This is a genomic window from Acinetobacter sp. LipI_19 (genome assembly GCF_058242925.1).
Window position 1 is genome coordinate 4,143,412 of the sequence record NZ_JBZAYK010000001.1, and the last position, 228,742, is coordinate 4,372,153.

Below are 228,742 nucleotides of genomic sequence, written 5' to 3' on the forward strand. Positions count from 1 at the left end.
GCAAGAATCACGCCAAGAGCTGTACAAAATCCACGTAGTTGGCAGCAACGTTTAGGCTTAATCATGCACTATCCGCATACGTTGGCCGAAGTACAACATTATATTCAGGTTGATGTGATTAAGGCTTTTGAAAGTATTCGTTTTGAGTTTAAACGCCGTGATTTAAATGTGGTGATTAAAGAAACTGAAGACGGTATTCAACTCAGTGTGGATCATCATGATGAGTTCAATTTTATCTATAAAGTGATTGCACGCAAAATGGTTGCGCCAAGCTTTATGATGAATGAAGAACATCAGGAAACAGATGATTTTTATCAAGCAGAAATATTTTTAAGAGAAGGTGGTCAAAATTATGATGTGATGGAGTGGACGCAAGAAGACTTGATTCAAGACATCATTGACCAATATGAACGTCATCTACATTTCTTAAATGTATTGAGAAACTAAGTTATTTATTTAAAAGCAAAGGCAATAAAAAAGGACTCGTATGAGTCCTTTTTTTGATTCAATTTCTAAGCAAATTAGAAACGGAATTTAGCGTTTAAGCCAACAGTTTGCGTATCACCAACATACGAAATTGCTTGACCTTTATTCGCTTCGTAGTTTGCATTTACGTAGCTAGCACCAACTGCAATAGCAGGAGTGATGAAGTAGTTTACGTTTGCACCCCAAGCTGAATCAGGCGTACCTTCGTAGCTAGACGCTGCGTAAGAAGCACCAACGCTTAATTGTGGGTTCAAATAGAAATCAGTTTTGAACTGGTATGCAGTTGCATCACCATAGATAATGCCTGATTCAAACGCTAAAGACATATTTGTACCGTCAATACCGCCAACGTATTTAGCACGTGCAGTAATTGCGTCTTGGTCTTCACCAATTGTTGCAGCTTCAGCAGTCGCTTTAGCAACGCCGTTACCCATAACATTGAATGCATCTAAAGCAACTTGGTCAGCAACGTTAGTATAACCAACAGCGACTAAGAAGTTTTGAGTAGGAAGAGCACCCACTTCTAATGCAAAACGATCGCCTTGATCGTTTGACAAGCCATTTTTACCGTCAAGGATTGTGTGGCTATAAGAAGCACTCGCGTATGCAGGCACATATGGAGTAGGAACATAAAGTTCAGCTTTAGCGCCGTAGTTATGTACAACTACATCAGCGTCTAATTCGCCATAGTTATATGCTAAAGAAACATTTGATGCTTGGTTTAAGAACGCCGCTTCAGCCAATGGACCTTTTGAAGAGTCAACATTTTTGAAGTAGTAAGTACCTTGCAAACCACCAGTGAAATCTTTGTCATTTTCAGTCGTATCGATATACTCTGATTGACCTTGAATTTCGAATTGGTATGCTTGAGCGCCGGTCATGGCTAATAATAAAGCAGTGGCTAAACCGAGTTTTTTCATAATCTTTTCCAATAGGAGAAATTGGTGAAACAGACGGCATTGTATTGTAACAAGATATTAAGTCAATGATGTTTAAGGCCAATGTTTACAAAGTAGATACATGAAATTTACATTGTTCAAAAAACGCACATCTGAGTGGCTTTGCGTCAACCTAGAAAAAAACTGAATCAGAACAACAAACTAAATTCAGACAAAAGTTCTATTTCATATATAACTGAGATCAAATTGTTAAATTAATGCATTTGTTTTATTGTTTGTTTGTATATTTTAATCGATATTACCGATGGTTATTTTGCGATCAATGTCAAGAAAATGTCATTAAATTCTGCTTATTTTTAGAATTAATTTGTGACTTTATAATCATTTTATATTTAAATTGTATTTTTATTCTCATTTATTTGTAAAAACGATAAATAATTTATATCCGATCAATTTAATTGGTTTTACAAAGTAAAAGATATTTTGGATAATGAGTCAATAAAGTTCATTTATTTAAATGAATTTTTTTGAAATTTTGAGTTTATATGCCCAGCTTTCCCCAAAGTTGGGCTTTTTTTTATTTTAGATTCAAAACAAAATGCATTAAACAGAGAATAAAATATTGCACCAATATGGAGCATAATTATGCAAAATATAAATTAACTTGGCATGATTCTTGCCAAAAAAAATCCCAATTTTCAAAGAAAACTGGGATTTTTCGCCAAAATCTGGAGCAAATCAATAAATTCTGCTGAGGAATATTAATAAATTGCCCTAATGAGGTGCATTATGCACCAATACATTGCATCTGTAAATATTTTCTTACATTCAATTTAAAAAATAATTTATAGGCTCATCTACACTATTTCAGATGTAATCGATACCTAAGTAAATTTTATGAGTAATCACATATTTAAAGTCAAAATAAAAACCAGTCTATGGATTCTCCTGATTAGCGTGGCATTTTCAGGGTGTGCCTCCGATCTTAAATTGCGTGATTCAGTTTCATCACAAAGAAAAAATGAAATCCCTTTATTGTTTAATTATGCTCAAACTCAAGCTGTCTTTGTGACCTATGACGGAACTCACCTTAAACGCTATGGAAATGATTTAAATCGAGCTAAGACCTCGTATATCCCAGCCTCTACTTTTAAAATGTTGAATGCTTTGATTGGCTTGCAACATGGTAAAGCCACAAATACTGAAATATTTAAATGGAACGGGGGAAAAAGATCTTTTCCTACATGGGAAAAAGATATGACCTTGGCAGAAGCAATGCAGGTTTCAGCTGTACCTGTATATCAGGAGCTAGCGCGACGTATTGGTTTGGACTTGATGAGTCAAGAAGTCAAGCGTGTTGGTTTTGGCAATACACAAATTGGTCAACAGGTGGATAATTTCTGGTTGGTTGGACCATTGAAAATCACCCCAGAACAAGAAGCTAAATTTGCTTATCAATTGGCAAAGAAAACATTGCCTTTTGATGATGCTGTACAACAGCAAGTCAAAGATATGCTTTATGTCGAAAGACGTGGTGATTCCAAGCTTTATGCTAAAAGTGGTTGGGGAATGGATGTTGAGCCACAAGTAGGTTGGTACACAGGATGGGTGGAGCAGCCGAATGGTCAGATCACCGCTTTTGCTTTAAATATGCATATGCAGACAGGGGATGACCCTGCTGAACGCAAGCAAATGACATTAAGTATCTTGGATAAATTAGGTTTATTCTTTTATTTGAGATAACCGCAGTAGATAAAAAAATGCCCAGTTTATTGGGGGAAACTGGGCAATAAAAAAGATATATTTTCAAATCGTGAGAATTTCTATCTAAGTCTGATTTTATGCAAATTCTATTGATATGTAAAATGTGAATTTTGAATATTACTCATCTATTAAAACGATAATATAAAGGAGCTGAACGCTGTAGATTAAACTTGATTATGTGGAGTAGTTTATGTGTATATATTCTATAATATAAACAAAATTTCTTTAGCTTTATTACGATATAATTTCCCACAGGACCATGGTGATGGTGCATGAACTCAGATCAGAACAAATAAGCACCCGTTTGCTTATCCTCATGTCAGTCATCATTTTGTCTGTTTTATTAATTGCTGTTCCACAAATCATCAGTAATTATCGAGAGTATAGCCGAGCAAATCGAGCTTTAGTCAATATTCAAGCCTTGCAAGTTTTTGCTGAAACATCCAATAAAATTTCACGGGAAAGAGCGCCAACAAATAAAGCAATGTCGAGCTCGACAGCAAATTTTCCAGACAGAATAAAAGAATTGCAGGACTTTCGTAAGGATGTAGATCAGCAGATTAATTTAACCGTCGAGACCTTAAACAAAGCAGGGTTTACCAGTTTGGCGGATCAAGTTAATGTTCAGTTAAGATATGATTTGAACATCGCCCGTAAACAAGTTGATGCATATTTAGCCTTACCGTTAAAAGAACGTAATTCAGTGCAAATGGATCAAGTGATTCAGGGAATGTTTCGGGCGTGGGACAGTTGTAGAGTCATGTTGCAGCAATTAATCAATCATTCAAAAAAGAATAATAGCGATGTGACTGACTATGCTTCAATTGTGCTGATATTGGCTGATTTGCGTGATCAATCTGGACGGGTCGCGTCTAACATCATGGCACCCCTGAGCTTTTCCGAACCCCTGCCTGAATATAACAAAGCACGCTCGTTACAAACGCAAGAACAGGTTAAATATTTATGGCGTTTGATGGATACCATGCAAATAGAGTCTTTAAAAACCCCTGAGTATCTTTATTTATATGGTCAGGTGAAAACTCAATTTATTGACCAAGGTTTACCCATCGTAAATCGTTTGGTGCAAGAGAGTAGAAATCAGCAGCCGTATTTTTTAACGGCAAACCAACTCACAGATGCAATCGTGGATAAGTTTAACACGGTGGTAAATTTACAAAAATATCTACTTGAAACGCATGCCTTAAGTGCGCGCCATCGAATGGAATCGGAGCAACGTCAATTTTTTATCACGCTATTTATTTCTCTTTTGTCATTGTCGGTAGCAGTTTTTACGATGTTATATACACGTAAAAAGTTATTTGAACCTTTGATATATGCAAGAAATATGATTTTGGAACTATCACAAGTTCAAGAACGTGATTATTTAGGGGATGCTTCGATACAAACCAAAGAGGTGCATACCTTAACCGATGCGCTTGATAAATTAAAAGAAATGCTCAAACAACGCGATGCTTTTGAATTTCAATTACAAAATAGTGCCAACACCGATAGCTTAACGGGTGTTTCAAATCGATTGGCTTTAGACGTTTATTTAAAAAATATTGCGACACAAACGGAGCGATTTCAAGAGTTGACCTTGATCATGGTGGATATTGATAATTTTAAATATGTGAATGATCGCTTTGGACATATTTTAGGTGATTCGGTTATTGTTGAGATTGCTCGGTGTTTAAAAGCAAATATTGCGCAATCTGATTTAATTGTACGTTTTGGTGGTGATGAGTTTGTAATTTTGATTGATCGCATCCAATGGGATTGGGCATTACAAATTTCTGAAAGTATTTTGGCTGATGTATCCAGGTTAAGTTTTAATAGTTCTATGTCTACAGAGCAGTTGAATGTTTCTGTCAGTATTGGCGTTGCGACAGGGGCTGAAAGCTGGGAAGCATTGTTTACACGAGCAGATGCATCATTATTTAAGGCCAAAGCACAAGGTCGAAACAAAGTTGTGGGCTGATTGGCTGATTTTACAGTCTATAGTGATATAAATATAAAATAAAAGCATCTAAGAAAGGCTTTGAAAATAAAGATTAAATGAAGTGGGTATTGAACAAGAGCATATGGCTCGTGATGACGATTAAGCAGTTTGGACGTATTGATTTAACATCATCATTCAATGGTGAAAACGCTAAATTATTTTGAACCGACTTTAAGCAACTCTGCATACAATTGATTTAAAAATTTTTGCTGTTCTGTATTCTCTTGAAAGTGACGTTGATACAGCACACTACAGCTTTCTACATCGACAATATTATTTAGATTAAATGACCAATCATTGGTATTTTTAATACTAATCCCCAGATTATCGCCACAGCGTTGCCATTGTTTGGAGAAGCCAGAGTTTTGATTGGGAGCAAGCTGCTTAAATTCTGCTTTAAGGCTAAAGCCGCGCATTTCTGAGTTGGTGAATTTGTTGATCGTACTGATGGGTACGCCGCCCCAAGTAATGGTTTGTCCACTCGGCATTGAGATGCCTTGTAGTTTACTTTCATTCATTAACTGACTTTGTCTGCCAGTTTTAAAGCCCTGTTTTTCGTAGGTTAAAGTAGAGCCCACAGGAAGCTGTATTTTTTTAATCAGTAAGGGCTGGGTGGTTATAAAATAAGGATTGTCGGGTCTGCCATTACCACCTGCAATGTTTATGCTACAACTGCTGAGCAAACAGATATTTGGGACTAAAAGGCATGAGTAAAGAAGCTTCATAAGGAAAATATCCTGTGCTATGCATTGATCTTGCCTTGTTTGAATGAGAAATGCAAAATTTGCTTTAGAAAATCCCCAAATTACGCAGATGATTATTGAAATATATGAAGAAAAAGGCTGAGAATCTGAGTTTTATAAAAATTATATGAGCTATTTAATTTGGAGCTCAGATGATTAATCTCTCCCTAAGTCCTGTGAGAGAAAGAGGGAAACACCCTCCTTATTTAAAGGAGGGTGTGGAAGATGTAGTGAATTACTTCAACAGCGGTTTTAAGAACTTCGCTGTATGTGAAACTTTAGATTTCACCACTTGTTCTGGGGTGCCTTCCGCAATAATCTGACCACCACCTGCGCCACCTTCAGGGCCTAAATCAATCACCCAGTCCGCCGTCTTAATCACATCGAGATTATGCTCAATCACCACAATGGTATTTCCTTTATTGCGTAGTTCATGAAGAATATCGAGCAGTTTGGCAATATCGTGGAAATGCAAACCAGTGGTTGGTTCATCCAGTACATACAAGGTTTTACCTGTATCACGTTTTGCCAGCTCACGTGCCAGTTTGACCCGTTGCGCTTCACCACCCGATAGCGTTGTTGCAGACTGACCTAAGCGGATATAACCTAGCCCGACTTGGTTTAATGTTTCCAAACGACGGTGAATCACTGGGATTGCATCAAAGAAATGCATCGCATCTTCGACTGTCATTTCCAATACGTCAGAAATATTCTTGCCTTTATAACCAACTTCCAAGGTTTCGCGGTTATAACGCTGACCATGACAGTTGTCACAAGGCACATACATATCGGGTAAGAAGTGCATGGCAACTTTGATCATACCATCCCCCTCACACACCTCACAGCGTCCACCTTTAACGTTAAACGAGAAACGACCTGCAGCATAACCACGGGCTTTGGCTTCAGGGGTTTGTGCAAACAATTCACGAATCGGGGTAAACAAACCGGTATACGTCGCTGGGTTGGAACGTGGAGTACGTCCAATCGGACTTTGGTCAATGTCTACCACTTTATCAAGGAACTGTAAGCCATCAATCGAATCAAACTTTTCAGCAGTTAAGGTGGTTGCACCATTTAATTGCGTCGCTGCAAGTGGTAATAGGGTACGGTTAATTAAGGTGGATTTACCTGAACCTGAAACGCCAGTCACACAAGTCATCACACCTAAAGGAATCGTCAAATCAACATTTTGTAAGTTATGCCCAGATGCACCCATCAGTTTAATTTGTTCTTCAGGTTTCGGTGGTTTAACACGCTCTTTGGGTACAGCAATTTTTAACTTACCAGATAGGTATTTTCCTGTTAGTGAGTTCTCATTGGCTGCGAGTTCATCATAGGTGCCTTCGGCAATGATATGACCGCCATGTACACCAGCGCCTGGACCGATATCAATAATATGGTCAGCTGCACGGATTGCATCTTCATCATGTTCAACCACTAAAACCGTATTACCAAGATCACGCAAACGAACTAGTGTTTCCAATAAACGATCATTATCACGTTGATGTAAACCAATGGATGGCTCATCTAAAACGTACATTACCCCCATTAGACCAGCACCAATTTGTGAGGCTAGGCGGATACGTTGTGCTTCCCCACCTGAAAGTGTTTCAGCAGAGCGAGACAGACTTAAATAGTTCAAACCGACTGATACAAGGAAGTGCAAACGCTCGCGAATTTCTTTAAAAATTTTATCGGCAATTTCACCTTTGGCACCTTCAAGATTTAAATCTTGATAGTAGCTTTCAGCATCCCCAATCGACATTTTGGTAATTTGGGCAATGGTTTTATCTTTAACACGGACATGACGTGAAATTTCATTTAAACGTGAACCGCCACAAGCATCACAAGCGGCATTAGATAAATACTGCGCTAGATCATCACGGACATAATTAGATTCAGTTTCACGATAACGACGTTCTAAATGAGGCAAAATTCCTTCAAAAGGTTGTACCCGATTATGTTTACGACCACGCTCATCGATATAACTAAGATCAATTTTTTCTTTGCCTGTACCATAGAGAAATTTCTTTTTCGTATCAGCATCGAGTTCATTCCAAGGGGTGTCTAAAGAAAACCCAAAATGATCTGCAACTTTCTGAATCATGCTGTAATAGTATGGACGTTGTCTGTCCCAGCCACGGATTGCACCTTGGCTAATAGAAACATCTGGGCTTGGAATCAGTTTTTCAGCACTGAAATGACTACGGGTACCTAAACCGTCACAGACAGGGCATGCACCAAATGGGTTATTGAACGAGAACAGACGTGGCTCTAGTTCAGCAACAGCACGGTCGCATTCAGGGCAGGAATGTTTTGCTGAAAATACACGGTCAGGATGTTCACCACCCATCCACGATAAAATCGCCAGATCACTGCCTAAACGTAATGCTGTTTCAAAGCTTTCGGCAATTCGGTTACCTAAATCATCACGGACTTTAAAACGGTCAACCACAACTTCAATGGTGTGCTTTTTCTTTTTATCAAGTTCTGGTGGTGTATCGATATCAATCACTTCACCATCCACGCGCGCGCGGACAAAACCTTGGCTCTGTAATTGCTCAAACAGGTTGCTGTATTCACCTTTACGCTCACGAACAACTGGAGCAAGGAGCATCAATGCTGTGCCTTCCTCCAGTCCTTTCACGGCATCGACCATTTCAGAAACAGTCTGTGCAACCATCGGCAAGTCATGCTCTGGGCAGTAGGGTGTGCCAACACGCGCATACAGTAAACGTAAATAGTCGTAGATTTCAGTAATGGTTCCTACGGTTGAACGGGGGTTATGGCTGGTAGATTTCTGTTCAATCGCAATCGCAGGGCTTAAACCTTCAATTGAATCAACTTCAGGCTTTTCCATTTGTGAAAGAAACTGACGTGCATACGCAGATAAAGATTCGACATAACGGCGCTGACCCTCAGCATATAAGGTATCGAAAGCCAGAGATGATTTCCCTGAGCCTGAGAGTCCTGTGATGACCACAAACTTGTCACGTGGAATATCGAGTGACACATTTTTTAAATTATGGGTACGTGCGCCTCGAATACGGATATGACTTTGACTCATAAAAGCTTTCTCGAAATTATGCGAATTAAAGGGGTATATGATAGCGATTTAATTTTGTTCAAGCTGTAAAAAATAGTTTTTAAACGACAAATTGTGTCATGTAACTGACCATTTAAAACTGTGATGGAGTTTGAGTTTTTGAATAAAATAATAATATTCATATGTTTATGATGGTTTTCAATAATTTTTAGGGTCGCATTCAGCTAATTTAAAATCAAAGCTATAATTTATTTAAAATAAGTCATTGAAGAAAAATGAGATATGCAGTCAGTTTTTTGATGCTGTGCTGATTTCTGAATACTTATTTCGATATTGCATAAGTTAGAACGAATAAACCAGATCAGCTTTAAGATTGGTCATGTGATGTAATCAATAACCACTTATCTAAAAAAGAGAATTGTTAGACAAACATTCTGTGATTAACTATTGTTTTTATTATAAAATGTGTGAAATATATCGCACTTGTGGAGGGCTTGAAAATGAATATACGAAAAATTATATCAGTTGTTTGTTTTGCATTTTCTTGCAATGTCTTGGCAGGCGAGACTTCACAAGTTTTATTTGATCAAGCGTTCAATTTAAAACCCAATCAATTATACGAATTAGAATTAGAAAATGTACAAGCGGGGGATCAGATTTGGACAGCGGTTTATTTGGTTGGACGACAAAATTATCCAGGACTTACTGCAAAAGTTGAGTTTATCATGGACAATCATGGCCTGTTAAATAAAGCCAATCCCAGTGAGCATGCTGTATATCAAACACTGATCGCAGAAAATTTGACGCAAACCAATCAATATTCACTCAAGCAATTCAAAGGTTTAAACACATTCATCGAAGATACTTCAGAACAGCTGATTACAGATCCGATATTGGAAAAAACTGATAGCATACGTATTTATAGTCAAGTAAATGACTGGATCCCTGAATACAACACTTATGAACCCACCAAAGTGAAATTTGGCATTCAAAATCCTTTGGATTTTGACATTGTTGCGGCTTATGTTTTGGTGGGCAAAGGTGAAAAGCCTGCTGAACTCAGTGAATTAAATTTTAAAAATATTCAAGCTACTTATGCCTCACCTTTGCCTCCAGTACCAGCCGATTTTACTCAAGCGGAAGTGAATAAATCTGAGATGCACTTGAGTAGAGGTGAGCTAAAATTTATCTTTTTTATTGTGATGGCGATTGTCATGGGTTTGGTTGCGTTTATTAACCGAGGCAAATTAAAACGCGCTTTTTAAAGGTTTAACTTATAGCGCATTAAATTTCTAATATTTTAGATTTCAAATTTACATGCTTGGCGTAAACTCTTGCACTGATCATGTGTTCGAGTAATTTTAGATGTTGTCTTTATTTTTGAAATGTATTCTGGGTGCAGCAGTGGTTTTGTTGATTTCAATTCTTTCAAAAAGTAAGGCATTTTATATTGCAGGTTTAGTTCCACTTTTTCCAACATTTGCATTGATCGCACATGTGATTGTGGCGCAGGAAAAAGGTGCTGAAGCCTTAAAGCAAACAGCCTTATTCGGGCTGTGGTCGTTGATACCGTATTTCATTTATTTGTTCATGGTTTATTTACTGGCAACTAAGCTTTCGATGTGGTCTTGTTTAGGGATTGCAACGTTATGCTGGATTGTAGCTGCTGCTGTGTTGATTTATGCATGGCAATTATTTCAGAATGGATCGGTTTTATGATTTATTGAATCAAGAAAAAGAGTTGCAATGAATACTTTTGAGTTGATTGTAAAGTTCATGAGCCTTTGATCAAGGCTCATTTTTTAGGGATGAATTTTAATAATGAGATATTTAAACAATAAACTGTTTTGGGCTTTCTAGGTTCTTAATGGCATTGTAAATTTCATCTGCATGATTACACACAATCAGTTTTGCCCGATGTTGAGGCGGTAAAAAGCCTTCAATAACAGCATGGTCTAATTGCGCAATCAAATGGTCATAGAAACCATTGACGTTATATAACATCATCGGTTTTTGATGTTGATTCAATTGTCCCCATGTCGCGACTTCTAGAATTTCTTCAAAGGTACCAAAGCCACCTGGTAGAGCGACAAAAGCACTCGCGCGTTCAGCCATCATAGCCTTACGTTCATGCATGTTTTGTACAATATGTAATTCTGTTAATTGGTTATGGGCAATTTCATAATCCAGCATAAATTCGGGAATAACACCCACAACATCACCACCATGTTCCGTGACCGTATCTGCAACTTGGCCCATTAAGCCAATACTTGCACCGCCATAGACGATCCCAAAACCTTGTTCTGCGATACCTTGGGCAAGTTGGATGGCTTTTTCTCGATAGGTGGGGTTATTTCCGGGTCGGGAACCACAATAGAGTGCGATTAAACATTGTGTGGCTTTATGTTGTTGTTGATCTAATTCGAAAGGTTTATTCATCATTACAGGCAATACACTATTCATAATTTATTTTTTCACCTTAACTTATCATGTTCTTATACATTTCTACTACTTTAAGTAAGAAATGTGACAAAAACATGTTGTATTATCGGCGCTTTTGCAATGATTTGTATCACTTTGATTTTGTATTTAATTTTAGATAAATCAGTAAAAATCCTGATAAATGAGATGAAATTCCTATCTGGATTGCCTATAATTAACGCTTATTTATCAACAAATGAATCATCATGGGTAGTGGTTGTAGTCGCTCCGAAAATGCACAATCTTTAGACAAAATAATAGTTCAAAATACACTAAAGTTTTCTTATCAATTCCAAAATTTACAGTTCTCACATGCTGAAAATAGCTATTGCACATTTTCAATGGAGCAAGATCAATGATACTTGAGTGGATGTCTGATCCTTCTGCATGGATTGGTCTTGCAACTTTAGTTGTTTTAGAAATCGTTTTGGGTATTGATAACCTTGTGTTTATTGCAATTTTGGCAGAAAAACTTCCGCCTGAACAACGTGATAAAGCAAGGATTATTGGGCTTTTACTTGCCCTCTGTATGCGAATGGTGTTACTGGCATCCATTGCATGGGTGGTGACATTAACCGAACCATTATTCCATCTCTTTGAGCATGCTTTTTCTGGGCGTGATTTGATCTTGCTGTTTGGTGGTGTGTTCTTATTGTTCAAAGGCACAATGGAACTACATGAACGCCTTGAAGGTGGTCAGGATCTTAAAGAAGAAAATCCTGTTCATGCTGTATTTTGGATGGTCATTGTCCAAATTGTTGTTTTAGATGCAGTATTCTCCCTCGATAGTGTGATCACCGCTGTGGGAATGGTGAAAGAACTTTCAGTGATGATGATTGCTGTGGTGATTGCTGTAGCTATTATGCTGTGGGCATCAAAAGCCTTGATGGACTTTGTCAATAAGCACCCGACAGTCGTGATTCTATGTCTTGGCTTTTTGATGATGATTGGTTTCTCATTGATCGTTGAAGGTTTTGGTTATCACATTCCAAAAGGTTACTTATATGCAGCGATTGGTTTTTCTGTGCTGATCGAGTTTATGAACCAAACCATGCGTAAAAACCAAGAGAAAATGGTGACAACGACCGACTTGCGTTTCCGTACAGCTTCAGCAGTATTGAAAATGTTAGGCGGAAAAAGTGCCGATAGTCAAAATGGTAAAGCGGATGATGTGATCGCAACACAAGCATTGGCAGATGAAATTTTTGATGATGAAAATGGTGCTTACCATAGTGTTATGGTTCAAGGGGTCTTGGGACTATCAGAACGTCCAGTAAAATCGGTCATGACACCGCGCCCTGAATTAGAATGGTTAGATTTGGATGAAGACGAAGCCAGCATTAAAGAAAATTTGATGGCAATGTCACATTCTCGTTTAATTTTGGCCCATGGTGAATTGGATAATATTGCGGGTATTGTTTTAACCCATAAAGTTTTAAATGATTATATCGAAACGGGTGTTTTAAATTTTGAAAAACACTTACGCGAGCCTGTGATTGTGCATGAAAATGCGCAAGTGTTGATGGTGATGGAACAACTTCGTCAGGCACCTTTACAAATGGCGATTGTATTAAATGAATATGGGTCAATTGAAGGGATTGCAACACCGATTGATGTACTTGAAGCAATCGCTGGGGAGTTCCCCGATGAAGATGAACTAGAAGCTGCTGCGGAAAGTCTTGAAGACGGTTCGTTGATCCTTGAAGGTTCAACTGATATTCGTCATGTTTCTTTGCTGTTAGGTCGTGATTTAGTCGATGAGTCGGAACAATACTCAACCCTTTCTGGTTACATCTTGTTCCATCTCGGACGTTTGCCTGAAAATGGTCAGAAACTTCAAGTTGATGGTTATGAGTTTGAAGTGGTAACGATGGATGGGCATAAGATTGAGAAGGTGCATATTGTAGCATTAACCAAATCTAAAGATGCTGAACCCTAATGGATACCTTCTAAACAAGCCAGTCGAAAGACTGGCTTCTTGCTATTTTATCATTGCGAATAATGATTTAAAACATATCGTTAAAATGATGGCTGAATGGCATTATTCATATTGAAAGAATAGCTTTCGATTTCCAGCTGGGTTGGATTATCATTGAGCCTATTCAGATTTTGAGTATTTTCATGTCCAATCTATCCTGCCCATGTGGTTCAGCGCTTTATGCTGAATGTTGTCAGCCGCTACACTTGGGACAGAACAAAGCCAAGACAGCAGCACAATTGATGCGTTCGCGTTATAGCGCTTTTGCCAAACATGAGATTGATTATATTGTTCAGACCACTGCGCTTGGGCAGCAGCAAGCTTTGGATGTTAAAGCGATTTCAGATTGGAGCAAAGCCAATCAATGGCTCAGTCTCGAAGTGGTACAAGCCCAAGAAAAGCTGGATAAAAATCATGCTCAAGTTGAATTTAAAGCACATTTTCATGATGGTCAGCAGGCTCAAATACACCATGAAGTTTCACACTTTGTCCAGCATGATGATGTATGGTATTTCTTAGATCCAACCACAGATCAGCCAATCACCATGAAACAGCCATGTATTTGTGGATCCGCCAAAAAATTTAAGCAATGTTGCGCACAATTTTTATAACTTTTAGTTCGTTTTTGACTTAAAATAGCGCGCATCTTTTCCCATCAGTGGATGAAGGGCAATGTTACTGACGATTATTTATATTATAGCCATTACAGCAGAAGCCATGACTGGAGCGTTGTCCGCAGGACGACGTAGTATGGACTGGTTTGGGGTGATACTGATTGCCTGTGTCACTGCACTCGGTGGCGGTTCTGTGCGAGATGTTTTACTCGGACATTATCCACTGACTTGGGTCAAACATCCTGAATACCTTGTCCTGACGTGCTGTGCTGCCTTTGTCACCATTATTATTGCCAAATGGATGAAGCACTTACATTCCATTTTCTTATTATTGGATGCTTTAGGCTTAATTGGTTTTACCATTATTGGCTGTCAAATTGCCTTGCAAATGGGCCATGGTTTTGTGGTTTCCGCCGTTGCTGGAGTATTAACAGGGGTATCTGGTGGTATTCTACGAGATATTCTGTGTAATGATGTTCCATTGGTATTCCGTCGTGAATTGTATGCGTCGATTTCCTTTGTTGCAGTGATTTTCTATTGGTTCTGTATTGATTTTGGTTTATCGCTTGAAATTACTGTGGTTTCTACTTTAGTTTTTGGTTTTGCATTACGTTGTGTGGCGATTTATTTTGGTTTGGAAATGCCGAAATTTATCTATAAAGATGATGATGAACAATCGGCATCTTCTAAAGATGAGTCCTAATGATGAATGCTTGAAGAGCAACTATTGATTGTGAATTCCTGCATTTAACTTTGAGCTTGGTATGTCATATCGGATTCATCAAAATATTAAACTTGAAAAATTTACAGACATAGATTTTGCTGTGTATTTTGAATTGGTCAAAAATATTAAAGTCATGCAAATGATTACCGAAAGAGCATTAACGCTTGAGGAAGCACATTCAGAATTTAGTAAGATTTTATCTAAGAATGCCTATGATGTGGCATTGGGAAATTATAAAATTCTTGATGCTCAAACACATGAATTTATGGGTTTAGCCAAAATTGAGTTGGATCAACCAATAGCACGAACAGCGGAATTGGGCTATATGCTTTTACCCGAATACTGGGGGAAAGGCATTGCCAGTCAGGTTGTAGCATTTTTAATTGACCATGCAAAAAAACAACCCCATTTAACACATCTCATGGCTATTATTGATCCTGAAAATATACCTTCAAGAAAAATATTGATAAATAATGGTTTCCATTCTAAAGAATTTAAAGATTTTGACGGACTAGCAGGAGAAATTCTCCTGTTAAGTCTTTAAAGTTAGACAGCGTGCCAAAGTTATTTCTGCTTTTACATATTTGTTGAGTGCATTATGGATTTAGTATCACGTGTACAACGCTTACCCATAGGGAAATTTCACTATACCTTACTCTGGGTAATTGGACTGGGCTGGATGTTTGATGCCATGGATACAGGACTCATTTCCTTTATTCTCACCAAAATGGCAGAAGAATGGCAAATGACACCTACTGAAAAAGGTTGGGTGGTCTCCATAGGCTTTGTGGGTATGGCAATTGGTGCTGTATTTTCAGGTGGGTTGGCCGATCGAATTGGTCGTAGAACAGTCTTTGCGATTACCTTAGTGACCTATAGCATTGCAACCGCATTATGTGCTTTTGCGCCGAATCTGACTTGGTTATTGGTATTCCGTTTTATTGTCGGATTAGGGCTGGGTGGCCAACTTCCTGTGGCTGTGACTTTGGTCAGTGAATATATCCCCGCTCAAGTACGTGGTCGATTTATTGTACTTTTAGAAAGTTTCTGGGGACTTGGCTGGCTTGTTGCTGCACTTATTTCTTATTTTGTGATTCCTGAGTATGGTTGGCATATTGCATTTTTGATTGGTGGTTTACCTGCCATTTATGTTTTTATGATTCTCAAAAAAGTGCCAGAGTCTGTTCCCTATCTGATTAATCGTGGACGAATTGAAGAAGCTCATGCATTGGTACAGAAACTGGAACGGCAATGTGGTGTGGAAGTGATTGAAACCATTGAAGTCAAATCTGTTTCAGCAAAACAAACAATTACATTTTCACAACTTTGGTCTGGTAGTTTTGCTCGCCGAACTTTGATGTTGTGGTTGATTTGGTTTGGGATTGTTTATTCTTATTATGGTATTTTTACATGGCTACCAAGTCTGCTGGTCAAGCAGGGTTATACCATTGTGCAGTCATTTGAATATGTACTTGGAATGATTTTGGCACAATTACCGGGTTATGTGGCTGCGGCTTGGTTGGTTGAAAAGCTTGGACGTAAAGCAACCCTCGCTGGTTTTATTGGTCTGTGTGCGCTTTCTGCTTACTTCTTTGGCCAAGCGACCTCAGTCAATATGATTATGTTGTGGGGATGCTTAATGTCGTTCTTTAATTTGGGTGCATGGGGGGTTTTATATACTTATACGCCTGAACAATATCCAACCAATATTCGTGCTTTTGGCTCAGGCTGGGCATCTGCAATCGGTCGTATGGGGGGGATTGTCGCACCGTTGGTGGTGACCCATATGATGGTGGCAAGTGATGGGTTTAGTTCAGTCTTTATGATGTTTACGATTGTACTTTTCGCTGTTGCCGCTGTGGTTTTGATCTTGGGTGAAGAAACCAAAGGTAAGACCTTAGAAGAGATTGGGTTATAGTTGTTTATTGAAATATATAAAAACATAGCGCTAAAAAAATGATAACAAAGAAAAAGTATACAATGGCTGATATAGGGTTAATCTTACCTCTCAGCCATTTTAATTTCTCTAATGTTAAAATTAAAAAAACCAATCATTTATAGAGATATTATCAAATAGATCAGACCAGTATTGAGGGCGGAATAATGAAAAGTAAAATAGGATTAAGCTATATATTCTTTATTTTTTGCTTACCGCATTTTGTCTTTATATCGCGTTAGATCCAATGACGGATAACAAAGGAAACTTTGTTTTCTTACAATTACCCATAGGTTTTCAAGTGTCAGCACTTAATGCAATTGGCTTAGGCCCTTTATTCGATCGGCTGTCTTGGACGCAAGCGTACAGTTTTGTAGTTCCTGTTACTTTGCTGCTTCTATATGGGATCGGGTGGTTGTTGAGTTCGAGCATCCATTCTATAAAAACGCGAAATGGGTCACTTCAATAAGTTTGAGCATTTATAAATTTCATTGGAAATAAACTGCATATCCAAATTTTAAAATACCAATTTAAATAAAAGTTGCTCATTTGTTAAAAAATGGATAATTTTACCTCATTAGAAAGATCTAAAGACGCAATTTGTCGTTGTAGGGTACACTTGCACTTGTGTAGTCAGACCCTGCGACTTAGCATAAGAACGTAGATACATAAACATTTATTTAGAACGAACTTATTTAGGATAAAAGGTTGTTATGACAAGCCTTGCGCATCATGCGACAGAAAACCGTTCCGTAGCAGAATTTACAGAACAAGCTTACCTTAACTATGCCATGTACGTGATTATGGATCGTGCATTGCCACACATCAGTGACGGTTTAAAACCTGTACAACGCCGTATCGTTTATGCGATGAGCGAATTGGGATTAAAACCAAGCGGTAAGCCGAAAAAATCTGCACGTACAGTCGGTGATGTATTGGGTAAATACCATCCGCATGGTGACTCAGCGTGTTATGAGGCCATGGTCTTGATGGCACAGCCGTTTAGTTATCGTTACCCGTTTATTGAAGGGCAAGGTAACTGGGGTTCACCTGATGATCCTAAATCATTCGCAGCCATGCGTTATACCGAAGCCAAACTTTCACCCTATAGTGATCTGTTACTTTCTGAATTAGGTCAAGGCACTTGTGATTGGCAAGATAACTTTGATGGCTCAATGAAAGAACCAGTTAGTTTACCTGCGCGTGTACCGAATATTTTACTGAATGGTACGACAGGTATTGCGGTAGGTATGGCAACCGATATTCCACCCCACAATTTACGTGAAGTCGTTAAAGGTACGATTGCTTTAATCCGTAATCCAAACTTAACGGATGAAAAAATTGCAGAATATATCCCTGCACCTGACTTACCGACCAAAGCAGAGATTATTACGCCACGTGATGAATTATTAAAAATTCAAATGACTGGACGCGGTAGTTATCGAACCCGTGCAGTATATACTATTGAAAAAAATGAAATTATTATCACTGAGCTACCATATCAAGTTTCTGGCTCGAAAGTCATCACCCAAATTGCTGATCAGATGCAAGCTAAAAAACTGCCATTGGTCAGTGATTTACGCGATGAGTCAGACCATAAAAATCCAACCCGTTTGGTAATTGTATTACGTTCAAACCGCATTGATGCCGATGCAGTAATGAGTCATTTGTTCGCGACAACCGATTTAGAATCGAGTTATCGTGTCAATATGAACATGATTGGTGCAGATGGGCGCCCACAAGTCAAATCAATTCGTAGAATTTTATTAGAATGGATTGAAATTCGTAAGAGTACTGTCACACGTCGTCTGCAATATCATTTGAATAAAATTGAAAAGCGGCTACATATTCTCGGTGGTTTGATCATTGCTTATTTGAACATTGATGAAGTGATCAAGATTATTCGTGAAGAAGATCAGCCTAAACCGGTGTTGATGCTGCGTTTTAATATTGATGAAGTTCAAGCAGAAGCAATTTTAGAGCTCAAGTTACGCCATTTGGCAAAACTTGAAGAAATGGAAATGCGCCGTGAACAAGAAGAACTTGAGGCGAGAGCAGCTGTGATTCGTGAACAACTTGCAAATCCTGAGTCATTAAAATCTTTGATTATCGAAGAGCTCAAAGATGATGCGAAAAAGTTTGGTGATGATCGCCGTTCACCAATTGTACAGCGTGAGGAATCACAAGCAATTAGTGAACAAGATTTAATGCCTGCTGAAGCGGTAACAGTGATCCTTTCTGAAGCGGGTTGGGTTCGTGCAGCAAAAGGTCATGATATTGATATTGAAAAATTAAGCTTCCGGGCTGGTGACCGGTACCTAAGTTCAGCACAAGGTAAGTCTAACCAGAAAGTATATATTTTAGATGAAAAAGGACGAAGTTACGCTTTGGCCATTAATAGTTTGCCATCGGCTCGTGGTTTAGGAGAACCGTTGAGTTCAAAACTTTCTCCTGCCAATGGTGTGGGCTTTATGCAAGTTCTCATTGAAAATGAAGAAAAGGAAATAGTTGCTGTAAGTTCAAAGGGTTATGGCTTTAAATCACACGCTAAACAATTGGATACAAACGCTAAAGCGGGTAAAACATTCCTGACCGTTGCTGAAAATGCGACAGTAATGCCAATCGAAGTCATTGAAAATCATACTCATTTGGCTATACTCAGTTCAGCAGGACGCCTACTTTTAATTGAGTTATCAGAGTTGCCAACGCTCAATAAAGGTAAAGGAAATAAGTTGATACAACTTGAAACCAAAGAGTCTATTCAGTTTATGTTAACTTTGAATTTAGATGAGGTAATACAAGTGCTTGCAGGGCAGCAACAATTAAAATTAAAAGGGGATGATTTGCAGAAATATATCGGTAAACGCGCCTCAAAAGGTCAATTGTTACCGCGTGGATATCAAAAAGCAAATAAACTGTTGATTCAAAGATAAAACTAGCATCCTGGGATTGAAATACGTTATATATGCAAAGTGTTCGTGAAAATGGATGCAATATTGAGCACAAAGAAGCCAAAAAATTATGTTCAATATTGAGAAAAACAGTTTAAAACTAAGGATTACTGATTGGAGATTATGGCATTATGGAAAAAATTTGGTTCACTGAATATCAAAAGACTGGAATTCCAGAAACAGTAGAATTGCCACAGGAAAATAGCTCTCTTATTGATATTTTTGAGCGTAATTTCCAAAAGTTTGGTTCACGTGATGCCTTTATCTTCATGGATAAAGTGATGTCATTCAGTGACCTTGAATTGGCAAGCCGTAAATTTGCAACGTATCTGCAAAGCTTAGGTTTGGCAAAAGGTTCACGTGTTGCTGTGATGATGCCTAACGTCCTTCAGTATCCAGTTGTCGCTTTAGGTGTATTCCGTGCAGGTTTGGTACTTGTGAATGTGAATCCACTTTATACAGCACGAGAATTAGAACACCAACTTAATGATTCAGGTGCTGAAGCATTGGTCATTGTTGAAAACTTTGCGACTGTTTATCAAGCGATTATTGGCAAAACACCTGTAAAACATGTTGTTGTTGCATCCGTTGGCGATATGTTGGGTACTTTAAAAGGTACTTTGGTGAATTTTGTTTTACGTAAAGTGCGTAAACAAATTCCAGACTGGAATATTCCAGGACATATTAAGTTTAATGCAGCATTGGCAAAAGTAAGCCCAAGCAATTATAAACGTCCAACCATGACCCTCAGTGATACTGCTGTACTTCAATACACAGGTGGTACTACGGGTGTTTCCAAAGGGGCGGAGCTGACGCACCGTAACTTAGTTGCAAACTTGTTGCAATGTGATGGTATTTTCCAAAGTAAATTTGGTCAAGGTGATGGTGCGAAAGACGATCGTATCTTCTGTGCTTTACCGCTTTATCACATCTTCGCATTCATGGTGTGTGCGATGTATGGTATGTATAAAGGTCAGGCAAATATTCTGATTCCAAATCCACGTGATTTACCAGCGGTGATTAAAGAATTACGTAAATACCAACCGGGTTTCTTCCCTGCGGTAAATACCTTGTTCAATGCACTGGTACATAATGAAGAATTTAGACAGCTTGACTTCAGTAAGTTAAAAATGGCGATGGGCGGCGGTATGGCCGTGTTACCGTCAACTGCTGAAGAATGGAAAAAAGTTACTGGAACCATCATTATTGAAGGTTATGGGTTATCTGAAACTTCTCCAGTCGCAACTGCGAACCCGCCTGCAACGACTGAGTTTAGTGGCACAATTGGTATTCCGTTACCATTGACTGATGTCGCAATTTTAGATGATGAGGGCAATCATTTGTCACAAGGTGAGCAGGGTGAAATTTCGATTCGTGGTCCTCAAGTGATGAAAGGTTATTGGAATCGTCCAGATGAAACTGAAAAAGTTATGACAGCTGACGGTTATTTCCGTACAGGTGATATTGGTTTCATGGACACACGTGGTTATTTTAAAATTGTAGATCGTAAGAAAGATATGATTTTAGTATCTGGCTTTAACGTTTATCCTTCTGAAATTGAAGAAGTGATAGCTCAACATCCGAAAGTTCTTGAAGTGGCAGCAATTGGTGTACCTGATGAAAAATCTGGTGAAGTGCCAAAATTATTTGTGGTGAAAAAAGATCCATCTTTAACCACAGAAGAAGTGCTCGAATATGCAAAAGAAAACTTAACAGGGTATAAACGCCCGCGTTATGTTGAGTTTATGGATGATTTACCAAAATCTAATGTAGGTAAAATTCTCCGTAAAGATTTACGTAAGTAATTGAAAAATTAAACATAAAAAAGCGCCAATCGTGGCGCTTTTTTATGTTCTATCGAAAATAATAGCTAGGTATATTTGTTCAATTCAAAATCTAATTTTTATGAGAACGAATATACCAACCATCGATATAGGGGCGGCTTAAGCCAACAATCCCTGTAAATGTCAGCATGGTTCCCATTTGACGACCTAGTGCTGAGGGGTTAATACTGCCATAGCTAAAATAGATATCAATTAAACAGTACACGATAATAATGGCTAACCAAAAATATAGATTCATACGCTTTATGCCGACGGCAAAAAAGGCCGCCACCAGAACGACGAGCGTTCCCAAGGTAGATTGCCAATTATAATTTGCACAAATCACGCATAATAGAAAAGCCAAAATTGGCAATACAATTTTAAGAATACGATCAATCTCAGCTTGTTGATGGCGCTGCTTTTCTAAAACCTCAAACAATTCATTTTGATCTGGTTGCACGTTATTGTCCTCACTACACAATTTTGCAAAACTCTGCATTTAACAAAAAATATTCTGTTCATGCCATGCTATGATAACTCGCATTAACACTTCATGAGAAAAAATCATGTCTGGGATAGATGGCATCATATATTTAATTCTAATTGCCTGTTTACTTCCTTATGTTTTTACCATTATTGCGAAAGCATCTGGTGGCTTTAAAGCTGCTGATAATCAGAATCCGCGTGAATTTTTAGCAAAAACCACGGGTTTAGCTGCACGTGCCAATGCAGTACAGCAGAATAGTTTTGAGAGCCTACCTTTATTTATTGCTGCGATTCTGATGGCTGAATACATGGTGGTCTCACAACATTTGATTATGATGTTAGGGATCGCCTATATTGTTTTACGCATTATTTATGGGATTTGCTATCTTGCTAATATTTCAGCACTACGGACCATCATTTGGGCTTTGTCCGTAGCTTGCCCAATTATTTTATTGTTATTGGTTATTCGAATGGTCTAAGTAGTTTTTGATAAAATTCATTCATTTTGATGATGCAAAATGTATAATCCGCATCTGTTTGCGCAATTTAGCGTTATAATCGACAAGATTTTAAATAAGACCTCACTTGAAAGAGTATCCTATGAGCTATAGCAATATTCCTGCTGGTAAAGATGCACCAAATGACATCTATGTAATTATCGAAATCCCAGCAAATGCTGCACCGATTAAATATGAAGTAGATAAAGATTCAGACGCTTTATTTGTAGATCGTTTCATGGGTACAGCGATGTTCTACCCAGCGAACTATGGTTATGTACCAAATACTTTGTCTGAAGATGGTGACCCATTAGACGTATTGGTTGTAACTCCACACCCATTGGTACATGGTTCAGTGATTCGTTGTCGTCCTGTTGGTAAATTAAATATGGAAGATGATGGTGGTATTGATGCGAAGCTTATCGCAGTTCCACATGACAAATTGACTCCACTTTATAAAGATGTGAAAGAATATTCAGATCTTCCAGCTTTGTTAATTAACCAAATTGAGCATTTCTTTGCACATTATAAAGATTTAGAGCCTGGTAAATGGGTTAAATTGACAGGTTGGGAAGGTTCAGAAGTTGCAAAAGCTGAAGTATTGAAAGCAATTGAAGCTGCGAAATAATCCTGATTTAAGCGAAGTTTAAAGATAAAATAATCTTTAAACCCATAAAAAACCTGCATTATTAAATGCAGGTTTTTTGTTTCTTTGGATTTATTCTAAATTAGAAAAATTTCACAGGAATATCTAAGAAAATACGCCATTCATTGGTATCACCAATGTAGACAGGATTATACGCTTCACTTGCACGGTAGTAAGAGTGACGTAGACGTAAGCTCGCATCTTTTGCAAAACCACTTTGCATGGTGTATTTCACCTGATTAAAGAATTCACGTTCTTGTGCATCATCAGTGACATTGCGGACTTTAATATCCCAACCATACACAAATGCTGTGGTCCAATTTAAGCCAGGAACACCATAATTGCTAAAATCTAGGTTGTATTGAACTTGAGCTGATTTTTCATGATTACCAATAAAATCAGACATATAAGAGTTTGGTAGATAAATACTTTGGAAACCATCAGCATTTTGACCATAGTCATAACCGACATCACCTGTATTTTGTTGATAAGCCAACATAACAGTATGTGGACCTTGGTTATAAGTAGAAGACAATGCCCAAATATTATTGGTTTTTTCTACGCCTGCTTTACCTGTGCTTGAGTAATCAACATCGACAGGACCAGTTGCAGAATAGGTGTTGGCATTTTTATCAAACTTGGTGTGATAACCACTGAAATCAAAAGTTAAAGAACTTTGATTTGCTAATGGGTATTTATAATTGGCATTAATATAATGACGTTCTAAGGCATTTTTAGAGTCTAAACCATAATAAGATGCAGTAAGCTGGTCATCAAATTTGTATTTGGCACCCCAAACAATCGCATCATCCAATTTATTACCATCTGTTTTGATCTGATCAGACATTTGGTCTTTGGTGAATTTACCCGCAACTAGTTCTAAATTTTTAATTTCATGGCTGGTTAATAATGTCCCTGTGAAATATTCAGGGACAAGACGTGTTGTATTACTTGCAAGTACAGGGAGGTCTAAAACTTGAGTACCATAACGTACAGTCGTATTTGAGAAACGAGCTTTTACATTTGCTCCACCACGTGCCCAATGATCATATGGATCAACTCGTCCATTTGCATCTCTTGCACCATTATTTTTGAGTGCAATCATGTTATTGCCAGCATGGTTGTTCGGACCGATTTTAAAAGAACCATCGCCAACCACACCAACACCGAAACCGACGATACCTTGAGTGAAGCCTGAATCTAAGTCGACAATTGCAGTTTGTGCAAATGAGCTTTGATCGTCAATACCATGTTTTTTATCACGAAGGATATAGCCTGTACGAAACAATACAGAACCTTTGGCATCTTCAACGAACCCTTTTGCATCACTTTGTTCGCTAGCAAATGTAGGGGATATTAGAACCGCGTTAATTAATACAGCTAAAGTAAGTTTTGGAGCATTCAACATGAATTGCCTCGTGAACGAGAATAGATTGCACTGACTGATCGAATTCAGAACAGATTGTGGATGAATTGTATATTTAATCTATAAAAAGGGAATCTCTTTTGCTTAAAAATATTACATTTCTGTAATCTTTTACACAATATTAATTTCTTTTCTTATGAAAAAAATTTCTAAAGAGTTATTAAAATACTAATTTTGTGTGAAATATGAAATAAATTGGAAAATATGCTGAATTTATCTCCATGTTTTTTACCAAAAATTTAAAAACACAGTAAAATTCGCTTTTATTTTTATACGCCCACCCATTTGTTATCATGAATTCACTTATTTCTAAACTATTATGGGCAATCCCTATCTGTATAGCGTCGTGCCCAGCATTTGCTCAACAAGCAAATGTTTTGGTTAAAAATGGCATGATTTCTGGAAATGTGGGATTGGTATCTAAGTATATCTATCGAGGAGGAATTGAAAATGATGATGTTGCTGTTCAAGGTGGTTTAAGTTATGCACATAAAAGTGGCATCACGTTTGGCTATTGGGGTTCTACACTGAGCTATAATCCTACAGATGTTATGCAAGATCATGGTTTTGAAAATAATTTTTATTTGGCTTATGCTCAGGAAGTTGCGCAAAATTGGAGCTATAACTTAAGAACCACCGCATATGTTTATCATAAAGGCGGTACTATTTATGCAGATCAAGCAGATCATCGTAAAACTACATATACAGATCTATCTGCTGAACTGAGTTATAAAAATTTAACCGCAGGTGCTTCAGTGGTGTTAGCTGATGCATCCTCTGCCAATGCTGGTGATATTTATCTAAGCATTGCGTATCGTCATGCTTTGGCTCAAGATTTTATTTTTAACACTTCTATTGGTGCATCTCTTTATAACAGTCATCGTGATGACAGTATTGTGCAGACAGAACAGGATTTCACATTGAGCGAAATGCGCTTGGGGCTTAGTAAAACCATTGCCAATACAGGTGTTACTGCTTCATTAGACTATGTGATCGGTGGTAAAGATCGTTTGGGTGAAGGTTATAAGGACAATATGTTATTTGGTTTGGCTTATAGTTTTTAAGATTAACTTATAGTTTTTAATAAGAAGAATATGCCTGAGAATTAGCCTTCCTTATTTTATCAAAGTGTATGACCGAAGATAAGGAATGCACTTTTTTTAGGCGTTTTTAAAACTGTGTGCTTTTTTTGAGCAAAAGAACAATATGCACCATTACAATAAACTGATATGAAAAGCATAAAGTAATATTTATACGTTTTTTATGACAACAATAAAGCACCTTATAGAAAATTTACGCTCAGATTTTTCATACTATTTTGCATTAAAACCATGCTTAAAGTAGGTCAATATGAATCAGCTCCATCAAGTGATGCTTGAAATAGCATATGTTCAACAGCTGAAGAATAAAAAAAATTATCCACAATATTTTAATTCTAAAACATTGATTATAAAAATATTAATATGTATTTCTGAATTTTATAAAAAGCTTGAGTTTCATTTTGGCATGGCAATTGCTAATTGCTTAGGGAGTTCATCAAATTTTAGCATAACAAATAAACATCGTATGATGGGGGAGCACTCAAGATGAAATTCTCAACTAAAGCACTAACATTGGCAGTTCTATCGTCTACAGCAACAATGGCAATGGCGGAAGACAACGCACTGTCAAAATTAGGTTTAAGCTTTGCAGGTAGTGCTGCCGTAACGAGTGACTATCGTTTCCGCGGTATGACTCAAACATTAAGCGACCCAGCAGTACAAGCGGGTTTTACCTTATCGCATAGTTCTGGTTTATATGCGGGTCTTTGGGGTTCAAATGTGAATTTTGGTTCATCTGATCCACATTTAGAATTAGATCCTTCTATTGGTTATACAACAGCCTTGGCGCTATCTCCAACCTTTAAACCAACTTTGGATGTTGGTGTTGTTGAATATAATTATCCAAGTGCAAGCAGTGATTTTAACTGGACTGAGTTTTATGCAAAATTAATATTTGCAGACGTCTTGATTAAAGGCAGTAGTCTATTGACCAATGTGAACTATACCAATGACTGGGCAGCAGTCGGTGGCAACAGTTGGAATTTTAACGTTGGCTATTCAGCTCCATTTGGTGATACTGGTTTCGGTGGGCTTGCTAATGTTGGCTATACTACAATGGATGAAAAAGCATTACCTGATGGTAAAGACAATTATGTCGACTGGAAAGTTGGGGTGAATTATGCGGTTAAATCTATTCCTGGGGTAACTGCGGAACTTGCTGCAGTCGGAACCAATATTGATACTGATGGATTCACTAATTCTGTGAAACGTGGTGTTGAAACAGGTGCCGTGTTTACTTTAACTAAAGCTTTCTAAGAGCAAATTAAAATAAATAAAGGTGACCATGAGTCACCTTTATTTTTTGCGATTTTGAAATCAGTTAGGCTTTCACTTCAAATGCTGGATGATATTTTACCGTTCCATGTGGAATGCTTTGGTTAAAAGCAAGGACTTGAAAATATTCAGCAGGCACATCGTCAAGAATCAAACTGGCGTGTGGCTGAAAGCCAAATTTGGAATAATAGGCAGGATCTCCAAGCACAACACATCCTGCTGCATTGAGTTGTTGTAACTGCTGTAATGCGTGTTGGATTAAAGCTTTACCAACACCTTGTTGTTGATATTCTGGTGCAACTGAAATTGGGCCTAAGCCATACCAATGTTGTGCGCCAGAAGAAATTTCAACAGGTGAAATCGCCACATGCCCAATAATCTGTCGATCCAATTCAGCAACAACTGAAATAGTTAATTGATTTGCATCCCTGAGTGCATTGACGATCAAGTGTTCAGTATGGTCGGTATGCGTTGCATTTAGAAAAGCCAGTTGAGTGAGATTGAAAATATTTTCAATGTCTTCTGCATGTTCGTTGCGTAGGCTTAAATTTAGCATGCTATATATTTTCTAAATGTCATAGGTTAGATTCTAAGATTGAGTTCCACGATATGACAAGGCTTCAGTTAAATGCGCACTTTGGATTTGCTCACTTTGAGCCAAATCTGCAATAGTCCTTGAGACACGTAAAATACGATGATACGCCCGTGCAGATAAATTTAAACGTTGTTGTGCCATTTCGAGCATTTGCTTGGATTTTTCATCTAAAACCGCATATTTTTCTAAGTCTTTTGGCGATAAGCTGTGATTTAAATGACCTTGTCTTTTGATTTGGAAGTCAAAAGCATCAATCACCCGTTCTCGTACTGTAGTAGAATCTTCTACAGGTGTCTGATCTTGTAGCTCTTGTGCCTTTAATGGTGGCACATCGATATGTAAATCAATACGATCTAATAATGGACCTGAGATTCTATTTTGATAGCGTTTAATTGCTTCAGCAGAACACTGGCATCGACTGTCCTGATTAAAAGCATAACCACAAGGACAGGGATTCATTGCTGCAATCAATTGAAAGTTTGCAGGAAATGTAATTTGGCGTGATGCTCTAGAAATAACGATTTCTTTAGATTCAAGTGGTTGTCTTAAAACTTCGAGTACTTTTTTATCAAACTCAGGCAACTCATCTAAAAATAGCACACCTAAATGCGCCAGGGTAATCTCTCCTGGTTTTGGATTTGAACCACTGTCATTTACAAAGAACTATGCGACAATATAAGCTAGGGTCAAAGACTTAGACCACCTTTTATAAAGAACTATGCGACAAATTTTATAAAGAACTATGCAACGGAACCCAGAATGAACAATCAATCATGCGACACCGTTAACATCGTACCAGCTCGAAGAAAAATTGGTAATACACGTATCAGTGTATCTGGTTTATATCCTTTTAAAAAAGATTCCGCAGTTGCCTTTGAATCAACTCTTGAACGGGATTTCCTTATTCGATTAGAGGTTGATCCCAATGTTCTTGCTGTTGAGTCTCAACCATTTACCATTGAGTATTTTGATAATGGACAGAAACGAGTTTACACCCCTGACTACCTGGTAACTTATAAGCATGATGATTTTCTTCCATTTATTGCACCTAAACTGGTTGAAGTAAAACCTACAGATGAATTGCAACTTAATTTGCATCTATGGAAAGCTAGATATCGTGCTGCAATGAGGGTATGCAAAGAAGAGGGTTGGAAATTTCATATTGCACATGAGGGGCGTATTCGGGACCAGTTATGGTCGAATGCCATGTTTTTACAAAAGTACCGAAAGATGGAATTTCCCCCTGCTGATTCAAAGCACTTATTGGATTATGTGAGAGATCGAGGAGCAGTAACTTTTGAGACTCTATTAGCCAGACATTTTCTTGGAAAATGGGACAGAGCCAATGGAATTAGTCAAATCTGGTATTTAGTTGCTCATGGTTATCTGGTTTGCGATTTAAGTATGCCTTTACAGCCATCTACTGAACTTTGGGTAAATGGGAGTTGTCATGAATGATAGACGTGTGAATATCAAAATAGCTGCTGGGGAACCGGTTCAGATAAAAGGGATTCCCCATACGATTATTGAAGTCATTGACCTAAAATCGGTTTTTGTTGAAAACAATAATACTGGCAGGAAAAGTATCGCGGCTATCAGTGAATTAAGGCCATCAATAGCTGTGGAACAGTATGAAGATCTAGAACTCATCGCTGATAAAGACTGGATTGAGGCTGAAAGACGTTTCAACATCATCCGACCTTTCATTGAGGGAGGCGTGAGTGGTCGTAAGGAAGTAGAGTTACGAGCCCAAGAACATGATATTAATCCAGCCACTATCTATAGATGGTTAAAAATCTATAAGGCATATGGAACTATTGATGGATTGCGGCCCAGAAAAGAGGGATTGCCACAAGGCAAGAAGATAATTAATAAACATGCTGAAGCAATCATTGAAAAAGCCATCAAGGATTTATACCTAACTAATCAAAGAATAAGTGTTCAAAAAGTTGTACTTGAAGTGAAACGCTTATGTCATGAATACCATATCCTAGAGGTGCCTCATGCCAATACAGTAAGAAATCGTATTGCAGCGATTAGCCAGAGAGACTCTCTTCGTAAGAGGGGACATAAGGAAAAGGCCGATAACAAATTTACACCTGCCGCAGGGAAATTCCCTCATGCTGATTATCCACTTGCCGTCGTACAGATTGACCATACGCCTGTTGATCTTATTCTGGTTGATGATTTTAGCAGGTGTCCTATAGGACGACCTTTTCTTACGTTGGCAATTGATGTGCGTTCAAGGGTAGTTGTGGGATATTACTTATCATTAGATGCTCCCTCTGTTATGTCTATTGCAATGAGCGTTTCTCAAGCTGTACTGCCCAAAGAGAAATGGCTAGCTTCTCGCAAGATTCAAGCTGAATGGCCTGTCTGGGGAATTATGAACACCATTCATGTCGATAATGGACCTGAGTTTCACTCAGAAACTTTCAGAAATGCTTGTATGGCACATGATATTCGTCTGGAATACCGACCAGTTAAAAAACCACGTTTTGGCGGGCACATTGAACGTTTGATGGGAACATTTGCAACCGATATTCACGCAGTTCCAGGAACAACTTTTTCAAATATTTTTGAAAGAAAAGGTTATAACTCAGATGCGGAAGCAGTTTTCACATTCTCCGAATTTGAGGACTGGCTGATTGATTTTATCTGTAATGTTTACCACAAAAGGAAACACTCTGCTTTAGGTACTTCTCCACTACATGCTTTTGAGTTAGGTATCTTTGGTGATAAAAACACGTTAGGTTCTGGAGCTGCTAGATTGCCTGCAAATGATCATAATTTCTTTCTTGATTTTCTACCAAGTTTTGAAAGGACGATTCAAACAACAGGTGTAACAATTGATGGTCTTGCTTATTATGCTGATGTACTAAGAGGTTGGATTAATGCTGTAGACCCTGATAATCAAAAGGAAAAACGTAAATTTATCTTTAGGCGTGATCCAAGAAATATTAGTGAGATATGGTTCTTTGATCCCGAAATCAAAAATTATTTTAAGGTTCCTTTAGCGGATCAAAGTATTCCACCATTTAGTATTTGGGAACACAAAAAGATTCAGGAACTGAAAAAGGAAACTGGCGAATATCTAAAAGATCATGAACTTGGACAGGCTCTAGCTAAACTTCGGGAGCGTGTTCAGGAGGCAAGTACTAAAACTCGACGGGCTCGCAGATCACATCAGCGCAGTACCCAACATCAACAGAGTGTTAACCCTGCTTCAATTCAGGGCAAAAAACCTCAACAAGAGAGTACGATTTTGGAGCAACAGCTTGAAAACGTATATGGTTTATTGCCTCTCGATGAGCTGGAAAATGATGAGGATATTTCATGAGTAACTATTCACATGTTTTTCAAGAGTTTCGCCCTATTGTGGAACAGTCTAATGAGGACAGACTCTACTTCCTGGAAGAGGACCGATGGATTGGGTATCCAGCAGCCAATGACTTGTTAGACCAATTGAAAGGATTCCTGACACTTCCTAAGCGGAGCCGTATGCCCAACTTACTGGTATTGAGTAAGCCAAATAATGGTAAAACCTCAATTATTAACCAGTTCTTTAAGCTGTATGGGGAGGGTTATGTCAATGCAGAAAATAATGCAGTAAAACCTGTAATCATTGTACAGGCACCTGTTTCCCCTGATGAAAAAGCTCTGTATATGGCTATTCTTGATAAGTTCTGGGTTCCTTTTCGAGAAAGAGATCCCGTTGCGAAGCTACGTTACCAAGTGGTCCATTGCCTTAAACTTTATGAGGTAAAGCTCCTCATTATCGACGAAATGAATTCTCTATTATGTGGCAGTCCGATTAAGCAAAGAACAGTAATGAATGCGATTAAGTATTTGTGTAATGAAACACAGATACCCATTGTTGGGTTTGGTACAGAAGAAGCAATTAGTGTTCTGCGTACTGATCCACAGCATGTCAGCCGTTTTCGTGTGGTTAATTTGCCCTTATGGAAACTAGATAAAGACTTTCAAGCTATGGTAAATAAATTTGAGAAAGTTCTTCCCCTCAAACAGGCTTCAAAACTGGCTGAACCAGCAACAGTAAAATATCTGCATGATATTACAGATGGAAACTTAGGTAATCTGCGAACGATTTTACGGGAAGCCGCAAAGAAAGCTGTTGTTTCTGGTCAGGAGTTTATCGACCGTAGCTTGCTAGAAAGTGTGAAATAAGCAATGTGGAGGACTAGGTATGATAAGTGCAACAGAAATCCATTCATGGTTTATTCCCACGGACTTAAAGCAAGATGAGGCATTATCTTCTTGGTTGATACGTGCCGCACTTGACAGTGGTTGTGACCCATTAAGTTTAACTGGAGTACTTTGGCCCAAATGGCGAATCTGGTCTGTAGATGTAGATCGTGGTTTAAGTGCAGAGCAAGTACAGGTATTGATCAATAAGACAAAAATTGATGAAAGCCAATTTAATTCTGCTACGCTTCGCAATTTTTTAATTAAATATAATCTGGATAATCAAACTTTTGATGCATGGTACTTGGTATTAGGTACAAGAAATCGTAAGCATCGAGGTGGCTGGCAATATTGTCCTGAGTGTCTATCTGAGGATAATGTTGCCTATTTCCGTCTGCCTTGGCGTTTTGCCTGGCATACAGGTTGTATAAAACATGATCAGCGTTTACATGATCAATGTCCTCATTGCCATAATGCTATTCAGCCTAGACGTCTTGAAGCCCCTGATCAGGTTATGACTTGCTGTTCAATATGTAAAAAAAGTCTATTGGAAGTTAATAAAAGCCTTGTGGATTGTCATGCCTTGGCATTCCAAAAAATCTTTGATCAATTCTTGAAACAAGGCTGTGCAACCTATCAAGACAAGTTGATTTCAGTAACTGATTGGTTAACGGTGATTAAGTTATTTTCACAATTTATTAGAAAAGCTTTAGCTGGCTCAGTAAATGGAAAAGGATGGGCATTTCTTGAACAACTCAGAATTCAGGTGCCCCATCCTGAGCTTATATCGAATGGATTGGCTGTTAACCAACTTCCAGTTACCGAGAGAGAACGACTATTTTCCTGTATTTATCAATTACTCATTATTCCTCAGGAAAAGTTTATTGAAACAGCAAAATCTTTAAATATGAACAGGTCTTCATTTTGGGATAAGAGAAACCAGTTGCCAGCCATATTAAGGCCTGTTGAAGAACAATTAGGCTCGATTTATCGGAACTACCCTCCAAATAGAGCATTGGTAGATACCCTTAAACCTAAAAGTAAGGAGACTGTAATACGAAAGTTTTTAAGATTAAAAAGAAAACTAGGGTAACTTTTGGGGGACAACACCATGCCTCAGTGTGATGAATGTGGTGATGCGGTTGAAAAGATACACCGACTTTATAAACAGCGTAACTATTGCCATAAGTGCTATGTACGAGTTTTTAAAAAACAGGATTGTCCATCGTGTGGTAAAAGTTCCAGATTATATAAAGCTGATAACTTGGCCGTTTGCCAACAATGTGAAACCAATAGACCTTGCATTAGATGTCAGCGTATTGATTACCCTATAGGAAAAATAACGGAGCAAGGCCCTGTTTGTAATAGTTGTTCAGTTTATTTTAGAGAGTTTCAAGCTTGTGAACGGTGTGGTGTGACATCACAACGCTTATCTCGTATCAGCCGTTTTGGAGATAATTTAAGAGTTTGCCCAAAGTGTGCAACCCGTGATTACCAGACATGCCAAAGTTGTAGAAGATATAGGTTGATTGAACAGGATGTTGTGTCAGGCAAAATGCTTTGTAAGAAATGTTTGACCTGTCCACCACTTCAATGTCTAACTTGCCAGCAACAGATTCCTGCTGGATATGGGAAATACTGTGAATTATGTACATGGCGAAGAATATTGGGGAATAGGATTAAGGAACTGGTTAATACATTAATAAACCCAAGCCTCAAAGGTTACTTTAAAGATTATATGAGTTGGCTTGATCATGAGGTTGGACCGCATAAGGCTGCATTACTAATTCGTAAACATATTCATTTTTTTGAAAAGACCAGTGATCTTTGGAGAGATCAGATCCCAGACAATGACTCTTTATTACATAGACTAAGAACAAGTGGTTTACGCAAATATGAGCTGCCCATCCGGTGGTTGGTTGCAGTACATCACCTGCATATAGATACCCAATCTAAAGGCCACTGTTCTGAATTTGACCAACTGAGAAAACTGGCGAACTCATGTCCTGGTTCATCGCTTTCAGCCCAAATTCTTCAGAACTACTATCAGGTTTTAATAAATAAAATAGATTTAGGGAAAACGAGTATACGTTCTGCCCGTTTAGCCATGAAACCAGCATCAGCTTTAATGCTGTTGGTAAGTCAATCACGATTAGATTTACCAACAATGTGGCATGTAAAATATTACTTATTTAAGTCTCCTGGGCAAGCTTCCGCTATTGTTGGCTTTCTTAATTTTTTAAACAAGAATTATGATACGAACCTTGATACGTCATGGGTACTAGATGAAAAAATAACAGAAAAAAGTAATATGAAGAAACTGGAAAAACAATTGTTGGCCATCATGAAAGCCCCAGAGGAAAATTTTAATGAACTAGAGTGGATAAAGTTAGGATTGATGTATTTTCATAATTTAGATAAATCTTTTTTTAATCAAATGGATAGTATTAATTATAGGGGGCTGAATGATGGTTTTGAAGTGAGGTTTGGTGATCAGCAATATTGGATACCTAAATTGCTTGTGTAACTGGACCATATAACGCTAATGTAGCTACATAAAGTTAAAACTGAATTTTGGGCTTCCAGAGGGTATTTATGGGGCAGTTAGGTCATGAATATTGTGTTCATAATGGATTCAATAGGTCTCATGCAGGGAAATATGTTTATTCACTTGCTACGTTTATATCTTGGATATTGATTTACTTTTTACTGAAGTTCTTGGGTGGATTGTCTCCTTATTGGAATGTCATCATTTCTAGTGCTATCACTGCTTTATTATTTCTTACTTTTTATTTTCTATTTGATAAATGGATATGGAAAACAGGTTTATTTTTCAAGATTCTGAAATATCCTGATATTTCGGGAGAATGGTCATGTAAAGGTATCTCTGATTACCAAGAAGAAAATTCTGAAATGATTAAGCACAATAGAGAGTGGATTGGAAAAGTAACAATTTTACAAAGTTGGGATAAAGTAAGAATCAGATTAGAAACAGAATTTTCCACATCTGACAGTATTTCTGCTGCAATTATTTATGACGAAATTGAAGAATACAAAGTTCTTTATAGTTATGAAAATAAACCAAAAGATTTAGATCATGAAGAGTTACGTATCCATCGAGGATTTGTAGAGCTGACACTTCATAAAGACAATAAAAGTGCCAGTGCTAAATATTATAATGTTACTGGTCGAAGAACGATGGGTACAATGCTATGGGAAAAATTAGATAACTAATGGATAAGAGCCAATGGTTTCGTCATATAGGTAACCCAAATCTTTACGTATTTCCGTAACGAGTTTATCTAAGGCAATGCTCATTGTTGTGAGAGAGGTTTCTTTCTGATAACTATCAAATATTTTTCTGGTCATATCAGGTGTATATAAGCTATTTCTATAGTTTGGATTATGATACAGATAATCAAAAAATCTTTTTGTTTCAAGAACTATTGCTAAAGCATTTGTTCTACCTTTCTTTAAATTTTCTAGATTGGAATGATACATAATAGAGGCTAGATCAAAACTACTTAAGTAAATTACTTTGCCCTCTTCAACTAAATCGGCTTTTATTGTTTTACAAAGGCGGATAGATTTTTTCAATCCTCCATCAGCATAGTATTTACATTTGTAATCTATATAAAAAATATGCTTGAAAGGTAAGTTCATCAATGTAGTAGGAGTTTTATTATCTAGAATATTGACTCCTCTTAAATAAAGGTGCTTTTGTTGTTGGTACTCATATGTTTCTACCCAATGAGAGGGTACAACATCTACATCCCGAGGAAGTGATCCACCTGTTAAAGTTATAGATTTAGCACCAGTAGTATCAATTGTTACGGCAGGATATGCTTGTCTTAATTCATAAGTGCACGCGTTCCTGAGTTCTCTTAATATTTTTATATCATCATGGCGTAAAGTACCTAAATAACCCTCTGTACGATAATGTGATTTGTTAAGTACAAGTAAATCAACATCACTTACACCTTTGATATGAATATTTAGGGGAACTGACCCTTGTAATCTGTATTCTGTGACAATGTTATGATTATTTAGCAGCCTAGGCTCTAATTGTTTTTCAATTCTTTTAGCAGTTTCAATACTGATTTCTGTGTAACGTTTACTAACTTCTTGCATTGCTCCTACTGCATAACGGATAGATGGTTTGTCTGATACAATCTGCCATTTTTCTATTGTACGTTTTAATTCATCAAACTCATTAAATGAAGTTACGCCTGCTGTTACACTATCAAAAGCATTGTATGTAAGGTCAGTACCTTTTCGTCTTTTCTCTAATCTGTTCAATCTTTTATAAAAATCAATTTCAGACATTGTGAAACTCAAAAAATAGTAGTTATGGTTAAAATAATTATACCTTAATAATTATTTTAAGGTTTTAATAAATAAGGTTTTATTGTCATAAATGCTCAAATTTAAGATGAGAAGTAAGATAATTTTTAAGTATAAAGTTTGAGAATGTTTGTAGTCTTTTGTAGTGCATCCAATAATCAAATAAATAATTGTGAAACCATGAAAACACATATCACATTTATATTTATATAAAAATATTATTTGTGATTGGAGGTGATTTTTTTAATTCTATTGATTATTGTGACTCACTACGGAGTTAATTGTATTTAAGTATTTGTTTTTAATTGTTTTATTTTTTAATTATTTTTATTTGATTAGGTGTTGACCTTACCATAATTGGAAAGAATAGAGTTACTACATCAAGGGTAATGATGTACCTGATAGGAAAGAATAACTTCCGAGCTTATTACCCATTATTTTTTCATAATTGTAGTAAGAGGATAACTCCATGAAACGCTTTGTTCCAATGTTAATGATCGGTGCGATTGTATTTAGTGCGGGGTGTTCCTCTTCTGACGCTCCAAAGGATAATTCAATGAGTGAGAATAAACATGAAAGCCATTCAATGCACCATGATATGAATGGTTCAGCTAAAACAGATAATCCATCTACAAATGCCTATATGGAAGTAAATACTCGTATGCACAGCGGAATGGGTATTGATTTCACGGGAAATGCAGATACTGACTTTATGTTGGGTATGATTCCTCACCATCAGGGTGCGGTTGATATGGCAAAAGTAGTTCTTCAATACGGCTCTGATCCAAAAGTGCGTCAGCTTGCTGAAGATGTTATCTCTGCCCAGGAGTCAGAAATCAAGATGATGAATGAATGGTTGGCAAAAAATAAAAATCATTCTGACAGCAAAAATGAAGATAGCCCATCAACTCAAGCATACATTAAGGTCAATGATGAAATGCACGCAGATATGATGGTTCCATTTACAGGAAATGCTGATGTTGATTTCATGAGAGGCATGATTCCCCATCATCAAGGTGCAATTGATATGGCTAAAGTAGTTCTTCAATACGGTTCTGATCCAGAAGTGCGTCAGCTTGCTGAAGATGTTATCTCTGCCCAGGAATCAGAAATCAAGATGATGAATGAATGGTTAAGTAAACATAAGTAGATACTTCTCTATTCGATGTTCTTTTAAATGAGGGGCTTTTTAAAGCCCCTTGTTTTATCTATAAATTTGATGAATTGAGGATTATGTTATATGCCAAAAATTATAGTTCTTCCGCATGAAAAGATTTGTCCACAGGGTGCGGAACTTGAAATTGAAAGTGGAAGTAATTTATGTCGAAGTTTATTGGATCATGGCATTCCCATAGAACATGCCTGCGATTTATCAGGTGCATGTACAACATGTCATGTTGTCGTGAAAAAAGGGTTTGATAGTCTGGAAGAAATGGATGATGTAGAGGCTGACTTACTGGATCGTGCTTGGGGGCTTACGGCTGAATCAAGACTATCTTGTCAGGTTAAAGTCCAAGATGAAAACTTGGAAGTAGAAATCCCCAAATACACGGTAAACTATATTTCAGATCATCATGAATAAGTGTTTCTAGTTTGTTTTTAAGACATTTACTTTTGAAACTTGATTAAGTATTCTTGGTACAGATAAAAGGTGAATCTGGTCAGTATGTCAAATAATAAGTTCATAAAACTTATTCTTGTATTTGTCCTGTTTTTGTTTTCAATAACAACTACGGGTGTTTATACATGGGCGCCTGTAATTGCTAAAAATTTAGACCATCACCATGATCTAAATATTTCTATTGTGTCTGGAGATATAAGTCACTGGACTCTAGTTCATCATGATAATCAAATTTCTCAGGAAGATACAAAAAATCATAATTGGAAAAGTTATGATCAATCTGCTTTACAACATTCAGTTAAGCCTATTACGATTCAAGAACATTTTGCTCTTGATCCTGTATTCTTCTTGAGCTTTGCCCTACCTCTTATACTACTTTTTCTTAGTTTTTTTGAAATACCTATTAGGTCTTTTGGATTTAGGAAAAGGCAATCTTTTATTAGTAACTCTTATACTTATACAAAAGCTTTAATCGTTTTACGTAATTGATTTTTCTATACAAAAAATAATTTTTCATTTTTTTTGTATAGGTAAAGTCATGTCTAAAATTTATCAGATATTTCTTACCTGTGGTTTGGTAGTCATGGCAGCACCTGCTTTTGCAGAGCAAGATTATGCCCGACTACAACAACAGGTATTAGCAAATGATGTAATTCTCAAGAGTTTGCAACAATCTCAGTCTGCGTATGATATCAATCAACAATATGCTGGGCGATTGAACAATCCAACTTTTAATATGGAGCTGGATAATTTAGGAAATTCCAAGCTTAAAGAACTTGATGGCCCTACTACCATGATTGGGCTTTCTCAAGATATTCCCTTAAATAATAAGTTACAGTTACGTAAACAACTGGCAGGATTTCAGGGCAACAATAATCAGTTTGAGATTGTAAAACGTCAGGCAGAACTTAAATCAGAATTAAGGACTTGTCTGTCAAACTGGTATGTTGCAACCCAGCGTGCTGAAATTTTTTCAACTGAAAGTAGTTTGTATAAGCGACAAGTCAATGTACTCACTGAAAAGTTAAAATTCGGTCGAGTGATTCCCTCTGATGTCCAGTTAAGTTCGGCATTGTCAGCAGAATCAGCTTTACGTCATCAAAATGAGTTAAAGAGGATTCAATATCAGAGAAACCTCTGCTCTAAGTATCTTCCTGATTTGCCAAATCAAGCCATTGAAGTGCCTCTAGATATTAACTTTTCCAATCGTGTCAGTTTATTGGAACAGGAAAGTGTCTTAAAAACACAGTTGGCAAAAACACAACTTGAATTGGCAAAAAGAGAGGCCGTACCTGATATTACATTGGGTGTTGGTGTCCGAAATTATCAGGAAACCAGTGACAAGGTATTTTTAGTTTCCACCTCAATTCCCCTCGCTGTCTTCAATCGTAATAAAGGCAATATTGCCATTGCTCAAGCTACCCAAGCCAATGCAGAAACCCAATCTGTCTGGGCAAATCGTAACGCTAAAATTGAATTGGAAAATAAATCGGTTGAGATTTCAAACCTGATTGATGCAATCAAGCAATATGACAGCACGGTATTACCCGCAGCCAATGAAAGTTTACGTATTGCTGAACTGGGCTATCAGGCAGGCAAGACTTCCCTATTGGAATTTAATAGTAATAAGCAAATTTGGTTGGATAAACAGTTAGCCCGTTATGACCTGTGGTTGGCTTTGCAAAATCAAATTGCAGAGATTGAGAAAAACTACGTCACCAATTTAGAACAGGAATAGGGGGAACACAAACATGAATAAAACCACCAATACTTTAATTGCAACAGGTGTTGTTGCATTACTGATTATCCTGTGTGCGATTGCTTGGTATAAGACAGGTAATAAACCAAAGGCGAATTCAGGTGAAACGGTAGAGGAAAGCGTTGCAGTTGCAGGTGATGAAAAAGGCCAACATGGTGGACGTTTATATCGAGATGGCGATTTCTCTACGGAAGTTAAGATTTTTGAGGAAGGTGTTGAACCTCATTTACGTGTATATGGCTATTTCAAGGATAAGCCCTTAAAGCCTCAAGAACTGACTGCAAATATTTTCATCAAGCGTCTTGATGCGGAACAAAATATTAGCTTTGTACCTGAAAGTGACTATCTGATTGGAAATGAAGTGATTTATGAACCACATTCATTTTTGATGATGATCAATGTGGAATATCAAGGTAAAAAGCATACATGGAGGTGGGACACCAAAGAGGGTCGTACCAATATTCCTGATGCCAGTCTAAAAAGTAGTGGACTCGAAGTATTAACTGTTCAGCCTATGATGTTTGAAAATAGCTTACAGCTTAAAGGTGAACTTAAATTTCCAGACAATTTTGAGAGTTTTATTACCCCTAAAGCAAGTGGCACACTGGTTAAAACCTATCGTACGATTGGTGATAAGGTCAGTAAGGGTGACTTATTGGCAACCGTACAAAGTCAGGATGTGATTCGTCTAAATGCTGAACGTACTATCGCTCAGGATACCTTGCAGTTTACACGTAAAAAAATGGAGCAAGAACGGGCTTTATGGCAGAAACGTGTTTCCCCTGAAATTGACTATATTAATGCCGAACGTGAATTTGATAATGCCCATGTTCGTGTCAATGAGTTAAGTAACATCATTAACTCTTATGGTGGTTCTGGCAATGGAATGATTGAAGTACGTGCCGCGATGTCAGGCACAGTGCTGGAAATTCTAAGTGCCATTGGCACAAATGTTAACCCATCTACTCCGATGTTTAAAATTGCCAACACTTCACAACTTTTAGCAGTAGTGAATATTCCTGCTGATAAATTGAATGTGGTGAAAACAAGTAATAAAGTCACCATCCAATCACAGACAACAGCTTCGGAAGAAGCATTGGGGCGCATCAAATATATCAGTGATGTGATTGACCCTAAAACTCGTACTGCTCAAGCCTTTGTTGAAATTCCGAATCAGTTTAACTGGCGTTCAGGTCAGTTGATTTCAGCACAAATCTTTGAAAGTCAATCCATGAAACCGATGGTGGTGCGTGAAGATGCACTACAAACCTATCGTGACTGGGACGTGGTTTTTCTTCGTGTTGGTGATGACTTTGAAGTTCGTCCACTTGAGTTGGGTGAGAAATTCAATGGATTTGTTGAGGTCAAATCGGGTTTAAAAGTTGGACAAAAATATGCAGCAGGTAATTCTTATCTCATAAAAGCAGAGCTGGGTAAATCTGGCGCTTCTCATGACCATTAAAAGCAGGAGTAGCGAACATGTTTGACCAGATTGTAAAACTGTCAATCAAGAACCGTTGGTTCGTATTGATTGTATTTTTGTTTATTGGGGCATTTGGTGTCTATAACTATTTCAAACTGCCGATTGATGCAGTCCCTGATATTACAAATGTTCAGGTACAAATTAACAGCGAGGCTCAGGGACTCTCACCACTGGAAATGGAAACTCAGGTGACCTTTCCAATTGAAACAGCCCTAGCAGGTATCCCCAATCTTAACTATACCCGTTCGGTGTCAAGATATGGACTATCACAAGTCACTGTTATCTTTAAAGAAGGTACAGATATTTATTTTGCCCGCCAATTGGTGAATGAAAGGCTTCAGGGTATTGTACCAAGTCTGCCAAGTAGTATTTCCACTTCAATGGGACCTGTGTCTACAGGACTTGGCGAAATCTTTATGTATACCGTTGAGAATACACCCAATAATCCAAATCCAATGTCAGCTACGGATTTAAGGACATTGCAGGATTGGGTGATTAAGCCACAACTGCGAAATGTTGAGGGTGTCAATGAAATCAATACCATTGGTGGCTATGTAAAACAATTTGTGGTACGTCCTAATTATCCTTATTTGCGGAGTATCGGCTTAGACCAACAGGTAATTGTTGAAGCTATTTCAAAAAATAGCATGAACAAAGGTTCTGGTTATATTGAAAAAAATGGTGAGCAATATCTACTGCGTTCAGATTCACAAATCACATCAATTGAGCAAATCAAGAGTATTCCAATTACGACAAGTAATGGCTATATCCTGCGTTTAAATGATGTTGCAGAAGTATCTATCGGAAGTGAATTGCGTACAGGTGCAGCGACCAAGAATGGTCAGGAAATTGTATTGGGTACAGCATTCATGCTCATTGGAGAGAACTCTCGTAGTGTCGCCCATGCTGTAGATCAAAAATTACAGGAAGTCCAGAAGTCACTACCAGAAGGTGTGGAAGCGAAAGCTGTTTATAACCGTACTACACTGGTTGATGCAACAATTGAAACCGTTAAAAAGAATCTGTTAGAAGGTGCAATCCTTGTGATTGTGGTTCTATTTATCTTTCTTGGGCATTTCCGTGCCGCACTTATTACAGCAATGGTCATTCCATTATCCATGTTGATGACCATTACAGGCATGGTCAATCAGAAAATCAGTGCCAATCTAATGAGTCTTGGGGCATTGGACTTCGGGATTATCGTTGATGGTGCTGTGGTTATTGTCGAAGCATCTCTGGCAAAACTTGCTTTAAAACAGAAAGAGTTAGGGAGAGTACTAACTCGACAGGAACGATTTGCCACAGTATTTGATGCCACCAAAGAATCTAGAAAAGCCATTCTTTATGGTCAGCTTATCATTATTCTGGTTTATCTACCTGTGATGACGCTGACAGGTGTTGAAGGAAAAATGTTCACGCCAATGGCAGCAACAGTGGTGATGGCATTACTTGCAGCGATGATTCTCTCGATTACTTTTGTCCCTGCCATGATTGCATTAGTTACCACAGGCAAAGTAAAAGATGAAGAGTCCAAAATTGTTCATGGCATTAAAAAGTTTTATCACCCTGTTCTGGACTGGTCACTTAACCATCGACTGATACTGGTTGCTTGTGTAGCAGGTTTCTTTGTATTTACTGCCAGTTTGTCTACTCGTCTTGGTTCAGAGTTTATTCCATCGTTGGATGAGGGTGATGTGGCATTACACGCATTACGTATTCCTGGAACATCACTAAGCCAGGCAATCGAAATGCAATATGCACTTGAACGAGAAATCCAAAAGATACCAGAGGTGAAATCGATTTTTGCCAAAATTGGAACAGCCGAAATTGCAACAGATCCTATGCCACCTAATGTGGCAGATAACTATGTCGTGTTAAAGCTCCGTAGGGAGTGGCCGAATCCTAACAAGGAGAAAGCTGATGTCGTGGCAGAAATCGAACGAGTTTCAAAAGGTGTTTATGGCAATAACTACGAGTTCACCCAACCCATTCAGATGCGTTTTAATGAGTTGATTTCTGGTGTACGTACGGATGTTGCTGTAAAAATTTCAGGTGATGATTTGGAACAACTGTTGGAACTTGGCAATGAAGTCGCAGATATCCTTGAAACTGTTAATGGAACTGCCGATTTAAAAGTTGAACAAATGTCTGGTCTACAAATGGTTTCTATTGAACTTAAGCGGGACATGATTGCCAATTATGGTTTAGATGCTGAAGATGTTCAAAATAAAGTATCTAGTCTGATTACTGGGCAAACCGCAGGCAGAATGTTTGAGGGTGATAGAAAGTTCGATATTGTCGTTAGAATGGAAGAAAGTGCGGTCAGTAATCTGGAAAAACTCTATCAAATTCCAATGCGTTTGCCAGATGGGTCAAGTGTACTGTTGTCCGATTTGATTGAGTTAAAAACCATTCAAGGTCCAAACCAGATTTCTCGTGAAAATGGTAAACGCCGAATAGTCATCACTGCCAATGTACGTGGAACAGATATGGGTAGTTATATTGCTGAAGCTCAAGCCAAAGTAGATTCCCAATTCAAATTACCAGAAGGTTACTGGATGTCTTGGGGCGGTACATTTGAGCAGATGCAGTCTGCTACTAATCGTTTGATGATTATTGTACCTGTAGCACTATTATTAATCTTTACCATGATTTACATGGCATTAGGGAATATTCGTAATAGTTTATTGGTCTTTACTGGTGTGCCATTTGCATTAACTGGTGGTGTCATCGCTTTAGCATTAAGGGATATTCCACTTTCAATCTCTGCTGCTGTGGGCTTTATTGCCCTCTCAGGTGTGGCGGTATTAAATGGATTGGTCTTAGTCACCGCAATTCAACGCTTGCAAGCTCAAGGTCAAAGTTTGGTTGATGCGGTAAAGCATGGTGCTTTAGAAAGATTAAGACCTGTATTAATTACGGCTCTGGTTGCTTCTCTGGGATTTATTCCAATGGCGTTAAATGTCGGCATTGGTTCAGAGGTTCAACGCCCAATCGCAACTGTAGTTATTGGCGGGATTATTTCTTCCACATTACTTACATTGATTATTCTGCCTACCTTGTATGTCTGGTTCAATCAAAGAGCCAAGCGTAAAGCAGAAGTAGAAAATTTCTCTGAGCAACAGGTTTAGGGAAGAAATGAAATGATAGGCATGGTGCAAGATAAAAAGTTTAAAGGAACAATGATGTGGCTTGTCTGCATCCTTAGTCTTGCATTGTGCCTGCATTCTAATACACATGTAACTGAAATCAGTTCATTTCAGAACGCACCTTATGCAGAAACACATCCACATGAAGTGAATCAACCGCATATACATAGCCACCAAGATACTTATCATGAACATTTTGTTGGTTATGATGTTGGTCAAAATATTAGTTTTATTGTACTGATTTTCAATTCTCAAATTATTGACAGAATCAAACACTATACCCTTTTAGTGATGAGTCGCATTTTTAAACCGCCAAAAAATGAATGAATTATCAATTCATCATTTAATTTTTTGGAGTTTAATTTATATGACAAGTTCTTTCTTGCAGTGGGTGAAATCAAGAAGCCGCTTAAAACTGATAGTAGTATTAAGCCTATTCTTGTTTAGCCCAATGTTATTTGCGCATGGTGTTTCGGAAGGTGACAAAGGTTACATTCAGGAAATCTACGGTGTCCATATCATCCCATTTATCTATTTGGGAGCGAAACATATGCTCACGGGATACGACCACCTATTGTTTCTCGTTGGCATTATTTTCTTCCTATATCGAATAAAAGATATAGGCTTATATGTCAGCCTTTTTGCCATTGGTCACTCAATCACCATGCTGATTGGTGTGTACTACAACATCTCAATGAATGCCTACATTATTGATGCAATCATTGGTTTCTCTATTGTTTATAAAGCCTTAGATAATTTGGGTGCTTATCAAAGATGGTTTGGGTATCAACCCAATACCAAAATTGCAACCTTAATTTTTGGTCTGATACATGGTTTTGGTTTAGCCGTCAAAATTCAGGAATATGAAGTCCCTAAAGATGGCCTATTGGCAAATTTAATTTCATTTAATGTCGGTGTTGAACTCGGTCAGCTCATGGCACTGTGCATCATTTTGCTATTTATGACCATGTGGCGAAAAACCCCTTACTTCTTTAAAACAGCTTATCAAAGTAATGTCTTTTTGATGTTTCTTGGTTTTTTATTGGTCGGCTATCAGCTTACTGGCTTTATCACACAATAAGGATTGAATTATGTACAACACTGAAATTCCAAAAAATATTCAACTTCCATCTTCCAAAAAGTTGATTAAATCAACAGTAATTGCAGCCATAAGTGCGGTAGTTGTATTAGTGACATGTGTGATGCCCGCTGAATATGGTATCGACCCAACAGGTATAGGAAAAGCCATTGGTTTGGTTGAGATGGGAGAAATTAAACAGTCTTTAGCCAAAGAAGCTGAACAGGGATTGGGCGAAAACACTGGCGGTTTTGCAGAAGAGTTTGATATTTCTGGACAAGATACTAGTGTTTCAGAGGCAACCCAAGCTCTAGGACAAACATAAGCAAATACAAAGGTTTCAAATGAAAGTGAACCAGCCAAAATGATACCTGCTGTGACCAAAGAATCTATTTCGATTGACCTCAAGGCTGGTCAGGCAACAGAAGTGAAACTGGCAATGCCTAAAGGTGCAAGTGTTAATTTCGACTGGAAAACATCAGGTGGTGGTTTGAATTTTGATACACATGGAGACCCAGTGAATGCCCCGAAAGATTTTTATCATGGTTATGGCAAAGGTCGAAATGAAACTCAGCAATCAGGGACTTTAACGGCTGCATTTGACGGTAAACATGGTTGGTTCTGGCGAAACCGTAACAAAGAATCTGTCACAGTAACTTTAACAGTTGAAGGACAGTTTAGTGAAATAAAACGGATTTTTTAATCTATTTAAGGACATTTAAGGGCAATGCTCTTAAGTGTCCTATGGATAAAGCAGGTGAACTAGGAGAGCCGATAAAATGTTTACAGTATTAAAAAACACAACATATAGACATCTATTTCTTGCACAAGTGATTGCATTAATTGGTACTGGCTTAATTACGATTGCATTGGCTTTACTTGCGTATGATATGGCTGGCGAAAAAGCGGCACAGGTTCTCGGTATTGCACTGGCAATTAAAATGATTGCTTATATTGCCGTCGCACCTGTTGCCTCAGCTTTTGCAGAACGTTTACCCCGAAAAAAGGTTTTGGTTGGATTAGATATTATTCGGGCATTAACAGCACTTTGCTTACCATTTGTAACCCAAATCTGGCAGATTTACCTGTTAATTTTTATTTTACAATCCGCATCAGCAGCATTTACCCCTACATTTCAGGCAACGATTCCAGATGTATTGCCTGATGAAAAAGATTATACCAACGCCTTATCATTGTCCCGTCTAGCTTATGATTTAGAAAATATAATTAGCCCGATGTTAGCAGGGCTGTTATTGACAGTTATTAGTTATAACAATTTATTCTTAGGTACAGTCATTGGCTTCATTGGTTCAGCATTATTTGTTGTCAGTGCAAAACTACCTGTAGCAAAAATTCCTGAATTTAAAGGTATATATAGTCGAATCAAACAGGGGGCAAAAATATATTTTAATACTCCACGATTGAAAGCCTTACTTGCATTAAATCTAGCCATTGCTTCGGCAAGTGCTGTAGTTATTGTCAATACAGTGGTACTGGTTCAATCAACCTTTAAACTGACAGAACATGCAACAACTTGGGCGTTTGGTCTATTTGGTCTTGGTTCTATGCTTTCAGCATTTATATTGCCTAAAGTTCTTGATAAATTTAATGATAGAACCGTGATGTTAACAGGTACAACCATACTGACCATTGGCTTGTTCTCTGGCTATTTTATTCATTCCTATGCTTGGTTATTGGCATTGTGGTTTATTTTAGGTGTGGGCTATTCAGTGGCTCAAACACCAACAGGGCGATTAATTCGTAAATCAGCATCCAGTGAAAATAGAACAGCTTTATTTGCAGCACAATTTGCGTTTTCTCATGCGTGCTGGTTGATTACTTATCCATTAGTTGGGTGGTTGAGTACCAATGTGGGAACATTACAGACTTTTATACCTATGGCAGTAATTGCCGTTATTTCACTCATACTTGCGATGCGTGTATGGTCAGCTCAGGACGAAATGTATTTGGCTCATAATCATGATGATTTACCACCAGAACATGAGCATTTGCAACAACATCTGGTCAATGGAATCCATATTCATGAATATGTAATTGATGATTACCACCAGAAATGGCCAAAATAACTACTTTTTACTTAATTAAATTTTAGTAAGACTTGACCTTACAATTATGGCAAGGTTTATATTAAATAAATCTTGAATAATAGTGGAGATAAATATGGAATTTCATGTTGAAGGTATGACCTGTGGCGGTTGTGCCCGTGGTGTCACCAGAGCAATTCAAGCAGTTGATGCTAATGCAAAGGTAATTACTGATCCTCCAAATCGCAGTGTGAAAGTTGAAACAACTGCAACTCAGCAACAAGTGGTTGAGGCTTTAACAGAGGCTGGTTTTCCTCCTCGCTAAGAGTGAACAAAATAATAAAGCGACTCAAAGTAGTCGCTTTTTATTTCCAATAAAAAGCTAAAACTTAAGTATTTTTGGGAAGTTGAATTAACACCACCCCTCCAAGAATCAAAACTAATGCCAATAATTCAATTACTCCTATACTTTCTCCAATCATAGCGCCAATGATAACAGCCACAATTGGGGCAATATATGTAGCCCCAGCAGCTTTTACTGGTCCAAGCTTTTGAATGATGTAGTAATAAATGAAGAAAGCACCTCCCGTTCCCAACATCCCTAGGCCAATAATCACCCCCCATAGTGTATGGATGTCCGATGTAATCGCAGTAATATGGTCAAAGTCTGTTAGAAGCAACAATGTAAGTGTTGCGATGCCTGACTGCCATGTTGCTAATGCCACTGGAGGTAAGTTTAAGGGAGAAAGAAAATATCGGGCATAAACAAAAGAACATCCAACACTGAGTGTTCCAACAATCATCCATACGATACCCATCAAAGGGATCTCCTGTGTGCTTTCCCATGGTCTGGCACTTAAGATGATGCCTAGGAATCCTAGTATAATTCCAAGGGTCATCCGCTTTGTAGGTTGTTCCTCACGAAGAAATATGATGGAAGCCAAGAACGTAAAAATGGGAATAGAGCCACTAAGCAGTCCAGCGATACTGGTGGGAAGAAGAGCTGTTCCAGCGACAAACCCATAATAATAGAGTGTCGTTGCCAATACTGACATCACGGTGAAATGAGGGAGATAACGTAATTGCTGGCGATTGATTGCCCTTGTATAAATAGCAATCACTAAAAGAGGAAGAAATCCAAATAGGACTCGCAGGAATACGGTTTGTGAGGGGGAAATAAGGATAGTGGCCCATTTCATATAGATAAAATTTGTTCCCCAAATGATTCCAAGTAGAACTAGTGCGACATAAGCGCGAAGCATCTTATCTGTATCCTATTGAGTCAGTTTAGGGGTTAATCCAATGGCTATTCATCAAATTTCCATCGTTGTCATAAGTGAAATATGCACGCTGGTTGTTTTGGTGCTGCAATTGAAACCAGTCTAAAATCTCAATCTGGACAGAAATAACACCAAAACATGAATATCCATCTTGTCTTTCATCACTGTCTGTTTCTAGAAGTGAGTGGCAACCAGTGGTAAAAGCACACTCATCTCCTGGTGGTCCACCCGTATAGGTTCTCTGTGTCCATATACTCAATGATTGCCATGCCTGTTGAGCAACTTCAGTACCAGAAGCATGAAGTGTGGCAATACCTTTTAGGCGAAGCTGCAAACGCGTCTTTGAGCAAAACCCCAGAATGGTCGTAGATGGGTTTGCCAAGAGTTCATTCCATTTTGGACTGCGAATATCGGTATGGATCTCAAGAATACGTTTTAATTGATTTACATGTCTTAGCACGACCATTCTGGCCTGTGGCGTATCCTCTTTATCTACCGAGCATAGATTGATATAGCGGAAACCTGATTCAGGGGTGATAGTTGCCAATTCAAGTTCTTTCCAGGCCAAAGTATTAATTTGAATAAGATCATTTGCCATAACAGACACCTCAGTCAGGATAATTTTCCAGTCCTATACTTTATTTTCTAAAGGAAGACTCAGCATAAAAATTGCTTTTATTAGGACATTATTTCAACTAGTTGAATGACTTGCACACGATTAATAAACGCATTAGAGTGTAGAAAAACTACTGTCTATTTGGTTCTATGTTATCTCGTCGGAAACTCCCATCTTTAAATGCTTTGCGTGCTTTTGAATCGGCAGGACGGAAGTTGAGTTTCCGTGCTGCTGCGGATGAACTGGGAGTTACCCAAGGTGCGATTGCTCAGCAGGTCCGGGCATTGGAGGAACATCTGGGGGTTACACTATTTCAGCGTCTTCCAAGAGGACTGGCTTTGACTCCAGAGGGAGCTAATTACTTGGTCAATATGACTCATGCCTTTGATATTCTTACAGAATAAACGGAATCGATTTTGGATCAACCTGATAGCGTAACCATTAGTGTAACTCCGACGATTGCTGCCAAGTTGTTGATCCCTCTTTTAGGTAAACTACATACATCATTGCCTGATATCAAGCTGCATACATTAGCTACTGAAGCTGTATCAGATTTTGATCGGGATCAGGTTGATATTGCTGTACGCCTTACTAAAAAGTCATTTCCAGAGAATTTGGAAGCGCAGTTATTGTTCCGTCAGGAACTGATTGTTGTGGCAAGTCCTTTTCTTGTCCAAGATTTAACTCTTCCTTTAAAGCCTGAACAATTAATATCAATGCCACTTCTACATGATGCTCACGATAACTGGCCCAAGTTCCTAAATACAAATGTTAAGTTATCTGGACTTGTTTTTAGTCAAACCACTCTGGCATTAGACGCTGCTTTGTCAGGGCAAGGCATTGCGTTAGCATGCCGAGCCTTTGTAGATGAAGAGATTAAATCAGGAAAACTGGTACAGGTTGTTTCGGAAATAATGACCATTGAACCAAGTTATTATCTTGTACGGAAAAAATCCTCACACTCTAATACTACTGTGAACAAGATTTGGCAGTGGTGTATAGAATATCTTGGTACTAATTAAAAAACTCTTTAAGTAATTGACTTATATATTCTTACTTTATTGGTTATATATGTGGTCATATAGACATAACCTCTTTTTCATTTGCAGGTGTTATTGGAGTTAATGTGGTCATCCTTTTATATCGACCAAGATGGTGTTTGTTATCTGCTTTGATTTTGTAAGTATAATTTTTCTTGGATTTAGTATTATTAATTACAGATAAATTTGGATTAGTGAATGTATGTCTTATAAAAACATCTTTCTTTATATTCTCTTTGAATACATTGTCGAGCTCTATAATTATATTCTGTTGGATAATAATCTCACTACTTCCCATAAAGGTGCTGATAGATAGTAGAGAGTCCCTAATCAAGGTAAAAGTACAAGAAAATTTATTATTGATCTGAACTGCTTTTATTGCCTTGGCAGTTTCAAAAACATCGCGGTATTCTTCAATACTAAACGTAATGTCACTTTTGAATGGTAATTCGATATGAAGAACATTACAAATGAGTCTGCAATAATAAGTATATGATAGTAAAGGTAATAGTCTGGAAAAATAAGTTTTTCCAATTGAGGTGCTTGAAGAGAATACTTCTAAACCATCTATATATATGATTGCTTTGAATTCTTTACTATTTGACAATGATTTATAAAATTTAAAAATTTGATCAAAGTAAGGTAATTTAGATAAGTTTTTGTTATCCCATAACTGGAAGTTTAAATCCAGATTAAAACCATCCTTTATAGGTTGTCCAGAATATGGAATTTTATTGATTTTAAAACTTAGAAGATGATTATATTTCATGGAGGAAAAGGAAAAGGTTTCTTTTCCTAATATCAATTCATCTTCAAAACTCATAAGCGTTTCACCCTCTTCATCCTGTATCTCAACAATGGCAGTTCTTTTATTATTGGGCTCAATAATCAGGATGCCATCCTTTAGGTTCTGGGGAAATATTGAGTCTAGCCCTAATGAGTTGGTGGTTACCTTGGCAATATCACATGAGAGAGTTTGGCCATGATCTATTAAGTCCGAAAATTTTTCATTATATTCAGATGGATCAATAGGAATAAAGTTGATGATAACAGGATCATCTGTATCTTCTTTAACATTGATCTCAAAGTGGTTAGAACCATTGATAAAAGAGTATTCCACATCTAGCCGTGGGTCTAATTTATGAATATATGATTTTACAGCTCTTGCTACTTCTGAGATGGAAGTCTGCATTCGATCAGATAGGTTTACTCCTATACCTTGTAATAAGGTACGATGAACTTTGTAGTCTGCCTCATTCTGCGTATAAAGCCTTGAGTTTGAATTAATTTTTATTCTATGTTCTGCTTCTTTCTTCCAATGGTGCAATAAAGGGGCTGGATAAGCCTCTGGTTCCCTATCTATTTTTATAGAGCAATGTGCACAAAGCCAAATTGCATTATTGATGTCTTTTCTTTCTTCAGTTGTCATCTCTGCCTTATAGCGAGGACCACCGATAGATGCAGCACAAATATGTGCTGCTACACCTGTATCAATTACTTTTGTTGGATCAGTCGCTTGAGGCTCCACTGTTAGAACATAGCATTCAGGGTTTGAACAACAGTTTGATACTCTGCGACGTAGTGCATCAATTGTTCTTTGGGTGAAATTATCTCTTGTTCTTTTTGACATATATATTCATAAATGTAGTTAATTAATTAGATTTTGAAGAACTGATATTAGAAGTCAATAAGCTATATTGATTTATAAGAATTTTTATAGGTATGGCATAGGAGGTTATATTGATATAACCTCCCATTATTTGTCATTTCTTTCGGGTTAAAGGTGAAACGGAAAGCAGGTCATTATGATGGTGAACGTCCTTTATATCATTGTGGGGCTCTTGCAAACCTTCAAGAATCGGACAATCAGGTCTATTATCACCAGCACAGCAGTCGATTAAGTCCTTGAGAGTATTCGCCATTTGCTGTAGGTCATTGATACGTTCTTCCAGCTTTTCAATATGACCCTGAGCCAGGCGTTTGACATCAGCACTCTGTCTACTGCGGTTATTCCATAAATCGAGTAGGTCTGATATTTCCGCTACTGAAAAACCGAGTTCACGACTTCGTTTGATAAACTTTAAACGTTCAACATCATTTACTGAGTAAGAGCGATATCCTGCATTATTACGTCCAGCAGCGGGAATCAGGCCAATCTGCTCGTAATAACGAATCATCTTGGCGGTAACTCCTGAAGCTTTAGAGACTTTACCAATGTTCATCATATCCTCCTTAGCCTTGACTGACGGATGGTGACTGGAATCGACGTAAACGTAATGCATTACCGAGTACAAATACACTGGACAAAGCCATTGCACCTGCTGCAAAGATTGGGGACATCAGTATTCCATAGGCTGGGTACAATATACCAGCAGCAACAGGAATCAACATGGTGTTATAGGCAAATGCCCAGAATAAGTTCTGATGAATATTACCAATCGTTGCTTTGGACAAGGCAATCGCATTGGCAACACCTTGTAAGTTCCCTGACATTAACACGACATCGGCAGATTCAATTGCAACATCTGTACCTGTACCAATCGCAAGTCCCACATCAGCTTCAGCCAAAGCTGGCGCATCGTTAATACCATCACCCACAAAAGCGATATGGCCATATTTTGCTTTCAGCTCTTTAACCGCACTAACTTTACCCTCTGGTAAAACTTCAGCAATCACTTCATCAATACCCAATTGTTTGGCAATCGCTTGAGCAGTACGAACATTGTCACCAGTAACCATTGCCACCTTAAGCCCTAATTGGTGTAGAGCCTTAATCGCTGCTGGCGTTGTGGATTTGATTGGGTCGGCAACTGCAATAATTCCTGCTAGTTCGCCATCGACAGCAACATAAAGAGGGGATTTACCCTCATCACCAAGACGCTGAGCTGTAACAGCAAATGGAGCAACATCAATACCAAGTTGAACCATATAACGGTCTGCACCAATATTGATTTTTTCATTACCATTGATGGTTGCATAGACACCCATACCAGTGACTGAATCAAAGGTATCGACTTTAGGTAGAGCTAGGTTTTCACTTTTTGCCGCATCAACAATTGCTTTAGCAATCGGATGTTCAGAACGGGATTCGACAGCCGCAACCATGCCTAGAACATAATCACGCTCAAACAATTGGGTTACTTCAAAGTCAGTCAGCACAGGATGACCCTCTGTCAACGTCCCTGTTTTATCAACTGCAACAACTTTAGCATCTTTTAATAGTTGTAAGGCTTCACCTTTACGGAACAACACTCCTAACTCTGCACCACGACCTGTACCCACCATAATTGAGGTTGGTGTCGCTAATCCCATTGCACACGGGCAGGCAATGATCAGCACTGCCACAGCATTAACCAACGCAAAGGTTAAGGCTGGTGATGGACCAAAAATAAGCCAGACTAGGAATGTAAGTACTGCGGCAATCATCACCGCAGGGACAAACCATAAGGTAACTTTATCCACCACAGCTTGAATCGGCATTTTAGAACCCTGTGCTTGCTCAACCAAACGAATGATTTGAGCCAGCATAGTTTCGCCACCCACCGCCACAGCGGTAAAGGTCAACGTGCCATTCTGGTTAATGGTGCCGCCTACCACATCACTGCCGATGCCTTTCTCAACAGGGATTGGTTCACCCGTAATCATGGATTCATCAACAAAACTTTTTCCATCAGTGACTTGACCATCGACAGGGATTCTTTCACCTGGTTTCACAATGATAATGTCATCTGCAACCACTTGGTCTAGTGCAATATCTACCATTTGGCCATCGCGTAAAACATGGGCAGTTTTGGCCTGTAAGCTGACTAAACGCTGGATTGCTTCAGATGTTCGCCCTTTGGCTTTTGCTTCAAGAAAACGACCCAGTAAGATTAATGCCACAATCACCGCAGCAGCTTCGTAATATACATTTACCGTTCCTGTGGGAAGGATGTTGGGTATGAATGTGGCAACAATAGAAAATAGGTAAGCTGCTAATGTACCAACCGCAACCAGCGAGTTCATATCAGGTGCTAAACGGAGTAATGCAGGCAAACCTTTTAGATAGAATCTTCGTCCTGGAATAACTAAAACCAACGTGGTCAGGATGAATTGTAAATACCAGCTATTCTGCATCCCAATAGTTTGATCAATCAGTTGATGAACACCAGGGATAAGGTGAGATCCCATTTCCAAAATAAATACAGGCAAAGCCAATAGGGTTGCAAGAATCAAATCACGCTTAAGTTCAGCACGTTCTTGATCTTTTTTCTCAAGCAGCTCTGTCTGGTCAGGAATAGAAGCTTGAATTTCTGTGGCATCGTAACCAGCTTTATCAATTGCGGTAATCAAGTCATCGACATTTGCTGAACCACTGACCGTTGCACGCTCAGTCGCAAGATTGACATTGGCCTCTTTTACACCTGCAACGGCTTTAAGGGCTTTTTCGACACGACCTACACAACTAGCACAGGTCATGCCTTTAATTGATAATTCAATATTATTTGCGGGCACGTCATAACCTGATTGTTCAATGGCATGAACCAGTACCTGACGATCCACAGGCTGATCAAGTACAATATCTGCACGTTCTGTCGCTAGATTGACCGAGGCAGACTGTACACCATCAACTTTTTTGAGTGCTGTTTCAACACGCCCAACACAGCTGGCACATGTCATCCCTTCAATTTTTAATGTAACTTTCATATTATTAGAAAGCTTATCTGTTGCCTTTCCCATAAGATATACCTATAGTGCTTACCCAATTATTAAGAGCATAAACCTTGCCATTATGGGAAGGTCAAGGGTAGAATATGTAAACATATATATTTTCTAAATAATAGGAATTTAAGTATTAGTATGAATTTTAATAATCACCCGATACCATTATCTCAAGATGAGATTATGTCTTTAGCTGAAACATTTCGGCTATTAGGTGATGCTTCACGACTTAAAATTCTACTTTTTTGTATGCGGGGGCCTAGTTCAGTAGGTGAAATCAGTGATGCTCTTGATTTATCCCAATCTTTAGTCAGTCATAATCTTCGTTTATTGCGTTCAGCTCGTTTAGTCAAAGGCGAAAGACAATCTAAACAAGTATTTTATGAGATTGATGATTTACATGTTAGTCAGGTTTTATTAGATATGGCAAGTCATATTAGTGAGGAGCACTAATTTATAGTAGTACGTAATGTATTGCAAAAATATCTAAATTAAATAACTTTAAGGGGAAAGAGGGTTATAGGAATTCTTTATTTTTATTACTCTAAACAAGAAATATATCATGCATTTATTTAAGTTATCAGTATCATCTACAAAAAGTTAAGATCAAGGGCATATAATTAAGAAATGTCTAGCTATATGCCTTGATATCTATTTGAGGAAAGTGCTATCTGTTTTTAACAGCAACTTGTAGTGTTATCTTCAAATGCACTTAATCGGCAGAAACAGGATGCTTCAATATTAATATCAGCCGAGGCAAGTGCTATATCACGTTGCAGCGAAATATCTCGAGCTTCTTTCTCTAGACCTAGTTTTGCTAAACACTCATAAAGTCCATGAAGACTCCATACATTGTTAGGGCGAATTCGGCGACGTCCAAGGTCACCTTCTAGCCCCAGTTCAATCCGATATTCTTGGGCTGCTACTTCAAAGTTTCCTTGTTCCATATTAAGTGCGCAGAATGCATGCCGAACTGGTTGTAACCAAGCTGGAGGATCACAATAAGGAAGAGCATCTTCTAATTTAATGCCTTCTCGCAAGATTGCGAATGCTTCTTTCGTATTACCTTTACGATACTCAATTTCGCCATGAATCATTTTGGCAGCAATTTTTAAAGCTTCGACCTCTTTAACAGGTATAGAGTTAAAGCGCTCTTCTGATACATTAGCTACTGCTTTTATAAAAGACTCTCTTTCTTTTTCGGCCTCTTTAACTCTTCTTAATGAAGCAAATGCTATGCCTTTTGCGTAGTGAATCATTGCGGTTGTGGAACTATATAGACCTTTATCTTTAGGTAGCTCAAGTTTCAGAATATCTTCCCACATGCCAAATCTAATCATAACATGTGGTAGTGTTGTGCAATGGCTTTCAGTTAAATTAGCCATTGGCGGTGTAGTGATATGTAGTACTTCGGGTGTTAAAATGTCATTGATACGATGAGCCATAAATAACGCTTCCTGTGATTTACCTGCCATCATTGCACCATAAGCACCTACCATTAAATTATGAACGCGATACAAGATATTCCAACCACCTGGATTCTTTTCTCTAGAAAAATATCTTTCATCGGCTGCGATTGCATCAAGATTAGAATAAACCACTCGACGCCAATCTCCGCATGCATTATCAATATGTGTGGACATATGGGCTAAATGTGACCCATCAGGTGATAAATTACGAAGGTTATCAGCAGCTGGCAATGCAACTTCAGGATAAGGTGACATTTCCATTAAATGTATATAGAGATGATTAATTACAGGATGACGATTTGCCCCAGGTTTAGTGAAAGCAACTTCAAGCACGTTTCTAGCTTCAACTGTACCTAAACCTATGGCTTCACCGGTATCTAAATCCCACAATTTACGAGGGCTCAAGCACATGAGTGCATCTGCAAACATTGCAGCTGCATCAAGATCATTAGAATATTTTTCATAAAATGATCTCATAGCTTGAGCATATGCAAAATTCAGCTCATGAAAGTCTTGTTCATCTATAGTCACGTGTTTTGGAAAGCGTGGAGCAAGGGCATCAATTAAATCTTTCTCAAATTGTGTCGCATTATGAGTCGCTGCTAACTTTGCTTGTTCCATAATTTCATTAATATATGGAATGGTATTCTGTAAGTCTGAAGGATCAAATAAATGCCAAGCTTTATTGTAATTTGGACCAGATGCAAAGGCGATGCCCCAATAAGCCATTGCGCATTTTGCATCATGTTCTAGAGCTTTCTTAAAACAATTTATGGCTTCACTCGGATTGAAACAATATGTCCATAATAAGCCACGATCAAACCAAAGTTGAGTATCAGGAGATGACGTAGTTATTTGACGCTGGTAATCTCCTAAATTGTAGTATTTATCAGACATTAAAGTCTCCTCATCAGTGAATAACAATAAAGATTTAAGGTTAGTGATTATGTCCAGCGTGTGGATCAATTTGAGTTGGGTTTTCTAAGCTACAAGTACTATTGCCTTGCCAATCAATGGCTATAGTTGGATGTTCAATAGAAAATTTGGATTTTAGCTCATTCTCAATGTTGAGAGTTAATGTCGCGAGGTCAACTCCATCTTTGGGTTTGACATGCAACGTTGCCATAGATCTACCTGATGTAATCATCCAAATATGTATATGGGTAATTTTTTCAATACCACTTACATTTTTCAAAAGATATTCAGTGATCTCTTGGGCATTAGCATTCTCAGGAGCACCCTCAAGTAAAATATGAAGAGTACGTTTAAATAAAGACCATGCGCTGCGTAGTACAAGTAAAGAAACTAGAACAGATAAAATTGGATCGATAGGAGTCCAGCCTGTGTACCAAATCACTATGGCAGCAATAATTGCTCCAACAGAGCCGAGTAAATCGCCCATTACATGGAGAATAGCTCCTTTAACATTGACATGTTCTGTATCGCCTCTTGTTAAGTACCATAAAACAAATAAGTTAACGAGCATACCTATAATAGCAACGATAAACATCGGTCCTGCCATGACAGGTTGAGGTGATTGAAAGCGTTCAATAGCCTCATAAATAATCCATCCAACGATTGCGAATAATGTAAGAGAATTCATTAAGCCAGCAATAACTTCGAATCGCATGTATCCAAATGTTTTTGAATTATCTGCAATGCGGCGACCGAAACGAAAGGCAGCATAAGCTAAACCTAAGGCAACGGCATCTGTAAGCATATGCCCTGCATCAGCCAGAAGTGCGAGTGAACCAGAGATGATTCCTCCAGTGGCTTCTACAAGCATGAACCCGAAAATGATAAAAAACGAAATCAGAATTTTTCTTTCGTTTCCGTTACTCACATCAGGAACATGTGAATGATCATGACCTTCATGCGAATGATCATGACCTTCATGCGAATGATCATGACATTTATGATTGTGATCGCGTTGATTACTCATGTATAAAAACCTAACATGTATATATTTTTACATATGAATATATGTTCATATGTAAAAATTGTCAAATTTAATTTATTAATTTTAATATAATCAATGGCATGTGCCATTTTTGAGCTAATAGGGAATCAAATTTTCTAAAGTAATACTGTTTTTACTTATTCTAAGAGAAATTTCTACTTAGGATAAAATGAATAATTTGACAGTCTAATACTGGAGGGATATTGCATGAATTTAATTTCCATAGACGGAGGTATGTTTTATAAAGCTGAAAAAACGGACTATTAAACTTATAGAAATTCACTTTTTAATAATTCATATAAATATATGTTCATTTGTATAATCTATTCAGATCACCCTATTGACCTTCCAATTATTGGAAACATTAGCATGTGTGCAACTGCTACAGAAACCTATCCAGAGTGATGTAGCTTTGCATAAAAGGTGAATATCATGAAAAAACGAATGACAGCGGTTGCTGTAGCAGTAGTGATTGCTATCTCAGGTGGTCTGCTGTACACAGCAAAAAATATATCGGATCAACCCAAGCAACAAGCTAGTTCAGCTCAAATGCCTATTCCTCAGGTTCCAGTTGCGGAAGTAATTACACAAGAACTTAATCCAACTGCCGAATATACAGGCTACTTATCGGCACCACAAAGCGTTGAAATCAAGTCCCGAGTCGGTGGTGTCATTAATAGTGTTAGTGTTCCTGAGGGCAGTTATGTTCGTAAGGGACAGGTATTATTTAAAATTGATCCTGCACCTTTTCAGGTTGCTCTGAAGACAGCCCAGGCACGACTGAAAGCAGCAGAGGTTCAGTATAGCCAGGCTGTTCTGGATTTTAACCGGGCAAATAAACTGGTCGAAAGTGGTGCCGTCTCCAATAAGGTTTATGACGATGCACTGGCAACCAAAAATAACCGTCAGGCTCAAGTACAGGAGGCTCAGGCAGCCGTCAGTGCAGCGAAGCTGGATTTATCTTATACCAATATTACAGCACCGATTTCAGGACGTATTGACCGTGTTCTTGTCACCAGTGGTAACTTGATTGCAGGTGGAAATACAGGCAATGCCACAGCCTTAACCACCATCGTTTCAGTCAATCCGCTGTATGTTTATTTTGACCTTGATGAAAAAACCTTTCTCAATCTAAAGGGACAAAATAAATCTGGACAATTCAACTTGCCAATCGAAATGGGATTGGCAAATACAGAAACTTATCCTTATACAGGGAAATTAAACTTTGTAAGTACTCAAATTGACCAGCGTACAGGGACGCTACGGGTTAGGGCATCTATTACCAATGATTCAGGTGAATTAGCACCAGGTATGTTTGCCAGAGTTAAGCTGACCACTGGAAATAAACAGTCCACCATTCTGATAGATGATCAGGCGGTGGGTACAGATCAGGGCAATAATTTTGTTCTGGTTCTTGGTTCGAATAATACGGTTGAATTTAGGCCTGTAACACTTGGCTCGGTCGTTGATGGATTGCGGATTATTAGCAGTGGTCTGCAAACTGGCGATAAAGTCATTATTAAAGGGCTGGTTCGCCCAGGAATGCAGGTCAAGCCAAATATCGTTCCAATGCAAACGCCTACTCCGACTGAAAGTGCCGCACAGGGGAAATAAGCCATGAAGAATTTCCCTCATTTCTTTGTTAATCGGCCAATATTTGCGGTCGTGATCTCTGTGCTGATCGTCATTCTCGGTGCTTTATCACTGTTTAAACTGCCATTGAGTGAATATCCAGCCATTACACCACCGACTGTACAGGTCATGGCAAGTTATCCTGGTGCCAACCCCAAAATCATTGCCGAGACGGTTTCCTCCCCTCTGGAACAAGCCGTGAACGGTGTTGAGAACATGTTGTATATGAGTTCTCAAACCGCAGCCGATGGCAAGATGGTACTGACCGTCACCTTTAAACAGGGTACAGACCCTGATAAAGCACAGATACAGGTACAAAACAGGGTTTCTCGTGCATTGCCACGCTTACCTGAAGAAGTTCAACGCATTGGTGTGGTCACTGAAAAAACCTCACCCGATATTCTCATGGTCATCAATTTGGTGTCATCCAACAAGAATCATGATCCACTATATTTGTCCAACTATGCACTGTTAAATGTGCGTGATGAGCTTGCACGTTTACCAGGTGTTGGAAATATCGAGATTGGTGGTGCTGGTGAATATTCGATGCGTGTCTGGATTGATCCTGAAAAAGTGGCTGCCCGTGGTTTAACCGCCAATGATGTGGTTGCAGCCATTCGTGAACAAAACATGCAGGTTGCTGCGGGTTCTGTTGGTCAACAACCAAATACAACATCGGCCTATCAAGTTACTGTTAATACGCTGGGACGTTTAACCACTGAAGAGCAATTCAGTGAAATCGTGGTTAAAGCTGGTGACACTGGACAAATCACACGCCTGAAAGATGTTGCACGAATTGAACTGGGTTCTGATGCTTATACCATGCGAGCTTTACTGGATGGTAAGCCAACATCTGCCTTACAAATCTTTATGACACCAGGTGCCAATGCACTCGATGTTTCAAGTGAAGTCCGTGAAACGATGGCAGAATTGAAGAAAAGCTTCCCTGACGGTGTGGATTATAAAATTCCTTATGATCCAAATATTTTCGTAAAAGCTTCTTTGAAATCAGTCATTACCACTCTGTTAGAAGCCATTGCACTGGTTGTGCTTGTTGTCATCCTGTTCCTGCAAACATGGCGTGCATCCATTATTCCTTTAATTGCCGTTCCCGTTTCACTGATTGGTACGTTTGCAATTATGTATTATTTCGGCTTCTCCCTAAATACATTGACCTTATTTGGACTGGTACTGTCGATTGGTATTGTGGTCGATGATGCAATTGTGGTGGTGGAGAACGTAGAACGGCATATTGCATTAGGCGAATCACCAAAAGAAGCTGCCCGTAAGGCAATGTCTGAGGTGACAGGGCCAATTATCGCGATTACTGCGGTTTTATCTGCTGTATTTATTCCATCGGCATTTCTTACAGGATTGCAGGGTGAGTTCTATCGCCAATTTGCCTTGACCATTGCGATTTCAACCATCTTATCTGCAATCAACTCTTTAACACTTTCACCAGCTTTAGCAGGTATCTTGCTTAAACCACATCAAGCTGGAAATAAAAAACGTGATTTAACCGAACGCTTATTTGGTTGGTTCTTTAGAGGATTCAATCGGTTCTTTGATAAGGCATCGGACAAATATGTAGGTGCAGTCCGCAAGGGGGTACGTTTAAGTGCCATCATGCTGATTTTGTATGTAGGTTTTCTTGGCCTAACTTGGTTAGGTTTTAACAAAGTGCCGCAAGGCTTTGTTCCTGCACAGGACAAGTATTATCTAGTTGGTATCGCCCAGTTACCTACAGGCGCATCTTTAGACCGCACAGAAGCTGTAGTTAAACAGATGACGGAAATTGCACTGAATGAACCTGGTGTGGAAAGCGTCATGGCATTCCCAGGCTTTACACCAAGTGGTCCAGTCAATGTACCAAACTCTGCCTTGATGTTTGCCATGCTTGATCCATTTGAGGCTCGTCAGGACCCCTCATTATCAGCAGGAGCAATTGCTGGAAAATTAATGGGTAAATTCAGTCAGATTCCTGACGGATTTGCGGGCATCTTTCCACCACCACCAGTACCTGGCTTAGGTTCTATGGGCGGATTCAAGCTACAAATTGAAGATCGGGCTGGTTTAGGCTTTGAAACACTGGCACGTGTACAGGGCGAGATTATGGCGAAAGCCTCTCAGACGCCTGAACTTGTCGGTATGCTTGCGAGTTTCCAGGCAAATGCTCCACAGATTGAAGTTGATATTGACCGTGTAAAAGCGAAGTCACAAGGTGTACCACTGACCGATATTTTTGAAACACTACAAATCAATCTGGGGTCAATCTATATCAATGACTTTAATCGGTTTGGTCGTACTTATCGTGTAATTGCTCAGGCAGATTCCCCATTCCGTATGCAACCAGAGAACATTAATCTGTTAAAGGTGAGAAATGCAGCGGGAGACATGATTCCGCTTTCGACCTTTGTCACGATTAAGCGTAGTTCTGGCCCTGATCGTGTTATGCACTATAACAGTTTCCCATCAGCCGATATTAGTGGTAACGCTGCATCAGGTTATTCATCTGGTCAGGCAACTGCCGCAATTGAAAAAATTGTGCAGGAAACATTGCCACAAGGTATGACCTATGAATGGACCGATCTGGTCTATCAGGAAAAGAATACAGGCAATACTGCGGTCATGGTTTTTGCTCTAGCAATTATTTTGGCGTTCCTTTTCCTTGCAGCTCAATACAACAGTTGGTCAATGCCTTTTGCAGTATTACTTATTGCACCAATGGCCTTGTTATCTGCGATTGTAGGTGTTTGGGTAACTGGTAGTGATAACAACATCTTTACCCAGATTGGCTTTGTTGTTCTGGTGGGACTTGCTGCAAAAAATGCCATCTTAATTGTGGAGTTTGCCCGAGCCAAAGAGGATGAGGGTTTGAATCCTTTTGATGCAGTACTTGAAGCAGCCCGATTAAGATTACGCCCGATTCTAATGACCTCAATTGCATTTATTGCTGGTGTGATACCACTGGTATTAGCCACAGGTGCTGGTGCAGAAATGCGTCATGCCATGGGTATCGCTGTTTTCTCTGGAATGCTGGGCGTGACAATCTTTGGTTTGCTGTTTACACCCATTTTCTATGTCGTCATTCGTAATTTTATTCTGCGTAGAGAACAGGCCAAAGCACTGGTACAGGAGGGTTCAAAATGAAAAATTTAACACTTCATTTAAACCGATACACCTTCCTCAAGAAAATGAGTGTACTAACCACTGCCACTATTCTTGCAGGATGTTCAATGGCACCCATATATGAGCGACCTGTCTCTCCTGTGTCGGAACACTATCCAACAGGAGAGGCTTATCCAGGGCTGCAAGTGAACAATGGAAAGCAAACAGTCGCAGCCGATATTGGCTGGCGTGACTTTTATACCGATCCTGTCTTACTCCAACTCATCGATCATGCATTGAAAAACAATCATGATTTTAAGGTGACAGCTTTAAATGTTGAGGCGATAGAAGCACAGTATCGTATTCGTCGTGCTGACCGTTTACCGCATGTGGGTGTTACCGCAGAGTCAGCCAGTCAGCGTTTACCGTCTGATCTTGCTTATAACCCCCGCATGTATCAGGTTGGTGTTACTTCGGTCGCATGGGAAGTCGATTTATGGGGCCGAGTACGCAGTCTGAGTGATCAGGCTTTACAGAACTATTTGGCTTCTAAAGAGGTCCAGACAGCATCACAGTTAAGTCTGGTATCCGCAGTTGCTAATGCTTATCTGGTCTATAAGGCCGATCAGGAAACGTTAGGTTTAACCAAGGCGACTTTGGCGACACAGCAGAAATCCTATGACTTGACCAGGAAACTTGTTGATGTTGGTAATGCAACCCGATTTGATTTACGTCAAGCTGAAATAGGACTGCGCACCGCACAAACCAATTATGCAAAATTCTTGCGTATTACTGCACAGGATCGTAATGCTCTGGTGTTACTTCTGGGTTCACCATTAACACAGGAATTGGCGGCCCAATTGGACCAGTCCCCCAAAATTCCTGATCAGGTTGTTATGCAGGATATACCAGTTGGTTTGCCATCGGATCTACTTCAACGTCGTCCAGACATTCGTGCCGCAGAACATAAGCTTCAGGCTGCGAATGCAAACATTGGAGCAGCCCGTGCAGCATTTTTTCCATCCATTACCCTAACGGGTTCGGCGGGTACGGCAAGTTCCAGTCTGGATAATCTATTTAATGCAGGTACAGGTGCATGGAGTTTTATGCCCAAGATTAACTTGCCCATATTTAATGCAGGTTTAAATCAGGCAAATCTGGATCGCTCACACATCATGAAGCAGATTGAAGTCATCAACTATGACAAATCTATTCAAACAGCTTTTCGTGAAGTTGCTGATGGGCTGGCTGGCAAGTCCACACTAGATGAACAGATCAAATCGCAGCAGCAAATGATTGCGGCCAGCCAGGATGCCCATAAGTTGGCAACCTTACGTTTTGATGCTGGTGAAGATAATTATCTCGCAGTCCTCGACTCACAACGAACTCTGTATGCATCTCAGCAGGCACTTATACAGACCCGCCTGGAACGCCTGAATAATCAGGTCAACCTCTACAAGGCATTAGGTGGAGGCTGGAATGAACATACCGTACAGATTGAACGTAAATCTTTGAAATAGCACATCGATGGAATTCATCTTTTGATGGAAAGAGATGAATTCCTGACAAGATGAAACAGAATATGAGGTCATATAAATGAAATTTATTATCCATGATATAGAAAACTTCCCATTTGTTGAGTTTAAGCAAGATCAGGCAGTTCCAGGTTATTCACCTCAATGGCAGTTGGAAATGCAGGAATTCTTGGAAATGAGCAGTCCGTTTGTGATTGTTTATGATCAATTATCAATGCAAGAAACACCTGAAGACTTTAAACAACGTGGTCTTTGGCTTAAAAACCATAAAGATGAACTTAATCAGTTATGTAAGGCAATTATCTGCATTGAACCTGATCAGGAAAAAAGAGTTGCCATCAGAAAGATGACGGAAATGGCTGTAAAGGCATTTGGCATTCCTTATGAAATCGTCAATACCAGGGAAGACGCCGAACGGATTGTGGATGAACTTATTCAAGTCTAAGGTGAATATGATGAACACTATTTATATCAATCAATTGAAGCAAGATGTTGATGGTCAAGGGAAAAAATCAAAGCCTTTTTTCATGACATTCTTACTCATTCTTATGACGTTAGGATTAGCTTCAATTTCGCATGCAAAAGCACCGATCAATACAGCTTTGGAAACCGTGGAGAGCTATCTTAATATCTGGAATGGTACGCAGCCAGATGACCTGACTAAAGTTCTTGACACGAATGTTGAGTATTTCAATACAAGTAATGAAGAAAACCGTAAAGGTACAGCATCTGTAATTGAGGTACCCAAGTTTTTATTAACAGTCATTCCTGATCGGAAGATGACGCTTACATCCCCGCCACTCATTGTTGGTGATAAGGTTGCTGTCGAATGGCAGCTTCAGGGAACCCTCAATAAAAAAGACCAGTCTGGTAAAAAAGACGCAAAAGTAATCACTTTTAAAGGTGCTTCATTTTTTGAGGTTAAAAATAATAAGATTATATACATCGGTGATTACTACAACAATCATCCATTGCGTAGTCAGTTAGAGCCATAATCAGGAGTGCTATAAAATGTCTTCGCACAACCATACACAAGATCACAAACATAACCACTCTGAACATGATCATAACCATGATCATTCTGGGCATAAGCATAGTCATGGTAACACCCATAAGCACAACCATGATCACTCAGGACACCATCATGGTCATGGTGGTCATGATCACGACCACGATCATGACCACAGCCATATCCCAAGTAATAAAAAAATTCTGACCATAAGCTTTTTACTGATTACCATTTTTATGGTAGTGGAATTTATAGGTGGTTTTATTACCAATAGTTTGGCCTTGATTTCAGATGCCGGTCACATGCTGAGTGACTCTGTTGCACTTGGTATTGCACTTGCAGCAGTCTTCATCGGTCAAAAACAGATTACCAAAAATAAAACATACGGCTATCAACGCTTTGAAATACTGGCTGCTGCATTGAATGGTATTACACTGGTTGGTATCGCACTGTATATCTTTATTGAGGCAATTCTACGGTTTCAGCAACCACAACATATTGAAGTACAAGGGATGTTGATCGTTGCTAGTATTGGATTGCTGATTAATATCATTGTTGCAGTAATGATTTTTAAAGGTAGTGATACCGAACACGACTTGAATATGCGAGGTGCTTACCTGCATGTACTCAGTGATTTGTTAGGTTCTATTGGCGCAATTGCTGCTGCGCTATGTATCTACTTCTTTGGATGGGCCTGGGCAGATACTTTAGCCAGTGTTCTAGTTGCAATACTTGTTCTTCGCAGTGGATATTCAGTTGTAGTAAAGGCTTCGCATGTTTTAATGCAGGGTACACCAGAAAAATTTGACTTGGCAGAAATCAAAGAAACCATTCTTCAAGGCCAGCGAATTCAGGGTGTACATGATTTACATATATGGAGTCTGACAAGTAAACGTTATATTTTATCCTGCCATATTGTTGTGAGTGAAGAAATGAGTATGCAGGAAGTGCAGATACTCTTACATGATCTGGAGAATGTCATACAAAATCTAGGTATTGAGCATGTCACTATTCAGGCTGAAACATCACTCAACAATCACGATGATATTCATCATTGCATTATTGAAAATATACCAAAGGATTCAGAACACTGAGTTTAAAAAGGTTAAATATTCCTAATATAGGTGCTTATCTAATCACAAGTGGTACCCAAGTTTAATGGCACTTAAAAGTGCCATTAAACTATATATAATTCAATTTGATATGTAATAAAATTACCCATAGGAAAGAATTATGGACTAGGCTAAAAGAAGATGGTCACAATTGTAAGATTCGAATATTATTTTTCCTCCTTTTCCTCCTTTTCCTCCTTTTCCTCCTTTTCCTCCTTTTCCTCCTTTTCCTCCTTTTCCTCCTTTTCCTCCTTTTCCTCCTTTTCCTCCTTTAACTTGATATTCGTGATTCCAATTTTTCTTAGAGCATTCAATAACGTTGATTCACCCTCTGACAAGCCAGCAGATTTTGAATGTCTAAAAACAAATAATTGAGTAACCAAATTGGAGCCTAGGAGAGTTGTCGTATAAGAGCCCTCTGACAAAGGCAGGCTCTCCATGAGCCCAGAAATATACTGCTCAAATTGTTCTGCGGTTCTTGACCTAAATATTAGACCAGCATGCCCACGCTCCTTGAGAACACTTTCCCCATCTACAGTTGAAACGTAAGTCGCTGGTTGTATATCGAAAAGATAAACTGGAGGGCAATTTACAAGAGATAATCGGATGACCAATGCTCCACGAAGTGCTGTTTTATTTGAGTTTGCATAACACCAATTTTTATAAGTTTGTTTTTCTCCATCTGTAATATCTTTATTATTTAATGTTTCTGAATTAACGAAAAAGGCCATGAGAGTGGGTTTATCGCGGTAATCAAACTCTTCCTCAAAAGTATAATAGTGGACTGCATTGACAATACTGGGATTTAACGAGCGAGCCTTTAAACATGCATTCCATAGGCCCATGATTCTTCCATGATCTGGAGCTTCAAACTCTGTATCTCCATTAGTGGTCGGGTTAATTTGGACATTTAGAACTTCCTTAGAGCTATCAGGTTCTCCTGTACCAACTGTATTGGTTTCTTTAGTATTTTTCTTTCTCTGTGGCTGGGTGATGGTTCTTTCATACTTTGTTTTACTTTTTTCCCCGATAGGGCCTGAACCTAACCATGTAAATTCATGACCTAAAATAACCGATTGTAATAATGGTTTGCGCCCTCCTTGATCTTCAGATACGTTAATCTGACCAGGACCTAGTTGCAACTGAGGAGGATTAGGTGAGTTGACATCTACAGGTTTCTTAATGCGGTGAATTACCTTTGGAACACGTCTGATAAGTGTTTGATCAGGTAGTTCTATTCCAAGGATTGTCAAGGCTAAAAAAGCATTGGTGTCAGGAATACAAAAACCTGAAACCCTAATTTTTCTCGTTTCCTTATGCCATGGCATTACTTTAGGGTATATATGGTTTCTTTGGATAAAATCATCATGTTTTGCAATACTGCTAAATAAGATTCTTACGGCATCTTGGGTATATTTGCTATATTTATAGTAGGCAATAAATACATGATCATCTGTTGTGAGGCTATCACCTATAAGGATCGTCCAGGTGTTTTCTTCTTCTGGATGAGGGGTGTAGAGCCGTTCATGTCTTTCGGTCTCATCATATGTTGTCAGAATTCTAGGAAGTTCTGTAGAGAGACCATATCCTCTCACCAGAAACTCAAAACAAGGTACGAGTAGTTCCTTATATTCCTGATCCGTTAAGGAGAAAGAAATGCAATTCTCACGTTGGCTTGGATTAATATAAAATTTATTCTTGTCTGAGAAGAAATGATCTATTCTCCCTGTCTTTTCGTCTCGCTTATATGCTTGAACATAGGTATGTGTAAAATCCGTATGGTCAATATCAAACTCCCTTATTTCAAAGGGAAGATAGTCAACTAATCGTTCATGGTGCCAAACTGTTCCAATAGGCCAAGACACCAAATCTGTTATATTTGCATCAATAAAAATAAAATTATCTGTGGGTGTGTAATCTTCCAGAAGTTCCCTAAAAGCCACATGAACTTTAGGTTGAGCATTTCTACGATCAGCTTTTGCTAACGCTCCATACCACCACACCATTAAGAACTTTTCAGCATTGGATTCAAGAACTTTGAATGCCGGTGATTTTGTTTTATCTGGAGAGTTATCAGTATTTTTTTCATTAGAATGATTGTTCATGGTCAACCTCTCTATTAGTAATATTATCGACTAGTCAATTCTTCTTATATGCTCAGCTCGGCCGTAGGGATATATTGCCCATCTACCCAATCGTAAAGCTGAATATCACAAACACCATTCAAACGATGTCCCAAGACCATTGCAAAAACTGAGGGTGCTTTAATAAAGAGGTGTAATTTAGATAACTTATTTTCAGATTTGAATGAAACTAAAGCGGATTTTGCCTCTCTCACAGCAAGATTTAGAGTTTCCATATTATCAATCGCATAAGAGCTTTCTAGATTCAGTCTAGGTAAGCTCTTTACTTCATTTATTGTAGAGTCAATGTCTTTACCTATAGCTGTAGGAAATCCGATAGTAACTATGGCTTCAGTTTCTCCCTGTAGCTCAACAGGGGCGATTTTATTAAAAAATTGTCCCTCTTTCTGTTTATGGTCATCAGTGCGATAAGCGAGGCCATTATGTTCTATTTCAAGTAGGAAATTACGTGTGGCACTAAATACATAGCAAGCATACATGCGGTGGACATTCTTTGTTTACCGTCTATAAGGAGGGTTCTACGGTCACCACTGCTATGAATGAAATCCCCAATCGATACCGCTTTTTTGATTAGGTTGTTCCAGTCGCTGGAGGTTTTTTGGGCACGATCAGGACCATTGAAATCACGAATATCTAAGTTTAAGTCTTGGTACTGACTGGTTGAAGTAGAAAGGTTAATTTTGATAGGATCTGATAGCCATTGGCTTCTATCTTCTTCAAGAGCATGGCAAATAAAATTTTCAAAGTCTTTGCGATGTATTGGACCAAAAGAAGAACGAGAAATCAATTTTTTAAACTGATCTCTTAACTGTTTGGCTTTACGTGTAGTGAGTTCGATATTGGATAATTTCTCTTCTATTTCGCCTATAAATACAGAGTCGCTATCTTCAGCATTGAAAGACAGGAAATCAACATGGTCAAGTGCAAACTCAGCAAGTGAGGTTTCGAATCCCTTATCGCTACACCACTGAATAATATCCTGACGACTTTTTTGTAAAATCACAGAATCGGCACTGTATGAAGAGCCAACGCCTCTAATTCTCTCAATCTGGGCAAGAAATGGGTGAAGTGTAGAGGTATAGAGTGGGCATACTAAACTAAAGCGAGTATATTCACTTGATGGAATATCAAACGCCTCCTTGAAGCGCTTAATTTCTTTCCAGAAGTCTGTAGAAGTCAGCGAATGATTTTTAGCTTCATACATGACACGCTGGAAATCTTTCTCTGAAGAGAAGTAGCAAACCTCAACATCACCTATTGATTCACTCACAATGTGACTAAAAGCACTTTCAGATAGCCATAGTGGCAGGTTCTTTAATACAAAGGCATCCTGATAATCAAACCCTACTCGTGCAATTGCACCACCAGTTGATTGTTTTTCTAACAGACTTGCACTCATTATTATCTCTCTAAATCCAGGGTGGATGGGTAACAGGAACCATCTGGTAGGTAGGTGTGGGCACTGCCCTCAAGATGATTGTTTTTTAAATGAAAAATCAGTAAGACTACAAAATTTGCCCCAACTTTTGGATCGGACACCAATTCCCTCATGGTGTGATGGTCTTTACTGCTGGGTTGTACACTAAAGAGAGGATGGCTATGCCATTCACCTAAATAGTTAAATTTTTGATAATTATTGTTTGTTGATTTATGAAAAAGGCGAATTGCTTTAATAGCATCCGTAATTCCACGTACAAAGGATGCGATCGTTCCACTCTTTTGAACAGTTAATGAGCTAACTCTAAAATGATTTGTACCTATATGCTCACCCATTAAAACACCGCCACATTCGTGGGTTCCAGACTTCAACAGGGCTTTTATCAGTAAAATTTGTATATCAGTAGGAATGGATATTTTCAGCATTAGTATTAACCTTTCATCGGTTCAGGCTCTTCAATAGAATTGCCATTTTCACTTTCAGATATCTGTTTATCCGTAGGAGATTCTGTTACTAACGCACCTGAACAATCGATAGGATGAGTATCAAAAGGACATTGAAATATCCAATATTTACGGAACCCTATTAAATATGCTGAATATGGATAAGAGGATTGCTCATCAACTGTACATAAAGTATCTAATGTGAACTGAGTCATAGACGCTGCAAGAGCCGTTACATCTGCATCTGATGCAATATATGTTTGGTTTTGTGTTTGAAAGCCGTAATTATTAACTTTGCCTTCTGGGATTGGTTCCAACGTTTGTAAGACACCATAAATATGATTGCGAAGCTCTAAAGGTGAGGCATCTAACGTTGGGCGACTACGGGCCATCATTGCTCCACCACCGCCACCAAAGATTTCACCCCATACCATTGGTATATGTTTTCTTTTAGCAATTGCAGCTAAGGTTAGAAATGTATGTGAGTTTGCTGTCGCATCAATAATCAGATTACATGTACCAATGGCATTAGCGATATTGGAATTTAAATGAGGATTTTCCTGGCCACCAATTTGCATTTCATACGTTTCAATCTGCATGTCTAATGCAGTTCGTTTTAATGCTCTTTCAACAGCATGGGTTTTAGCAAAGCCAACATCTAACCAGTTGAGTTCATTACGGACAAGATTCTGGGGTGCCAGAATATCATCATCAATAAGTAGAAAGTTTTTACAGCCAGACCGCGCCAGTGAAATTGCAATTTTACTTCCTAACGATCCAAGACCAACGATTACTATCTTTGCATCATTGATATTGCTAAATTGTGCTGGCAATCTTTGATTCTGATCATCATGTAGATTAATAGCTGGATAACTTACGAAAAGTGGTGCTGTATTATTAATTAAGAATAGTTCCAAGTTACCATTTAAGTCATATAACAATAGAGGCTTTATGGAACTTGTGAATTCCTCCTGAGTAGGCCATAAATTGCCTAAAGAGGATTCTAACGAAAGTCGATCATTTACAGATTCCTTTAATAAAGGAACAGAATCAACTCTTATTGCCCATCCAGACAATTCAAATCTTTCATTAGAAAATGATGGGACGATGTCAGGTAGAGGTTTGTTTTGAATATTTGTTGGAACAATAACGGTCTTGTCCCGAATGCTTGAGATGGCAACCTTAAAGTCCATTTTTTCAGGGTCACTACCCAAGAGTATGTGACGTAACATTGGTGTTTCAATGAACCTTTCTGAAATACCTCTTAATTTTTGACCTATTGTTTCAGAATGCCTAGATGGCACAGGTTCTACATCCATCTCCAATACAGTCATTGCGTCTGTTAATAAAAGAATCCGGGCACTTCTAATTAGTTCCACTCCACTGATATTTGTATTCCAATTATCTGGACCGTATTCTAGACACAGCACTCCTGAACCACCGTACTGGTGCAAGATACTCCATCTTTCACCAGATTTTTGTGGACGTATATATGCTGGTAGCTCTGGGAAAAGCTCTGGATATACTAAAACACCATTAAAATCTATAGTTCCTATCTTGAGAGAGAAGTTTAAATGCAGTTCATTAGTGTTTGTTGAGTTCCACTCCTGAATCTTAAAACTGTTTTCCTCATTTTCAAGATCGGTCAATAACTGCCGTTCTTGAATTAAGCGTTCTAATGGTGTTTTTAGCAGTTCCATTACGCAAAGCCTCCTGGTTTATTTGGATAAACAGGGGTTGATGGAAATGTTAATCCTGCACCTAAAGCTGAACGGATTAAAGAGCTGGCCATATCAGCAGAATTTGCACTTTTGTGTGATGCCGAACGTGGAAAACGATTACCCAAGACCTGCCGCCATAGAGCTAATGCTTTATCATCATCTGTTTCATTTAAGGCATTTCGTGCAATAGCAGCTTGTTCTTTTACCTTTTCATAAAAGGTTTTGAACTCATCTGCTGTGACCGCAGAAAAAACATTATTGCCTGCAACACCAGGATCTTCTAAATGTGGAATTATGCCTAGTGACGCATAAATCCCATAAGAATCCCTGATTGTTTCTAAAAGATAAACAAACAACTTTTCATAGTTGGATTCGTAGTAATTCATATGCTTGGCAACCAGGCATTCTAAAATGAATCCTTTTGGTCGTTTTAAATCAGACAAGTTCTCACGACGCCACCATTTAAATAGCTTCACAAGAGGCTTAAATCGCCCATTTGCATTTTTATTCACCTCAACAGTCCACTCGGTATGGGCTGGAGGGTTGGTAACTAGCCATTCTTCAAGATGAATGTCTGGAATCAGATAGCCACCATATCCATCTGAAATGATAGGGACAACATCCATATCAACTTTTTTCAACTTAACATTTACTGAACGACGGTTAACGGTGAGATCGGTATATCCAATATCCTTTAATGCTGTATGTACTGCATCAAGGACAATTTGAGGATTATCGTTAATTGTGTGATTTGTAAGGGCAATAATATCTACATCTGGTCTTTGTGTGATACCGCCTATAGTAGTCGGACGTACTGCCGTATTTCTTTTATAAGAACCTGATAAGAACGTATGCACATGTACTTTGCTGAATTCATTATGCACTTTTAAAGCATTACGAAGCGTATTATGTGCGCTTGAACAATCATTAACTGTTGTTGTAGATGGTTCAATATCGGAAAGTAGGTCAAGAAACTGCTGTTGAGTTGTCATAATTCTCTCTGAGCCCATGTACTAAAATGGGGCATAAAATTAAGTGCGATCAGAAAAATTAAGTAACCTACTACTGTGAACTTTGTTGCATAGCAGTAGGTTATTTAACCTTGTTTACGATATTGAGTTTGAGTTATCAGGATCATCCGATTTTTTATTACGGATAGTATCCTTTTCTTCTTTCAATGGCCGAGTTCTGGGAAATTTAAAATATCCAGTTGGATGGACAATAATTTTTCCAGATTTATGGCGATAAGATTTACAAAACACGAAGTCTTGATTTTCGGTAGGCATTGTTAGCCCTCCTATTTTGGCGGCTCGTTTTTCAGGGCGCATACCAAAATAAGCGGGTAAATCTTGAGATTTACGGGCCTAAATGTTAGAATGGGGTTCTGACAGCCAGATCTAACATGAGGTATGCGTAGGGCTTAGAGCCATATGCCTTTCCTGTGTGAAAATCTATCAAGCCGACTCTACCCAATAGAGTCGGCTTTTTAATTTACGAAACCATCTCAATAGTCTCCATTGAATCTAGGTCAAAATAATATAGTTTTTTAAAGTCATCTTCATATAAGTCAAATAATTGAGATAACTCACTAATGACAGATGCTGATGTTTTTTTTGCATCTATTGCGTAGTCAAAAAGCATTGAAGCTACTCTATATGTCGCTTCTCGATCCAATTCATTTGGTTCAACTTTACGATAACCACGCATAGCCATTTGCCGCCATAAATTGGCACTTTGACTTGAAGTTATAGTTCCTAACTCTGACGCCCTATAGATTAAGGCCGCCATTGAGGTTTTCCATTCCTTTTTAAGTCTTAGATAATGAGCTAAATTGGTTGAAACTAATTGATCAATAATTTTTTCTTCTGGCATTAAGAATTCGGCAGCAAAGTCATTTGCTTCTTTTTCCATAAACTCAGATGGCTCTTCATGGAGGACCAAATGCCCAAGCTCATGTGCTAATGTGAAGCGTATTCTATCATTTGGCTGGTTTGCATTTAGAAATACGCATGGAGACACACCATGCATTTTTAAGGATACGCCATCAACATTATTATCTTTAAAGTCGCATAAAAAGACTAAAACCCCGGCATCTTCCACAGTGGCAGTTAGGTTTTCAAGAGGTTCATTTCCTAACGCCCACAATGATCTAAGCTTTTTAGCCGCTTCTTGAGGAGTGTTTACATCTAGGCCAATTTTAAAAGTTGGTAAGGAGTTTTTTCTTTTTGGCACATTTGTGAATAATTCTAATGTTTGTACATGGCCCATTTTTAACATCATTTCAGCATTCATGCGGCTCAATGCTTTAGCTGTGGTAGAGCTTTTTTTTCTGTATGCATGCAAACTAATTGGCAGTGCATTTAGCTTTTCAATATGTTCGAAAAATCGTATAGGGAAATGTAGGGCATTGGATAGATTATGGATAACTTCATCGGAGGGTTTTAAGTCCCCACTTTCAATTTTAGATAATGAAGCCTGAGTAATAGACTGTCCCATTTCAGCAATTAGTTCAGTTTGACTAAGACCACGAAAGTTTCGTGCAATACTAAGCATGTCAGGATTGAAATGAGTCATATTCACCTCCAAGATCATTGACTTACAGATCAAGTTAATCGAATGATAACTGAACAAAAAACCTTATGCAAATTTTTCTTCAAATTATTCCTAAATTGTTTCTTTTTTACCTTACATTGCTTTATGTAGTGGTCATTTTGGTTTTTAGCACAACATATAGTGTTTTTGATTTTATCTTCTATTTGAAAGATTTTAATTTCACTATAGAATTTTATGTCAAAATTTGAGCATTAAAATATTTGGGTAAAGATAGAGGATGATCAGTGTTCTTATAAGGGGCAGTTTGACTTTCGATTATTTAGAAAATGTATTTTTATTAAATATTTGACCATTTGGAGGGAATTCTAAAGTGATTTATTCTTGCTAAAATTAGGTTTAAGGACGATTGTTTCCTTTTCTCCCAGAGTGTAATTAAATAAAGGATTTAAAATGAAAATGAACTTGAATAAGGATGGAAAAAAACGTATTCACTTTATAATTAGAGAGCTTGATAAGACTCAGAATGAAGTAAATAAAATTTCAGCTTCAGTTCAGATAGACGAGGATGATCAATATCAGCGTATTAATAGAGCATATTTTCAGTTGTTCCAAACGCATTATCTTTCCTTTAAATTACTTATGAAAGAAGATCATTTTTCCTCCGCTGTCGTCGTAGCTCGTACGATGCTAGAAATATATGTTAGGTGTTTTTATTTAGAGTTTATAGAACAGCCTAAAGGGACAGATGTTGAAATGTTAATTACTCAACCAAAAGACTTTGCTAGTTTTTTTCAGATGAGTACAGCTTTAGATAATTTTGAAGACCCAGACAATGGAGATTTTCATAAACACTTCAAGCAATTCACAAAGCAAGGTAAAGCTTTGTACGAGAAGTATTCAACTTTCACACATGGTCGTGGTGAGCTACTGAATGTGCTATTTAAAGGTAAACAACCTGTCTGTGCCTATGAGGATATTGAAAGTATATTGCTGACCCTTAATGGCATGTTACAGGTGTTTGCAATGCAATTTCTACATATGAATGCTAATGAGGCATTGAAAAAAAGATTGCTTGATAGAATGCTTAAAACTGAAGAAACTTTTCTTAATCATGGTATAGGCCAACCAGACTATTATTCTAATTTAACCTCTTGGTGAACTAAATAGGAAATGAGAGAACAACAGTGCAAAACTGTTTTTCTCTCAATATACTATCGCTTCCATTTTCTAAGTCGCATAGTTGTTTGGAATGTCGCATAGTTGTTTGTAAATGACAACCACCACCGACGAGGGCGATCGCTGATGCAGTATGGTGAGGGGCGCGAAATGGACGTTGTCCAAAATGATGTTTTGCCTTTGCAATTGAATAAATACTGGCAACCTCAAGATTTTCTTGTGGATTTAAGGCTGGCAAAATACTCGGTAAGCGAGAAGCTAAAAGGGTTTTACCAGTACCTGGCGGGCCTTTAAATAAAATAGAATGTCCACCTGCGGCTGAGATTTCTAAAGCACGCCGTGGGCGTAATTGCCCTTTAACATCCGATAAATCAAATTTGTAGGCATTATTCTGCTGTATTTTTTGTGTAGCAGTGACCTCAATTTTGTGTAGATTTAAGAAATGCTCACACACCTGTTTTAAGTGCTGAGCAGCAAAAACTTGAAATTCAGGCAATTGCGCTGCTTCAGCGGCATTTTCCTGTGGCAGCATCAATTGATGTTTGGCCATCTGACATGCCATTGCAATGGTTAAGGTCCCTGTGATTGGTCTTAAGTGTCCATCTAGTGCTAATTCACCAATAAACTCAAAATGATCTGTGACATTTTCAGGAAGTTGTCCCGTGGCAATTAAGATACCCAGTGCAATGGGCAGATCTAGACGAGAGCCATCTTTGGGAAGATCCGCAGGTGCGAGATTGATGGTCAAGCGCTTGGTTGGGAATTGATAGCCACTGTTAATGATGGCTGATCGAACGCGATCCTTACTTTCACGAACTGCTGCTTCAGCTAAGCCAACAATTGTTAAAGAAGGAAGCCCTGCACTAACATGGACCTCAACTTCAATTAAAGGTGCATGCAGCCCGAGCAAGCCTCGGGTATAAATTTTGGCTAAAGACATTGTTGTTTTCCACTGGTGCTTTATTTTTAATCATTATTATATTTTTTGCACCAACAAAGTGCAAATTTAGTTTATTTTTTATCCTGAATCAGCACCTCAAGTGCTTTGACCTGTTCTTGTAAATCGGTCAATCGTAAATTGGCATTATTTAGTGCAGTCTTTTGGCGTTCAATTTCGTCTTTTGAAACGATATCCATTTTAGAAATGGCTTCGTTTAGCAAAGCGCGCAAATTATGTTCTATATCTTTTTTAGGCTGATCGACCTGTTCTAAAATTGCTTGTAATAATGTTTCAATCATGAGGAATCCAAATTAGTAATGCTCTTCGCCTAGTGTAACATCGCGTATTCATTTTATTTAAGTAATTTTTTATCCGCTGCTTAAAGCATAATGTCTCCTATAATTTAGCAATGAAATCTAAAAAAACACGCAATATTATGTGTTTTTTAAAGTTGCAACTTCACCTAAGTATATACAATAGGTTATAAAGGCAATGCATGTTGATTGAATTAATCACCCCAACCATTAATAAGATTGGCATGAAAATTGAACATAAAACCTTACTGGTGAAATAAGCCGAAGGAAAACAATATGAAGCTCGTAACTGCAATTGTAAAACCGTTTAAATTAGATGACGTGCGTGAAGCACTGTCTGATATAGGCGTTCAAGGGATTACCGTAACTGAAGTTAAAGGTTTTGGTCGTCAAAAGGGGCATACTGAACTTTATCGTGGCGCTGAGTATGTTGTTGATTTTCTGCCTAAAGTGAAAATCGAAATCGCAATCAGTGATGACATGGTAGATTCAGTGATTGAATCTATTACACGCGTTGCTAGCACTGGCAAAATTGGTGATGGAAAAATTTTCGTGACTAATTTAGAGCAAGTAATTCGTATTCGTACAGGTGAAACAGGTCCAGACGCTGTTTAATTTGGCACGAAGATTGCTGGTTATGTATATCAATACATAACTCACAAAATTAGGTTGGGGGATACGAATGAAAAAAATGCTATTAGCGCTCAGCCTGTCTGGCGCACTTCTTGGCGGATCAGTTGCGTGGGCAGAAGAAAACGTAGCTGAGCCTGCATCTACAGCTGTTTCAACGGCAAGTGATGTGACTGCGACAGTCGCCGATACATCGGCAACCGTTGCGCCTGAAACGGTGGCTGCCACAGCTGCGCCAGCAGCAGAAGTAGAAAAACCAACTTTAAATACAGGTGATACAGCGTGGATTCTTGTATCTACAGCACTTGTATTGCTGATGACAATTCCCGGTTTAGCATTATTCTACGGCGGTATGGTGCGTAAGAAAAATGTGCTTGCGACTATGGCGCAAAGCTTTACTGCTGCAGCAGTGGTCAGCATCGTATGGGTGGTCATTGGTTATTCACTTGCATTTGGTTCTGGTAATGCTTTTATTGGTGGTTTCGATAAAATCATGTTATCTGGGATTACAACAGATGCGCTGAGTGGCACAATTCCAGAAATTCTTTTCGTTATTTTCCAAATGACTTTTGCGATCATTACCGTTGCCATCATCAGTGGTTCTGTGGCTGATCGTATGAAATTTAGTGCTTGGATCACGTTCATTACAATTTGGGTCATTATTGTTTATGCACCAATTGCTCACTGGGTATGGGGCGGTGGCTGGTTAATGAATGATGGTGCGCTTGATTTCGCGGGTGGTACTGTTGTTCATATTAACTCTGGTGTTGCAGGTTTAGTTGCTGCGTATTTGCTGGGTAAACGTATGGGCTTGGGCAAAGAATCTATGGCGCCACACAACTTAACCTTAACTGTATTGGGTGCAAGCTTGGTATGGGTCGGTTGGTTTGGTTTCAATGGTGGTTCTGCTTTGGGTGCAAATGGTTCAGCAGCGTATGCTTTAGTAACGACTCAAATTGCAGCAGCAGCGGCAGCAATTGCTTGGTTAGTGGTTGAAAAAATTGTTCGTGGTAAAGGTTCAGTATTGGGTGCGGCATCGGGTGCAGTTGCTGGTCTGGTTGTGATTACGCCAGCGGCAGGTTTTGTGACTGTAAGTGGTGCGTTGATCATGGGCTTAATCGGTGGTGTAGTATGCTTCTGGGGAATCTCTGGTCTTAAACGTATCCTTAAAGCAGATGACTCATTGGATGCGTTTGGTTTACACGGTGTAGGCGGTATTGTTGGTGCGATTTTAACAGCTGTATTTGCAAGCTCATTCATTATGGGTGATAAAGCACCAACGGATGTAATGCATCAATTATGGGTGCAAGTTGAAGGTGTGTTAGCAACCATCGCATACTCAGCAATTGTGACTTTTATCTTGCTTAAAATCATCGATGTTGTGATTGGGATCCGTGTTGAATCTGATGATGAACGTATGGGGCTCGATTTAAGCCAACATGGCGAACGTATCGAATAATTAATAAGATCTGAATAATAACTATATATAGTATAAAACAGTCCGTAAGGGCTGTTTTTTTTCCATATCTTGCGAAAGGCTCAACAAAATAAGGTTTTTTTGCTACACTAGCTGAAATCATGAATTTTGTTCAATAAAACCACTATGCACTGTCCATTTTGCAATGCTGCAGATAGTAAAGTAATCGACTCTCGTTTGGCTGCTGAAGGTAGCCAGATTCGTCGACGTCGTGAATGTATCAGCTGTGGCGAACGTTTTACGACATTTGAGAGTTATGAGGTGGTGATGCCACGTGTGACCAAGTCAGATGGTAAAAATGAACCATTTGATGAAGCAAAATTACGACGTTCTTTAATGCACGCCTTACAAAAAAGACCTGTGACTCAAGAACAGATTGAAACCGTCATTAGTGATATTCAATTACAAATTCGCCGTTTGGGTGAACGTGATGTACGTTCACGCACCATTGGTGAAATCGTCATGAAATCTTTGTTTGCATTGGATCATGTGGCTTATGTGCGTTTTGCATCGGTGTATCAGGATTTCCAAGATATCGATGCTTTTCGTCATCAAATTGAACAAATGCAAGATCGTGGGCAAGACCACTAATTTTATTTTTTGAACGTTATTGATTAGGAATTTTATGTCTGAGTTTGATTCAAACTCTAAACCCGAAGATTGTTTAAACATAGATCAGGTTTGGATGCAGAAAGCAATTGAGCTTGCGAAGCTTGGACAATATTCCACACGACCAAACCCGAACGTCGGTTGTGTCATTGTAAAAGATGGACAATGGGTGGGAGAGGGTTATCATCCTCGAGCTGGGCAACCACACGCAGAAGTTTTTGCAATGCGTCAAGCAGGCGAGTCTGCGAAAGGTGCAACTGCTTATGTTACATTGGAACCTTGTGCGCATTATGGCCGTACACCACCTTGTGCCAAAGGGCTGGTTGAAGCGGGTGTAAGTAAGGTTGTTGTTGCATGTGCTGATCCAAATCCTTTGGTGGCTGGTAAAGGTGTTGATATCTTACGTCAGGCAGGGATTAAGGTTGAAACAGGGATCTGTGAGCAACAAGCGGCACAACTCAATAAAGGCTTTTTAAAGGCAATGGCAACAGGGTTGCCTTATGTTCGTTTAAAAGTTGCTTCCAGTTTAGATGGTCGTACTGCAATGGCATCTGGTGAGTCTAAATGGATTACTGGGGCCGAATCACGTCAAGATGTTCAGCATTGGCGGGCCATTTCAGGTGCAGTGATTACTGGGATTGATACTATTTTGGCAGATGACCCACAATTAAATGTACGTTCATTGGGCGATATTGATATTGCAAAGATTGTACAGCCTAAGCGTGTGATTTTAGACCGACAAGGTCGCTTGCCACTCAATGCTCAAATTCTTAACACACCTGAAACAGTGGTGGTCATGGGGCCATTTCGTCAAGAACTTGCTAAGCTGGGCGTGGTACAATTAGAAGTTCAATCTTTAAAAGATTTGCTTGCTACTTTAAAAGATTTCCAAATTTACGATGTGTTGGTTGAAGCTGGTGCGACATTATCCACTGCATTTTTGCAGGGAAATCTGGTGGATGAATTAATCAGTTATGTTGCCCCGACCTTTTTAGGACAATCAGCACGTGCCATGTTCAATGCCGAATTTGAAACGATGGCACAACAATTACGTTTTAAGTTACAAGATGTTCATCAGTTTGGTGATGACATTCGCTTAAGACTTATCCCTTCACAAGAGTCAGTATGAATCCAGAGTCAACATCATCGGTTTACCATAAACGTCGTCATGCTGCGCGTACAACAGATGAATATCTTTTTCATCAGTTAGTTCCCTATTTAGGAAACAAACGCCGTTTGTTGCATCTGATTCTTGAAGCGCTTGAAATCACAGGAACTTTGAATCCTAAGGGTAAACGCGCCCCAATTTTTGCCGATTTTTTTGCTGGCAGTGGTGTGGTTTCGCGCTTAGCTCGTCAAAATGGCTATAGGGTGATTGCCAATGACTGGGAACCTTATAGTCATGCATTAAATCATGCCATTTTGGCATGCACAGATGCACCTGCATTTAAAGAATTGGGTGGGTATCAGAAAGCCATCGATTATTTAAACCGCTTGCCTGAAGTGAAAGGATGGGTTACCCATAACCTTTGTCCGCGCAATGATGAAATTTATGACCCTGCACGAGACCGTTTATTTTTTAAACGCCGCAATGGGATGCGCATAGATGCAATTCGCCAGCAAATTGCTACTTGGCAAGCACAGGGTGCAATTGACGATGTAGAAATGAGTGCGTTATTGGCACCTTTGCTCTATTCGGCAAGTTTTGTCAGCAATACCAGCGGTGTATTTAAAAGCTTCCATCATGGTTGGGGTGGAAAAACCCAAACTGCGTTAGAACGTATTGAATCTTTATTATGGCTTACACCCAGCCGCTTTAGTGAAGTAGGACATAATCAACAGAAAACCCCTATGGCAGAAGTGTGGTGTGTGGATGCACAGCATTTGGCGAATCAGATGAGTGGTTTTGAAGTTGATGTGGCTTATCTAGATCCACCTTATAACCAACATGCCTATAGTAGCAATTATCATGTGCTCAACTCGCTAACACTTTGGGATCAAACTGATTTACCTACACCGGATACAAAAGGTTTTAAAAGCGGGATTGACCGTGCATGGCGTAAAGAACGTCCAAGTCCTTATAACTCCTCTAAGTATGCACAAGAAGCCTATGAGAATTTACTGGAAACCATTAATGCGCGTTATATTCTCACCAGTTACTCCACTGATGGCAATATTGAAGCCAAAGACTTATTGGCAGCTAATCTGAAACGTGGCAAAGTCACCTTATTGACTCAGGATGTGCCTCGCTATCGTGTCAGTAAACAACGTCAGTCTGAGCGCGCACGTGTTCTTGAGTTTATTGTGATCACCGATACTCATTCCAAGTCCGGACCACCATTGCGTCAGCTGTTGGGTCAACTCTATCATTTTGCAGAATTGGGTGGTGTGGATACATCAGGTGTCAGTACGCAATTGGCCTTATGGTAACAACTCGCCTTTGCCTTTAAAATATGTAGCAAGTGCAAAATAAACAAGATTGAACTTCATCAGTTTCTCTCACTGCAGCAGTAGGTAGAATTATGTTCACAGGTATCATTGAAAGTTTGGGTAAAGTCGAAAGTTTACAAAATGTAGGTGGTGATGTGCGCTTACGTATTCAGACTGACTTGGATATGTCTGATGTGCATTTGGGCGACTCTATTGCGACCAATGGGATCTGCTTAACTGTGATCGACTGGGGTAACAACTGGTATGCTGCTGATGTATCCCGTGAAAGTTTAAATCGTTCGACTTTAGCAAGTTGGAAAGCGGGGCAGGCGGTCAATGTAGAAAAAGCAATGTTGCCAACAACACGCTTCGGTGGACATATCGTCAGTGGGCATGTCGATGCTGTGGGTGAAATCACCGTAGTACGTTCAGATGCTCGCTCACTGTATTTCGAAGTCACTGCACCTGTTGAAATTGCTAAATATTTGGCTGAAAAAGGTTCTGTGACTGTAGATGGGATTAGCCTTACTATCAACCATTTACGTGGAAATATATTAAGTTTAAATTTAATTCCACATACTGCTGAACGGACCAATATTGGAACGTGGAAAGTGGGTTCTCAAGTGAATTTAGAAGTGGATGTATTGGCACGTTATATAGAAAGATTGTTACTTGGTGATAAAGCTGCTGAGCCAAAAGCAGAGTCTAAACTCAGTATGGAATTTCTGGCAGCCAATGGTTTTTTAAAATAAATAAAAACAAAACCCGATTAAAAAAGCCTAATTTATTTAGGCCTTTTAATATATACATGATTAAATTAGGCTAATATATCGTGAATTCTTCTGTAAGAGAGTTGAGTATTGCTTGAATTTTTATTGCATTTAGAACAATTATTGCCCACTTTTTTAGAGAATTACGGGTTGTGGATTTATGCCATTTTGTTTCTAATCATTTTTGCAGAAACTGGCTCAGTCTTTATGTTTTTTCTCCCTGGCGATAGTTTATTGATTGCTGTCGGTGCTTTATGTTCTACCGCTGAATCTGTGCATTTGCACTATATGGGTGTGTTGCTGATTATTGCTTCAATTTTGGGTTATATGGTTAACTATTATACTGGGCGTGCGCTAGGTTTTAAGTTTTTCCATGCGCATTCACGTTGGTTTAAGCCTGAATATATTAAAAAGACCAATCATTATTTTGAAAAGCATGGCGGGAAAACCATTCTCGTTGCCCGTTTTGTGCCTTTTGTTCGTTCTTTTGCTCCTTTTGCAGCAGGTGCAGGGCATATGAAAATGCCTGTATTCATGTTGTATAACATTTTAGGTGGATGGATTTGGATTGCGCTATTGCTTGGTGCGGGTTATGGCGCGGGTAACTTATTATCTTTACTGCTCGATTCATTTTAATCAGATTTAGACAGTCGTAAACTGCCCCGATGAATAAGCCGAATATGGATCCTCAACATTCGGCTTATTCATGTTGAGAATAGAATAAAATCACGAGGGGTTTTATTTAAAAAATCAGATGTATTTATCAAAATAATTTGCTGCTATTTTTACGCACTGACACAAAAAATATCTAGAAAGTGAAAACAGAAAAAGCTTTCAAATCGCCAAAGTGCTAACATTTTGCAAGTTTTAAAATCTTAATGCTGGTGAGCAAAAATGTTAATACAACGTGGTGGGTTAAAAGTTGTGGCTGGGCTTGGAATTTCAGGCGTTTCAGCAGTAAATTTTCTTCATGAAAATGGCTACCGTGTTGCAGTCACAGATTCTCGTGAAGTTCCACCAGGACATGAGCAAATTCCAGCAGCAGTTCAAACCAGCTTTGGTCAACTCGATCAAGATTTACTTTTGCAAGCTGAAGAGATCGTCATTAGTCCCGGGTTAGATCCTCAGTTACCAGCAATTCAAGCTGCGATTGCAAAAGGCATTCCAGTCATCAGTGAAATTCAAATTCTCCGCCGTGCTACAGATAAACCGATTGTGGCGATTACTGGCTCAAATGCAAAAAGTACCGTGACCACTTTGATTGGCCTAATGGCGCAAGAAGCAGGAGTAAAGGTTGCGGTAGGGGGTAACTTGGGTCGCCCAGCTTTAGATTTAACCCATGATGATCCAGATGTTTATATCCTTGAGCTTTCCAGCTTTCAATTGGAAGCAACCTCGAGTTTAAATGCCGAAGTGGCTGTGGTCTTGAACATGAGTGAAGACCACTTGGACCGTCATGGGGATATGGCAGGTTACCATGCGGCAAAACATCGTATTTTCCAAGGTGTGAAAAAAGTCGTATATAACCGTGACGATTCATTGACGCGTCCATTGGTGCCAGATGTTACACCGATGCAAAGCTTTGGGCTCAATGCACCTGATTTAAAACAATACGGTATCCTAAGAGAAGATAACGGTACGATTTGGTTAGCGCGAGGTCGTGAACGTCTACTCAAAAGTTCAGAGATGTATATTCAAGGGACACATAATGTTGCCAATGCTTTGGCATGTTTAGCTCTAGGTGAAGCGATTGGTTTGCCTATAGACAAAATGCTTGAAACCTTAAAAACATTTAAAGGTTTAGAGCATCGTTGCGAATTCGTTAAAGAAGTCGATGGTGTGCGTTATTATAATGATTCTAAAGGCACCAATATCGGTGCAACTTTGGCTGCATTGGATGGCTTAGGTGCTGCAATTGAAGCACAAGATGGTCAGGTTGCGATTATTCTGGGTGGTCAGGGCAAAGGACAGGATTTTACTGCACTACGTGAGTCTCTGCAAAAATATGCCAAAGTTGCAGTACTGATTGGTGAAGACAGCTCAATTATTGAAAACGCCATTACAGGGACAACAGAACTTCTACATGCAGCATCTTTGCAACAAGCTGTAGAACTTTGTCAACAACATACGCATGCGCAAGATGTAGTGCTATTATCACCTGCATGTGCAAGCTTTGATATGTTTACAGGCTATCCTGAGCGTGGTCATCGCTTTGTTGAATATGTAAATGCTCTAAACTAAAAAGAATCATAAGGAAATAAAGTATGGCTGGGTTAGCTCAGACGACTATAAGTAAGATTAACCAAGTGTATGATCGTTGGATGCCAAAATTGCCGGCAGAGATTACACCACGTAATGTACTGATATTTTGCGTCATATCATTGTTATGTATTGGAACGGTGATGGTGGCTTCGGCTTCAATGCCTTACGCAGAAAGAATGCATGAAAACGAATTTCACTATGTGATTCGCCATGCAATTTCGATTGTGGTGGCTTTTGTTGCGGCCGCAATTACCTATCGAGTTTCACTCAACCTTTGGTTTAAAAATACCTTTCCATTGTGGTTGATCACCATTGCTTTATTGCTCGCCGTTTTAGTTGTGGGTACTGAGGTTAATGGCTCAACACGATGGATTCGTGTCGGGGGATTTACCTTGCAGGCAACCGAAGTCGCCAAGGTGATGATGGCGATATTCACGGCGGACTATGTGGTCCGCCGTGCTGAAGAAGTCCGTAATAATATTAAGGGCTTGGTACGTCTTGGTGTGGTGATGTTGCTGACGGTCGGACTGATTATTGCAGAACCTGATTTAGGTGCAACTGTGGTTATTGCAGTTTCGATGCTGGGTGTATTCTTCTTGGCTGGTGCGCCTATGATCCAGTTTGGCTTTGCATTTGGTGCGATTCTGGTGGCATTTGTATCATTGATCGTGTTTGAACCTTATCGTTATGAGCGCTTAATGTCATTCTCAAACCCTTGGGCTGATCCTTTAGGCTCAGGTTATCAATTGTCGAATGCATTGATGGCGTTTGGTCGTGGTGAATGGTTTGGGGTAGGCTTAGGACATAGTATTCAAAAAATGTCTTATCTACCAGAAGCACATACCGACTTTATGTTGGCAATTTTAGGTGAAGAATTCGGTTTCTTTGGTATTTCGACTGTTTTGTTGCTCTCGTTTGTGATGTTGATTTGCTGTATTCGTATTGGTCAACGTGCGCTCAATCATCAATATTTGCGAGCAGGTTATTTGGCTTATGGGATTAGCATTATTTTCTTATTACAGATCTTAGTGAATGCAGGCATGAATATGGGAATGTTACCGACCAAGGGGCTGACGCTTCCATTTATTAGTTATGGTGGTTCATCTTTAATTATGTGTGCGGTGATGATCAGTTTAATTCTTAAAATTGATGCAACCACCAAAGATGCTAATCCAGCGCGAGAAGAGTCCAGTTTTTAGCAATTTATTTAATTTGAATAAAAAAGCCATTTGATCAAAAGTGGCTTTTTTATTGGTAAATGGCTTTTATCTCTGTTCCTTTGGGAATACTTGTAATATCCCACTGAGTGATGGCTTGAACCAACATTTTATCTGGCTGATCTAAGTCCACTGGCGCTTGTCCAAGCGCTATAATCGCCTCTAAAAGCAATTCAGACGCATGTTTGACATCAAGGGCTTGAGCATGGTTCTGTTTAGAGAGTTTTTGCCCTAGATGATTCATTGCAAGCGGCAAGTGCATATATTCAAGAGCGGGATAGCCTAAAAGCTGCCCTAGCCAAATTTGACGTTCAGTATTATCCAATAAATCCGCACCACGTACCACATGGCTGATCTCTTGTAAATAATCATCGACAACGACTGCCAATTGATAGTTGATAATGCCGTCACGACGTGTGAGAACAAAATCACCTAAATCGTGGTGTAAATTAGCGCAATGTTGCCCTTGTAATCGATCATTGAAACAAATATTTTGATCAGACACTTTTAAACGAATGGCTTGGTTTTCGAAGTCGAGCTGTTTGTCTCGGCAAGTTCCAGCGTAGATATGATTTGACCCTAATATTTTTCGGGTACATTCACAAGCATAAACTAAATTGTTTTGTTTGAGTTGTTCGATTACTGACTGGTAAATGTCTAAGCGATGTCTTTGATAAACGATTTCAACATCAGATTGGAAACCAAAAGCGTCTAGACACTTTAAAATGTGCTGTTCACTATCTGGATAAATACGTGGAATATCCGTATCTTCTATTCGGACGATCCATTGCCCATGATGAGCTTTAGCATCGCAATAACTCGCAACAGCAGTCACCAAGGAGCCAAAATGTAACGGCCCTGTGGGTGAAGGTGCAAACCGTCCTTTGTATACAGTATTCTTCCTCCCTCCCTTTGGAAAAGAGAGGGGTGGGGAGGAATTTGACACAGCGTTAACCGTTATTTTGCTTCTCTTTGATCTCAGCAAGGGTTTTGCAATCGATACATAAAGTTGCGGTTGGTCGTGCTTCTAAACGGCGTAAACCAATTTCGATACCACACGTTTCACAGAAACCATAGTCGTCATTTTTAATCGCTTCAATAGATTGCTCTATTTTGCGAATAAGTTTACGTTCACGGTCACGGGTACGTAACTCAATGGCAAACTCTTCTTCTTGCGTAGCACGGTCATTTACATCAGGTAAAGAAGAAGATTCATCTTGCATTGTATTTAGGGTGCGATCCACTTCCGACATCAATTCAGCTTTCCATGCCAGCAAAATTTTACGAAAATGTTCGAGCTGCCCCTCAGACATGTATTCTTCATTTTTCTTTGGCTGATAAGGCTCGATACCGAATAGACTTGCTGTAGTACCGTTTTCATTGGTCTTCGGCTTGGTTTTACGCACTCGCTTTACAGACTTATCATCTGCTGCTGTTTGTTCTTCCAAGACTTGATTTTGGTTGTCATTCGCCATAAAGGGCATTCCTCATCATATACGTATTATCTATACGCAAAAAATATGGTGATATGCAAGTATTTTTTATCACTACCAACAGAATGAATCTATCGGGGGCGTCATCATATAGATTTTTTTACCAAGATGAAAGTCACCTAACCCTGAATTAGACTTTCTGCATATCTCGTTGGACGAATAACTTAATAGAAAAAAACAAAAATGAAAAGCTAGTAACCTGAAATTTCTTCATTAATTGTAACTTTGAAGTGATCCAAGCGGTGTACAAAGGTATCAAATTCACCATTGGCTTTTAAATGTAAGCAACGGTAACCAGGTGCAATCGGATCAAATGAAAACTCTTGGCTGAGTGGTTTAAATTGCACACAAGTCGCAGGCGTAGAAATAAAATGTATTCCATTCCATATATTATAGGACTCTTGATGAACATGACCATGTAAAACAGCTTTGATGTTATCAAATGGTTCAAGTACAGCTTTTAATTCATCTGCATTTTTTAACTTGTGCTGATCGAGCCATTTCGAATGCATATCAAAAGGATTGTGATGACAAGCGATGAGTATGAATTTGTCGCTCATTTTTTCCAATAACAGTTTTAGATGTGCCAATTGTTCTGTTTGAATGTTTCCATCAGTACGCCCGCTCACAGCACTATTCAGCAAAATGATACGCCATTGATCTAACTCAATAACTGCGGGAATCGGTTCTGGCGCATGGAAGGGAAACAAGTTCAGATTGTCGTGATTTCCTGGAATTTGATAAAAATTGATACCAAAACGCTGCATATAATCTAAATAGCGCGCATAGGTTTCTGGAAACGCAGCTTGAGCCAAATCACCTGTATGTAAAATTAAATCGATATTTTTATAGCGTTGCTGAATATCATCCATAACGGCATGAAAGCTTTCTTCAGGATTAATCCCGACAAATTCAGCCTCAGGTCTATCCTTCAGATGTGTATCTGTGATTTGGATAATTACTCTATCTTTATCAGTTTGCGGCAATATCTCTGATTGCATGCCTTTCCCCTAGACATTTTCAAATGTATGCAAGTGCTGTTGTAGCCATTGCAAAGCCATAATCACAGGCGCATTTTTTAAACGATTACTTTGTAATAAGATGCACAGATCTGAATAATCAATGATATGAAGTTTGATATTTTCACTTTCATCAGGCATACCAAACACCCCACCTTCAGCGGGTAACGCTGCTTGAGCAACATAGAGATGGAAGATTTCATCACATGCACCAGCAGATGGATAGAAGCTAAACAAGTGTCTGATTTGATTTAATTCACATCCAGATTCTTCAACGCTTTCTCGCCGAATGCAACTTTCTGGAGATTCATCTCCATCGAGTACACCTGCGATGATTTCAAGTTGCCAAGGTGAAACAACATCATCAATCGCCCCCACACGAAACTGTTCAATCAATGCAAATTTCTGTTGCTGATCATTATAAATCAGTACGCCAGCAGCCTCTTTACGGCGAATCAATTCACGTTGGATGGTTGTGGTATATTCAGTTTGATTAAATAATCGGTGTCGCAAGCTCACTTTTTCGACTTGAACAAAACCTTTAAAGGCATATTCACGAGATTGTATTTCTACATCATTATGTGTGTAGGTTGCTTGCTGAATGATGTTCATGTGCACAGTTAGGATGAAACATATTCATTTCATCCTAACTGAGAAATAGTGAAAGACAAAAGTTTTTTTTAAACTTTACACTTTATGGTACAACTTTTGCCCTTGTTCCTGATAAACGGATTTCATGGTTTTGAGACCATCTTCTATAACCGTTTTGTTATTTACAGGTTGTGCTGCATTTTGTTGATTTTGTGCATAATCTCGCACGTTTTGAGTGATTTTCATCGAGCAGAACTTAGGTCCGCACATTGAACAGAAGTGTGCGGACTTATGTGCCTCTTTAGGCATAGTCTCATCATGCATCGATCTTGCTGTATCTGGATCGAGGCTGAGATTGAACTGATCTTCCCAACGGAATTCAAAGCGTGCCTTAGATAAAGCATTGTCACGGACTTGTGCACCCGGATGTCCTTTGGCTAAATCAGCAGCATGTGCTGCGATTTTATAGGTGATAATCCCGTCTTTAACATCTTTCTTATTGGGCAGGCCCAAATGCTCTTTTGGGGTCACATAACACAGCATGGCCGTGCCATACCAACCAATCATTGCTGCGCCAATCGCAGAAGTAATGTGGTCATAGCCTGGAGCAATATCTGTGGTGAGTGGTCCAAGGGTATAGAACGGTGCTTCTTGACAGACTTCAAGTTGCAGGTCCATATTTTCTTTCACCATATGCATTGGAACATGGCCTGGCCCTTCGATCATGACTTGAACATCATGTTTCCATGCTCGATGGGTTAGTTCACCTAAAGTGCGTAATTCTGAAAATTGCGCTTCATCATTGGCATCTTGAATACAACCTGGGCGTAAACCATCACCTAAGCTGAAAGACACATCATAGGCTTTCATGATTTCGCAGATTTCATCAAAATGTGTATAGAGGAAATTTTCTTCATGATGTGCCAAACACCATTGCGCCATGATCGAACCGCCACGTGATACGATTCCAGTCAAACGATTGGCTGTCATTGGCACATATCGCAATAAGACCCCAGCATGAATGGTGAAATAATCGACACCTTGTTCAGCTTGTTCAATTAAAGTATCTTTAAAAATTTCCCATGTGAGGTTTTCTGCAACACCATCGACTTTTTCAAGTGCTTGATAAATAGGAACTGTACCAATTGGAACAGGCGAGTTACGGATAATCCATTCACGAGTTTCGTGGATATTTTTACCTGTCGATAAGTCCATGATGGTGTCTGCACCCCAACGGGTTGCCCATGTCATTTTCGACACTTCTTCATCTATTGATGAACCCAAAGCTGAGTTTCCGATATTGGCATTAATTTTCACCAAGAAATTACGTCCAATAATCATGGGTTCGCATTCAGGATGGTTAATATTGGCTGGAATGATGGCACGCCCTTCAGCGACTTCCTTACGCACAAATTCAGGGGTGATTTGCATAAGGTTGTGGGCGCCAAAATTTTGTCCTGCATGTTGGCGCATATCTACACCCTCATGCTGGCGTTGATTTTCACGAATGGCAATGTATTCCATTTCAGGCGTAATAATACCTTGCTTGGCATAATGCATTTGAGTGACATTATTGCCTGTTTTTGCACGACGTGGTTTTTGAATATGGGCAAAACGTATTTCAGCAGTACGAATATCTTTCAGACGTTCTTGACCAAATTTAGAGGTTAAGCTGGCTAAATGCTCAGTATCCGCACGTTCTTCAATCCAAGATTCACGTACATTGGGTAAGCCTTTATTCAAATCAATGTGTACGTTGGGATCGGTATAAACACCTGAAGTGTCGTAGACCATAATTGGTGGATTTTTTTCACCACCAAGGCCTGTTGGGGTATCCGTGAGTTCAATTTCACGCATCGGTACTTGAATATCTGGGCGTGAACCTTGAATATAAACTTTTTTAGATGCGGGTAAAATTCGAGTCAGATCTTTGGCTTCTTGCTCGTGTTGAGCCAATTGATCAGCAGGGGATAGATTCGTTAATTGGTTCATTACAATGATCCTTATGAATGACATCAACGAATCAAGCACGACCAAAAACGGTGGCAAATCTAGTCTATTTTATCTGCTAAATTCATCATCAGAATAAAGCGCTATTGCGACAAAAATAGATAAACTATGGGCTGTCAGTTTTTAGATGCTTGATTCCTACGCAGGTCTTAACCTGATCAGGTTCAACGGTACTTTAGTTTAAGTTTTGGCAAGGAGATGCAAAACTGACTAAATCTCAGCGAGGTATTACTCGCGCTCCGTCAAGCGATGTTCAAATCTTAGCATGTTCTTATTGAAAATATGCTGGCATACAGATATCAATTTCAATTATTTTCTTGGGCCAGAATTACCTCGACAGATTTTCTAATTTTTTGTTCAAATGCTTCACGTTGTGCTCGGATGTCTTGCTGTTCAGCTGAATTATCTTCAGGATACTGGCTAGATGGTTTTGGCATTTGTTGCCAAAGCGTTTCACTTGCATTGATTAAATTCACAAATTTCTGTGCAGTTGGGCTACTTGCAGTTTTACTTCCTGCAATTTTTTCAATCGCTTTGATTGCTTGTTCATCTGCAATTTTATCGTCATCGAACCAGAGCGTGCGAGTGTTGTCCTCGCCTTGAAAAAGTGCACTACGGTATTGTTCAATGTTCTCTACGACTTGATGTTTAAAATGGTTGTTGGGGTAGTCTTTATTGAATTTTTCCCAATATAACAGTCGATTGGCCACTTCATCAAAACTAATTGCTAACCCTGCGTCCATAATATAGTTGGCACCTGTATACTCTTTACGGATCTGTTTAAAGTAGACCTGATCTGATTTTTCTAAATAGGGTGCAAAAGTATCCAGATCATATTGTGGATGCTGTACAAAGGTGTACTCACCTTCGCCGATATAAAATTTTGCTAAATATAAGTCTTTTGAGTGATCAACTAAATATTTTTCACGTGGTTTTAACTTTTTATACAGTTCTTGTTTTTGTTGAGCTGTCATCGACTGACCGTCTGCAAGTGTGTCGGTCATATATTGAAATACTTCAGGCGAGGCATCTGCGATGAGTTTTTGATAAATGTTTTCAATTTTTGCTTGCCATTGATAGCGTGTTTTTAATGGAGTAGATGCGAGACATTTTTTAAATAATTGATTGAGGTCATTTAAATCTTCAACGATAACCTTTTTTTCTAATTTTTTGATGCTTGTAGCTATCTCGTTACAGTTTTGTGGAATAGCTGGAATTTCAATTGTACGGGTCTGAGCCACTTCAGAAGCAGCTGCTTCGGTTGTTTCATTTTTTTGATTATTCTCATGTTTTTGGCAAGCGCTGAATAGGACACAAATGAAAAGTGTTGTGAGTGACAAATGTTGTTTTAAAACTTTCATAGAATGACTGTTGTTGTGAGTTATTGAATGCCACAAGAATAATAAAAATTGAACTGAAATAACATCTAACTGTCAGAACAAATCGCATCGCTAAAGCAATCTTTTTTAACACGCTTAAAGTCGATTGGGCTTAGATTTAGATATTGATTGAGTTGGGAAAGTGCCAATAATTGAGGAATATTTTCTAGTTTAGTGCGTTCTTTTTCACTAATTTGAATTTTTTGTTGTCTTTGCTCTTTGCTCATGTTTAAAAAATGAACAAACTTTTTCGCCTGTGCTGAAAGCTCACCATCATTAGATTTTGCCAATCGTTCAATCACCAACCAACTTAAGGCATCTATATCGGTTTGATTTTCAAAACTTATCGAAATAGGTGCTTCTTCAGTACCTAAAAATAATAGACTGCTATATGCATTTTTTAGGAACTGCGCATCATTTAAAAAAGGGCTATTGGGGTAGGTTTGGAGGTAATCTTGCCAAAATTTAGCTCTTTTGGCAGTTTCTTCAGCATCAATATCGAGTTTATGATTTTTAAAAAGTGGGTGAGTATTTTGTTCTGCAAGATTTTCGATAAAAACTTGTTCAGGCGCAGTTAGATACGGCGCGAAAACTTTTGCTAGATATTGCGGGCTTCTACGATAGACAATTTTATCATCTGTTTGTTCGGTCAGCTCAATATAAGCTTGCCCTTTGTGACGTAATAAATATTGATCACGAAGATTAAGTTGTTCAAATTTACTTTGTTGAATGGTGGGGTATGCAGCTTGATCTAAAGCATAATTTTCAAATGCTTGCTGTTGTTCTGAAGTACGTTCGATCTGTAAAAATTGTTGATACATACGTTTTGACTGATGCATCAATACCATTTGTTCCGCAGGTTTCATCAATGGCAAACACATACGAATATCTTGATTGACTTGCTCTATTGCAAGTGTGGTTCTTTTTTCGTTGATTGCAAGCATTTCATTTTTGAGATTTTGACAAATTTGAGTTAAATCAGGTATTGGATTTTCTTTTGGTGGAGTCTCTTTAGACTCTTTAACAATGTCAGTCGTTGGTTTTTGGCATGCGATAACCATCATGCAACTCAATATAACGAGTATGCCTGAAATGAGAAAATGAAGGATATTGCGAGGAAATTTCATTCGACCAGCATTTAAAAGAAGCTCAATTTTGTTCGGTGCCATTGTCGCTGAATCGAGGCTAAATAAATGAAATATTTTGTAGTTTTGTGATAATAAAACGTTAATTTTTGCAAGAAACTGAGGCGTGTGTCTAACTTAAGGTTGGTAAAAATTAGCATTCGATAAATAATCAAGAATTGGGTTTATATGGATTTTCATAGCAAAGTTACATATTTAAATTCAGTAGATTGTAGTAGTATATTTACTCTAATCACTTTGATTGGAAGCAAAATGAGCTATATTGAGAAATTTATTTGAAAGAAAAATACTTGTCATAAAATATTCATGATGAATGTGCTTTAATATTAATCCATAAAAATAGTTTTGTTGCGTGTGGAGCATCTAACCTTGAGCCCAAGTAATCCTGTATTAAACCATCACATATCTTCTCAATTTAATGAGGACTTACAGGATGTGAATACCAAATTTATGACCATGGGTGGTTTGGTAGAACAACAAGTCGCAAATGCAGTGCACGCTTTATTGGATACCAATGCCAATATGGCGATTGATGTTCAATTTCAAGACAATACAGTCAATCGTTATGAACGAGAAATTGATGAAGCACTGACTTTGATTCTGGCGCGTCGTCATCCAGCTGCAATCGACTTACGCATGGTAATTGCCATGAGTAAAGCCAATACCGATTTAGAGCGTATTGGTGATGAAGCTGCAAAAATTGCCCGCATAGCACAGACTTTATGTGAAGAGGGTGAATCGCCGCGTGGTTATATGGAAACACGGCATATTGGTAATCAAGTGCGTGTAATGATTCATGATGCTTTAGATGCTTTTGCGCGTGTAGATGCAGAACAGGCTTTAAAAGTTTTGTTGGCAGATGCAGATATTGACCGTGAATACCAATCTTCGACGCGCACACTAATGACCTACATGATCGAAGATCCACGTCATATTAGCCGTGTAATCAATGTGATGTGGGTATTGCGTTCACTTGAGCGGATTGGTGATCATGCGCGTAATATCTCAGAACAAGTCATTTATATTGCAAAAGGTTTTGATGTTCGTCATACCAGCGTTGAAGAAATTGAGCAAAAAGTACAAGGCAAGTAATTGAATTTATGATCAATAAAAAGACCTGAATCATTCAGGTCTTTTTATTTGTAATATTTAAGATTACAAAAATAAAATTACACCTGAGCAAGTGCTTGTTCTAAGTCCGCAATCAAATCCTCGATATGTTCAATACCCACAGATAAACGCACCATATCAATACTCACACCAGCTGCTTTTAGCTCTGTTTCATTAAGTTGACGATGAGTGGTGGTTGCTGGATGACAGGCTAAACTTTTTGCATCACCAATATTCACTAGGCGAGTAAACAGCTGTAGTGCGTCGATAAAACGGGTACCACCTTCACGTCCATCTTTTACCCCAAAAGACAGAATTGCAGAGGGTTTACCTTTAACATACTTTTGTGCCAAAGCATGCTGTGGATGATCTTTTAAACCTGCATAGTTAACCCATTGCACTTTTGGATGCGCCTGTAAATATTCAGCGACTTTTTGTGCATTTTCAGTATGGCGTTCCATACGCAAATTTAGTGTTTCTAAACCTTGTAAAATTAAGAATACGCTGAGTGGGCTAATCGCTGCGCCTGTATTTCTTAATGGGACAACACGTGCACGGGCAATATATGCTGCAGCACCCAAAGCTTCTACATAGTTCACCCCATGATAACTTGGATCGGGGGTATTTAAGACTTTGAAGCGCTCGGGATATTTGCCCCAAGGAAATTTACCACTATCGACAATCGCACCACCAATCGAGTTGCCATGACCTCCAATATATTTAGTCAATGAATGCACCACGATATCTGCACCATGTTCAAAAGGTTTCAGTAGGGCAGGTGTTGCAACAGTATTATCCACAATGACGGGTACACCATATTCATGTGCGATTTTAGCAATGGCATCTAGGTCAATAATATTACCCAACGGATTGCCAATCGACTCAACGAAAACCAATTTGGTTTTTTCATCAATCAAGCCGCGCAATGCTTCAGGATCTTGGTAATCAAAGAAACGTACTTCAATGCCTTGTTTAGGTAACGTATGGGCAAATAAATTATAGGTGCCGCCATACAGCGTTGAAACCGATGCAATATTGTCACCTGCTTCTGCAATAGTCTGGATTGAGTAAGTAATCGCAGACATACCAGAAGCCAATGCTAAAGCACCGATACCGCCCTCAAGTGCGCTCAGGCGTTGCTCAAGCACAGCTGTGGTTGGGTTCATGATACGTGTATAAATATTCCCTTGAACTTTAAGATCAAATAGATCTGCGCCGTGCTGCGTATTATCAAAGGCATAAGAGGTTGTTTGATAAATGGGAACGGCTACGGCTTTAGTCGTTGCTTCTGGTTCATAGCCTGCATGTATCGCAAGAGTTTCATCTTTATATGTCATGTTCTTCCGTCAACTTTTTATTAAATTTCAATAGAGTGTAACAAATAAATATATGAAGTAAACAAGGGTTTATATATTTTAAAATCATAAAAATAGATAAAGCCAACATTGTAGCCCGTGTTGAATTCAGTTTGAACGAGTAAATAGAGACCGAATATCGCTGAGTTCATTAAGCTGTCATTTGCTCAAACTAGCATAGACACTTCTATAAATTCTGTTATTAAAAAACACAATAAATAAGCAGTAATAAATAAACTAACTCGCCATAAAACAACTTTAACTTTAGTACGCTCTAGTTTACTGGGTTTGACCGCATGTTCTGATGATGAACAAAATTCAACAACACAGATGACCTTAACCAAAAATATAACATTGGCGTTTGGTGCTGACGCTTGTGTAATCATTGTCAAACTACAATGCACCAAGTTCAACTCAGACCAAGACACAATTTGTATATCATTATCAGTCGAATTTTTGTTGGTGATAATGTTTGAGATTGCAATTTGATTGAGATTATTGGTGTTGAAAATGTTTTCTTGATGCTTTTAAAATATCTCAATCAATTGGACAAATCTGAACAAAAATAGATAAATTCAGCGTATAATTGACGGTATTTATTTATTCGCATTTTGCGAATTTCTATTCATTATAGAGGAGTCCTACGTGGCCCAATATATTTACACGATGAACCGTGTGTCGAAGATGGTTCCGCCTAAACGCGAAATCTTAAAAGACATCTCTTTATCATTTTTCCCAGGTGCAAAAATTGGTGTACTTGGTTTAAACGGTGCAGGTAAATCTACCCTACTCCGTATTATGGCTGGCGTAGATAAAGATTTCTCAGGTGAAGCTCGTGCGCAACCAGGTATTAAAATCGGTTATCTTGAGCAAGAACCACCATTAGATCCAAATAAAGATGTTCGTGGTAACGTTGAAGATGGTTTACGGGAACCATTGGATGCATTGGCACGTTTAGATGAAGTTTTTGCTGAATATGCAGCTGAAGATGCTGACTTTGATGCGCTTGCAAAAGAGCAAGAGAAATTAGAAGCAATTATCCATGCTTGGGATGCGCATAACCTAAGTAACCAAATGGATCAGGCTGCGGCAGCATTGAATCTCCCAGCATGGGATTCTGACGTAAGCTTACTTTCAGGTGGTGAACGTCGTCGTGTTGCATTATGTCGTTTGTTATTGTCTAAACCAGACATGCTACTGCTTGACGAACCGACGAACCATTTGGATGCAGAATCTGTATCTTGGTTAGAACGCTTCTTGAAAGACTTTGCCGGTACAATTGTTGCAATTACCCATGACCGTTATTTCTTGGATAACGTTGCGGAGTGGATTCTTGAGCTTGACCGTGGACATGGTATTCCTTATCAAGGTAACTATTCTTCTTGGTTGGAACAAAAGAATGCTCGTTTAGAGCAGGAAAATAAACAAGAAGAATCTTTTGCTAAAGCATTGAAAAAAGAATTGGAATGGGTTCGTTCAAATGCTAAAGGTCAGCAAAAGAAAAACAAAGCACGTATGGAGCGCTTTGAAGAGCTTAACTCACGTGAGTTCCAACAACGTAATGAAACGTCTGAAATCTATATTCCACCTGGTCCACGCCTAGGGAATAAGGTTGTAGAAGTTGAGGGCATCAGTAAATCGTTTGATGGTCGTCTACTTTATGAAAACCTATCTTTCACGGTGCCACCAACGGCAATTGTTGGTATTGTTGGTCCAAACGGTGCGGGTAAAACTACATTATTCCGTATGATGACAGGCGAACAGCAACCGGATACGGGTAGCGTTGTATTAGGTGAATCTGTAAAAGTTGCTTATGTTGGTCAGATTCGTGACACTTTAGATAACAATAAAACCGTTTGGGAAGAAGTTTCTGGCGGTTTAGATATCTTAAGAATTGGCGAATATGAGATCGCATCTCGTGCCTATATCGGTCGTTTTAACTTCAAAGGTCAAGATCAGCAAAAGCGTGTAGGTGAATTGTCTGGTGGTGAACGTAACCGTTTACAACTTGCGAAGATTCTTCAGATGGGCGCAAACGTGATTTTGCTCGATGAACCGTCGAATGATTTGGATATTGAAACTTTACGTGCACTAGAGGATGCAATTCTTGTATTCCCTGGTACTGTTATGGTGGTATCGCATGACCGTTGGTTCCTCGACCGTATTGCGACACATATCTTGTCATTTGAAAATGAACAGCCTGAATTTTACGAAGGTAACTATGCTGAATATGAAGCATATCGCTTAGCTCGTTTGGGTGATGCTGCTGTGCAAAAACGGACCAAATACAAAAAAATTGGGGGTTAACTCCTCATTTTGTTGATAAAAAACCAGCTTTCGAGCTGGTTTTTTATTGCTGATAGAAATGACATAGTTGGTCTCGTGCTTCGAGATGACCCTGATTTGCAGCAAGTAATAACCATTTGTATGCATTGACTTTATCTGGAGATAATCCAAGTTGCCCCTGTAAGTAAATCATGCCTAATTTATATTGTGCTGAGCTATACCCTTTGAGTGCTGAATGTAAAAAATACCAAATCGCATTACGTTGATATTTATATATTTTTTCATTGTGATGGTAATCAATATCAAGTTTATACTGCTGATTCAGCGCTAAATGTTCATAACTGGTTGCGCGATGGTAAATGTGCATTGATTCAGAGATATTAAATGATTGATATGGGTTGGAATAATGGTATTTATAACTGAAGATTTCCTTTAATTTTCGTATTGTTTTTATTAAATCCATAATGACTCACGCTTATTTTTTATAAAGTTCCCATCATAAGATTAAAGGAAATAAATAGAATAAGAAATACCCAATGATCAGGATTTTTCCATATAAAAGTATTTAAAAAGTGATTCAAGATAAATAAATAACTTATTCAGTTTTAATTCTTATTCAGTTTGATATCAGTGATTTTAATAATTGATAATTTATATAAAATGAGTTGTTAGTCGTTATTTAAAATAATACCTATTATTTATGTATTCTATCTAGGTGTTTTAATAGGGCTTAATAAATAATATATAAAAGAATGCAAAATAACATTCTTCTATATATGTACTCATTATCAATTAAAGACGCATTTCAATTCCTTGCTCAGCAAGATATTTTTTCGCCTCAGGGATAGAGTATTGACCAAAATGGAATATAGAGGCTGCCAATACAGCATCGGCACCACCTTTTAAAATACCATCTGCTAAATGTTGTAAATTACCAACACCACCTGACGCAATGGTCGGAATGGTGACACGATCATTAATTTGACGCATTAAACCAATGTCATAACCCGCTTTAGTCCCATCTGCATCCATAGAGGTAACCAATAACTCACCTGCACCGAATTGTGCCATTTTCACAGCCCATTCAATCGCATCTATGCCTGTCGGTTTGCGGCCGCCATGGGTGAAAATTTCCCATTTATTTTCACCAGTTCTTTTTGCATCGATTGCTACAACAATACATTGTGCACCAAAGCGCTGAGAAGCTTCTTGAACGAATTCAGGATTAAATACTGCAGCAGAGTTGATGCTGACTTTATCTGCACCTGCATTTAATAACAAACGGATATCTTCAACTTTACGAACACCACCACCAACTGTAAGGGGGACAAACACACTTTCAGCCATACGTTCAACAGTACGATAAGTGGTATCACGGCCATTCGATGTTGCGGTAATGTCTAAAAAGGTGATTTCATCTGCACCTTGCTCATTATAACGACGGGCAACTTCTACAGGATCTCCTGCGTCACGGATATCTAAAAACTGGACACCTTTCACCACACGACCATTATCTACGTCCAGGCAAGGAATAATACGTTTAGCGAGCATAATTTTTTCCAAAAATAACAGGCGATTATGAAAGTTCGTGACTTAGGTGCTACACCTCGATAGTCGAAGCGGTTATTCTATCAAACTTATGTAAGTTTTTTCGCAGGTTTTCTATGTCGGTTTATACCACTTTGAGTTTAAAAGAAGTTCAACACTTTGCAGCACCTTATGGATTAGAGGTGGTTGAACTTAAACCAATTCAAGGCGGTGTGCAAAATACCAACTATTTTATCATTTGTGCTGATGGAACACAGTTCGTATTAACATTATTTGAAAATATGGATGCGCAAGCAGCAGGGGAATTAATTCCTGTTTTAGAACACTTGGGTCAACAAGGTTTGCCAGTTCCTGTTCCGTTAAAACATAGCGGTCAGTCGATTCATAGTTTAAAAAATAAACCTGCACAAATTGCGCCACGGATGTCAGGTAAACATCCGATGCCCTCTACAATCGCTCAAGTTGAGCAAATTGCTGTGGCACAGGCCAAAATGCATGTGGCGTTACAAGACTTCCCATTACAGCGTCAAGTGGTGCGTGATCATGCTTATTGGTACAACGTTGCTCAACAAATTAAACCGACTTTAGATGTAGCTGATAGTGCTTTGCTGAATAATCTTTTAGGTTTGTATGAAGCACTGACAATGATGTATCCAAATCGACCTAAAGGTTTTATTCATTCGGATTTGTTCTGTGACAATACTTTGTTTGAAGGCGATGAGTTAAAAGGCATTCTTGATTTTTATGAAATGAATCAAGATGAATTGCTTTTTGATATTGCGATTACGTTAAATGATTTTTGTACAGAATATCCGAGTGTTACTTTGAATGAAGCCAAAGCAATGGCTTTCTTAAATGCATATACCTCGATTCGTCCTTTGACTGAAGATGAAAGAGCTTGTTTAGAGTTATATTTGGCTATGGCCGCAGGTCGCTTTTGGATGATGCGTTTACAAATTGCTCAGATGAATGCTGCTGAAGCACGTACAGGTGATGATATTTTGCAGAAAAATCCGCAAGAAATGCGTAATATGTTGATCGAAAGATTAAAGTTTGTTACTGCTTAATAGTTTTTTAGGAAATAAAATGCGTGATCAAGGTCGTTTAGTTGAATGGTTTGATGATAAAGGCTATGGCTTTATTCAACCAAATGATGGTGTAAAAGATCGCGTATTTTTACACATCAAAGATTTTGCACAAAAAGGGCCACGCCCAATCGTTGGCTGTGCACTTGAATATGTGGTGCAATTAGATGGTCAAGGGCGTTATAAAGCAAAACAAGTCACGTATTTAAAAGCTACACAAATGGCGAAAGTGACAAGCCCGCAAGCGGCTAAAGCCAAACATTTACATGCAACAAAGCAGGCTAAATTACAGCCGATGCAAATTCTTTGCGCTGTTTATATTATTGTTTTGGCAATCTTGAGCATAAGTGGTTTGCTCAATGGCATGTTTATTCTTTTTGTCAGTATCATCAATGTGATGACCTATTGGTTTTATGCACAAGATAAAGAAGCTGCGCAGAGCAATCAGCGTCGTGTTCCTGAAAATACCCTGCATATTTTAGCTTTTTTAGGCGGTTGGCCCGCAGCTTGGCTAGCCCAGCAACGCTTACGACATAAAACACAAAAACAACCCTTTAAAAAGATTTATTTGTGTACCATATTCTTTAATATTTTATTGATTTTATGGTTAATTTCGCCTTTGAATATGTTTAAGATTTAAACGGGCGTTAGCAAATTTAAAAGGGCTTACAATGAATAATTATGTTGATCCAAATAATAGTAAATCTCTGACTTTAATTTTATATATCCTTTATATTGTTGCAATTTTTTCTGCGGGAATTCTTGCAATCATTGCATTGATTATCAATTATGTAAAATTGAATTCGGTCCGTGGTACGATTTTCGAAAGTCATTTTAGATGGCAAATCCGCACTTTTTGGTGGTATTTAGTCTGGACGGTAATTGCATTTATTCCGTTTATTTTTCTATTTTTTACCATGGATAATGTCAATGCCTTTGCTGGTGTTGCGGTGGGTGCTACGATCTTTTGTGCTGCCACTTTATTTATTTCTTGGATATGGATTGTCTATCGGGCCATTCGAGGCATTATTGCGCTGAATGATGATCAAGCCTTACCGATATAACTGAATGAACAATATTTGGTAAGTCTTGTTCTTGAGCAATACAGCTTGATCAAACAGTAATTTTAGTAAAAACAGCGTTCTGATTAAGAACGCTGTTTTTCTATCTCAGCCGAATTTTCTTCAAGCTGTCGTTTGTATAAAAATTTGGGTTTCCATTCACTGATGATAACCCCCAATACTACAAGTAAACCGCCAAAAAGAGCCAGCAATGGTAAGCGCTCACCTGCAATTCTCCCAAATAAAGCTGCCCAAACTGGTTCGCCAGCATAAATCACGGCAGCTTGAGAAGGATCGACAGAACGTTGTGCCCAATTCATTGTCAATTGTAATAGAGCACTGGTTAAGCCTAGCCCAACTGAAAGCATCACCAATTGCCACGAGAAGGGTGGAATATGCAACTCGTCCACAAAAGGCATACTGGCAAATGAAATCAATGAAGCAAAGGCAAGCTGAATCACCGTTACACGCTGAATATTGACGCTTCCAGCAAAGTACCCGATGAGAATGATCTCCATAGCAATTGCAAATGAGCCAACTAATGTGACGATTTGCCCTGTATTTAAATCAATTTGATCAAAACCATTTCCTGTCAGAAAAATTAAACCGATAAATGCTAAAAAAATACCAAGCCAGATCATGATATGTGGTCTTTTACGAAAAATCACCCAGATAAGAATCGGAACAAGTGGTACATACAAAGCAGTTAAAAATGCAGACTCACTGCTACTAATAGTTTGCATACCTACCGTTTGTGAGCCATAACCTGCAGCAATCATGCCACCAATGAGCGCACCTGCGATTAGCTCTTTTAGATTTATACCTTTTAGATATTTATAAGATAATAATCCAACAGCAATGGTGGCCGCAGCAAAACGACAACCGACAAAAAACATAGGGGAACTATAGTTTAGGGCACAATGTACAATGACAAATGTACCACCCCAAATCATGGTCATGAGTATCAACGCAATTTGAGGTGTTCTGGACTTTAAAAATAAAGCGAGGGGAGAGGAAGACATAAAATAGAGTAATGTGGAAGAGCAGGGCTATTTTACGTGAAAGCACAGGATTGTGCAGATGTTAAGCTGAGTAATCGGGTATTTAAATCATTCAATTGTCATGCAATAGTGATAGCCTATTGAATCAAAATTTTGATAAAGAGAAATAAATCATGGTGATCGAACAGGCTTTATTTCATATTGTTGATGGTCAACAAATGGCTTTTGAAAAGAAATTTTATGAACTATCGGATACCTTTAGAAGTGCTCAAGGTTGTGAAAAATTTAAATTGATCCGATGTATAGAAGACAATCAAAAATATATTCTACAAATTCATTGGATTGACCTTCAAACCCATACAGATATTTTTATGAAAACGGATGAATTCAAACAGTGGTTTATGTCAATGAAACCCTTTTTAGCCAGTAAAATTGAAATGCAACATTTTGAAAATACATTGGTTTAAATAAAAATATAGCAATTCAAACACTATTTTTCACATATAAAAAAAGAGAACCTCTTAGGTTCTCTTTTTTAATCAGATCTTGATTTGGACATTAAAACCCTTGTTCATCCAATAACAATTGAGCTTCACGTAGGTTGAGTGTGCCTTCGTAAATTGCACGACCTGTGATCGCACCTAAAATACCTGGTTTCCCTTTTAAATTACGTACATCGTCTAGATTGGTTACACCGCCTGACGCGATCACTGGAAGACCTGAGTATTGCGCAAGATTTACAGTCTGTTCAACATTTACGCCTTGCATCATACCATCACGCGCGATATCGGTATAAACAATGCTCGAAACCCCAGCATCTGCAAAACGTTTTGCAAGATCAGTGGCTTTTACATCTGTGACATTTGCCCAACCATCTGTTGCAACCATACCATTTATTGCATCAATACCAACGATTATGTGTCCTGCAAACTTATTGCATGCTTCTTCAACAAATTCAGGATTTTGAACTGCTTTAGTTCCAATGATTACAAAAGAAACACCTGCATCTAGGTAATGTTCAATTGTTTCCAAAGAGCGAATACCACCACCAATTTGAATAGGAAGTTCAGGTTGTGCTCTAGCAATTGCCTCAACTACTGGTTTATGAATTGGTGTTCCCGCAAAAGCCCCATTCAAATCAACCAAATGTAAACGACGAGCGCCTTCATTCACCCAATGCTGTGCTGTTGCGACAGGATCATCAGAAAATACGGTATCGTCTTCCATACGACCTTGTTTTAAACGAACACATTTACCATCTTTCAGATCAATTGCCGGGATGATCAGCATGCTTTCGCTCCTTGCTTAATCTCAATTAAGAATTTATTGATCTTCATATTAGCAAAAACTTGATCAATTTCTAAGTGTCAGTTTAGGCTTTTATTGGGCTGAATGCTCAATTTAAGCTGAGTATGCGCGATCGTGTCAGGTATTAAGCCTAAATCCAGTAAGGCTTTGAAAATTAATATAGCAGCATAAGCATCGGCTGCCGCATATTCAATTTGAGGTGTTGTGAGGATTTTACGTGACCAATTTGAAGTGCTAATTGATTTACTTTTAGGGAAGTTGACCTTGAATAACAATGCCATCGCATTTTTAATCCCCAAAGGATTGTTGAAACCAAAACTCGAAAAGCATTTTGAAAGTTCGATAACACTGTTGAGTTGTATGCCTTTTTTACGAAATAGATGTGCATCATTTTTTAAGCCAAAACCGACTTTAATTTGATCAGGATTTTCAAAAAAAGGGGTTAAAAAATGAAGAACATCAGGTGAAACTTGAAATAAATAGGCTTTTTCAAAAGTCGCGAGTTGAATAAGGTGTGGACCTGTTTGTATTTCACCTTTATTAAATGTAGGTTTAGACTCGGTATCGAAACCAAAAAGGCGCGCCGTTTTTAATTCTTCTGCAATCGCGTGGCATTGTTGCAAGTCATTGATCACCATAATTTTATTCAAAAGTAAATTTTGAAAACGGGGAAAGCTCTGAATTTGCTCTTTACTTGGAAGTTGCTGAGTTTGAATATTCACAAATTTAAGCTCACAAATTTTAGTCGACCGGTTTAAGCATTAAAAATATTAATCATATTGTGTTATAACAAACTTTGAATAAAAGATGATAGTTTTATGGGTCGAAAACACAGGAATAAAGTGTATGGTTGAAAAAGATGATGATCTTTTTATCGAAGGTGCAAAGCGTTTAAAACAATTGATTCAGGATAAAAATATAAAAGCCAGTGATATTGTTAACGTACTCGAAACTTCTAAAGGGACCATGACCAAATGGTTGCAGAACTCCACACCCTCGAGTGCGCAAAGTCTAATTGAATTGGCCCGTTTAGTCGGAATGACTGAACGTTGGAATATGGAGTCTAAACACCAAGATAAAGCTGATCTTGTAACTAAAGCTTATGCTGAGTCTGAATTGGATTTAAGTCATGTCACAATGGAACAATTGATCAATGAAATTAAAGACCGGTACGCAGCTTTAAATTTAAAGGCGGATATTAAAATTAGTGTTGAACCGTTGGAAGGTGGTTTTGTCACCAAAGAGTAAAATAACCACCTTATAAACATAGGGTGGTTATTCCAGATGCTTTATTCAGATTGATTAATTTGCTGTTGATATTGTTGTAGTTGTTGTGCTTGCTCTATATAACTTTGATATGCTGGAATTGCTGTAATTGCAAGAATTAGAATACTGATTGGTAATACTACAATATAAATCCAGCCGAGTACTTTTTCCCAACCCTGAGTAATACGAGGTGCGCCATAGTTATTTGCCCCTGTATCTCCTTTTGCACAACTTAAATAAATAAAAAAGAATAAGTTAACCAAAGGTATAAACATGAGAAGAGATAGCCATCCACTTTGATTTTTGTCATGTAAGCGGCGGATTATAAAAATAAAACTGAAGTAAATCAGAGCAATGTAGATAATAATCGCAACTGCACCTAATATAAATAAGAGTGCCATAGAAGGTGAATTACTTAAAGCAGGGATGAATAATGCAGCGATAATACCCACTACGCACATAGATAGACCCAATAGCATATTCCATCCTAAATAAGATAATCTGCCGAAACGGCCACCGGCGCTTAGAGCTGAATCATGGGTTTGAAAATTAGAGGGCATTTTTGTTTTCCTAGAATGAATTAAGGTTTAAATCAGTTTTTAAAATGAATTGTTGGATTTTTATTCAATTTGAATGAATCATAATAAACAGAGGATAAAAAATAAAGTCTTAATAGAATAAAAAATCAAGCCAACTGCAATTGGCTTGATTTTTAGAGATATAAATCAGGATGAAACTGACGAATGAATTAGATTTTCCATTCCACAAAGTTTTTCAGTAACTGCAAACCTGCTGTATGGCTCTTTTCTGGATGGAATTGTGTCGCAAACAAATTTTCTTTATGAATGGCTGTGCAGAACTGCAAACCATAATCACATGTTGCAGCAACAAGAGACTGCTCTTGTGGTTCGACATAATAGCTATGTACAAAGTAGAAACGGGTATCTTGATTAATATCTTTCCACATAGGATGATTCGGATCTATTTGATGAACTTGGTTCCATCCCATATGTGGGACTTTTAAGTCTTTCATATCTGGGAAATGTTTTACAACTCCATCAAAAATCCCCAGTGCTGGAGTACCTGCATTTTCCTCTGATGATTCAAGCAAAGCTTGCATACCGACACAAATCGCAAGTACAGGTTTATTAAACGCCGCATGGCGTACAACTTCATCAATACCAGCTTCATGCATACCCTGCATACAATCACGCATTGCACCTACACCAGGAAATACGATTTTATCTGCTTGAGCGATTAATTTTGGATCATTTGTGACATCTACAGTTGCGCCAACATGTTCGAGTGCTTTGGCTGCTGAATGAAGATTTCCCATGCCATAGTCAAGAAGGGCAATACGGGTCATTACAAGGTTCCTTTGGTCGATGCAACAGTATTTTCTGCACGAGGATCAACTTCACATGCCATACGAAGTGCACGTGCAAATGCTTTGAACACACTTTCAATTTGATGATGGCTATTTTTGCCTTTTAAATTGTCAATATGCAAAGTCATTAAAGCGTGATTTACAAAGCCCTGAAAAAACTCGGAAAATAAATCCACATCAAAGCTGCCGATACGAGCACGTGTAAAAGGGATATCCATCCATAAGCCCGGACGACCTGATAAATCCACTACGACACGGCTTAAAGCTTCATCAAGCGGCGCATAGAAGTGACCATAACGTTTTAAGCCTTTTTTATCACCTAGTGCTTGCGCAAATGCTTGGCCTAGTGTGATTCCACAGTCTTCTACAGTATGGTGATCATCGATTTCTAAGTCACCATCACAATGAATATCGATGTCAAATAAACCATGACGCTTGATTTGATCAACCATATGGTCTAAAAAGGGAACACCTGTATTGAGCGTGCCTTGACCAGTACCATCAAGATTCACACGAACTCGAATTTTAGTTTCGTTGGTGTTTCTTACCACTTCACTGATACGTTGCGCCATAGACACGTTCCTCAAAAAACGTCAAAAATTAAAAGTTTGATGTAAAGATATTTCGCTGTGACGAAAGTCACAGCATATTAGATTGCTCAGGAGGGTTAATCAATGCCTATTACCGTACATGCTAAAACTTCACTCGAAAATGAAGAAGTTCGCGATCAGCTTGAGCGATTATATGACACCAGTCCTGAATTTGGGGATGGTCATGATGCCATAGAACAACTTGAGCAAAACTTGGCTCATTATACCTTACTTTATGTCGCAGAATTTAATACAAAGATTATTGGTGCATTATGGTGTACAGGGCAAGGTGAAAGTCGGACTCTAGAAAATATTGTGGTGCATCCTGCTAACCGAGGACGAGGCGTTGCAGAACGTTTAGTCGAAGAAGTTTGTCGGATCGAGGAAGAAAAGGGCGTTAAAAATTTTGAACCGGGCTGTGGAGCAATCCACCGTTGTTTAGCTCACTTAGGCAAAATCTAAGATGATCAAGAGTCTTTAATCAATTGAAGCAACCTGATTAGGTTGCTTTTTTTATTTGGATATTTTAGGAAAAATAAGTTTGGGCTAATCTTGAAGCAGAATATTCTAGTTTTCAGAGAAACACTTTAGACAAATTAAATTTTGGATGAATACCTTGGTCTCTAAATAGAAAATGCAGAAATTGGCACCCCATCACTTAAAAGTGTATGGAAAACAACCTTATTCAGCGTGAATGAGTGGTTTTTGTTGTAAAAATAAACTATTGAATGATTTTTGTGATTTCAATGCTTGACGGCTAAACCATTAAATTGTTTAATACGCCCCATCGGCGTGATAGCTCAGTAGGTAGAGCAACGGATTGAAAATCCGTGTGTCCCCAGTTCGATCCTGGGTCTCGCCACCATATTTAAAAATCTTTGAGATTTCAATCCCTGATCCCATCAGGGATTTTTTTTGGATGAAAAATATTCAGTTGAATAAAAAAGTCATGATTTTTATTGACTATTGAACTGAGATACGGCTTAATACACCGCATCGGCGTGATAGCTCAGTAGGTAGAGCAACGGATTGAAAATCCGTGTGTCCCCAGTTCGATCCTGGGTCTCGCCACCATATTTGAAAAACCTCAAACCTTGTTTGAGGTTTTTTATTGCCTGTTTACTTTTTGGGAATTCAAAAATTGATTCTCATCATTAAAAAATGTCACTGAGAAGTTGTAAATTGAAGCCATTGTCTTACAAAATATCTTGTCATGACTTATAAATGTCGTAAGATAAATCTTAGGTAAGTGAAATAGATTGTTATAAGAACAATGAAAGATTTATTTTCATCAGGTAGCCAGCTTTATCAGCAAGCCCGACCGAGTTATCCTCCTGAAGTGGTTCAGGAAATTTTAAATCATGTTCCAGAACGTGGTTTTGCTTGGGATTGTGGTGCAGGTTCAGGCCAATTTACTCAACTGCTCAGCCCTTATTTCGATCATATTGTTGCAACAGATATGAGCGAAAAACAATTAAGTCTTGCACCTTATTTTGATAATGTGAGCTATCAAGTCCAATCTGCCGAAAAAACCTCATTTATAGCACAGAGTTTTGATTTGATTTCTGTTGCTCAGGCCATTCATTGGTTTGATTTTGTAGAATTTTATAAAGAAGTTGAACGCACACTAAAACCCCAAGGTATTCTTGCGGTGATCGGTTACGGCTTAATTCATGTCGAAAATTCAGCCATCAATACAATGATTCAAAACTTATATACTGAAAAACTAGAAGGCTATTGGGATACAGAGCGCCGTTATATCGATGAAGAATATAAAACCATTCCATTTCCTTTTGAAGAAATAAATGTTGCTGAGTTTAAGATGCAGTACCAGTGGTCGTCTGCGCAATTATTAAAGTACTTATCCACTTGGTCTGCAATTAAACACTATTGCGAAAGAAATCAGGATCATCCATTACTTGATTTAGCTGAAGCATTAACCAACGAGCTTGCAGATTTGACCATCACATTCCCGGTTTTTTTAAGAGTGGGCAAAATTAAAAAATCAAAGAAAAAATGCTTTATGCACAAATAAAATAAGGATCGCATTTTATCTTTGATTACAACAAATATTGCTAACAATATACTTACTTATATATTATTTAAAAGTAAGATAATTGATGAAAACTCCTGTTAAAATATTATCCCTTACTGTATGGGTATCGGTATTCAGCTCTACATCTTTTGCAACGACAGGTTATTTTATGCATGGCTATGGGGTAAAGGCCCAAGGCAATGCAGGAACTTCCATTGCTCAATTTCAAGATGCATTAACGATTGCTAATAACCCAGCAGGGTTAAGCTGGGTTGGTGATCGTATTGATGTTGGTGCAACTGTGTTTTCACCTGATCGTTCAGCTGAGTTTGTGGCTAATCAAATACCACAAGATTATCCTAATGCCAATGGTACATACGACGGCAATGGACGCAAATATTTTGTACTACCAGAGCTTGCCTTCAATCACCAAATTAGTCACCAAGTAGCTTTAGGTTTAGCAATATATGGGAATGGCGGAATGAATACGGGGTATAAAAATAATCCATTTGCAGCATTTGGCAACACTGGAACAGCAGGAGTGGATTTAACACAGGTTTTCATTACTCCAGCAGTTGCTTGGAAATATTCAGAAAATCAATCTATTGGAATTGCAACCAATATTCTCTATCAACGTTTTGAAGCGCAGGGAATTGGTGGGTTTAGCGCATTTTCAGCCGATAGTTTAAATTTAAGCAATCGTGGTAAGGATTCTGCGACTGGCTTTGGTGCACGTATTGGTTGGGCTGGAAAATTCTTTGATCAACGCTTAACTTTTGGTGCAAATTATTCTTCAAAAATTAATGCAGATCGCTTTGATCGATATCGTGGGTTATTTGCTGAACGAGGTGACTTTGATGTTCCTGAAAGTTATGGTGTTGGTGTAGCTATCAAAATCACACCTTTATTAACAGTAGCTGCGGATGTGCAACGGATTAACTATTCGGATGTGAAATCGGTAGGAAATCCTTTTGATCTTGCACAATTACAACAAGGTCATGCTTTTGGTACACTACAAGGGCCTGGATTTGGCTGGAACGATATCAATATCTATAAACTGGGTGTGTCTTATCAAGCACATCCAAAGCTCACACTAAGAGCCGGTTATAGTCATAATGATCAACCGATTCCAGACAGTGAAGTCTTTTTAAATATTCTTGCTCCAGGGGTGATTCAAGACCACCTCAGCGTAGGTGCAACTTGGAATTTCGATCAACATCAAGAAATCAATATTGCCTATACACGTGCTTTAGAAGATGAGGTAAAAGGAAAAATTTCCCCTGCGTTTGGTAGTGGTGAAGCGAAACTCAAAATGAGTCAGGATATTCTAGGTCTATCATATGGCTATAAATTCTAAAATTTTTTGTAAATAACTATGAGATTAATTCTATTGGGCTTATTTTAATCTGGGATAAGGCGTTTACCTAAACACACGACTTCAATTTCTTCATAGCCAAGTTGCTCATAAAAGCTTTGTACATCAATGTTATCTTTGCGGATCAGGAGTTGCAGTTTTGGGCAGCCTAATGCAACTAAGCGCTTTTCAAGTTGTTGTATCAGTGCGGTCGCAACACCATTACGTTGATCATGAGGGTGCACGGCAAGATAGTTGACCCAGCCCCGATGCCCATCATACCCCCCCATAACCGTAGCGATCAATTGTTCATCTTTGACCGCCAATAGAAACAATCCGTCTTTTTGTGCGACTTTACGGAAGATATCAATTTCTGGGTTGTTCCAAGGACGGGTTAAATCGCAGACTTCCCACAGTGCGATGACTTCGTCTAAATCGGTTTCCTGAAACTGTCTGATAATAAACATAGAATTTTTATCTCTTGTTTTTTAAAACAATCTTTACAGCAGATTAATATAAAAAACCGCAGTTGATAAGTTTATTTTTTAGACAATGCGTAAATACTTTTTGCTGAGTTTGTTAACTTATAAAAACGTTATAGGCTGAGAATAGTGATTTTTTATTGATTGAAAGTGTGCATAATAATGGAGGCATAATTTAAAACAAAAAAGGAACTTCACGTGAATAAACAGGAATTTGATTATATTATTATCGGTGGCGGAAGCTCGGGCTGTGTGTTGGCTGGGCGTTTATCAGAAAACCCGCAAGTTTCTGTTTGTCTACTTGAAGCAGGAGGGGCTGGAGAGGGCTGGAAAGTAGAAGTTCCTTGTGCAGCGGTGATTAGTATTCCAACCAAGATCAATAACTGGGCCTTTGAAACTGTACCGCAAAAGGGCTTAAATGGTCGTAAAGGCTACCAGCCTCGTGGAAAATGCTTGGGTGGCTCATCGGCAATTAATGCCATGGTGTATATCCGTGGACATCGACAAGATTATGACGATTGGGCAGCCTTAGGCAATACTGGTTGGTCATATGATGAGGTCTTGCCTTATTTTATTAAATCTGAAAATAACCAAAGAATTAAAAACAAATATCATGGTAATGCTGGCCCACTTTCAGTTATTGATTTACGCAGTGATAACCCATTACAGCAAAAATATATCGCAGCCGCTAAAGAACAAGGTTATCGAATTCTGGATGACTTCAATGGTGAAGAGCAGGAAGGTTTAGGGGTTTATCAAGTGACCCATATCAATGGGGAGCGGTGCAGCTCCGCGCGGGCTTATTTGTTTCCACATCGAGATCGTAAAAATTTAACGGTCGAAACCCATGCACAGACTCAGCGGATTTTGATTGAAAATGGGGTGGCTGTGGGGGTGGAATATAAGCAGAGTGGGCAGCTCAAACAAATTTTTGCACGTCGAGAAGTGTTATTGAGTGCGGGAGCGATGCAGTCGCCACAGATTCTGATGCTCTCAGGTATTGGTGACCAACAAGAACTTGCTGAACATGGAATTGCAGTGAAACAGCATTTACCTGGTGTGGGTAAAAATTTTCATGATCATCCCGATTTTATTTTTGGTTATAAAGTCAGTGAAATTCAAGGGACATTTGGATTATCCTTGCCAGGTTCGATTGATCTATTTAAACAAATTGGGCGTTACCGTAAAGAACGCCGTGGTTTGATGACTACGAATTTTGCTGAATGTGGCGGATTTATTAAAAGTTCAAACGAACAAAGCCTACCGAATTTACAGTTACATTTCGTCATTGCGCTCGTGGATAATCATGCACGAACAATGCATACAGGACATGGTATTTCCTGTCATGTCTGCCTGCTCAATCCAGTCAGTCGTGGTTCCATTAAGATGAGTGGACCAAGTATCGATGATCCTTTATTGATTGACCCTAATTTCTATGGGGAAGAGTCTGATTTAGAGGAAATGGTCAAAGGCTTTAAACTCACTCAGAAATTAATGCAATCTGATGCTTTTAAAAGCATGATTAAAGAAGATTTATTTACAGCCACTGTAAAAACAGATGAGGAGATTCGACAAGTTTTAAGAGATCGCTCAGATACCGTTTATCACCCTGTAGGAAGCTGTAAAATGGGAGTGGATGAGATGGCTGTGGTTGATCCACGTTTGCGAGTTTATGGTATTCAAAACTTGCGTGTGGTCGATGCGTCAATCATGCCAAAAGTGGTGAATGGCAATACCAATGCCCCTGCAATTATGATTGCAGAGAAAGCGGTTGAGATGATTAATCAGGATCAAGCCAGTGTGGCGTTTATTCAAAAGAAAGACAAAGTGCGTGTCGCAATTTAAGTCTTTAGATATTTAAAAATGAAGAGAACTCATTATTGAAATTTCAAATCAACTTAACGATACTTTTTATAGAACAGTAGATATAGCGTGAATTTAAAAATGGGGAAATGAGCATTCAAGCAAAAATAGCTCAATAAAAAACGCCCCTCATTCAGGGCGTTTTTATTTTTACATCAGGTTTAAAATCTTATGCAGATTTTTTAGCTTGATCTACAGAAGCAAGCATATGGCCTGTTTCTTCAAAGTTATAGTGCCAAGAAAGTGCTTCACGAAGAATATGAGGTGTTTGACCACCCTTTTCACATGCACGATCAAAGTAATCATTCAATGCATCACGATACATTGGGTGAGCACAGTTGTTGATGACTGCACGAGCACGTTCACGGGGTGCTAATCCACGTAAGTCAGCAAGACCTTGCTCAGTCACAAGAATATCTACATCATGCTCAGCATGGTCAATATGTGAAGCAAATGGGACAACAGAAGAGATGTCGCCACCTTTTGCAATCGATTTGGTCACGAAGATTGCTAAATGTGCATTACGTGCGAAATCACCAGAACCCCCAATACCATTCATCATCTTGGTACCGCAAACATGTGTCGAATTTACGTTGCCATAAATATCGAACTCAAGCGCGGTATTGATACCAATGATGCCTAAGCGACGAACCAATTCAGGATGGTTTGAAATTTCTTGTGGACGGAGAACCAATTTGTCTTTGTACTGTTCAAGGTTGTTAAATACTTTTTCACCATATTTAGCAGAAAGAGTAATTGAAGAACCTGAAGCAAACTTCATTTTACCCGCATCAATCAACTCGAAAGTACAGTCTTGAAGTACTTCTGAATACATCACTAAATCTTCAAAGTTAGAATCTTTAAGACCTGTCAATACAGCATTGGCGATTGAACCGATGCCTGCTTGTAAAGGACCAAGATTCGAAGGTAAGCGGCCTTCTTCAACTTCTTTTTCGAAGAATGCGATTAAGTGGTTCGCAATACCCTGAGTTTCGTCATCTGGTAGTGTTACAGTTGATGGAGAGTCATGATATTCGCTATTAATCACGATACCCACGATTTTTGCAGGATCAATATTGATTGCAGGTGTACCAATACGTTGCTCAACATGCGTCAATGGAATAGCTTGACGTGTTGGGCGATAGGTTGGGATGTAAATATCATGTAAGCCTTCAAAAGCAGGGCTTAAGTTGGTGTTGATTTCAACAATCACTTTTTCAGCGAAAATTGCAAAGCTTGCAGAATTACCCACAGATGTTGTTGGAATGATGCCACCATCTTCAGTAATCGCAATCGCTTCAATCACCGCAACATCAGGTTTTTTCAACTGAAGGTTACGCATTTGCTCAACAGTTTCAGACAAATGTTGATCAATGAACATCACTTCACCATTATTGATGGCTTTACGTAAAGTGTTATCGACTTGGAATGGTAAACGACGCGCAAGGACACCAGCTTCAGTTAATTGTTTGTCTAGGTCATTACCTAAACTTGCACCTGTGATTAAAGTAATCTTCAACGGATTCACTTTGGCTTGTTTTACCAGCGCTAAAGGTACAGCTTTTGCTTCACCTGCACGAGTAAATCCACTCATCCCCACAGTCATCCCATCTTGGATAAAAGTTGCAGCTTGTTCTGCGCTCATGACTTTGTCATGGAGAGATGCTAAACGAATACGATCTAAAGACATGGTTTACGCTCAATTCTTGTTCAAAACTAGACGGATTGTACCGCCCTCAAACTGAATTGTGCATGCCTCTAATGCTAAGGTCTAATTTTTTCAATAAATGCAGGTATAAATTTTGGTGATGGTTTTTAAGTTATTATTTATTAATAAAATAATGATGGCTGTTTGTTAAATAAACAAAGTTAAGTGTTGGTTTATTGAGCAATCACTAAAAGTGATCACTCAAACTTTGTTTGATTTTTTGAATTGGATTTGTAGGTGTCGATTCTTCCTCAACTTTTATTGACGTTGGTAGTGAAATGATGGCTTGTAGCCCGCCTTCAGGACGGTTGGAAATCAACAGTTCACCTTGATGAATATCGACAATTCGTTTGACAATGGCCAAACCTAAACCACTCCCTTGCACCGTACGTGCAGCATCACCACGCACAAAAGGTTGCATAAGCCCTTCAATTTGGTCTTCGGGAATTCCTTCCCCATTGTCTGCTACACAGATTTTAATATGCTCATCTTCTACAAAAGCACTGAGTTCAATTGGTTCTGCACCATAACGTTTTGAATTGTTGATGAGATTACCAATCAAACGTTTTAACGACAGTGAGCGAGCAGTAATGACAGGTAGTTCTTGCGGCGTGAACTGAATATCTAAAGGTTTAAACTGAATGATCAGTTCTTGTAGCAAAGCATTGATATTGGTGTCTTGAAGCTCTTCATCTGAGCCATCACGCATATATGAAATAAACTGGCTTAAAATGGCATCCATATCATCGACATCATAAATCAAACCTTCTTTTAAAAAGTCATCATCAGACATCATTTCTGCGCTTAAACGGATCCGTGTCAGCGGTGTTCTTAAATCATGAGAGATACCTGCCAACATGATTTGACGATCACGTTCAGTTTGTTCCAGTGTATAGACCATATGGTTAAAGGCTTGGTTCACCTCACGAATTTCTTGAGGACCATGATTGGTTTCTAAATAAGGCGCTTTTCCTGTTTTACTGTAGTTATTTGCTGCATGTTGTAAACGACGCAATGGACGATTGAGCTGCCTTACCAATGTCAAGATGATCACTGCGGCAATCAGTGGAATACCGAGTAACCAACCTAAAATCAGTTCAGGGCTATAGTTGGCATAAGTATTCAGAGGTTCACGCACCCAATTGCCATTCATTTCAGGTGTTTGAACCCAAATACGTGGACTGGGTTTAAACTGGAAATAAACCGTCACGTCTTTGATTTTTAATTCTTCTGCAAGCTGGTTCTCAATACGATTGGTAAAAAAATCGGCAATAATTTTATCTTTTACATTTGGATATTCTTTGGGATCAGTAACATATTCTACACCTACCCGTTGCTTTAACCACTCGTCAATATCAAGTTGTATTTCGTCATGATAAATCTGTAAACGTGGATTGTTAACCATTTCAAGTTCAACTGCTAAAAAACGTGCATGTTGCTGAATTTCAGGTAAATAAAGCGTTTTCCAGAAAAACCATAATGACATAAACAGGCTAAAGAACACTACAAATACGACCAATACGGTGGTCCGCATGGCTGCCGAGCGAGGTTTGACTTTATCGAGGAAGCGTTCCCAATGTGTACGTTTCCGTTCTTTGTAGGTAACAAAGTCGGTAAATTCTTGTGGATCTATGGGTTCTAATTTCACAGGAGCATTCCAATCTGTGCGATATTCTTAATCTATTGATTTCAGTTTAAAGGATGGTAGATTTATAGCAATATTATAAGTGTTAGGCTGTCTTGGTTTAACTTGTTAGTCAATATAAATATTTGATATTTATACTTAATACGATAAGGATTATTACTATGTTGAGATCACATATCTTTTTGCAGGATATCCAAACAATAAAACAACAGTAGCCAAGTCATAAGTAAAGCTCAGGTCTATGGAAAAGCTATCACGGCTGTAATTCTATAAAAATGGATAAAAAAATACTGGCACATTTAAAACCGAGCATGTGACCAGTATTTTTCAAGCTAGATTCATTCTATCGAATCAAAATCTATTATTCGGCACCATCTGGAACGAACACATAACCTACGCCCCAAACTGTTTGAATATAACGTGCACGTGCAGGGTTTTCTTCAATCAAACGACGTAAGCGAGACACTTGAACATCGATTGAACGCTCCATAGCACCCCATTCACGACCTCGTGCTAGGTTCATTAACTTGTCACGTGTCAATGGTTCACGTGGATGCTGGACTAATGCTTTTAAGACTGCAAACTCACCTGTGGTTAATGTGACCACTTGCCCTTCACGTGTCAGGGTGCGTGTTGATAAATCTAGAGACCAAGGCCCGAAAGATACAACTTCTACATTTTGACTTGGCGCACCTGGCACTTCACGAACCTGACGACGCAGTACAGCACGAATACGTGCTAATAACTCATTTGGATTAAATGGTTTTGGCAAATAATCATCCGCACCAGCTTCTAAACCAGCAATACGGTCAGAGTCACTGCCTCGTGCAGTGAGCATGATGACAGGTGTATCTATATTTGATGAGCGTAAACGTCTACAAATACTTAAACCATCTTCTACAGGAAGCATAAAGTCTAAAACGATGAGTGAGAATAACTCACGTTGTAATAGGCGATCCATCTGCGTTGCGTCGTGGGCCGTTTTTACCACAAAGCCTTTATCTTCAAGGAAACGCTGTAAAAGGGTACGTAAACGCACATCATCATCGACCACTAAAATGCGTTCGACACGGTCAGTTTCGTTTTGTACGATATCTGTATTTTCAGCAGGTACAACCAAACTCATGATGTACTCCCTTAATGTTGTAAATTATAAATATTCGTCAATCTCAGTATACTGCCTAAGCTCTTGTTAAGACTATGTATCAAATTGCTCAAAAATACAATTTTCAGGCTGTTTTGAAACCAAAAAACAACATCTATAACGAATTGAGATGATTCTATGTTTATAAATAAAAAGATATACCATATGCAAATGAAAGTTTTATGTATTTTGGCAATATGTTTTATTTTAAGTGCATGTATTAGCCGACTTTCCAGACCTGAAATCTTAGGACAAGTGATTGACGAATTTGACCAACCAATTGCTCTAGTCCAGGTCGGTGAAGCCCAAACGGATATGCAAGGTAACTTTCGACTCAAAGAACGGCGCTATTCTGCATTTTTATTGAAAGAAATCATGTATATGGAAGCGCCACCGATATGGGTGCAAGAACGACTCAATAAACAGGGCTATCAGCAATGCTATTTAAAATATTTCAATTCACATGGCGGTGGGCAACGTAAAGGTGCGCAGTGGGACGTTGGAAAAATTATTTTACAAAGCAATTTAAATACAGCTAAGCAGGATGAAATACACGATTGCACTGTAAAAACTCAAGAAAAATGATCTTTTATCACTTTTTTCACTGCTAATTTGCAAAACAATTGTGGATTTTATGGTCTTGGTCTTTATAATCACTAACTTTTAGTCCTTATCCTTGTGGAATTAAACACGATGACTGACTTAGTTCAGCAGTTGGCAAGTGAACTTGCCGTACGTCCAAACCAAGTAGAAGCTGCCATTAAACTGATAGATGAAGGCTCTAGTGTTCCATTTATTGCACGTTACCGTAAAGAAGTAACGCAAGGCTTAGACGACATCCAATTACGCCAACTTGATACACGCCTTGTTTATCTACGTGATTTATTTGAACGCCGTGAAAAAGTAATCGAATCATTAAAAGAACAAAATAAGCTCTCTGATGACTTACTTGCTCGGGTAAATGCCGCTGAAACAAAAAATGCATTAGAAGAACTTTACGCACCGTATCGTCCAAAACGTACCAGTAAATCATTTAAAGCTAGAGAAGCGGGATTAGGGGAATTTGCTGAGAAAATTATCGCAGAGCAAATTGATCCGACTGAAGCTTTGGCTGGTTTTAGCCATGAAGAATACCCAGATGTTGAAAGTCAATTAGACGCGATTCAACACATCATCATTGATGACTGGGCACAAAATATTTCATTAACCACAGAACTTAAATCAACATTTGCCAAAACAGCAGTGTTAAAAAGTCTGGTGGCATCTGATGAGAAAAAAGAAGTCGGTAAGAAATTCCGTGATTACTTTGATTTCTCTGAAAATTTAAATAAAGTTCCTTCACACCGTTTATTGGCAATGCTACGCGGCCGCCAAGAAAATGTATTGGGTCTTAAAGTTGATGGTGATGATCATGCACCACTTGCACGTATTGAAACTGAATACGCGCTTGAAAGTGTTCAACCACAAGCACGTCAAGATTTCTTAAAGCAAATCGCAAAACTGTTTTGGTTAGGTAAAATTCGCCCAACGATTGAACATTCTTTGTTGACTGAAAAACGCCTTGTAGCTGAATCAGAAGCAATGGACGTGTTTGCAGAAAACTTACGTCATTTATTGCTCTCTGCCCCTGCTGGTTCACGTACAACTTTAGGTGTTGACCCTGGTATTCGTACAGGGGTAAAACTGGCGGTTGTTTCTGATTCAGGTGATGTGCTTGCACATAGCACGATTTACCCATTTGCACCAAAAGAAGATAAAGCTGGCTCGATTGCTGAACTTGCACGTCTTTGTCGTGAATTTAATGTCGATTTAATTGCGATTGGCAATGGTACTGCGAGTCGTGAAACTGAAGCTGTTGTTGCAGAAATGATGGCTGCAAATGCGGATCTTACATTAACGCGTGTTTCAGTAAGTGAAGCGGGCGCATCTGTTTATTCAGCATCAGAATTGGCTTCTGCTGAACTGCCTGAGCTTGATGTTGCGATTCGTGGTGCTGTTTCAATTGCCCGCCGTTTACAAGATCCATTGGCTGAACTGGTTAAAATTGACCCTAAATCTATCGGTGTAGGTCAATATCAGCATGATGTGAATCAAACCAATTTGGCAAAAACACTGGATGCTGTTGTTGAAGATTGTGTGAATGCGGTAGGTGTAGATGTAAATACGGCCTCTCCAGCAATCTTGGGCTATATCGCAGGTTTAAATAAAGCCATTGCACAGCAAATTGTAGATTACCGGAAAGAAAATGGTCGTTTTGATAATCGTCAAGCATTGAAAAATGTACCACGTTTAGGTGAGCGCACGTTTGAGCAAGCTGCGGGTTTCTTACGTATTCAAGATGGCTCAGAACCTCTAGATGCTTCCTCTGTTCACCCTGAATCGTATGGTTTGGTCAACAAGATTGTTGAAGCAAAAGCGACTACAGTGAAAGATATCATTGGTAATACTGAAATTATTCGTCAAGTGAAAGCAGAAGATTTTGCCGACGACAAATTTGGTCTACCGACGATTCAAGATGTGTTAAGCGAGTTGGAAAAACCGGGTCGTGACCCTCGTCCAGAATTCCGTACAGCAAAATTCCGTGAAGATATCACTGAAGTCAGTCAATTGACTGAAGGGATGCAGCTTGAGGGCGTGATTACCAATGTGACTAACTTCGGTGCATTCGTCGATGTTGGTGTGCATCAAGATGGTCTAATACATATTTCAGAGCTTGCCAATGAATTTGTTTCTGATCCACATAAAGTTGTGAAACCAGGGCAAATTGTACAAGTACGTGTGTTGACTGTAGATGCTGAGCGAAATCGTGTGAATTTATCGATGCGCCCAGAAGGTTCAGAAGCACCAGCTAAAGCACCACGTCAAAAGCGTGAGTTCAATAACAATGACCAACGTGGTGAGCGTAAGCCTCAGGGTAAACGTCCACAGCAAGGTCGTCCAAACCATGATAATAAAGACAAAACACCACGTCATGACAAGAAACCACAAGCAACTAAACCTCAAGAGAACAAAATTGGTGGTTTAGGTGCATTGTTATTACAAGCAGGGATTAAAGGGTCTAAATAAGCTATAATTTCTCAATAAAGAAACCGCCGTTAGGCGGTTTTTTTATGGATTAGACAATTGCGGAAAGATTACAATCTTTTTTAAATGGACATGCTTCCCCAACCACAAGATTTTCAAGTAGGTTCTGAATATTCTGTAATTGGATAATTTTTTCACGAATGACATTGAGTTTGTCTTTTAAAATCATATGGAATTGTTCTGCTGGAATTTCATTGATGTTGACCAAGTCTAAAATCTGTTTAATTTCAGCCAAAGTAAAGCCTAAATTTTTAGCGACCTGAATCAGTTGTAATTGCTGTAAGTCTTGTTTTGAATAATCCTTATAACCATTATTTCGTGTCAATGGGCGGATAAGATCAAGCTTTTCATAAAAACGAATCGTATCCCGACTGAGATTTAATTGCTCTGATAATTCACCGATTAACATCACTTGCTCCAAATTTTATGTATTTGCAAGAAATACTTGACTGTGGAGTGTACTCCATCCTTTAGCTTAAGTGTGAACATATAAAGGGTGTATAAAGTGATGCAAAAGAATCAAAGCGTAGAAAAAATTGCCTTGGTGGTTGGTGCAACAGGGTTTATTGGTAAATTTCTTGTTGCACGATTACTTCAAAGCAATGATCAAGTTTTTGCCTTGTGTCGTAACCTTGATCAGCAAGAGTCAAATTTGAGAAATTGGCTAGAAAAACAAGAAATAAGTCATCAAAAATTATTCTGTATACAAGGTGATGTTACTTTACCTGCATTAGGTATTTCAGCTGAAGATTGGCAAGGGCTTGCTAAGGTGAATTATTTATTTAATACCAGTGCCTTATTTGCATGGAATCTTTCGACTCAACAGGCAAGAGAAGTCAATGTTAAGGGATTAATCAATTTGCTTGAATGCGTAAACGAACATTGCCAATTGAAACGTGCAATTCATCTTTCTGGCTATATGTTAACACTCACTCAGCACTTACAAGATGTTGGAGTCTGTTTGGAAAATATTGAGAAAACAAATTGGAAACGGGTGTACCAACAACTGGGTGCTTACGAGGCTTCTAAAATTGAAGCTCATTTTACTTGGGTGAAATATGCTCAACAGTTGAAAGTTGACTGGACAGTGATCCATCCTGCAACAGTGTTAGGGGATGAAAACTCTGGTGAGATTGCTGAAAATCAACCGATTGCTCATCTGATTACCCAGCTTAAACAGGGGAAGTTGACCGCTATTCCTGCAACTCCTCAGCATTATTTACCTTTGGTTTCTGTGACAATGTTGGTCAATGCGATATGCAACGCATCACAGGATCAACTTACAATTTATCAAGATATATTGATTGCCAATCCTACTCAGGTTTCTTTACAAACTCTTATTCACAATGCGGCTCGCAGATTAAATCTAAAAGCACCGCAATACTTCGTCTCGCTGAACATTTTAAAATTGATTTTAAAATGGAAGTGGCTTGCTCAAAAGCTAGATCTATCTGCTGAGATGTTGGATTTCATCCGAACTGAGCAATTAAATATAGATCAGTTTTTAACATTAAATCAAAAATGGAAAATACCAGAAACCAATCTTAAGCAGACCATTGAGTTGACTGCTAAATGGGTGAGCCAGAATCATTAGATCTAGCGATAAAAATGCCCATTTCAATAAATGGGCATTCAATATTATCGTGTTGTATAACCGCCATTGGCAAAAATAGTCTGACCAGTAATCCACCAACCCTCTGTTACCAAAAAGCGCACTAAAGGCTCAATATCTTCAATCTTGGTTAAACCACCTAGTGCAGATGCAGATTTATGATAGGCCACTGCTTCAGGCGCTTCTTGACCATAAAAAAATGGCGTATCCATTGGACCCGGTGCAACAGCCGTGACGGAAATACCACGATCGCCATACTCTTTCGATGCTGCACGGGTATAGTGCTCCACAGGCGCTTTTAAGCCTTCATAGGTTGAATACAATCCTGTGTAGGCTGCTAAAAGACTGGTCACGATAGAACAAATTCTTCCACCATTATTAAGATGTTTACCCGCAGATTGGATGAAGAAATAGGCAATTTTATTGTTAATGTCATTCATTGAATCAAACTCTTGTTCAGTTGTTTCAATCAACGGTTTTTTAAGTACTCGCCCTACAGTATTAATCGCAATATCGACGCCACCGAAGATTTCTTTGGCTTTGATGAACAATGTTTCGATATTTTGAATATTGGAGAGGTCTGCTTGTATCAAAGTTGCATTAACACCTAATTGTTCAATGGCTTTGAGTGTTTCTTCTGCATCTTTTTGGGTTTCTAAGCTGTTATAGTGAATGACAAGATTTGCACCTTGTTCTGCAAACTTACGTGCGATCAGACCACCTAAATTTTTTGCTCCACCTGTAATAATGACGGTTTTATCTTTTAAACTATGCTGTTTCATTTTTATTTTCCCATCTTGATAAGTGATGATGGAATGTTAAATGCTATTTTTTATTCTAGATAGTGATTAGAATCGAATAGATTGTTTGAAAAAATTGAATAATAGATGGATAAAATTGAACGTCTCAAAATTTTTTGCTTAGTTGCGGAAAAGCATTCATTTGCTCAGGTTGCTAAAGCGCTGGATTTACCACGTTCAACAATTACCTATGCAATAAAAGGCTTAGAAACAGAATATCAAGTATTGTTATTTAATCGAACAACACGAAAGGTCAATTTAACCAATGAAGGGGCTCAATTTTTTCAAGAGGTTAAACAACTGATTCTTCAGGCTGAAGGGTTGGATAAATTCAAATTAAAAAACCGTGAGTATACGGGTCAAATCAAAATTGGATTACCGTTAAGAATAGCCACAGGATATCTGATCCCTTATTTGCATGAATTTTATGAGAAGTATCCAAATATTAAAATTTCAATTCATAGTCACGATCATTATTCAGATTTAATCGAACAGCGACTAGATTGTGTGGTTCGTGTTGGAAATGTGACGAATGAAAATTTAATTGTGAGACCAATTACAAAAGTTGATTTATATACACTTGCCTCTCCAGAATATTTGCGTAAATTGACTAGCAATTTAGAAATAGGGCATTCAAATCACCATATTATGATTGGTTATCAAATGAAAAATATGGATTCAGATTTTGCAAGTCTAGTATTTGAAGATACTCAGATAAAACTTCCTTACCAACTTTTAGTTGAGGATACAGAAAGTTATTTACATGCGGGGTTGCAAGGATTGGGGGTTATTCAGATTCCAGCATTTGATGCAATTCCTTTTATAGAAAGCAAAAGATTAACTAAAATATTTGAGCAAGAATCATGCTTAAAAATACCAATCAATTTTCTTTTTTTAGAAAGGAAATATCGACCAGTATATTTTCAATTCTTTATTGATTGGCTAGAAAGTCTACTCAAACGTAAACTTTCTATTAGCTCTTAAACTTACCAATGCTCACCTGGGAACAAACGAGCATATGCTCTTTGAACAAGGTTCAATTTTTGTTGCTCACCGACAGATGCAGTTGAGCTTGGGAACAGATTGAAGCCAATTGACATTAATTTGTTATTGATTCCAGGTGCAATTGAGTAAGTAATAGAGGCTAAACGACCTAAATTTGTAGCAACTTTCTTAGGACGTTTTACAATTGCATATGCAACTAAATCAGCGGCTTGTTCTGGCGAGAGTGTTGGTACATATTTATAGATCTTAGTTGGTGCAATCATCGGGGTGCGTACTAAAGGCATATAGACTGAAGTAATGGCAATTTTATGTGAATGTACTTCCGCTGATAAGCAGCGGCTAAATGCATCCAATGCGGCTTTTGATGCAACATAAGCGGAGAAGCGAGTTGCATTTGCCAATACACCAATTGAACTGATATTAATGATGTGGCCGTCTTTACGAACCATCATTTCTGGCAAAATATTCAATACTAAACGAACTGCACCAAAGTAATTGAGTTGCATAGTACGTTCAAAATCATGGAAACGATCAACAGACTCATGCACAGCGCGCCGAATCGAACGGCCAGCGTTATTAATCAAAATATCAATATGATCAACAGAAGCAACGATCTGTTTAGATACTTCATCAATTGCGTTCATGTCATTTAAATCACAAGGGAAAATATCAGCTCGACCACCTTCAGCTTGAATTTCAGCTTGAACCTCTTTCAGTGTTTCTTCAGTACGAGAGACTAAAAGTACATGCGCACCTGCTGCTGCAAGCTTTTTTGCAACTGTTAAACCAATGCCACTAGAGGCACCTGTGATGAGTGCAATTTTACCTTGAACCTTTTTTTGAAAAAGTTGCTCTAATTTTTGATTCATAGCTATTTTCCTGAGCCTACCGACATGAACAGATGCTGTATTTTTTTGTTTCGGGTGATTGGATCTTTGTTTAAAAGATGATCACTTTTGTTGGAAGGCAATAATATACAAAAAAAATAAAAATACTAGCATTAAGTGGCTGAATTTATAAAATATTTTTAGAGTAAATACTCTATTATATTTTTACTTATTTCGTGATTTTTACCATATATAACTGAGTTTTGAAAGCAAAAAAACAAATCTATTGCATAAAATATAATCAAGTGAATTTACTTGAAAATTAAATATATTTTTAAGTAAACAGAGCTGCTTTACAACTCTGTTTATAAGGGGGATATATACAATATATTTAACCTACTTTAAGAAAAAGCAAGTTCATCATATGCTTTTTTTAATTGTTCTTTGGCTGGGGTATGACCTTGGTGAGCAGCTTGTTCAAGCCATTTTTCTGCATGGCTATAACTTCGGTCTAAACCAAGTTGTCCATTCAAGTAGCTGAGACCCATTTTATACTGAGCTTCTTGATCTCCACGTAAAGCAGCCCTTAAATAGCACCACATTGCATTACGATTTGCGATTTCATCTAAGCTTAGATTTTTGTCTTCAAAATCATGTGCTTGAGCCTTTTCGAGAGCAGCTTCAGAAGCATTCTGTTCGAATGCCCGACGAGATGTTGAATCTCCTAAAAAACGGTTAAAAATATGTACCAACATATACAACCTCCTTGCTAATCCATTAACAAAGTAAAAGAGACTGCTAATCACAAAAAAATGATTAGATATAATTAATCTAGCTGATTTTTTAGAGTTTGCAAATAGTTAAATGTAATTTGTCAATTGCGATTTTTACATATTTGTTAAAAAACACATTATTTAACAAATTATCAATTCTATTTAAAGCATAAAATTACTCACTGTAATTTTATTACATGAAGAAAACTTGCTATATTTAGGTTGTTTTGAATTTCGGATAGAATCTGTGAAACGCTCAAGTGTTTTCATCACAGTCTTGCTTAGTTTGTTTATGTTCCAAAGTCTTTGGAATGTAGCGGCGGCTTTTTGTAATCATGAAAGCACTAAGCTTCCATCACAACGTATAATTAGTCAGCATTTTGGACACCATAATGCGCCTGATTGTACCCAGGATCAACAGCAACATCCGCAGCTGTTAGATATATATGGGATAGATAAACCGATTTCTGATCAGTCAGTATCAAAACAATTACCAGCACACCAAGATGTGCGTTCCAATGATTTCCTCAATCATATAAATGATGATCATCGTGATCATTTGCCTTCTTTTGCGCATTTCATTGTGGTTGATAATCAGCAGCACACAGCACAGCCTAAATTTGTAGGCTATCCTGAATCTATCTTTATTGGCTGGAATAATTTGTATCAGTCACCTGATCTATATTTGCCCAATCCTCCCCCTCTTTCATCCCCGCTATAAGGTGGGGTAGCCGAAAATCTTGCCCACCGCTAATGGTTTAATTTAGTGGGGCATTTTCATGTCAAAAGTAATACGTAATTTAGTACAAAAAACTGCATTCGGTTTTAGGCCGTCTTTGCTCGGTGCACTGATGTTCAGTGTGATGTCATCTGTTACTTGGGCAGACAACACATCTCAAGCATTAACGTTACAACAGGCAATTGCAAAAACTGAGCAATATCAGCAGACGCAGAAGGTCTGGCAAACGCAGCAGCAAATTGCAACAGCGAACATTAAACAAGCAAAACTGTGGACAAATCCAGAGTTATCCGTATCGCAAACGGGTTTTGGTTCCAATCAAGATCAAGAGCTTTCAATTGGTGTTTCTCAACGATTGGATATTTTTGGTGAACGTAAGTCAGCACAGAGGTTGGCACAACTTTCAAAAGATCAAAGTGACTTAAATCAGCGAATTTATCAGGCTCAACTTGAATTGGCTGTGAAATACCAATGGTCACAGCTGGCGATTTTTGAATTAGAACGCAACGTGGTCCAAGAGCAGCTCGACGTCAGTGAAGAAAATCTGAATGCGATTCAGAAGCGCTATCAAGCGGGGAGTGTCGCGCAGGTTGATGTAGATCGTGCCAGACTGAGTCATGCAGAAAATGCTCGCTTATATCGTCAAGCCGATTTGCAGGTGCAAGTTGCCAAGCAGCAATTGTCCAACCTTTGGGGCGATGCTGATAAATCGATTCGTATCGGTTTAAATCCTCAATCTTTATGGCCGTCTTCGACACACCAACAGGTACAAGAATATCTCGCGGACAATCTTTTTGAAAAATCACGTCAGTTACAGGTGTTGCAAGCAAAAGCGACAGTGGCGCAATTAAAAGCTTCGGCACGGCCTAATCCGACTGTGAATTTAGGCGTGAATCGTACTCGATCACCTGAAACCTCGACTGACAATGCTTTAGTTGTGGGGGTCTCTATCCCATTGAATATTTTCAACCGCCAGCAATACGGTGTGCAAATTGCGCAAGCAAAGCAGGATTTACTCAGTAGACAACAGGAGTTTTATCTCCGCCAAAATGCTTTGCAGGTGGGAACATTATTGACTGAATTGCAAGGACTGGAAGTACAGTTTAAAGCAGTCGATGAGTCTCAGATTCCGCTTGCAGCTCAGGTTCAACGTAAAGCTTTGCAGGGGTTTACTGTCGGTAAATTTGCCGTTAACGATGTGCAACTCGCAACATTACAGTTGCAAGAAGTGCGTTTGAGAAAAGTGCAATTATTGAAAGATGGCTGGCAACGTGCCATTGAAGCGGAAAGTTTGAGCCTCGGTATTGAACCAAGTCAAATCATGGCAAAAGATGCTTTAGCGCAGATCAATCAGAGTTTATGGCAGGACACACAAGCTTTACCAATTGTGGGCGGGGGAAATTAATATGCTGAATCAATTTAAATCTTTTAAACTTCAGAAAGGCAAAATTTCTCAACGCCTACTGATCATCATTACGCTTGTAATGACTGCTCTTATTGCCATGGGATTGTTCTTTTCAACCAAAAAAGGCACGAGCAAAGAAGGTGGCGAGAAAGAAGCAGAGCATGCTGAAGAAGGACATTCACATGATGAAAATGCTAAGGGAACCACCAAAGATGGTTCCGAAGAAGCGAAGCACAGTGAAGAAGAGGGTGGCGAGAAAGAGAATGCTGAAGCCATTAGTTTGACTGCTCAGCAGATCACAGAACAAGGGATTAAACTAGCTAAAGTAGAGATGGGTACTGTTACCAAATCAGCTTCTTATCCTGCAAAAGTCACAGTCAATACAGATCGTCAAGCACATGTATCACCTGCATTTAGTGGGCAGGTAGTTGCCGTGAATGTTGAATTGGGACAGCGTGTGCAAAAAGGGCAAGCGCTGGCCACTATAGTAGTGCCTGATTTGGTCGATCAGCAGGCAAACTTACAGGTTGCACAGACAAGTCTAGAGCTGGCACGTCAGGACTATGAACGAGAGCGCCAGTTATGGTCACAAGGTATTTCTGCCAAGCAGGATTATCAACGGGCTTATAATGCCTACAAACAAGCACAGATTCAGGTGCAAGCCACCAGATCACGTATATCTGCTTTTGGTGCCTCATCAAGCAGTAATGGTCGTTATGTTATCACAGCACCAATTGCAGGCATTATCAGTAAAAAAGACTTGGTTATGGGTGAAAATGTGCAGCTTGCTAGCCAGCTATTTATCATTGATCAACTGGATCAGCTATGGCTTGAATTTATTGTACCAAGTTCAGAGTTTTCAGCGATTGCTCCAAATCAACAGCTTGAATTTAAGTCACTGCAGACGGGGAATATGTTTAAAGCACAGATTCAAAGTTTAAACAGTGAAGCTGATGTGCAGACAGGACGTTTACAAGTCCGTGCCAAAGTGTTGTCGAATGCGGCTGAATTGCGTCCGAATTTGATGGTCAACGTTCAACTACAACAGCGAGGCACTTCTCAAGCATTGCGTGTACTCAAAAGTGCTATACAGAAAGTTGAAGGAAAAGACGTAGTGTTTATTTCCAGCGAACATGATAAGAAAATCGAGTTTACTGCGCAGCCTGTTGTGTTGGGTCAGGTGTCAGGAGATGGTCTGTGGGTTGAAGTGAAAACTGGTCTGACCCAAGGCCAGCAATATGCTGGTCAGGGTAGCTTCTTGCTGAAATCTGAATTGGAAAAAGGAGAGGCGAGCCATGGGCATTAATGATTCTTCTGATTCTAAGTTAGACAGAGATGCGGATTCAGCATTACCTCAACCTGAAGGGGTGTTTGATCGACTGATTCAATTTTCGATTAAAAATGCCATTTGGGTTATGCTGTTTATTGTGGCGTGGATTGGCGTGGGGATTTACGGCTATCAAAAATTACCAATTGATGCTGTACCCGATATCACCAATACCCAAGTACAAGTGAACACACAAGCTGCTGGTTTTACCGCATTAGAAGTTGAGCAAAGGATTACCTATCCTATTGAAACTGCGATGGCAGGTTTACCCAAGCTAGAGTTGACTCGTTCCATTTCCCGTTATGGTTTATCCCAAGTGACCATTATTTTTAAAGATGGGACGGATATTTATTGGGCACGACAACAGATTAATCAACGCTTACAAGAAGCCCAAACCGAACTGCCAGATGATATTGCACCGACAATGTCTCCTGTATCGACAGGATTGGGTGAGATTTATCAGTGGGTGATCAAGGCAGAGCCGAATGCAAAAAAACCTGATGGTACGCCCTATACCGCGATGGATTTACGTGAAATTCAGGACTGGATTGTACGACCGCAGTTACAACGTGTTCCTGGTGTTGCAGAGGTCAACTCGATTGGTGGCTTTAATAAAACTTATGTGGTCACGCCTGATTTAAATCGTTTGCAACAATTACAAATCCCTGTCAGTGACCTACAAAATGCTTTAACTGGAAACAATGAAAACCGTGGTGCTGGTTTTATTGAAACCAATGGGCAGCAATTGACAGTACGGGTTCCAGGAACTTTGAACAATATTGAAGATATTCAAAATGTAAGTATAGGCAATAAAAATGGTTTTCCGATCCGAGTTGCAGATGTAGCGACTGTATCGATTGGACATGATTTACGTACAGGTGGTGCAACTTACAATGGCGAGGAAACTGTACTTGGTATCGCCATGATGATGATGGGTGAAAATAGCCGTACTGTGGCGAAATCAGTGGATGCCAAAATCAAGGAAGTTCAGCAATCTTTACCGAAAGGTATTGTGATTCAAACCGTATATGACCGGACAGCTTTGGTTGAGCGTGCGATTAGTACAGTACAGAAGAACCTTGTAGAAGGGGCGATTCTGGTTATTGTTATTCTGTTCCTATTTCTTGGTAATTTCCGTGCAGCGTTGATTACTGCATGTGTGATTCCATTATCGATGCTATTTACTTTGGCGGGTATGGCTGAGCAGAAAATTAGTGCCAATCTAATGAGCTTAGGCGCACTGGATTTCGGGATCATTGTAGATGGTGCGGTCGTTATTGTTGAAAACTGTATTCGGCGACTGGCAGAGGCACAACATGCAAAAGGCAGATTACTTTCACGGGCAGAGCGTTTTAAAGAAGTTTTTCTTGCGGCTAAACAGGCACGTCGCCCTTTAATCTTTGGTCAATTAATTATTTTGGTGGTGTACTTACCTATTTTCGCCTTGTCTGGTGTTGAAGCAAAGCTTTTTCACCCGATGGCTATGACAGTGGTATTGGCACTGGTGGGTGCAATCATTCTTTCAGTTACTTTTGTTCCTGCTGCAGTGGCTTTATTTGTTAATGGTGAAGTTAAAGAAACAGAAAGTCGCTGGATGCTGTGGTTAAAGCAAAAATATGAAAAGCTACTCAATTTAGCCTATAACTTCCGAATGTTAGTCGTCACCCTTGCGGTGAGTATTCTGTTTTTAACGGGCGTGCTTGCCACACAAATTGGTAGTGAGTTTGCACCCACCTTGAGTGAGGGCGATTTTGCAGTGCAACAAATGCGTTCGCCAAGTACTGGCCTAGAGCAGTCTTTACGTATGCAGGAGAATACTGAAAAGTTATTGCTCAAAGCGTTTCCAGAAATCAAAGCTATATTTGCCCGTACAGGGACGGCAGAGGTGGCAACAGATGTCATGCCGCCTAATATTTCCGATGCTGTGGTGCTGTTAAAGCCACGTGATGAATGGAAGAATCCAAAGCAAACAATTGATGAGCTACGTCAACGTATGATTGTATTTCTTGGTACATTACCTGGAAATAATAGTGAATTTTCTCAACCGATTGAGCTTCGTTTCAACGAATTGATTTCTGGTGTACGAAGCGATGTGGGAATCAAGATTTTTGGCGATGATATGGAGGTGTTGAATCAACAAGCCACTAAAATTGCACAACAAATCAAAGGTATTATTGGCGCAACCGCCGTCAATGTGGAACAGACTTCAGGCCTACCGCTTTTAAATGTTGAAGTGAACAAAGCTGCGGCAGCGCAGTATGGTTTGTCAGTGAGGGCGATTCAAGACTTGGTGGCGACTAGCGTTGGTGGTCAGAATGTTGGGCAAATACTACAAGGTGACCGCCGTTTCGACTTTGTGATTCGTCTGGATGATGCTCAACGTACACCTGAGCATTTGGCCGTTTTACCTATTCAAACACCAAACGGTGGTCTAATCCAACTTCAGGATGTGGCTAAAGTTGAAAATATCTTGGGTATTAATCAGGTCAGTCGTGAAAATGGTAAACGTCGTGTAGTCGTGACAGCCAATGTTGAAGGGCGTGATTTGGGCTCATTTGTCACCGAATTACAATCGACTCTGGCAAAAGAGCAAATGCCAGCGGGTTATTGGTTGAGCTATGGTGGACAGTTTGAAAACCTAACCTCTGCGAAAGCCCGTATGCAACTGGTCGTTCCACTGGCACTGATGACTATTTTTGTGCTGTTAATGGCCGTTTTCCATAACTTTAAGGAAAGTTTGTTGGTGTTTACAGGTGTGCCATTTGCGTTGTGTGGTGGTTTGATTGCACTGTGGCTTCGGGGTATACCATTGTCGATGTCTGCAGGTGTTGGCTTTATCGCGCTCTCGGGTGTAGCGGTATTAAATGGTTTGGTGATGTTGACCTTTATCAAGGAATTACGTCAACAACTCGATATTTATCAGGCCACATGGCAAGGTGCAATTTTACGATTAAGACCTGTATTGATGACTGCTTGTGTAGCATCGTTAGGTTTTGTGCCGATGGCACTGGCTACGGGGACAGGCGCTGAAGTTCAGCGCCCACTGGCAACTGTCGTGATTGGCGGCATCATGTCATCCACCTTATTGACTTTGGTGATTTTACCGGTGATTTATCGCTGGATGAATGAACGTAAAGTTAAAGCACAAACTGATGCTTGATCGTTAATTTAAAAATAACCTCACCGTTCTTCGCTTAGAACGGTGAGGTATTGAAACTCTATTTGCAGTTTATTACTAACTGGTAGGCAATACACCTAGACTGATGATGGTGTAATTTTGATTCACAGGTTGAATGGTTTTGTTAAATGCTTCACTGACTTCAACCAGATATTGCCCTGAATAAGGAAAAGTGACTGTCGCTGAACCATCTTGAGCAACTGGAACTTTTTGTGCTTGTTTATCGGTTTGCCCTTGAGCCCGGATAAGTAGTTCAGCATTTTTGAGCGCTTGTCCTGATTTTTTAATCAAGATTTGCACAGGTTGCTGCGCAGTAATGCTGTTGGGATGCGTTTTAAATTCAACTTGTATTGCTGCATCAGTGTTGTTTTGGGCTGGTGAAGTTCTTTCTTTAGAAATATAGCTTTGGATTGACCATTCTCGGTTAATGGTGATCGGTACAGGCGGTTTCTTAAAGTCAGCAGGAATCACATATTCGCGTTCAGCGATCTTCCCTGCTTTTTCAGCAGGTACATCAAAAAGCATTTTCCATTCTTTATTATGTTGGACATATTTGAGTGGGAAAGACGCTTTACTGAAGATGAGATAGGTCCCAGCTTGTGGTAAGGCTAAGTCAAACACCGTCGCCGATTTTAATGTGCTTGCAGCTTCAACTTGTAACTTGCTCTGATCTGGTTGAATTACGTTGAGAGCGGTTTGTTTCATGGCATGTTCTGCATTCAGTGCTTCTTCAGCATAGGATGCAATCACTGGGATTTGTGTATTTGTGGTGTTATAGCCCAGAGGTGCAACATAGGGTTCATGCGCATAACTATAAGAGCAAAGAAGTACAGAAAGGTAGAGGTATTTTTTCATTGTCGATATTCCATTAACAGGGGTATTTTAACTGTGGAAAATAGAGTCGCCATTATATAGAAGAATTTTACTATTGATAATAATTATTATTATCAATAGTAAATAGAAAGAATATTCAATATTTTGATAAAACAAAATCAGAGGTATGAACATGAGTGAACAACAAGGGCATGATCATAGTCATGCTGTCGTCACAGAAGGAAATGTAAAAAAACTAACTTTTGCATTGGCATTAACCAGTACCTTTTTAATTGTTGAAGTGATTGCCGGTTTCATAACACAAAGCTTGGCTTTGTTGTCCGATGCAGCACATATGTTTACTGATGCAGCAGCATTGGCAATTGCATTGGTTGCCATCAAAATTGGTAAATTACCCGCAGATGATAAACGGACTTTTGGCTATCAGCGTTTTGAAATTTTAGCAGCACTGTTTAATGCCATGATGCTGTTTGTCGTTGCAATTTATATTCTCTACGAGGCGTATCGGCGCTTTAGCCAACCCCCTGAAATTCAGAGTGTCGGTATGATGATTGTGGCGGTTGTTGGGTTGGTGATTAACCTTATTTCAATGAAGATTTTATTCTCCAGTTCAAAGCAAAGCCTTAATATAAAAGGTGCTTATCTGGAAGTATTGAGTGATGCACTGGGTTCTGTGGGGGTGATCATCGGGGGCGCAATTATTTATTTCACTGGCTGGATGTGGGTGGATACGATTATTGCTGTACTCATCGGCTTTTGGGTCTTACCAAGAACATGGATTTTGCTAAAACAAAGTATCAATATTTTACTGGAAGGTGTGCCTGAGGAAATTGATATTGAAAAATTACGTAATGATCTTTTATCCGTTAAAGGTGTAGAAAGTATTCATCAACTTAAGGTTTGGGCCATTACATCTAAAAATGTGCATCTGACAGTACATTTATTTGCACCAGAAGCGGATCGAAATCAACTGTATCAACAGGTTATGGAAATGCTTAGCCATCAACATGGGATTACTGAGATGACGCTACAAATTGAAGATAATGAGTGTATGGTACACTCGCATGATGAATCAGATGGGAATGATTACAGTAACGCTGATGAAACACATACAAATGAAGCAAAAAACCATTCACATTAAGGTGAATGGTTTAATTTGAACATGAGGCAAAGCTGAAGGATTAGATTTGCCACTCATGATTGCAGTCACGGCACTTCCAGCTTTTATTGGCTTGCATAAATGATTGCATTGATATTTTAAAATCGGGCAGATCACGCCAAAACATTACCCCTGCAATCACAGCTGCAATGAAGATCACGACGGTTGCAATTTGCAATGTTTGACCTGCGCCGTTGCTGAAAATCCACATCACAATACTAATGACAACCAATAACAACAAAATAAAAAGTAACGGAATCAAAAATACCAAGCTTTTTGGAACAACAGGACGTACAGCAGGTGTATTCCCATGGGTAACAGGCAAGATTTTTCGACTTTGGCACTTTGGGCATTGGTATTGCATGGTGGCTCCACATTTATAATCTAAGCATATTCTAATCGTTCTATTTTAGAATGCAAAAAAGACTGAATTGCAGCTTAAATCAAAATTTAGACAATAAAAAACCCAAGTCACTATGCTTGGGTTTTTTACAAAGATGTCGCCATCTTGAATATGGCGTCCCTACGGGGATTCGAACCCCGGTTACCGCCGTGAAAGGGCGATGTCCTAGGCCTCTAGACGATAGGGACAAGTGAGGCAACACAGGTAAAACTTTTGGTGGAGTCAAGGAGGATCGAACTCCTGACCTCTACAATGCCATTGTAGCGCTCTACCAACTGAGCTATAACCCCCAGTCTGTGTGAGCGCAATATTAGGGATATTGCACTCACACGTCAACAGAAAATTTAATTAAGCTTCATCAACTGCATCATTTTTCGGCAATTTGATGCTTTCGTTCAGTTTTTCCCAAACTTTTGCTTCTTTTTTGCTCGGACCGCCCACGATTTCAAGTGCATGACGTAAACGGGCAAAGGTTAAATCAGGGCCAATGGTGACCATCGATTGCATCACAGGAGTAGATGATGTTGAACCTGCAATTGCGATAAAGAATGCTGGCATGAAATCACGGAGTTTGATTTCCATTTGATTCGCCAAATCCATCAAGGTTTGGCTCACAGTATCGTTGTTCCATGTAAATAAGCTTTCTAAACGCCAAATTGCAAATTGTAAGCTTTGACGAACTTGTTCTTCAGTCAGCTTTTTGCTGTCAAATTGTTCTTTGGTCAATGTTGGGAATTGGTTGAAGTAAAAACCAGCCCAATTTACCGCTTCAGACAGTAAGTTAATACGTGGCTGAATGGCAGCAGCAATATCTTCTAGCGTTTGGCGATCAGATTTCCAAGCCAGAAGTGTATTTAACAGTTCAGCAGGGCTGAGTGCCTTAATCCATTGTCCATTTAGCCAGTTTAATTTTTCAACATCAAAAATTGGACCACCCAAAGACACACGCTGGATATCAAAGTGTTCAATCATTTCAGCCAAAGAGAATTTCTCTCTTTCATCTGGCATTGACCAACCCATACGGCCTAAATAGTTCAGTAAGGCTTCAGGTAGCACACCGATGTCTTTGTAGTAGTTGATTGAGGTTGGATTTTTACGTTTAGACAATTTTGACTTGTCTGGGTTACGCAACAATGGCATATGGCACAATGTTGGCATGTCCCAACCAAAATATTGGTAGAGCAACTGGTGTTTTGGTGCAGATGGAATCCATTCTTCACCACGAATCACATGGGTGATTTCCATTAAATGGTCATCGACTACATTGGCTAAATGATAAGTTGGCAAACCATCTGTTTTGAGTAGAATTTGCATGTCGACTTGCGCCCAAGGAATCTCCACTTCACCACGAAGTAAGTCATTGAATTGGCAAACGCCTTCTTCAGGGACTTTCATACGGATCACATGGGCTTCACCCGCAGCCAAACGCTTTTGTACCTCTTCTGGAGAAAGCTTTAAGCCACGACCATCATAACCAGGGGTTTCACCACGGGCTTGTTGTTCAGCACGCATTTGATCAAGCTCTTCCGCTGTTGCGAAACAGTAAAAGGCATGCCCTTTTTCAACAAGTTCTAAAGCATATTGTTTATAGATTCCCATTCGCTCAGATTGGCGATAAGGAGCATGAGGTCCGCCGATATCAGGCCCTTCTGACCAGTTTAAACCTAACCAACGCAGTGAATCTAAAATCATTTTTTCAGATTCAGGTGTTGAACGGAGTTGGTCGGTATCTTCAATACGAAGAATAAATTCGCCACCATGTTGTTGTGCAAAACATAAGTTAAACAAGGCAATATAGGCAGTGCCCACATGTGGAAAACCAGTTGGAGAGGGTGCGATACGAGTACGGACTTTCATAACTAAATATTATTCAGAATGTAAATTGAAACTATTATAACGAAAAAGCCCAACTGCTTAAGGGTTAATTCACCAATAAACGATTGGGCTTCTAAATTCTTTTGAGGAGCGTAGAATTTATTTTTCTAAATCAAATTTTTACAAAGTATGTGGTTGGAATAAAGCTTGTACAAAACAGGAGAATTTCTGATGTTGTTCAGCTAAAAAGTTTTGTGAAGCTGTGGTTTTAATTGAGGTTAAAACTTTAAGCTGATCTTTATCTGAGATCAATTTATTCTCGCCACGCTTTTGCTGATTAAGCGCTTTTTCAATCGGTGATTGTTTGTCTACCACAACAATTAATGATTGTATTGGCTTGGTTGTATCTTTAATTGCAGCAGTATGGCCTGTCTGTGCCATCACTGCGAGTCCTAGACTTAAGCCCAAGATCTTTAAATAAGAATCATTCATTCCATCGGCTCCCCTTGATGGTCAAATTTTTGTTCTTGAACATGTTTATTGTAGCAAAACAACTTACAAAAAGCATAACTACGTCACATTTTTTAATAATACTACACAAAAAATGTTTAAAAAACAATCATTGAAACGAAATGTAATATTTTAATTGATAACATATAAATGTGGATGAATCGTGAAGAATTCAAGTTTAGGTTAATTTGTGTAAAAAACATACTAAATAATTTACATGAGTAATACACATTTTTAGATATATTAAATTATGAATAAGTTAGTTCAAATATTTATAAGTAATTGATTGTTAAATCAAAATAATAAAAATATAGTGCTTCTAAATCATTAGAAACTGAGAAAGAAATGAAAAAACTACTGCTTTTAAGTACGATCAGTTTAATCGTCACAGGGAATACTTATGCAGCGAAAGAATTTTTAAATGTATCCTACGATCCTACCCGAGAATTTTATCAAGAATATAACAAAAGTTTTGGTCAATTTTGGAAATCAAAAACAGGTCAAGATATTGAATTTAAACAGTCTCATGGTGGTTCTGGCAAGCAAGCACGTTCAGTAGTAGATGGTTTGCAAGCAGATGTGGTGACACTGGCTTTGGCTAATGATATTGATGAAATTGTCAATGCAGGTTTGATTGAAAAAGGCTGGCAAAAAGAATTTCCGAATAATTCTGCACCCTACACATCTACTGTTGTTTTTTTAGTGCGTAAGGGCAATCCGAAAGCAATTAAGGATTGGAATGATCTGGTAAAACCAGGAGTTGAAATTATTACACCAAACCCTAAAACAGGCGGTGCACCACGCTGGATTTATTTATCAGCATGGGGTTACGCACTAAAACAACCGGGTGGTAATGATGCAAAAGCGCGTGAATTAGTCAAACAAATATATAAAAATGTCAAAGTGTTAGATTCAGGCGCTCGTGGCTCGCTCACAACATTTGCGGATCGTGGTATTGGCGATGTTTTGTTGTCTTGGGAAAATGAAGCAATTTTGGCGACGTCTGGTCCAGATAAAGATAAATATCAAATTATTTATCCATCGATTTCAATTCTAGCCGAGCCTTCAGTCGCAATCGTCGATAAAGTGGTTGATAAAGATGGCAATCGTAATTTAGCAAAAGGCTATTTAAATTATCTTTATTCACCAGTAGGGCAGGACTTGGCAGCAAAATATAATTTCCGTCCGCGTAATGCCAAAGCTGCGGGCAAATATTCGGCAAAATTTCCAAAAATTAAACTCTTTACCATAGATCAAGTTTTTGGCGGCTGGGCAAAAGCGCAAAAAACCCATTTTGCCAATGGGGGGATTTACGATCAATTTACGGCTGAAAAGTAATTTGAATCAAATACAAACAAGTCCTCTTTGATCAAAGGGGGGCTTTTTTAGCTTGAAATATTTGTGATAAAACAAATAAAACAGACAAAATATAAGCCACAGTGATGTTGAGCGCTTTCATCAATTAAAACCATAGATGGATTTTTAATCTGTTCTAAGTTTGCGGGTATTTCGCTTTTTGATTGAAGTTTATTCGCTTATTTCATATATTTAGAATAATTTTAGCGATGTTAGCACTCATAATATGAAAACTAATTTTAAAGCACTGATGAGTGCTGTGGTTATGGTGACGGGATTAACTGTTGCAACGACAGCAAGTTATGCTGCTGACCGTGAATTTTTAAATGTGTCTTATGATGCAACGCGTGAGTTTTATGATGAGTTTAATAAATCATTTGGTGCTTACTGGAAATCTCGTACAGGTAAGACTGTTGATTTTAAACAATCGCATGGTGGTTCGGGAAAACAAGCGCGTGCCGTGGTTGATGGCTTAAAAGGTGATGTGGTGACCTTAGCTTTGGCGAATGATATCAACGAAATTGTGAAATCAGGTCAAATTAACCCAGGATGGGAAAAAGAATTTCCAAATAACTCAGCACCGTATACGTCTACCGTTGTGTTTTTGGTACGCAAAGGTAATCCCAAAGGTATCAAGGATTGGACAGATTTGACCAGACCTGGGGTACAAATCATTACGCCTAACCCTAAAACAGGTGGTTTACCTCGCTGGATCTATCTCTCAGCTTGGGGCTATGCACTTAAACAACTAGGTGGTAATGATGCTAAAGCACGTGATTTTGTTTCTAAGATGTACCATAACGTAAAAGTTATGGATCCAGCTGCACGTGCATCGATGACCACATTTGCTGAACGTGGGATTGGTGATGTTTTACTGACGTGGGAAAATGAAGCCATGGTGAGTAAGAAAGCATCTGGCAATAAGTTTGATATTGTCTACCCCTCGATGTCAATTTTGACTGAACCATCAGTGGCAATTGTTGATAAAACAGTAGAGAAGAATGGCAATAAATGGTTAGCAACGGGTTATATTAACTATTTGTATTCTCCAATAGGTCAAGATATGGCAGCACGCCATTTCTATCGCCCGCGCAATGCAAAAATCTTAGCTAAATATTCCAATCAATTCCCTGAACTGAAAACTTTTACGATTGATGAAGTCTTTGGTGGTTGGGCAAAAGCGCAACAAACTCACTTTGCCAATGGCGGTGTTTTTGATCAGATTTATAATAGCAAGCGCTAAACATCAACTATTTTGATTGAATCAACCTCCTTTTTAGGAGGTTTTTTCATTCTGTTATGAATCATTTAGACTAATATTAAACTGAGTAATCAATTTAACTATGGATATTGTACTAAGGCTCGCAACTGAAGATGATATTGAGATTATTTTTGATATACGGACGTCAGTCAAAGACAACCATTTGTCAAAACAACAACTGACTGAACTTGGTATCACTGAGTTGGTAATATTAGATTTGATTCAAAATACTTCGACTGTCTAGCTTACAGAGCTACAGCATCAAGCGTGTGGTTTTTCGATCGCAGATTTAACTGAGAGCAGTGTATTTGCCATGTTTGTCCAGCCCGATTTTGAAGCCAAAGGTGTCGAAACTGCGCTTTTGAAAAAATCAGAAGATTTATTATTTGAATCTTTTCACGAAATTTGCTTAGAAACTGATCAAAAAAGTCGTACTTTTGAATTTTATCTTCGACAGGATTGGCGTGTTTCAGAGTATTTTGACAAGGGTGATGTGAAAATGGTCAAGACACAATAACGCTTTGTAGCAGAATGAATGAGCCATTTTTTGTACTGAACTTTTATAAAATGCACTTTAAAACGGTTTTCTCTATAAAAAGTAATATTTCCCTACAAAAAGTCGTTTGGAGCTTTGGCAAAACAAGGTAATAATGTGCAGTTACTTTTTTTGCTTAAACTGAAACCATAATTATGTCTCATATTTCTGTATTACTACATGAAACTGTCGATGCTTTACTTGCAGATCGCAATACAGGAATTTACGTGGATGGGACATTTGGACGTGGTGGACACACGCGTTTATTGTTATCTAAATTAGATGAACATTCAAAAGTTTATGCTTTTGATAAAGATCCACAAGCGTTAGAAGTAGCATATCAGTTAGAAAAAGAAGATCCTCGTTTTAAAATTATTCATGCCAGTTTTGCAGATTTACAACAAGAATTAAATCAATTGGATATTTATCAAGTCGATGGGGTTATGGCAGATTTAGGGGTGTCATCACCACAGCTAGATCAAGCAGATCGTGGTTTTAGTTTTATGAAAGATGGACCACTTGATATGCGTATGGATAATTCTCAAGGACAAACAGCCGCAGATTGGCTACTGGATGTCGATGAAGAACATTTGGCCAATGTGATTTTTCAATATGGTGAGGAACGTTATAGTCGTCGTATTGCACGTGCGATTAAGCAAGCAGGTTATATCGAAACCACTGGAAAATTAGCGGAAATTGTTAAAGTTGCGCATCCAAAGTGGGAAAAGAATAAACATGCTGCGACACGGACGTTCCAAGCTATTCGTATTGAAATTAATAAAGAACTCGATGACGTACATACCTTTTTACCTCAAGCCGTAGATTTGTTAAAATCAAATGCACGTTTGGCTGTCATTAGTTTCCACTCACTTGAAGACCGGATTATTAAACAATTTATTCAAAAAGAATCAACGTTGCCAGAAGATAATGGTTGGGGATTACCTCAAAAAGTACAAGATACTCGTCGACTGAAAAAAGTAGACAGAATTCGTGCCAGCGAGGAAGAAGTCAAAGCCAATCCTCGTTCACGTAGTGCATGGCTTCGAGTTGCAGAACGCTTAGAACAAAAAGGCGCAGAATGAAACAAGAAATTATAGAAGAATCAAGTCATAAGCTGGCCATTAAAAAAACCATTGTTTATGGTGTATTGGTTGCTGCTGTGTTGATCAGTGCCTTTATGGTGGTGTTGCAAGTCTTTGCCTATCGTCATGATTTCCGTGATCTAAATAGCTACATGCGTGAACGTGAAGATATCAATGCAGAATGGGGACGTTTGCTCATTGAACAACAAACATTTGGTGCAACTGCACAAATTGGAACGCGTGCAGTGACACAATTGAGAATGTATTCACCGCCAGCTGCGCAAACAGTTGTCATTTCATTACCAACTGAATCAGAGCAGAAGAAGTAAGGCATCTGTATGGCAGATAAGCAAACTAAACCAACCCGGCAGCCGCGTAAAAAGCAGCCTTCAATTACCCAGAAAAGTACTGTATCGATAGATATGTGGCGTTTCTATTTAATGTGGGGCGTGGTTCTTTTATGTTTTGTGGGTTTGGTCGGTCGCGCATTTTATGTGCAAGTGATTAACAAAGACTTTTTACAAAATAAAGCCAATGCCAATATCCTACGTTCTGAAACATTAAAAGCCATGCGTGGTGTGATTAGTGATCGTCATGGCGTGCCTCTGGCAATCAGTTCCCCAATCATGAAAGTAGTGATTGATCCACGGGAGTATTTTGAGACTAAAAAACAGTTTGATACTATTACGGCTGAATTACAAAAAACACCCAATAGTCGCAAGCTTAAACGTCAACTGCCTGATGAAAATTTAAATCTAGATGAGTTAGCAGATGCAGTTGGTCTTGATCGCGCAGATTTAAAAAAGCGATTAAGTGAACGTCCTCGTTCTCGTTATTTGGTACTCAAAAAAGAAGTTCCACCACCTCAGGCTGATTTTATTACACAGCATAAATTTGCTGGTGTTTATGCAGAGAAAACCTACAAACGTTACTATCCTCAGCCACAACCCAATGCGCAAATTATTGGTCTCACCAATAGTGAAGGAACGGGGATTGAGGGTTTAGAGATGCAATTGAACACACGTCTGGCGGGTGAAGATGGTGAGCAAAAGATTTCTCGTGATAAACATGGTAACCGTATTACCACGCCTGAAGTGGTGAAAGAAGTTAAAGCAGGGGAGAACATCACCTTAAGTATCGATTCACGTTTGCAATATATTATGTATCGTGAGTTGACTGCGGTGGGTGTTGCCAATAATGCACGTTCCGCTTCTGCAATTGCTGTGGATGTAAAAACGGGCGAAATTCTGGCTATGGCGAGTTGGCCTTCTTATAATCCCAATGATAAAAATGGCTTAAGTAATAAAGATGCTATGCGGAACCGTGGTGCAATTGACATGTTTGAACCTGGTTCAACCATGAAACCTTTTACTATTGCCGCAGGCTTAGAAAGTGGCAAATATACGCCTAACTCTGTGGTTAGTACTAGTCCTGGTTCGATGCGTTTAGGCTCCCATACTATTCGTGATACGCATAATTATGGTTCGTTGACCGTCACTGGTGTGATTATCAAATCTTCGAACGTGGGATCGGCAAAGATTGCCTTGTCTTTACCAAAAGAAACTTTACCAAGTTTCTTTAGAAAAGTGGGTTTTGGTCAGCGTTCGGCAGTTAAATTCCCAGGTGAGAGTGGAGGTTTAGTACTTCCACCTGAAAAGTTAAATTCTTCACAAATTGGCACAATGGCCTATGGTTATGGTTTAAATGCTACTATTTTACAGTTGGCGCAAGGCTATGCAATGTTGGCCAATCATGGTGTGGAATATCCTTTAAGTCTCTATAAATTAAATGATCAGCCCAAAGGTAAACAGGTTTTAGCTCCTAAAATTGCTGATGAAGTTTTGTTGATGTTAGAGCAAGTCACGATGCCCGGTGGTACTGCAAAACAAGCCAATATTCCTGGTTATCGCGTGGGTGGTAAAACAGGTACAGCACATAAGTTGCGTCCTGACCACAGAGGCTATTCGAATACTGAATACCGTGCTTTATTTGCTGGTGTGGCACCGATTAGTGATCCTCGTTTAGCCGTTATTGTTGTAGTCGAAAATCCGCGGGGACAATATTATGGTGGTTTGGTTGCAGCCCCAGTATTTGCTCGAATTATGCAAGAATCTTTACGTTTAATGAATGTGCCTTTAGATAAACCTCTTGAAACGGCTAAGGCAAAGCCATAGGTAAACCATAATGATTAATTTTCAAGATATTTATAAAGTTGATAATACAAAGACGTGGATGTCTGAGTCATTTAATGGCTTTTCTCTAGATAGTCGTTATGTACAACAAGGACAAATTTTTATTGCTTTAACCAGTTATTCGCAACCAGAAAAAACAGCACAATTCGCTCAAATTGCTTTAGACAAAGGCGCATTGGCGATTATTAGTGAAACAGATTTAGGTTTTGAATCTGCATTGATCTGCCCAGATGTTCGTCAGTTAATGGGTCAATGGCAAAAACAATATTTACAAGCAACATCCCCTGTAAAAGCTGCGCGAATTCTTGCAGTCACAGGAACCAATGGTAAAACTACGATTTCACGCCTCGTTGCTGAATTACTGGCATTGCAAAATAAAAAATGTGCAGTAATGGGAACCACAGGTAATGGGATTTTGCCAAACCTAGAAGCGTCTTCACATACCACTTTAGATGCTTTACATTTACAAAGTCTTTTGTATGAATTTTCTATGCAAGGTGCTGAATTCGCTTCTATTGAGGCAAGTTCACATGGTTTGGCACAAGGTCGTTTAAATGGTTGTGATATTGAGATTGCTGCATATAGTAATCTGAGTCGAGATCACTTGGATTATCACGGGACGCTTGAAGCCTATGCTGAAGCAAAAGCGTTACTGTTTAAATTTGCTACGCTAAAAGTTGCGGTAATTAATATAGACGATGCGCATGCAGATCTAATGATGAATGCGGCAAGTAGCAATCTGTTACATCCAAAAGTATTGACCTATTCAACCTCTAAAGCGGCTGATTACCAAGTATTTGGGATTAAATATAGCCTAGATGGAGCAACATTCCATCTAAAAACAGCCAAAGCTGAATTTACTGTGAATAGCCCATTACTTGGGCATTTTAATATTGAAAATTTGGTGGCCAGTTTAATTGTTGCTGAGCAAGCAGGTTTTGATTTAAAGCAACTTATCGCAGTTGTACCTAACCTAAAAGGTGCACCTGGACGTATGCAAGTGATTCGTGATCAAGATCGTCTGTTTGTGGTGGATTATGCACATACACCAGACGCTTTAACTCAGGTTTTAAAAACCTTAAAACGTCATGTTGAAAATCAGCTTTGGGCTGTCTTTGGTTGTGGTGGCGATCGAGATCGCGGTAAACGCCCATTGATGACCAAAGCAGCTTTGGAACAAGCCAATCCTGTGATCATCACATCAGATAATCCGCGTACAGAAAATCCTGAGCAAATTTTTGCCGATATGAAGCATGAAATTGATTTTAGCCAGCATGAGGTTCACGAAATCCGTGATCGCCGTGAAGCAATCAAATATGCAGTAAAGCATGCACAATCAGGTGATATTGTTGTGATTGCCGGAAAAGGGCATGAAAATTATCAAGAAATTGATGGTGTCCGTCATTGGTTTGACGATATCGTTGAAGTGCAATCGGCAATAGATACACAACACAATAAACCCAATTCAGCTTATCCAGCTCATTAGGACTAAGAGATGCACACCTCTACCACCAGTACTGTGCCTTTGGAGCCATGGTCAGCAGCACAACTTGCTGAAGCAACTCAAGGTTATTGGTATTTAGATCAAGCACCACAAGGTGAAATTAAACGTATTTTGACTGATTCACGTCATGCTGAATTAGGTGATGCTTTTTTGGCGCTCAAAGGTGAGCGTTTTGATGCACATGATTTTGTTGCCCAAGTGGCTGCGAATGGCTGCCAAATTGCCATTGTTAGCCATCCAATTGAAGCAAATATCTGCCAACTTGTCGTGGCGGATACTCGTTTGGCATTGGGGCATTTAGGCGCGTATCGTCGGGCTCAACATCCACAATTAAAAGTGATTGCACTTACAGGTAGTAGTGGTAAGACCACCACCAAAGAGATGTTGGGGAGTATTCTTTCACGTTTAGCCCCGACCTTGATTACACGTGGCAATTTAAATAATGATCTTGGTGTGCCAATGATGTTATTGGAGCTACGTTCAGAGCATCAATATGCGGTGATGGAACTTGGTGCAAGCCATCAAGGTGAAATTGATTACACCTCAAATCTTGTACAGCCACATGTTGCTGGTATTCTAAATATTGGAACTGCACATTTAGGCGAATTTGGTGGACGTGATGGAATTTGCCGTGCTAAATCTGAAATTTACCGTCATATTGATCCAGCTGGAATAGCAATTGTTCCTGCTCAGGATGATTTTACGAATGCGATTCGCCAAGTGGTACATACTGAGCAAGTGTTAAGTTTTGGTCAGGGTGGCGAAGTCTTTGCGACGGATGTTCAGTTACACGCACAGTCTACAATCTTTACACTTAATACGCCTCAAGGTGTAAGAACGGTCAATCTGCCTTTTGCAGGCGAACATAATGTTCATAATGCAGAAGCAGCGACAGTATTTGCTTTGGCGATTGGTGTTGAGTTAGACGATATTGTGATTGGCTTGGAGTCGGCACAAGGTGCAAAAGGGCGTTTGAATTTTATTCATAAGCGCAAGCACTTATTTATTGATGATACCTATAATGCCAATCCGACTTCAATGCGTGCAGCAGCTGAAGTACTTGCGCAACAGCAAGGGATCAAAGTGATGGTGATTGGCGATATTGGCGAACTGGGCGATACTGCTGCTCAGCAACACTATATGTTGGGTCGTGATCTGGTTTCAGTGGATGGGATCGACTTTGTTGTCGCGGTAGGGGAGTTTGCGCCTGCCACACAAGAAGGTGCGCGAAGTACTCAATATGGTAAAAAATTACAAGCTTTTCTTAACCAAGAACAAGCTTTACCTTTATTGTTAAGTTTAATTGCAACACATCAACCACAGTCCATGAGTTTCTTGTTTAAAGGTTCTCGCTATACCCATATGGAAACGTTGATGGCTGATTTGATGGAGAAAGTTTAATGCTGTATTGGTTATTTCAACACTTGGCGGGTTATGAAAACGCGTTCCAAGTTGTTCGATACTTATCGTTACGAGCATTGCTCAGTGTACTCACTGCACTTGCGATTGGTTGGGCCTTGGGACCAGTAATGATCCGTAAATTACAAGCGCTCAAATATGGTCAGGCGGTTAGTTCATATGCACCTGAAAATCATGCCAAAAAAATGGGTACGCCCACTATGGGTGGGATTTTAATTCTGCTTTCAATTGGGATTAGTACTTTACTGTGGGCAGATTTATCCAATCCTTATGTATGGATTGTCTTGGCTGTTATGGTGATCTTTGGTGCTGTAGGATGGGCGGATGATTGGATTAAAGTACGCTATAAAGACAATGCGGGCTTACCTGCTAAGAAGAAGTTCTTTTGGACTTCAGTTGGTTCTTTAGGTGCGGGTATTGCTTTGTATATAATCGCCACTCAGCAAGACAGTCCTGTACATACTGCGAATATGTTGGATTTATTGATTCCATTTTTTAAAAATCTGAGCATTCCATTGTCGTCCATTCCGTTGGGTATTGGATTTATTATTTTTACCTATCTGGTGATTAATGGTGGATCAAATGCAGTAAATTTGACAGATGGCTTAGATGGCTTAGCGATTATGCCGATTGTCTTGGTTGCTGCAGGTTTAGGTGTTTTTGCATATTTGGCAGGTGATATCCGCTTTGCCAATTATTTACATATTCCTTATGTAAAATATACGTCTGAGCTGGTGATTATTTGTGCTGCAATGATTGGGGCTGGTTTAGCATTTCTTTGGTACAACGCGCATCCTGCCCAAGTCTTTATGGGGGATGTAGGGGCGTTATCATTGGGGGCAATGTTAGGTACAATCGCGGTAATGGTTCGTCAAGAAATCGTCTTTGCTATTATGGGTGGTGTATTTGTTGTAGAAGCAATCTCCGTATTCTTGCAAATCGGATCGTTGCGTATGCGGAATAAGCGTGTATTTCTTATGGCGCCGTTACATCATCATTATGAGAAAAAAGGCTGGCGTGAGACTCAAGTGGTGATTCGTTTTTGGATTATCACAATTATGCTGGTAGTTTTGGGTCTAATGACATTAAAATTACGTTAAGCCAGAGTGATTTGAAAAAGTCGGCATTTGCCGGCTTTTTTATGGCCAAAAAATATCTTTTTGGAGAATGCAATGAATTTGTTGATGTGCCCCGTATGTCGTGAGGTATTGAGCCTATCGGATCGGACTTGGCGCTGTGTAAACAATCATAGTTATGATGTAGCAAAACAAGGCTATGTAAATTTACATGTAGTACAACATAAGCATAGTAAAAATCCTGGAGATACGCCTGAATCTGTACAAGCACGACGTGGATTTTTAAGTGGTGGATTTTATGCACCTTTACAACAAGCCGTTGTTGAGAAAATTCGTGGGTTGCGTGTTGAAAACCTACTGGATATCGGTTGTGGTGAGGGCTACTATACTGATGCTATGCAGCAAGAAGTGATGCAATGTATTGGTGTTGATATTGGAAAAAATGCGGTTCAAGTTGCTGCAAAACTCAATAAAGACGTGACATGGATTGTGGGTACAGGTGCAACCTTACCTGTATTGGATCATTCTATTGATTTGTGTACCAGCTTATTTAGTCCGATCCCTGAAGAAGAAATACTCAGAGTTCTTAAGCCTAAGGCTTATTTGATGGTGGTGACACCTGCTCCTGAGCATTTATATGCAATGCGTGAGGGTTTGTTTGATGAAGTTAAAGCGCATGAACCACAAAAATTTGTAGAGCAATTACAATCCTCTTTTGAGTTAATTGAGCAGCCTATTGTTGAAACAACGTTTGAGTTGGATCAAGCACAATTAAAAAACTTGATTGCAATGACCCCCTATGCTTATAAAGCAAAACCTGAAAAGCGTTTGGCTTTAGAGGCACACATTAAAACCACATTAAAAGCTGCATTCCAAATTTATATTTTTCAAAAAAAATAACAGAAATCTTAGCCATAAAAAATGCCATCAATTGATGGCATTTTTTATTTGAAAAGTTAATTATTGAACTTCATTAATCAAGTTTTCAAGAGAATCGCTTTCTCGTTTCGCACTCCCTTGATTCATTGCAGGAGGGGCTACTTTGTTCGGTTTTAGCGGTTGATCTGAACCCTCATCAGGTAGGTCTTCAAAGTCATTTGATGAATTACGTGATGGTGTAACAGGTGCAGGTTTGAAGATTGGACGGGCTAAAGGTGGTGATGAACCATAGCCTTCGTTTTGAGTAGCGCCTTCAACTTGTGTTTGGTTGCGTTCTTCACGAGAAATTGGTGCTTTGGCATTTTTATCAAAATGTACCCAAGCAGATGGCGTGTCTTTTAAGGCTTTACCCATAAAGCCAGTCCAGACTGGAAGTGCTGCGATCCCACCGAACTCACGACGACCAAGTGTTGAAGGTTGGTCAAAACCGACCCAAGCAATCGCGACTAATTTGCCATTGAAGCCAGCAAACCAAGCATCTTTAGCATCATTGGTTGTACCCGTTTTACCGCCAATGTCATCGCGACCAATTTTAAGCGCTGCACGACCTGTACCATGCACAATGACATCACGAAGAATATTTGCCATATCAAAAGCAGATTGTGATTTTAAAATCCGTTGCGCTTGGCGATATTTACTTTGCTCTTCCTTACTTAGTGGGGGTTGAGTCTCATCTACTGTAAGGTTTGCACCTTTAATAACTTCATCATCAGGAGTGATTGCTTCTGCATCTGCAACAGTTTCTTTTTGATTGATACATGGAATACACGCATATTCAGGCGCTGCTTCGTAAATGGTTTTTCCATAAGCATCTTCAATACGACTGATGAAATGTGGTTGAATCCGATATCCACCATTGGCAATTGCGGCATATCCTGTAGCCATTTGAACAGGAAGTACTTGCGGAGTACCAAGAGCGATGGTGAAGTTTCGTGGAATTTGATCTTCTTGTAGGCCAAAATCCATCAATAATTGACGAGCACGTTCTACACCGACGCTTTGTAATAAACGTACAGATACTGTATTACGAGATAAGTACAACGCACGTCGTAAAGGAATCATACCCAAATAACGACCATCTGAGTTTCTCGGTGACCAACGACCAATCGTAATTGGGCTATCGTTCACCATGGTATAAGGGGTCATCCCGCGTTCAAGTGCAAGGGCATATACGAATGGCTTAATGGTTGAACCAGGTTGACGCCAGCCTTGTATTGCGCGGTTAAATTTAGATTGGTAAAAGTTGTATCCACCCACCACAGCTTCAATTGAACCATCGTTCGGGTTGATAGCGATGAGTTGACCCTGTGCTTTCGGCGTTTGAACCAATGACCACGCTGTTTTACTATCATTGGGACGTAAACGAATAATATCTTTGACGTTTACAATCTGTGAAGCACGGCTTGGTGCTCCACCCACTGCATTGGCATTGATATATTTTCTTGCCCAAGACATACCAGACCAAGGTACTGTCACTGTTGAACCATCTTGCATTTTGGCATCAAAACTATTGCTGCCTACTTTAATGACTTCAGCAGGGTAGGTATTGGCATAAGGAATAAATTCTTTTAACGGTTTGTCATGAGCTTCAGCACCGCGCCATCCATGACGCCGATCATAATCTTCCAAGCCTTTTTGTACAGCATCTTCCGCATATTGTTGGCGTTGGCTGTTTACAGTTGTATAAACTTTATAACCTGAATCAATTGCTTGATCGCCAAATTTTTCTACCAGTTCTGACCGAACCATTTCTCCTACATAGGGAAATCGATTACTTAGGCCTCGATCAGGCATACTCAAATTAATTGGTTCAGCTACGGCTTTTTCATATTCTACTTGTTTGAGATAGCCGAGTTGTAACATACGACCTAGAATCCAGTTACGACGTTCTAATGCACGTTCAGGATTGACCACAGGATTATATTTTGACGGTGCTTTAGGTAGACCTGCAATCATGGCCATTTGAGCAACACTGAGTTGATCTAAACTTTTGTCATAGTAAATTTTTGCAGCAGCAGCAATACCATACGCATTTTTACCTAAAAAGATTTTATTGACATATAAAGACAAAATTTCTTCTTTCGATAGATTTTGTTCTATTTTACGTGCCAAAAATACTTCTGTAAGTTTGCGTTTTAGCGTCCGTTCAGGTGATAAATAATAATTTTTAGCAACCTGCATGGTAATTGTTGAGCCACCTGTTTGTACATTTGACCCAGTTACACTTTCACTCACTGCTCGACCTAAGCCTTTAAAGCTAATCCCGCTATGTTCGAAGAAAGAAGAGTCTTCGGCAGCAAGAAAGGCGTGAATAAAATGAGGAGGGATCTGATTGTACTCAACAGGGACCGAAAGCTTGCCACCATATTCAGCGATCAGCTGATTATCTGCTGAATAAACTTGCAAAGGTTTAAGCAATGGCGCCTTTTTTAAAGAGCTCATTTCTGGTAGTGATGGCGCGATATATAGATACATTCCATAAAAGCCCATCGGAATTGCGACTAAAATAATGATAATCAGCAAAAAAAAGGGATGAATATAACCTGAACAAGATAGCTTTTTCATAACAAGTAAGTTTTAATAATAGCTAATGGCAAACTAATTGCGTTCAGTATAGCTTCTCATGTGACGGATTGTTAGATGGGATATTGTATCTGTAAAAAATTAAGACCAAATGCAGTCAGTTTGTGTTATTTATTGGGGATAAAAAAATAATAGGAATTCAATCGTGCTTAGACTATATCGTAAGCCAAATAAGGGGTTAATAGGAGTAGATATTAGTTCTACTACTGTAAAGATTTTAGAGCTCTCTGTTAAGAACGGTCGTTACTGGGTTGAAAGTTATGGGTTAAGCCCTCTGCTGGATGGGAGTGTTGTTGAAAAAAACATTCTTAATCCTGAAGCAGTGGCTGATGCGTTGGAAAGGGCAGTCAATATTGCCAACCCTCAATCACAAAATGTCGCGGTTGCTGTACCTACTTCTATGGTGATTCACAAAATCATTGAAATGGATGCAGATATGTCGGATGAGGAGAGAGAAGTTCAGATCCGAATGGATGCTGAACAATATATTCCTTTTCCATTAGATGAAGTCAGTTTAGATTTTGAAGTTTTAAAAGATAAGCTAGCAAATCCAAATCGAGTCAATGTATTACTCGTTGCAACACGTGCAGAAAATATCGATTCTCGTGTTGAAGTTTTAGAAATCGCAGGCTTGTCACCCAAAATCGCCGATGTAGAAAGCTATGCAATTGAGCGTGCTTTTGATGTCTTTTCTGATACCTTGCCAATTGGTGTAAATCTTGTGGGTATTCTAGATATTGGTCATACCATGACGACTTTGTCTGTGATGCAAAATGGCAAGATCATTTATACCCGAGAACAAGTTTTTGGTGGCAAGCAGCTGACTCAAGATGTACAGAACCGTTATGGTTTGTCTTATGACGAAGCTGGTCGTGCCAAAAAAGATCGGACTTTACCTGATGATTTTGAAACAGAAGTTTTAATGCCGTTTTTAGAAGCAGTTGTACAACAAGCTGCTCGTTCATTACAGTTTTTCTTTTCATCTTCTCAGTTTAATGAGATTGATCATATTTTACTGGCTGGTGGGAATGCTAATATTCCTGGTTTGGCAAAATTATTACAACAAAAATTAGGCTATCGCGTCACGATTGCAAATCCTTTCTTGCAGATGGGATTTTCACCACAAATTGACTTAAGAAAAATAGAAAATGATGCACCTTCTCTAATGGTTGCCTGTGGTTTGGCGTTAAGGAGTTTTGATTAATGGCAAAGATTAACTTACTCCCTTGGCGTGATGAGCTAAGAGAACAGAAGAAAAAGCAATTTGTTGCGATATGTGTGGGGGTTGCACTGATTGGTTTAGTTTCCGTGTTATTGGCATGGTTCTATTTTGATCATAAGTTACAAGATCAAGAGCAGGCTAATCAATTGGTGACCAGTACCAATCAAAATTTAGATACGCAACTCAAAACTTTAGATGGTTTGCAAGAGCGCCGTAATGCAATTATTGAGCGTATGAAACTTATTCAAGGCTTACAGGGGCAGCGTCCTGTGATTGTTCGCTTAGTTGATGAATTAGTCCGTATTGTTCCTGCACAAATGTACATCACAAAATTTAGTCGTGTAGGTGATAAGTTTACGATTGAAGGAAAAGCAGAGAGCCCAAACACAGTTGCTGAATTGCTACGTGGCTTAGAAGCTTCTGAATGGTATCGAAATGCGTTTATGAACTCTTTCTTAGCCGCAGATGAAAATAAAAATAAAGGGCAAACTTCGGTTATTCCTCGTGTGGAAGAATCATATGGAAGTTTTGTTGTGACTGTAGATATCGGTGAAATAGCTGCGACTACAGATGCAGATACAACTAAAGCTGAACAAGTTCCAGCTGCTGGGGGGGCAAAATGAGTCGAGAAGATTTTGAGCAATTAGATTCATCTGTAAATGATGCTCCAAAAAGAACAAGATGAATTTTGAGAAATTTTTACAACAATTCAATACTTTGGATATGAATAACTATGGCACTTGGCCCTTATCCGTTAAAGTAACATGTTGGGTCTTCTTATTTTTCTTGGTTTGTGCAATTGGTTATTTTTTAGCAATTAGACCTAAATTAGAGGCAATTGACCAAGCACGTACAGTTGAACAAAACTTATTAAATGAGTTTAAAGAAAAAGATTCCAAATTACGAAATTTGCAGCAATATCAAGCGCAATTACAACAAATGGAAGCGAACTTCAATCAGCAATTAGAACAGCTTCCCAAAGAAACTGAAATTCCAAGTCTGGTTGAAGATATTAACGTGACAGGGGTGAGTTCTGGTTTGAAATTTAAAAATATCAAATTAGAACCAGAAGTGAAGCAGGAGTTCTTTATTGAGCAGCCGATTTCGATTGATGCAACAGGGGATTATCATTCATTTGGCAGTTTTGTAAGTAGTCTGGCGGCATTACCTCGTATTGTGACTTTGCATGATTTCACAATTATAGGAACACCAAGTCAAGATAATAAATCTGATGTGCCGGTGATTGACTATACCATTAAAGCAAAAACGTATCGTTATATTGGAGCCGATGAGCAGAAAACAAATAAATCTTCGAATGCTGTTGCACAGAAGACAACGACACCTCAGCAAGGAGGGAAGCCACAATGAAGCAGCTCATTAAAATAGTTTGTGGAATCTCATGTGCGGTGCTGTTGGTGGGGTGTGATTCTCGAATTGATGCCGTAAATCAAGAGATGGCAAATATTCGAAATCAGCAACCATTACCGATTGAGCCTGCGCCAGTATTTAATCCGGTACCAAGTTTTAATTATTCAGCTCAACAATTACGTAGCCCATTTTTACCGAACTCATTGGCAAATGAGTTGAAAGTTATGTCAGGTAAGCAAGTCTACCCTAATTTTTCAAGACAGCCACAACCACTTGAAAGTTATCCTTTAGAGTCATTAACACTAAAAGGAAGTATGAAAGGAACAGTTGGGCAGACAGTGGGTTTGATTAAAACACCTGATGGCGAGGTTGAGCGGGTACAACGTGGGAATTACATGGGGATGAATCAGGGGCGAATTATTGAAATTACGCCTACCCGTATTGATTTATTGGAAATTGTTCCAGATGGTCGAGACGGTTATATAGAAAGACCACGGAGTCTAGTTCTAATCGGTCCAATAGATTAAAAACGGAATAAAGGAATAAAAATGAAAAAGAGTTTGAAAAATATCTTTAACGGGGATGGTAAGTTTATGAATAGTCAACTTCGTCAATTTACTATGGCGGCAGTGTCAATTGCGATTATGCAGGTTGCAATAGCGCAAACAACTATGACCAATATTGTACCAATGAAAATACCAGGGCAAGGTACAGAAATTCGTGTCATGTTTAATGGCTTACCTCCACAGCCTCAAGCCTATCAATTGGACAATCCATCTCGACTGATTTTGGACTTTGATCAGGCGAAGCAAACGATCAATCAATCATCCATTGCTGTGGCAAGTGAAGAAGCGTCTACGGTGGATGTTGCGGCTGATGATCAACGTTCACGCTTAACCGTAAATTTAAAAAATAGTGGTTCTTTTACAACGCGTGTTGAAGGGAATACTTTTATTTTAAAGATTAATAATGCTAATCATGCGACTGCATTACCCACTTATGCTGCATCTTCGCTGAATAAGCAAAATCAAGGCATTGCAGATATCGGTTTTCAGCGTGGGGCTTCTGGAGAAGGACAGGTTATTGTGAATCTCTCTGGTGCAAATACGCCTGTAGATGTACAACAACAAGGCAGTAAAGTTGTTATTCGAACTTTGGGAAATAAAATTCCAGCGCATTTAATCCGTCGTTTAAATGTGAATGATTTTGCAACACCAGTTTCTTCTGTAGATGCTTATAATGACGGTTCAAATGGCGTCATTACCATTCAATCAAGTGGTAGCTATGAATATATGGCTTTCCAAGCTGAAAACAAATTGACAGTGAGTTTAAAGCGTCCCGCAGAAAGCAAAACAAATCGTCCAAATTCAAGTCAGTCTTATACGGGTAAGAAAATCTCGCTTGATTTTCAAGATATAGAAGTACGACGTGTTCTACAGCTACTTGCTGATTTTACTAGTATCAATATGGTGGCAGCAGATTCAGTTCAAGGTAATATTACTTTACGTCTAAAAGACGTACCTTGGGATCAGGCCTTAGATATCATTTTGAAAACAAAAAACTTGGATAAGCGTCGCAATGGCAGCGTAATTTGGATTGCACCTGTAACTGAGCTAATTAAGGCAGAAGAAGATGAAGCAAAGGCAATTGCACAAAGTATTAAGTTAGCACCAATTCAAACAGAATATATACAACTCAGTTATGCAAAGGTTGCCGACGTTCTAAAGTTGCTCGAAGATTCTAGAAACTCTAAAGGTGGGCAGGCGAATAATACCACTAATACAGATTCTTTAGCCTTAGAAAGTCTACTCAGCTCAAGAGGAAGTGCAGTTGCAGATATACGAACAAATACATTAATTATTAATGATACTGCTAATAATATTGATAAAGTTCGTAAAATGATTGATCTGTTGGATATTTCGGTAAAACAAGTCATGGTTGAAGCGCGAATTGTCCGTGCAACAACAGATTTTACTAAAGAAATGGGGGTAAAGTGGGGGATTTTATCTCAGGGGATTACCAAGAATAATGACTTACTTGTTGGTGGGAGTGAGCAAACCCTTTGGGATTTGCGAGATCCGGATGATGAGGGTAAATATACTATTGATAGAACAAATGGTAGTAATTTAAATGTCGATCTTGGCGTGACTACTGCGGGTGCAAGTAAAATTGCATTTGGCTTAATTAGCCTTTCTGATTTTATGTTGGACTTAGAGTTATCAGCTTTGCAATCTGATGGTTATGGCGAAGTGATTTCAACACCAAAAGTGATGACTGCGGATAAACAAAAAGCAAAAGTGGCATCGGGTCAACAAATTCCTTATCAGACAACATCGACAGCGGGTGGTACTGCAACGGCAACAACAGCATTTAAAGATGCATTGTTGAGTTTGGATGTGACTCCAAGCATCACCCCAGAAGGGAAGGTGCAAATGCAGTTAAATATTACCAGTGATGCACGTGGTGGGGTGGCACCGAATGGTGAAATCATTCTGAATAAAAACGAGATCAATACCAATGTCTTGGTTGATAATGGTGAAACAGTAGTATTAGGTGGTATTTTTGAACAAGAAAACACCACGAATCAGACGAAAGTTCCTTTTTTAGGGGATATTCCTTATTTAGGACGATTGTTCCGTAAGGATGCCAAAACAGAGAATAAACGAGAGTTATTAATCTTTGTGACACCAAGAATTGTTAATGACAGTCGTACGAGAAATCATTAATATACTTTCAATGAAAGCAATTCAATAGGTGACTCCTTGCCAAGCAAAGAGTTGGAGACCCTACCGAATATTTATTTGGTAGGGCCCATGGGAGCAGGAAAAACAACAGTTGGTCGGCATCTAGCGGAACTGTTAAGTCGTGAGTTTTTAGACAGCGATCATGAAATAGAAAGAAAAACTGGGGCATCTATTCCTTGGATTTTTGAAAAAGAAGGCGAACAAGGTTTCCGTACAAGAGAAACTATCGTGATTGATGAACTCACATCAAAAAAAAACTTAGTGGTTGCAACAGGTGGCGGTGCAGTGACTCAAGCCATGAATCGGGAATATCTCAAACATAGAGGTATTGTGATTTATTTATATACGCCTGTAGAAATCCAATTATTACGTACGCATCGAGATAAAAATCGCCCCTTATTACAAGTTGAGAATCCTGAGCAAAAGTTAAAGGATCTACTTAAAGCACGAGATCCACTGTATAGAGATGTCGCGCATTATATTATTGAAACGAATCAGGGAGCTGCGCGAGATTTAGCGCTGAGAATATTGCAGTTAATCGTTTCAAAAGAAATTATTTAGTCAGTAAATTATCATTCATTGTTATTTGGCAGAATCATGCAAACTTTACATGTTGAACTGGGTGAACGTCGTTATCCAATTTTTATTGGTAATCATTTGAATCCGCAAGAATTGCTTGAACCTTATATTAAGGGATATCAAGTTATGATTGTTACAAATACCACAGTTCAGCCCTTATATTTATCGCACTATGTTGATGCAATTCAACAACTGGGTAAGCAGGTTACAACATGTGTTTTGCCTGATGGTGAAAAATATAAAGATATTCAGCACCTCAATTTGATTTTTGATGCTTTGCTTCAAGCTGGTTTTAATCGTGATTGTACGGTTTTAGCTCTAGGTGGTGGAGTGATTGGTGACATGGCAGGTTTTGCATCAGCTTGTTTCCAGCGAGGCGTATATTTTATTCAAGTTCCGACCACATTATTATCTCAAGTTGATTCGAGTGTTGGTGGAAAAACAGGAATTAATCACCCATTAGGTAAGAATATGATTGGTGCATTTCAGCAACCTCAAGTGGTTTTGGCTGATATGGCACAACTCAGAACACTGCCTGAACGTGAGCTTTCAGCTGGTTTGGCAGAGGTGATTAAATATGCGCTATTGGGTGATTTAGAATTTTTAACATGGTTAGAAGATCATATGGATGGGCTGATTGCCCAAGATCCAGAATTCTTGGCTGAAGCGGTTTATCGTTCTTGTGCACATAAAGCAAGAATTGTGGCTAATGATGAGAAAGAACAAGGCGAACGCGCTTTATTGAATTTAGGTCATACTTTTGGGCATGCTATTGAATCGTATCTAGGCTATGGAGTTTGGTTGCATGGAGAAGCGATTGCAACGGGTATGGTGATGGCTGCTGATTTATCTTACCGTATGGGGTGGATTTCACACGATGATCTGGAACGTACAAAAAAAATCATACAACGTGCCCAATTACCTGTAGCATGTCCTAAAATTCCGCTTGATGAATTTTTGGCATATATGTCACATGATAAAAAAGTATTAAATGGTCAACTTCGTTTAATATTGATAAAACAACTCGGACAAGCCATCATAACCAAAGATTTTGATGTCGAGTTGATGAAACAAGCGATTCTAGCGAATCAGATATAGAAAAGGTTAGTTCCAAATGGCAGCAATTCGTACAAATTGGCAAAATATTCGACAATATATTTGGTTGGTTGGTGGATTAATCTGTCTTTTGGTAGCACTGATTTTTTGGGTAGTGACTGACACGAAAGATCTAGTCACTGTCGTCAATCCTATCGAAGAGGCACAAGTTCAAATTCAGCCTGAAAAAGTTGCTGCGACATCGCACTTAGGTGCTTTGATGGATGAGGTGCGCCCACTTGAAATGACCACACGTATCGTGACTGCAGGTAACCATGATGTAGAGTTTCGTGGTACAAAATTTTTTCAAGAAAATAAGAAAGCTTGGATGATAGAACTATTTAAAACCTCAGATGAAGATGTCATTCTTGGGTTTTTACAAAAACAAGCGGATCGTAAAAATTTTATTTATTTTCGTTTAAGTGGTGAAGATCAAACAGAGCAATATGTTTTAGCCTATGGCGTATTTAAAAGTGATGAGCAGGCGAAAAATCAGTTACGACAGTTAAATTTAAAATTACCAGCATCTATACATCCGCAGGCCATTCAGTTTGAAAAATACATTCCTTTAGTCAATGATCTAGGCTCAGATGAAATGGCAGGTACAAATAAACTCTATCAAGTGAAGTTAAAGTCTGCACCTTTGCCTGTTGTTGATGAAACACTACTGGCGCAAGCAAAATCGGCATTGTCATCTTTAACAGGTTCAACTCCTACGAACCAGACCACCAAAACTACAATCACTCGTCGTGATGCATCTGGCAATGTAGTGGATGTACAAAAGTCGCAATCTCATGCACAGACTTCAGGCAATACAAAAGAGCCAGCAGGCAATTCTTCTGATAAAAAGCCAACTGAGCATGAGGTAAGTGACCCTTTTAATTAAAATAAGCTCTAAAATGAAGCGAAATTAATTATTTAATTTTATATTTGCACAAAAATGGTGCTATATATGCCTTTATAAGAAGCTTAGAATTTTAAAGAATATCTTTATTTCACTATCTTTTAGTGATTTGGTGAACAAAAATAAAATTTGGCATATTTTTTGCTTTATTGTTGCGCTAATTGAGTTGATTGTCCCTGTTTTGGAGCGAAATGATTCAGTTGGTGTGCGATTTAAGTCTGGTTGAGTGCTTTATTTCAGTGCGGAAGTTGTAAAACAATCTTGCAATTAAAGTAAAAACAGACTGGTATTCGATTCTGTCTAAGTGGTTTACTTGGGATAAGAAAATACTTAAAAATCGTAATTTAGTGTTCGAATGTTTTTCGCCCTCCCATGGGCCTATGTAGAAAGAAGGGTACGCTATGCACATGCCATCGCCTAACACTGTAGCTCCCGCTCAAGGTTTATACCAACCGGATGAGTTTAAAGATAACTGTGGTTTCGGCTTGATTGCCCATATGCAGGGTGATGCGAGTCATGACTTAGTCAAGACCGCAATTCATAGTCTAAGCTGTATGACGCACCGTGGTGGTATTGCCGCAGATGGTAAGACCGGTGATGGTTGTGGTTTGCTCTTGGCTATGCCTAAAGCATTTTTCCGTGAAGAAGCAAAAAAAATCAGTGACATTACACTGAGTGAAATTTTTGCAGTAGGGACTATATTTTTAAATTTAGATCCAGCACTTGCGGCCCATGCAAAGCAAATTCTAACCCATGAAATTGAAGAAGAAGGTTGTCGAGTCATTGGTTGGCGTGTAGTTCCTACCAATAATGATGCATTGGGTTCAATCGCAATGCAGTCTTTACCTGCATTTGAACAAATTTTTGTAAATTGCCCAATGGGTGTGACTGAGGTTGAATTTAACCGTAAGTTACTTATGGCACGTCGTCGTGCAGAACAACAATTAACAACAGATCCATATTTTTATGTGACAACACTGTGCTCTACAGTGATTACATATAAAGGCTTAATGATGCCTGCATATATTGCAGAATTCTATACAGATCTTGCCGATGAACGTTTAGATTCACACATTGTGGTATTCCATCAGCGTTTCTCGACCAATACTTTACCACGTTGGCCATTGGCACAGCCTTTCCGTTATTTGGCACATAATGGTGAAATTAATACCATTACTGCAAACCGTAACTGGGCAGTAGCACGTACACCAAAATTTGAAAACCCATTATTACCAGGCATTACTGAGTTGAATCCGATTGTAAATCGTACTGGTTCAGATTCATCAAGTATGGACAATATGCTTGAGCTACTTGTGGGTGGTGGCATGGATCTATTCCGTGCATTACGTATGCTTGTTCCACCAGCGTGGCAAAACGTTGAAACATTAGATGCGGATTTACGTGCATTTTATGAATTTAACTCTAAGCATATGGAAGCTTGGGATGGTCCAGCAGGTCTGGTGATCCAAGATGGTCGTCATGCAATTTGTATGCTAGACCGTAATGGCTTACGCCCTGCACGTTGGGTGATTACTAAAAATGGTTATATCACTTTGGCATCAGAAATTGGTGTGTGGGGTTATGAACCTGAAGATGTGATCTCTAAAGGCCGTGTGGGCCCTGGTCAAATTCTTGTAATTGATACGTTGACTGGAAAATTGCTGGATACCAAAGATGTGAGTAATCATCTGAAAAAAATGCGTCCTTACCGTGAATGGTTACGTGAAAACTCAGTTCGCTTGCAAGGTAGTCCAGAGCTTGAAGAATATTTATGTGATCAAGGCTTAAAAGGCGATGACCTAAAAGCAGCTCAAAAAATGTTCATGGTCACATTTGAAGAGCGTGATCAACTGCTTCGTCCAATCGCTGAAAGTGGACAGGAAGCGGTAGGTTCAATGGGTGATGATACACCAATGGCGGTATTGTCTCGTCAAGTACGTCATGTGACAGATTATTTCCGTCAGCAATTTGCGCAAGTGACTAATCCACCGATTGACCCATTACGTGAATCAATAGTCATGTCATTGGAAACATGTTTTGGGCGTGAGCAAAATGTATTTGAACAAGGCCCAGAGCACGCAGATCGTTTAATTGTATCGAGCCCAGTCCTTTCAAATTCTAAAATGCATCAGATTCGTACCCTTGGCCGTAAAGGTTACGAAATTGCAGATATCGATTTGAATTACCCTGTGGCTGAAGGTCTTGAAGCCGCAATCTCACGTATTTGTGAAGAAGCAGCACAGGCGATTCGCGATGGCAAAACCTTATTGGTCATTTCAGATCGTAAAATCCGTGAAGGCTTTTTACCCGCAAATGCTGCAATGGTGACTGGTGCAATTCATCACTTCTTGATTAATGCTGGTTTACGTACCGATGCAAACATCATTGTTGAAACAGCACTTGCCCGTGATGCGCATCAGTTTGCCGTAATCTTAGGTTTTGGTGCAACTGCGATTTATCCATATTTGGCTTACGATGTGATCAATGATTTGATTGCTAAAGGTGAATTATTAGGTGATCCAATTCATGCCCAAGCGAACTTCCGTAAAGGTATTGATAAAGGTTTACTTAAAGTCCTTTCAAAAATGGGGATTTCAACAGTCGCATCTTATCGTGGTGGGCAGTTATTTGAAGCAGTAGGTTTATCTGAAGAAGTTGTTAGTAAGTGCTTTACAGGGGTGCCAAGCCGTATTAAAGGTGCAACATTTATTGACCTTGAAAATGACTTGAAAAAACTAGCAGACATTGCTTGGAAAGCACGTAAGCCAATTGAACAAGGTGGTTTGCTCAAGTTTGTGTTTGATAAGGAATACCATGCATTTAATCCTGATGTGATCAATGCGTTGCATAAATCTGTACGTTCAGGTAATTATGCTGACTTTAAAGAATACGCAGAATTGGTGAATACACGTCCAATTGCGACGATTCGTGACTTATTGAAACTAAAAACTGATCATTCTATTCCTTTAGAAGCAGTTGAATCAGTTGAAGAAATCCTGCCACGTTTTGACTCTGCTGGTATGTCTTTAGGTGCATTGTCACCAGAGGCACATGAAGCCATTGCGATCGCAATGAATACGATCGGTGGTCGTTCGAACTCAGGTGAGGGCGGTGAAGATCCTGCACGTTATGGTACCATCCGTAACTCTAAAATTAAGCAAATTGCTTCAGGTCGTTTTGGTGTAACACCAGCATATTTAACCTCTGCTGAAGTGTTACAGATCAAAGTAGCGCAAGGTGCAAAACCTGGTGAAGGCGGTCAGTTACCTGGCGGTAAAGTGAATGGATTAATTGCACGTTTACGCTACTCGGTTCCAGGGGTGACTTTGATTTCACCACCACCGCACCATGATATTTATTCTATTGAAGATTTATCGCAGCTGATCTTTGACTTAAAGCAAGTCAATCCACAAGCCATGGTATCTGTAAAACTAGTATCGGAGCCAGGAGTGGGGACAATTGCAGCAGGTGTTGCAAAAGCCTATGCAGACTTCATTACCATTTCTGGATATGACGGTGGTACAGCTGCTTCACCTTTATCGTCTATTCACCATGCTGGTTCGCCATGGGAATTGGGTCTTTCAGAAGCGCATCAAGCACTTCGTGTTAATGACCTGCGCGGTAAAGTACGTGTACAAACCGATGGTGGCTTGAAAACCGGTTTAGATGTAGTAAAAGCTGCGATTCTGGGTGCGGAGAGCTTTGGTTTTGGTTCTACCCCAATGATCGCGCTTGGATGTAAATATCTGCGTATTTGTCACTTAAATAACTGTGCAACAGGTGTGGCAACTCAGCAAGATCATTTACGTCAAGAACATTATATTGGCGAGCCAGAAATGCTGATTAATTTCTTCCACTTTATTGCGGAAGAAACACGTGAATGGTTGGCGGCTTTAGGTGTTGCATCATTGAAAGATTTGATCGGTCGTACTGATCTACTTGAGATGTTGCCGGGTGAAACGGATAAACATGCGCATTTAGATTTAAGTGCATTGTTAGAATCACACCCATCTGCGGAAGGCAAAGCGCAATATTGCCAAGTACAAGGCAATGAACCATTTGATAAGGGTATTCTTGCCGAAAAAATGGTGGCAGAAATGCTACCAGCGATTGAAGCAAGTACTGGTGGTGAGTTCCATTTTACCGTGGGTAACTGTGACCGTTCAATTGGTGCGCGTCTCTCAGGTGAAATTGCCAAACGTTATGGCAACCTCAGTATGGAAGCACATCCTGTTAAAGTGAATTTAAAAGGAACTGCGGGTCAGTCATTGGGTGTATGGAATGCTGGTGGTTTGCATATCAGCCTTGAAGGTGATGCAAACGACTATGTGGGCAAAGGTATGGCAGGTGGTCGAGTATCGATCTTCCCACCAAAAGGTTCACCATTCCAAACTCAAGAAACGGCAATTATCGGCAATACCTGTTTGTATGGTGCAACAGGCGGTAAATTATTTGCTGCGGGTACAGCGGGCGAGCGTTTTGCTGTACGTAACTCTGGCGCGTTTGCCGTCATTGAAGGTGCAGGCGACCATTGCTGTGAATATATGACAGGCGGTATCGTGACTGTACTGGGTAAAGTTGGACACAATTTTGGTGCAGGTATGACCGGTGGTTTTGCTTATGTACTTGACTTGGATAACGACTTTGTTGATTACTACAACCACGAATTGATTGAATTAAACCGTATTTCTACAGAAGCGATGGAAGAACATCAAGAATTCTTACTTCGTATCTTAGATGAACACATTGCTGAAACAGGTAGTGCTTGGGCGTACAAGATTCGCAACGAGTTTGATTTCTATAGCCGTAAATTCTGGCTTGTGAAACCAAAAGCGGCTAATTTACAAACGCTTTTGAAAACAACTCAAGCAGATCCACAATAATTCCACTACTCAAATTTTAGGTAGGTGTGGATAACTTCGCAGATATACACAAGCGAATGAAGTTATCCACGCTCACCCACGGAGAGAGACATGGCTGAACGCCTGAATAATGACTTTCAATTTCTGGATGTAGCACGCCAAGATCCAGAGAAAAAAGATATTAATGTCCGCAAAGCAGAGTTTGTGGAAATTTATAAACCTTTTACAGCGGAAGTTGCAGCAAACCAGACCCACCGTTGTTTAGGCTGTGGTAACCCATATTGTGAATGGAAATGTCCTGTACATAATTATATTCCAAACTGGTTAAAACTGATTGCAGAAGGACGTATTTTCCAAGCGGCTGAGCTTTGCCATCAAACCAATACCTTGCCAGAAGTATGTGGTCGGGTATGTCCACAAGACCGTTTATGTGAGGGTGCTTGTACCCTGAATGATGGTTTTGGTGCTGTGACCATTGGTAATGCAGAAAAATATATCAATGATACCGCCTTTGCTTTGGGCTGGCGTCCAGATATGTCATCGGTAAAATGGACCAACAAAAAAGTTGCCATTATCGGTGCAGGTCCAGCAGGCTTAGGGTGTGCAGATATTTTAGTGCGTAATGGGGTAAAACCTGTTGTATTTGACAAGCGTCCTGAAATTGGTGGATTGCTTACTTTTGGTATTCCAGAATTTAAAATGGAAAAAGACGTGATGAAACGCCGCCGTGAAATTTTCACAGGTATGGGGGTTGAATTCCGCTTAAATACTGAAATTGGTACAGATATTACGATTGACCAACTGCTTGCAGACTATGATGCTGTATTCATGGGTATGGGAACTTATACCTATATGAAAGGTGGTTTTGCAGGTGAAGATTTTGATGGTGTTTATGATGCACTTGATTTCTTAATTGCAAATGTTAACCGCACACAAGGATGGGAAAAAGACCCGTCTGAATACATCAGTGTTCAGGGCAAAAAAGTCATCGTTCTAGGCGGTGGTGATACGGCAATGGACTGTAACCGTACTTCAATCCGTCAGGGCGCAGAATCAGTAACCTGTGCTTACCGTCGTGATGAAGAAAATATGCCAGGCTCACGTCGAGAAGTGAAGAATGCGCGTGAAGAAGGGGTGGACTTCCAGTTCAACCGTCAGCCGATCGAAATCGTCGGTGAAAATGGTAAAGTGACGGGTGTAAAAGTTGTGACTACCCAGTTGGGTGACCCAGATAGCCGTGGTCGTCGTAGTCCTGAGCCGATTCCAGGATCTGAAGAAGTTTTACCCGCAGATGCGGTATTACTGGCTTTTGGTTTCCGTACTAGCCCAGCAGAATGGTTTGCTGGTGCAAATATTGGGCTAGATGGTTCTGGCCGAGTCATTGCTGCTGAAAAACAACAATTCAAATTCCAAACCTCTAATCCAAAAATCTTTGCGGGTGGAGATATGGTACGTGGTTCTGATTTGGTGGTGACTGCAATCTGGGAAGGTCGTGAAGCTGCTGAAGGGATTTTGGATTATCTTGATGTTTAATTTTTAGATACTAAATAACAGCTATTTAAGAGCCCGCAGTCATGCGGGCTTTTTAATGCAGCAAACTCAAAAAATTAATTTGAGTCAATCATTTGCAGATAATGATTTAACTTTAAGCTATGTTGTTTTGCTCGAGTTCTTATTTCAGCATGTGTATGCCCTAAAACAGTTGAAATATTATATAAGAACACGGGTTTTAAATATTCCATTCCGGTATAAAGCGCTGATTTTTGAATTGGAGATAAAAAGTCCTCCAATAATGAATGCTGTTGTTCCGTATTAAAATTCTGCTCAGGTTGACCAATGGTCATACTCAGCAAAAGCTTTTTATGTTTAAGCTTGTCTCCTTTAGAACCATAGGCAAATTGATGTGTAAATACCTGATCAAACCAAATTTTTAAAATGGCAGGTATACTGAACCAGTACATAGGACATTGTAAAATAATCAGCTCATGTCTTAATAGCGCGCTTTGTTCAGCAGCAATATCAATTTGATAATCTGGATATAAATCATGAATATGACGAATTTCTAAATCAGTTTGAGTTCTTGATAATTCATCGACAATGGTTTTATTTGCGACAGATTCAGTAAAACTGGGATGCGCTAAAATCAGTAATGCCATCTTGGTTTTTCCAACTATAAAAATTATAGTGAATATAAATATTATAGTTTTTATGTACAATAACTATCCATTTTGATAGCTGGATGAAAAAATGAATACTGAGCAAAATACATGTGAAGTGACCTTTCACGATAAGACTTATCACTGTCCGATTAGCATGGTGATGGATTTAATCGGTGGGAAATGGAAAACCGTGATTCTCTATTACTTAAAAGAGCAATCAAAACGCTTTAATCAACTTAAGCGTGATATGCCAGATATCACAGAAATGACCTTAAGTTTGCAACTTAAGCAACTGGAAAAGAATGGTTTTATTTCCAGAACCGTATTTGGTGACAAGCCTCCAGTCAAAGTGGTGTATGAATTAACTGCATTTGGTCAAACATTTATTCCTGTACTGGATGCTTTATCTGCTTGGGCACATGGTTTTTCAGCGCAAAGCTAATTCAAAGTGATGGCGTTAAAAGAAGCAGTTTTAAAGATTAAATCAGCTATAAAAGGCGATGAGTAGAGTGGTTTGGTCATAAAATTTGCCAATCACACTAAAGCAACAATTTGTTTTTTATACAAAAAATTCCTAGACGAATCCTGTTTGTTTGAGTTCTATAAAACACATGCTTTTTTGAATGTTTATATGACGTTGCAAGCATAAATATTTATAAATTGAGTTCTAATTTTGAATGGATCCTATGTGATTGTTTTAAAAATTAAAACATAATTCAATCTGATTGAAAAATGTCATTTAAGTCAATAAAAGCATGCTTATAAATCTCGATTTTAGGCTTTGTGTAAACGATAAAGCACTTTTTGTGAAGATAATAAATATATTTATTTTTAATAAATTTAATTTTATCAATATCTTATATTTTTAATTTTTTTGGATTTTTAATTGAGCCATGTGTTTTCTTGAAAATGATATTTTAGGTCAACTGTGTGGATGATTCTGCAATATACAAATATTGAGATTGTGCCAATATAGCTTAAATTCAGACAAATGTAGGATTATCCTTATGTCAACAGTTCAAGCGACGGCAGAAAAATCATATTTAAATCGTCCTAAAGCTATTGGTATCAAAGTCCGTAAACCAAGCTTTAACCCAAAAGCAATTCGCAGACATTTTTTTGCCAATTCTCCTGTGATGTCACATTTATTGACTGCGCTTTCTTCAACATTTCCGATTGGTGAGCAGTTCTTTGTACATAGTGTGCGTAATGTACGTGACAAAATCACGGATGAAAAATTGCAAGCGCAAATTGCAGCATTTATTGGTCAAGAGGCCATGCACTCCAAAGCCCATACGGAATTCAATGATGCATGGCGCCGTGATGATTATAACTTAGACAGTTTCCAAGCATGGTTGGCGCGTCGAGATACACTGATTAAAAGTGTACATCCGAAATTACAACTTGCTGTTACCGCAGCTTTTGAACATTTTACTGCATTATTGGGCGGCTATATTCTTCGTCACCCTGAAGTTTTAAGCACTCTAGATGATGATGCCGTTAAGCTTTGGGTATGGCATGCAATCGAAGAAATTGAGCATCGTGCAGTGGCATTTGATGTATATCAGGCGATTTATAAAGATGATCGTACTCGTCGTACAGTAATGCGTAATGTGACTACGGGTTTTGCAAGTTTAACGTTTTATTCGGCTACCCGTTTGTTTATGCAAGACTGGAGAAAAAGTCTACCAAAAGTGCCGCAAAATATCTTTGGAGTATATATGATTTCTAAAATGTTGATTTCATTGATTCCTGAATATTTATCTTATTACAAATCTGACTTTCATCCGGATGAAATTGATTATTCGAAGATTGTGGCGTATTGGAAAGAAAAGCTGGCAGATGATTATGGAATGGAAAGTTTCCAAGAAGAAGTGCACCTGCCGTTATATAGTTAAGACAATGCTTTAGATCAAAGGGCTAATTTATATGATTGGCTCTTTTAGTTTTCTTGCTGACGTTGATGGATACTTTCTAAAGTATCGACCATAGTGCGGGTCATTTGGTCAATTTCATAATTGAGTTTGCCACCAATTTGGACATGTTTAAATGTCGTCAAACGTAAGGTTTCTGGAATTAAATCCACTGAAATTTCATTGGTTTTCCGATCCACACGATTGACTGTTAAACTACAACCTTGCAGTCCAATAAAGCCTTTTTTAAAGAAGTATTTGATATTGTCATCTGGAATAACGATATCAATGTGTAGTGTTTCACCGGTATGAACCACATCTTTAATGGTTGCCATACCTTCGATATGCCCAAAAATATTGTGCCCACCGTTTTCCATGCCAGCTTTGATAGATCTTTCGATATTGACTTCATCACCAATTTTTAAAAATTGTAATGTGGTGAGAGACGTGGTCAATGCTGAAACATCGAATGAGGCTATATTTGCAACAGCATCAAAACTTGTTGCGGTTAGGCATGTACCATCGATTGCGACACTGGCGCCAATAAAAACATCATTTAAAAAGCCATTTTCATTGGAAATATAAAGGGTTGTAAAATTATCACCTTGTTGGATGTTTACAACTTTTTCTAAGCCTTGAACGATACCTGTATACATCGCTGATCTCTTTTATTTAGCTGATTTTTATTGTACAGATTTCATTGAAGAGGACTAGGGCTGAATTTTAGATTTATGTTGTATAGAAGAGCCTAACATCATACTTAGATGACTTTTTAAAAGAGAATGAATATAGCAGTAAGGATTGCAAAGACTTATTTTATAGTGAAAAGTTTATATAGTTTGATGATAATGTATTTCAGACGATCTAAGCTTGATTGTGGCTTAAATTGGACTAAGTCAGTATGTACCTAGACTCAGTCCAATTTAATTTAGCCAACCAACCAATCAACAATCAGTCAGAAAATGAATTAAATCTTATCTTTAAACTGTTTTATGATTTTTTGACGTTGCCATGGTAAAGGACGATTAATCGCTTCAGGTACATCACCAGAGGTTGAACGTAGACGTAAATGAATTGCTGCCTGCGCAATCAAATTTGCCGATACGGGAGCTGTAATAAAGGCAAGCAGTGTGATCAATAACTCTGCAAAACCTAAACGACTGTTAAATGCTGCGTAAATCATTCCCGCGATTAAAAAACTGCCTAAACCCAAGGTACTGGATTTGGTCGGTGCATGTAGACGCATAAATAAGTCTGGTAATTTGACCATACCTATGCCACCCACCAAAGTAAAAAACGCACCAACAATCAAGAACAATGAAACGATGATTTCCATGACAATTTGCATATTATTTTCCATGTACTTTCTCCTTAATCAACCACATGACCCGTTGTAAAATAACGAGCCAGTGCAGCAGTTGAAACAAAGCCCAGCATTGCAACCAATAATGCGCCTTCAAACATTGAGGTACTTGCCCAATAAATGCCAAGAATGACAACTAAGCAGGTTGCATTTAAAAACAATGTATCCAATGCCAGTAATCGATCTACGATAGAAGGGCCCATCACCAAACGGACCAAACATAACAACATGGAGATGGTCACTGCGAGCAGGCAAATACCAAGTGCATAAGGTAAAATACTCATGAACGTGCTCCTCGTTGCAGGTCAAAGATTTCGATTAAAGGAACTTCATAGCGGGCTTTAATCGCTTGAATTTCTGCGTCTACATCATCACAACTTAGTGCATGAACCAAAATATCACCACGTTCTTGATCAATCCCAGCACTGACTGTACCTGGGGTCGTGGTAATGATCATCGCCAATAAAGTATTGACATGTTCATGGTCGGTTTCCAAAGGAACTCGAAACCATTTCGGGGTGAGATTTTTGGTTGGACCTAAGACTTGTTTAGCAACTTTGATATTACTGATGACGATGTCCCATAGCACCACAAAAAATAATTGAATGGCGCTTTTCCAATGAATATTGGGCGTATGAATGATAAAAGGTTGAATCAGTTTAGGGATGAGTAATCCCAAGCTAATCGCTACAACAATATCAAAACTTTCAGCGCTATGATTCAACATGAGCCAACTCATTGCCACAATTACCGACACAAAAGGATGGGGCAAAATACGAGCGAATAATGATTTATTTTGCATTTATTGCTCCATTGGCTTAAGTTGAGTATTTTCAACATGTTGTTGCTGTTCTTGTCCCTGAATTTGACGTTGTTTAAATTCAGAAATATGTTCACCTTTTAAGGTTTCAGGGCTAATAATATACGGAATATAGTGTGCATTTTGATCAATCATTTCACCGTTGTATTTTGTTTCAGGGACATAGTTTGGATCGAAGGGCTGTACACTAATGGTTTCTCCATGCCCATCCATTTTTAAAATACTGTGTTGATAAATAGATGTATCAGAAATTTGCAACGCTGTTTTTTCAACATAATTTAAAATCGGAGCTGCACAAACCACATAGGCAATCAGTCCTGCCAGTAATAGGTAAACGCTTTTGTCGTTACGTACAGGGGCTTGCTCGGGTAAAGCTTGATAGGCTTTATAAGCATCTTCTTTCGGATTGTCCTCAGGTGTTGTTGCTCGCCAAAATAAGATAAATCCGACGCGCGTAAATGCAACAATACTTAAAAAACTCACAATCAAGATAATTGCAATAATCCAACCTTGCGCAGCCAAATTTGCAGTTGCCTGTAAGATTAATACTTTACCTAAAAAACCGCTAAATGGTGGTAAACCTGCCATTATCAAAGCGATGAGGAAGAACGTTATGGCAATGACTTTATCTTGCTTCATCTTCGGCGCCACTTTGAGATGATCTTTGAATGCGCCACGCTGTGAGGTAATCCAACCACAAAGCAAATAGAATGAGGCCGCAATGATGGTACTGTGAACGAGGTAATATAACCCAGCCGTCCATGCTTTTATGTTAAACATGGCAATGGCAACTAAAATCGTTCCGACTGAGGATAACACCATAAAGCCAACAAAGCGGCGTAAGCGTTCAGCTGCAAGCGCACCAATCACACCATATAATGAAGTTACTAAACCAATTGGTAATAAGTAATTGCTAAAGATCGTTTGACCAAGTTCATCATTAAAGACAGTGCCATTGACCCGTAAAATTGCATACACACCTACTTTGGTCATAATAGTGAAAATAGCAGCAACGGGTGTCGCGGCAACAGCATAGGTTTTTGGTAACCAGAAACCCACAGGTAACATCGCTGCTTTGATGCCAAATACAACAAATAGAAGCAAACCACCTGCTATAGCAAGACGATGTTGATCATGTTCCAAGGTTGGTAATAAACGGCCGACATCCGCCATATTCAAACTGCCCACACTGCCATAAATCATGCCTAAACCGATGAGGAATAGGGCAGAAGCCAGTAAGTTGATGGTGACGTAGTGAATACCTAATTGAAAACGGGCTTTACCTTGACCATGTAACAGTAAGACATAAGATGCCATTAGTAATATTTCAAAAAATACAAAGAGGTTAAATAAGTCACCTGTTAAGAATGCACCACTCAACCCCATTAACAGAAGATGAAACATGGCATGAAAATAACGACCACTTTCGTCCCATTCTTTGCTGGCAAACCATAATACAGGCGCTGCAAGAGTGTAGGTGAGCACCAACATTAACGCGGATAAGCGATCCAGTACCAAGACAATCCCAAAAGGTGCCGACCACTCAGCGAGTTGATAAACAAAGATTTTCCCTGTATTGGCTTGAATAAGATAAGCAATAGCAGTGGCAAGTCCAAGGATAACCGAAATTAAGCTAATGCCACGACGCCAAGGTTGGCGCCAATCATGTTTTAAAGCACCAGAACCAGGATTGCCTAATAAAATCAGCAAAAAGCCTGTAAATGCAGGAATCAAAATACTCAGGATTGGAGAGTGAGCATACCAAAAATCTAAAAAGCTGGTCATTATGGCTCATCCTCACGTGGGTCAAAATTACTCGGTTCCTCTTTGGTATCGACATGGTCTGTTCCTGACTCATAACGACTGCGTAATGCTAACTGAACAATAAAAGCAGTTGTCGCAAAGCCAATAACAATTGCAGTTAATACCAAGGCTTGGGGCAAAGGGTCAGTGACTTTGGTCGCTTGAGTTAAAATTGCAGGTGAACTGATTTGTATTCTTCCCATTGCAAACAGGAAAATATTGACTGCATAGCCAATCATTGCCAATCCAAGAACAACAGGAAAGGTACGGGCACGAAGAATGAGATAAATTCCTGAGGCAACCAATAATCCAATCGCAGATGCAATTAAAAATTCTAAACTGATCATGCATTACTCCTTGGGTACTGGACCAGACATACTTGAATGTCTGGAGTCGCCTAAAACAGAAATGAGAAGCATTGCTGCACCAACAACCGTGACGTATACGCCAAGATCAAAACCAGCAGCAGAGGCAAAATGGAATTTGCCAAACAGTCCTGATTCCACATAAACATGTGCACTGGTGAGAAATGGACGTGCCCAGAACCAAGATGCAAGGCCTGAAATTCCAGCAATGATCAGCCCTAAACCAATCCAGATTTCATATAAACGACCCGATTGAGCACGTAGCATTTTTTCAGCATGATCTTGTCCCATCGCAATATATTGAATGACCAATGCCATAGAGGTAATCAAGCCTGCAATGAAACCACCACCAGGATAATTATGTCCTCGTAGGAAGATATACAGACTTACCACAAGTGCAACCGGTAGTACCCATGAAGCCGTCATACGGAACATCAACGGAGATGGATTGAAGCGATAGCTCAGACCTTGAGTGATGGTGGTGCCATGTGCCCGCATTCCATCCATCATACATAGTGCACCAATGGCTGCGATGCCCAATACAGCAATTTCACCAAATGTATCAAAACCACGGAAATCAACCAAAATGACATTGACGATGTTTGAGCCGCCACCTAAAGGAATGGACTGCTGAACAAAGAACCATGAAATCGAATTATGATCACGTGTCATGATCAACCATGTAATCCAACCGATACCAATACCACCACCAATTGCAATGATTGCGTCACGCCAACGACGTGTTTGGCTGGACTCATAAGGGGTTAATTGAGGAAGTAGTGATAAACTCATCAATAGCAGAACTGTTGTGACAACATCCACGGTAATTTGTGTCAGTGCTAAGTCTGGCGCAGAGAGAGTGATGAAAATCATTGTCACGACCAAACCAATTGCACCACTAATCAGAACCGCTTTGATACGTTCATGGTGAAACCACAGCATCATCCAGCAGGCAGAGAACAATAACAACCACAGCACGATTGCAGTAAAGGGTGCATGTGTGAGTTCACGTGTTCCTGTCGTTAAATTTTGGTTGATCAATGGTGTGGCAACCACGGCAATACTTAAGGCCAAAATCCACAATAAATAGTTCTGTAATGAGCCAGTTTCAGTTTTTTTCTTAATTTTGCGTGAAATCAGCAGGAGATTTTTAAGGAAATCTTCAAATAATAATTTGCCTTGGAAACGACCTAAGCGTGGATCAAGATCAATTTCACGAATTCGCCCGCCTTTGGCCATGGCGAAATAGAAAATTACGCCACCAATTAAGGCAATTGCGCTCATCAGTAACGGTAAATTAAAGCCATGCCAGATGGCTAAATGAACCCCTTCAAAACTTGCAATTTGTGTTGATGCGCGTGTTCCGGCATTGACAATGTTTTCAACCAACAGCGCAGGAATGATCCCCACTAAAATACATAAAGTTGCCAATATGATTGCTGGAATTCGCATACCGATTGGCGGCTCATGGGCATTTTTATTGGGAACATCACGCCCCACATCACCATCAAAAAACACACCATGTACCAAACGAACTGAATAAGCAACCGCAAATAAACCTGCCAATGTAGCGATAATCGCTGCCAACACAACATAGCCACCAGATAAGTTTGCCAATAGCTCAGTAAAGAACATTTCTTTCGAGATAAAGCCATTGGTCAAAGGTACACCGGCCATACTTGCAGCGGTAATCATGGTTAATGTTGCTGTAAATGGAAGAAATTGCCATAGTCCACTTAACTTTCTTAAATCACGTGTACCAGACTCATGGTCAATGATCCCCGCCAGCATAAATAATGCCGCTTTAAAGGTTGCATGATTGATGATATGGAAAACTGCAGCAGCCACGGCTAAAGGTGAACCTATACCCAAAAGGCACATGATCAAGCCTAAATGACTGATGGTTGAATAAGCCAGTAAGCCTTTTAAATCTTCTTTAAAGATGGCAAAAAATGCCGCCATACATAAGGTCAGCAGACCAATTGTGGTGACAAGATTATGGAACAATGCCGAGCCAACAAAGATTGGCAATAAGCGTGCAACCAGAAAAATCCCTGCTTTTACCATAGTTGCTGAATGCAGATAGGCGGATACAGGGGTTGGTGCTGCCATGGCATTGGGGAGCCAGAAATGGAAGGGAAATTGCGCACTTTTAGTAAACGCACCCAATAAAATCAACAATAAAGCGGGAACAAATAAACCACTATTTTGAATTGTACTCGCCATCATGGTGAGTTGGTCAATTTGATAGGTTCCTGCGATTTGACCAATCAGAATAAATCCACCCAGCATGGCTAAGCCACCCATACCAGTGATGGTCAGCGCCATCCGTGCACCACGTTGCGCAGCGTCGTAGTTACTCCAATAGCCCACTAGCAAGAACGATGAAATACTGGTCAATTCCCAAAAAACCAATAAAATAATTAAATTATTCGACAAAGAAATGCCCAACATTGCGGCCATAAACAGCATCAACAATGCATAGAGCTTACTCAGAGAATTTTTCGGGTTTAGATAATAATAGGCATAGATATAAATCAGTGTACCGATCCCCGTGATCAGCAATGAAAAAATTAAACTTAAAGCATCTAATCGGAAACTAAAATCAATACCAATTTGAGGTAGCCATTGCCACTGCTCTAAAACGGCTTGTCCACTTAATACTGTTTTCGCTTGAGTCAGTAGCAGGATAAAACTGCTTAAACTGACCCCGATTGCCCCTAAAGCTGTTACCCCGCGAGAGAATTGCTTCAGCCACAGAACAACGATAGTGCCAAGTATTAATGGTAAAAGAATAATAATCGGAAGCACACGCGTATCCATTGTCGTGAATAGGTCGTGAAACCTATGTGAATCTTATCTTTCAAGGATTTGAGGAATGCAAGGAACAGTCCAATAACTTAAATCTTGAAAGCCGAATTAAATTAGTAATTAAAAAATGAGTTGTGTTGCGCAACTTGAGAAAGCGATTAGAAAATCAATTTGCATTGAAAAATCTAATTTAAATTGATTTTTTCATCTTATTACATGAGTAGAATAACATCAATTTATTTTGTCGTTTTTTACGCAAACATTTGTAATTATACGCTTCATATGACTTTTTGCTGCTTGAAAATCATGCTGTAACAATCAATCTATGTTGTATTGAATTTTATACAACAATGAATATGAACGTGAATATATTCATGATTTGAGAAAGGAGTATAAAAGACAGTGTCATGCGATTAATGATCATTCATTGTCTGATATTGACGTCTTTAGGCTGAGTTATTTCTTATGATAAGAACTTATGTGAAGCTTGGTCATCACCAGATTGGATTAAACGTTTTAATTCGGTTTTTTGTTCTTCAGTAAGGTGTTTAAACTGCTCAAAAAGTTGTTGAACATTGACTGGCAGATTGGGTTCGGGTTCAAGTAAATCTTGTTCAGAGGTTTCTGGGATTTCTTTGAGCAAGTTTTCATAAATATCTTGGTATTCTTGCCATACTTTATTGTTCTGAATTTCATAAAGCTCTTTATTATCCAATTTAAAACATTGATATTCGTCGGCTTGCTCGAGAAGCTCTTCATGACTGGCTGTGGCAATGATCTGTAAACGAGGAAAGGCCTGATTTAAACGATCGAGAATTAGCTGTAGGCCAAATTGGTCTAAATCAACATCAATTTGATCAATCAGTAAGATGCCTTCACCTTCTTCACAAGGATAAAGACTTAAAGGATTGAGTAAGCACATGCGACGCACTAAATCACCGACTAAGGCCAACCAATTTTTGACTGTGTTAGAAAGTTGTGAGTAAGTCAAACTTTGATTTCTATAAGTGACCATCAACTGCAATTTAGGTTGATACTCTAAATAGAGATCTGTGACTTCAGGAAGGACGATACTCAAGCTTTGCTTTAAGGCTTTTAAACTAGGGGCATGTAATTGAGAACGAGCTTGAAATAAAATACTTTGAAAATCCTCATCAACTTGATTTGATGATTCTTTTTGCGCCAAAACAATTTGAAAAAGTTGCGCGATTTGTGCATTTTCGATATCACTGATTTCGCGAAACCATTCGAAAAATCGTGCAAAGGTGGTATATGGAATCGGTACTAATTCATAGGCATAGTGCGCTTGTAAAATAATAGGATTATTTTTATTGAGAATATTCACTTCATTTACAAATCGTTCAGCAGGGTAGTAGGCAATTAAAGGTAAGCCTTGAACAGGATCTTTTTTGAGTACTAGATTATAACGTTCTACCAGCTGTTCGAGTTGTGCTAAGTCAACTTTACTCAGACCAACACCAGAACTATTTAAGGTTTTATATAGTTGCCAATGACAAGTTTGCGGATCTTGTTCTGCTGTTGCAGTGCTTTCTGCAAGTTGACCAAACTCTATTGGGAATTTGATTTTAACATCTATTTTGGATTGTACTCGATCTTGCATAATGTCTTGGTCGAGCATTACCACACCAGGGGTGCGCAAATCTTTTAGACGTGCAGGAAACCAAGTCAAAGCTTGGTAAATATTTTTAATAATTGCCGTTTTACCACTGGCTTGTTCGCCAACAATTAAACTGATTGGTTTGTTTTTATAATTAAAGTCTATTTTTAAATCAGCAAAATGGTATGTGTGGCGAAAATGAATTGCTGCTAGTTTCATAGGATACCTGAAAATTGACTGACAGCATAAAAAGCTGTTGATATTTTCACCTTGCGATTTTTTTCGCTGATACAGATGAGTGAGTCAAAAACCTTATGCTGTTGCTTTATTTTTAAATGGCGCTTTTACTTTCAATTGTTGCACGAGATCATAGATGTGATGAATATTTAAGCTGACCTTTGCCCGTGTACAGGCGACATATAACAGCCTTAATTCTTCATCGCTGATTTTATGTTCTAAACCGTTTATTTTAAATTGGTAATCATCTTCGATATGTACACGATTCCATTCTAGCCCTTTGGCCTTATGTGCAGTTGAAATCACATAATCAGCTTGCTCTATTGGGGTTATTTTAGCAAGTGCTTTTTTGAGCGGTTCCGTACCGTGATCGTCAACCAATTTGACTAAGGGTTTGATATCACTGCCATCGTTGGTTTCACAGTATTCATGTACATCATGCCAAGAGTTAAACCAAGCCAGTTCAGGCACATCAACAACACGTTTGCCTTGTTTAAGCAAACTTGCCGCATCAACAAAACGGTTGAGTTTTGCATGATCGGCTTGTAATCCAACCTTATCGCCTTGCACGAGACCAGAAAGTAGTAACTCCATTGCGCGTGCATTGGTACGACATAAAATCGCATCACGCATTTTGGTATGTGGTTTATTGACCACACTCGATTTCATTTCAGGGTTGCCCAATAAAGGCACAGTTTCATCCAATGCACCGAGCAAATGATTGGCCACATCTGCAATCGCATCACCAAAACGGAATGAAGTGGTTAAACGAGATTCAGGAAGTGGCATTTGTTGCATGGCATTGACCGCACCACGCCATGCGTAAATTTGTTGATGTGCATCACCCACATAAATCACTTGAGTATTACGCTGGCGCAATAAAATACCAAGCATTAATGGATCGGCATCTTGTGCTTCATCAAAGAGTACATAATCTGCTGGAATAAATGGGTCTGATAATGCCCAGAGTTTTAAATAAATATCATGACCTATGCCTGCTTGATGATTGGTATCAATCGACTCTAACCAACGTCTTTCTACAGCAGGGTAAAGGTGTTTTTGTAAAGACTCGATATCATCTGCATGCAGCCAACTTGGTGCTTGGATATGACGTGGTGCTGGATATTGTGAGCTGGTCGAGCAGAAATAACTTACAGCATTGGCCACTAAACTCGCTAAACGACTGGGCATTAGCACATATTTTTCATAACGCCCGCCCATTAAACGTCTAAGTGTGATGGGTTCGAGGCGATATTCTTTGGCAATAAAACTGGGACTTAAACGCGGCAGGCGTAATTTATCGGTGACTCCCCGCGATACACTACGAAACGCCAAAGAGTGGAAGGTTCGGCAATCTACATTTTGATGAAATTTATTCTGTGCTTCTGTGGCAATTGCCTTATTAAAGGCCAAATACATCCCACGGCGCTCCGTCATCGCATCACTGATTAACTGCAAAGTCGTGGTTTTACCTGTGCCAGCATAGGCAATCACTTTAAATGATTGTCCTTTTTTCGCTTCTGCGATTGCAAAGCTTTGCTCAGATGTGGGTGTAAAAGAATAAGGCACAGTATTTATAAAATCTTATTAGCTTGAAAATTCAATATGGGACAGAGTATAGCAAAAATTGCTCAGCACTAGGGTGAAATCTAACAAGATGTTATTTAAACGACTGCGCTAATAATCTGCGGAGCGTATCCTGATCATTTTTATCATAATATGAGGTATTGGGGCTTTTGTCTTTAAAATGACTTAAAAGTGAAACTAGATTGTCATAACTGCTTTCTAAACTGAGCAGGGGAAAATTCTAAAACATATTCGGATAAAGTTATGACAAATTCAGCCAGCCGACATACACGCCGTGAAGTGCTTACTTGGTTAGCCAGCATTCCATTTCTTCCACTTGGGGCAATGGCAACTTCAGCCACACTAGCAGGATGTAACGATGATGATAAAAATACTGCAGTTAAACCGCCGATCAATCCAGCTAAATTAAAATCTGCAACATTTACGCCGATGGATGCACCAACATTGGCAAATGCAGCAGCAATGGCAACAACAACAGTTGCTTCAGGCTTGGCTGTAACTTGGGATGACAATACCAAGACTGACTACAAACTTGCCTATAAAACCTTCTTCCAAACAGGCGATATGATCAATGATGGAAAAGGTGGGAAGATCTTGGCTGGTGGTTATTATGATATCAAAAACCAACCAATTATGGATAAATCTGTAGCAGGCAAAGAACGTCAATTCTTTTCAGATTGCCCAGATGGTACTTCATTATTGACAGTCAAAGATGCCAAGGTTGATGGTGTAAAAGGCAACCCTGTATTTGCGGTGGTGCAATTTGAATATACGACTCGTGATTTAGCTGGCAATGATATGTATGGTAAATTGCCATCACCGATTGGGGTAATTTCACTGGATCAAGATCCGAAAACAGGTCATTTAACTTTAGTTAAATATCATAATGTCGATATGTCTAAAGCACATGGTTTATGGATTACGTGTGGTGCGAGTTTATCACCTTGGGGAACACACCTTTCAAGTGAAGAATACGAGCCAGATGCATTTGGTCAGGGCTTAGGCACGGATATGGCAACAATGAAAGCCTATAGTAAAAACGTCTATGGTGATGAAACCTCTGCAAAACCTTATAACTATGGACATTTGCCTGAAATTACAGTGAACAAAGATGGTACAGGTACTGCAAAAAAACATTATTGTTTAGGTCGTATCTCACATGAACTAATCCAAGTTATGCCAGATAATCGTACTGCGTTAATGGGTGATGACTATACCAATGGTGGCTTGTTTATGTTTGTTGCAGATAAAGAAAAAGACTTATCTGCGGGAACATTGTATGTGGCGAAGTATTTGAATGAGTTAAATGAAACCTCAACAGCACAAATTCAATGGATTAAGTTGGGTCATGCAACTAGCCAAGAAATTGAAGATTTGGTGAATGTTAGAAATATTCAACCAACAGAGATCATGGAAAGCTTGGACAAAGATCCACAAGATGTAAGCTATACTAAAATTATTCTGCAAAAGAAAACCATTTGGGTGAAAGTTAAACCTGGAATGGAAAAAGCAGCAGCATTCTTAGAAACCCATCGTTACGCTGCTTTGATGGGCGGTAGTATGGCATTTACAAAAATGGAAGGCACAACAGTCAATGCCAAAGACAAAGTTGCTTATTCTGCTTTAGCCAATATTCAAGATTCAATGATCAAAGGCAATGCGGCTTGGGTCGATACGCATAACGTGTCATTCGCTAAGAAAATTTCAGCAGGTGGAATTGTTGCACATGATCTAGCAGGGTCTAAGAGTGATAAATCAGGTAGTCCAATCGTCAGTGAGTGGGTACCTTATCAATCGCATATGCTGTTAATCGGGAAGGATATTGATGCAGCTGCTGATCCACTAGGTATTGGTAACACTTCTGATCCAAACACGATTGCAAGTGCGGATAACTTAAAGTTCTCTGAAACATTCCGTACCTTATTCATTGGTGAAGACAGTGGTAACCATGTGAATAACTACTTATGGGCGTATAATGTAGATACCAAGAAATTAGATCGTATTCTTTCTTGCCCAGCAGGTGCTGAATCTACAGGTTTACATGCAGTCGATTCAATCAATGGTTGGACTTATATTATGAGTAACTTCCAGCATGCAGGGGATTGGGGTTCTTTACATAGTAAGGTTCAAGCAACTTTAGATCCTTTGATTCGAGCGAATTATAAAGATCGTTTTGCAGCAGCAGTGGGTTATTTAACAGCAGACCCAGTTGCACCTTCGGTTGAGAAAAAATCTTCATAATTTTAGTTTTAAATAAAAAAGCAGCGATATTTCGCTGCTTTTTTTATAAATACCCAATTAATGATCTCGATTGGCTTTTTCAACTAGGCCAGAAAGCCCTTGACGGCGTGCAAGTTCGTTGAGTACCAATTGCACATCCAACTCAAAATAACCAAGCATCACAATGGTATGGAACCATAGATCTGCAACTTCATAGATCAGATCATTTTTATGATCTTCACACGCTTCAGATTTAAAATCTTTTGCAGCAATGATGGTTTCGATACTTTCTTCACCAATTTTCTCTAAGATTTTATTTAAACCTTTGTGGTAAAGCTTTGCCACATAAGAAGAATCTGGATCAGCTGCTTTACGTTCAGCCATCATTTTGCCTAAATAACCCAAGACTTCTAGCTGTTCAGCCTGCGCATTGGAGCTATTCATGGCAATGCTATGTGGATTTGATGAAGGTTTTTCACCGTATATTGCATTTGGATCTTTTAATTGTGCATCGACAGTTTCCCAACCAGTTGCAGTGAGCTTACGATAGAAGCAAGACTCTCGACCTGTATGGCAGGCGATTCCACCATGCTGTTCAATTTGTAAGACGATGACATCGGCATCACAGTCTAAACGGATTTCATAAACGGTTTGAAAATGGCCAGACTCTTCGCCTTTGAACCATAACTTATTTCGTGAACGAGAAAAATAAACGCCCTGCATTTTTTCAGCAGTCAGTTGTAATGCCTCACGGTTCATCCATGCCACCATCAAAATACGTCCAGTTTGATGATGTTGTGCAATAGCAGGAATAAGTCCTTGTTCGTTAAATTTTACTTCATCGAGCCATTGCAGATTGTTCATAGGATTTCACCAAGTTATAAAAAGAAAGAGTGCTACTTTGACATGCTAGCGGTTGTATAGTGTACGTTATTTCTAGCATTTTAGGAAAATATTGATTATGGATTGAGTCGAGATTAAAACGCTTGTTCACACTTTAAAATTACAGAATTGGCAACTTGAGTGCACATTATTTTCCTCTTACCAAAGACGATCGAGCAATATCCTCATACTTCATTTGACTAAACATACCCGATTTTAATCCCGACACGGTGATTGCCATTTCTTTACGAAAATAAGGGATACGATACATCCACGAGAAGCTTAGATCTCGTAAACCACCTGCCCACCAAAGATCAGATTGATATAAAGGCGTCAGTAAACGGCTTAAAAATTGATAAAATGCGGATGAGCTTTTGCGATGTTGATGATAGTTTTGCCACAGCTTCGAATAATCGATCGTTTCATTGTTTCGTGCCACATGGACTGCTTGTCCTAAAGCCCATGCATCTAAAAGTGCCATGTTTGCACCTTGCCCAAGCTGTGGGCTCATAGCATGTGCAGCATCTCCAATAATGCCTATACGTCTTTCACCAAACTTAGATAAAACCACATCACGATAATGGGCAGAAAACCATTGCTGTTTTTGTTCAGGATTGACAATGACTTGCTCTAACCATTCTGCAGCGGGCTTCCAGCGTTTAGATACTTCTTTTAACCATTCTAAGCGGGCGTGTTGATGAGGTAAAAAATTTCCAAGCTGATCTGTTGGAAGACTCCAGAAGATACTGGAAAGTCGTTGATCGGATTGGGCTGGAATCGCACCTGTCGGTAATATTCCCATCATGATCTTGGAGCGGTCATAAAATTGATGCAGAATTTGAGTGTTGAGCTGTAAGCATTCGGGAACAATGGTCCATTTGGCGCCCCAAGGATAGGCTTGATCGACTTTAACCCATGCGTTTGGTCTCAGTTGGCTTCGCGCGCCGTTGGCAATAATAACGCTATCAAAGACCTCATCAAAAGACTCAGCATTGACCGTACCCAAAACTCTAATTTCATAAATAGATTCTTCAAGCTTTTGAATATCGGCATTCATTTGCCAAGTGATCAGATCAGGGTATTCATGACATTTCTTTGCCAAGACATGGCATAAGCTGGCTCGATGGATACCTAAACCATAAAAATCAGGATCGGCTTGAGCATAATGACTATCTACCAATTTAAAACCATTGGCGAGTTGTCCCTCTAAGCCTGTGACCATTGCACCGAGTTTAACCGCATCATCAAGCACATCTAAGTGCTCAAAAACTGCAAGTCCAGACGGTTGAAGTAATAAGCCCGCACCGACAGGTTTAAGCTCAGATACTTTCTCAAAAATGGTGACCTGAATATTTTGTTGTGCGAGTAAAATTGCTGCAGCAAGCCCTGCTGTTCCTGCACCGACGATGGCAAATTTTGGAATTTTAGTTTGATTCATTATTAGAGTAAGTGCTTTGAATAATTTAAATTTAACAAAAAGCAAGAAATTAACAAGGGATAATTTGAATCAAGCTCTTTATTCCTTGATTGGGCTTAGCCAAAAATCAACGCATATAGACGAGGCCAGACACTGATTAAATTCAGTGAAAAATACATGATGTAAAGCTTGAGCTATGACTGGCTCATGTCTCAGACTTATATCTCACGTCATTTATCCCAAGTCATCAAGAATGGTGTTTTGGTAAATTTAAATTATTGAAAATCATATTAATTTAACGATTGATGAGGTGAATAATGCGGTGTAATAATTATAAATCTAGCATCACTTCAGTAAAATTTTGTTTCTCCAGCATTTCTAAAAATTCATCACCCAGCCGCTGACTTTCTGCTACAGACTGCTTCCACAATTGTTTTCGCTTCTGATCATCGAGACCTTTCATCACAAAATCTTTACGATCTGGTAAACGTCCTAAAGGTAAAGATTTTAAATAGTCTTGAGAAGGCGAGATCAGTAAAGTCCGTGCTTGGTTTTCAGGATTGGCAGTGCGAGATTTAAACATTTTGTCAAACCAGCCTGGAATGATGCTGTCGGAAAAATGTGGATATAAAACAATCCCTTTACTCTCAAAAGGCAAATCGATGTGATAGTCGATCAAACCACCATCTCGATACGCGCCTTGTGGCGCATCGGAAATATTTCTTACCGCAGGTGTAATTGCTGGAATCGAACCTGAGGCCATCAGCCAATCCGCAACATTGTGCTGATTAAAATTTAAATAATGGGTTTTAAAAGCGTCATCTTGAATTTTAAATTGAGGGAACTGGGCTGGCTGACAGATGACCCGTTGCATAAATTTATTCAGATGGTTTCTTGAAATTGCATTACTGCCGATAATGCCGAGTAAGGAGCTATACAGTGCAAGCTTTTGGTCACTTTGAAATAAATGTTCTGCTTTTGCAGCGATAATTGTGAGGTGATACTCGGGATGTTCGACCAGTTTTTGGCTGTGTTGGTCTAAAATGTTGGACAACATGTCGCGAGATATTTTCTCAATCTCTGCAATGTTCATCTTTTTATGAAAGGGTAAGTTAATATATAACTCTGCCAAACGCTCAGGACCGACTTGTTCACCTTGCGCTAAAATTCCAGCAAAGCGCCATGCACCGACGGATGAACCGATTAAAAAGCGTCTTTGTTTTGCCCGTTGGAGAAAATCCCCGAAAATTGCTTGATCTAGCCCCATTAAACCAATACCTTTGGGGCCGCCAGCTGCACCAGGAATCATATCTACTTGATGTGCAGATAATCCTTCTTGTTGTATGCGTTGTTTGGCAAGTGAGCCTGCACGTAAGACAATTCCTGCAGGGCGTTTTTGTAGAATTTGGGTCATGATTTTCACTCACTCAAACGGATATTTTTATTGTAGAGTGAGTGATATATTGAACAATGGCGAGAGATGTCACTCAGTGACTTAGCAGTCATAGACAAAAAAGCCTATTCATTGAATAGGCTGAATTGCGTTATTTGGCAATCCGCCAAACTGCTAAAACAGTGGACAAGATAATCAAAACAATTGAAATATACCACGGTGCAATGATCGCAATAGAAAGTAAAATCGCCATGATACTTCCGAAAATCCAGCTACGTTTTTGTTGTTGTTCCACTTCCAAACGCATCATTTGCAATTCATGTAATTGTTTAGCATGCCATGCAGATTGATTTTTTAAACCATTTAAACTATCAACCATTAAAGTTGGAAAATCCTGTGCACCTAAAAGTAAATCAGGAATTTTTTGTCCTAACTCTTTTAAGTTTTTCTGAGGATTCATTTGCGCTTTTACCCATTCAGTGAGAATCGGTTTTGCCAGCTTCCAAATGTCAAGTTCAGGATATAAATCAGTACCTAAACCTTCCACATGTACCAACGTTTTGAGTAATAACATCAATTGTGGTGGAATTTCTAAATGGAAACGACGTGCAATGTCCATGACTTGAATCAAAATACCCGCAAAGTCCAATTCATGCATCGGTTTAGACACCATTGGTCCAACGGTACGGCGCATTTCACGGGATAACGCATCTTGATCGGTGCCCGGTGGAATCCAGCCTGCCTGATGCACAATTTGAATCAGTTGCAAGAAATCACTGTTCATGACCGCAAGCAACATACGTGCAACGGTCATCTGATCTTGTTTAGATAGCTCACCCATAATTGCACAGTCAAGGGCAATATAACGAGGGTGGCTTGGATTCAATGTTTCAACAAAAACGTTTCCAGGATGCATATCTGCATGGAAGAAATTGTCACGAAATACTTGGGTAAAGAAAATAGTCAAACCTTTTTCAGCAAGGTCTTTTCGATCCATACCAAGTTTTTCAAAGGTTTCAATATCCGAAATTGGAACCCCTGTGATCCGTTCAGCAACCATGACATCCTTACTATCCATATAGACTTCAGGCACATACATCATGCTTGAACCTGTGAAGTAATGGCGCATACGACGGGTATTGTCTGCTTCTAGCGTAAGATCCAGTTCATTTAAGATGACTTGACGATAATTCTGGATGATTTCAGACAAATGCACTGCACGAGCTGCTTCAAGCCGTTTTTCTAAACTTGATCCTAGCCACTGCAGAATTTCAAAATCCTGTAGAATCTGACTGCGAATATCTGGACGAGTGACTTTAACCACCACTTCACGACCATCATGTAGCGCAGCAGTATGGACTTGTGCAATAGATGCAGCAGCCAAAGGTTGTTCATCAAAACGAGCAAAAATTGTAGAAATTTTGGCTTTCAGAGATTGCTCAATACGCTCTTTTGCAATATTGACATCGAAGGGTTTAACCCGATCTTGTAATAAAACCAATTGCTGTAAAATTTCAGGTGGAATTAAGTCACGACGCGTGGAAAGTAATTGGCCCAGCTTAATTGCCAAAGGCCCCATTTCCTCTAAGGCTTCTTTAAGCTTGAGCGGGTTTTTACGTTCTTTACTTGACCATGCCGCAGGGTGTAGCCGAATTAAAGCTAAAGCATGCCGAGCTTTCTCAGGTAATTCTTCCGCAGGGACCAGTGTGTCGAGTCTATAGTGCGCGGCGATGCGCCAAAGTTCGAATAAACGGGCAATATGCGGAATCATATATTAAATTACCTGATTTTGATTTTGAGTAAAGTGAGATTGAAGTTGCTGAATTTTTGCTTCAAGTCGGTCAATATTTTGGTTAAGTTGACGGGTATCTTGTTGCAGGTCATCCATTTGCCAACGCGGAGCCAATACACCAGTATCTTCTTTTAAAAAGTCTTCTACAAAAAATAAATGACTTTGCATTGAGCGTTTGAGATGCTTTGGCGCCAGTTGGATTTTGCCAATTTCATGTGCGAGTGCAGGACCAATCCACGGGCTAAGCTGGGCCGCCAAATCAGGCTCAAGCTGTTGGATAATATTTTGAATGTCCTGCAGTAGGTGATAATCACCTTGTAGAGGAATATTTCCAATATCATCCGCAACAAATAATTTAGCCAATTCAACAACATTCTTTACATGTAATGCTGCTGTCGCTTCTGCAATCGCAACATTTTTGTCAAAAGGACGTTGTTCAAAAATTGAAGGTGTTTCGCTTTTACCAGTCATAGTCGGTTCAAGACGGATTTTATTTTGATCAAAGTAAACATCGACAGAAAGCTGTGGCGTATCCATCACGACACGTAACAGTTTGCCTTGTAACTGATTAAATTGGATGCGGGTAATTGCATCCAAATTAATAAACTGATTGATTAATCGTTCAACTGCACCGAGTGCCAGAATTGACCACATAATTCAACCTTGCTTGTTATATCTTGGGGAAATTACAGTTTAAAGCCACGGTGTACCGCCACAATACCACCGGTTAAATTGTGGTAATCACAGTTTTGGAAACCGGCACTTTCCATCATACCTTTTAAGGTACGTTGGTCTGGATGCATACGAATAGATTCAGCCAAATACTTATAACTTTCCGCATCATTGGCAACAACTTTACCCATAAATGGTAAAGCCGTGAATGAATAGAAATCATAGAGCTTTGAAAATGGTTCAAATACTGGTTTTGAAAACTCAAGAATCAGTAAACGACCACCTGGCTTTAATACACGATACATCGCTTGGAGTGCAGCATCTTTATCAGTCACATTACGTAGACCAAAACTGATGGTGAGCAAGTCAAAACTATTGTCTGCAAATGGCTCTAAGGTTTCAGCATTGGCCAATACAAAATCAACATTGGTACAGCCAGCATCAATCAAACGATCACGACCAACATTCAACATGGACTCGTTAATATCGGATAAAACCACATGACCTGTTGGACCAACTTCACGGCTGAAAACTTTGGCTAAGTCACCTGTACCGCCTGCAATATCAAGCACGTGCTGACCACGACGTACACCTGACATATTGATCGCAAAGCGTTTCCAGAGGCGGTGAATACCGAATGACATTAAATCATTCATAATGTCGTATTTGCTTGCTACAGAATGGAAGACTTCAGCGACTTTTTGCGCTTTTTCTTCACTATTAACAGTTTTGTAGCCGAAATGCGTGGTTGCGCCGACATTACCTGTATTGGCACCACGTGGGAGGTTGTATTTTGGCACAGTCCCAGAAACTGGCGTATCAACCTGTTGTTGCTGTAAGGACTGTTGCTGACCTTGTGGAGTACCTTGTGGTAATGGTTCTGTTAGAAATGGACTCACTTTGTCTGTATTCGTTGCCGTTTCAGCAGGGGCTGTAGGCTTTTGGTTTTCATTCGACATTTGAGTCACTCCTGAACACAAAAATGGGAAATTTTATATTGCTCTGCATAATGACAGATTCTGCATAATTTTGCAGTCCTCATCATGAAATTGTTATGAATAATATACAAAAACCGATCTTAGAGATCGGTTTGATACAGCCAAAAATTAAATTAATCTTGAAATGGATTGGGATCTCCAGCATGCACTTTTTCGACAATATCACGTTCTTTTAGGGTAAATGCATGGATAAAATCAGCTGCAGATTTCATTGGCTTCATCGCAATAAAACCCTCTCCAATAAAGTCATACATCAATTCAAATTTATATTTTGTAGCAGTACCTTTACACATTTTAAATGCAGTATGCATAATGAATGAACGCATGTATTTGTCTAGTGCTCCACCCAAATCATCCAATAAAGCTAGCTGTTGTTGACGGGCTTCTGCTTGATCTAATTTTAGTAAGGTCAGTCGCATCATTTCATCATCAATCACTTGATCAACAGGGTAATCCTTAAGTAATTGTGCAGCAACCTGCTCATCAAGTTGCATGGCCAGTACCGCCAATCCAACGGATTTTAAGCCAGTCTTAATGGCATTTTCAGGAAGAATTTTTTCTGCTTTGTGCGCATATTTTAGCAAACGTTCAATCTGTATTGCCAAATCATCAAATTCAGGACCACCATATAAACGGTTGATGAAATATTTTGCCATCAATTGATTTTCTTTTTGATTGAATAGCGCATGATGGGTCTTTTCAATACGCATTTTTAACCAGTCCTGCGCTTCATGCAGGCGTTTTTCTAGAATTGGGTCACTGTGATAACTCAATTGTTGATATTGTTCTAAAAGCTGATCAAGTGCAGCAAGTTTTGACATACAGAAACTCTGGATTTCGTTTAGCAACAGCATAAAGGCAGTTGCTAGGTATCACTATGACAAAAGTAAAAAAACAATAGAGAAATATAGTCAGTGGATTTTTAAATAGACAATATCAAAGATTTTATACAGAAAATAATATAACTCTGTTTTTGGGAATAGGTATACTCAATTGAAGTTTCAGACCATAGAGAAGCAGATGATTGAAGAACAATTAGCGTTTGCGTTGCGTGATGAAGAAGAATTATCCGTTGATCTGATTGAGGCACAATATGCCTTAAAGAATTCTAAAGATAAAAATAATGCCAAAAGCTTGGTCATTTTAGTCAGTGGTATCGAGCTTGCGGGGAAAGGGGAAGCGGTTAAACAATTACGAGAATGGGTTGATCCTCGTTATTTACGTGTTAAAGCAGACCCACCAAGTTTATTTAGCAATAAACAAAGTTTTTGGCAGCCTTATGCACGGCATATTCCATCAGAAGGGCAAATCCAGCTGTTCTTTGGTAATTGGTACAGTGATTTATTGTCAACAGCCATGCATGTTTCTAAACCCTTAGATGAAACTTTGTTCGATACCTATATCGAAAATATGCGCGCTTATGAACAAGACCTAAAAAATAATCATGTCGATGTGATCAAAATTTGGTTTGATTTACCCTGGAAAAGCTTACAAAAGCGTTTAGATGCGATGGATGCATCAGAACAGCATTGGCATAAGCTAATGGGCTTGGATTGGCGGAATAAAAAACAATATGATATTGTGCAAAAATTACGTCAGCGTTTTACCGATGATTGGTATGTGATTGACTGTGAAGATTGTGTTGCCCGAGACCAACAATTTGCTCAGTATATTCTGCAAGCGTTAAAGCAGTTGCCTCGACATAAAACAACGGTAAGAACCAAGTGGAAACAGGCAACTGTACCTGAGTGTTTATTGCAACCCGCCACAGAAGAACTGGATAAAGACCGATACAAAACTGAATTAAAGAAATTAACAAAAAAAGTATCGGAAGCGCTACGGAATGATTCACGCAATGTCATTATTACCTTTGAAGGCATGGATGCAGCTGGTAAAGGTGGGGCAATCAAGCGTATTGTGAAAAATCTTGATCCGCGTGAATACGAGATTTATACCATTGCTGCACCAGAACAGTATGAATTGCGTCGACCCTATTTATGGCGTTTTTGGACCAAGATTCAACCCGAGGAAAAAATCAGCATTTTTGATCGTACTTGGTATGGCCGAGTATTGGTTGAACGTATTGAAGGCTTTGCCAAGCCTGCGGAATGGCAACGTGCCTATGATGAAATTAATCGCTTTGAAAAAGATTTAACGGATAATCAAACGGTGTTGGTTAAATTCTGGTTGGCAATCAGCAAAGATGAACAAGAAGCACGTTTTAAAGCACGCGAACAAACACCGCATAAACGCTTTAAAATCACCCCTGATGACTGGCGAAATCGTGGACATTGGGATGATTATTTAAATGCTGCTGCGGATATGTTTGAGCGAACTGATACCGAGTCTGCGCCGTGGCATGTGGTTGCGACCAATGATAAGTACACGGCACGTATTCAAATCCTCAAAACGATTTTAAAGCAGTTAAAAGCGGATTAAATGTTTTAAGCGTTGGTTCCTATGAGCTCATTACAAAAGATTTTGCTCGATCATAAACAGTACTTAACTCAGCCGAGTGAAAAGTTAGTTAATCAGTTGATTCGAAAACTAGACAATGATTCATATTTACCTGATCGTAAAAATGTTCATAAATTACATATGCTTTCTACCAGCGAAGTAGATAAGTTTTTGCTCAATTGTTTAGCTAAATATCAACTGAGAAATGAGCTTTATGATTTAAGCAATCATGATATAGGAAGTTTAAGAGCAGTCTGGTCTGTATTAAGTTTCTCTAAAAATCCTGAAGTTATTCAATATTTTGATGATTTTATTTTAGAAAATATTCGTCATCAGCCTGTGTATTTAGCAAATCTTTTTGAAGTTTTTAATTTCTTGGAAGAGTTACATCCTTCTGTTGAGCAGATTCAACAGTATTATGATCAACGCTTACCTGAGTTGCCTGCTTATCAATTATTGAAGCGATTAGATATTCATCCAGTTGATCCATTCAATTGGTCAATTTCATTTACTTTAACAACCGATGGTGAATGGTTGACTCCAAGAGAACTCACTGATGAAGAAAAGAACCGTCGTTATATACTAGAAATTAGATTAAATTCGCCTGAAGCATTGAATGATACATATTTAATCGATATTTATAACGATTCTTCATCAGAAAGAAAGCGGATAAAGATGAGGGAAAGCCATATATTCACTATCGATATTGAGCCGGATAAATTACCAGAAGTTAATTTATTATATTTAAACCTGTTTTTGACAAATATTGAGCAAGTGCTAAATGTTCAATTTAATTTAGAGAAAATTGCGTATATAACTGTCACTAAGGGTATTAATCGTAAGAAAATAGAAACATGGATCAGAAATCGTTTTTTAATTTAATTGATTATTTTTTCTGTTACATATAAAAAATAAAGCGGATTAAGAATCCGCTTTATACATATTCAAATTAGGAATATTTAGCTCACTAACTTTTGAGTTTGTTTGTTTTGAATATCTTTCGCTAATTTATAGCATTCCTCTACATGTGCTTCCGCAACTTTCTTCATTACGATATAGCCTAGACTTGCAGCAATGATTGAACCACCTAGCGGGATAAACTTAGTCACCTGTTTAGTAATGATTTTAGCGGCCATATTATTCAATGATGCTTTTACTGCAGTACGTGCAACCACTAAACCTGAAAATTCAAAACCACGTTTGCGCAGTTCATTCCAATGAATTTTCTTGGTTGCAGGGTCATAAACACTGATTTGATCTGGCGCTAAACCAAAACGGGCATTGATTTCAGGGATGAGAAGAGACAGCATACCCACATCAATCACAACATCTAAAAACGGAACAGGAATCACGGCGACTCCAGCAGATACGTAAGAGCGCTTTTTAACTTGCTCCAAACATTCATCACGAATCTGTTCTAAATTTAAGCTTGGATCGATTGAGTCTGGAAGTTTATCAATTTTCATAAAACAATTACCTTTGTTTCAAGCTTTTTCTCATATTTTTGAAAACGCATGTTTAAGCTTGAAATTGTGAAGTTATTTCCAAATAATGTTTTAAAAATGCCATAGTATGATGGTGTTGTATAGTGGCGAATGTTTATGTTTTGTGCATAAACGTAGACAGTTAAATATTGACAGTTGAGGAAATATGGCAATTCATGTGATTCAAAGCCAACGCATTGATGTCTTGGTGCAAGGGCTTTTGCAAAATACCATTAAGCCATCCAAAAAACCTTTTGCTGTCTTGCAAACGCAACATTTTATTGTCCCAAGTCCTGCTGTACAGGAATGGTTGAGCCAACGTATTGCTGAACAACAAGGCATTAGTGCGAATAGCCAATTTCATCAGCGGATTCGTGGTTTTCAGTGGTTTGCTTATCAGCAAGTTTTAGATGACAAAGATAAAGTCCGAAAAGCCAATATTCCGCGTTTGATTATGAAGTGGCGAATTTATCAAACGTTGAAAAGTTTTATAGAACAGGATGAAAATAGCTTAGCCCAAGATCATCCTTTGCATGGCATTATCCAACGTATTTATGATGCAGCCTCGCAACTAGAGCAAGGTTTAGAGAAGCAACTCAAAAAACAAAGTATGTTGTATTGGGTCTCTGAACAAGTGTCAAAATTGTTCAGTCATTACATGTTGTATCGTGGGGACTGTCAACGCGGTTGCCAACTGAACAATGGACAGTCATGTAGCTGCCCAAGCAATTGGTTAGGGCAGTGGGGACATGGTCAAGCACTTAACCTAGAACAGCAATTTTTTAAAACCAATCAACAAGTTTCAGCATTTACTTTAAATCAAGCACAAGAGTTGGAAACTTGGCAACGTTGGCTGTGGCAACATACATTTCATGATGATTTTATTGAAATGCAAAGTATTGATCATGATTTTTGGCAAATCATGGATGATGATCTTCAACGTCCTCAAGCTTTAAAGAAATTACCTAGCCAGCTGATTATATTTACTTTATTGGACTTGCCACCGAGTCAATTACAGTTTTTAAGACGATTGGGACAATATTTGGATGTGGTAATTTTACATTACAACCCATCACAAGAATATTGGGCCGACAGTGTCGATCCAAACTGGAAAAAACAATATGATTTGCGGGTAAAGGCGCGTTTTGTCAGCAAATATCCTAAAGCGACCGATGCAGATATTCAAAAGTTTTTTGATGAATTTACTTTAAATTTTAATGCGGAAATTCGTGAATCACGGCATCCATTATTAACCCGTTTTGGTAAGCAAGCTCGTGACCATTTTTCGATCTTGTCCAATTTATCTTCAGGTGAAGAAGGACAATGGGTGGATGCGTTTGTGGATGAAGAACCGACTCATTTATTAAGCAAATTACAATCAGATATTCTGTATTTGGTTGAGCCTGAACCACATGCTTACCCAATTGCTAAAACGGATGACTCGATTCAAATCCATGTGTGTCATTCGTCTTTACGACAGCTTGAAGTGTTAAAAGACCAATTGATTGCTTGGTTGATGAAAAATACTGCTGAACGGCCACATCGACCAAGTGATGTTTTGGTTTTAGTACCAGATTTAAAACAAATTGAACCGCTTATTCGCAGTGTATTTCCGCATACACCAAACCAAGACAGTATTTATCTACCCGCGAAGATTGCTGGAGTAACGCAACTGGATGCCAATAATGCTTGGCGTGCTGTTTTAGGCCGTATTCAACTGGTGGAAGGTCGTTTTAGTGTTGAGAATTTTGCAGATTGGTTAAGTTTAAATGCTACGCAATTACGTTACGGTTTGGATATTTCAAATACAGAAAGAATGATTGAGTTATTGATCAATGCAGGGTTTAAACGTGGTCTAGATGCACAACATTTACGACGATCGTTAAGTCAGGATGATGAAGATTTCCGTTTTAGTTTTAAATTTGCCCTTGATCGTTTGGCTTTAGGTATTGCGATTCCAGAACATACGATTTTTGAAAATACCCTTAGTTATGCACAAATTTTGCAAAGTGATTTTGAGTTAGTGGCTAAACTGATTCAGATTTATCAAGATTTTGATGCTCGCCGTGACTGGATGATTGCGCATGAGTTGGGAAAAAATACTGCTTTAAAATGTAATGTTGAGGCATGGTTAAAACTACTGATGCAAGACATTGTTGAGTTTGAACAAGCCGGTGTTGAGTCGTTAAAAGTCGTACGTGAAATTGTCAAAAAACAAGAGCGGATGCTGACATTAGCCAGTTTTTATGATGAACACGCACAACCTATTCTTAAAAATATTTATTTACCTTTACCTTATCTATTGAATGAAATTCAAAATTTATTAGAAGGTCAAATTGATCAGGCTTTACCGACAGGTCAGATTACCTTTAGCCAAATTGGTCAGATTCGTCCTTTGCCTTATAAGTTGATCGTCCTGTTAAATTTGGATGGGGGTAAGTTTCCAGATCGAAATGTGCATTTACCCTTTGATTTAATGAAAATTCTCAAGCCACAATTGGGGGATCGTTCACGTCTTGATGATGATCAAGGGGCTTTCTTAGATGCTTTGTTATTGGCGCAGGAAAATCTATGGTTATTTTATAATGGCTTTGATGTGAGTGATGGTGAAGTTCGTGAGCCATCTAGCGTTTTACAGGAATTGGTCAATCATATTGCCCTGATTGCCCAATCTGAAACAGCATTATCTACGGACAATAAAGATATCAGTCCTGTTGATCATATGATTGAACTTAACGGGATTCAGGTCCCTGAACATTTGCAGTGTTTATTTCAAATTCACAGCTTACAGCCTTTTGATCCAACTGGTTTTGAATCAACAACACCGCTTCGTTTTCAAGACCAATGGTTCAATGTTGCACAACAAATCCGTCAAGCGGAAATGCTTGCTAAACGTGGGGCTTGGGCAAATACACAATACCCTGTTGTTCAAGAAGAGCTCACTGTTTTGGATGCGCGACAATGGATTCAAGATGTCACTTTCCCAGCACAATTATATTTAAAAACTTTAGGTGTAGAGAATCTACGCGCAGAAGATATCCCTGCAATGAATGAACCCTTAATTTTGGATGGTTTGGCACGTTATCAGATTCGAGATTTCTTACAGAAACAATCAGCTCATTCCGCTGAAGATTCTTGGTCTCAAGAGATTGGATTACTGCAAAATCAATTACCCATTGGCAAGGTTCAGCACAGCGCATGGCAAATCAGTTTGGCGGAACAAGACAGTTTAAAAGAGCGTTTACAGCGTTATGCTACTGATGTGACGTTGACAACGCAACGCCAATGGCGAATTGACGCTGGTTTGATTATGAATATTACAGTACCTCAGCAAGCAGGACAGCATTGGGTAAGTTTGGATGCGTCAAGTGGTCGTGCTAAGCGTCGTGCCAAAGTTTGGTTAGAATATTTACTCTGGTTAAGCTATTTAAATGTAGATGCTGAAAAGTCCAAAACGCTACAACGTATTGCGGTATTTAGTGATGTCACGATCATCAGTACAGGTTTAAGTTCAGAACAGGCAAAAGTATATTTATTGCCGTGGTTTAAAGCATTTGCTTATGCCCAATCGGAACCTCTAGTTCTGCCTGCGGGTTTGTTATTAAAACCCGCTGAAAATAATAAGCAGTTGGAATGGTCACTCGGGACTGTTGAAGGTGGCTTAGCTGGACATGGTTTAAATGCGGATACACAACATCATGTGGAAAGCATGTTAATCAATAACTTTGCAGATCTTTTAACTGAATGGGATAAAAGTGATGCGTTTTTACCTTATGATTTGACTGAAATGGAATGGAGTAAAAAACATCGGGACTGGCAATTTATTTTGCAAGAACAAGATGCAACCGCATTGTTAAAACATGCCTGTGATCACTTCGCCTATGCGTTGTATCAGCCGATTTATCAGCATCAATTTGTTGCGGAGGAATAAACATGACTTCCGTAAATTCACAGTTGCCGACAGCACAAAATCACACAGCCAAAAGAGTTTCGATTCATCCGATTGAGGATATGCAATTTGCTGGATTGCACTGGATCGAAGCTTCAGCAGGCACAGGTAAAACCTATACGCTTTCAAGCTTGATGGTGCGAATATTTTTAGAAAAATACTTACCTAGTCAAGTCATTGCGACCACATTTACCCGTAAAGCTGCAGCGGAATTGAAAACACGTATTCGCTTACGATTACAAGAAACATACCGCTATTTTGACTCGTGTCGTGAATTAACCGAAGCGCAAGTCTTGACCAAAGCAATCCAAGAGTCAGATCCATTATTTTCTAAAGTATTAAAAATGTTTGCTTCACGGGTTGCTTATGCCTGTGAACGGTTGAAATTGGTGATTGATCAGCTGGATGAACTTTTTGTCGGGACTTTGGATAGTTTTAGTCAGAAATTACTGCGTGAGTTCGCTTTTGAAAGTGGCAAAATTGAGCGAGCTGAAATTACTGATGATGCGAAAAGTTATAGTCAGCAATTGATTCACGATGTACTTCGCGCATGGATTCAAAAACAACCCCAAGATATTGTGGACAGTTTGATGTTTGCTGGGGAGTTATATAGTGTAGATTATTATGTTGCAACAGTTGAACAAAGTTTAAATTTTGCCTCAGCAAATTTTATTGAACCCAAATTCTCCAATGCAGATGCTCTGGTATTCCAACAAGCCACTGAACAGCTTGCTCAGATTCAACTTGCTCAATTACAGACTTTGCAAAATTATTATTTATTGGATGGTGAGTTTTATAAATTTGTGAATGGGACAAAATTTAGAAATGATCGATTGAATCGTATTTTTGCCAAGAGCTTGCCACGAATTATTCAAACTCTACAACAGCATGACTATAAGCATTATTTAAGTTCAAAGCTGAGTGTTGAAAAGTCCGACTTTGCAACCTTGATTAAGGTGATTCGCGAGCAGCAAATTTTTAAAAAAGCTGCACCTGAAAACGTACAATCCGATTTTTATCATCATCCCCTTATTCAACAATTACTCACTATTTATGCGCAGATTGAAACATTTGAAAATCAATTGCTTGGTACGAATACATTCTTAAAATATTACTTAGCAAAAGAAGTTAAAACACGTTTGCCTCAAGTGTTGCAACAAAAAGGCGAAACCACCTTTGCACAACAAATTCGGACCCTTGCAGATGCTTTGCAAGGTGAACAAGGTCAGCGTTTTGCGACCTTTGTCCATGCTCGTTATCCCCTGATTTTGGTTGATGAATTTCAGGATACCAACCAAGATCAAGATGATATGTTGGCACAAATTTGGCGTCATCCAAGTCGTGTCAAACAGGGGTGTATGATTATGGTTGGTGACCGTAAGCAGGCAATTTATGGTTTTCGTGGCGGGGATATGTTGACCTTTTTAAAAGCACATCAGGACGTGTTTGGTAAAGAAGGGCATGAATATAATCTGATTTATAATCACCGTTCGGTAAAGCCTTTGGTTGAAGTTGTTGATGCTTTATTTCAACAGCAAATGGATTTTGGTGAACAGGTGATATATACACCAGTGCAAGCTGGTTCTCGTCCGCATCCAGATTTGATTGATCAAACCCATGTTAATCCACTGCCTTTAAGGTGGATAAAGCTCGAAGATAAAAACCAAGAAGCTGAACAAGTAGCATGGAAAATTCGTGAGCTACTGAATCAAGGGATTCAAGGCAGTTTATATTTTATTGAAAAATCAGTGCATCGTGCAGTAGATGAAAACGATATCGCCATCCTCTCGAAAAACCATGATGGCTTAGATAAAGCACAATCCACGTTGGAATTTTTAGGGATTCGAACCAGTCGACCATCGAAAAAAAGTGTCTTTGAATGTCAGATTGCACGAGATGTTGGGGCTGTGCTAGCTGCAATTTTGCATCCTTATCATGAAGCCAAAGTAAAACGCGCTTTGTTAAGTCGTTTGATCGGCTTTGATCTAAAAGCGTTGATTGCCTTGGAACAGCATGCCGATGGTCTGAGTGTCTATATTGAACTGTTCGATCAGATTCGTGAGATGTGGCTCAATCAAGGGTTTTTAACAGCTTGGCAATATCTGCTCAATCAATTTTCTGCCTGGACAAAATTGGTGGAAAAACACAGTCGTGACAATGAACGTGTGGTGGTGAATTTACGTCATTTAACTGAGTTATTGAGTCAGCACAGTGAAGATTATCAAGGTGCACAAAATCTTTATCATTGGTATTTAAAACAACTCACTTCGCCAATGGAACGAGAGTGGGAGATGGAAAGGAAACTGTCCAATGAGGCAGGGGTTCAGTTGATGACCATTCACCAATCCAAAGGGCTCGAATTTAAGTTTGTGTTTTTATTGGGAGCCGATAAAGAGTTTAAAGAGATCAATAAAACGCTGAATTTCTCGACCGTTGAACAACTGAATGTACGAACAGGACAGAATGAACAACAACGTGTAGTCGCTATCAATGATGCCAATCTTCTCGATAAAAAAGATATTGAGCAGCACAATGAGCGTGCATTAGCAGAGCATCACCGTTTGTGGTATGTGGCACTGACACGTGCCAGTTATCGCGTTTATGCGATGCTGAGTGATGTAAAGGAAAAATCAACAACTGGATTGGCATTTTGGCGAGGTCAGGGTACAAACACTTTTCAACATGCTGGAAGTGCTATGGAGGCGTTGTTGACTGAATGCCCATCGCATTTAGAAAAGGCCAAGAGCGACGTTCAATTGCCTTTACTTGCACAAGCCTTTCCTACTCAACGTTTTTATCCTCGTGGCAAAACCAGTTTTAGTGCTTTGGCCCAGCATTTAACTCGGCAACAAATTCAAGATGCGTTAGCGGTTTCTGAACAAAAGTTAGAACCAGCAGAAGATGAAATTCAACAGCCTATTGCTGAAACCACATCAGATGAAATTTCAACTCAGCCTATTGCTTGGATCAAAGCCAATTTTCCAATGGGGACGGTTGCAGGCAATTTTTTGCATGAAATTTTTGAACATATTGATTTCAAAGATACGCATTACTGGCGTTTGGAAATACGCCGTCGCTTTAAAAATGATTATTCAAGTTTATGGACGGAGTTACTGGAAAAATATCAGCAGGCTTTTCTCAACGACAATTCGAGTGAGGGCGTTTCTCAAACAGAACACGCTGTAGAAGAGAAGCTGATTGACTGGATGGCTGAGTGGTTACAGGATGTTTTATCGACTCCGATTCTCAGTCATTTTAAAATGGAGCAACTTGAACCACACGAACATTTAGCTGAGTTTCCATTTTATCTGGCCCTTTCAGATCGAGTTTTGGCAATTAAACGTATACATCAATTGTTTGATGAGCATGCCATTGCAATGCCTGAGTTTAAAGATGCCAATTCAGCACGTTATTTAAATGGGTCAATTGATTTGGTGTTTTTTGATGGTCAGCAATATCATATTGCCGATTATAAAAGTAATTTTTTGGGTGTAGATCAGCAAAGTTATTCATTTGAAGCTGTTCAGGACAGCATGTCGCATGCCAGTTATTGGCTACAGGCATCTTTGTATTTGGTGGCATTGCATCGTTATTTGAAAATCCAGCTCGAAGATTATCAAATTGATCGTGATCTGGGAGGCGCAACCTATTTGTATTTACGTGGTATGAATGGTCAAAGCGGACAAGGTTACTACTTCTGGCGACCCACCACGGAATTTATTTTAAGACTTGATGCCATATTGGGCTATTTTACTGAGGATAAATCCAGTTGAATCGTGTGAATAGTTGCTTGAACATCTTTGCAAACAATAAGTTATTCTGTGGATAACTCTGTTGAAAACCTTGTAGATAACTCTGAGGATAACCGTGTGGAAAATAAACAGGATTTAGAAAGCCAAGTCCCGCAATGGATTGAGGTATGGAGTAAATATGTTTTATCACAGTATTCCACAGCTTTAGAATTAGACGAATATGCAGTTGAATTAGTGCAAGAGATTTTGTTGGCGACGACTCAAGGGGATAGCTGCATCTCAGCAGAGGATCAAAATATAGTCCTATTAAAGCCACTAATTGTTGACCATGATGTGGCCGAAACAACGATTGCACCATTTGTTCAACAGCATGGGTTGATTTATCTGTACCGCTATTGGCAACTTGAGCGACGTTTATCTGTACAAGTCGAAAGGTTAAAACAGTCTGAAATTCAACAAATTGATATTGTAGGGTTTGATCATCTTCTTAATGATCCGCATCAAAGCGCTGCTTTGAAGATGGTGGCGGGTAACGCTTTCAATATCATTACAGGCGGGCCAGGAACGGGGAAAACTTATACTTTGGCAAGAATAATTGCAGTATTACAGCAAACCATTCCTGATATTCGTATTGCAATGGCTGCGCCCACAGGTAAAGCCGCACAAAGAATGGGCGAAGCACTACAAAAATCTTTAAGTGATCCAAAATTACAAAGCTTTGGATTAAATCAAAATCAATTCAACCCCATGACTTTACATCGGTTATTGGGTTTGGGAAATCAGCATATTCCACGTTTTAATCTGAGACAGCGATTACCTTATGATGTGGTCATAGTCGATGAAGCATCGATGTTGGATTTAAATTTAGCCACGATGTTGTTTGAGGCGATTCCTGAGCATTGCCGTTTAATTCTTTTGGGCGATGCCAATCAATTGGCTTCTGTGGATGTCGGTTCGGTATTGGCAGATTTACAGAATGTACAATCATTACAGTACAATCGGGTCAATCTACAGACCAGTCAACGCTTTAAAGAGGGTGCCTTAATTGGAAAAATGGCACAGTTTATTCAATCACAGAAAAATCAAAGTATAGCCCGTGCAGAATTATTGGCGAATTTTGAGCAAGAGATTGTTGCGGCTAGTGCGCTTAAACCAGTTGAACTCAAAGCAAATATGCAAGATGTGATTCAGCTTGAATATCTGCCTGAAAAGATTTTTCCAGCAGATCTAATGCAGTATTACCAAAAACTCAGTTTAGGTTTTCAAGCTTATTTTCAAAGTTTAAGCAACTATCTGATCGCCGACGACTCTCATCATCAGATTGAAGCGGTGACACAAGCATTTGACCTATATCGTATTTTAACGGCTGTTCGGCACGGTGCATTGGGATTGAATAGCTTAAACCATGAAATGGAAAAAGCATTATTTGAATATCTTCCAACATTGGCTCGTTATGGTGACTGGTATGTTGGGCGTCCTGTGATGATGAGCTATAACGATTATCAACTTGGTCTTTCCAATGGAGATATCGGAATTTGTCTAAAAAATCGCCAGCATGTTGATCAATTTGAAGTCTATTTCCCCAGTTTAGACAAATGGATTGCTGCAACACGTTTGCCTAAATCGATGCAAACCGCTTTTGTTTTAACCATTCATAAATCTCAGGGTTCAGAATTCACCCATACTGCAGTAGTTTTGGATGTTACAGCAACACGCTTATTGAGCCAAGAGTTGATTTATACTGCTATTACACGGGCTAAATCAGTGGTGAGTTTACTGGTTGATCAACAAGCATTTATCCACGCTTTAGACACCACCACAACTAGAATGAGTGGATTGGTTAGCATGATTAACACGGCATAGTTATTTTGTAGTTTTTGTTGATAATTTGCCTCTATGTACGAAATTGCTTACATGAATTCGAGAGATTTGCGCATAGAGCTTCTTGTTACTTTTTGAGATGATGAAGACATAAAGAACTCAGCAAGGATCGTTGAGTAAAATCGCAAAATAATAATAATTTAAAGTCGTGAGACTGCGAACTTACAGGAAAGTAAGTGATAAGAGGAAACTTACAGCCGCTAAGCCTTGTAGTTTTGGGAGAGACTACAGGGCTTTTTTATTAAAATTAAATGCTGAATTTTACCTCAAAGAGAATCAATCTATTTTTTAAATTAAGTTTTAAATTTGGGTCTAGTCAAACCACCTTATTAATCATACAAGTGGTTTCTATCAAATCATTAGTCAGAAATAAAACTTCTATTTTTGTATGAACTTTTAGAATCTGTTAGTTATCAATTCAATTTTTGTACTATTGAACCCTAGATGGTGATCCTATCGTGTGGCGACATGGATGTCTCCATGTTGGGTGGAGCTACAGGACACCCCCTCGCCCATGAGCAAAAAAAAGCAGTGCTTTGTTTGTAGCGCAAGGTTTGGCAACCCTTACGAAAAGTGGGGCATCGCTAACGCAAAGGTATTTAAACTTTGAATATAAGGTGTGTTATTGCAAACTTTTTATAATTAAATAATTTACTTATTCCTGTATTTGATTTAATTGAAGATCTTAATTGATGATAATTATATTCTTGAGTCTGAATTTTTTGACAGGTCACCTATAAATATAAAGTGATTTTGCAAATGGTTAAAATTTACAAGGTTTTTTTAAAAGGTTACAGCCATTGCCTCTATGTACGTTATTTCTCACATAATCTTGCGGTAAATGCGACTTCTGTTCAATGTCTGTCACAGGCATAATAAGTCACATAAGGACATAATTGGTCACATGGTTGTGAAATGAGTGTCATGTACAAAAACAAAAACTGCTTAGGGTACAAGCAAATACTATAAATAAGATAAGCACAATAATTAAACAAGAAACTACAGCGCAAAGGAAAAGCCCTAAGAGTGATCTTAGGGCTTTTTCATGTATTATCTGTCGCGTTTAAAGCTGTTATTTAAACCAATTCGGTTTCTGTTCGATCTGTGCCAAATAAAGCTCTACGTTGTGTTTTAGGAATTTTAGGACACTGGCTAGAAATTTGATAAAGCGTTTGTGCCAGAGCAGGAATATGTGTTCCAACCACAGCTTTTCCTGTATTTAAAATACTGACGCTAATATCACGTTCTGGATCGGCCCAGCAGAGAATGTTGGAAAAGCCTAAATGCCCAAAAGCTTGCCCCGTCATTGGTCCAAATATACCTACTGGGTTACTGCCGAGCATAGGCCCCAAAGCATAGCGCATCGGTGCAAGCAAGGTTCGGTCTATGTTGGTGGTTGAAGTGGGCAAAGTTGCACGAAATACAGTTTCAGGACTCATGATTTGCTTGCCGTTATATTGACCACCATTCAATAACATCTCAAAGAAGCGATTGGCTTGTTCAGCACTAGTGTAAATATTGCCAGCAGGACATACCGTATCCATAAAACGTGGATCATTAGTCACATCGACAGCAAGCTGTAAGCCACCACCGAGCACATGGTTTAAATATAAGTCTGTACCGAGTTTAGGGTGTACACCAGTCGGATAATTTAAAGCAACTTGATCTCTATATTCTGGTTCTAAGCCATAGTTAAAAAACTGCATATCCATCGGTTTTTCAATGTGCTCATGTAAAAACTGACGAATATCTTGTCCTGTTACCCGTTCAACCAATTCACCTAAGATATACCCCGCAGTAACAGCGTGATAAGCCAAATGCGTACCAGCTGGTGAAATGGGCTGCGCAGCGTAAAGGTGTTGCAAAATACGATCTTTATCAAAAAGCAGTTCTGGGGTGACTTCCATTTCTATCCGTGGAATTCCACCACGATGGGACAACAAATGGAAAATTGTTGCACGGCGCTTCCCATTTTGTGCATATTCAGGAATGTAATAACTGATCGGATCTAATAGATTGATTGCACCTGTTTCATCTAACATGTGAATCAGCATTGCTGTAATTATTTTTGATGCTGAAAATAGACAAATCGGGGTGTCTGGATTGGCAAGTACTGCATTTGAAGCGAGACCATCGGCAGAATTACCTGACGCATAACCCAGACTACGATTGAGAATAATCTTGCCTTTGCGTCTTAGGCACATGGTGATCAGGGGATGATTGCCTGTTTGATACAGATTTTCAATACTTTGCCAAATCTTTTCAACTTGTTGTTGGTTCATCCCTCCCAGTTCTGGAGACACTTCATTTTTGCGCTGAGTGATACTGCTTAAGTCCTTAGGTACATAGCAGGTATTGGTTGAAAACAATTTCACAATCTTTTTCCATGATTATTTTTATTCCACGGCAGTGTGAACTGAGTTGAGCATGATGTCAGTGTCCCAATTGCCATGCTATCTGTAAAAAAATTGCAATAGTCTTGTAGTTAAGCCTTATGGAATATGGTTGTACGATATTTTTGCAATCTCACCCCAGTTCCTTTAAAATAGGCGACTGCTGTAGTGATGCACGGCAGTTAAATTGATTTTGAAGAGTCAATTTGATTTGTATCAAATATTTAAATTAAGCATCTCGGAGAAATCGAATGGCTTTAACAAACGCAGATCGCGCAGAGATCGTTGCAAAATTCGCTCGTGCTGAAAATGACACTGGTTCACCTGAAGTACAAGTTGCTTTATTGACTGCTCAAATCAATGATTTGCAAGGTCACTTTAAAGAACACAAACACGATCATCATAGCCGTCGTGGTTTGATCCGTATGGTTAACCAACGTCGTAAGCTTCTTGACTATCTTAAAGGTAAAGATGCTACTCGTTACAGCGATTTGATTGCTGCTTTAGGTTTACGTCGTTAATTCGATTTAAACTTTTATTTTCGGATTATTGCATGCTGAATGCTGTACTGATGAAAACTAAAGTCTATCCAGTATTTACTGGATAAAAGGGAAGGGGCGAATATTCGCTCCTTCTTCGTGTTTAAAATTAGTCTAACTAAAGATTTATTGTCTAGTGAGGTCGGCTTCTAAGCTTTGTCATTTATGCGGTTGATGTGAATGCCAAACCTTAGGGGTCTCCACTAGAATAAAATTAGGAAACAAAAATACATGTCAATGTTTAATGTTATTCGTAAAGAATTTCAATATGGTCAACATCAAGTTGTGCTAGAAACAGGTCGTGTTGCTCGTCAAGCAAACACGGTTTTTATTACAATGGGCGGCGTAACAGTACTGGTTGCTGTTGTTGCACAACCTACTGCTAAAGCGGGTCAAGATTTCTTCCCACTTACAGTTAACTATCAAGAAAAACAATATGCTGCGGGTCGTATCCCAGGTGGTTATGGTAAGCGTGAAGGCCGTGCTTCAGAAGCAGAAACTTTAATTTCTCGTTTAATTGACCGTCCAATTCGTCCGTTGTTCCCAGAAGGTTATTTCAACGAGATCCAAGTTACTGCAACAGTTGTGTCTTCAGACAAAACCATGGATGCTGACATTGCTGCAATGTTAGGTACTTCTGCTGCACTTGCAATCGCTGGTACACCTTTCCGTGGTCCAATCGGTGGTGCGCGCGTTGGTTTGATCAATGGCGAATATGTCCTTAACCCAAATTTAGAACAACTTGCTCAATCTGACCTTGACCTTGTAGTTGCAGGTACAGAATCTGCTGTATTGATGGTTGAGTCTGAAGCAAAAGAACTTTCAGAAGACCAAATGTTAGGCGCTGTGCTTTTCGGTCATGACGAAATGCAAATTGCAATCCAAGCGATTAAAGAGTTTGCTGCTGCCGCTGGTGCAACAGAATCAACTTGGACTGCTCCAGTTAAAAACGAAGATCTTCGTGCAAAATTAAAAGACGCATTTGAAGCTAAAATCTCTGAAGCGTATACCATTGCTGTTAAGCATGACCGTTATGCTGCCTTAGATGCCCTTCAAGCTGAAGCAACTGCTCAATTCGTTCCTGAAAATGACGAATCTGGCATTGCAGATGACTTAAACGAATTATTCGAAGATCTTAAATACCGTACTGTACGTGACAACATCCTTTCAGGAAAACCACGTATCGATGGTCGTGATACTAAAACTGTTCGTGGATTAGATGTACAAGTGGGCGTGTTAGATCGTGCTCATGGTTCATCATTATTTACACGTGGTGAAACTCAGGCGTTGGTTACAACGACTTTGGGTAATACACGTGATGCGTTGATGGTGGATACCTTGTCTGGTACAAAAACTGACAACTTCATGTTGCATTACAACTTCCCTGCATATTCTGTAGGCGAAACAGGTCGTGAATCTGGTCCTAAGCGTCGTGAAATTGGTCATGGTCGTTTAGCACGTCGTGGTGTACAAGCTGTTCTTCCACCAGCTGATCGCTTCCCGTATGTGATTCGTATTGTATCTGACATTACTGAATCAAATGGTTCATCTTCAATGGCTTCTGTATGTGGTGCTTCATTATCACTTATGGATGCAGGTGTTCCTCTTAAAGCGCCAGTTGCGGGTATCGCAATGGGTCTAGTAAAAGAAGGCGAGCGTTTTGCTGTTCTTTCTGACATCTTAGGTGATGAAGATCACTTAGGTGATATGGACTTTAAAGTTGCTGGTTCTGCAAACGGTATTACTGCGCTTCAAATGGATATCAAAATCGAAGGTATCACAGAAGAAATTATGGAAGTTGCGTTGAATCAAGCCTATGCAGGTCGTATGCATATTCTTAATGCAATGAACCAAGTGATTTCACGTGCACGTCCTGAAATTTCTATGCATGCACCAACATTCCAAGTGATCAACATCAATCCAGATAAGATCCGTGATGTGATTGGTAAAGGTGGTGCGACAATCCGTCAAATCACAGAAGAAACAAAAGCAGCGATTGATATCGAAGATAACGGTACTGTACGTGTATTTGGTGAAACGAAAGCGGCTGCTCAAGCAGCGATTGCAAAAATCCAAGCGCTTACTGCTGAAGTTGAACCAGGTAAAATCTATGCAGGTCGCGTGATTCGTATCGTTGAATTTGGTGCGTTTGTAAATATCATGCCAGGTACAGATGGTTTACTTCACATCTCGCAAATTTCAAACGAACGCGTTGCAAACGTGACTGATATCTTGGCTGAAGGTCAAGACGTTAAAGTTCAAGTTGCTGACGTAGATAACCGTGGTCGTATTAAATTAACTATGAAAGATGTAGACCAAGCATAATATTTGCAAGGTTTAAATCTTTTACAGTTTGATTAAAATTTAATAAAGAAAAGACTGCCTTGTGCTTTGCCAAAGTTACAACTTTGGCTTGCTCAGGGCTTTTTTTATGGCATGATGCATAACAAGAAAGACTAAAAATATCGTGGATATGCAAAGCTTTTATTTTTTTCAACACACAGATGAACCTTATACTTGTATACAAAAAGAGCCTGTTTTTAATGCAGAGCAACAATTTGTTTGGGTGGACTGTACCCGTGAAGATGTGGTCAATCGTGCTGAGCTATGGCAAAAAGAAGTCTATAATGCGACCGAGATTCACCTCAATGAATATCATATTCGAGATATTTTAAATATCGAACATCCATGCGCATTTGATGCAATGGAAGATTATGATTTATTGATTTTTCGTAAATTAATAACCCCAGATGATCAGATCGATAGTGGTGAAGATGCACTTGAACAGCATGATCATGTTTTTGGCTTAGCGTCTTCGCCAGTCAGTTTTATTATTACTTCACAAGCTTTAATCACCATTCATGAAAAAGGCAACCATGCCTTTGAAAGTTATCTTGCACGTATTTTCAATATCATGAATAAGAGTTTAGAAGAACAGAATAAACCACGTAAATTACCCACTACGCCTTTAGATTTAGCACTGCGCTTGCTAAATAGTATGATTGATGGCTATTTGGATTTACGTAATCCTTTGTCTCGTCGCGTTGAATTTTGGCAACAAGAACTTTTGCAAGGTAATCGCCGCTTTACTAAGTGGCATCAACTGTTTCAGGAGAATCTGGTTTTTCAACAAATCGAAAATTTGTGCGAAGAACAAATAGATTCCTTACAAGAACTTCGAGATGAAATTGTTGAAAATTATGCCCATTTAAAAGGTAAAAAACGCACTGAGAAGCAGGACATTATGCTGGTTCGCGTGGATGATCTCGTTAGCCATGTTGAGCGTATTCAAAAATATACAGTACGCTTAAGTACGGCAATTCAAACTGCGATTGATTTACATTTTTCTGCAATCGCCAATCAAACCAATGAGAATATGCGAATTCTTGCGATTATTACTGCCGTGTTTGCGCCATTAACTCTATTAACAGGGGTATATGGAATGAATTTTGAATTCATTCCAGGTCTACGTAGTCCGATAGGTTTCTGGGTGATGTTGGGTGTGATGTTAGGTTGTACGATTGGGCTGTTAGTCTATTTTTACCGTCGTCATTTGGTAGGACGTGGTGAACGAAGTGTGATTGATATGTTGGCACAACAACATAAAAATCAGCACGTCAATTTACTCTGGTTTTTAGATTATGAACCGATCAAACAAACCATGAAAGAAGTCGAAAAAATCACAAAACTGAAATAATTAAGCATTATTCTGGTTGAGGATTTATTTGAGCTGTCTTTTGTAAAATTAAGTAGAGTTGATCTTTTAATCTTAATTTTTTCCGCTTGAGCTGCTCAATATTTTCATGAATATGATTGAGTGGATCAAGCTCAAGGTGACTGATTTCACGATCAAGTTCATCGTGGTCAATCAAAAGTTTAGCAAAATGCGGATCTTCTTGTTTTAAACTACACATGAGATCACGGTGTTCTGGGAACATGTGTTTCAACTTTTTATTCATTACTTTCGAATTCATCAGAGCTCATTAACCTCTTTGTCATAAAATTCTAAACGATAAAACAAAAATGGAGAGACAAGTTCTCCATCATGACAGGTTAAATATTAACCTGTCACTAGGCATTAACATTTTGAAATGAATTAATGAGTATGAAGGTGAAGATGTTTGACTTGTTTTCGTAATTGTTGAACTTCATCAAGTAAATCCATCATCATTGCAACGGCAGATAAACTGGCTTCAAAGTCGCGTTGTAAACGATAGGCGCGGCGTGCCCGTGAGATGTCTTCTCCAAAAAATTGATGAATACGATCCTCAGGACGTGCGGGTAAAATTTCATATTCAAGCAATTGCAAAATCCAATCCGGACTTTGACCGCATGCCTCAGCAAAATGCTTGAGATCTAGATTTAGGTTTTCATCCACGATTTCTGCATCATGGAAACCGTCATAGACAATTTCACGATATTGAATAGTTGTCATGATTGCTCTCCTTTAGCAAGGCTATGTTGGTATCTATAAAATTATGAACGGGGATTAAAGTCATTAAAAGCATCAGCAAATTGTTGATAGGCTTTTTGCTGTGTTTCGGTGGTTGCTTTGGGATAAACAATATTAATCACCAAATAAAGATGACCTGGGGTTTTATGCGGTATCCCTTTATCTTTTAAACGGAGTTGCTGATTGGGTTTGGCATTTTGTGGCACAGTTACTTTTACTTTACCTGCTGGGGTATCAATTTCAATACTTTGACCAAGTGCTGCTTCCCAAGGTGTAACATCAACTGTGTAATAGACATCAGTACCTTCAACACGAATACGGTCAGTGTCTTGGTATTGGATCTCAATATAAAGATCGCCATTTTCACCACCGTTAATTCCAGCTTGTCCTTGTTTTGCAAGGCGAATTTGCTGACCTTCTTTCATGCCTTTCGGAATTTTAACTTGGAGGGTTTTCCGTTGTACCTCGGGCTCACCATAGGCATTATAGGTAGGGATTTGTAAGGTGATACTCTGGGTTGCGCCTTCATAACCAATGCTTACAGGAATTTCAATACTGGCATGTTGATCTTCACCCTTATAGCTGCGCTGTTGCTGAGAGCCGCGTTGTCCAAAATCTTGTTGATGTCCGCCACCAAAACCGCCACCGAAACGTCCAAATAGATCTTCAAAACCACTAAAATCTTGTCCACCACTGCTACTGTATGAGCGATGGAATTGGCTACCGTCAAAACCACTTTGACCTGTAGATTGCCCTCCAAACCCACCTGTATTGGCATAGGGGTTGTCGAGTTCAAAATCGTATTGTTTTTTCTTTTCTTCATTACTTAAGGTGTCATATGCGACATTGATGGCTTGCATTTTTGCTTCAGCATCAGTTTCTTTACTCACGTCAGGATGATATTTACGTGCGAGTTTTCGATAAGCTTTTTTAATTTCGTCTGGTGTCGCATTTCTAGAAACACCCAAATCTTCATAATAATTTTTTGCCATACTTAAGGTCATTATTTTGTTTAACTTTATTCTAGTTTTATGCCTTTTTGGCTACAGATGGAAGAGCAACTTAGTGTGGTTATTGTTTCAAAACTTATCTAGAACAAAATCCCGCTTATTCCTGATAAAGGTGGTGTTTCATGTTCTATGGGCTTTGTGTGTTCGGGTTGTTGCTTTGGTTAAGTAAATGACGATTCCAAATAGCTATTTAACATTTTAACTTATAAAACTTGCTGATTATGCTTTGAATTTTAATTGAAAAAAAAGAGCAAACTGAATTTGCTCTTCTTAGTAAAAATCGATAGTTAAATTTTTGCAAATTTAAACCATTCAGATCTCAATAGATTAACTTAAATGCTCACCAAACAGATTCAAAGCTTCTTTTGCGGTGAACTGATATTTTTTATTGCAAAATTGACAATCCATTTCAATTGGATTTTGAATTTCTAGGGTTTCTTTGACCGCATCTAGACCAATTTGGATCAACGCATTTTTGCATTTATCGCGTGAACAGGTACAGTTGAATTGAAGTTGTTCAACGTCTGGCAGACGAACCTCTTCCTCGTTATATAAACGATAAAGAATTTCTTGTGCGGTTAAATCTGTCAACTCTTCAGGTTTTAACGTTTGAGTCAGCATAATCAAACGTGGCCATAAGTCTTCATCGACACGTTGTTGTTCTTCTTCATTATTACGTGGTAATAACTGAATTAGTAAACCGCCCGCATTGTGATGCGTGCTTGCCAAGACAATACGTGTTGGAATTTGTGCGGAAAGATCGTAATACTGCATTAAACAAGCGGCAAGAGTAGGTTGATCTAGTGGCACAATCCCTTGATAACGCTCACCAAACTCAGGTTCAATATTGATAAATAGAACAGGTTGTTGCAAGGTGCTAAGCACAGTACTACTGTCTTCACTCAACATAAAATGTGGGTCTTCTTCATAATCTGCAAGTGCGCGGACATCACCTAAATGGTTACATTCAGCCATTGCCCATTTGAATGTACCTTGTGCTTGAATTTGTAAGCTAATACGTCCTTTAATTTTTAATGTGCTGGCAAGTAATGCTGTTGCACTCAACATTTCACCCAATAAAATACGCACAGCGGGCGCATAATTACGCTGCGATAGAATTGTTTGTAGTGCTGTATCTAAATGTACAATTTCACCACGTACAGGGCTATCTTCAATATAAAAACGTTGACGTAAATCAGACATAAAATTCTCCAAATCCCTGTTTAGATGGTGGCGATATTATAAATCACAAGTTTATTTCACCTGAAAAACTGTGCATCTTAAAGTTAATTTTCGTCATCACGTATAATATTAATACGATCGTGTTTGGTATGTAGCATTTGAGCTTTTGTTGTGGGTCTTTCTAAACCGGATTCATCCAAATCTGGGACATCTTTATATTGATCAGGATTATGGTTTTCAACTTGCGCATCACTTTCAAACAGGTGCTCAAGCTCCGAAATAAAGTCCCGATAGCTTTCAAAAAGCTTTTGCTCATCGGTATAAATGCGTTGTTGACGCGTTAACAGTTCTTCATCGTAATTTCTAAATAGCTCAACACTATCATAAGCCTCTTGTTTACTCATTCCTAGTTCACACAATGCTCGATATCCCATACCCAATGAAGTCAAATAGGTTTCACGCCAAATATGTTTGACCCCGACATCACGCAGGAGGTGCATGTGATAGCGATCTCGTGCTCGAACTAATAAGGTAAGGTTTGGATAATTGAGTAAAATATGTCGAGCAACATTCATTGAGTCTTCAACATTATCAATTGCTAATACAAAAACTTTAGCCTGTTCAATTCCAGCCGCACGTAGTAAATCGGGTTGAGTCACATCGCCATAATACAAAGTACCACCATAGCGTCGAACAAAATCAATTTTTTGTAAATTATTATCAATGGCAGTAAAGGTAAAATGACGGATACGTGCTAAACGAGCAACAATTTGCCCTACACGACCAAAACCAGCAACAATAAGAGCTGGGTGTTCGTTGGGAATCTCATCGTATTTGGGTGCACTGTCTTTATTGATTAATGGCAATACTTGCGTGCTCACTAACCAAAAGAAGATCGGGGTGAGTACCATTGATAAGGTCACAATTAAGGTAATGGGTTCCATGATTGCTTCAGCTAGGACTTTCTCGCTTTTTGCCACGTTTAATACCACAAAGGCAAATTCACCCCCTTGGGCTAAACAGGTTGCGACCATTAAACTGTTGGTCCAACTCATTTTTTTATAACGTGCAATGGCTGCCATCACGATCATTTTGATCATAATTAAACTGACTGCGCCACCAATAATCAATAATGGCATATCTGCAATTAGCGAGATTTGTGTGGTCATTCCCACCGTCATAAAGAATAAACCGAGCAATAAACCTTTAAAGGGGGCAATACTGGCTTCAAGTTCATGACGGAATTCAGAGTCAGCTAGAAGCACACCCGTTAAAAAAGCGCCTAAGGTTGTGCTAATTCCGAGTGTATCCATCAATAACACCACACCCAGCACGATAAATAAGCCAACGGCTGTGATCAGTTCAGTTGCTCCACTTTTTGCCACAAAGCGAAAAAAAGGTCGCATCACATAACGGCTAAACAAAAATAAACCTGTAAACGTGGCAACAATCGCGGCAAAGTAAGCAATACCATGATGACTTGATTCGCTACCTGCTAAGAGGGGGATAATGGCGAGTAGGGGAATAGCAGCAATATCCTGAAAAAGTAAAATTGAAAAGGATTGCTGACCATGGGTAGTATTGAGTTGTTGTTTTTCTTCCAAAAGCTGTAAAACAAAGGCGGTTGAAGAAAGTGCTAAGGCAAAACCAATGACAAAACTTGCGGGGAGTGATTGTTGAAAGATTAAATAGATCGTTCCCATCAGAACCAATCCCGTAATCCCTACCTGTAAACTTCCCATCACAAAAATAGATTGGCGCATTTCCCATAAACGTTGTGGGCGAAGTTCTAAACCGATCAGGAACATCAGTAAAATCACCCCAAATTCTGCAAGGTGCATGATTTCCTCTGGATCGTTGGCGATGTTAAACGCGCTTGGACCCAGAAGTATTCCTGTAAATAAGTAACCTAGCACGGTAGCAATACCGAGTTTTTTCCCTAATGGAACAAGGATTAATGCCGCGCCAAGGAAGATAGTGATTTGGAGTAACAGTGACATTCACTTGCCTTAAGTTTTTTCTTTATTTAGAAATTGTAGCGTGATTTTGTGATGGGCTTGGAGATATTTATTCAGAAATTGTCTATTTACCTAATAAAAATTTAACAGTGATTAGCACTATGAGGGGGATAGCCTTTGTACCCTCACCTAATGGCGGCAAGTCTATCGTCATATAAATAGATATATTGTGCGTATTTAAACAATACAAAATGCAGCAGTGGTTTAATTGAGACTCGGTTCATTATCTCAATTTGTATAGCAATAAACTAAATTAAAAATTTAACTCAATTCTTGCGGATCAACATCTATGGTTATTTTCATCGTAGAGGGTTTGCTATGTAACAGCTGTTGCCACCATTGACGAATATAAAAATGCATTTTTGCCCGATCTTGAGAAAGCAAAACCACATGAGCTTGGTAACGTCCTGCTTTACGCTCCATTGGCGCTGGAATCGGTCCCCAAATATCAATTAAATTATCTTCGGCAGTTTGTCTAAGGAGCTGCGTCATTTCAGTCAGAAACTTTAAATTTTCTTCCTGATGCTTTGAATCACAGCGAATCAAAGCTGTATAACGAAAGGGTGGAAGCTGTGCGGCTTGGCGATCTTTTAAAGTTTGTTTAGCAAAGGTCCGATAGTCATTATGAATCAAGGTGTTTAATAAAGGATGATCAGGTCTTAGGGTTTGTAAATAGACTTCACCCTTCATTTCACCACGACCCGCACGACCTGCAACTTGAATAATTAATTGCGCAGTACGTTCTGTAGCACGGAAATCTACACTCAACAAACCTGCATCGATATCCAAAATTGCCACTAAGGTGACATAAGGAAAGTGATGTCCTTTTGCCAGCATCTGCGTGCCAAGTAAAATAGTCGGTTCACTTTTTTGGATTTGATCATAAATCTTTTGCCAACTACCAACCCGACTAGTTGAGTCACGATCTACGCGCAAGACGGGGAAGTGAGGGAACAGCTCATTCAAGGTTTCTTCAACTTTGGCAGTTCCCATGCCAATTGGCTTTAATTGTTGTTGATTGCATTGAGGGCAAGCATCAGGCATACGATTAATCGTGCCACAATGGTGACAGTGCAAATGCTGATAAGGCTTTAAATGCAGGGTAAAGTGAGCATCGCAGTTGGGGCAATTGGCCTGCCAACCACAGCTTTCACAGATAAGCACAGGGGCATAACCGCGGCGATTTAAAAAAATCAGAACTTGTTCTTTTTTCTCTAAACGTTTTTTGATTTCAGCAATCAAAACATCACTTAAGCCATGCTGTTTTTTTGCCACTTTTAAATCAATCAAATGCATTTTCGGCATGATTGCGGCACCAGCACGTTGATTTAATTCAATCCGTGTCAGCTTTTCTTGGCGAGCAAGATAATAACTGTCAATACTAGGCGTGGCCGAACCTAAGATAATCGGGCAATTTTCTAAATGTGCACGATACATGGCCACATCGCGAGCATGATAGCGAAAGCCTTCTTGTTGTTTAAACGAAAGATCATGCTCTTCATCTAAAATAATCAAACCCAACTGTGGCAAAGGTGTATAAATTGCAGAACGTGTGCCTAAAATAATAGAGGCTTTGCCCGTTTGCGCATGCTGCCATGCTTGTAAACGTTTAGTGTCATTTAAGCCTGAGTGCAGTAAGGCAATATTGCAATGAAAACGTGATTGAAAACGGCTGATGGTTTGTGGGGTTAAGCCGATTTCAGGCACTAAAACCAAGACTTGTTTGCCTTGTTTAAGTACTTCATGCATCACTTGCAAATAAACTTCGGTTTTACCACTCCCAGTTAAACCATCCAGTAGAAACGCTTGATATTTTTTCTGCGCTTTTAAAATCGCTTGAATGGCTTTCTTCTGATCGTCATTTGGCGTGAGGGGCATCTGTGCCAATTGCACCGGTTCTGGCGTGACATTTTGTGGTTCTAAATCACAACGAACAATGTCTTTTTTCTCAAGGACTTTGAGTGTGGCTGTTTCAACACCACTTAGATTAAGAATATTTTCCTGTGTCCCTTTCGGGTGTAGCTTTAAAATTTTATAGGCTTCTTGTTGTTTTTCAGAACGCTTAACTTTGTCTTCGGCATGTAAGTCTAAAAGTTTCCAGATACGTGCCAATAAATTATAAGGTTTCCCTTGGCGTAATAAGGTAGGTAACGCCGTTTGAATCACTTCACCGATAGGAAATTGATAATATTGTGATGACCATGTCAATAAACTTAAAACTTTACTGTCTAGAATGGCCTGTTCATCTAACAGTTCAGTAATGGCTTTGAGTTTAAAATGGGAATCCACAGGTTCATCAATCGGTACTTTCTTGACAATAACACCAATCAGATTCTGTCTGCCAAAAGACACTGCAACACGCGCACCGACTTCAGCTTGCGCATATTGTTCAGCGGTGACTTGGTAATCAAAGCAGTCATTCAAATAGACTGGAACAGCAACTTGAATACGATAAATCGTCTGTGGCGTAGCAAGGGTATTCGACATTTTTAATTTAGTGACTCATTAATTTAGTGAGGCTGTGATGAAATTGTTTCATGTGCAGATTCGGCTTGTGTTAGAGTGTAACAGTCATCTATAAACATGAATATGAATGATTTATAGGGTATGACGCAACAGCGTAATCAAAAAATTTTGGAAAACTAGAGCATAATAATGCCAGCATATCAATTTACTGCAATTGATGCTTCAGGAAAGCAGCAAAAAGGCGTGTTAGAAGGAGATTCCGCACGCCAGATTCGACAACAACTACGGGACAAGGAATTGATTCCTGTCACGGTGGATGCTGTTGAACAAAAAGATAAAAATAAAAGTTCAGGATTTTTTCAACGTAAATTCTCGGCTTATGATCTGGCCTTAATGACACGTCAACTTTCTGTTTTGGTCGCTGCTGCGATTCCTTTAGAGGAAGCATTACGAGCAGTTGCCAAACAAAGTGAAAAAGTGCATGTACAAAATCTTTTACTTTCGGCACGTTCAAAAGTGCTTGAAGGGCACTCTTTGGCTCAAGCGATGCAACAAACAGGACGCTTTCCAGATTTGTATATTGCGACCGTTGCTGCGGGTGAACGTTCAGGGCATTTAGATTTAATTTTAGATCAATTATCTGATTACACCGAAAACCGCTTTGCCATGCAAAAGAAAATTCAAGGTGCGATGATCTATCCAATCATCTTGATGTTTATGTCTTTTGCAATTGTGATGGGTTTAATGACTTATGTTGTTCCAGACATTGTTAAAACCTTTGACCAAAGTAAACAAGCCTTACCTTGGATCACTGTAGCACTGATGAAAGCCAGTGAGATTATTCGACAGGCATGGCCCTTTATGCTGGTTTTTAGTGTGGTTGGATTTTTCTTATTAATTCGTTTTTTGCGAACTTCTGCAGGGCACTATGCTTTTGATCGTTTAACACTCAGATTGCCATTATTTGGTAAATTATCTCGTGGTATAAATGCGGCACGTTTTGCCAGTACCTTATCTATTCTGACTCAATCAGGTGTACCGCTCGTAGATGCTTTGAAAATTGGGGCCGCTGTGAGTAGTAATTGGGTAATACGAGATGCTGTCAATATTGCAGCAGAGAAAGTCACTGAGGGTGGAAATCTTGCTACGCAATTGGAGCGTTGTGGTTATTTCCCACCGATGATGGTACAAATGATTAAAAGTGGTGAAGCTTCGGGAGAGTTAGACCGAATGTTGAGCCGTGCATCAGATATGCAGGATCGAGAAGTATCTTCATTTATTTCAACATTATTGGCTTTATTGGAGCCATTAATGTTGGTGTTTATGGCGGGTATTGTTTTGGTTATTGTGATTGCAGTTATGTTGCCAATCGTCAATATGAACAATATGATTTAAGCCAATTATTTTTATAAAGAATATATAGAGAGTAAGCAGATGCAACGAAAGATGAATAGGACTCGTCAGTCAGGTTTTACCTTAATTGAAGTGATGGTTGTGATTGTTATTTTAGGCGTACTTGCAGCATTGATCGTACCCAATGTGATGGGACGTGGTGAAAAAGCCAAAGTTGACACCACTAAAATTGCATTAAAAGGTGTAGCGGGTGCTTTAGATCAATATAAATTGGACAATGGGCGTTATCCGACAAGCCAAGATGGTGGTTTAGATGCGCTTGTCAATCAACCCGCAACGGCTAAAAACTGGTTACCTGGTGGTTATGTTAAAGGTGGTTATCCGAAAGACAGTTGGGAAAATGATATTCAATATGTGATCCCTGGTTCTGAAGGTCGTAAGTTTGATTTATATTCTTTTGGTGCCGATGGTAAACAAGGTGGTGAAGGAAATGATGCTGATATTTATTACCAACCTTAATTAAAGAATATTTAAGTTATAGTTTATTGAGTTAATCACTTCATTGAATCGAGTTAATAAATATTGAGTGAAGTGATAATCTTTCTTGTTTGCTAAAATGTACTTAATTTATTGAAATATAACAGCTATTTAAAATAACGATGTTTGAGAGTTATAATAAGAATTATTCCCATATTTAATAGTTACAAGAAAGTTAAATTGTGTATAAAAATAGACTTTTTATTTAATTAAAAGCTTGCATAATAGTTCTCAGGGCAATCTGAATTGCTGAGGAGGATGAGATGAAAGCATTATTATTACCAGATGAAATCAGCCAATTTCATTGGACTATGCTCAAATCTGTTCTTTTAATTTTGAGCCTATTACCGATTAGCCAGTTTTTTCTCAATATTTGGCAAGTTGCCGATGCCAATAGCCAGATCATGATTGGTTTTATGGCGATTAGCGTATTTAGTGCATTATCTATTATTAGTTTTTATAATGCCTTAAATTTGACAGTATTTCAGTTGAAAACTGAATTCTCATCATTATTAGAACAATATTTAGTACGTTCATATTGTTATGTGCCAATGTTATTTTTAGCTGCAATGATGTCTTATTTGGTGACTCAACTTTAGTTGAAATATCATGGAAAACCGAGGGTATAATCCTCGGTTTTTTTTGCACGATGATTTAGTAATTCAAGTTTCAACTAAGTCGGCTGAACAAGGCTCATGGTGATTTTGCGCACAATAGGTAAGATAAAAAGTAACACTGGAAAGGCAATCAGCCAAGAAATCCCCCAAGCTGAAAGCCATGTGTATAGCGAAAAATTCTCAAAACCCATGCTTCTGAATGTACTGATACATGAAACAATAAATGTCATGATAATAGATAGTAACAGAGGTAAAACAATCGCTGCATAGCGATGTGGAATCTTTTTAAAATTAAAATAAGACGATTTAGAATTTTGCATTTTTTACTCCGTAAACCAACAAACGCCAGTGCCGCACCAAAATATTAAAATTTTGATTAAAAATAGCCCCAAGCCTTGTTGGAGATATGTTGGCACGTTGATTGACGTAAACGTTTACGGCTTTATGATCAGCGAAAATAATTTAGCATAAACTTGAAAAAAATATAATAAAAATGCACCGAAAATATTTTCAATTTCGTTTTGATAAGACTTGGGTTGGGGCTAGGTTGAACATGATTGTCTTTTTAACAGGATCATTTGTCTGTTTTATATAAGGTTGATTGCTTTAAATTTATCTAAAATGATTTTATCTCTCGAGATGAACTGATAAAAATACGAGGACTCAGCAATGCAACAAATAGAATGGAATGACTTTCTTAAAGTAGAGTTAAGGGTCGGAAAAATTATTCAAGCCGAAGTATTTGAGAAAGCGCGTAAGCCTGCTTATATTTTGCATGTTGATTTTGGCGAAGCGCTTGGTGTAAAGAAATCGAGTGCGCAAATTACCAACCTATATCAACCTGAAGATTTAATTGGGAAGCTGGTGGTTGCTGTTGTGAATTTTCCCAAAAAACAAATTGGACCGATTCAATCAGAGTGTTTAGTGGCGGGTTTTCATAATCAAGATGGGCATGTGACGTTGTGTGTGCCTGATGCAAATGTACCATTGGGAACAAAGTTACTTTAACAATCGAATCAAGCTTTTTGTTGAAGTTTACCTCATCTCCTTAAACCAGAGATGAGGGATTCAAATATTAACGTCTAGATTTAAAGCTAATATCGACTGCTTTAGGGCGATAGATCCAGCCCAAAATTAATAATAATAGGGAGAGCAACAAAATAGGATAATCACTAAAGCGGGTGTACCAAGTTTCGCCTTGCATGGCAGGTAAGTCACCACGAAGCACAGCTTTTTGATCTACAGGGGCTTGTTTTACAATATGCCCATTGTGGTCAATAAATGCTGTTACGCCTGTATTGGTAGCACGAATAAACCAGCGTCCATTTTCTTTGGCACGCATTTGCACCATTTGAAGATGTTGTAATGGCCCTGCTGTACCCGTGAACCATGCATCATTAGAAACAGTCACTAAAAAGTCACTATTAATCGCATTACGTCGAGTGAGATTCGGATAGGCCACTTCATAACAAATGGCTGCAGCCAAATCATTTCCTTTAATATTAAAAGGCTTTTGATTGGATGCACCTTGGGAAAATCCACTCATGGATGGATCATTTTGTAGCGCAGGTAACACCCAAGCCAACAATCCTGAAAGTGGAATATATTCACCAAAAGGCACTAGACGTTGTTTTTTATATAAGCCTGAAGAATCTGCGCCAGAAGCCATCATACTGTTGTAGTACATCGGATAGCCATTTTTTTGTGATTCTTTTAAGTCCCAATAAGGAATACCCGTTACCCATGCTGTGCCTGAACTTTTGGCTTGTTGATCCATCATATCCAAGAATTGTTGAATATCTGTTTGGAACAGTGGAATCGATGATTCTGGCCAAACAATCAGATCACGCCCCCATTCAGTACGGCTTAAATTTACATAAATTTCTAAGGTTTTAACCTGATATTCAGTCAACCATTTTAAATCTTGCGGAATATTGCCTTGAATCAAAGAAACGGAGAGCGGCTTTTCTGCTTTCGGTTGTACGAAAGTGATAAATGATGCAGCCCATGCGCCAAGGATTAAAATGATTGCAGGAAAGATCCAAAAGACTTTTCTATTTAAAATTTCAACCAATGCACAGGCAAGGATAATCACAACAAAAGATACTGCAAACACACCAAAGAGTGGAGCATAGCCATCTAAGAGTCGTTCAGTAAATGCGTAACCTGCAAATAACCAAGGAAAACCTGTAAAGACCCAAGTCTTGGACCATTCAAAAATAACCCACAAAGGAGCGAAAGTTAATGGTGTTTCAGGGAAGAATCTACGATATACCCAAGTCTGAATTGCGGTAAAAAGCCCCATGACAATGGCCATGATGGCGATCATCAAGACACTCAATACAGCATTGGTATCCCCATACACATGAATCGAGGTATAGAGCCAGAATGCGCCAACAAACCATAGACCAAAGCCATAGCTTAAGCCAATCGCAAATGCTTGGCGTGGTGTACGGCCTTTTAAGCAAGCATATAGCAGGGCAGGCGATAAAATTGCCAACCACCACCAGTAATAAGGCGCCAGTGCTAAACTGAACACTGCGCCTGATATTAACGAAATCAATAATGGGAAAATGAAGGGCAGCTGTTTTTGTTGTTGGGATGAATTTAACAGCTTATCAAAGTATGCTCTCATTTATGTACAGCTCGAATCAGATGAATAGTGCGCGCATCTGCTTCAATAATTGTAAATTCCCAATCCTCAAGCTCAACCACTTGGCCTTGAAGATCACTCACTAGACCAATTTCTTGAAGCAGTAATCCGCCCATAGTCTCTACTTCATCGTCAGGAAATTCAGCATCTAAAACATTGTTAAAATGTTCTATTGGTGTAAGTGCCTGCACAATCCATGTATTGGCTGTGGTATGTGTTGTATCTGGAATGATAAATTGTGCTTCTTCGTCAACGTTATCATGCTCATCTTCAATTTCGCCGACAATCTCTTCTAGAATATCTTCTAAAGTGACCAGACCTGCTGTTGAACCATATTCATCAATTACAATGGCAATATGGGTTTGAGTGTTTTTTAACATCCTCAAAACTTGGTCGGAACGTGCACTTTCTGGGACAAATAATGGCTGACGCATTAACGCATGCACATCTACAACAGATGAACGATCAGTTAAAAAGGGTAAAAGATCTTTAGCAAGTAAAATACCCACCACGTTTTCAGGCTGATCAGAAGAAAAAACAGGGAAACGTGAATGTGCAGACTCAATAAGAATGTCTAAAATATCAAGAAGTTGATCATCTTCTTGTAAGCTGACCATCGCTGTGCGCGGAGTCATGACTTCACGGATTTTTGTTGCAGGAAGGTCTAATACGCCTTCTAACATTGCAACAGTATCGGGTTCTAAAAAACGACGTGAATCTTGTACTAATTTTAGCAGTTCATCTCGGGTTTCTGGCGCTGTTCCTAACCATTTGCGTAAGCCACGCATTCCCCACGATGGGCCTGATTCCTCGTGCATGATCTTTCCTAAAGACGTTTAATATCTAGTAAATGTTTTTTTATCATACCGAAGAAAACACAGATGTCTATCTATTAACTAAGGTAAATAGATGAATGTATGTGTCATATTATAGATATATTGCAAGCCTTATTCATTATTTGAGTTTGTGTTAAAATTATTGAGTGATTTCGCTTCTTTTTGAGAATAGATAATGTCTGAACCGATGCCTAAAGCAAGCATTCAATTAAACACGCGTGGACTACGTTGTCCTGAGCCTGTAATGATGTTGCATCAAGCAATTCGTAAATCTAAATCAGGTGATGTCGTTGAAGTATTTGCAACTGATAATTCAACCTCTTGGGACATTCCTAAATTTTGTATGCATCTCGGTCATGAGTTGATTTTACAAGAAGAAGTACTAGATGATGCCGGGAATAAGGAATTTCACTATTTAGTGAAGAAAGGTTAAAAGAAAACGGGTAAGTAATTATAGATGCAAAAACAAGAATTTGAAGTGCATCTGACAGCGGATATTAAAAGTCCAGTGATGTACCATCAGTTTAAAACGATGTGTAAACAGTTAGATGCTAAGCCTCTTGAAATTATACTTGCCCGTGGTATGTATTCTAAACAGATTATGCTCTCTAAATGTGTTTACTCAGCGGATTTAAGTACTGTCCTTGAGGATATTGTGCCTTGGATCAAGGCGTTTGAACAACAGAATATTCAAATTATCCGAACCAAGATTGAACTTCCATTTCAAGATTCTCAAACAGATCAACAGTCTATTTATTATTATGAATGGCATGCTTTGATTGAATGTAGAGATGCTTTTGAACTTAAACAACTATGTGAGCATCATCAAGCACACTTGTCTCAAAATGCTTTAAAACGCCGTGAGAACTTTCGATTTTTAACATTACGCGAAATAGGAACAGCAGATTTTTTCTTGAAACGCTTAGAGTTGTTGCGCATAGCATTATTAAACCAACATAGAGTGATTGCTAAAGAAAGATTTGAGATTTGTATTTATGATACCAATATCATGTTAGATCATGGATGGTTATCTTAAATAGACATAGATAAAGAAGAATGTAAATGAATGAAATAAAGCAAAAGGCTTGTGAGGGCCTGATTCGACGTTTTGCAGAAAGCCACCAGTACTTTCCTTTTATGCTAAAAGGAAGTTTCTTAACTCGGCAATATTTTCCTGCGCATATTGAACGTAAACCACAAGATTTAGATTGGATTTGTTTAAAACCATTAATCGATCGACATTTTGTTCAGGATCATTTGAATGAATGGATGTGCTACTTAACAACTGTAGATTTTAATGATGGTATTCGTTATGAACCATTTTCGAAAGATAATTATTGGTGGGAGTTGGAGTATGTAATGGCAGAAGACTTTCCAACAGTCAGTACAAATATTATCGCATGGGTGAATGGGCAAAAAACTGAAATAGATATTGATGTTTCATTTAATCTTGAAATTCAAGATATTCACAACAGACTTATTTATCATCCTTTTGTTGGTAAGGACTTCCGATTGGCACAAACCCCATCTTTAGCTACGCAAATTGCATGGAAGTTACACCAATGTATTGTGAACCCACGCTATAAAGATATATTTGATTTGACCTATTTACTCAAGCATCCATCATTTTCGGATATTTTTGCAAAACTTTATGCCATAGAAATATTGAAAAGTGAATGTCAAAGAGATGGTTTGGTTTTGACTAAGTTTTTGTATTTGAATCAACCTATTTTGGCTGATGCTTGTATGAAGCTGGCACAAAATTGGCAGAATGAAAGATCTGAGATTCAGTTTGCAAATTTAGATGATATTCCCGAGAAATTTGAAGATTTTTGGAATATTTTTACTCAGTCATTGCTTGATGCGGAGTTATTAGAGTTAATTGATTCAACACCCTAATCAAAGAGTTTTACAAAATTAAAAATGACAGAATTTTGACTTATGATTATAATCTAAACATATTTTTTAATAATAATTAACTCATTCAAATGAACAGCTTACTAAATAGCATTTATAAAATATTGGATCAGCTTGGACTAAACGCACAAAAACGAGCTTTGCATATCCAATTTAGCAATACAGACTTAAACAACCAAGTCTTCTTACAACGCATCGATGGACAACATGGTCTAAACCAAGGCGTGTCTATTGAACTGATTTGCCTTGCCACTTCGGCTGTGATTCCACTTAAACAATTTATCGGTAGCCAAGTGGCGATTGATCAAGTCACAGATCATGGACAACTGTTTCGTAGCACAGGGGTGATTACCGAAGCAGCACAAGGGCAAAGTGATGGTGCACTGACGCTATATAAACTCAAACTCGAAGATGCCACTTCACTGTGGCATAAACGTCGTAACAGTCGAGTGTTTATGAACAAGTCGGTTGTTCAAGTCATAGAAGCGCTGTTTAAAGAATGGCAAGACAAAAGCCCACTCTTTGCCTCCAGTCTAAGCCTCGATAAAAGTGGTCTTAAAAAAGACTACGATATCCGCCCATTCATTATGCAGAGCAACGAAAGTGACTATGCATTTTTAAGCCGCTTGATGCGCAGTGAAGGGATCAACTGGCTGATTGATGAGGCGCAATTGATTGTGCCTAGTTCTGCGACTCAAATTCAACCACAAAAACTGCGTTTAGTGGATGACAACAGCGAATACAAAGTGCTAGAACGAAGAAAAATTCGTTTCCATCGTAGCAGTGCCACAGAACAACAAGACAGCATCACCAGCTTTATTGGACAACGCAGCTTACAACCCACTGCTGTCCATGTACAACGCTGGCAAGCAGATGTGTTAGAACAAGAAGAAGGTGCAGGCAGTGTTCAAAGCAAACATCAACATAGCCAAAACCAAAACAATGCCAGTCTTGGTTTAGAACAAGCTTGGCATATCAGTCCAGCATGGATTCAAGACCTGAATGGTGAAGATCAAGCAACCGCTTCAAATAACAATCAGATTGAAAAGATCAACCAAAACCTCAGTCATTACTATGATGCTCAATCCAAGCAATTTGTTGCCAACTCCACTGTACGTGATGCGCAAGTGGGGTATTGGTTTGAATTGAATGAACACCCAGAAATAGACCAACACAGTGGCTCAGACAAAGAATTTCTGATCACGTCAAAGACATTCTATAACCAGAACAACTTACCCAAAGATCTGAATGAACAAATCAATCGCTTGCTCAAACAAAGTAATTGGGTCAATTCAAATGTAGACTCAAACAACCCAGAACGCCAAGCCAATCAATTGGTACTACAACGCCGTAATATCACCACTGTTCCTGAATACCACCCACTACAACATCGTCCTAGTACCCATCCACAACGAGCCAAAGTGGTTGGGCCAAGTGGAGAAGAAATTCATGTCGATGAATGGGGGCGCATTAAAGTTCGCTTCCTATTTACCCGTAATGAAGATCATAGTCATGATGGTGGTGCAGGGAGCAATGACAACGACACCGATTCCGCTTGGGTGGATGTACTGACCCCGTGGGCAGGTGAAGGCTATGGTGCGCGGTTCTTGCCGAGGATTGGTGAGATTGTCGTGATAGATTTCTTTGATGGCAATATTGACCGACCATTTGTGGTGGGGCGTATTCATGAAGCGCAACGAAGTCCAACGAAATTTGATGACAAAGGCCAATTGCCTGATACCAAAAAACTGGCAGGGATCAAAAGTCGAGAAGTTAAAGGCAGTGGCTATGGGCAACTTAGATTTGATGATACCACTGATCAAATCAGCAGCCAGCTACAAAGCAGTCACGGTGCGAGTCAACTTAACCTTGGTAATCTGAGTCATCCTAAAGAAACGGATACCAGTGAAGGACGAGGCGAAGGCTTTGAACTAAGAACAGACCAATGGGGAGCAGTACGTGCAGGGCAAGGCCTATTGCTGAGTACCTATAGCCAAGATTCAGCTTCAGGCAATCACCTTGATGCAACAGCCGCGAAAAGTCAGTTAGAAAGCAGCCTAAATAATTCTAAGGCTTTAAGTGAAGTTGCCAAGAATCAGCAAACGGATCCTTTAGAAAATTTAGATCATTTGAAATCTTTTATTTCATCTTTGGAAAAAGGTGAATCCCGTGAAGCAAAAAATCAAGCAGATATCTTTAAGCAAGCCCTGATGTTATTGGCTTCACCCAATTCGGTTGCGCTTGCTACTAATGAAGATCTACATCTTTCTGCCGATCGACAAATCTATGAAACTGCGGGTGATAGTATCAACCTAAGCACACAAAAGGCTTTGATTGGGCATGCCAGTGCTAAGATCAGTCTTTTTGCGGCACAAGAAGGGGCAAGATTATTTGCAGGGAAAGGTAAAGTTGAGATCCAAGCACAAGGCGATGGTGCGGATTTGATTGCACGTAAAGGTATTCAAATTATTTCGACCGAAGACAAGATCGAGATTAAAGCGGATAAGAAAATTATTTTGATTGCAGATGGTTCTCAAGTTGAAATTAGTAGTGCAGGTGTCTTACCGACCACTGCAGGTAAGTTTGAGAGTAAGGCGGGGCAGCATAAGTTTTTGGGTGGGGAAAGAGTTAACTTTGAAATTCCTTTTCTACCAAGTAAGAATATATACTCTCATCAGTTTATCTTAAAGAATAAGCAAGGTGAAATCATGCCGAATACTAGTTATGTTTTAAATGGAGCAAATGGGAAAAAATTTAAAGGTAAAACAGACAAAGAGGGTAAAACAAATAGGATTTATACAGCTGAGCAAGAAAAATTTAGCTTGGATGTGGAACTATAATAATGAATGAGAAAAAATATATTACTGAGATTAATCAGCCTATAACAGAAATTGAAGTTAATGAGTATTATTTAGTTATTGGTACAGAGGCTAATGCTTCATATGCATATCAAAATGCAAAGATAACATTCTCCTCGAAATCGGCTAAACATCAATATTTAACAGGCCCTAATTTAGACTGGGGACATGCTTTTTTTTATGTTGTAGAAAATGATGATGTTTTTAGTTTTTTTAGTTTTGGCCCTAGCGCTGGAAAGAAGCTTGGTGAAAATAAAGTAATTGGAAATGCTTCAACATGTCAATATCCGATTGGTGAGGTAGCTCAATTATATGTTCTAAATATTAGTGAAGATGACGCAAAAAAAATAAAAAATGAAGTAAGTAAAATGTATGAGAAATCAAATAATCATTTTTATAATCATGAAACAAATGAATGGGAGCAAAAGAAATCAAATGATAAAAAATATAGAGCAATTACCAATGAAACTTGTGCAAAAGAAGCTTATAGAATTCTTTCAGATATTTTAGATAAAAAAATTCCTGATGCCTATGGCTATGTAAAAATGTATGGGATATCGAAAAAGGCTATATGTCCATTTGCATGGAATGAACATTTATTTAATTCTAATTTAAAACATTATAGTTACCCAGAGTATCCAAATGTAGGAAAAGCAAAAGAGCTATTAGCTGCATTTAAATTTAAAATAAATAATGAGGAGGAAGATTTGAAATATACTTACTTTTTAAGAACAGATTCAGCTAATAATATGAATTATGGTGTTATGGTTCCTGAGTTTGATGATGAGAATACTACAGACTGGTTTTTAAGTGAGGGTGATGAAGATCCTCTCAAAATATACTCATATTTTAATGGTTAGATAATGTATTATTTTAAGTTGATAAGTTTATTATTGTTTTTAATATTTAATTCAACTGTAAATTCCAAAACAATGGATGACAAGATGATTGATAATACTATTATGTTGATAAATGAAATCACAAGAGTGGGTGAAACAGAAAAGTGGAATAGTAGTCTCTTCTTTGAGGGAGCTTTGAAAGTGCATGTGCTAAAAGATGGAACTTTAACTGATAGAGGCGTATACGTTTTATCTAAAAATAAATTTGGTTATCCAGCCACAATCAAAGTCTTAAACTTAAATGATAAAGAGAAAAAATATAAATTTGTTTTTTCCCCATCAAATCAACCTGTGTTTAAAAAACCGATAAAGGCTGATGTAAAGTTGTTAAAAGAAAATAATATTTTCTTTAAATATTCGGAGCTGGTTGAAAAAGAATCAGCGATTTACTCTAGTCCGTACAGCCCAAATACATTATATAAACATATATTTGGTAATCAAAAAAATAATTCTATAATATATGAATTTTATTCATCAAAAAATGAAATTGAAAGTCAAATAAACTATGTTAGGCTGGTTGTTCTATTTGGTGGTGGAGATAAGTAGTATAAATTTTTCGTTAAAAACGAAATTTAATTAATGACAATAAACCCGCCGAAGCGGGTTTGTTGATTTACATATTCGGGTAGTTTGGACCACCG

Annotated in this window: 191 protein-coding genes, 4 tRNA genes, 5 pseudogenes and 1 riboswitch (1 of these 201 cut by a window edge); of the genes and pseudogenes, 116 read left to right on the top strand and 84 right to left on the bottom strand. The window is 38.9% G+C overall.

Features of this window, described 5'->3' with window-relative positions; translation table 11 throughout:
* Positions 1-447 carry the end of a glycine betaine transporter gene (locus AC4CVF_RS19880; RefSeq protein ID WP_336953612.1) on the top strand. It extends 1,521 nt beyond the left edge of the window, so the window shows 447 of its 1,968 coding nt (coding positions 1,522-1,968); its start codon lies beyond the left edge, outside the window; it ends in the stop codon at positions 445-447.
* Positions 448-521: 74 nt separating this feature from the next.
* On the opposite strand, the gene omp33-36 is transcribed toward AC4CVF_RS19880, so the two are convergent.
* Positions 522-1,406 (bottom strand): porin Omp33-36, encoded by an 885-nt coding sequence (gene omp33-36 / locus AC4CVF_RS19885; protein WP_336953613.1) that lies wholly within the window; start codon positions 1,404-1,406, stop codon positions 522-524.
* Between the two features lie 876 nt (positions 1,407-2,282).
* Here omp33-36 and blaOXA point away from each other — a divergent pair.
* Positions 2,283-3,128 (top strand): class D beta-lactamase, encoded by an 846-nt coding sequence (gene blaOXA / locus AC4CVF_RS19890; RefSeq protein WP_490789870.1) that lies wholly within the window; start codon positions 2,283-2,285, stop codon positions 3,126-3,128.
* A 286-nt stretch (positions 3,129-3,414) separates the two neighbouring features.
* Entirely contained in the window at positions 3,415-5,127 is a 1,713-nt protein-coding gene (locus AC4CVF_RS19895; protein ID WP_490789871.1) for a GGDEF domain-containing protein, read from the top strand.
* A gap of 176 nt (positions 5,128-5,303) precedes the next feature.
* Here AC4CVF_RS19895 and AC4CVF_RS19900 read toward each other — a convergent pair whose 3' ends face one another.
* Both AC4CVF_RS19900 and uvrA read right to left on the bottom strand, forming a co-directional pair.
* Positions 5,304-5,873 (bottom strand): hypothetical protein, encoded by a 570-nt coding sequence (locus AC4CVF_RS19900; RefSeq protein ID WP_483770547.1) that lies wholly within the window; start codon positions 5,871-5,873, stop codon positions 5,304-5,306.
* A gap of 253 nt (positions 5,874-6,126) precedes the next feature.
* Positions 6,127-8,958, bottom strand: coding sequence for an excinuclease ABC subunit UvrA (gene uvrA, locus AC4CVF_RS19905; RefSeq protein WP_336953617.1), 2,832 nt, complete (start codon positions 8,956-8,958; stop codon positions 6,127-6,129).
* Positions 8,959-9,437: 479 nt separating this feature from the next.
* Between uvrA and AC4CVF_RS19910 the strand changes: the two genes are divergently transcribed.
* Both AC4CVF_RS19910 and AC4CVF_RS19915 read left to right on the top strand, forming a co-directional pair.
* Complete coding sequence (locus AC4CVF_RS19910; protein WP_336953618.1) at positions 9,438-10,202, top strand: hypothetical protein; 765 nt, start codon at positions 9,438-9,440, stop codon at positions 10,200-10,202.
* A 100-nt stretch (positions 10,203-10,302) separates the two neighbouring features.
* Positions 10,303-10,656: a GlpM family protein gene (locus AC4CVF_RS19915; protein ID WP_151801796.1), complete on the top strand. Its 354-nt coding sequence runs from the start codon at positions 10,303-10,305 to the stop codon at positions 10,654-10,656.
* A 111-nt stretch (positions 10,657-10,767) separates the two neighbouring features.
* On the opposite strand, the gene AC4CVF_RS19920 is transcribed toward AC4CVF_RS19915, so the two are convergent.
* On the bottom strand, positions 10,768-11,400 hold the full coding sequence (locus tag AC4CVF_RS19920) for an LOG family protein (RefSeq protein ID WP_336953619.1): 633 nt from the start codon (positions 11,398-11,400) through the stop codon (positions 10,768-10,770).
* A 373-nt stretch (positions 11,401-11,773) separates the two neighbouring features.
* On the opposite strand from AC4CVF_RS19920, the gene AC4CVF_RS19925 reads away from it, so the two are divergent.
* The 7 genes from AC4CVF_RS19925 to AC4CVF_RS19955 all read left to right on the top strand — a co-directional run bounded on the left by AC4CVF_RS19925 (position 11,774) and on the right by AC4CVF_RS19955 (position 21,426).
* The gene (locus AC4CVF_RS19925; RefSeq protein ID WP_419328017.1) at positions 11,774-13,357 is read left to right on the top strand and encodes a TerC family protein; all 1,584 of its coding nucleotides are present in this window, start codon (positions 11,774-11,776) and stop codon (positions 13,355-13,357) included.
* Positions 13,358-13,539: 182 nt separating this feature from the next.
* Positions 13,540-14,007, top strand: coding sequence for a YchJ family protein (locus AC4CVF_RS19930; protein ID WP_336953621.1), 468 nt, complete (start codon positions 13,540-13,542; stop codon positions 14,005-14,007).
* Between the two features lie 61 nt (positions 14,008-14,068).
* Positions 14,069-14,713 (top strand): trimeric intracellular cation channel family protein, encoded by a 645-nt coding sequence (locus tag AC4CVF_RS19935; protein ID WP_004725253.1) that lies wholly within the window; start codon positions 14,069-14,071, stop codon positions 14,711-14,713.
* Positions 14,714-14,774: 61 nt separating this feature from the next.
* Positions 14,775-15,278: a GNAT family N-acetyltransferase gene (locus AC4CVF_RS19940; RefSeq protein WP_336953622.1), complete on the top strand. Its 504-nt coding sequence runs from the start codon at positions 14,775-14,777 to the stop codon at positions 15,276-15,278.
* A gap of 54 nt (positions 15,279-15,332) precedes the next feature.
* Positions 15,333-16,652, top strand: coding sequence for a niacin transporter NiaP (gene niaP / locus AC4CVF_RS19945; RefSeq protein ID WP_419328016.1), 1,320 nt, complete (start codon positions 15,333-15,335; stop codon positions 16,650-16,652).
* A gap of 731 nt (positions 16,653-17,383) precedes the next feature.
* On the top strand, positions 17,384-19,603 hold the full coding sequence (gene parC / locus AC4CVF_RS19950; protein WP_336953624.1) for a DNA topoisomerase IV subunit A: 2,220 nt from the start codon (positions 17,384-17,386) through the stop codon (positions 19,601-19,603).
* A gap of 149 nt (positions 19,604-19,752) precedes the next feature.
* Positions 19,753-21,426: a long-chain-fatty-acid--CoA ligase gene (locus AC4CVF_RS19955; RefSeq protein WP_490789872.1), complete on the top strand. Its 1,674-nt coding sequence runs from the start codon at positions 19,753-19,755 to the stop codon at positions 21,424-21,426.
* A 91-nt stretch (positions 21,427-21,517) separates the two neighbouring features.
* Here AC4CVF_RS19955 and AC4CVF_RS19960 read toward each other — a convergent pair whose 3' ends face one another.
* Positions 21,518-21,943 carry a hypothetical protein gene (locus tag AC4CVF_RS19960; protein ID WP_336953626.1) on the bottom strand — a complete coding sequence of 142 codons (426 nt, stop codon included), beginning with the start codon at positions 21,941-21,943 and terminating at the stop codon, positions 21,518-21,520.
* A 67-nt stretch (positions 21,944-22,010) separates the two neighbouring features.
* Between AC4CVF_RS19960 and AC4CVF_RS19965 the strand changes: the two genes are divergently transcribed.
* Positions 22,011-22,409: an MAPEG family protein gene (locus tag AC4CVF_RS19965; RefSeq protein ID WP_336953627.1), complete on the top strand. Its 399-nt coding sequence runs from the start codon at positions 22,011-22,013 to the stop codon at positions 22,407-22,409.
* A 121-nt stretch (positions 22,410-22,530) separates the two neighbouring features.
* Entirely contained in the window at positions 22,531-23,055 is a 525-nt protein-coding gene (ppa, locus tag AC4CVF_RS19970; RefSeq protein ID WP_151801800.1) for an inorganic diphosphatase, read from the top strand.
* 100 nt (positions 23,056-23,155) lie between these two features.
* Here the strand turns inward: ppa and AC4CVF_RS19975 are convergent, their stop codons facing one another.
* A complete protein-coding gene (locus AC4CVF_RS19975; protein WP_336953628.1) occupies positions 23,156-24,481 on the bottom strand; it encodes an OprD family outer membrane porin in 1,326 nt (441 codons plus the stop codon).
* Positions 24,482-24,792: 311 nt separating this feature from the next.
* Between AC4CVF_RS19975 and AC4CVF_RS19980 the strand changes: the two genes are divergently transcribed.
* From AC4CVF_RS19980 to AC4CVF_RS19990, 3 genes are all read left to right on the top strand, one after another.
* Positions 24,793-25,563 carry a TorF family putative porin gene (locus AC4CVF_RS19980; protein WP_490789873.1) on the top strand — a complete coding sequence of 257 codons (771 nt, stop codon included), beginning with the start codon at positions 24,793-24,795 and terminating at the stop codon, positions 25,561-25,563.
* Positions 25,564-25,849: 286 nt separating this feature from the next.
* The gene (locus AC4CVF_RS19985; RefSeq protein WP_336953630.1) at positions 25,850-26,089 is read left to right on the top strand and encodes a hypothetical protein; all 240 of its coding nucleotides are present in this window, start codon (positions 25,850-25,852) and stop codon (positions 26,087-26,089) included.
* On the top strand, positions 26,086-26,856 hold the full coding sequence (locus AC4CVF_RS19990) for a TorF family putative porin (protein WP_419328011.1): 771 nt from the start codon (positions 26,086-26,088) through the stop codon (positions 26,854-26,856). The genes AC4CVF_RS19985 and AC4CVF_RS19990 overlap by 4 nt, the downstream gene beginning before the upstream one ends.
* Before the next feature lie 64 nt (positions 26,857-26,920).
* Here AC4CVF_RS19990 and AC4CVF_RS19995 read toward each other — a convergent pair whose 3' ends face one another.
* Both AC4CVF_RS19995 and AC4CVF_RS20000 read right to left on the bottom strand, forming a co-directional pair.
* The gene (locus AC4CVF_RS19995) at positions 26,921-27,430 is read right to left on the bottom strand and encodes a GNAT family N-acetyltransferase (protein WP_419328010.1); all 510 of its coding nucleotides are present in this window, start codon (positions 27,428-27,430) and stop codon (positions 26,921-26,923) included.
* Positions 27,431-27,463: 33 nt separating this feature from the next.
* Positions 27,464-28,114 (bottom strand): annotated as a pseudogene (locus AC4CVF_RS20000) (ATP-binding protein); the annotation flags it as partial.
* A gap of 114 nt (positions 28,115-28,228) precedes the next feature.
* Here AC4CVF_RS20000 and AC4CVF_RS20005 point away from each other — a divergent pair.
* The 6 genes from AC4CVF_RS20005 to AC4CVF_RS20030 all read left to right on the top strand — a co-directional run bounded on the left by AC4CVF_RS20005 (position 28,229) and on the right by AC4CVF_RS20030 (position 34,909).
* Positions 28,229-28,927 (top strand): heteromeric transposase endonuclease subunit TnsA, encoded by a 699-nt coding sequence (locus AC4CVF_RS20005; RefSeq protein WP_023188010.1) that lies wholly within the window; start codon positions 28,229-28,231, stop codon positions 28,925-28,927.
* Positions 28,920-30,809 (top strand): TnsB C-terminal domain-containing protein, encoded by a 1,890-nt coding sequence (locus tag AC4CVF_RS20010; RefSeq protein WP_000999878.1) that lies wholly within the window; start codon positions 28,920-28,922, stop codon positions 30,807-30,809. The genes AC4CVF_RS20005 and AC4CVF_RS20010 overlap by 8 nt, the downstream gene beginning before the upstream one ends.
* The gene (locus tag AC4CVF_RS20015; RefSeq protein WP_023188009.1) at positions 30,806-31,657 is read left to right on the top strand and encodes a TniB family NTP-binding protein; all 852 of its coding nucleotides are present in this window, start codon (positions 30,806-30,808) and stop codon (positions 31,655-31,657) included. Before AC4CVF_RS20010 ends, AC4CVF_RS20015 begins: the two co-directional genes overlap by 4 nt.
* Positions 31,658-31,676: 19 nt before the next feature.
* A complete protein-coding gene (locus tag AC4CVF_RS20020) occupies positions 31,677-32,768 on the top strand; it encodes a TniQ family protein (RefSeq protein ID WP_023188008.1) in 1,092 nt (363 codons plus the stop codon).
* Positions 32,769-32,786: 18 nt separating this feature from the next.
* Positions 32,787-34,202: a hypothetical protein gene (locus tag AC4CVF_RS20025; RefSeq protein ID WP_023270956.1), complete on the top strand. Its 1,416-nt coding sequence runs from the start codon at positions 32,787-32,789 to the stop codon at positions 34,200-34,202.
* A gap of 68 nt (positions 34,203-34,270) precedes the next feature.
* Positions 34,271-34,909 carry a Cap15 family cyclic dinucleotide receptor domain-containing protein gene (locus tag AC4CVF_RS20030; protein WP_000530048.1) on the top strand — a complete coding sequence of 213 codons (639 nt, stop codon included), beginning with the start codon at positions 34,271-34,273 and terminating at the stop codon, positions 34,907-34,909.
* Here AC4CVF_RS20030 and AC4CVF_RS20035 read toward each other — a convergent pair.
* Complete coding sequence (locus AC4CVF_RS20035) at positions 34,898-36,001, bottom strand: nucleotidyltransferase family protein (protein WP_001289337.1); 1,104 nt, start codon at positions 35,999-36,001, stop codon at positions 34,898-34,900. The genes AC4CVF_RS20030 and AC4CVF_RS20035 overlap by 12 nt on opposite strands.
* 487 nt (positions 36,002-36,488) lie before the next feature.
* Between AC4CVF_RS20035 and copM the strand changes: the two genes are divergently transcribed.
* From copM to AC4CVF_RS20090, 11 genes and pseudogenes are all read left to right on the top strand, one after another.
* Entirely contained in the window at positions 36,489-37,169 is a 681-nt protein-coding gene (gene copM, locus AC4CVF_RS20040; RefSeq protein WP_023188004.1) for a CopM family metallochaperone, read from the top strand.
* A gap of 90 nt (positions 37,170-37,259) precedes the next feature.
* A complete protein-coding gene (gene fdx / locus AC4CVF_RS20045) occupies positions 37,260-37,601 on the top strand; it encodes an ISC system 2Fe-2S type ferredoxin (protein WP_023188003.1) in 342 nt (113 codons plus the stop codon).
* A gap of 84 nt (positions 37,602-37,685) precedes the next feature.
* Complete coding sequence (locus AC4CVF_RS20050; RefSeq protein WP_023188002.1) at positions 37,686-38,129, top strand: hypothetical protein; 444 nt, start codon at positions 37,686-37,688, stop codon at positions 38,127-38,129.
* 49 nt (positions 38,130-38,178) lie between these two features.
* Positions 38,179-39,378 carry a TolC family protein gene (locus AC4CVF_RS20055; protein WP_023270954.1) on the top strand — a complete coding sequence of 400 codons (1,200 nt, stop codon included), beginning with the start codon at positions 38,179-38,181 and terminating at the stop codon, positions 39,376-39,378.
* Positions 39,379-39,391: 13 nt separating this feature from the next.
* Positions 39,392-40,861, top strand: coding sequence for an efflux RND transporter periplasmic adaptor subunit (locus AC4CVF_RS20060; RefSeq protein ID WP_023188000.1), 1,470 nt, complete (start codon positions 39,392-39,394; stop codon positions 40,859-40,861).
* A gap of 17 nt (positions 40,862-40,878) precedes the next feature.
* A complete protein-coding gene (locus AC4CVF_RS20065) occupies positions 40,879-44,013 on the top strand; it encodes an efflux RND transporter permease subunit (protein WP_023187999.1) in 3,135 nt (1,044 codons plus the stop codon).
* A gap of 12 nt (positions 44,014-44,025) precedes the next feature.
* Positions 44,026-44,358, top strand: a complete 333-nt coding sequence (locus AC4CVF_RS20070; protein WP_023187998.1) for a hypothetical protein — start codon at positions 44,026-44,028, stop codon at positions 44,356-44,358.
* A 40-nt stretch (positions 44,359-44,398) separates the two neighbouring features.
* Positions 44,399-45,112 (top strand): HupE/UreJ family protein, encoded by a 714-nt coding sequence (locus tag AC4CVF_RS20075; protein ID WP_023270952.1) that lies wholly within the window; start codon positions 44,399-44,401, stop codon positions 45,110-45,112.
* A 10-nt stretch (positions 45,113-45,122) separates the two neighbouring features.
* Positions 45,123-45,812 (top strand): annotated as a pseudogene (locus tag AC4CVF_RS20080) (transmembrane anchor protein).
* Between the two features lie 76 nt (positions 45,813-45,888).
* Positions 45,889-47,196 carry an MFS transporter gene (locus AC4CVF_RS20085; RefSeq protein WP_023187995.1) on the top strand — a complete coding sequence of 436 codons (1,308 nt, stop codon included), beginning with the start codon at positions 45,889-45,891 and terminating at the stop codon, positions 47,194-47,196.
* Positions 47,197-47,290: 94 nt separating this feature from the next.
* Positions 47,291-47,479, top strand: coding sequence for a heavy-metal-associated domain-containing protein (locus tag AC4CVF_RS20090; protein ID WP_023187994.1), 189 nt, complete (start codon positions 47,291-47,293; stop codon positions 47,477-47,479).
* 64 nt (positions 47,480-47,543) lie between these two features.
* On the opposite strand, the gene AC4CVF_RS20095 is transcribed toward AC4CVF_RS20090, so the two are convergent.
* Together AC4CVF_RS20095 and AC4CVF_RS20100 are read right to left on the bottom strand one after the other, a co-directional pair.
* Positions 47,544-48,416: a DMT family transporter gene (locus tag AC4CVF_RS20095; protein WP_023187993.1), complete on the bottom strand. Its 873-nt coding sequence runs from the start codon at positions 48,414-48,416 to the stop codon at positions 47,544-47,546.
* 25 nt (positions 48,417-48,441) lie between these two features.
* A complete protein-coding gene (locus AC4CVF_RS20100) occupies positions 48,442-49,032 on the bottom strand; it encodes a PNPOx family protein (RefSeq protein WP_023187992.1) in 591 nt (196 codons plus the stop codon).
* Positions 49,033-49,199: 167 nt separating this feature from the next.
* Here AC4CVF_RS20100 and AC4CVF_RS20105 point away from each other — a divergent pair.
* Positions 49,200-50,072: pseudogene (locus AC4CVF_RS20105) on the top strand (LysR substrate-binding domain-containing protein).
* A 55-nt stretch (positions 50,073-50,127) separates the two neighbouring features.
* Here AC4CVF_RS20105 and AC4CVF_RS20110 read toward each other — a convergent pair.
* The 3 genes from AC4CVF_RS20110 to AC4CVF_RS20120 all read right to left on the bottom strand — a co-directional run bounded on the left by AC4CVF_RS20110 (position 50,128) and on the right by AC4CVF_RS20120 (position 54,809).
* Positions 50,128-51,720, bottom strand: coding sequence for a hypothetical protein (locus AC4CVF_RS20110; protein ID WP_023187991.1), 1,593 nt, complete (start codon positions 51,718-51,720; stop codon positions 50,128-50,130).
* A gap of 133 nt (positions 51,721-51,853) precedes the next feature.
* On the bottom strand, positions 51,854-52,312 hold the full coding sequence (gene cueR / locus AC4CVF_RS20115; RefSeq protein WP_023187990.1) for a Cu(I)-responsive transcriptional regulator: 459 nt from the start codon (positions 52,310-52,312) through the stop codon (positions 51,854-51,856).
* Positions 52,313-52,322: 10 nt separating this feature from the next.
* On the bottom strand, positions 52,323-54,809 hold the full coding sequence (locus AC4CVF_RS20120; protein WP_023187989.1) for a heavy metal translocating P-type ATPase: 2,487 nt from the start codon (positions 54,807-54,809) through the stop codon (positions 52,323-52,325).
* 165 nt (positions 54,810-54,974) lie between these two features.
* Here AC4CVF_RS20120 and AC4CVF_RS20125 point away from each other — a divergent pair, with 165 nt between their 5' ends.
* Positions 54,975-55,244 (top strand): ArsR/SmtB family transcription factor, encoded by a 270-nt coding sequence (locus AC4CVF_RS20125; RefSeq protein WP_086222489.1) that lies wholly within the window; start codon positions 54,975-54,977, stop codon positions 55,242-55,244.
* Positions 55,245-55,468: 224 nt separating this feature from the next.
* Here AC4CVF_RS20125 and AC4CVF_RS20130 read toward each other — a convergent pair whose 3' ends face one another.
* Both AC4CVF_RS20130 and AC4CVF_RS20135 read right to left on the bottom strand, forming a co-directional pair.
* Positions 55,469-57,157, bottom strand: coding sequence for a hypothetical protein (locus AC4CVF_RS20130; protein WP_023187987.1), 1,689 nt, complete (start codon positions 57,155-57,157; stop codon positions 55,469-55,471).
* A gap of 40 nt (positions 57,158-57,197) precedes the next feature.
* Positions 57,198-58,202: a cation diffusion facilitator family transporter gene (locus AC4CVF_RS20135; protein WP_023187986.1), complete on the bottom strand. Its 1,005-nt coding sequence runs from the start codon at positions 58,200-58,202 to the stop codon at positions 57,198-57,200.
* A 450-nt stretch (positions 58,203-58,652) separates the two neighbouring features.
* Between AC4CVF_RS20135 and AC4CVF_RS20140 the strand changes: the two genes are divergently transcribed.
* From AC4CVF_RS20140 to AC4CVF_RS20165, 6 genes are all read left to right on the top strand, one after another.
* Positions 58,653-59,834 (top strand): efflux RND transporter periplasmic adaptor subunit, encoded by a 1,182-nt coding sequence (locus tag AC4CVF_RS20140; protein WP_023187985.1) that lies wholly within the window; start codon positions 58,653-58,655, stop codon positions 59,832-59,834.
* Between the two features lie 3 nt (positions 59,835-59,837).
* Complete coding sequence (locus tag AC4CVF_RS20145; RefSeq protein ID WP_008942230.1) at positions 59,838-63,002, top strand: efflux RND transporter permease subunit; 3,165 nt, start codon at positions 59,838-59,840, stop codon at positions 63,000-63,002.
* Positions 62,999-64,480 carry an efflux transporter outer membrane subunit gene (locus tag AC4CVF_RS20150; RefSeq protein WP_008942231.1) on the top strand — a complete coding sequence of 494 codons (1,482 nt, stop codon included), beginning with the start codon at positions 62,999-63,001 and terminating at the stop codon, positions 64,478-64,480. The genes AC4CVF_RS20145 and AC4CVF_RS20150 overlap by 4 nt, the downstream gene beginning before the upstream one ends.
* A gap of 76 nt (positions 64,481-64,556) precedes the next feature.
* On the top strand, positions 64,557-64,940 hold the full coding sequence (locus AC4CVF_RS20155; RefSeq protein ID WP_008942232.1) for a hypothetical protein: 384 nt from the start codon (positions 64,557-64,559) through the stop codon (positions 64,938-64,940).
* A gap of 10 nt (positions 64,941-64,950) precedes the next feature.
* Positions 64,951-65,490, top strand: a complete 540-nt coding sequence (locus tag AC4CVF_RS20160) for a nuclear transport factor 2 family protein (RefSeq protein ID WP_017396455.1) — start codon at positions 64,951-64,953, stop codon at positions 65,488-65,490.
* Between the two features lie 16 nt (positions 65,491-65,506).
* Positions 65,507-66,598 (top strand): cation diffusion facilitator family transporter, encoded by a 1,092-nt coding sequence (locus AC4CVF_RS20165; RefSeq protein ID WP_023187984.1) that lies wholly within the window; start codon positions 65,507-65,509, stop codon positions 66,596-66,598.
* A 185-nt stretch (positions 66,599-66,783) separates the two neighbouring features.
* Here the strand turns inward: AC4CVF_RS20165 and AC4CVF_RS20170 are convergent, their stop codons facing one another.
* From AC4CVF_RS20170 to AC4CVF_RS20200, 7 genes and pseudogenes are all read right to left on the bottom strand, one after another.
* Complete coding sequence (locus AC4CVF_RS20170; RefSeq protein WP_161416601.1) at positions 66,784-68,721, bottom strand: hypothetical protein; 1,938 nt, start codon at positions 68,719-68,721, stop codon at positions 66,784-66,786.
* Positions 68,722-68,765: 44 nt separating this feature from the next.
* Positions 68,766-70,159, bottom strand: a pseudogene (gene cap4 / locus AC4CVF_RS20175) (CD-NTase-associated endodeoxyribonuclease Cap4).
* A gap of 2 nt (positions 70,160-70,161) precedes the next feature.
* Positions 70,162-70,623: a Mov34/MPN/PAD-1 family protein gene (locus tag AC4CVF_RS20180; protein WP_005314752.1), complete on the bottom strand. Its 462-nt coding sequence runs from the start codon at positions 70,621-70,623 to the stop codon at positions 70,162-70,164.
* Between the two features lie 5 nt (positions 70,624-70,628).
* On the bottom strand, positions 70,629-72,341 hold the full coding sequence (locus AC4CVF_RS20185; RefSeq protein WP_023187981.1) for a ThiF family adenylyltransferase: 1,713 nt from the start codon (positions 72,339-72,341) through the stop codon (positions 70,629-70,631).
* Positions 72,341-73,354: an SMODS domain-containing nucleotidyltransferase gene (locus AC4CVF_RS20190; protein WP_023187980.1), complete on the bottom strand. Its 1,014-nt coding sequence runs from the start codon at positions 73,352-73,354 to the stop codon at positions 72,341-72,343. Before AC4CVF_RS20190 ends, AC4CVF_RS20185 begins: the two co-directional genes overlap by 1 nt.
* Before the next feature lie 114 nt (positions 73,355-73,468).
* Positions 73,469-73,648, bottom strand: a complete 180-nt coding sequence (locus tag AC4CVF_RS20195; protein WP_001141891.1) for a hypothetical protein — start codon at positions 73,646-73,648, stop codon at positions 73,469-73,471.
* 205 nt (positions 73,649-73,853) lie between these two features.
* Complete coding sequence (locus AC4CVF_RS20200) at positions 73,854-74,936, bottom strand: helix-turn-helix domain-containing protein (protein WP_023187979.1); 1,083 nt, start codon at positions 74,934-74,936, stop codon at positions 73,854-73,856.
* Between the two features lie 429 nt (positions 74,937-75,365).
* Here AC4CVF_RS20200 and AC4CVF_RS20205 point away from each other — a divergent pair, with 429 nt between their 5' ends.
* Entirely contained in the window at positions 75,366-76,073 is a 708-nt protein-coding gene (locus tag AC4CVF_RS20205) for a hypothetical protein (RefSeq protein WP_023187978.1), read from the top strand.
* 112 nt (positions 76,074-76,185) lie between these two features.
* Here the strand turns inward: AC4CVF_RS20205 and AC4CVF_RS20210 are convergent.
* Both AC4CVF_RS20210 and AC4CVF_RS20215 read right to left on the bottom strand, forming a co-directional pair.
* A pseudogene (locus tag AC4CVF_RS20210) lies at positions 76,186-77,031 on the bottom strand (YifB family Mg chelatase-like AAA ATPase); the annotation flags it as partial.
* 71 nt (positions 77,032-77,102) lie between these two features.
* Positions 77,103-77,330, bottom strand: a complete 228-nt coding sequence (locus AC4CVF_RS20215) for an accessory factor UbiK family protein (protein ID WP_004725282.1) — start codon at positions 77,328-77,330, stop codon at positions 77,103-77,105.
* A gap of 291 nt (positions 77,331-77,621) precedes the next feature.
* On the opposite strand from AC4CVF_RS20215, the gene glnK reads away from it, so the two are divergent.
* The 9 genes from glnK to ftsW all read left to right on the top strand — a co-directional run bounded on the left by glnK (position 77,622) and on the right by ftsW (position 86,722).
* Complete coding sequence (gene glnK / locus AC4CVF_RS20220; RefSeq protein WP_004725283.1) at positions 77,622-77,960, top strand: P-II family nitrogen regulator; 339 nt, start codon at positions 77,622-77,624, stop codon at positions 77,958-77,960.
* Between the two features lie 67 nt (positions 77,961-78,027).
* A complete protein-coding gene (locus AC4CVF_RS20225) occupies positions 78,028-79,434 on the top strand; it encodes an ammonium transporter (RefSeq protein WP_490789874.1) in 1,407 nt (468 codons plus the stop codon).
* A gap of 144 nt (positions 79,435-79,578) precedes the next feature.
* Positions 79,579-80,043 (top strand): transcriptional regulator NrdR, encoded by a 465-nt coding sequence (nrdR, locus tag AC4CVF_RS20230; protein ID WP_004725286.1) that lies wholly within the window; start codon positions 79,579-79,581, stop codon positions 80,041-80,043.
* A 34-nt stretch (positions 80,044-80,077) separates the two neighbouring features.
* Entirely contained in the window at positions 80,078-81,190 is a 1,113-nt protein-coding gene (ribD, locus tag AC4CVF_RS20235; RefSeq protein WP_336953635.1) for a bifunctional diaminohydroxyphosphoribosylaminopyrimidine deaminase/5-amino-6-(5-phosphoribosylamino)uracil reductase RibD, read from the top strand.
* The gene (locus AC4CVF_RS20240) at positions 81,187-82,491 is read left to right on the top strand and encodes a DNA adenine methylase (RefSeq protein ID WP_419328006.1); all 1,305 of its coding nucleotides are present in this window, start codon (positions 81,187-81,189) and stop codon (positions 82,489-82,491) included. Before ribD ends, AC4CVF_RS20240 begins: the two co-directional genes overlap by 4 nt.
* A 92-nt stretch (positions 82,492-82,583) precedes the next feature.
* Positions 82,584-83,243 carry a riboflavin synthase gene (locus AC4CVF_RS20245; protein ID WP_336953637.1) on the top strand — a complete coding sequence of 220 codons (660 nt, stop codon included), beginning with the start codon at positions 82,584-82,586 and terminating at the stop codon, positions 83,241-83,243.
* A 108-nt stretch (positions 83,244-83,351) separates the two neighbouring features.
* Positions 83,352-83,897, top strand: coding sequence for a VTT domain-containing protein (locus AC4CVF_RS20250; RefSeq protein WP_004725292.1), 546 nt, complete (start codon positions 83,352-83,354; stop codon positions 83,895-83,897).
* Between the two features lie 258 nt (positions 83,898-84,155).
* Positions 84,156-85,502, top strand: coding sequence for a UDP-N-acetylmuramoyl-L-alanine--D-glutamate ligase (murD, locus tag AC4CVF_RS20255; protein WP_336953638.1), 1,347 nt, complete (start codon positions 84,156-84,158; stop codon positions 85,500-85,502).
* 23 nt (positions 85,503-85,525) lie between these two features.
* The gene (gene ftsW / locus AC4CVF_RS20260; RefSeq protein WP_419328005.1) at positions 85,526-86,722 is read left to right on the top strand and encodes a putative lipid II flippase FtsW; all 1,197 of its coding nucleotides are present in this window, start codon (positions 85,526-85,528) and stop codon (positions 86,720-86,722) included.
* Between the two features lie 49 nt (positions 86,723-86,771).
* Here ftsW and gluQRS read toward each other — a convergent pair whose 3' ends face one another.
* The 7 genes from gluQRS to AC4CVF_RS20295 form a co-directional block, all read right to left on the bottom strand.
* Positions 86,772-87,686: a tRNA glutamyl-Q(34) synthetase GluQRS gene (gene gluQRS / locus AC4CVF_RS20265; RefSeq protein ID WP_336953640.1), complete on the bottom strand. Its 915-nt coding sequence runs from the start codon at positions 87,684-87,686 to the stop codon at positions 86,772-86,774.
* A gap of 4 nt (positions 87,687-87,690) precedes the next feature.
* Positions 87,691-88,215, bottom strand: a complete 525-nt coding sequence (dksA, locus tag AC4CVF_RS20270; RefSeq protein ID WP_336953641.1) for an RNA polymerase-binding protein DksA — start codon at positions 88,213-88,215, stop codon at positions 87,691-87,693.
* Between the two features lie 209 nt (positions 88,216-88,424).
* Positions 88,425-89,234, bottom strand: a complete 810-nt coding sequence (gene cpdA, locus AC4CVF_RS20275) for a 3',5'-cyclic-AMP phosphodiesterase (RefSeq protein ID WP_490789875.1) — start codon at positions 89,232-89,234, stop codon at positions 88,425-88,427.
* Positions 89,235-89,243: 9 nt separating this feature from the next.
* Positions 89,244-89,864, bottom strand: coding sequence for an NUDIX domain-containing protein (locus tag AC4CVF_RS20280; protein ID WP_336953643.1), 621 nt, complete (start codon positions 89,862-89,864; stop codon positions 89,244-89,246).
* Positions 89,865-89,939: 75 nt separating this feature from the next.
* Positions 89,940-91,835, bottom strand: a complete 1,896-nt coding sequence (thiC, locus tag AC4CVF_RS20285) for a phosphomethylpyrimidine synthase ThiC (RefSeq protein WP_490789876.1) — start codon at positions 91,833-91,835, stop codon at positions 89,940-89,942.
* Positions 91,836-91,971: 136 nt separating this feature from the next.
* Positions 91,972-92,105: riboswitch (TPP riboswitch) on the bottom strand.
* Positions 92,106-92,158: 53 nt separating this feature from the next.
* Entirely contained in the window at positions 92,159-93,214 is a 1,056-nt protein-coding gene (locus AC4CVF_RS20290; protein ID WP_490789877.1) for a hypothetical protein, read from the bottom strand.
* A gap of 65 nt (positions 93,215-93,279) precedes the next feature.
* Positions 93,280-94,296 carry a hypothetical protein gene (locus AC4CVF_RS20295; RefSeq protein WP_336953646.1) on the bottom strand — a complete coding sequence of 339 codons (1,017 nt, stop codon included), beginning with the start codon at positions 94,294-94,296 and terminating at the stop codon, positions 93,280-93,282.
* Positions 94,297-94,746: 450 nt separating this feature from the next.
* On the opposite strand from AC4CVF_RS20295, the gene phoU reads away from it, so the two are divergent.
* Positions 94,747-95,469 (top strand): phosphate signaling complex protein PhoU, encoded by a 723-nt coding sequence (gene phoU, locus AC4CVF_RS20300; protein WP_490789878.1) that lies wholly within the window; start codon positions 94,747-94,749, stop codon positions 95,467-95,469.
* A 77-nt stretch (positions 95,470-95,546) separates the two neighbouring features.
* Here the strand turns inward: phoU and AC4CVF_RS20305 are convergent, their stop codons facing one another.
* A complete protein-coding gene (locus AC4CVF_RS20305) occupies positions 95,547-96,824 on the bottom strand; it encodes an O-acetylhomoserine aminocarboxypropyltransferase/cysteine synthase family protein (protein WP_336953648.1) in 1,278 nt (425 codons plus the stop codon).
* Positions 96,825-97,487: 663 nt separating this feature from the next.
* Between AC4CVF_RS20305 and ettA the strand changes: the two genes are divergently transcribed.
* A complete protein-coding gene (ettA, locus tag AC4CVF_RS20310) occupies positions 97,488-99,149 on the top strand; it encodes an energy-dependent translational throttle protein EttA (RefSeq protein WP_336953649.1) in 1,662 nt (553 codons plus the stop codon).
* 43 nt (positions 99,150-99,192) lie between these two features.
* Here the strand turns inward: ettA and AC4CVF_RS20315 are convergent, their stop codons facing one another.
* Both AC4CVF_RS20315 and hisF read right to left on the bottom strand, forming a co-directional pair.
* On the bottom strand, positions 99,193-99,591 hold the full coding sequence (locus tag AC4CVF_RS20315) for a tetratricopeptide repeat protein (protein ID WP_490789879.1): 399 nt from the start codon (positions 99,589-99,591) through the stop codon (positions 99,193-99,195).
* A gap of 329 nt (positions 99,592-99,920) precedes the next feature.
* Complete coding sequence (gene hisF, locus AC4CVF_RS20320; protein ID WP_427927399.1) at positions 99,921-100,679, bottom strand: imidazole glycerol phosphate synthase subunit HisF; 759 nt, start codon at positions 100,677-100,679, stop codon at positions 99,921-99,923.
* 113 nt (positions 100,680-100,792) lie between these two features.
* Between hisF and AC4CVF_RS20325 the strand changes: the two genes are divergently transcribed.
* Genes AC4CVF_RS20325 through AC4CVF_RS20335 form a run of 3 tightly spaced genes read left to right on the top strand, consistent with a single transcriptional unit; the run spans position 100,793 to position 102,825 of the window.
* Positions 100,793-101,743 (top strand): homoserine kinase, encoded by a 951-nt coding sequence (locus AC4CVF_RS20325; protein ID WP_490789880.1) that lies wholly within the window; start codon positions 100,793-100,795, stop codon positions 101,741-101,743.
* 19 nt (positions 101,744-101,762) lie between these two features.
* Positions 101,763-102,401, top strand: coding sequence for a DUF1294 domain-containing protein (locus tag AC4CVF_RS20330; RefSeq protein ID WP_336953652.1), 639 nt, complete (start codon positions 101,763-101,765; stop codon positions 102,399-102,401).
* Between the two features lie 31 nt (positions 102,402-102,432).
* Complete coding sequence (locus AC4CVF_RS20335) at positions 102,433-102,825, top strand: DUF4870 family protein (RefSeq protein WP_004725331.1); 393 nt, start codon at positions 102,433-102,435, stop codon at positions 102,823-102,825.
* Between the two features lie 83 nt (positions 102,826-102,908).
* On the opposite strand, the gene AC4CVF_RS20340 is transcribed toward AC4CVF_RS20335, so the two are convergent.
* Complete coding sequence (locus AC4CVF_RS20340; protein WP_490789881.1) at positions 102,909-103,844, bottom strand: DMT family transporter; 936 nt, start codon at positions 103,842-103,844, stop codon at positions 102,909-102,911.
* 152 nt (positions 103,845-103,996) lie between these two features.
* Here AC4CVF_RS20340 and AC4CVF_RS20345 point away from each other — a divergent pair, with 152 nt between their 5' ends.
* Positions 103,997-104,290 (top strand): antibiotic biosynthesis monooxygenase family protein, encoded by a 294-nt coding sequence (locus tag AC4CVF_RS20345; RefSeq protein ID WP_336953654.1) that lies wholly within the window; start codon positions 103,997-103,999, stop codon positions 104,288-104,290.
* 91 nt (positions 104,291-104,381) lie between these two features.
* Here AC4CVF_RS20345 and hisA read toward each other — a convergent pair whose 3' ends face one another.
* Together hisA and AC4CVF_RS20355 are read right to left on the bottom strand one after the other, a co-directional pair.
* Positions 104,382-105,113, bottom strand: coding sequence for a 1-(5-phosphoribosyl)-5-[(5-phosphoribosylamino)methylideneamino]imidazole-4-carboxamide isomerase (hisA, locus tag AC4CVF_RS20350; RefSeq protein WP_336953655.1), 732 nt, complete (start codon positions 105,111-105,113; stop codon positions 104,382-104,384).
* Positions 105,114-105,190: 77 nt separating this feature from the next.
* Complete coding sequence (locus tag AC4CVF_RS20355; RefSeq protein WP_336953656.1) at positions 105,191-105,853, bottom strand: 3'-5' exonuclease; 663 nt, start codon at positions 105,851-105,853, stop codon at positions 105,191-105,193.
* Between the two features lie 124 nt (positions 105,854-105,977).
* On the opposite strand from AC4CVF_RS20355, the gene AC4CVF_RS20360 reads away from it, so the two are divergent.
* A complete protein-coding gene (locus tag AC4CVF_RS20360; RefSeq protein ID WP_336953657.1) occupies positions 105,978-106,379 on the top strand; it encodes a transcriptional regulator in 402 nt (133 codons plus the stop codon).
* A 41-nt stretch (positions 106,380-106,420) separates the two neighbouring features.
* Here the strand turns inward: AC4CVF_RS20360 and AC4CVF_RS20365 are convergent, their stop codons facing one another.
* The 3 genes from AC4CVF_RS20365 to hisB all read right to left on the bottom strand — a co-directional run bounded on the left by AC4CVF_RS20365 (position 106,421) and on the right by hisB (position 108,356).
* On the bottom strand, positions 106,421-106,957 hold the full coding sequence (locus AC4CVF_RS20365) for a DUF805 domain-containing protein (protein WP_419327995.1): 537 nt from the start codon (positions 106,955-106,957) through the stop codon (positions 106,421-106,423).
* Between the two features lie 188 nt (positions 106,958-107,145).
* Complete coding sequence (gene hisH, locus AC4CVF_RS20370; protein WP_336953659.1) at positions 107,146-107,763, bottom strand: imidazole glycerol phosphate synthase subunit HisH; 618 nt, start codon at positions 107,761-107,763, stop codon at positions 107,146-107,148.
* Positions 107,763-108,356 carry an imidazoleglycerol-phosphate dehydratase HisB gene (hisB, locus tag AC4CVF_RS20375; protein WP_004725347.1) on the bottom strand — a complete coding sequence of 198 codons (594 nt, stop codon included), beginning with the start codon at positions 108,354-108,356 and terminating at the stop codon, positions 107,763-107,765. Before hisB ends, hisH begins: the two co-directional genes overlap by 1 nt.
* 102 nt (positions 108,357-108,458) lie before the next feature.
* Here hisB and AC4CVF_RS20380 point away from each other — a divergent pair, with 102 nt between their 5' ends.
* From AC4CVF_RS20380 to AC4CVF_RS20400, 5 genes are all read left to right on the top strand, one after another.
* Positions 108,459-108,836, top strand: a complete 378-nt coding sequence (locus AC4CVF_RS20380; RefSeq protein WP_005034402.1) for a GNAT family N-acetyltransferase — start codon at positions 108,459-108,461, stop codon at positions 108,834-108,836.
* A 327-nt stretch (positions 108,837-109,163) separates the two neighbouring features.
* Positions 109,164-109,239: transfer RNA gene (locus AC4CVF_RS20385), tRNA-Phe, on the top strand.
* A gap of 133 nt (positions 109,240-109,372) precedes the next feature.
* Positions 109,373-109,448: transfer RNA gene (locus AC4CVF_RS20390), tRNA-Phe, on the top strand.
* A gap of 199 nt (positions 109,449-109,647) precedes the next feature.
* Positions 109,648-110,409 (top strand): class I SAM-dependent methyltransferase, encoded by a 762-nt coding sequence (locus AC4CVF_RS20395; RefSeq protein ID WP_336953660.1) that lies wholly within the window; start codon positions 109,648-109,650, stop codon positions 110,407-110,409.
* Positions 110,410-110,494: 85 nt separating this feature from the next.
* Positions 110,495-111,766 carry an OmpP1/FadL family transporter gene (locus tag AC4CVF_RS20400; protein ID WP_490789882.1) on the top strand — a complete coding sequence of 424 codons (1,272 nt, stop codon included), beginning with the start codon at positions 110,495-110,497 and terminating at the stop codon, positions 111,764-111,766.
* Positions 111,767-111,810: 44 nt separating this feature from the next.
* Here the strand turns inward: AC4CVF_RS20400 and AC4CVF_RS20405 are convergent, their stop codons facing one another.
* On the bottom strand, positions 111,811-112,230 hold the full coding sequence (locus AC4CVF_RS20405) for a GNAT family acetyltransferase (protein ID WP_336953662.1): 420 nt from the start codon (positions 112,228-112,230) through the stop codon (positions 111,811-111,813).
* 213 nt (positions 112,231-112,443) lie between these two features.
* Here AC4CVF_RS20405 and AC4CVF_RS20410 point away from each other — a divergent pair, with 213 nt between their 5' ends.
* Positions 112,444-114,090: a GMC family oxidoreductase gene (locus AC4CVF_RS20410; protein ID WP_419327993.1), complete on the top strand. Its 1,647-nt coding sequence runs from the start codon at positions 112,444-112,446 to the stop codon at positions 114,088-114,090.
* A 187-nt stretch (positions 114,091-114,277) separates the two neighbouring features.
* Here AC4CVF_RS20410 and scpC read toward each other — a convergent pair whose 3' ends face one another.
* The 3 genes from scpC to ompR all read right to left on the bottom strand — a co-directional run bounded on the left by scpC (position 114,278) and on the right by ompR (position 118,587).
* Positions 114,278-115,798, bottom strand: coding sequence for a succinyl-CoA:acetate CoA-transferase ScpC (scpC, locus tag AC4CVF_RS20415; protein ID WP_336953664.1), 1,521 nt, complete (start codon positions 115,796-115,798; stop codon positions 114,278-114,280).
* A 205-nt stretch (positions 115,799-116,003) separates the two neighbouring features.
* Positions 116,004-117,464, bottom strand: a complete 1,461-nt coding sequence (locus tag AC4CVF_RS20420) for an ATP-binding protein (RefSeq protein WP_419819866.1) — start codon at positions 117,462-117,464, stop codon at positions 116,004-116,006.
* 358 nt (positions 117,465-117,822) lie between these two features.
* Positions 117,823-118,587 (bottom strand): osmolarity response regulator transcription factor OmpR, encoded by a 765-nt coding sequence (gene ompR, locus AC4CVF_RS20425; RefSeq protein WP_004816610.1) that lies wholly within the window; start codon positions 118,585-118,587, stop codon positions 117,823-117,825.
* Positions 118,588-118,770: 183 nt separating this feature from the next.
* On the opposite strand from ompR, the gene AC4CVF_RS20430 reads away from it, so the two are divergent.
* Positions 118,771-119,190 (top strand): carboxypeptidase regulatory-like domain-containing protein, encoded by a 420-nt coding sequence (locus AC4CVF_RS20430; RefSeq protein WP_336953666.1) that lies wholly within the window; start codon positions 118,771-118,773, stop codon positions 119,188-119,190.
* Between the two features lie 108 nt (positions 119,191-119,298).
* Complete coding sequence (locus tag AC4CVF_RS20435; protein ID WP_490789883.1) at positions 119,299-121,671, top strand: Tex family protein; 2,373 nt, start codon at positions 119,299-119,301, stop codon at positions 121,669-121,671.
* A 49-nt stretch (positions 121,672-121,720) separates the two neighbouring features.
* Here the strand turns inward: AC4CVF_RS20435 and AC4CVF_RS20440 are convergent, their stop codons facing one another.
* Positions 121,721-122,098 (bottom strand): MerR family transcriptional regulator, encoded by a 378-nt coding sequence (locus AC4CVF_RS20440; protein WP_419327990.1) that lies wholly within the window; start codon positions 122,096-122,098, stop codon positions 121,721-121,723.
* 99 nt (positions 122,099-122,197) lie between these two features.
* On the opposite strand from AC4CVF_RS20440, the gene AC4CVF_RS20445 reads away from it, so the two are divergent.
* Positions 122,198-123,283, top strand: coding sequence for an SDR family oxidoreductase (locus AC4CVF_RS20445; protein WP_490789884.1), 1,086 nt, complete (start codon positions 122,198-122,200; stop codon positions 123,281-123,283).
* A gap of 44 nt (positions 123,284-123,327) precedes the next feature.
* Here the strand turns inward: AC4CVF_RS20445 and AC4CVF_RS20450 are convergent, their stop codons facing one another.
* Positions 123,328-124,083 carry an SDR family oxidoreductase gene (locus AC4CVF_RS20450; RefSeq protein ID WP_490789885.1) on the bottom strand — a complete coding sequence of 252 codons (756 nt, stop codon included), beginning with the start codon at positions 124,081-124,083 and terminating at the stop codon, positions 123,328-123,330.
* 105 nt (positions 124,084-124,188) lie between these two features.
* On the opposite strand from AC4CVF_RS20450, the gene AC4CVF_RS20455 reads away from it, so the two are divergent.
* The gene (locus AC4CVF_RS20455) at positions 124,189-125,085 is read left to right on the top strand and encodes a LysR family transcriptional regulator (protein ID WP_419358707.1); all 897 of its coding nucleotides are present in this window, start codon (positions 124,189-124,191) and stop codon (positions 125,083-125,085) included.
* Between the two features lie 2 nt (positions 125,086-125,087).
* On the opposite strand, the gene AC4CVF_RS20460 is transcribed toward AC4CVF_RS20455, so the two are convergent.
* Both AC4CVF_RS20460 and AC4CVF_RS20465 read right to left on the bottom strand, forming a co-directional pair.
* Positions 125,088-125,975, bottom strand: a complete 888-nt coding sequence (locus AC4CVF_RS20460; RefSeq protein ID WP_336953672.1) for an SDR family NAD(P)-dependent oxidoreductase — start codon at positions 125,973-125,975, stop codon at positions 125,088-125,090.
* A 359-nt stretch (positions 125,976-126,334) separates the two neighbouring features.
* Positions 126,335-126,688: an SEL1-like repeat protein gene (locus AC4CVF_RS20465; RefSeq protein ID WP_336953673.1), complete on the bottom strand. Its 354-nt coding sequence runs from the start codon at positions 126,686-126,688 to the stop codon at positions 126,335-126,337.
* A gap of 265 nt (positions 126,689-126,953) precedes the next feature.
* Here AC4CVF_RS20465 and AC4CVF_RS20470 point away from each other — a divergent pair, with 265 nt between their 5' ends.
* The 4 genes from AC4CVF_RS20470 to AC4CVF_RS20485 are packed head-to-tail and all read left to right on the top strand — an operon-like array spanning position 126,954 to position 133,337.
* Positions 126,954-127,427, top strand: a complete 474-nt coding sequence (locus AC4CVF_RS20470) for a cation transporter (RefSeq protein ID WP_490789886.1) — start codon at positions 126,954-126,956, stop codon at positions 127,425-127,427.
* A gap of 58 nt (positions 127,428-127,485) precedes the next feature.
* Positions 127,486-128,850 (top strand): TolC family protein, encoded by a 1,365-nt coding sequence (locus tag AC4CVF_RS20475; protein ID WP_490789887.1) that lies wholly within the window; start codon positions 127,486-127,488, stop codon positions 128,848-128,850.
* Position 128,851: 1 nt separating this feature from the next.
* Positions 128,852-130,156: an efflux RND transporter periplasmic adaptor subunit gene (locus AC4CVF_RS20480; protein ID WP_490789888.1), complete on the top strand. Its 1,305-nt coding sequence runs from the start codon at positions 128,852-128,854 to the stop codon at positions 130,154-130,156.
* Positions 130,146-133,337, top strand: coding sequence for an efflux RND transporter permease subunit (locus AC4CVF_RS20485; protein ID WP_419358711.1), 3,192 nt, complete (start codon positions 130,146-130,148; stop codon positions 133,335-133,337). The genes AC4CVF_RS20480 and AC4CVF_RS20485 overlap by 11 nt, the downstream gene beginning before the upstream one ends.
* 75 nt (positions 133,338-133,412) lie before the next feature.
* On the opposite strand, the gene AC4CVF_RS20490 is transcribed toward AC4CVF_RS20485, so the two are convergent.
* Complete coding sequence (locus AC4CVF_RS20490) at positions 133,413-134,210, bottom strand: DUF4198 domain-containing protein (protein ID WP_336953678.1); 798 nt, start codon at positions 134,208-134,210, stop codon at positions 133,413-133,415.
* A 151-nt stretch (positions 134,211-134,361) separates the two neighbouring features.
* Between AC4CVF_RS20490 and AC4CVF_RS20495 the strand changes: the two genes are divergently transcribed.
* Positions 134,362-135,330 (top strand): cation diffusion facilitator family transporter, encoded by a 969-nt coding sequence (locus AC4CVF_RS20495; RefSeq protein ID WP_490789889.1) that lies wholly within the window; start codon positions 134,362-134,364, stop codon positions 135,328-135,330.
* Positions 135,331-135,370: 40 nt separating this feature from the next.
* Here AC4CVF_RS20495 and AC4CVF_RS20500 read toward each other — a convergent pair whose 3' ends face one another.
* From AC4CVF_RS20500 to AC4CVF_RS20520, 5 genes are all read right to left on the bottom strand, one after another.
* On the bottom strand, positions 135,371-135,712 hold the full coding sequence (locus tag AC4CVF_RS20500; protein ID WP_419327981.1) for a hypothetical protein: 342 nt from the start codon (positions 135,710-135,712) through the stop codon (positions 135,371-135,373).
* Positions 135,713-135,863: 151 nt separating this feature from the next.
* Positions 135,864-135,939, bottom strand: a tRNA-Glu gene (locus tag AC4CVF_RS20505).
* Between the two features lie 26 nt (positions 135,940-135,965).
* Positions 135,966-136,041 (bottom strand) — tRNA-Ala (locus AC4CVF_RS20510).
* A gap of 58 nt (positions 136,042-136,099) precedes the next feature.
* Positions 136,100-137,608: a glutamate--tRNA ligase gene (gltX, locus tag AC4CVF_RS20515; protein ID WP_419327980.1), complete on the bottom strand. Its 1,509-nt coding sequence runs from the start codon at positions 137,606-137,608 to the stop codon at positions 136,100-136,102.
* Positions 137,609-137,746: 138 nt separating this feature from the next.
* Positions 137,747-138,058, bottom strand: coding sequence for a hypothetical protein (locus tag AC4CVF_RS20520; protein WP_004725398.1), 312 nt, complete (start codon positions 138,056-138,058; stop codon positions 137,747-137,749).
* Between the two features lie 363 nt (positions 138,059-138,421).
* On the opposite strand from AC4CVF_RS20520, the gene AC4CVF_RS20525 reads away from it, so the two are divergent.
* The 11 genes from AC4CVF_RS20525 to AC4CVF_RS20575 all read left to right on the top strand — a co-directional run bounded on the left by AC4CVF_RS20525 (position 138,422) and on the right by AC4CVF_RS20575 (position 149,401).
* Entirely contained in the window at positions 138,422-139,414 is a 993-nt protein-coding gene (locus tag AC4CVF_RS20525) for a sulfate ABC transporter substrate-binding protein (RefSeq protein WP_419819870.1), read from the top strand.
* A gap of 244 nt (positions 139,415-139,658) precedes the next feature.
* Positions 139,659-140,675, top strand: a complete 1,017-nt coding sequence (locus tag AC4CVF_RS20530; RefSeq protein WP_490789890.1) for a sulfate ABC transporter substrate-binding protein — start codon at positions 139,659-139,661, stop codon at positions 140,673-140,675.
* 100 nt (positions 140,676-140,775) lie between these two features.
* Positions 140,776-140,937: a hypothetical protein gene (locus tag AC4CVF_RS20535; RefSeq protein ID WP_336953683.1), complete on the top strand. Its 162-nt coding sequence runs from the start codon at positions 140,776-140,778 to the stop codon at positions 140,935-140,937.
* Positions 140,938-141,006: 69 nt separating this feature from the next.
* Positions 141,007-141,210, top strand: a complete 204-nt coding sequence (locus AC4CVF_RS20540) for an N-acetyltransferase (protein WP_336953684.1) — start codon at positions 141,007-141,009, stop codon at positions 141,208-141,210.
* A 173-nt stretch (positions 141,211-141,383) separates the two neighbouring features.
* Positions 141,384-142,310, top strand: a complete 927-nt coding sequence (gene rsmH / locus AC4CVF_RS20545; RefSeq protein ID WP_336953685.1) for a 16S rRNA (cytosine(1402)-N(4))-methyltransferase RsmH — start codon at positions 141,384-141,386, stop codon at positions 142,308-142,310.
* Complete coding sequence (ftsL, locus tag AC4CVF_RS20550; protein WP_336953686.1) at positions 142,307-142,639, top strand: cell division protein FtsL; 333 nt, start codon at positions 142,307-142,309, stop codon at positions 142,637-142,639. Before rsmH ends, ftsL begins: the two co-directional genes overlap by 4 nt.
* 9 nt (positions 142,640-142,648) lie before the next feature.
* The gene (ftsI, locus tag AC4CVF_RS20555; protein WP_336953687.1) at positions 142,649-144,484 is read left to right on the top strand and encodes a penicillin-binding protein PBP3; all 1,836 of its coding nucleotides are present in this window, start codon (positions 142,649-142,651) and stop codon (positions 144,482-144,484) included.
* 7 nt (positions 144,485-144,491) lie between these two features.
* Positions 144,492-145,988, top strand: coding sequence for a UDP-N-acetylmuramoyl-L-alanyl-D-glutamate--2,6-diaminopimelate ligase (locus AC4CVF_RS20560; protein WP_490789939.1), 1,497 nt, complete (start codon positions 144,492-144,494; stop codon positions 145,986-145,988).
* 9 nt (positions 145,989-145,997) lie between these two features.
* Positions 145,998-147,407 (top strand): UDP-N-acetylmuramoyl-tripeptide--D-alanyl-D-alanine ligase, encoded by a 1,410-nt coding sequence (locus AC4CVF_RS20565; RefSeq protein ID WP_419327979.1) that lies wholly within the window; start codon positions 145,998-146,000, stop codon positions 147,405-147,407.
* Positions 147,407-148,525, top strand: coding sequence for a phospho-N-acetylmuramoyl-pentapeptide-transferase (gene mraY / locus AC4CVF_RS20570; RefSeq protein WP_004725416.1), 1,119 nt, complete (start codon positions 147,407-147,409; stop codon positions 148,523-148,525). The genes AC4CVF_RS20565 and mraY overlap by 1 nt, the downstream gene beginning before the upstream one ends.
* Positions 148,526-148,597: 72 nt before the next feature.
* Positions 148,598-149,401, top strand: coding sequence for a putative RNA methyltransferase (locus AC4CVF_RS20575; protein WP_490789891.1), 804 nt, complete (start codon positions 148,598-148,600; stop codon positions 149,399-149,401).
* 60 nt (positions 149,402-149,461) lie between these two features.
* On the opposite strand, the gene ponA is transcribed toward AC4CVF_RS20575, so the two are convergent.
* A complete protein-coding gene (gene ponA / locus AC4CVF_RS20580) occupies positions 149,462-152,005 on the bottom strand; it encodes a penicillin-binding protein PBP1a (RefSeq protein WP_336953690.1) in 2,544 nt (847 codons plus the stop codon).
* Positions 152,006-152,168: 163 nt separating this feature from the next.
* On the opposite strand from ponA, the gene AC4CVF_RS20585 reads away from it, so the two are divergent.
* The 10 genes from AC4CVF_RS20585 to AC4CVF_RS20630 all read left to right on the top strand — a co-directional run bounded on the left by AC4CVF_RS20585 (position 152,169) and on the right by AC4CVF_RS20630 (position 166,330).
* Positions 152,169-153,227 carry a pilus assembly protein PilM gene (locus AC4CVF_RS20585; protein ID WP_336953691.1) on the top strand — a complete coding sequence of 353 codons (1,059 nt, stop codon included), beginning with the start codon at positions 152,169-152,171 and terminating at the stop codon, positions 153,225-153,227.
* Entirely contained in the window at positions 153,227-153,868 is a 642-nt protein-coding gene (locus AC4CVF_RS20590; RefSeq protein ID WP_336953692.1) for a PilN domain-containing protein, read from the top strand. The genes AC4CVF_RS20585 and AC4CVF_RS20590 overlap by 1 nt, the downstream gene beginning before the upstream one ends.
* A 58-nt stretch (positions 153,869-153,926) precedes the next feature.
* On the top strand, positions 153,927-154,613 hold the full coding sequence (locus AC4CVF_RS20595; RefSeq protein ID WP_490789892.1) for a type IV pilus inner membrane component PilO: 687 nt from the start codon (positions 153,927-153,929) through the stop codon (positions 154,611-154,613).
* Positions 154,610-155,140 carry a pilus assembly protein PilP gene (locus AC4CVF_RS20600; protein WP_419327977.1) on the top strand — a complete coding sequence of 177 codons (531 nt, stop codon included), beginning with the start codon at positions 154,610-154,612 and terminating at the stop codon, positions 155,138-155,140. Before AC4CVF_RS20595 ends, AC4CVF_RS20600 begins: the two co-directional genes overlap by 4 nt.
* 21 nt (positions 155,141-155,161) lie before the next feature.
* The gene (locus AC4CVF_RS20605) at positions 155,162-157,339 is read left to right on the top strand and encodes a type IV pilus secretin PilQ (RefSeq protein ID WP_490789893.1); all 2,178 of its coding nucleotides are present in this window, start codon (positions 155,162-155,164) and stop codon (positions 157,337-157,339) included.
* A gap of 36 nt (positions 157,340-157,375) precedes the next feature.
* Positions 157,376-157,918, top strand: a complete 543-nt coding sequence (gene aroK / locus AC4CVF_RS20610) for a shikimate kinase AroK (protein ID WP_004725433.1) — start codon at positions 157,376-157,378, stop codon at positions 157,916-157,918.
* 36 nt (positions 157,919-157,954) lie between these two features.
* A complete protein-coding gene (aroB, locus tag AC4CVF_RS20615; RefSeq protein WP_490789894.1) occupies positions 157,955-159,034 on the top strand; it encodes a 3-dehydroquinate synthase in 1,080 nt (359 codons plus the stop codon).
* 16 nt (positions 159,035-159,050) lie between these two features.
* On the top strand, positions 159,051-159,917 hold the full coding sequence (locus AC4CVF_RS20620) for a hypothetical protein (protein WP_336953697.1): 867 nt from the start codon (positions 159,051-159,053) through the stop codon (positions 159,915-159,917).
* Between the two features lie 425 nt (positions 159,918-160,342).
* Positions 160,343-164,818: a glutamate synthase large subunit gene (gene gltB / locus AC4CVF_RS20625; RefSeq protein ID WP_336953698.1), complete on the top strand. Its 4,476-nt coding sequence runs from the start codon at positions 160,343-160,345 to the stop codon at positions 164,816-164,818.
* A 90-nt stretch (positions 164,819-164,908) separates the two neighbouring features.
* The gene (locus AC4CVF_RS20630; RefSeq protein WP_004725441.1) at positions 164,909-166,330 is read left to right on the top strand and encodes an FAD-dependent oxidoreductase; all 1,422 of its coding nucleotides are present in this window, start codon (positions 164,909-164,911) and stop codon (positions 166,328-166,330) included.
* Positions 166,331-166,404: 74 nt separating this feature from the next.
* Here AC4CVF_RS20630 and AC4CVF_RS20635 read toward each other — a convergent pair whose 3' ends face one another.
* The gene (locus AC4CVF_RS20635; RefSeq protein ID WP_336953699.1) at positions 166,405-166,953 is read right to left on the bottom strand and encodes an NAD(P)H-dependent oxidoreductase; all 549 of its coding nucleotides are present in this window, start codon (positions 166,951-166,953) and stop codon (positions 166,405-166,407) included.
* 91 nt (positions 166,954-167,044) lie between these two features.
* On the opposite strand from AC4CVF_RS20635, the gene AC4CVF_RS20640 reads away from it, so the two are divergent.
* Together AC4CVF_RS20640 and AC4CVF_RS20645 are read left to right on the top strand one after the other, a co-directional pair.
* Positions 167,045-167,398, top strand: coding sequence for a winged helix-turn-helix transcriptional regulator (locus tag AC4CVF_RS20640; protein ID WP_336953700.1), 354 nt, complete (start codon positions 167,045-167,047; stop codon positions 167,396-167,398).
* A 565-nt stretch (positions 167,399-167,963) separates the two neighbouring features.
* Positions 167,964-168,854 carry a metal-dependent hydrolase gene (locus AC4CVF_RS20645; protein WP_336953701.1) on the top strand — a complete coding sequence of 297 codons (891 nt, stop codon included), beginning with the start codon at positions 167,964-167,966 and terminating at the stop codon, positions 168,852-168,854.
* A gap of 44 nt (positions 168,855-168,898) precedes the next feature.
* On the opposite strand, the gene AC4CVF_RS20650 is transcribed toward AC4CVF_RS20645, so the two are convergent.
* The 9 genes from AC4CVF_RS20650 to AC4CVF_RS20690 form a co-directional block, all read right to left on the bottom strand.
* Positions 168,899-169,525, bottom strand: a complete 627-nt coding sequence (locus tag AC4CVF_RS20650; RefSeq protein ID WP_336953702.1) for a riboflavin synthase subunit alpha — start codon at positions 169,523-169,525, stop codon at positions 168,899-168,901.
* A gap of 311 nt (positions 169,526-169,836) precedes the next feature.
* On the bottom strand, positions 169,837-170,217 hold the full coding sequence (locus AC4CVF_RS20655; RefSeq protein WP_419328028.1) for a Na+/H+ antiporter subunit G: 381 nt from the start codon (positions 170,215-170,217) through the stop codon (positions 169,837-169,839).
* Between the two features lie 23 nt (positions 170,218-170,240).
* On the bottom strand, positions 170,241-170,516 hold the full coding sequence (locus tag AC4CVF_RS20660) for a monovalent cation/H+ antiporter subunit F (RefSeq protein ID WP_004816687.1): 276 nt from the start codon (positions 170,514-170,516) through the stop codon (positions 170,241-170,243).
* The gene (locus AC4CVF_RS20665) at positions 170,513-171,034 is read right to left on the bottom strand and encodes a Na+/H+ antiporter subunit E (protein ID WP_336953703.1); all 522 of its coding nucleotides are present in this window, start codon (positions 171,032-171,034) and stop codon (positions 170,513-170,515) included. Before AC4CVF_RS20665 ends, AC4CVF_RS20660 begins: the two co-directional genes overlap by 4 nt.
* A complete protein-coding gene (locus AC4CVF_RS20670) occupies positions 171,035-172,837 on the bottom strand; it encodes a monovalent cation/H+ antiporter subunit D (protein ID WP_490789895.1) in 1,803 nt (600 codons plus the stop codon).
* Positions 172,837-173,202, bottom strand: coding sequence for a Na+/H+ antiporter subunit C (locus AC4CVF_RS20675; RefSeq protein ID WP_336953705.1), 366 nt, complete (start codon positions 173,200-173,202; stop codon positions 172,837-172,839). The genes AC4CVF_RS20670 and AC4CVF_RS20675 overlap by 1 nt, the downstream gene beginning before the upstream one ends.
* A 3-nt stretch (positions 173,203-173,205) precedes the next feature.
* Positions 173,206-176,043, bottom strand: a complete 2,838-nt coding sequence (locus AC4CVF_RS20680; protein ID WP_336953706.1) for a monovalent cation/H+ antiporter subunit A — start codon at positions 176,041-176,043, stop codon at positions 173,206-173,208.
* A gap of 451 nt (positions 176,044-176,494) precedes the next feature.
* A complete protein-coding gene (locus tag AC4CVF_RS20685) occupies positions 176,495-177,868 on the bottom strand; it encodes an ATP-binding protein (RefSeq protein WP_490774584.1) in 1,374 nt (457 codons plus the stop codon).
* Positions 177,869-177,961: 93 nt separating this feature from the next.
* Positions 177,962-179,455, bottom strand: coding sequence for a UvrD-helicase domain-containing protein (locus AC4CVF_RS20690; protein WP_004725463.1), 1,494 nt, complete (start codon positions 179,453-179,455; stop codon positions 177,962-177,964).
* A 261-nt stretch (positions 179,456-179,716) separates the two neighbouring features.
* On the opposite strand from AC4CVF_RS20690, the gene AC4CVF_RS20695 reads away from it, so the two are divergent.
* The gene (locus tag AC4CVF_RS20695; RefSeq protein ID WP_336953708.1) at positions 179,717-181,714 is read left to right on the top strand and encodes a PhoX family protein; all 1,998 of its coding nucleotides are present in this window, start codon (positions 179,717-179,719) and stop codon (positions 181,712-181,714) included.
* 57 nt (positions 181,715-181,771) lie between these two features.
* On the opposite strand, the gene hisIE is transcribed toward AC4CVF_RS20695, so the two are convergent.
* The 7 genes from hisIE to AC4CVF_RS20730 form a co-directional block, all read right to left on the bottom strand.
* Positions 181,772-182,557, bottom strand: coding sequence for a bifunctional phosphoribosyl-AMP cyclohydrolase/phosphoribosyl-ATP diphosphatase HisIE (gene hisIE, locus AC4CVF_RS20700; protein WP_490789896.1), 786 nt, complete (start codon positions 182,555-182,557; stop codon positions 181,772-181,774).
* Between the two features lie 166 nt (positions 182,558-182,723).
* On the bottom strand, positions 182,724-184,013 hold the full coding sequence (locus AC4CVF_RS20705) for an FAD-dependent oxidoreductase (RefSeq protein ID WP_490789897.1): 1,290 nt from the start codon (positions 184,011-184,013) through the stop codon (positions 182,724-182,726).
* A 310-nt stretch (positions 184,014-184,323) separates the two neighbouring features.
* The gene (locus AC4CVF_RS20710; RefSeq protein ID WP_336953711.1) at positions 184,324-185,406 is read right to left on the bottom strand and encodes a patatin-like phospholipase domain-containing protein; all 1,083 of its coding nucleotides are present in this window, start codon (positions 185,404-185,406) and stop codon (positions 184,324-184,326) included.
* A gap of 130 nt (positions 185,407-185,536) precedes the next feature.
* A complete protein-coding gene (locus tag AC4CVF_RS20715) occupies positions 185,537-187,156 on the bottom strand; it encodes an ABC1 kinase family protein (protein WP_336953712.1) in 1,620 nt (539 codons plus the stop codon).
* 3 nt (positions 187,157-187,159) lie between these two features.
* A complete protein-coding gene (locus tag AC4CVF_RS20720) occupies positions 187,160-187,831 on the bottom strand; it encodes a ubiquinone biosynthesis accessory factor UbiJ (protein ID WP_490789898.1) in 672 nt (223 codons plus the stop codon).
* 32 nt (positions 187,832-187,863) lie between these two features.
* Positions 187,864-188,808: a bifunctional demethylmenaquinone methyltransferase/2-methoxy-6-polyprenyl-1,4-benzoquinol methylase UbiE gene (gene ubiE / locus AC4CVF_RS20725; RefSeq protein ID WP_336953714.1), complete on the bottom strand. Its 945-nt coding sequence runs from the start codon at positions 188,806-188,808 to the stop codon at positions 187,864-187,866.
* Between the two features lie 152 nt (positions 188,809-188,960).
* Complete coding sequence (locus AC4CVF_RS20730; protein WP_419358734.1) at positions 188,961-189,668, bottom strand: DUF8198 family protein; 708 nt, start codon at positions 189,666-189,668, stop codon at positions 188,961-188,963.
* A gap of 199 nt (positions 189,669-189,867) precedes the next feature.
* On the opposite strand from AC4CVF_RS20730, the gene pap reads away from it, so the two are divergent.
* Entirely contained in the window at positions 189,868-191,286 is a 1,419-nt protein-coding gene (gene pap / locus AC4CVF_RS20735) for a polyphosphate:AMP phosphotransferase (RefSeq protein ID WP_336953716.1), read from the top strand.
* 21 nt (positions 191,287-191,307) lie between these two features.
* Complete coding sequence (locus AC4CVF_RS20740; RefSeq protein ID WP_490789899.1) at positions 191,308-192,186, top strand: hypothetical protein; 879 nt, start codon at positions 191,308-191,310, stop codon at positions 192,184-192,186.
* Between the two features lie 77 nt (positions 192,187-192,263).
* Here the strand turns inward: AC4CVF_RS20740 and AC4CVF_RS20745 are convergent, their stop codons facing one another.
* Positions 192,264-192,770, bottom strand: coding sequence for a hypothetical protein (locus AC4CVF_RS20745; protein ID WP_336953718.1), 507 nt, complete (start codon positions 192,768-192,770; stop codon positions 192,264-192,266).
* Between the two features lie 184 nt (positions 192,771-192,954).
* On the opposite strand from AC4CVF_RS20745, the gene AC4CVF_RS20750 reads away from it, so the two are divergent.
* The 3 genes from AC4CVF_RS20750 to recD all read left to right on the top strand — a co-directional run bounded on the left by AC4CVF_RS20750 (position 192,955) and on the right by recD (position 202,352).
* Positions 192,955-196,719 (top strand): exodeoxyribonuclease V subunit gamma, encoded by a 3,765-nt coding sequence (locus AC4CVF_RS20750; protein ID WP_490789900.1) that lies wholly within the window; start codon positions 192,955-192,957, stop codon positions 196,717-196,719.
* A 2-nt stretch (positions 196,720-196,721) separates the two neighbouring features.
* Positions 196,722-200,510 (top strand): UvrD-helicase domain-containing protein, encoded by a 3,789-nt coding sequence (locus AC4CVF_RS20755; RefSeq protein WP_490789901.1) that lies wholly within the window; start codon positions 196,722-196,724, stop codon positions 200,508-200,510.
* 96 nt (positions 200,511-200,606) lie between these two features.
* Positions 200,607-202,352 carry an exodeoxyribonuclease V subunit alpha gene (gene recD, locus AC4CVF_RS20760; RefSeq protein ID WP_336953739.1) on the top strand — a complete coding sequence of 582 codons (1,746 nt, stop codon included), beginning with the start codon at positions 200,607-200,609 and terminating at the stop codon, positions 202,350-202,352.
* Between the two features lie 1,094 nt (positions 202,353-203,446).
* On the opposite strand, the gene AC4CVF_RS20765 is transcribed toward recD, so the two are convergent.
* On the bottom strand, positions 203,447-204,745 hold the full coding sequence (locus AC4CVF_RS20765) for a serine hydrolase domain-containing protein (protein ID WP_336953721.1): 1,299 nt from the start codon (positions 204,743-204,745) through the stop codon (positions 203,447-203,449).
* 269 nt (positions 204,746-205,014) lie between these two features.
* On the opposite strand from AC4CVF_RS20765, the gene rpsO reads away from it, so the two are divergent.
* The 3 genes from rpsO (at position 205,015) to AC4CVF_RS20780 (ending at position 208,999) form a co-directional block, all read left to right on the top strand.
* On the top strand, positions 205,015-205,284 hold the full coding sequence (gene rpsO / locus AC4CVF_RS20770; protein WP_004725514.1) for a 30S ribosomal protein S15: 270 nt from the start codon (positions 205,015-205,017) through the stop codon (positions 205,282-205,284).
* Between the two features lie 255 nt (positions 205,285-205,539).
* The gene (gene pnp, locus AC4CVF_RS20775) at positions 205,540-207,627 is read left to right on the top strand and encodes a polyribonucleotide nucleotidyltransferase (RefSeq protein WP_336953740.1); all 2,088 of its coding nucleotides are present in this window, start codon (positions 205,540-205,542) and stop codon (positions 207,625-207,627) included.
* Positions 207,628-207,775: 148 nt separating this feature from the next.
* The gene (locus AC4CVF_RS20780) at positions 207,776-208,999 is read left to right on the top strand and encodes a magnesium transporter CorA family protein (protein WP_336953741.1); all 1,224 of its coding nucleotides are present in this window, start codon (positions 207,776-207,778) and stop codon (positions 208,997-208,999) included.
* A 7-nt stretch (positions 209,000-209,006) separates the two neighbouring features.
* On the opposite strand, the gene AC4CVF_RS20785 is transcribed toward AC4CVF_RS20780, so the two are convergent.
* From AC4CVF_RS20785 to AC4CVF_RS20810, 6 genes are all read right to left on the bottom strand, one after another.
* The gene (locus AC4CVF_RS20785) at positions 209,007-209,276 is read right to left on the bottom strand and encodes an HP1242/YdcH family protein (RefSeq protein ID WP_336953722.1); all 270 of its coding nucleotides are present in this window, start codon (positions 209,274-209,276) and stop codon (positions 209,007-209,009) included.
* 122 nt (positions 209,277-209,398) lie between these two features.
* Positions 209,399-209,737, bottom strand: a complete 339-nt coding sequence (locus AC4CVF_RS20790) for a chaperone modulator CbpM (RefSeq protein WP_004725521.1) — start codon at positions 209,735-209,737, stop codon at positions 209,399-209,401.
* Positions 209,738-209,778: 41 nt separating this feature from the next.
* Positions 209,779-210,747, bottom strand: a complete 969-nt coding sequence (locus AC4CVF_RS20795; RefSeq protein WP_336953723.1) for a DnaJ C-terminal domain-containing protein — start codon at positions 210,745-210,747, stop codon at positions 209,779-209,781.
* A 345-nt stretch (positions 210,748-211,092) separates the two neighbouring features.
* Entirely contained in the window at positions 211,093-211,968 is an 876-nt protein-coding gene (hslO, locus tag AC4CVF_RS20800; RefSeq protein ID WP_004725526.1) for an Hsp33 family molecular chaperone HslO, read from the bottom strand.
* 83 nt (positions 211,969-212,051) lie between these two features.
* Entirely contained in the window at positions 212,052-213,947 is a 1,896-nt protein-coding gene (locus AC4CVF_RS20805) for a monovalent cation:proton antiporter-2 (CPA2) family protein (protein WP_336953724.1), read from the bottom strand.
* Positions 213,948-214,226: 279 nt separating this feature from the next.
* Positions 214,227-216,452, bottom strand: a complete 2,226-nt coding sequence (locus AC4CVF_RS20810) for a primosomal protein N' (RefSeq protein ID WP_336953725.1) — start codon at positions 216,450-216,452, stop codon at positions 214,227-214,229.
* Positions 216,453-216,620: 168 nt separating this feature from the next.
* On the opposite strand from AC4CVF_RS20810, the gene gspF reads away from it, so the two are divergent.
* The 3 genes from gspF (at position 216,621) to AC4CVF_RS20825 (ending at position 218,920) form a co-directional block, all read left to right on the top strand.
* The gene (gspF, locus tag AC4CVF_RS20815; protein ID WP_336953726.1) at positions 216,621-217,826 is read left to right on the top strand and encodes a type II secretion system inner membrane protein GspF; all 1,206 of its coding nucleotides are present in this window, start codon (positions 216,621-216,623) and stop codon (positions 217,824-217,826) included.
* A gap of 39 nt (positions 217,827-217,865) precedes the next feature.
* The gene (gene gspG / locus AC4CVF_RS20820; protein WP_004816754.1) at positions 217,866-218,303 is read left to right on the top strand and encodes a type II secretion system major pseudopilin GspG; all 438 of its coding nucleotides are present in this window, start codon (positions 217,866-217,868) and stop codon (positions 218,301-218,303) included.
* 281 nt (positions 218,304-218,584) lie between these two features.
* On the top strand, positions 218,585-218,920 hold the full coding sequence (locus AC4CVF_RS20825) for a hypothetical protein (protein ID WP_336953727.1): 336 nt from the start codon (positions 218,585-218,587) through the stop codon (positions 218,918-218,920).
* Positions 218,921-218,994: 74 nt separating this feature from the next.
* Here AC4CVF_RS20825 and AC4CVF_RS20830 read toward each other — a convergent pair whose 3' ends face one another.
* Positions 218,995-219,258, bottom strand: a complete 264-nt coding sequence (locus tag AC4CVF_RS20830; RefSeq protein ID WP_034617824.1) for a DUF2798 domain-containing protein — start codon at positions 219,256-219,258, stop codon at positions 218,995-218,997.
* A gap of 349 nt (positions 219,259-219,607) precedes the next feature.
* Here AC4CVF_RS20830 and AC4CVF_RS20835 point away from each other — a divergent pair, with 349 nt between their 5' ends.
* Positions 219,608-219,946, top strand: coding sequence for a tRNA-binding protein (locus AC4CVF_RS20835; protein ID WP_336953728.1), 339 nt, complete (start codon positions 219,608-219,610; stop codon positions 219,944-219,946).
* Positions 219,947-220,013: 67 nt separating this feature from the next.
* Here AC4CVF_RS20835 and lnt read toward each other — a convergent pair whose 3' ends face one another.
* Both lnt and AC4CVF_RS20845 read right to left on the bottom strand, forming a co-directional pair.
* On the bottom strand, positions 220,014-221,573 hold the full coding sequence (gene lnt / locus AC4CVF_RS20840; RefSeq protein WP_336953729.1) for an apolipoprotein N-acyltransferase: 1,560 nt from the start codon (positions 221,571-221,573) through the stop codon (positions 220,014-220,016).
* The gene (locus AC4CVF_RS20845) at positions 221,570-222,409 is read right to left on the bottom strand and encodes a CorC family transporter (protein ID WP_004816763.1); all 840 of its coding nucleotides are present in this window, start codon (positions 222,407-222,409) and stop codon (positions 221,570-221,572) included. Before AC4CVF_RS20845 ends, lnt begins: the two co-directional genes overlap by 4 nt.
* A 193-nt stretch (positions 222,410-222,602) precedes the next feature.
* Between AC4CVF_RS20845 and tusA the strand changes: the two genes are divergently transcribed.
* The 6 genes from tusA (at position 222,603) to AC4CVF_RS20875 (ending at position 228,647) form a co-directional block, all read left to right on the top strand.
* On the top strand, positions 222,603-222,860 hold the full coding sequence (gene tusA, locus AC4CVF_RS20850) for a sulfurtransferase TusA (RefSeq protein ID WP_336953730.1): 258 nt from the start codon (positions 222,603-222,605) through the stop codon (positions 222,858-222,860).
* Between the two features lie 24 nt (positions 222,861-222,884).
* Positions 222,885-223,463 (top strand): hypothetical protein, encoded by a 579-nt coding sequence (locus tag AC4CVF_RS20855; protein WP_336953731.1) that lies wholly within the window; start codon positions 222,885-222,887, stop codon positions 223,461-223,463.
* 26 nt (positions 223,464-223,489) lie between these two features.
* Positions 223,490-224,326 (top strand): nucleotidyl transferase AbiEii/AbiGii toxin family protein, encoded by an 837-nt coding sequence (locus AC4CVF_RS20860; RefSeq protein WP_336953732.1) that lies wholly within the window; start codon positions 223,490-223,492, stop codon positions 224,324-224,326.
* 89 nt (positions 224,327-224,415) lie between these two features.
* Positions 224,416-227,184 (top strand): type VI secretion system Vgr family protein, encoded by a 2,769-nt coding sequence (locus AC4CVF_RS20865; protein WP_490789902.1) that lies wholly within the window; start codon positions 224,416-224,418, stop codon positions 227,182-227,184.
* 2 nt (positions 227,185-227,186) lie between these two features.
* Entirely contained in the window at positions 227,187-228,062 is an 876-nt protein-coding gene (locus tag AC4CVF_RS20870) for a hypothetical protein (protein WP_336953734.1), read from the top strand.
* Between the two features lie 84 nt (positions 228,063-228,146).
* Positions 228,147-228,647 carry a hypothetical protein gene (locus AC4CVF_RS20875; protein WP_419327960.1) on the top strand — a complete coding sequence of 167 codons (501 nt, stop codon included), beginning with the start codon at positions 228,147-228,149 and terminating at the stop codon, positions 228,645-228,647.
* The last annotated feature ends 95 nt before the right edge of the window (positions 228,648-228,742 follow it).

Coding starts and splice junctions, on each gene's coding strand:
- cpdA (WP_490789875.1), bottom strand. CDS start 89,234: ATGCAATCAGAGATATTGCCGCAAACTGATAAAGATAGAGTAATTATC.
- blaOXA (WP_490789870.1), top strand. CDS start 2,283: ATGAGTAATCACATATTTAAAGTCAAAATAAAAACCAGTCTATGGATT.
- AC4CVF_RS20455 (WP_419358707.1), top strand. CDS start 124,189: ATGGATAAAATTGAACGTCTCAAAATTTTTTGCTTAGTTGCGGAAAAG.
- AC4CVF_RS20075 (WP_023270952.1), top strand. CDS start 44,399: ATGACAAGTTCTTTCTTGCAGTGGGTGAAATCAAGAAGCCGCTTAAAA.
- AC4CVF_RS20595 (WP_490789892.1), top strand. CDS start 153,927: ATGAATTTTGAGAAATTTTTACAACAATTCAATACTTTGGATATGAAT.
- AC4CVF_RS20485 (WP_419358711.1), top strand. CDS start 130,146: ATGGGCATTAATGATTCTTCTGATTCTAAGTTAGACAGAGATGCGGAT.
- AC4CVF_RS20435 (WP_490789883.1), top strand. CDS start 119,299: ATGACTGACTTAGTTCAGCAGTTGGCAAGTGAACTTGCCGTACGTCCA.
- AC4CVF_RS19920 (WP_336953619.1), bottom strand. CDS start 11,400: ATGAATAGTGTATTGCCTGTAATGATGAATAAACCTTTCGAATTAGAT.
- AC4CVF_RS20050 (WP_023188002.1), top strand. CDS start 37,686: ATGTCAAATAATAAGTTCATAAAACTTATTCTTGTATTTGTCCTGTTT.
- AC4CVF_RS20380 (WP_005034402.1), top strand. CDS start 108,459: ATGCCTATTACCGTACATGCTAAAACTTCACTCGAAAATGAAGAAGTT.
- AC4CVF_RS20620 (WP_336953697.1), top strand. CDS start 159,051: ATGGCAGCAATTCGTACAAATTGGCAAAATATTCGACAATATATTTGG.
- AC4CVF_RS20090 (WP_023187994.1), top strand. CDS start 47,291: ATGGAATTTCATGTTGAAGGTATGACCTGTGGCGGTTGTGCCCGTGGT.
- AC4CVF_RS20855 (WP_336953731.1), top strand. CDS start 222,885: ATGCAAAAACAAGAATTTGAAGTGCATCTGACAGCGGATATTAAAAGT.
- AC4CVF_RS20280 (WP_336953643.1), bottom strand. CDS start 89,864: ATGAACATCATTCAGCAAGCAACCTACACACATAATGATGTAGAAATA.
- AC4CVF_RS20825 (WP_336953727.1), top strand. CDS start 218,585: ATGAAAGCATTATTATTACCAGATGAAATCAGCCAATTTCATTGGACT.
- AC4CVF_RS20715 (WP_336953712.1), bottom strand. CDS start 187,156: ATGATTCCGCATATTGCCCGTTTATTCGAACTTTGGCGCATCGCCGCG.
- AC4CVF_RS20740 (WP_490789899.1), top strand. CDS start 191,308: ATGAGCTCATTACAAAAGATTTTGCTCGATCATAAACAGTACTTAACT.
- AC4CVF_RS20790 (WP_004725521.1), bottom strand. CDS start 209,737: ATGACAACTATTCAATATCGTGAAATTGTCTATGACGGTTTCCATGAT.
- gltB (WP_336953698.1), top strand. CDS start 160,343: ATGCCATCGCCTAACACTGTAGCTCCCGCTCAAGGTTTATACCAACCG.
- ubiE (WP_336953714.1), bottom strand. CDS start 188,808: ATGTCGAATGAAAACCAAAAGCCTACAGCCCCTGCTGAAACGGCAACG.
- AC4CVF_RS20605 (WP_490789893.1), top strand. CDS start 155,162: ATGAAAAAGAGTTTGAAAAATATCTTTAACGGGGATGGTAAGTTTATG.
- AC4CVF_RS20430 (WP_336953666.1), top strand. CDS start 118,771: ATGCAAATGAAAGTTTTATGTATTTTGGCAATATGTTTTATTTTAAGT.
- AC4CVF_RS20865 (WP_490789902.1), top strand. CDS start 224,416: ATGAACAGCTTACTAAATAGCATTTATAAAATATTGGATCAGCTTGGA.
- AC4CVF_RS20845 (WP_004816763.1), bottom strand. CDS start 222,409: ATGCACGAGGAATCAGGCCCATCGTGGGGAATGCGTGGCTTACGCAAA.
- AC4CVF_RS20575 (WP_490789891.1), top strand. CDS start 148,598: ATGAATTTGTTGATGTGCCCCGTATGTCGTGAGGTATTGAGCCTATCG.
- AC4CVF_RS20360 (WP_336953657.1), top strand. CDS start 105,978: ATGGTTGAAAAAGATGATGATCTTTTTATCGAAGGTGCAAAGCGTTTA.
- AC4CVF_RS20365 (WP_419327995.1), bottom strand. CDS start 106,957: ATGCCCTCTAATTTTCAAACCCATGATTCAGCTCTAAGCGCCGGTGGC.
- AC4CVF_RS20450 (WP_490789885.1), bottom strand. CDS start 124,083: ATGAAACAGCATAGTTTAAAAGATAAAACCGTCATTATTACAGGTGGA.
- AC4CVF_RS20590 (WP_336953692.1), top strand. CDS start 153,227: ATGGCAAAGATTAACTTACTCCCTTGGCGTGATGAGCTAAGAGAACAG.
- AC4CVF_RS20340 (WP_490789881.1), bottom strand. CDS start 103,844: ATGTCTTCCTCTCCCCTCGCTTTATTTTTAAAGTCCAGAACACCTCAA.
- AC4CVF_RS20660 (WP_004816687.1), bottom strand. CDS start 170,516: ATGAGTATTTTACCTTATGCACTTGGTATTTGCCTGCTCGCAGTGACC.
- cueR (WP_023187990.1), bottom strand. CDS start 52,312: ATGAACATTGGTAAAGTCTCTAAAGCTTCAGGAGTTACCGCCAAGATG.
- AC4CVF_RS20030 (WP_000530048.1), top strand. CDS start 34,271: ATGGGGCAGTTAGGTCATGAATATTGTGTTCATAATGGATTCAATAGG.
- AC4CVF_RS19940 (WP_336953622.1), top strand. CDS start 14,775: ATGTCATATCGGATTCATCAAAATATTAAACTTGAAAAATTTACAGAC.
- AC4CVF_RS20795 (WP_336953723.1), bottom strand. CDS start 210,747: ATGGCAAAAAATTATTATGAAGATTTGGGTGTTTCTAGAAATGCGACA.
- hisF (WP_427927399.1), bottom strand. CDS start 100,679: ATGCTCGCTAAACGTATTATTCCTTGCCTGGACGTAGATAATGGTCGT.
- AC4CVF_RS20745 (WP_336953718.1), bottom strand. CDS start 192,770: ATGAAAATTGATAAACTTCCAGACTCAATCGATCCAAGCTTAAATTTA.
- hisIE (WP_490789896.1), bottom strand. CDS start 182,557: ATGAACAATCTGCAATGGCTCGATGAAGTAAAATTTAACGAACAAGGA.
- AC4CVF_RS20600 (WP_419327977.1), top strand. CDS start 154,610: ATGAAGCAGCTCATTAAAATAGTTTGTGGAATCTCATGTGCGGTGCTG.
- AC4CVF_RS20215 (WP_004725282.1), bottom strand. CDS start 77,330: ATGATTGAAACATTATTACAAGCAATTTTAGAACAGGTCGATCAGCCT.
- AC4CVF_RS19985 (WP_336953630.1), top strand. CDS start 25,850: ATGAATCAGCTCCATCAAGTGATGCTTGAAATAGCATATGTTCAACAG.
- AC4CVF_RS20805 (WP_336953724.1), bottom strand. CDS start 213,947: ATGTCACTGTTACTCCAAATCACTATCTTCCTTGGCGCGGCATTAATC.
- AC4CVF_RS20135 (WP_023187986.1), bottom strand. CDS start 58,202: ATGAGTAATCAACGCGATCACAATCATAAATGTCATGATCATTCGCAT.
- AC4CVF_RS20645 (WP_336953701.1), top strand. CDS start 167,964: ATGTCAACAGTTCAAGCGACGGCAGAAAAATCATATTTAAATCGTCCT.
- AC4CVF_RS20400 (WP_490789882.1), top strand. CDS start 110,495: ATGAAAACTCCTGTTAAAATATTATCCCTTACTGTATGGGTATCGGTA.
- glnK (WP_004725283.1), top strand. CDS start 77,622: ATGAAGCTCGTAACTGCAATTGTAAAACCGTTTAAATTAGATGACGTG.
- AC4CVF_RS19965 (WP_336953627.1), top strand. CDS start 22,011: ATGTCTGGGATAGATGGCATCATATATTTAATTCTAATTGCCTGTTTA.
- AC4CVF_RS19975 (WP_336953628.1), bottom strand. CDS start 24,481: ATGTTGAATGCTCCAAAACTTACTTTAGCTGTATTAATTAACGCGGTT.
- AC4CVF_RS19995 (WP_419328010.1), bottom strand. CDS start 27,430: ATGCTAAATTTAAGCCTACGCAACGAACATGCAGAAGACATTGAAAAT.
- AC4CVF_RS20200 (WP_023187979.1), bottom strand. CDS start 74,936: ATGACTCATTTCAATCCTGACATGCTTAGTATTGCACGAAACTTTCGT.
- AC4CVF_RS20635 (WP_336953699.1), bottom strand. CDS start 166,953: ATGGCATTACTGATTTTAGCGCATCCCAGTTTTACTGAATCTGTCGCA.
- AC4CVF_RS20170 (WP_161416601.1), bottom strand. CDS start 68,721: ATGAACAATCATTCTAATGAAAAAAATACTGATAACTCTCCAGATAAA.
- AC4CVF_RS20145 (WP_008942230.1), top strand. CDS start 59,838: ATGAAGAATTTCCCTCATTTCTTTGTTAATCGGCCAATATTTGCGGTC.
- AC4CVF_RS20055 (WP_023270954.1), top strand. CDS start 38,179: ATGTCTAAAATTTATCAGATATTTCTTACCTGTGGTTTGGTAGTCATG.
- ftsW (WP_419328005.1), top strand. CDS start 85,526: ATGGCTGGGTTAGCTCAGACGACTATAAGTAAGATTAACCAAGTGTAT.
- murD (WP_336953638.1), top strand. CDS start 84,156: ATGTTAATACAACGTGGTGGGTTAAAAGTTGTGGCTGGGCTTGGAATT.
- AC4CVF_RS20630 (WP_004725441.1), top strand. CDS start 164,909: ATGGCTGAACGCCTGAATAATGACTTTCAATTTCTGGATGTAGCACGC.
- AC4CVF_RS20315 (WP_490789879.1), bottom strand. CDS start 99,591: ATGGATTTAATAAAAACAATACGAAAATTAAAGGAAATCTTCAGTTAT.
- AC4CVF_RS20860 (WP_336953732.1), top strand. CDS start 223,490: ATGAATGAAATAAAGCAAAAGGCTTGTGAGGGCCTGATTCGACGTTTT.
- AC4CVF_RS19935 (WP_004725253.1), top strand. CDS start 14,069: ATGTTACTGACGATTATTTATATTATAGCCATTACAGCAGAAGCCATG.
- AC4CVF_RS20535 (WP_336953683.1), top strand. CDS start 140,776: ATGGATATTGTACTAAGGCTCGCAACTGAAGATGATATTGAGATTATT.
- AC4CVF_RS20445 (WP_490789884.1), top strand. CDS start 122,198: ATGCAAAAGAATCAAAGCGTAGAAAAAATTGCCTTGGTGGTTGGTGCA.
- AC4CVF_RS20070 (WP_023187998.1), top strand. CDS start 44,026: ATGATAGGCATGGTGCAAGATAAAAAGTTTAAAGGAACAATGATGTGG.
- AC4CVF_RS19980 (WP_490789873.1), top strand. CDS start 24,793: ATGAATTCACTTATTTCTAAACTATTATGGGCAATCCCTATCTGTATA.
- copM (WP_023188004.1), top strand. CDS start 36,489: ATGAAACGCTTTGTTCCAATGTTAATGATCGGTGCGATTGTATTTAGT.
- AC4CVF_RS19925 (WP_419328017.1), top strand. CDS start 11,774: ATGATACTTGAGTGGATGTCTGATCCTTCTGCATGGATTGGTCTTGCA.
- hslO (WP_004725526.1), bottom strand. CDS start 211,968: ATGTCTGATTTACGTCAACGTTTTTATATTGAAGATAGCCCTGTACGT.
- AC4CVF_RS20095 (WP_023187993.1), bottom strand. CDS start 48,416: ATGCTTCGCGCTTATGTCGCACTAGTTCTACTTGGAATCATTTGGGGA.
- AC4CVF_RS20870 (WP_336953734.1), top strand. CDS start 227,187: ATGAATGAGAAAAAATATATTACTGAGATTAATCAGCCTATAACAGAA.
- gspG (WP_004816754.1), top strand. CDS start 217,866: ATGCAACGAAAGATGAATAGGACTCGTCAGTCAGGTTTTACCTTAATT.
- uvrA (WP_336953617.1), bottom strand. CDS start 8,958: ATGAGTCAAAGTCATATCCGTATTCGAGGCGCACGTACCCATAATTTA.
- AC4CVF_RS20290 (WP_490789877.1), bottom strand. CDS start 93,214: ATGAAAGTTTTAAAACAACATTTGTCACTCACAACACTTTTCATTTGT.
- AC4CVF_RS20685 (WP_490774584.1), bottom strand. CDS start 177,868: ATGAAACTAGCAGCAATTCATTTTCGCCACACATACCATTTTGCTGAT.
- pnp (WP_336953740.1), top strand. CDS start 205,540: ATGTTTAATGTTATTCGTAAAGAATTTCAATATGGTCAACATCAAGTT.
- aroB (WP_490789894.1), top strand. CDS start 157,955: ATGCAAACTTTACATGTTGAACTGGGTGAACGTCGTTATCCAATTTTT.
- hisB (WP_004725347.1), bottom strand. CDS start 108,356: ATGGCGCAACGTATCAGTGAAGTGGTAAGAAACACCAACGAAACTAAA.
- AC4CVF_RS19910 (WP_336953618.1), top strand. CDS start 9,438: ATGAATATACGAAAAATTATATCAGTTGTTTGTTTTGCATTTTCTTGC.
- ponA (WP_336953690.1), bottom strand. CDS start 152,005: ATGAAAAAGCTATCTTGTTCAGGTTATATTCATCCCTTTTTTTTGCTG.
- AC4CVF_RS20205 (WP_023187978.1), top strand. CDS start 75,366: ATGAAAATGAACTTGAATAAGGATGGAAAAAAACGTATTCACTTTATA.
- AC4CVF_RS20875 (WP_419327960.1), top strand. CDS start 228,147: ATGATTGATAATACTATTATGTTGATAAATGAAATCACAAGAGTGGGT.
- AC4CVF_RS20240 (WP_419328006.1), top strand. CDS start 81,187: ATGAATCCAGAGTCAACATCATCGGTTTACCATAAACGTCGTCATGCT.
- AC4CVF_RS20670 (WP_490789895.1), bottom strand. CDS start 172,837: ATGACCAGCTTTTTAGATTTTTGGTATGCTCACTCTCCAATCCTGAGT.
- AC4CVF_RS20195 (WP_001141891.1), bottom strand. CDS start 73,648: ATGCCTACCGAAAATCAAGACTTCGTGTTTTGTAAATCTTATCGCCAT.
- rpsO (WP_004725514.1), top strand. CDS start 205,015: ATGGCTTTAACAAACGCAGATCGCGCAGAGATCGTTGCAAAATTCGCT.
- fdx (WP_023188003.1), top strand. CDS start 37,260: ATGCCAAAAATTATAGTTCTTCCGCATGAAAAGATTTGTCCACAGGGT.
- AC4CVF_RS20245 (WP_336953637.1), top strand. CDS start 82,584: ATGTTCACAGGTATCATTGAAAGTTTGGGTAAAGTCGAAAGTTTACAA.
- AC4CVF_RS20525 (WP_419819870.1), top strand. CDS start 138,422: ATGAAAAAACTACTGCTTTTAAGTACGATCAGTTTAATCGTCACAGGG.
- ppa (WP_151801800.1), top strand. CDS start 22,531: ATGAGCTATAGCAATATTCCTGCTGGTAAAGATGCACCAAATGACATC.
- nrdR (WP_004725286.1), top strand. CDS start 79,579: ATGCACTGTCCATTTTGCAATGCTGCAGATAGTAAAGTAATCGACTCT.
- AC4CVF_RS20640 (WP_336953700.1), top strand. CDS start 167,045: ATGAATACTGAGCAAAATACATGTGAAGTGACCTTTCACGATAAGACT.
- hisH (WP_336953659.1), bottom strand. CDS start 107,763: ATGACCCGTATTGCCCTTCTTGACTATGGCATGGGAAATCTTCATTCA.
- AC4CVF_RS20190 (WP_023187980.1), bottom strand. CDS start 73,354: ATGACAACTCAACAGCAGTTTCTTGACCTACTTTCCGATATTGAACCA.
- ftsL (WP_336953686.1), top strand. CDS start 142,307: ATGAAACAAGAAATTATAGAAGAATCAAGTCATAAGCTGGCCATTAAA.
- AC4CVF_RS20480 (WP_490789888.1), top strand. CDS start 128,852: ATGCTGAATCAATTTAAATCTTTTAAACTTCAGAAAGGCAAAATTTCT.
- AC4CVF_RS19895 (WP_490789871.1), top strand. CDS start 3,415: ATGGTGCATGAACTCAGATCAGAACAAATAAGCACCCGTTTGCTTATC.
- AC4CVF_RS20695 (WP_336953708.1), top strand. CDS start 179,717: ATGACAAATTCAGCCAGCCGACATACACGCCGTGAAGTGCTTACTTGG.
- AC4CVF_RS20185 (WP_023187981.1), bottom strand. CDS start 72,341: ATGGAACTGCTAAAAACACCATTAGAACGCTTAATTCAAGAACGGCAG.
- AC4CVF_RS20650 (WP_336953702.1), bottom strand. CDS start 169,525: ATGTATACAGGTATCGTTCAAGGCTTAGAAAAAGTTGTAAACATCCAA.
- AC4CVF_RS19955 (WP_490789872.1), top strand. CDS start 19,753: ATGGAAAAAATTTGGTTCACTGAATATCAAAAGACTGGAATTCCAGAA.
- AC4CVF_RS20025 (WP_023270956.1), top strand. CDS start 32,787: ATGCCTCAGTGTGATGAATGTGGTGATGCGGTTGAAAAGATACACCGA.
- AC4CVF_RS20330 (WP_336953652.1), top strand. CDS start 101,763: ATGCGTGATCAAGGTCGTTTAGTTGAATGGTTTGATGATAAAGGCTAT.
- AC4CVF_RS20655 (WP_419328028.1), bottom strand. CDS start 170,217: ATGCAAATTGTCATGGAAATCATCGTTTCATTGTTCTTGATTGTTGGT.
- AC4CVF_RS20020 (WP_023188008.1), top strand. CDS start 31,677: ATGATAAGTGCAACAGAAATCCATTCATGGTTTATTCCCACGGACTTA.
- AC4CVF_RS20120 (WP_023187989.1), bottom strand. CDS start 54,809: ATGGGAAAGGCAACAGATAAGCTTTCTAATAATATGAAAGTTACATTA.
- AC4CVF_RS20675 (WP_336953705.1), bottom strand. CDS start 173,202: ATGATCAGTTTAGAATTTTTAATTGCATCTGCGATTGGATTATTGGTT.
- AC4CVF_RS19900 (WP_483770547.1), bottom strand. CDS start 5,873: ATGAAGCTTCTTTACTCATGCCTTTTAGTCCCAAATATCTGTTTGCTC.
- AC4CVF_RS20750 (WP_490789900.1), top strand. CDS start 192,955: ATGGCAATTCATGTGATTCAAAGCCAACGCATTGATGTCTTGGTGCAA.
- hisA (WP_336953655.1), bottom strand. CDS start 105,113: ATGCTGATCATCCCGGCAATTGATCTGAAAGATGGTAAATGTGTTCGT.
- AC4CVF_RS20395 (WP_336953660.1), top strand. CDS start 109,648: ATGAAAGATTTATTTTCATCAGGTAGCCAGCTTTATCAGCAAGCCCGA.
- AC4CVF_RS20110 (WP_023187991.1), bottom strand. CDS start 51,720: ATGTCAAAAAGAACAAGAGATAATTTCACCCAAAGAACAATTGATGCA.
- AC4CVF_RS20160 (WP_017396455.1), top strand. CDS start 64,951: ATGAACACTATTTATATCAATCAATTGAAGCAAGATGTTGATGGTCAA.
- AC4CVF_RS20810 (WP_336953725.1), bottom strand. CDS start 216,452: ATGTCGAATACCCTTGCTACGCCACAGACGATTTATCGTATTCAAGTT.
- AC4CVF_RS19960 (WP_336953626.1), bottom strand. CDS start 21,943: ATGCAGAGTTTTGCAAAATTGTGTAGTGAGGACAATAACGTGCAACCA.
- AC4CVF_RS20035 (WP_001289337.1), bottom strand. CDS start 36,001: ATGTCTGAAATTGATTTTTATAAAAGATTGAACAGATTAGAGAAAAGA.
- AC4CVF_RS19930 (WP_336953621.1), top strand. CDS start 13,540: ATGTCCAATCTATCCTGCCCATGTGGTTCAGCGCTTTATGCTGAATGT.
- lnt (WP_336953729.1), bottom strand. CDS start 221,573: ATGAGAGCATACTTTGATAAGCTGTTAAATTCATCCCAACAACAAAAA.
- AC4CVF_RS20125 (WP_086222489.1), top strand. CDS start 54,975: ATGTCTTTAGCTGAAACATTTCGGCTATTAGGTGATGCTTCACGACTT.
- AC4CVF_RS20705 (WP_490789897.1), bottom strand. CDS start 184,013: ATGAATCAAACTAAAATTCCAAAATTTGCCATCGTCGGTGCAGGAACA.
- AC4CVF_RS20500 (WP_419327981.1), bottom strand. CDS start 135,712: ATGCAATACCAATGCCCAAAGTGCCAAAGTCGAAAAATCTTGCCTGTT.
- mraY (WP_004725416.1), top strand. CDS start 147,407: ATGCTGTATTGGTTATTTCAACACTTGGCGGGTTATGAAAACGCGTTC.
- AC4CVF_RS20015 (WP_023188009.1), top strand. CDS start 30,806: ATGAGTAACTATTCACATGTTTTTCAAGAGTTTCGCCCTATTGTGGAA.
- AC4CVF_RS20665 (WP_336953703.1), bottom strand. CDS start 171,034: ATGCAAAATAAATCATTATTCGCTCGTATTTTGCCCCATCCTTTTGTG.
- ompR (WP_004816610.1), bottom strand. CDS start 118,587: ATGAGTTTGGTTGTACCTGCTGAAAATACAGATATCGTACAAAACGAA.
- AC4CVF_RS20530 (WP_490789890.1), top strand. CDS start 139,659: ATGAAAACTAATTTTAAAGCACTGATGAGTGCTGTGGTTATGGTGACG.
- AC4CVF_RS20520 (WP_004725398.1), bottom strand. CDS start 138,058: ATGAATGATTCTTATTTAAAGATCTTGGGCTTAAGTCTAGGACTCGCA.
- AC4CVF_RS20405 (WP_336953662.1), bottom strand. CDS start 112,230: ATGTTTATTATCAGACAGTTTCAGGAAACCGATTTAGACGAAGTCATC.
- AC4CVF_RS20295 (WP_336953646.1), bottom strand. CDS start 94,296: ATGATGGTTATCGCATGCCAAAAACCAACGACTGACATTGTTAAAGAG.
- AC4CVF_RS19990 (WP_419328011.1), top strand. CDS start 26,086: ATGAAATTCTCAACTAAAGCACTAACATTGGCAGTTCTATCGTCTACA.
- AC4CVF_RS20540 (WP_336953684.1), top strand. CDS start 141,007: ATGTTTGTCCAGCCCGATTTTGAAGCCAAAGGTGTCGAAACTGCGCTT.
- AC4CVF_RS20730 (WP_419358734.1), bottom strand. CDS start 189,668: ATGTCAAAACTTGCTGCACTTGATCAGCTTTTAGAACAATATCAACAA.
- AC4CVF_RS20680 (WP_336953706.1), bottom strand. CDS start 176,043: ATGGATACGCGTGTGCTTCCGATTATTATTCTTTTACCATTAATACTT.
- AC4CVF_RS20225 (WP_490789874.1), top strand. CDS start 78,028: ATGAAAAAAATGCTATTAGCGCTCAGCCTGTCTGGCGCACTTCTTGGC.
- AC4CVF_RS20565 (WP_419327979.1), top strand. CDS start 145,998: ATGCACACCTCTACCACCAGTACTGTGCCTTTGGAGCCATGGTCAGCA.
- AC4CVF_RS20495 (WP_490789889.1), top strand. CDS start 134,362: ATGAGTGAACAACAAGGGCATGATCATAGTCATGCTGTCGTCACAGAA.
- AC4CVF_RS20720 (WP_490789898.1), bottom strand. CDS start 187,831: ATGTGGTCAATTCTGGCACTCGGTGCAGTTGAACGATTAATCAATCAG.
- AC4CVF_RS20780 (WP_336953741.1), top strand. CDS start 207,776: ATGCAAAGCTTTTATTTTTTTCAACACACAGATGAACCTTATACTTGT.
- AC4CVF_RS20835 (WP_336953728.1), top strand. CDS start 219,608: ATGCAACAAATAGAATGGAATGACTTTCTTAAAGTAGAGTTAAGGGTC.
- gspF (WP_336953726.1), top strand. CDS start 216,621: ATGCCAGCATATCAATTTACTGCAATTGATGCTTCAGGAAAGCAGCAA.
- thiC (WP_490789876.1), bottom strand. CDS start 91,835: ATGAACCAATTAACGAATCTATCCCCTGCTGATCAATTGGCTCAACAC.
- AC4CVF_RS20130 (WP_023187987.1), bottom strand. CDS start 57,157: ATGTCTGATAAATACTACAATTTAGGAGATTACCAGCGTCAAATAACT.
- scpC (WP_336953664.1), bottom strand. CDS start 115,798: ATGTCTTTAGATCGTATTCGTTTAGCATCTCTCCATGACAAAGTCATG.
- AC4CVF_RS20335 (WP_004725331.1), top strand. CDS start 102,433: ATGAATAATTATGTTGATCCAAATAATAGTAAATCTCTGACTTTAATT.
- AC4CVF_RS20830 (WP_034617824.1), bottom strand. CDS start 219,258: ATGCAAAATTCTAAATCGTCTTATTTTAATTTTAAAAAGATTCCACAT.
- AC4CVF_RS20785 (WP_336953722.1), bottom strand. CDS start 209,276: ATGAATTCGAAAGTAATGAATAAAAAGTTGAAACACATGTTCCCAGAA.
- ftsI (WP_336953687.1), top strand. CDS start 142,649: ATGGCAGATAAGCAAACTAAACCAACCCGGCAGCCGCGTAAAAAGCAG.
- AC4CVF_RS20460 (WP_336953672.1), bottom strand. CDS start 125,975: ATGAATCAAAAATTAGAGCAACTTTTTCAAAAAAAGGTTCAAGGTAAA.
- pap (WP_336953716.1), top strand. CDS start 189,868: ATGATTGAAGAACAATTAGCGTTTGCGTTGCGTGATGAAGAAGAATTA.
- AC4CVF_RS20010 (WP_000999878.1), top strand. CDS start 28,920: ATGAATGATAGACGTGTGAATATCAAAATAGCTGCTGGGGAACCGGTT.
- niaP (WP_419328016.1), top strand. CDS start 15,333: ATGGATTTAGTATCACGTGTACAACGCTTACCCATAGGGAAATTTCAC.
- AC4CVF_RS20085 (WP_023187995.1), top strand. CDS start 45,889: ATGTTTACAGTATTAAAAAACACAACATATAGACATCTATTTCTTGCA.
- AC4CVF_RS20710 (WP_336953711.1), bottom strand. CDS start 185,406: ATGACCCAAATTCTACAAAAACGCCCTGCAGGAATTGTCTTACGTGCA.
- AC4CVF_RS20150 (WP_008942231.1), top strand. CDS start 62,999: ATGAAAAATTTAACACTTCATTTAAACCGATACACCTTCCTCAAGAAA.
- AC4CVF_RS19915 (WP_151801796.1), top strand. CDS start 10,303: ATGTTGTCTTTATTTTTGAAATGTATTCTGGGTGCAGCAGTGGTTTTG.
- AC4CVF_RS20155 (WP_008942232.1), top strand. CDS start 64,557: ATGAAATTTATTATCCATGATATAGAAAACTTCCCATTTGTTGAGTTT.
- dksA (WP_336953641.1), bottom strand. CDS start 88,215: ATGGCGAATGACAACCAAAATCAAGTCTTGGAAGAACAAACAGCAGCA.
- parC (WP_336953624.1), top strand. CDS start 17,384: ATGACAAGCCTTGCGCATCATGCGACAGAAAACCGTTCCGTAGCAGAA.
- AC4CVF_RS20060 (WP_023188000.1), top strand. CDS start 39,392: ATGAATAAAACCACCAATACTTTAATTGCAACAGGTGTTGTTGCATTA.
- AC4CVF_RS20325 (WP_490789880.1), top strand. CDS start 100,793: ATGTCGGTTTATACCACTTTGAGTTTAAAAGAAGTTCAACACTTTGCA.
- AC4CVF_RS20165 (WP_023187984.1), top strand. CDS start 65,507: ATGTCTTCGCACAACCATACACAAGATCACAAACATAACCACTCTGAA.
- AC4CVF_RS20065 (WP_023187999.1), top strand. CDS start 40,879: ATGTTTGACCAGATTGTAAAACTGTCAATCAAGAACCGTTGGTTCGTA.
- omp33-36 (WP_336953613.1), bottom strand. CDS start 1,406: ATGAAAAAACTCGGTTTAGCCACTGCTTTATTATTAGCCATGACCGGC.
- ribD (WP_336953635.1), top strand. CDS start 80,078: ATGTCTGAGTTTGATTCAAACTCTAAACCCGAAGATTGTTTAAACATA.
- AC4CVF_RS20490 (WP_336953678.1), bottom strand. CDS start 134,210: ATGAAAAAATACCTCTACCTTTCTGTACTTCTTTGCTCTTATAGTTAT.
- AC4CVF_RS20440 (WP_419327990.1), bottom strand. CDS start 122,098: ATGTTAATCGGTGAATTATCAGAGCAATTAAATCTCAGTCGGGATACG.
- rsmH (WP_336953685.1), top strand. CDS start 141,384: ATGTCTCATATTTCTGTATTACTACATGAAACTGTCGATGCTTTACTT.
- tusA (WP_336953730.1), top strand. CDS start 222,603: ATGTCTGAACCGATGCCTAAAGCAAGCATTCAATTAAACACGCGTGGA.
- AC4CVF_RS20465 (WP_336953673.1), bottom strand. CDS start 126,688: ATGTTGGTACATATTTTTAACCGTTTTTTAGGAGATTCAACATCTCGT.
- AC4CVF_RS20005 (WP_023188010.1), top strand. CDS start 28,229: ATGAACAATCAATCATGCGACACCGTTAACATCGTACCAGCTCGAAGA.
- AC4CVF_RS20345 (WP_336953654.1), top strand. CDS start 103,997: ATGGTGATCGAACAGGCTTTATTTCATATTGTTGATGGTCAACAAATG.
- AC4CVF_RS20140 (WP_023187985.1), top strand. CDS start 58,653: ATGAAAAAACGAATGACAGCGGTTGCTGTAGCAGTAGTGATTGCTATC.
- AC4CVF_RS20305 (WP_336953648.1), bottom strand. CDS start 96,824: ATGACATATAAAGATGAAACTCTTGCGATACATGCAGGCTATGAACCA.
- gltX (WP_419327980.1), bottom strand. CDS start 137,608: ATGAAAGTCCGTACTCGTATCGCACCCTCTCCAACTGGTTTTCCACAT.
- AC4CVF_RS20755 (WP_490789901.1), top strand. CDS start 196,722: ATGACTTCCGTAAATTCACAGTTGCCGACAGCACAAAATCACACAGCC.
- AC4CVF_RS20180 (WP_005314752.1), bottom strand. CDS start 70,623: ATGCTGAAAATATCCATTCCTACTGATATACAAATTTTACTGATAAAA.
- AC4CVF_RS20100 (WP_023187992.1), bottom strand. CDS start 49,032: ATGGCAAATGATCTTATTCAAATTAATACTTTGGCCTGGAAAGAACTT.
- AC4CVF_RS20475 (WP_490789887.1), top strand. CDS start 127,486: ATGTCAAAAGTAATACGTAATTTAGTACAAAAAACTGCATTCGGTTTT.